The following is a 192,144-nucleotide window of genomic DNA, read 5'->3' on the forward strand; positions in this document are numbered from 1 at the left end:
CGTGTCTGACAAACATTGGGGTCCGGCTCTGCGAGTCTGATTTCATGTCGCGGTTTCAGGTGCTCTCGGATGCTCAGTGGTCGTTGATCGAGGACATGTTGCCGCGGCCGACGGGGCGGCAGGGGCGTCCGTTCTCCGATGCCCGGACGATGGTCGAGGCGATCATCTACCGGTATCGGTGTGGGATCGCATGGCGGGACCTGCCAGAGTCGTTCGGGCCGTGGCAGACGGTGTGGACGTGGCATCACCGCATGGCAAAAGCTGGAACGTGGGATCTGGTGCACGCGAAGCTGACTGCAGCTGCCGACTCTGCGGGACTGGTGGATTGGTCACTGTCGGTGGATTCGACGATCGCCCGCGCGCACCAGCACGCCACGAACACCAAGCGCCTCACAGGGGGCTGGATCGAATTACAACAATCCTGCGATCGAGCCGCCTGACCACGCAGTGGGCCGCTCCCGCGGCGGCCTCTCTACGAAGGTCCACCAGCTCGTCGACGGTAACGGGCTACCGCTGGTCACACTGCTTACGCCCGGCCAAGCCGGTGACTCGCCAATGTTCCTGCCGCTGATGAACCTGCTGCGCGTTGGCCGGATGCGAGGCCGGCCGCGTACCCGCCCCGACCGGGTGCGCGGGGACAAGGCTTATTCCTCACGGGCGATCCGCACTCACCTGCGATCACGAGGGATCAAGGCGGTCATCCCCGAACCCGACGACCAGAAGGGACACCGCAAGCGGCGTGGTTCACGCGGCGGCAGGCCGGTCTCGCTCGATGCCTGCGACTACAAGAACCGGAGCATCATCGAACGCCGGTTCTGCCATACCAAGCAGTGGCGCGGACTCGCCACCCGTTACGACAAACACGCCCTGAACTACCGAGCAGCGGTTGTTCTCAACGGCGTGATCGCCTGGTCGAAGGAATTATCAGACACGCCCTAGCTGCAATTGAACGTCGGCGGCGATTCTTGGCCCTGTACCAAGAATCGCCGCCGACGTTCGCTCGCCGGATTTCGCGCGGGCCTGCACAAAACTCTGGCCGCCTCGCGTGCCGGTGTGGCAGAGTGGTCGACGTGATCAAGAGCTGTCAGGAGTGTTGTCAGGGCTGACGTCCCGCCTTTGAGCGAGGACGGCCCTGTTCTTCAGCCTCCCTGCACGTTCGATCACCATTCGAGGAATCCCTCATGACCACTGCGCTCACCGCACCCGTCTCTGCTCCGTTCGTCTCCGTTCCCCTCTCTGTGCAGGCGAACGATTTCCGTGCCGCGCTTGCCGCAGGCGCCGTCGCCGTCGACCTGCGTGACGCCGCCCAGCACCGTGCGCACGGCGCACTGCTCGGAGCGGTCGCCGTCGCCTCCGATCAGGCGCTTGATCTCCTGGGCCCAGATTCCCCCGTCGCGCTCCGCGCGGCCACTGTCGACGCCGAGTGGATCCTCGTCTCCGAGGACGGCTACGACGCCGAGTGGCTCGCCTGGCACCTGCAGGCGCGCGGTGTGCGTGGTGCGCGGTTCGTCGTGGGAGGTCATCGGGCGTTGCGCAGCCGCGGCGTGACCGGCTCGATCGGCTCCGACGCGCTCGGTCTGTACGACCCGCGCTGACCTGGCCGTCTCGATTGGTGTCTGCGCTGGCCGGACACTTAACCTAGAGGCGTGAGCGAGCACCAGAACGACGAGACGACCCGCGACGACGACCAGACCCCCGAGCAGCTGCGGATCCGCCGCGAGAAGCGCGAACGGATTCTGGCCGAAGGACGCGAGGCGTACCCCGTCGAAATCGCTCGCACCCACACGCTGCGCGCAGTCCGTGACGAGTACTCCCACCTCGAAGCGGGAGCCGAGACCGGGGTGATCGCCGGAGTCGCCGGGCGCGTGATCTTCATCCGCAACAAGGGCAAGCTCTGCTTCGCGACCCTCCAAGAGGGTGACGGCACGCAGCTGCAGGCCATGCTCAGCCAGGCCAAGGTCGGCGAGGATTCGCTCGCGAGCTGGAAGTCCGACGTCGACCTCGGCGACATCGTCTACGTGCACGGCGAGATCATCTCCTCCCGCACCGGTGAACTGTCGGTGATGGCCGACGCCTGGCAGATGGCGTCGAAGTCGCTGCGGCCCCTGCCCGTGGCCCACAAGGAGATGAACGAGGAGTCGCGCGTTCGTCAGCGGTACGTCGACCTCATCGTCAACCCCGACGCTCGCGAGATCGCCCGCACCCGCGTGAAGGCGATGGCCGAGCTGCGTCGCTTCCTCACCGAACGCGACTTCCTCGAGATCGAGACGCCGATGCTGCAGACGCTGCACGGCGGCGCCGCCGCGCGCCCCTTCGTGACGCATTCGAACGCCTTCGACATGGACCTGTTCCTGCGGATCGCTCCGGAGCTGTTCCTCAAGCGCGCCGTCGTCGGCGGCCTCGAACGAGTCTTCGAGGTGAACCGCAACTTCCGGAACGAGGGCGCCGACTCGACGCACTCGCCGGAGTTCGCGATGCTCGAGACCTACCAGGCGTACGGGACGTACGACGACGCGGCCGTGACCACGCGTGAACTCGTCCAAGCGGTGGCATTGGCGGCGGCGGGAACGCTCACCCCGACGATGCCGGACGGCAGCACCTACGACCTGTCCGGCGAATGGAAATCGGTCTCCATGTACCCGTCGCTGTCGGAGGCGCTCGGCCGCGAGATCGTGCCGCTCGAGACCACCGTCGACGAGTTGCTGGCGATCGCCGCTGAAGTCGGCCTCGACGTCCCCAAGGACAAGGGCTACGGCCACGGCAAGCTCGTCGAAGAACTGTGGGAGCACATGGTCGGCAGCAAGCTCGACGAGCCGGTGTTCGTCCGTGACTTCCCGGTCGAGACCTCGCCGTTGGTCCGCGCGCACCGCAGCATCCCGGGCGTCGTCGAGAAGTGGGACCTCTACGTCCGCGGCTTCGAGCTGGCGACCGGCTACTCCGAACTCGTCGACCCGGTGATCCAGCGTGAGCGCTTCGTCGACCAGGCGCGCCTCGCCGCCGCAGGCGACGACGAGGCGATGGTCCTCGACGAGGAGTTCCTTGCCGCGATGGAGTACGCGATGCCCCCGACCGCAGGAACGGGCATGGGCATCGACCGCCTCCTGATGGCGATCACCGGACTCGGCATCCGCGAGACGATCCTCTTCCCGCTGGTCAAGCCGGTTCAGTAGGTCGCAGGCGGCTCCTCACACGTCCATGCCCGCGTTGCGGGCGTGGGTCATCGTGGTGCTCTGGCCGTCGAGGGTCTCGCGGATGATGTCCGCATGCCCTGCGTGATGGGCCAGTTCGCGCAGCATGTGCAGGACGATCCACCGCACCGACCGGTACTCCCGCTCTGGCGCCCAGGGTGCGGTGGGGAGCGGGATCAACGCATCGAGGTCCGACGTCGCCTTCAGTGCGGCGACGGTGCTCGCGTACTGTGCGTCGTACTTCTCGGCCCATCCGGCGAAGGTCTCGTCGTCGGTGAGTTCATAGGCGTGGGCGGCCCCGGCCATGTCGAACTCGGCGTTCGGGTCGGCGTCGGTGATCGTCTTCCACCAACCCTCATGTGTCAGGGTGACGTGCTTGAGAAGCCCACCGATGCTCAAGGCGGACACGGTCGGCGTGGCGCGTGCCTGCTCTTCGGTCACGCCGTCGACGGCGATGCGGAAGTTGGTGGATTCGTCGTCGAAGAGGGCGATGAGGTCGGTGATCTCAGTCATCCGTCGACGATAGTTCGAATGTCGCCCTGAGATCGGTCGGATCATCGAAGTTCGATGGCACAGTGCCGTCGGACCCTGATGATCTCGACCGATCTCGGGAGCACCAAGGCTCAGCGCTGGACGTAGTACGTCCACGGCTCGTACGAGACGGTGGTGCCGTCCGGCGCTGTGATGTGCAGATACTCGCGGTGGACGTGATACGTGTAGCCGTTGTTGTAGGCGTGGAACCTGCCGAACTGGTCCTGCGTGGCGCCGTTCACGTCGATCCAGTTGCCAGTCGTCTTGGCCTTGCCGCTGTACCCCCAGCCGGTCGGTCCCTGCACGGGGCAGATCACGACCTGCGACAGTGCCGATTCGGCCATGACCTTCGCCGGCCCGCGGCAGTACGGGCCGCCGGGAAAGCCGTCGGCGGCCGCGTCGCCGACGGCTGTCAGGCTCGCGCCGGCCAGTCCTGCCGCCACGATCGTTCCGGCGACGACTCGAGTTCGATTGCGCATGATGTTCACGTCCTCTCGCAGGCGAGCGGTAGCGGTCAGGCCGCGGTGTGCGCTGCGTTGTCGGGTGTGCTCGACCGCTACTCGGTATGTCGAGCGCCCGGGCGGGGACCGTTAGTGACGTGTAGTCCAAACGAATGACAGGGCTGAGCGGTCGGCCCGGTCAGGGGATCAGGCGGACTCGGCGCGCGTTGACGACGGCTTCGAAGCGAGTCGACGCGTCGAGTTTCACCAGCAGCCGCTTGACGTGGTCTTTCACCGTGTACACGCCGATGCCCAGGCGGTCGGCGATCGTCGCGTTCGGCAGACCTGCGGCGAGCAGGCCGAGCACGTCTTGTTCGCGTGCGGTCAGGTGGACGGACGGTTCGTCGAACGGGGAGTCGTGGGCGAGGCCGTCCGCGATGTCGAGCATCTGATCGCGGAGCGCAGCGTCGGACGTGGTGTCGGCGAGGGCGCGCAGGCGAGCATGTGAGTCCTGGATCTGTGCGCGCCATGCGGCGAGGTCGCGCTCCTCGTCGTCTGTGCGGAGAGTGGCGAGCACGTCGGCCACTGCGAGCTGCTGCTCCACTCCGCGGGCCTCGTCGGCGACGGCGTCCAACGAGACGCCGAGTTGATCGTGCGGATTGCGCCGAGCGGCGTAGAGAACGCCGATGTGCTTGCGTCCGACGATGATCGGCGCTGCGACCATCGCCCGCAGATTCTCGGCGCGGATGATCTCGTCGTACGTGTGCGTGATGAGCGGCGACCGGACGTAATCGTGCACTGCGGCCGCCCGCCTGCGGCCGATCACTCGACCGCCGAGCCCGTGTCCGGGATAGAGATTGGCGCCGCGCAACGGTCCGACGACATCGCCGTCGAACGCGAACAGCTCGATGTGATCGGCGGTCCCCGGCAGCACTCGGCCCGCGAACGCCAGCCCGGCACCGGTGCGGAGCCGCAGTCGTTCCAGCGGCATGCGCAATCGACGAGCCAGCTCGTCCGATGGCGTACCCCTCTTCGGAGGGTTGTCGGTGGCGGGGGTCACACAGATCATTGTTCCATCCGTGACCACACGACGACGATGGAGTGCAAGACATGACCGATGGACGCCAGGCGGCGGAGCGGCAGGTGCATCAGTGGCTCGACGAGTACAGTGCGCCGAACGCGAGCGCCGCGTACCTGCTGTGCGATCGATACGACCGCGACGCCGTCGCGTTCACGCTGGTCGAACCCGACCTGACGTCGACGCCGTTCACCCACGGCGAGTTGGCCGACGAGTCGCGTGCGATGGCGACGGTTCTGGTCGCCAAAGGTGTCGAGCGGGGTGATCGGGTCCCGGTTCTCCTCGGCAAACGGCGCGAGCTGATCGTCGCGCTGATGGCGCTGTGGCGGATCGGTGCCGTCCATGTACCGCTCTTCACGGCCTTCGCGACCGGTGCGATCCTGCTCCGGGTGGAGGGGGCGTCTGCGAAGGTCGTCATCACCGATGCGTCGCAGCGAGACAAGGTCGATCCGATCGACGCCGTCACGGTGCTCGACGTCGACGATCTGGCTGCTGAGTCGGTCGGTGCGGAGCCGTTCTCCGACGACGCCGTGATCGGTGGCGACGGAACACTCGTCCAGCTCTACACGAGCGGCACCACCGGCAAGCCCAAGGGCGTCCCGGTTCCGCTGCGCGCGCTCGCCGCGTTCCAGACGTATCAGCACTACTCGTTGGACGTGGCACCCGACGACGTCTTCTGGAACGCCGCCGACCCCGGCTGGGCGTACGGCCTCTACTACGCGATTCTCGGTCCGCTCGTCGGTGCCCGGACGAGTCTTCTCTTCAATGCGGGCTTCACGCCGGATTCGACAGTCGCCGTCATGAAGACCTTCGGCGTCACCAACTTCGCGGGCGCGCCGACCATGTACCGGGCGCTGCGAGCGGGTGCGGACATGTCAGGGGTGACCCTGCGCCGTGCCTCGTCGGCCGGTGAGCCGCTGACCCCGGACATCGTCGAGTTCGGTCTCACTCAGCTCGGCACGGAGGTCCGTGACCACTACGGCCAGACCGAGACGGGGATGGTCATCGGCAATCACTGGCAGTCCGACGTCGCGCTTCCGCTCAAGCCGGGATCGATGGGGCAGGTGATGCCGGGGTATGCGGCGGGCATCGTCGACGGCCAGATCGCGCTCGACGTGAAGGGCAGCCCGCTGCTCTGGTACACCGGCTACGACGCCGCACCGGAGAAGACCGCCGAACGGTTCACCGAGGACCGCGCGTGGTACCTCTCAGCCGACACCGGAAAGGTCGACGACGAGGGGTACTTCTCCTTCACCGCCCGCGACGACGACGTGATCCTCGCCGCCGGGTATCGAATCGGACCGTTCGACGTGGAGAGCGTGATGGCAGTGCATCCGTCGATCGCCGAGGTCGCCGTCGTCGGCAGGCCCGACCCCGAAGGCATTCGCGGCGAGGTGGTCGAAGCGTTTGCCGTCCTGAACACCGGTTTCACGGCGAGCGACGACCTCGCGACGGAGTTGAAGCATCTGGTCCGCGACGAGTACTCGAAGCACGCGTACCCGCGGACCGTCCACTTCGTCGAGTCGCTGCCGAAGACGCCGAGCGGCAAGGTGCAGCGTTTCGTCCTGCGTCGCGAGGGTGCTGGACTCTGATCGATCGAGCCCGTCACGACCACAACGGGAGGTCGCGCCAGTTCGACGGGAAGCCCATCTCTGAGCTGGACCGAAGCGGTATCGGATCGAAGCGATCGGTGATCATCGTCGCGACTCGGTCGGTCCACGTGGTTCCCGGCGACACATGTTGGAGGATGTGTGCGGCGGCGCAGATCGAGACGTAGATGGAACCGCATTGCGGCCCGGCGACTCCGTGGAAGCTGTCCATTTCTCGGAGTCGGGCTACGCCCACCGGCATGATCGTTCGATTCCAGAGTCGGGAATGGTGTGCGGATATGTTTCGGACGACTGCAAGGTGCTCGAGGAGGTTGGCGAGTATGTCACCTGGTCTGGCGCCGGCTCTACCTCGGGTTCCGACGATTCCCAAGGTGCGTGCGATCTCGTCGCGATCGTCGACGCGAAGGCCCTTGTACACCTTCGATACATCGGCGAAATCGAGAACTTCAGTCAGAACCCAGATGGATATCCGGCCGCGGTAGTTGTCGAAGTGGTGGCCGTTGAACGGGGCGCTGTCGAGGTACGCGAGTGGACCGTGCCGCCCGATCGCATAAGCGACGTGGGCGCGCATGGAGACTTCGAGCCGTTCGACGGCGCTCAGCATGAGGTTCTTTAGGTGTCTGTCGAACTCGTAGAGGCTCGCAACGTCAGCAAAGTTGGTGCCGGGGATGAACGTGTCCAATAGTCGGCCGTCGTCGGCCCGCTGCCGGTTGGGGTGCCAGTAGGAACTGAGCCGGTAGTAGCTGACGTTTGCGAGCCACCGATGGGCGAACTCGCGATCTGCGATGACCATCCCGCGACGCTCAAGTTGGTCAACCTGGGCATTAAGCGACAACCAGGGCTTTGCGCGCATGCCGGAACAGTAGTGGAAAGAAGTCCGGCCCGCCCTCACATTGTGAGGCGGGTCGAAACGATTACGGAAATTCTACTGCCCGTTGAGTGGAGGTGCAACGGCCGCAGAAATCCGCCGCCTACGACAGTTCGCGCTTGAGGACCTTGCCTGAAGGGTTGCGGGGGAATGTGTCGACGAACTCGACGGACCGCGGCACCTTGAAGTTGGCGAGGTGCTCGCGGGCGTGAGCGGTCACCTGCTCGGCGGTGACGTTTGCGCCGTCGCGCACGGTCAGGAATGCCTTGCCGACTTCGCCGAGGCGTTCGTCCGGGACTCCGATGACGGCGGCCTCGGTGACACCGTCGATGCGGGACAGGACCTGCTCCACCTCGGCGGGGTACACGTTGAAGCCGCCGCAGATGTACATGTCCTTGAGGCGGTCGGTGATCTTGAGGTTGCCGCGGTCGTCGATGGTGCCGACGTCGCCGGTGTGGAGCCAGCCGTCGGCATCGATCGTCTCGGCGGTCGCCCTCGGGTCGTCGAGGTAGCCGCGCATCACCATCGCGCCGCGCGCCAGGATCTCGCATGCGTCGGACAGCATGATCTCCATGCCGTCGAAGGCCCGGCCGCAGGTGGTCGCGACGGTGACCGCGTCGTCGTCCGGCCTGCAGGTGGTGATGAAGCCGCTGGTCTCGGTCTGGCCGTAGGCGGTGACGACGGTTTCGACGCCGAGGTCGGACTGGAGGCGTTCGATCAGGACGACGGGGACGATCGTGGCGCCGGTGACGATCAGACGCAGGCTCGACAGGTCGTAGTCGGCCCGGGCGGGGTCGTCGAGGATCGTCTGGAAGATCGTCGGGGCTCCGGGGAACACGGTCGCCGACTCGGCCGCCGTCAGCTTGCAGGCCTCAGTGGGGGAGTAGACGGCGAGCGGGAGCATCGCGGCGCCGAACAACACGCACGGCAGGATGCCCGCCTTGTAGCCGAACGTGTGGAAGTACGGATTCACCATCAGGTACCGGTCGGTTGCGGTGAGACGACCGTTCGCGCCCCAGGCATGCGAGCCGGCAACGGTCTGCTGATGCTCGGCGAGCACACCCTTCGGTGCGCCGGTGGTGCCGGAGGTGAACAGGATGTCCGACAGGTCGTCTCCGGTGACGGCGTTCGCCCGTTCGCGGGTGGCCTCCGCGGCGGCCTCGGAGACGTTCATGAAGTCGTTCCACGGCACCGCGCCGGTCGCCGGATCGACGGCCTGCTCGAGAGGGATCCCGACTACGGTGCGGTCTTGCGCGATCGGTGAGTCGAGCACTTCGCTGAGACGGTCGATGCCCGCGAACACGCCGGACGTCACAACGACTCGTGCGCCCGAGCGCTCGACGATGTCCGACGCCTCGCTGATCGTGTAGCGCGTGTTCAGGGGGACGAGCACGGCTCCGGCGTAGTGAGTACCGAGTGCGGCGATGGGCCAGTGATGGCTGTTGGGGGCCCACACGGCGACGCGTTCGCCGTGCTGCACGCCGAGGTCGATCAGGCCCGCGGCGAAGCGTCGTACCTGGTCGGCGAACTCGCTCCAGGTGAGTCGGACCGGCTCGGCCCACTGTTCGTCGACGATCGCCGGAAGATCGGGCCACGACTGTTCCGCGCGGTGGAGTGCTGCGGGAGTGGTGAGCGGAGTCGGAAGCATGAACAAAACCTAGCAAATGCTTGGTAGGTTAAGCTAGCGGTCATGACGACGATCAATCTCGCCGATCGGGCCGTCGACCTCGGCGAATGGGCGGCCCGCACCCCTGATGCGGCAACCGTCTTCGCGCAGGCCGTGCGCGATTGGCTCTCCGACAACCTGGTGGGCGACTTCGCGTCCCTGCGCGGACGCGGCGGACCGGGCAGTGAACACGAGTTCTTCGCCGAACGCCTCGAGTGGGACCGCCATCTCGCGGCGTCCGGTTGGACGTGCCTCGGATGGCCCGTTGAACACGGCGGCCGCGGTGCGACCATCGAGCAGCGGATCATCTTCCACCAGGAGTATGCGCGGGCCAACGCCCCCGCGCGTGTGAATCACCTCGGTGAGGAACTTCTCGGCCCGACATTGATCGAATACGGCACGCCGGAGCAGCAGGCTCGCTTCCTGCCGCACATCGTCGACGTCACCGAGCTGTGGGCGCAGGGCTACTCCGAACCGGGAGCGGGCAGTGACCTCGCGGGCGTCGCGACCTCCGCTGTGCTCGACGACGACCAGTGGGTGATCAACGGTCAGAAGATCTGGACGTCGCTGGCGCACCTGTCCCAATGGTGCTTTGTGATCGCTCGCACCGAGAAGGGCTCGAGTCGACACAAGGGCCTGAGCTTCCTGCTCGTTCCGCTCGACGCCGACGGCGTCACCATCCGGCCGATCCAACAGATCACCGGAACGTCGGAGTTCAACGAAGTGTTCTTCGACGACGCGAAGACCTCCTCCGACCTCATCGTCGGCGAGCCGGGTGACGGGTGGAAGGTCGCGATGGGCCTCCTGCAGTTCGAGCGCGGTGTGTCCACACTCGGCCAGCAGGTGGGCTTCCACCGCGAACTCGACAACCTGATCGACCTCGCCGAACGCAACGGTGCGGCGTCCGATCCCGAGATCGCCTCCCGCCTCCGACGCGCCAAGGTCGGCCTTTCGGTGATGGAGGCCAACGCGCGGCGCACCCTCGCCGGCGACATCGTCTCCGAAGCCGGGGCCGCGTCGGTCACCAAGCTGCTCTGGGGCAACTGGCACCGCGACCTCGGCGAACTCGCGGTCGCAGTCGCCGGCGCGCCCTCCCTCATCGGGCCGCCCGCCACCACCGAGGGGCGAGCCAACAACATCTCAGATCCGGAGAACGTCGAACTCGACGAGTGGCAACGACTGCTCCTGTTCACCCGCGCCGACACGATCTACGGCGGCTCCAACGAAGTACAGCGGAACATCATCGCCGAGCGCGTCCTCGGCCTTCCCCGAGAGGCACGTCCATGACCCGTCCTGTTTCCCCACTCGCCACCCCTCCCGAGGAGATCGCGGGCCACGACCTGCTCAAGGGCAAGAAGGTCGTGGTCACCGCAGCCGCGGGAACCGGCATCGGCTTCGCGACCGCACGCCGTGTGCTCCTCGAAGGCGGCGACGTCCTGGTCTCCGACTTTCACGAGCGTCGCCTCGGCGAGACCGTCGAGAAGCTCGCCGCCGAGTTCGGCGCCGAGCGAGTCACGTCCCACGTCTGCGACGTGTCGTCCACCGAACAGGTCGACGATCTGATCGCCGCCTCGGCGCAGAAGCTCGGACGCATCGACGTCCTGGTCAACAACGCCGGACTCGGCGGGGAGACCCCGGTCGCCGACATGACCGACGAGCAGTGGGACCGGGTCGTCGACATCACGTTGACCAGCACGTTCCGCGCCACTCGCGCCGCCCTCCGCTACTTCCGGGACGCCGGCCACGGCGGCATCCTGGTCAACAACGCGTCCGTCCTCGGCTGGCGCGCGCAGCGGGGTCAGGCGCACTATGCGGCTGCCAAGGCCGGTGTCATGGCCCTCACCCGTTGTTCTGCAGTCGAGGCCGCCGACTACGGCGTCCGCATCAACGCCGTCGCACCGTCGATCGCCCGTCATCCGTTCCTCGCGAAGGTGACCAGCGACGACCTGCTCGACGAACTCGCCTCCCGCGAGGCGTACGGCCGCGCCGCAGAAGTGTGGGAGATCGCGGCCACCATCGCGATGCTCGCCAGCGACTACACCACCTACCTCACCGGCGAGATCGTGTCGATCTCCAGCCAGCGCGCATAGCAAGGAGCCAACCACCATGACCGCACCTCAGGCCTACATCGTCGACGCCGTCCGCACTCCGGTCGGCAAGCGCGGCGGTTCACTCGCCTCCGTCCACCCCGCCGACCTCGGCGCGCACGTGATCTCGGCGATCGTCGAGCGCACCGGCATCGACCCGGAGATCGTCGACGACGTGATCTTCGGCTGCGTCGACACCATCGGCCCGCAGGCCGGCAACATCGCACGCACCGCATGGCTCACCGCGGGCATGCCGCTCGGCGTCCCCGGCACCACCGTCGACCGCCAGTGCGGCTCGAGCCAGCAGGCCATCCACTTCGCGGCCCAGGCAGTGATGAGCGGGACGCAGGACGTCGTCCTCGCGGGCGGTGTTCAGAACATGAGTGCCATCCCGATCAGCCAGGCGATGATCGCAGGCCAGGAACTCGGATTCACCACCCCCACTGCGGAGTCGAAGGGCTGGGTCGAGCGCTTCGGCGATGCGGAGATCAGCCAGTTCGTCGGCGCCGACATGATGGCCAAGAAGTGGGACATCAGCCGTGACGACATGGAGTCCTGGTCTCTCCAGAGTCACCAGCGCGCGAAGGCCGCGATCGCGGCCGGCCGGTTCGACAACGAGTACGTCGCTCTCGGCGACTGCGTCGTCGACGAGTGCCCGCGTGAGACGTCGCTGGAGAAGATGGCGTCCCTGAACGTTCTCGCCGAAGGCTCCGATCTGACCGCCGCAGTCGCCTCACAGATCTGCGACGGATCGTCGGCGACCCTGGTCGTGTCGGAGAAGGCTCTCAAGGAGTACGGCCTCACGCCTCGTGCCCGCATCCACCACATGTCGGTCCGCGGTGACGACCCGGTGATGATGCTGTCGGCGCCGATCCCGGCGACCAAGTGGGCGCTGGAGAAGACCGGCATGAGCATCGATGACATCGACGTCGTGGAGATCAACGAGGCGTTCGCGCCGGTCGTTCTCGCGTGGCTGAAGGAGACGGGCGCCGACCCGGCCCGCGTCAACCCGAACGGCGGCGGCATCGCGCTGGGCCACCCTCTCGGCGCGACCGGTGCGAAGCTGTTCGCAACGCTCCTCAACGAGCTCGAGCGCACCGGTGGACGCTACGGACTGCAGACGATGTGTGAGGGCGGCGGAACCGCCAACGTCACGATCATCGAGCGACTGGGCTGACTTCAGCTGGCACAGATCTGACGTTTGACAACAGCCCGGGCACATACTGCCCGGGCTGTTGTCGTCTCCGACGTGTGATCGATCGCTTCTGAAGTCGTGTCGTGGTGCCCCACTAGTGGATTCGCCTCCGACAAGTAGTCCGATCATGGGATGAAATTGTCGTCTGATCGACTTAAGAATCGGCCGATTCGGCCGAGAGCGCTCACGGTTTGCCACATATGCCCAATGGCACTGAGTGGCCATTCAGTAACGATTGAATAACTCAATTAGTGGTTCATCTGATCAACTGATTGACTGCGATACGAGAGCTTGGTCACGTATCGCGTGTCATGTGTGCGCGACCACGAGTCTGAGTCTCAATTGTTCAATCCTCACCCCGCGAAAGGGCTCCATCATGGGCAACATTCCTGACATATCCGGCATCAACGATCTGATGAAGACGCTCAACGCGCTTCTCAACCAGGCCGGTTCCAACGAGAACGGCGGAAGCCAGACTCCGTCCGCCTGACGACTGGCACAGCGGGCCTCGTGCCCGCACGTCGGGCCGCGCACTGCGCGGCCCGGCACCCTTCGTCCGCTCACGATCCCGCACAGGAGCACAGATGTCTGCAGCCCGGCAGCTGGTCGCCGATGATCTCGTGGCGGCTGCCGCGGTGCTGGCCGAAGGGCTTCCCGAGATCCCGGACTACGCCGCACTTCTCGGAGCTCACACCGCGGACCCATCCGTGTGCGACTCCCTTGCCCGAGTCTTTCTGCGGCCCTTGATCAACGCCGGCTGTGTGGTCGGCGTCGACGACGGCGACGGCCTCGCGGGGCTGCTCGTGATGCATCGGCCGTCGGCCGGTTCGCTTGATCCCCACATGGAGTCCGCGGCCAGCGACCTTGAATTCCTCCGGGCTCATCCCGATATCGCGACCCGACTGCTCGCTCGGGTGAACGAACCCGCACTCCCGATTCCGGAGCCGGACGCGGTCACGATCTCGGTCGCCGCCGTCTCGAAAACGCGCCGGAGCAGCGGTGTCCTCAGGTCGCTCGTCGGAGTAGTCGAGGAGGCGTGCATCGCCGACGGCGTCCAGTTCTGCGCGTGGACTGCCCGCGAGGACCTCCGCGACCTGTACTGCGCGGCGTGGAACCTCACGCCGTTCGCCGAGCGGCACCTCGACGAGGAGACGCGTCTGTACGGACTCGCCTCGACTCGGCCGCCGGCGCTCTCCGCACGACTCACCCATTCCTGATCGTCCACCACCCACCAACTTCTGAAGGAGTCACCATGACGCGCTCGCGACTCATCCTCCGCGCGGCCGCGCTCGCCTCCGCGGCGGCGATGACGCTGACCGGGCTTCCCTCCATCGCGCATGCGGCGCCGAGCAGCGTCGTCACCTCGACCGATGTAACGACCCAGATGTCCGACATCATGGTGCACTCGGCCGCGATGGGGCGTGACATCCCGCTGACGGTCCTGAAGCCGAAGGACACGTCGAAGCCCGCGCCGGTGCTCTACCTGCTGAACGGTGCAGGCGGAGGCGAGGACTCGGCGACGTGGCAGCTCAACACCGACATCGTGAAGTTCTTCGCGAACAAGCACGTCTATGTGGTCATCCCGATGCAGGGCGCCTTCTCGTACTACACCGACTGGATCAAGGCCGACGAGAAGCTCGGCGTCAACAAATGGGGCACGTTCCTGGCCGACGAACTGCCGCCCGCCATCGACGGCTCGTACAAGACGACCGGCAAGAACGCCATCGCGGGCATCTCGTCGTCGGCGACATCGGTGCTCAATCTCGCGATCGCGAACAAGGGCCTCTACCGTGCGGTCGGTTCGTACAGCGGCTGTGCCAGCACGTCGAGTGAGCACGGGACGTTGTTCATGCGGATCGTCGTCGAGACCCGTGGCGGAGGTGACGTCCGGAACATGTGGGGCGAACTCCGCGGCCCGCTGTGGAAGAAGAACGACCCGATCCGTCACGCGGAAGAGCTTCGTGGGCTGTCGCTCTATCTGAGTGCGGCGACAGGGCTTCCCGGCGAACACGACAACCTCCGGGAGGTGCCGGAGGTGGGGACTCTCGCCGACCGGCTCGTCGTCGGCGGCGCGATCGAGACCGCGACGCGCGTGTGCACCGAACAGTTGGCGTCCCGTCTGCAGCAGTTGCGCATCCCGGCCACGGTCGACCGTCCGGTCGGCGGCACACACTCGTGGCCCTACTGGCAGGACCAGCTGCACAAGTCGTGGCCGCAGCTCGGCCGCGCGATCGGCGCCTGACTCGCTCTCGTGCTCACCGGCCGGGCGGCCCTGTGATTCGGGCCACCCGGCCGGTAGCATGGGATGACATTCAGAATTCGTCTCAACATCGAGCAGTTCGCCATGAAGTGGAGGGTCGTATGACCAAGCCTGCAGAAACCCCGGTGCGCGCCGGCGACAAGGTCTCGTCGGAATCGCACAGTCTCACCGAGCTCCTCGAGATCCAGAAGGCTGCCTTCCTGCGCGACGGCATCCCTGACGCTGCGACCCGCGTCGACCGGATCAATCGTCTCGGTCAGATGCTCCTCGACAACGCCGACGAGATCACCGCCGCGCTCAACGAGGACTTCGGCACCCGTCCCCGCGAACTGTCGATCGCCACTGACGTCGCAGGCTGCCTCATCGACCTCACCCACCAGCGTCGTTCGGCCGAGAAGTGGATGAAGGAGACCAACGTCTCCAAGATCCAGGGAGCGCTCGGCTACAAGCAGCGCCTGCGCCACGATCCCCTCGGCGTCGTCGGCATCATGGGTCCCTGGAACTTCCCGCTGCAGCTGACGATCGTCCCCGCCGGTTCGGCGTTCGCCGCCGGCAACCGCGTGCTGCTGCGCCCGTCGTCGATCACTGCGAAAACGACCGACGTCATCGCGCGTGTGGCCCCCGACTACTTCTCGATCGAAGAGCTCGCTGTCGTCACCTCCGCCCACGGCGGCGGCTCCGATTTCGCGAAGCTGAAGGTCGACCACATGTTCTTCACCGGTTCACCCGAGGTCGGTGCGTCGGTCGCGCAGGAGGCCGCGAAGAACCTGATCCCCGTCACCCTGGAACTCGGTGGCAAGAACCCGGTGATCGTCGACGCCACTCAGGACATCACCGAGGCCGCGAACTTCATCGCCGACGCCCGCATGATCAACGGCGGTCAGGTGTGTCTGTGCCCGGACTACGTGTTCGTGCCGGAGAGCAAGGTCGGCGAGTTCACCGAGAAGGTGATCGCCCGCTGGACCAAGAACTTCCCGACGATCGAGAAGAACGATCAGTACACCTCGACGATCAACGAGAAGAACTACACGCGCATCACCGGCCTGATCGACGACGCCGTCGAACTCGGCGCCACCAAGCACCAGGTGATCCCGGCCGGCGAGTCGCTGCCGAACGCCGAGGCACGCAAGATCCCGCCGACCCTCCTGACCGGTGTCAAAGCCGGCATGAAGATCGAGGAGGACGAGGTGTTCGGCCCCGTCCTCACCGTCTACCCGTACCGCAACCTGTCCGAGGCGATCGACAAGATCAACTCGGCGGGGCACCCGCTGACCCTGTACTGGGTCGGTGACGACAACGAGAACCTCAAGCGCGTGGCCGACAACACCCGCAGCGGGTCGATCAGCGGCAACGACTTCGCGCTGCATCTGCTTTCGCACGGTCTGCCGTTCGGCGGCGTCGGCCGGTCGGGCATGGGCAACTACCACGGCAAGTTCGGGTTCGACACGTTCAGTCATGCTCGTGCGGTCACCGTCTCGACGATGCCGATCAAGTTCGCCGAGCTCGTCTCCGCGCCGTTCACCAAGAGCGACACCCGCCTGACCAACGCCCAGATGAAGATGTGGAACTTCATCCAGGGTCGCGCCAGCCGCAAGTCGGCCAAGCGCTGATCTCACGCATCCCCATCGAGGGCCGTCCGCTTGTGCGGGCGGCCCTCGTTGTCCGCCGGGCGCGCGACTTGAACGGGTCCTCACCATGGAGCAAGCTTGAGGTCGCCGTCGTCGAGCGAGATCAAACAAGCGCTTGGTAGGGTGGAGGGTGACCACTCGAGGAGGCCACGTTGACGTCGAAGACGACGTCGGGTTCGTCCCGACGCGAAGAGCTGCTCGGGATCGCAGGTGAACTGTTCGCCGAGCGCGGCCTGCGATCGACGACAGTCCGCGACATCGCCGACACCGCGGGGATACTGTCGGGCAGTCTGTATCACCACTTCGACTCCAAGGAGTCGATGGTCGACGAGCTGCTGCGCGACTTCCTCGACGCGCTGTTCTCCCGGTATCGCGAGATCGACGCCGCAGGCCTGAGCGCTGCTGAGACCTTGCGGCAGCTGGTGATCGCCTCGTTCGAGGCGATCGACACTCGACACACGGCAGTGGCGATCTATCAGAACGAAGCGCGTCAACTCACTGGTCAGGAGCGCTTCTCCTACATCAACGATCGCAATCGCGAGAACCGTGAACTGTGGGCTTCGGTCCTGCGCCGCGGCGTCGCCGAGGGCGACTTCCGCCCTGACCTCGACGTGGATCTCGTCTACCGATTCATGCGCGACACCGTCTGGGTGGCCGTCCGCTGGTACCGCCCGGGCGGTGCCAAGACCGTTGAGCAGATCGCCGACCAGTACCTCTCCATCGTTCTGGACGGAATCCTCCCGCGCTGACCCACTCGTGTCCGCCATGCCGTTGATCGTGACCACTATGTGGTAAAAATCAACGGCGCAGGGGGTCTGCGTGCTTTGGGTTGTTCAGGGGGGGGCGACGATGGACCAGTCACGGGTCGCGGAGCTTCGCTACCGCGGGTATTTCGGTCCGGATGAGTGGAATGCGTACGACCGCGTCCGCGCGGGTATGCGGCGATAACGACTACGAAGGGCTATGTGCCCGAGTTCGACTACGAGTACACGTACGTTCAGGGCGACAGAGCGAAGCTGCGCCGCGTGGCCTGGATTCTGTGGTTGTCGCACAACCGTGGGCTCTGGATCATGATCGCCGTGCAGACCGTGGTGTTCGGGCTCTGCGCGATACAGTTCGACGATCCGCTGTACCTGCTGGGTATCCCCGCCATGGTGTTGTTCTTCTTCATGGTGACGGCCTACCGGATGAGGAAGGCGTTCTGGTGGGCGGAACCAGGTCGCGAGGCGGCGGTCGGGCTAGACGCGGGTGTGCTCCGGATAATGGACGCGAGTGGGCAGCTGATTCTGCAGGTCTCGACGTTGAGGACCATGTTCTGGATCGGCGAGGTCCTGGTCGTCGAGTTGAAGAGCAAGGGCCGACTGATGCTGTTGAAACCCTTGATTGGACCGGGGTTCGAAGCGAAGCTGGTAGCGGCGATCGCGACCGGGAGATGACGTTCCCCGTCCGCCAATTGTGACCACATACGTGACACAACTGGCGGACGGAGTGAGTCAGGGTTGCACGCGGGTCCAGACGATGTCGTCGACGAGTTTGGAGAGACGCCAGCCGTCGGACGTGCGGACTGCGTCGAAGTGGTAGTAGCCGCCGACCTCCCACAACTGTTCCGTGCCGTCGGCTCGGGTGGCGATCATCGGGTTGAAGAAGTAGGTGACGCCGGAAGCGGTGTCGGCCCCCGGCTCGAGGGTGATGTCGAACTGCCCGAGCATGTGCTGCCATCGAGTGAAGCCTTCGAGGCTGCGAATGAACGCTTTCGCCTCGGCGAGTGGTCCGACGGGGCCGCCCGGAGCGCTGTAGTCGAGGACCGCGTCCGCGGAGAACACGCAGTCGAGGTCGTCCCAGCTGCTGGTGTCGACGGCCCTGGTGTACGCGGTCATCAAGGCGGTGATCTGGTGGCGGTCGATGAGTTCGGTGACGTCCATCCCTCGACTGTCGCACGGCCGAGAGCGTCGGGGTCAGAGCTTGGTCGACGCCGTCACGGTGAACTTGGCGTTCCGCACGATCTGGCGGGTCGGCCCGACGATCCGGCCGAGCGAACCACGGTAGGCGAGATGCGAGTTCCAGACGCACCACAGTTCGCCGCCGGGCGCGAGCGCACGGGACGCGTCGGCGAAGAGATGATGCGCGATCCCCGTCGACAGCGCCGCGTCGCTGTGGAACGGCGGGTTCAGCACGACGAGCGACTGCGACGAGTCGGCGACGTTCTCCAGCCCGTCGGCCTGTTCCACGCGCACTCGGTCGCCCACGCCGTTCAACTCAGCAGTGGCGCGAGCCGACCGAACCGCGGTCGCCGACCTGTCTGTTGCGAGGACGGACGCCGACGGTCGGGCCGAAGCCAGTGATGCCGCGATGACGCCGGTGCCGCAGGCGAGGTCGACGATGCTGTCCGCGTCGGGGCGAGCGGCGTCGAGAACGCCGAGGAGGAGACGTGTGCCTATGTCGATGCGGGTGCCGGCGAACACCCCGCCGTGCGCCGCGACGGTGACGGCGGGATCGGTGTGCGTCTGGGTGTGGGGCCACGCGGCGAGACGATCCTCGGCGTGGCCGCGCCGGGGGCCGCGCGCGAACAGTACACGTGACTTCTGTCGGGCGTGACTCACGTCGACACGGTCGAAGTACTCGCGCAGCACATCGTTCATCGCGACCGACATGTGCTTGATCCGACCTCCTGCGACGACCACGACCTCGTCGTCGGCGGTGGCCGCGACCAACGCCGCGACCTCGGCGAGACGGTCGAGCGACCGCGGAAGCCGAACGAGGACGACCCGCGCCCCGTCGACGACCTCCGATCCGAACGGGAGGGACCGCACGTCGGTGACACCGAAGGTCGCCGCGTTGGCGGCGAGCGCTCGTTCGCCGGTGACGAGATCCTGATGGACTCGGACCCCGGCGGCCCGAGAGCCCAGTGCGAGCGCGCCGTAGGCGTCGTCGATGACGGCGATCGATCCGTCCGGGGCAGTTGCCAGATACTCTGCGGCCTCGTCGAGGATCAGCCGGTCTGCGGCATCCGATGCGGCGAGCCCAGGCCCGTCCACGTCGGGAAACCGTCTCAAATCCTGCAGATCCACCCTGAAAGACTACCGAGTCGGCAGCAGGTGGGCGGCCAGGGCTGCGGCCATCGCCCGAGCGGCGGCGGAGGGCGCCGGGCCGATCGTGAGAGACAGCATCGACCGGGTGGACCGCGCCACCGGAACCGCTGCCAGTGTGCGATGCCCGCTCGCCATCGATGGGGTCAGCAACCCGACACCGCTGCCGAGTTCAACGAGCGACAGGATCGACTCGGGGGAGTGAGCGGCCACGGCCGGGACGACGTCAACACGTTCAACTGCGCACGTCGACGACAACGCGGACCGGACACCGGTGCCGACCGGGAGGCTGAGCACAGTCGTTGCTGCCAGCTCTGCGCAGGTCACCGAGGTCTTCGACGCCCAAGGGTGATCGGCGGGGACCACAGCTGCCAGCGGCTCCCGAACCAGGGTCTGAGCGCTGACAGCCCTCGGAAGGCGCTCGGCGTGCGCAACGAGCGCGACATCGAGCCTGCCGCTCTCGAGGTCGGCGATCAGTCGGTCGGAGTTGTCCTCGATCACGGAGACGTGCACGCCGGGGTGGGCTCGGCGGAAGTCGGCGAAGCCCGCGAGGTAGCCGGGGATCGTGCATCCGATCACCGTGCCCAGGCGGAGGTTGCCTCGGACGACTCCGGACAGTTCGTCCGAGACGGAGCCGATCGTCGAGACCGCATCGAGTGCCGCGCGGGCGTGCGGGAGGATCTGCGTCCCGGCGTCGGTGAGCCGGACGGTTCGCCCTCCGCGCTCGAGGAGTCGGTGTCCGACCTCGTGCTCGAGTTTCGCGACCTGCGCCGACACTCCCGACTGGCTCACGTGCAGACTCGCTGCGGCGGCGGTGAACGAACCGGAGTCGGCAACGGCGACGAGGTATCGCAATTGATGCAGCTCCATAACCAACAATGCTAGCCACTAGTAGAACTATCTGTTGGAATGCTGAGTGGTTGCGGGGCGAGAGTGGATGCATGACAACAACTCCAGCTTCCATCGCCGCCCTCTACTTCGACTGCTGGGAGCGCAAAGACTTCACCGACCTCGCGCCGCACCTGTCACCCGACTGCACGTTCACCGGCGTGTTCGGCGTCGCACAGGGACCCGACGAGTTCCTCCGCGGGCTGACCGGAATGGCCGCCGGAACCGACTCGCTCGACGTCCGCAAGCGGATCTCCGACAAGACCGACGTGATCACCTGGTTCGACCTCGGCATGGGCGGAGCGCCGGCCACCGCCGTCGCGAACTGGACTCACGTCGAGAACGGACTGATCACGGCTGTCAACGTCACCTTCGATCCCCGAGAGATCCTGGCCGCATCGGCGTGACCGGAAGTACGCCCGCCGAGCAGGAGGCTCAGGAGCCGAGACGGGGCGGGGCGGTGCGGTAGGTCGGTGGAGTGCGGCTCAGTCGGATCGGGTTGGAGACGGTCCGGCTCGGGTCGGGTCGTTCCGGGTCGTCGATCGTCGTGACCGGCTGGAGTCCGAGGCGCTCGGCGAGAGCAAAAGCGTCCGCCAGGTCGTTCAACGGTCCGCACGGCACGCCGCGCTCGGTCAGCACGCTGTACCACTGATCGGCGGTGTCGCTCGCGAGTTCGGCGTCGACGATGCGCGAGAGCTCGCCGCGGTTCGCGACCCGTGAGGCGTTTGTCGAGAAGCGTGGATCATCAGCGAGTTCGGGGCGCCCGAATGCGTCGACGAGCGCCGCGAACTGGCGATCGTTCCCGACCGCGAGGACAAACGGCCGGTCCGCGGCATGGAAGACCGCATAGGGCGCGATGCTCGGATGGCTGTTGCCCATCGCGCTCGGCACAACCCCAGCGGTCGCGTACCCCGACGACTGATTGACCAGCGCCGACAGCAGCGACGACAGCAGGTTCACCTCGACGCGCTGGCCCTCACCCGTCCGGTCACGATGCCGCAGTGCCGCCAGAATTCCGACGGCCGCGTGCAATCCGGTGATCACGTCGACCATGGCGACGCCCACCTTTGTCGGGGTCTGCGGATCGGGTCCGGTGATGCTCATCAGACCGCCGACGGCCTGGATCAGCAGATCGTAGCCCGGCAGGCTGTTCTCGCCGCCGAAGCCGGTCACCGAGCAGTACACGACCCCCGGATTGACCTGCGCCACGTCGTCGTAGCCGAGGCCGAGGCGATCCATGGTCCCGGGAAGGAAGTTCTCGACGACGACGTCGGCGCGGGCCACGAGTTCGCGGGCGCGGTCGAGGTCGGCGGGATCCCTGAGGTCGAGGGAGACGGATGTCTTGTTCCGGTTGACCGACAAGAAGTACGACGATTCGTCGCCCACCCACGGTGGTCCCCACGATCGGGTGTCGTCGCCGACGCCGGGGCGCTCCACTTTGATCACCTCGGCTCCGAGGTCGGCGAGCAGCATCGTCGCGTACGGTCCGGCGAGGACTCGTCCGAAGTCGGCTATGACGAGCCCGCCGAGCGCGGACTCCGACGGAGCAAGAGTCACCGGAAGGCGCTCTCTCCGGTCAACGCCTGACCGATGGTGAGCTGATGCACTTCGGACGTGCCCTCGTACGTGAGGACCGACTCCAGGTTGTTCGCATGCCGGATGACCGGGTACTCCAGGGTGATGCCGTTGGCGCCGAGGATGGTCCGACACTGACGGGCGATCTTGATGGCTTCCCGAACGTTGTTGAGCTTGCCCGTGCTGACCTGTGCCGGGGTGATCTCTCCGCGATCCTTCAACCGGCCGAGGTGCAGTGCGAGGAGGTTCGCCTTGCCGACCTCAAGGGCCATGTCGGCGATCTTCGCCTGGGTGAGCTGGTAGCCGGCGAGCGGCTTGTCGAACACCTCACGGCTCTGGGCGTAGTCGACCGCCACTTCCAGGCAGTCGCGTGCCGCGCCGGTCGCGCCGAAGATGATCCCGAACCGGGCCTCGCCGAGTGCGGTCAGCGGACCGCGGAGTCCCTCGGCCTTCGGCAGCATCGCGGCCGCGGGCAGCCGAACGTCGTCGAGCACGAGTTCGGATGTGACCGACGCCCGCAGAGACATCTTCTTGGTGATCTCCGGTGCGGAGAATCCCGGCGTGTTCGTCGGAACCACAAACCCTCGGATGCCGCGGGCGCCGACCTCGAGATCGGTCTGCGCCCAGACGACTGCGACGTCGGCGATGGATCCGTTGGTGATCCACATCTTGGTGCCGTTCAGAATCCAGTCGTCGCCGTCGCGTCGTGCGTTGGTGCGCATTCCGGCGGGGTTGGAGCCAAAGTCGGGTTCGGTGAGGCCGAAGCAGCCGATCTTCTCGCCTGCCGCCATGCCTGGCAGCCATTCGAGCTTCTGCTCCTCGCTGCCCCAGTGGTGAATGGAGAACATCGCAAGCGAGCCCTGCACGGAGACCAGGCTGCGGATGCCGGAGTCGACGGCCTCCAACTCGAGGCACGCGAGGCCGTAGGCAGTCGCGCTGGCACCCGGGCAGCCGTAACCGTCGAGATGCATGCCGAGTGCGCCGAGTGCTCCAAGCTCCTGGGCGAGCTCACGGGCAGGAAGTCGTGCGTCTTCGAACCAGTCGGCGATGTGCGGCCGCAGTCGGTCGACGCCGAACTTGCGGACCGTGTCGCGGATCGCACGCTCTTCGTCGTCGATCAGGGTGTCGATGGCGAACAGTGATTCGATGGACTGGGACATGGCCGAAACTCCTAGTGAGAACGATTGCGCAAACGATTGCACAGCACACGCTAAGGTGTGGATGACGATTGGTCAACCACAAGACGAGGGAGTCGACGATGGCCGACGAACGGGTCGCGACGCTCAAGGAGATCGCGCGGATCGCGGGCGTTCACACCTCGACGGTGTCCCGCGTCCTTCGCCAGAGCGAGCCCGCCGACGGATGGTCCGACGCGGCCCGTCGAGTGCGCGAGGTCGCCGAAGAACTCGGCTACCAGCGGAACCAGTGGGCGGCGAGCCTGCGCACACGAAAGACGAACACCCTCGGTGTGGTGATGACGCGGCTCACCGACGGCGTCGTCGCGACCACCTACCAGGGGATCGAAGAGGCCGCGGCTCTCGCCGGCTACTCGGTGCTGCTGTCGAGCCCACCCGACGACCCGGAGGCACAGCGGCGCGCGATCGAGCTTCTGGTCGGACGCCAGGTTGACGGCCTTCTCCTCGGCGGCCTCCACGCGCCCGCGCAACCGTTCATCGACCAACTGTCAGTCGGCTCGATCCCGATGATCGCAGTGACGCGCCACGGCCAGTCCGGCCTGCCTTTTGTGGTGGCCGACGACGTCGAAGGAGGTGCGCTCGCCGCCCGGCATCTTCTCGACCGCGGCCATCGCGACGTCGCAGTGATCGCGGGGCCGGCACATGCGACCACCGCGCTCGACCGAGTGCACGGCTTCCAATCGGCGCTCACCGACCTCGGCGTCGCAGTGCGACCCGATCGTGTGGTGCCGTCGACACTCGACGTCGACGGCGGCGTGCGCGCTGCTCGGGCCCTGCTTGACACCCCTGACCGCCCACGAGCGATCTTCGCCGTCTCCGACGTCATGGCCGTCGGAGTCCTCGGCGTTGCGCGCGACCTCGGACTCTCCCTTCCCGATGACCTCGCACTCGTCGGATACAACGACATCCCGATCGTCGCCCAACTGCCGGTCCCGCTCACCACCGTGCGGTCGCCGGCGCGTGAGATAGGTGCAACAGCGTGCCGAGCGCTCGTCGAAGCCGTCGACGGGCAGCCGGTGAACAACATCCGGCTGCCCGTCGAACTGATCGTCCGCGGCACCACCTGAGAACACACCCTCGGTACGATGACGCCATGCCTCACGTGTCCGACATCTGCGTCGTCCATGCACTCCTGCCGGACTCCGGACAGGTCGGGGTCACCGCCATCGACAAGCGACCCGTCGACGGTCCTGTCCGCATCGGCGACTACGGCGCGTACGCCGACGTCCAGGCCGACCGCAAGCACCATGGTGGCCTCGACCAGGCCCTCTACGCATACGCGCAGGAGGACGCCGATTTCTGGGCTGATGAACTCGACCGCGACATCCCCGCAGGATTCTTCGGGGAGAACCTCCGCACCGTCGGCATCGACGTCAACGCCGCCCGCGTCGGCGAGCAGTGGCGCATCGGCGACACCGTCGTCGTCGAAGTGACGAGTCCGCGGATCCCGTGCCAGACCTTCGCGCGACGGATGGGCGACGACGGGCACGGCTGGGTGAAACGCTTCGCGACCGAGAATCGGCTCGGTCCGTACTTTCGGGTGATCCGCCGCGGAACGATCGCAGCGGGTGATCCGATCGTAGTGATCAGTGTCCCGGACGACGCGCCGACCATCCGTGACCTGGGAATTTCGTAGAGTTCGGTTTTTCTTTCGCTGCGACCGATCAGTTCCGGGGACTCCGCCGGTCTATATCTGTGACGGCATCGAGAAGAGATGCCGCAGACCTTGGAGGCTCCCATGCACAAGATGATCTTCGTGAACCTGCCCGTCGCCGACCTCGCACGTTCGCGCACCTTCTTCGAGTCGATGGGCTACACGTTCGACGATCGGTTCTCCGACGACAACGCGGCCGCCCTCGTCCTCGGCGACAACATCGTCGCCATGCTGTTGCGCCGCGACTTCTACCAGACGTTCGTGCCGGGCAAGTCTGTTGTCGACGCCACCTCCACCAGCGGTGTCCTCGTCGCACTGAGCGCCGAGAGTCGCGATGAGGTCGACGCCATCAAGGCCAAGGCGGAGGCTGCCGGCGCGACCATCGGTCGGTCCGAAGACCACGGATTCATGTACGGTTGCGCGTTCGACGACCTCGACGGTCACACCTGGGAGGTCATGTGGATGGACCAGGCCGCCGCCGAAGTCGGGCCCGAAGCGTTCGCCGACCAGCAGGGCTGATCGGCCTGGAAACCGGCCGCCGGCGGCCGACACGATGCGAGGATGAGGACATGACGACACGCGCAGAAGACACGACGTTCGATGCGGCGACGTCTGAGTTTCGCGCCGAGTTGCTGGCGCACTGCTATCACATGCTCGGCTCGGCGTCCGATGCCGAGGACGTGCTGCAGGAGGTGTACCTCCGAGCGTGGCAGGCGTTCCATCGCTTCGAAGGTCGGTCGTCGGTGCGGACGTGGCTCTACCGGATCGCCACCAACACCTGTCTCACCGCACTGGAAGGGCGCGCCAGGCGTCCGCTTCCGGCGGGCCTGGGAACCGATGCGTCCGACCCGAGGGAACCGGTCGTCGCCGACGAGGAGCGACTCTGGCTGCAGCCGCTTCCCGACGCGGCGCTCGGAGACCCGGCCGATGCGGCGACTCGGCGCGAGAGCATCGGGCTGGCGATGGTCGCGGCGATGCAGGACCTGCCGGCCAGTCAGCGTGCCGTGCTCATCCTCCGTGACGTCCTCGCCTTCAGCGCGGCGGAGACCGCGGAGATGCTCGACATCACTGTGGCGTCGGCGAACAGCGCCCTGGCTCGGGCCCGCAAGACGATGGGTGACGGCACGACCCGCGATGGACGCCGCGCTGTTGAACTCACCGACCGCGAACGGTCAGTGTTCGCCGAATTCTGCCGCGCCTTCGAGGACCACGACATCGACGGTGTGGTGAAAGTCCTCGCCGCAGACGCGGTCTGGGAGATGCCGCCGTTCCCCGGTTGGTACCAGGGCAACACCGAGATCGGGGTGCTCACCGCGACCCAGTGCCCCGCGGCCGCCGCGGGCGACATCAAGATGGTCCCGACCACCTGCAACGGCCAGCCCGCGGCAGGCATGTACATGCGCGACGGCGAGGTGTGGAGGCCGTTTCAGATGGATGTCGTCACGTTCGTCGACGGCGAGATCGTTCACGTGGGCGCGTTCTTCGAGCGGTCTCTGTTCGACTTGGCCGGGTTGCCTGCGGTTCTTCGCTGACCTTCGTTGTTGTCCGGGGTGCGGGGGCGGAGATTCTTCCGCCTCGGCAGTCCTCGCGGGCTCGGCTATCGCCTCGCGCGCTGCGGAGGGCTCGTTGGAAGAATCTCCGCCCCCGCACCCCTCGTTTGGGTGACTCCCCACGTGTTCTTTTGTATGTGGGGGTTGCGCTGTTCTCCCGACCCTGCCCGCCCTCGGCGACAACTCACAACCTACAAATTGAAACTCCGCCGACAGCTCCAAAACAGCGATGCGGGCGGTGAAACTCTTCCGACGAGCCCTCCGCAGCGTGCGAGCCGTAAGGCGAGCCCGCGAGGACTGCCGAGGAGGAAGAGTTTCACCGCCCGCATCGCGGGGCGAATCAGGAACTAACGCAACGACGCCAGAGCATCCAGACGGGCATGAGCCTGAGTCATGATCGACTGAATCAGATCGTCACACGACGGGAGATCGGAGATCATCCCCACCACTTGACCCGACGCGAGAACGCCGGCTTCGGTGTTGCCGTCGACGAGGCCCGCCTTGAGGAGCATCGGGGTGTTGCCCGCCATGATGATCTGCTGCCACGAGCGTTCGCCGGACTTCTTCATCGACGCGCCGTCACGGAGCATGGTGGTCCACCGCATGCCGGTCATCTGCTTGAACTCGTTGGCGTTGCGGGCGGCGGCGATGAGGGCCTTGGCGCGCGATCCGTTCTCGAGTGCGTTGACCAGTTCGGTCCTCAGGACGCGGTGCGGCATGCCGTCGACCTTCAGCGACACGACGGTGTCGTTGAGGCTGCGCTGCAGGTACTCCTGTTTGACGCTGTCGGGCACCGCCGAGTCGGACGTGAGGAGGAAACGGGTTCCCATCGCGACGCCCTCGGCGCCGTACGACAGGGCCGCGACGAGACCGCGCCCGTCGAAGAAGCCGCCTGCGGCGACCACCGGGATCGACGTCTCACCGGCACCGCCGAGAGCGTCGACCACAGACGGAAGCAGGAGCGTGGTCGCGACGGGACCGGTGTGTCCACCGCCTTCGCCGCCCTGCACGATGACCGCATCCGCACCCCAGGAGGCGACTTTGACCGCGTGCTTCGCGGCGCCGATCGACGGGATCACGGCGAGGCCGTGATCCTTCAGCTTCGCGATGAGCTCCTTCTTCGGAGCGAGCGCGAACGATGCGACCTTCACGCCTTCCCGGATCATCAGGTCGACACGCTCGTTCGCGTCGGACGCGTCCGCGCGGAGGTTGACGCCGAACGGCTTGTCGGTGAGCGTCTTCGTCTTCTTGATCGCGAACTCGAGCTCGTCGTACGTCATCGTCGCCGATGCGAGGATGCCGAGACCACCGGCGTTGGCGGTGGCCGCCGTCAGCGACGGCCCCGAGACCCATCCCATGCCGGTCTGCACGATCGGGTACTTGACGCCGACCAGTTCGGTGAAACGGGTGCTCAATCCCTCGGCCGTCACGACTTCACCTCGCGGTTGCGGACGCCCTTGGGATCGAGGACCTCACGGATGATCCGGAGCTGCTCGTCGGTAGGGGTGGCGGTGACCGGGGCGTTGTCGAGTCCGGCGATCGGGAAGCCGGTGTTCTCGGCGACTTCGTCGGCGGTCACGCCGGGATGTAGCGAGAGTGCACGCATCGTGTGGCCAGGGCCGTTGAAGTCGAACACGCCGAGGTTGGTGACGACACGATGGATGTTGAGCGAGTCGAACGCGGGGTTGCGCTCATCGACCTTGTCGAAGCCGACACCCGACACGATGTCGACGTCGCCCGAGAACACACGCGACGAGTGACGCGCCACCCAGTAACTGGTCGGGTGGTTGATCGTGTTGCCGGGGGCTCCGCGGACACCGAACATCTGACGGGTCGGCTGCTGCAGCGGGCCGAACGCAGACAGGTTCTGGTTGCCGAACCGGTCGATCTGGTTGGCGCCCATCACCACGTGGCGGCGGCCCGACGCGACGACGTCGAACACCTTCCGGAACGGCATCCAGCCCTCGATCGGGCCGACCTTCCCGATGGCGGGGGTGTCCGCGAGGATCAGCGATTCACCGTCGGTGATCAGCAGATCCTGCTCGGTGGTGAGACGCGCGAGGCGTGCGCCGAGCAGCGGAGTCGGCGCCATGGGCGACGCCATGATCTCGCCTGCGCCGGTGAAGATGTCTGCGCACGACACGACGCAGTACTCGGCGCGGGTGATCTCGGTATCGGTGCTGGCTGCGTTGGTGCTGTCAGGGGTGCTCACTTGGCTTCCTCCTGCTCGGACTGCCACTTGGTGACTTCGTTCTGGTAGGTCGCTTCGTCGACGTCGAGGAAGCGCGTCTTGAAGGCGGCCCAGGTGTCGTCGGAGCCAGCTGACTCGACGTAGAAACGCTGGAACGCCTCGTCGCGGCCGTAGCCGCCGGCGAATGTGAAGTGTGCGCCGTTCGGCGTCTCGACCACGCGGTCGACGTTCATGCGGCTGACGATGAGGCGCTGCACGGGGAGTTCGGCGACGAGCTCTTCGGTGCTCACGAGCCGGTCGGTCTCGACGTAGCGACGGTCGGCGGCGGCGAGGTACAGGTCGTCGAAGTAGGGATCGACTCCGGTGTAGCCGGCGTTGCCGTGGACGTCAGCGACGTCGAGGTGGACGAACGCCGCGTCGAGCTTGAGCGCGGGCATAGCGATCAGCGTCTGGGTCCGGCCGTCGGCGTCTGCGTACGGCGACTCGATCGTCTTGAGCTCACCTTCCCAGAACTTCAGCACGTCCGAGCCCAGGCCTGCGCGGATGGGCAGGAACGGGAGGCGAGCAGCGGCCGCTTCGAGGCCGCACTTGACCATGCCCTCATCCATCTCACGGGCTTCGAGGACACCGCTGGTGCGGGCCTTCGCGAACCACGGATCGTAGAACGGCGCCGAGTCCAGCGACACGAAACCGTAGTAGGCGCGGCGGACCTTGCCTGCCGCGCACAGCAGGCCGAGGTCGGCGCCGCCGTAGGTCACCACGGTGAGGTCCTTGACGTCGCTGCGGGCGATCGCACGAACGAGGGCCATCGGCTTGCGCCGCGAACCCCAGCCGCCGATGCCGATGGTCATGCCGTCGCGCAGTTCGGCGACGACGTCGTCGAGCGTGCTCGTCTTGTCGGTTGCCACGGTCACTTCTCCTTCAGGGTCTTGCCGGTTTCCACGTAGGCATCGCGATGCTCGTCTGCGACGCCTGCGAGGTTGAGTTCGTACGTGTAGCGCTGTTCGAGCAGGTAGCTCGTCTTCACGTCGACGGGGTCGATGTTGTTGATCGCCGCCTTCGCGGCGCGGATCACGCGGGTGTCCTTGGCGTCGATCATGCGGGCCACCTCGAGGGCGGTCTCCAACAGATCTTCGCGGGGGACGGCCTTGTAGACCGATCCGAAGTGGACGAGCTGCTCGGCGGTCACGTTCTGCGCGGTGTAGTACAGCGTGCGCATCATGTGCTGGGGGACCAGCCGGGCCAGGTGAGTGGCGGCGCCGAGGGCGCCGCGGTCGACCTCGGGGAGTCCGAAGATCGCGTCGTCGGAGGCGACGATCACGTCGGCGTTGCCGACCAGTCCGATGCCGCCGCCGACGCAGAAGCCGTTGACGGCGACGATCACCGGGACGGCGCAGTCGTACACGGCGGAGAACGCGGCTGCGCATCCCTTGTTGGCGTTGACGAGGGCGTCGAAGCCGGTGGTCGCCTGCATCTCCTTGATGTCGACGCCGGCGTTGAAGCCGCGGCCTTCGGCACGCAGGATCACGACGGTGGTCTCGGGATCGGCGCCTGCGGCGAGGATCTCGTCGGCCAGTTGGAACCATGCTGCGCTGGGCAGCGCGTTGACCGGCGGGAAGTCGACCGTGACGGTGACGATGCCCGATTCGGCGCGGGCCGTGGTGATCGGCACACCTGCTCCTTACATTCTGCTCACCCAAGCAAATGCTTGGTTGTTTGGTAGGGTAGCACCATGTCCACAGCAGCGCACACATCCGTCGACCTCGGGCTGACCGGACGAATCGTCCTGGTCACCGGCGGCGTCCGCGGCGTCGGAGCCGGAATCGCCGACGTCCTCGAAGGGCTCGGAGCCACCCCCGTCGTCTGCGCACGCAGGCCGGTCGAAGGCTCCGATCGTGAGTTCCACTCCTGCGACGTCCGCGACTCCGACGCCGTCGCCGCGATGATCGACGCAATCGTCGCCACGCACGGCCGAATCGACGGCGTCGTCAACAACGCCGGCGGATCGCCGTTTGCCATGGCCGCGGACGCGTCCGACCGCTTCACGCAGAAGATCCTCGAGCTCAACCTGCTCGCGCCGATCATCGTGTCGCGTGCCGCGCACGCGGTGATGGCTCGCCAAGAAGGCGGCGGTGCGGTCGTCAACGTGTCGAGCGTCAGCGGTCACCGTCCGTCGCCGGGCACCGCGGCCTACGGCGCGGCGAAGGCCGGCCTCGACAACATCACCGAGTCGCTCGCCGTCGAATGGGCGCCCGCGGTCCGCCTCAACTCGGTGATCTGCGGACCCGTCGAAACCGAGCTCTCGCACATGCACTACGGCGACGCCGACGGGGTCGCGGCCGTCGGCAAGACCATTCCGATGGGCCGTCTCGCGCAGCCGACCGACGTCGGCAACGCCGTCGCGTTCCTGCTCTCGCCTCTCGCGTCGTACATCTCCGGTTCTACACTCACCGTCCACGGAGGCGGCGAGAAGCCGGCCTTCCTCTCCGCGGGCAACACCGACAACCAAGTCTGAGAAAGAAAGCGAACACCCACATGAGCAAGACAAACATCGGTCGCGTCGTCATCGTCACGGGCGCAGGCCAGGGAATCGGCCGCGCGCACGCACTCGCGTTCGCAGCTGACGGTGCCAAGGTCGTCGTGAACGACTACGCCGCCGACTCTGCCGCATCGGTCGTCGACGAGATCGTCGCCGCAGGCGGCGAAGCAGTTGTCGCCGCCGGGGACGTCGCCGACTGGGAGACCGGCGCCGCCATCGTCAAGACCGCTGTCGACACCTTCGGCGGACTCGATGCGCTCGTCAACAACGCAGGGTTCCTGCGCGACCGCATGCTCGTCTCGCTGAGCGAGGACGAGTGGGACGCGGTGGTCCGCGTGCATCTGAAGGGACACTTTGTGATGCTGCGTCACGCCGCCGAGTACTGGCGCGCTCAGGCCAAGGCGGGCCAGAAGCCGCAGGCCCGCATCATCAACACCTCGTCGGGCGCAGGCATCTTCGGCTCGGTCGGCCAGGGCAACTACGCCGCGGCGAAGGCCGCCATCGCAGAGCTGACGATCCAGGCCGCGGCGGAGCTCGGCGGGTACGGGATCACGGTCAACGGCATCGCACCGGCGGCGCGCACGCAGATGACGCTGGGCGCAGGTGAAGCGATGGCCGAGCAGATGGCAGCGCCGGCCGACGGCTCGTTCGACGCGATGGACCCGGCGAACATCTCGCCGCTCGTCGTCTGGTTGGCGTCCGCGGAGTCGGGCGACGTCTCGGGCCGACTGTTCGAGGTCGAGGGTGGGACCGTCACCGTCCTCGACGGCTGGCAGCGCGCCGCGAGCAAGGACAAGGGCGCTCGCTGGGAGCCGTCGGAACTCGGTGACGTCGTCCGCGGACTCATCGCCGAGTCTCCTCAGCAGGTGAAGGCTTACGGCGCTCGCTGACCTCTTCGGTCTCTTGGGCGTTTGTCGTTTGTCGTTGGTCGGCGGTCGTGGAGATTCCCCCTCCTCGGCAGTCCTCGCGGGCTCGGCTATCGCCTCATCTCGACTCCGCTCGATACGACGCGCGCGCTGCGGAGGGCTCGTCGGGAGAATTTCCACAACCGCCTGGTCCGGCGTGAGTGGCGAGCTTGATCAAGTGCGGAAATGAATGAAGGCCGGACCCGGAGGGGTCCGGCCTTCATCGTCTCCGCGACATGCGGATGGATGTCAGGCGGTGGCGCCGGGGGCGCGGATGGTGAGCGGAACGCCGGGGAAGTAGGCGGCGAGCTCGGTGCGTGAACGGCGAAGGGCCGAGACCCCGTAGCCCTTCTTGCGGCTGTCCGGACGAATCCAGATACGGACGTCGACTGCGCCGTCGGTCAGTTCTCCGAACACGATGCCGACCTTCTCGTCGTCGTCGACGGCGACGAGCCAGACGGCGTCCTCGGCGTCGACTCGGTCGGATGCGGCCGAGATCTCCTCGCCGAGTTCACCGGCGGGAGCACCCGAACCGTCGCCGGCCACACCCTGCTCGGCAGTCCGCTCGGCGAAGATGTCGGCGTCGTCTTCGGCGGAGAACGGGCGAAGATCGAGAGTGTCGCCGCTGCTCGCCGGGCGTTCGGCGAGCGTGAACGTGATCTCCGAGTTCAGATCGTCGAGTGCCGCCTGGTTCTTGCGTCGCGAGTCCTTGGTGAGCTGGTCGAGCGACATGTGCAGGACGGCGTCGACGCCGTGACGTGACGTGTCGAGCAGGGTCGCGATCGCGTCGGCCGCGGACTCGCGATCGTCGGCGTCGAAGATCGCGTCCAAGACTTCGTGCCTGCGCTCGAATGCCTTGAGCAGGGCGTCGGTGATGTCGCGTCGGGTCGTGGCCTGGTCTACATCAGTCATGTCACCGATAGTTACACGCTTCTTCGGTTACCTGCACGTCTACCCACGAGTAGTTTTCCGGCCCCTGACCTGCTCGCAACATGCCGGTTCCGTGGCGGGTTCTCGGTCTCACCTTCCGCAAAGTTAGAACACGTTCTAGTGTGGATCTCATGAGTGGAGAACAGTCAGTCCTGGCAGCCGATCAGCTGCTGCATACACCCGTGCATCTGGGCGACCTGATGGTCGCCGCACTCAAACGGCACGCCAACAGTCCTGTCCTGCAACTCGGCGACGTTGAGCTCACCGGCCGTCAGATGGCCGATGCGATCAGTCAGTACGTCCAGGCGTGTGAGGCGCTCGGATCCGGTACCGGTACCGCCGTCGGCTTGCTCGCGCTCAATCGTCCAGAGGTCCTGTTCGTCATCGGCGCCGGTCAGACGCAGGGTTGGCGGCGCACCGCACTGCACCCGCTCGGTTCGCTCGACGATCACGCGTACGTCCTTTCGGACGCGGGTGTCTCGACGCTGATCATCGACCCGGTTCCGATGTTCGTCGACCGCGCCGTCGCACTTCTGGAGAAGGTCGACAGCCTCACCCAGATCCTCACGCTCGGACCCGTGCCGGACGCTCTTGTCGGATCGGCTGTCGACGTCATAGCCGCAGCGGCCGAATACCCGGTCCAGCCGCTGACTGCGAAGGTCCTCGACCCCGAGCACGTCGTCTCCATCACCTACACCGGCGGAACCACCGGCAAGCCGAAGGGCGTGGTCGGAACGGCCCGCGCGATGTCGACGATGACGCAGATCCAGTTGGCCGAGTGGGAGTGGCCCGAGCGTCCGCGGTTCCTGATGTGCACGCCGCTGTCGCACGCAGGCGCCGCCTTCTTCGTGCCGACCCTGATCAAGGGCGGCACGATGATCGTCCTCGCCAAGTTCGACCCCGCCGAGGTCCTCGCCACCATCGAACGGGAACGGATCACGGCGACGATGCTCGTTCCGTCGATGCTGTACGCGCTGATGGATCACCCCGACGCCCAGACCCGCGACCTCTCGTCGCTCGAGACCGTCTACTACGGTGCGTCTCCGATCAATCCGGTCCGTCTCGCGGAGGCGATCGAGCGTTTCGGTCCGATCTTCGCCCAGTACTACGGCCAGTCCGAGAGCCCGATGGTCATCAGCTACCTGCGCAAGGACGAGCACGACAAGGCTCGTCTCGGCAGCTGTGGTCGGCCTTCGGCGTTCCTTCGGACCAAGCTCGCCGGACCAGACGGCGAGCCGGTCGCGCAGGGCGAGCCGGGCGAGATCTGTGTGTCCGGGCCGCTGCTCGCGGGCGGGTACCTCGGCCTTCCGGAGCAGACCGCCGAGACGTTCCGCGACGGCTGGCTGCACACCGGTGACGTCGCGCGCGAGGACGAGGACGGTTTCTGGTTCATCGTCGACCGCACCAAGGACATGATCGTGACCGGCGGATTCAACGTCTTCCCCCGCGAAGTGGAGGACGTGATCGCCGAACATCCGTCGGTTGCTCAGGTCGGCGTGATCGGAGTTCCCGACGAGAAGTGGGGAGAGGCCGTCACCGCCGTCGTGGTGCTTCGGCCTGACGCAGACTCGTCCGACGACGCGAAGGCCGCGGTCACTGCCGCCGTTCAGTCGGCGGTCAAGGACCGCAAGGGGGCCGTGCAGTCGCCGAAGCAGGTCGTCTTCGCCGACGCCCTCCCGCTGACCGCGCTCGGCAAGCCCGACAAGAAGGCCCTCCGCGCTCAGTTCTGGGAAGGCCAGGGCCGCTCCGTCGGCTGACGATCTAAACACCGGTCTATCCATTGAGGTCCGCTGGCACTATGCCGGCGGACCTCAATGGATAGACCGACCTTCGGGACTACCGCGGAAACATCCTGTCGAAGTCGGCCATCGTCTTCGGACCCGGAGGAAATGCGGGGACATGCCACCAGACGATGTCGCCGGGTTCGGCGGGATGGGTCTTGCCCGGTTCCATGACGTCGATCAGGATGAGCCATTGTGCGAACTCTTGTGGGCTGCCGGGGTATCCGTAGTCGTAGTCGCCGAGGGTGATGTCGGTGTGCATACCTCGAATTCGGCCGCCGTCGTCGTGACTCAGGTATGTGAACAGGACATACAGGTCGGTATTGATGATCTCGGCTCGGTGAATCTGCAGGTCGCTGCGCTGGGTGTTGCGGAGTATCTCCACGACGGCTGCACCTACCTCGCACCACTGTTCGTAGCTGAGTTCGGTCGCTTTGCGGTACCGCCCGTCGGTGAGTGTCGGATCCACGTCTGCCTCCTGTAGTCGTCACTTGATCCTGGCATGTCGGACGACGCGCTCTGCGCCCGTGCAGGGGCGTGCCGACCGCAGTACAGTCCCTTTCGGGTCGACGGCGACGAAGGGGGCGGCATGCGGAAGACGATTGCGGCATCGGTACTGGTAGCGGGTCTGGCCGCGGCGACGGTTGTGGCGCCGACTGCATCAGCGTCGCCGGCATGCACCACGTCGTCCGTCCGCACTCTGATCCCGGCGCCTGTTCCAGTGCTCAGCTGGGTGGAGAACCTCGGCTACGACAAGGCCGGAGGCCTTTGGGTCTCGAGGGTGCAGCAGAACGTCGTCGAACGGTACGACGCCCGGGGCCGAAAGACGGGGACGGTTCGTGTCGACTCGCCCGGAGCGGTCCGGCTCGGCCCGAACGGCCGGATGTACGTGACGTCGGGAGACACCACGATCAACATGATTCCGGGTCTGCCGCTTCGTGGCCGCATCATCTCGTTCGATCCGACAGCGGCGAAGCCGACGGCACGCACTGTCGCGCGCGGCCTGGGAATGCCGAACGGCATGGCGATCACTCGCGACGGAACCATGTATGTCGCCGACTCGAACCTCGGCGTGGTCAAGGTCCGCAAGGACGGCTCGATCGACCGCAGCTGGACTGTCCGCGCGCCCAAGAACCTCGCGCCGAATGCAACGGTGAACGGCACAGGCATGAACGGCATCGTGATCAGCGGCAGAGTCGCGTACGTGACGATGACGCAGAGTCTCACCGGTCGTGTCCTGCGGATTCCGCTAGAAGACCCGAGTAAGACGCGCGTCGCGGCCGACCTGACCTCGCCGTGGCCGGGAGTGGTCGACGACATCGCTCTCGTGGGCGACAGCACGATCGCTGCGGCCACCACCACTGGCCAACTGATCGTCGTCGATCTGCCGACAGGCAAGCGTTGCGCTGTGAACGCGGGCCGTCCGATCACCTCGGTGGCACTGGCACCCGACAAGCGTTCGCTGGTCCTCGGTTCCGAAGACGGCACTGTAGCGGAGCTGACGGGTCGACGGTGAGCGACTGGTACTTCGGAGACGATGCGGAACTGACTCCGGACACCAGCAACATCGACTACGCGGGGCGGATTGCGCGAGTCGGTCGCGAGGTGTGGCGAGTCCGGACTGCGCGGATCACTCCGACGAAGCCGGGAGCATTCGTCGCGGTCTGGAGGCGTGCAGCAGACGGTGGCACGGAACCGTTTCCTTCAGACGAACCGATCACTGGGCTTCTCGTGTTCGTCGAGGACGGAGATCACGAGGGTGTATTCGCATTCACTTTGAACGATCTTGAACGTCTGAAGATCACGGCATCACCCACGTCTCCGGGAAAGCGCGGCTTTCGGGTGTACCCGGAGTGGGTCGACGGTCTCAATCCGCAGGCGACGCGGACTCAGCGTGCGCAGGCGGCGGCATTCATCGCTCGACACGACTGATGCCCACCCGCGCCGTCAAGCAGGCGAGCAGATGACCACCGGGATCACGCGGTCGGTCCACGCCGCGTAGGTGTCGAAGTCTGCGTACAACTCCACCAGGCGCGGCCAGAGTTCGGCGCGTTCGACGTCATCGGCGATGCGCGCGATGTACGCCTTCGAATCGGAGCCGATCTGGATCTGGACCGACGGGTCGGCGCGAACGTTGTAGTACCACGCCGGGTTCTTCGGCAGTCCACCCTGCGAGGCGACGACCACGATGTCGTCGCCGTCGGTGAGGTAGAGCAGCGGAACCGTGCGGGCCTCGCCCGACTTGCGGCCCGTGCTCGTGAGCAGGCAGACCGGCGTCGGCTTCTTGAGTGCCGCGCCGACCCGCCACGTCCCGCCGAGACGCCCGCCGGTCAGCTTGTACAGCCGCGTGTTGAGGCGCGACCCGATCTTGATGATTCGTCCGACGATCGGTGAATCAAGCTGCGCCGGACGGGCGTTGGCATCCATGACGTCAGATGCGCTCGATGATGGTGGCGGTCGAGAGCGCGCCGCCTGCGCACATGGTGATCAGCGCGTGCTGCTTGTCGGACCGCTCGAGCTCGTGCAGCGCGGTGGTGATCAGGCGCGAGCCGGTGCTGCCGACAGGGTGGCCGAGGGCGATGGCGCCGCCGTTGACGTTCACCTTCGACATGTCGGCGTTGTGGACCTGAGCCCAGCTGAGGACAACGGATGCGAAGGCCTCGTTGATCTCGACGACGTCGATGTCGTTCATGCTCATGCCGGTCTTGGCGAGCACTCGCTCGGTCGACTGCACGGGGCCGTCGAGGTGGTAGTACGGCTCGGCCCCGACGAGGGCCTGGCTCTTGATGCGGGCGCGGGGACGCAGGCCGAGGGCCTTCGCCTTCTCCTCGTCCATGATCAGGACAGCGGCGGCGCCGTCGGAGATCTGCGACGACGTGCCTGCGGTGTGGATGCCGCCTTCGAGGACGGGCTTGAGGTTGCTGAGCGATTCCAGCGTCGTTTCGCGCAGGCCCTGGTCGCGGTTCACGTCCAGGATCGCGCCGGTGAGCTGGCCGTCCTTGGTGCGTTCGGGGGCCTTGACGGACAGGACTTCGCGGTCGAAGCGACCTTCGTCCCACGCTCGCTTGGCGTTGGCCTGTGAGGCGACGCCGAGGGCGTCGACGTCGGCCCGGGTGATGCCGCGGCGCTTGGCGATGCGCTCGGCGGCGTCGAACTGGTTGGGCATGTCGATGTCCCACGACTCCGGGCGGCGAGGGCCGGCGTCGGTGCCGACGTTTGCGCCGAGCGGAACGTGCGACATCGCCTCGATGCCGCAGGCGATGCCCACATCGATGGCGCCCGACGCGATCAGACCCGCGACCATGTGGTTGGCCTGCTGGGCCGAACCGCACTGGCAGTCGATGGTGGTCGCGCCGGTCTGCCAGGGGAGTCCCGCGTGCAGCCACGCGGTGCGGGTGACGTTGTTGCCCTGCTCGCCGACCTGCATAACGCAGCCGCCGACGACCTGCTCGACGAGTGCCGGGTCGATGCCTGCGCGATCGATGACGCCGCGCTGTGCCGCGCCGAGGATCTCGGCGGCGTGCAGGCCGGACAGCCAGCCGTTGCGCTTGCCGATCGGCGTGCGTGCGGCTTCGACGATGACGGGTACACCCATGACAGGACCTCTTCTCTGAATGACTATCTGAGTCAAAACTAGAACAAGTTCTTGTTCGCGTCTATCCAGTGTGGCAGAGTGTGACCTACAGCAAATTGTAACGGGTTCTCGTTGACAGGGGCGAGACCCGCGACCTTTGGAATGAGGTGATGGCGTGACCCAGGCACAGGATATTGATGCAGCGGGCTCGTCCCAGGAATCAGCGGGTAAGTGCCCGTTCATGCATCAAGAGGGTTGGGATTTCACCAACCCCGACATGTTGCAGCAGGGTCTGCCGGTCAAGGAGTTCGCGGAGCTCCGCAAGACCGCTCCCGTGTGGTGGAACGCGCAGCTCCCCGGCAAGGGCGGCGGCTTCCACGACGGTGGCTACTGGGTGGTGTCCAAGCTCGACGACATCCGTCAGATCTCGAAGAACGCGGAAGACTGGTCGGCCAACGCCAACGGTGTCATCATGCGTTTCGACGACGAGATGCCGGCAGAGCAGATCGAGGTCACCAAGGCGCTTCTGATCAACCACGATCCGCCGGAGCACACTCGCCTGCGCAAGATCGTGTCGCGTGCGTTCACCCCGAAGGCGGTCCACGCGCTCGAAGAGAAGCTCGACGACGCGGCACGCGAGATCGTCCGCAAGGCGGCTGAAGCCGGCAGCGGAGACTTCGTCGAGCAGGTCGCCGTCGACCTGCCGCTCCTGGCGATCGCGGATCTCCTCGGCGTCCCGGAAGGGGACCGCGTCAAGCTGTTCGACTGGTCGAACGCGATGATGAACGGCGACGATCCCGACTTCGAGATCGACCCGCTCACGGCGAACATGGAGATCCTCGGCTACGGCTACAACATGGCCGAAGAGCGTCGCAAGTGCCCGGCCGACGACATCGTCACGCAGCTCGTCGAGGCCGACATCGACGGCGCGGGACTCACCGAGGCCGAGTTCGGCTTCTTCTTCATCCTGCTGACGGTTGCGGGCAACGAGACCACGCGTAACGCGATCACGCACGGCATCAACGCGTTCCTCGACAACCCGGACCAGTGGGAGCTGTTCAAGAAGGAGCGTCCCGCGACGGCGGTCGACGAGATCGTCCGCTGGGCGACACCCGTCAACTGCTTCCAGCGCACCGCTGTCCGCGACACCGTGGTCGGCGGCCAGGAGATCAAGGCAGGCGAGCGCGTCGGTCTGTTCTACGGTTCGGCGAATTACGACGAGGACATCTTCGAGGACCCGTACACGTTCAACATCCTGCGCGACCCGAACCCGCATGTCGGTTTCGGCGGCAACGGCACGCACTTCTGCATCGGCGCCAACCTGGCTCGCATGGAGATCAACCTGATGTTCAACGCACTGGCAGACATGGTTCCGGACATCACCAAGCTCGCGGAGCCGAACCGTCTCCGTCACGGCTGGATCAACGGCATCAAGGAACTCCAGGTCGACTACGGGACCAAGTCTTGAGTGACGCTCCCGCCTACCTGAACATCGACCGCGAGAATCATCCCGCGGTGCTCGCCGGACGCCGATCGCGTGAAGCGGTCGAGGCCCGCGACAAGGAGGCGTGGCTGGCGAACTTCGCGGCCGACGGATCCGTCGAGGATCCCGTCGGGCCGTCGATGTTCGACGAGGACGGCGTCGGTCACCGAGGAGCGGACGGACTGTCCGCGTTCTGGGACAAGACGATCGGCACCACTGAGAAGCTTGAGTTCCTCTTCGACAAGGAGGTGATCTGCGGCAACGAGGTGGCGTACATCGGCAAGATCGTCACTCATATCGCAGGCCACATCTCCGAGGCCGAAGGTGTTTTCACCTACAAGGCCGACGCCAACGGCGACCTGCTCGCTCTCCGCGCGTTCTGGGAGGTCGAGGCGACGATGAAGTCGCTGCGCAAGGCCTGATGCGTCACTGAAGTCTCTGCAACGGAGCCCCGTCCATTCACCTGAATGGGCGGGGCTCCGTCGTCGGTCGATGCCCGATTACATTACGAGGCATGGGAATTGTCGCTTCTTACGTCATGCTCGACGACGGCGCTCTCGACCGCCTGCTCGCCGGCCCGGAGTCCGACGGCTGGGACGACTTCGAGTACGGGGACGACGAGATGGAAGACCTCGACAAGTTCTGGGACGCACTCCACGTCGCGCTGACCGGAGTGACGACCCTCGATGCCAACGACGGCGATCCTCTCAGTCAGGCGATCCTCGGTGTGCGTGAGTTGGACGAGGACAACGAGTCCGAGTTCGTCGCGGTGATCGGAAAGGGCGACGTGCCTCGGATCCTGGCTGCACTGCGGTCGGTCGACATCGATGGCACGATCGCTCACCTGAATCCGTCGGAGAAGGTTCGGGAGGCGACGTACCCGGACGGGATCTGGGACCTGGGCCTCGAGGGTGTTCTCCCGAAAGTGTTCGGATTGCTCGTGGCCTTCTACGAACGTGCCGCTGCGGCGGGCGCGAACGTCGCCATCGGAATGGAGTGAGACACAGACATGGCGTGGAATCGACCTGTGAGAGTCGATTCCACGCTATGTCTGTTGTCGCGGGGTCGGGCTACTTCTGCGAGGGAGTGAACCGCTTGGCGACGTGGCCGTCGACCGAGAGGACGCCCTGCTGGGCGATCGCGACGGCGATCAGGCCTGCGATCAGGGCGAGCGGGAGCTCGTAGCCGCCGTCGCCGGCCCAGAAGCCGAAGTCGATGTGGGCGATGAAGATCGCACCGATCATGTTGAAGATCAGGAGCAGAGCGAAGAGCGGGACCGCGATGCCCGCGATCAGGGCGATGCCGCCGACGAACTCGAGGATCGCAGCGACCCATGCCGACAGTGTCGGGAACGGCGCGCCCATCATGTCGAAGTTGGTGGCGACGTTGTCCATGCCGTAGACGAAGAACTTCTGGCAGCCGTGAGCCAGGAAGATGATGCCGAGGATGATGCGGGCGATTGCCGTGGAGAGGCCCTGCGCGTGCTTGAGGGGATTCATGCCATGATCTCACCACTTACCTTTTGTAAGTTCAAGTCGGAGGCGTAGATTGATCGGCGTGTCCGAATCTGCAGCCCTCCCGTACGACGTGTTCGCCAAGGCGTGCCCGTCACGCAGCGTGTTCGAACACGTCACGGGTAAGTGGGGCGCACTCGTCCTCGGACGTCTCACGCGGACCCCTCAGCGCTTCGGTCAGATTCGTGCGCAGGTGGACGGGATCAGCGATCGCCTGCTGACCCAGACGCTCCGGACGTTGTGCGACGATCACCTCGTGGTCCGCAGTGTTCCGGCAGACAGCCCTGGACACCCCGTCTACCAGCTCACCGAGGCGGGCGACGACGTCGCGTTCGCCGTGCGCTCCCTCATCACCTCCGTCGAGAACGCAATGACGCGCGGCGCCGGAGCCTGAACTCCGACGCCGCGCGCCACATGTCGCCTCGCTCCCTGAGCGGATTCACCTCCCGCTCCCCGAGCGGAGTCGAGGGGGAATCAGTGCTCCGGCTTGTCGGCGCCGACCACCCACATCGAGAAGTACTGCGATCCGCCGCCGTAGGCATGGCCGAAGGCCTTGCGGGCATCCGCGACCTGGTGTGCCCCGGCCTTGCCCATCACCTGGATTGCGGCTTCGGCGCAGCGGATCATTCCTGACGCGCCGATCGGGTTGGACGACAGAACGCCGCCCGATGCGTTGACCGGCAGCTTTCCGCCGATTGCAGTGTCGCCGGCTTCCGTCAGCTTCCAGCCCTCGTACTCGGGCATGAACCCGAGGTTCTCGAGCCACATCGGCTCGAACCACGAGAACGGCACGTAGATCTCAGCGGTGTCGATCTCTTGGAGGGGATTGGTGATGCCCGCGGCCTTCCACAGGGCGGCCGAGGCGTCTCGGCCCGCCTGCGGGCTGACGACGTTGCGATGCGCGTACGACAGCGGCTCGGTGCGCATGGCGGTCGCATGAATCCATGCGGCCGGTCGGCCTTCGGCGATGGCGTCGTCGGCGGCGGCCTCATCGGCGATCACCACGGCACACGCACCGTCGGACGACGGGCATGTCTCATCGAAGCGGATCGGATCCCACAGCATCTGCGAGGCGAGGACCGACTCGACGGTGATGTCGGGCTGCTGCAGGTGCGCCAGCGGGTTCAGCGAACCGTTGAGTCGGTCCTTGGCGGCGACCATCGCACCGATGTGTCCGGGCGCCTTCGAGTTGTGGATGTACGAACGGACGTGCGGGGCGAAGAACCCGCCCGCGCCCGCGCCGACCGGCATCGTGAACGGCACCGGGATCGACAGCGCCCACATGGCGTTCGACTCGGACTGCTTCTCCCATGACACGGCCAACACGCGGCGGTGCACACCACTGGTGACCAGCGACGTTCCGACGACGGCGGTCGACGCTCCGACAGACCCCGCGGTGTGGACGCGGATCAGTCGCTTGCCGACGGCTCCGATGGCTTCGGCCATGGCGAGCTCCGGCATCATGGAGCCCTCGAACAGGTCGGGCGCCTTGCCGATGACGATGGCGTCGATGTCCTCCAGGCTCACCTGGGCGTCGGCCAACGCGCGGTCGATGGCCTCGCGGCACATGCCCGCCATCGTCACGTCGTTCCGCTTGGCGACGTACTTGGTCTGCCCCGTGCCCAGCACGGCGGCGCGATTGCGGCCCATCAGTTGTCTCCGCCTTCCAGAGTGACGACCATGTTCTGTTGCAGCAGCGGTCCGCTGGTGGCGTGCGCCAATGCGGTGCGCGCCTGCCCGGTGTGGATCGCGTGCGCGGCGTAGCCGATCCGCTGCAGGCCCGCGGAGAAGAGCGCGTTGCCGCCCATGACGCCGCCGGACGGGTTGATCTGCGTCCGCTCGCCGAGGCCGAGCTCGTTGCGGACGATCAGTTCCTGATGCGTGTACGGCGCGTGGATCTCGGCGACGTCCACGTCGCGGCTGCGGGCGCCGAAGACGGTGTCGCCTGCCAGCTTGGTCGACGGTGACCGGGTGAGGTCGCGCGCCCCGAAGTTCGGGGTGTCGATCCGGTGATCCCAGCCGGTGATCCACGCCGGGTTCTCGACGAGTTCGCGTGCCCGCTCCTCGCTGGCGAGGACGATTGCGGCTGCGGCGTCCGCGTATGGTGCGATGTCGCTGCCGCGCAGAGGTTCACGGACGTACTCGGCGGTGAGCAACTCGTCGACGTTCGCACCGGTGGCTCGAGCGGCGACGGCGGCCATGTCGGCCTCCGACCATGCGCCGGCATCGATGCCCGCGCGTGCCTGCAGTCCGGCGAGCGACGGTGCGTCGGGCCACAGGGGAGCGACGGTGTACGGGTCGGTCTGCAGGGCGAGAACCTGGTCCATGTCGCCTGCGGACGACTTGCCGAAGCCGTAGGCGAGGGCGAGGTCGACCTCGCCGGTGGCGATCTTGACCCATGCCTCGTAGAGCGCCCAAGCGGCGTCCATCTCGACGTGCGACTCGTTGATCGGCGGGACCGCGCCGATGGCGTCGATCGCCGAGATGAATGAGAACGCGCGGCCTGCCAGGTAGTCGGACGAGCCGCTGCACCAGAAGTCGATGTCGGTGCGGCTGATGCCGAGGTCGGCGTAGAGCTTGTTGAAGCAGGGAATCAGCATCTCGACACCGTTGGTGGTGCCGGTGCTCTCCGGGACGTTGGCGCTGTGGGCGAAGCCCACGATTGCGATCCGCGGGAAGTTCGTGCTCATGTGTGTTTCTCTCCTCTCGCGGGTCACAGGTGGTTTCGGTACGACTCGAAGTCGGCGTCGGGTTCGCCGCTCGGCGCGAAGTGGCTGACGTTGCGGAGGGTGTGATCCCACTCCTCCTCGGGCCGCCAGACGGCCTTCACGCGCATGCCCATTCGGACTTCAGACGCCTCGACGTCGAGGATCAGATGCAGAAACGGGATGTCGGCACCGTCGAGCAGCACGTAGGCCGCCACGTAGGGCGGCTTGATCTGCTGGCCGAGGAACGGCACGTTCACGATGCAGAACGTGGTGATCGTGCCGGTGTCCGCGAGCTCGACGCGCTCGGTGGTCAGCGACCCGTCGGCAGGCGACACGACACGCGGAGGGAAGTACACCTCGCCGGTCTCGACGCGTCCGCCGATGAGCTTGCCCGCCTTGAGACCCTCGAGGTACCAGGACTCCGACTCGGTCGCAGTGTGCTTGACGGTCATGCCGATGGGCGTGGTGATGACGACGTTGCCGTCGGCGTCGGCGATCGATTCCGAGCCCGCCGCGGATTCGTCTCCCGCTCCCCGAGCGGAGTCGAGGGGTTCGCCCAGCGCGAAGTGCGAGATGTCGTCGATGCGGCCGGTGCGGACCTCACGCCAGACGGCGTGGACCCGTGCGCCGGTGCTCAACTCGGACGCCGAGTCGGCGGCGACTGCGTGCAGCAGTGCGGTGTCGGCGCCGTCGAGCTTGATCAAAGCCCATGCGAACGGTTGGTCGAGGGGCTGTTCGGGTGATGGCGACGGCTGCCACGTCCAGGTTTGGACGGTTCCGACCGAGGCGACGTCGACGATGTCGGACGTCGCGGCGCCCGTCGTCGGATCGAACTCTGTCGGAGGGACGCTGACGCGGCCGTCGGATCCGCGGCTTCCGACGATTCGGCCGTCGCGCAGTGCGAGGGCGAACTGCGACAGGACGGGGCCGAGCGACCTCGTGTAGTCGAAGGAGTTCTTCAGCTCGGCGGACAGGATCACCGACTCCGGGTCGGGCACCGCCACTTCGGGGCTTATGTGTTCTGCACTAGTGGTCACCTTCGAAGTAGAACACGTTCTAGTATTGCTGGCAAGGAATGTTCTGCGAAAGGTGAGCGCGCGTGAAACTCGGTCTGCAACTCGGCTACTGGGGCCAAGGTCCCATCCCCAACGCGGCGGAACTCGTCGGTGCCGCCGAGGAGGCTGGATTCGACTCCGTCTTCACTGCCGAATCATGGGGATCGGACGCGTACACCCCGCTCGCCTGGTGGGGTTCGCAGACGTCCCGGGTCCGCCTCGGGACCGCTGTCGCACAGATGTCGGCCCGCACGCCGACCGCGCTCGCGATGGCCGCATTGACCATCGACCATCTCTCCGGCGGCAGGCACATCATCGGACTCGGCGTCTCGGGTCCGCAGGTGGTGGAGGGATGGTATGGCCAGCCGTTCGCCAAACCGCTCGCCCGCACCCGCGAGTACGTTCAGGTGATCCGTGACGTCCTCGCGCGTGAAGGCGCTGTGCGGAACGACGGCCCGCACTACCCGCTGCCACTCGCCGAGGGGCCCGGCGTGTCCGGTCTCGGCAAGCCGCTCAAGCCGATCACCCATCCGCTTCGTGCGGACATCCCGATCTGGCTCGGCGCCGAAGGGCCGAAGAACGTCGCGCAGACGGCGGAGATCGCCGACGGCTGGCTCGCCGTGTTCTACACCCCGCGCATCTCGCCGATGTTCAACGGCTGGCTCGACGAGGGCTTCGCGAGGCCGGATGCCCGGCGCACGCGTGAGACTTTCGAGATCGCCGCGAACGCCCAGTGCGTGATCACCGACGACGTCGCCGCCGCTCTCGATCGCTATCGGCCTTCCGCCGCCCTGTATGTGGGCGGGATGGGCGCCAAGGAGAAGAACTTCCACGCCGACCTGTACCGCCGGATGGGCTACGGCGACGTCGTCGACGAGGTGACGCGACTCTTCCTCTCCGGCAAGAAGGCCGAGGCGGTCGCCGCGGTGCCGGACGAGATGGTCCGCGAGACGATGCTCGTCGGAACCAAGGATCAGGTCCGTGAGCAGATCAAGGAATGGGAGGCCTCCGGCGTCACCACGCTCATGGTCACCGCCCGCGACACCGACACCATCCGGGAGCTCGCGACGCTCGTCTGATCGGCGGCGACTGCGACGACAGCGCCGAATGTTCCCCGATTCCGGCGTTCACGCACCGAATATCGCGGCAGATGGTCGGAACTGGGGAACATTGCGCAGCGGCGGACCGTCGGCACTAGTCTTCGACAGTCACAGACAGAACCTCGTCGGCGGTCGGCGGGTTGGCCTCGTAGTCGTCAGCCATTGTGTCGTAGTCGGGCATCGGTGGTTCCTCTCGTGTGGTGACGGGCCTCGTGGTGCTGATGACGAGAGCCGCACCCCGGTGTCCGACTTCGAGCCGGCCCTACGGCGCGACGACGGTCGACGTGCAGGTGCGGGCGGGCACGGCCCAGACGGCGTTGCGGTTTGTCGTCGTCAGAGTGAGGCGCACCTTGCCGGGGCCGAAGGTCGAGCGCTTGACGGTGAAGTTGTGGACGCCGGTGTTCGGCGGGCGGACGATGCTGTTGTCGACGAGGACACCGTTGCGACCGGTCTGCAGGTTCTTCCACGCGAGACGTGCGTGGGAGTCGTAGCCGAGCCCGAGCCACAGGCTGCCGTACGTGATCTGCATGTAGACAGTCCCCGCATATTCCGACACGAACACTCGGTTCGGTTGGTACGGCATGTCGACGACGTTCGGACTCAGATTGGTGCAGTCGCCGATCGGGTAGGTCTTGGTGACGGCCGACGCGTCGCCCGCGGGGGCGAGAATGAGGGCTGCGGCACCGGCCGCGGCGACGGCTCCCGCGGCGAGTCGGGTGCGGACGGACATGAGGGGACCTCCTGGTTTGAACGGCCTATGTCCTGATTGTCGTCGCCTGGCACGGATTTGTTAGTCCGTTCGTCGGATTCTCAGTCAGGACGCCTCCGGGACGAGCGCCTGCGGAGCGAACGCGGCGGCGATGTCGGCCGACCGGCGACGGGCGTCGGACGTGGTCACAACTCTTTCGGCGCGACGCCGCGCGATCTTCGACAAACTGTCCGCACCCTCGTTCAGCAGCATGCCGTCGTGTCCGGGCACCCAGCGGAATGCCAGACGGCCCCGATCGGAGGCGACGGCTCTGCGGAACGCAGAGATGTCCGGCGACGCGGCGCTCAACCATGCCGGGCCGGGGCCGCCTCGACGCCACGCTGCGATCACGTCGAGTGCGTCGCGGCAGTCCATCAGCACGTCCAGGCGTCGATTGGGAATCGCGTCGACCGCCGCTGCCGCAGCCTCGAGCTCGGCGATCAGAACCCGACGGATGTGAGGGTGGCGACTCCGGTCGACCCGGCGCAGTGATCCGTACTCACCGTTCGCGGCCAACCATGCAGATCCGATCGCGGCACCCTTCACCGAGCCGTCGGTCGCGACGACGATCGCCGGCAGGGTCGCGGCTGCCCGACGGAGCCACTTGCGAAGGGCCGACGACACCAGTTCAAGCGGCCGATGGTCGGCGGCGTGTGCCGATTCGAGACGTACACGCGGGAAGCAGGCCTCCAGTTGGCGGGCGTGACCGGGCGTAGGTCGAGGGCGTTCGATGTCGGCGACAACTCGGATCGAGACATCGGAGCTGATCGAACTCCGCAGAGCGTGGAGCGCATCGATCGCCGCGACCCGCGGCCACCGCGTGTGCACTTCGGCGGACCACGTGCCGAGTCCGGACATCGCCAGGTAGCGGCAACGGTCGGCGTCGAAGCGCATCACCGCGAGATGCACGTCGTGGACGGGCAGGACACGCGGCATGATCACGCCTGCGGCCAGCGGGATCGCCGTCGGAACGGGCGTCATCGAGGTCTCCTTCCACTTCTCTCATCGAGGTGTGGCCAGGAGCGTATCGACGCCCTACGACAGTCTTACTCGCCGGTGAAGACCGGCTTCTCGCGATTCGCGAACGCGCGGGGGCCGATCTTCGCGTCCGCGGACTTGAACACGGCGGCACCGAGTTCGGCGTCGATCTTGAACGCCTCTTCCTCGTGAAGGCCCTCGGAGTCGCGGATGGTCTTGAGGATGGCCTGCACGGCGAGAGGGCCGTTGGCGGCGATCTGATCGGCGATCTCAAGGGCCTTGTCGAGAGCGGAGCCGTCGGGGACGAGGTAGCCGATCAGGCCGTACTCCTTGGCTTCGGCCGCGGTGATGTGACGGCCGGTCAGGAGGATGTCGGCGGCGATCGTGTACGGGATCTGCCGGACGAGGCGGACGGCGCTGCCGCCGAGCGGGAACAGGCCCCACTTGGCTTCGGAGACGCCGAACTTGGCGCTCTCACCCGCGACGCGGATGTCGGTGCCCTGCAGGATCTCCGTGCCGCCCGCGATTGCCGGACCCTCGACGGCCGCGATCAGCGGCTTCGTCAGTCGGCGACCCTTGAGCAGTGCGGGAAGTCGCGTCAAGTCCCAGCCGCCCTCGGCGAACTTGTCGCCCGGCGCCTTCTTGTTCATGTCCTTGAGGTCGGCGCCTGCGCAGAAGTACCCACCTGCTCCGGTCAGAATCGCGACGCGGATGTCCGGATCGGCGTCCACCTGATCCCAGGCGTCTTCCATGATGCGCATCATCTCGCCCGACAGCGCGTTGCGCGCCTGCGGGCGGTTCATCGTGACGATCAGGACGTGCCCGCGCTTCTCGACGAGGCATTCCGGCGCGGTCTGGGTCTCGGTGGTCATGGTTGCTCCTGTGGTCGACTGGGCGGGATGCGCCGAGTGTCACGAAATCCTTGCCGCGAACGATAACACGTTCTAGTTTTGACGTATGGCCTTCACGATTGCCGACTTGATCGAGCACGCCGTCGACTTGATGCCCGACCGCATCGCGCTCGAATCCGGCGACCAGCAGCGCACGTACGCCGAGATGGAGGCGCGTTCGAACGCGCTCGCCCACAAGCTTCGAGAGCTGGGTGTGCAGCCCGGCGACGCAGTGGGTCTGTACAGCAGAAACACGATCGAGTCGGTCGAGGCGATGATCGCCATCTTCAAGGCGCGCGCGGTGATGGTGAACGTCAACTACCGCTACGTGGAAGCCGAACTGGAGCACATCTTCGCCGACTCCGGCATGAAGGTGCTCATCCACGAGGGGCTGTACTCCGACCGCGTCTGCAACGTGTTCTCGAATTCGAGCTACGACATCACTGCTCGCATCGTGATCCCTTTCGACTCCGCTCAAGGAGCAGAGGACGACTCCGCTCAAGGAACAGAAGCGGGGGTGACCGTCCTCGACTACGAGGATGCGATCGCGTCGTCGTCCAGCGAACGCGACTTCGAGGAGCGCAGCAACGACGACCTGTACATGCTGTACACCGGCGGCACCACGGGTAAGCCCAAGGGTGTCGTCTGGCGGCAGGAAGACGTGTGGCGCGTGCTGGGCGGCGGCATCGACTGGTACTCGGGCCGCCCGATCGAAGACGAGTGGGAACACGCGAAGACTGGAGCTGACGGCGGCCAGCTGGTGCGTTTCCCGATTCCGCCGTTCATCCACGGTGGTAGCCAGTGGGCCATCTTCCAGTCGCTGTTCGCCGGCGGCAAGGCCGTGGTCTACCCCGACTTCGACGCCGAAGCCGTCTGGCGGGCTGTCGAGAAGCACCAGGTGAACGTCGTCTTCATCACCGGAGACGCGATGGGTCGTCCGATGATCGACGCGCTCGAAGCCGGTGAGTACAACACGTCGTCGGTGTTCTCCGTGGCGTCGTCGGCGGCGTTGTTCTCGCCGTCGGTCAAGGATCGCTACCTCGAGGCGTTCCCGAACGCGGTGATCGTCGACGCCATCGGCTCATCGGAGACGGGCTTCGGCGGCATGGGAATGGCGGTCAAGGGCCAGAGCAGGGTCGGCGCGCCGACGGTCAAGGCCGACCCCAACACCCACGTGCTCCGCGAGGACGGCACCCAGATCGAGCCCGGCAGCGACGAGACCGGCATGTTGGCCCGGACCGGGCACATCCCGCTCCGCTACCACAACGATCCGGTGAAGAGCGCCGGCACGTTCGTCGAGTTCAACGGCGTCCGGTACTCCCTTCCCGGCGACCACGCCCGAGTGGAGGCCGACGGCACCATCACGATGCTGGGCCGCGGTTCGATGTCGATCAACACCGGCGGCGAGAAGGTGTTCCCCGAAGAGGTCGAGGCGGCTCTGAAAGCCCATCCGGAGGTGTTCGATGTCAGCGTCGTCGGCGTCCCGGACGACCGTTTCGGGCAGCGCGTCGCTGCGGTGATCGCCACGCGCGAAGGGGCTCGCCCCTCGTTGACCGCGCTGAACGAGGTGGTCCGCGCCGAACTCGCCGGGTACAAGACCCCGCGCAGCGTGTGGTTCGTCGACGACTTCAAGCGTTCGCCCGCGGGCAAGCCCGACTACCGCTGGGCGTCGAGCGTCACCACGTCGCGTCCCGCAGACGAAGCTCTCTAGACCCCGCAGTGCCCCGACAACGAAGGACTTTCATGAAGACTGATCTCGCCGAGAAGTTCGGCATCGAATACCCGATCTTCGGCTTCACGCCCAGTGAGCACGTCGCAGCGGCGATCAGCCGCGCGGGTGGGCTCGGCGTGCTGGGCTGCGTGCGGTTCAACGAGCCCGAAGAGCTCGACGCCGTCCTCGAATGGATGCACGAGAACACCGACGGCAAGCCGTTCGGCGTCGACGTGGTGATGCCCGCCAAGATTCCGACCGAGGGCTCCAAAGTCGACCTCGACACCATGATTCCGCCGGAGCACCGCGCATTCGTCGAGCGGACGCTCGACGATCTCGGCGTTCCGGCACTGCCAGACGGCGGCGATCGCATCAACACGGGTGTTCTCGGCTGGCTGCACTCGGTGGCTCGCTCGCACGTCGACGTCGCGATGGAGCACACCCGCAAGTACGGCCAGATCAAGCTGATCGCCAATGCTCTCGGCTCACCGCCGAAGGACGTCATCGACCTCGCGCACGAGAACGGCGTTCAGGTCGCGGCCCTCGCTGGGGCCAAAGAGCACGCACTGAGCCACGTCGACGCAGGTGTCGACATCGTGATCGCCCAGGGCTACGAAGGCGGCGGCCACACGGGTGAGGTCACGTCGATGATCCTGTGGCCGGAGCTCGTCGACGCCCTCGGCGACTCGGCGCCGGTGCTCGCGGCAGGCGGTGTGGGCAGCGGCAGGCAGATCGCCGCGGCGATCGCCATGGGTGCGCAGGGCGTCTGGATGGGCACCTACTGGCTGACCGCAGCCGAGTACAACCTCGGTGCGACGGGTGACGGCCCGTCCACGGTGCAGAAAGCGCTGCTCGCGGCGACCTCGCGCGACACCGTTCGACGCCGCATCTACTCGGGGAAGCCGGCACGACTGCTCAAGACCAAGTGGACCGACGCGTGGGACGCCCCGGGTGCGCCGGACGCTCTGCCCATGCCGCTGCAGAACCTGCTCGTCGGTGAGGCGCACGCCCGGATCTCGCTCGCCGACGATCCCGGTGTAGTCGCGATGCCCGCCGGTCAGATCGTCGGGCGGTGCAATGAGATCACTCCGGTGGCCGAACTCATCGACGGGCTCGTCTCCGAGTACAAGGACGCGGTGGCCCGCATGAACGCGACCGTCGAGTAATTCGACCGAGCGCACGCAGACGGCCGGACGATCGAACAGGGCGATCGTCCGGCCGTCTGCGCTTCGACTCGCTTCCCTGCTCAAGGAGCAGTGGGGAGCCCGTACCGGCGACGGAACCGCTCGACGCGGCCCTCGGTGTCCATGACCCGCTGCGCGCCGGTCCAGAACGGGTGCGAATCGCTCGTCACGTCGACGGTGATCACCGGGTAGGTGTTGCCGTCCGACCAGACGACGGTGTTCTCGGAGGTCGCGGTGGAACGGGTCAGGAACTCCTTGCCGGTGGCGGCGTCGCGGAACACGACGGGGCCGTATGCGGGGTGGATTCCGGTCTTCATGTCATTCTCCTTCTCGATCGGTTCTCGACTCGGTTCGAGTCGTGGTCATCGGGTCGGCCGCCGAGTCGCCGGGGCGGTCCAGGTCGTCGCACGGGTCGCGGTGCGCATGTCCGAAAGGGGACGGCAACGCAGCGAGGAAGCCCGGGCCGCGCGCCATCTCGTCGTCGGTGACGAGGGCTGCGGACAGCGTGCGGACGACGGTGTCGGGATCGGCGCGGTGGCAGAGCACCGTCAATGACGTGTGCCGGTCGCCGTACTCCGGGTCCCAACGGAGAGCGGCCAGCGCGCGGTGCTCGGGCGCAACGCGCGCCGAGTCGTCGGCGCATGCGATCCACGTTCCGACGTGCCGGATCCCGAGTGCCCCTCCTGCCGAGTCCACCCACATGACGTCGTCCGGGTCCGACGCGAGCCACAGTCGGCCTCGTGCTGTGACGACTCCGTCCAACAGGACGTCTAGCGCGTCGTGCAGTCGGGTCGGGTGGAACGGTCGGTCTGCCTCGAACGGCACCAGTGCGACCCCGCAGTCCGAGTCGAGTTCCGGGCTGCCTGCGAGCAGTGGGTCGAACGGGTGAGTCGGACGTCCTCGGGGCGACTCCGGCTGCGCCGTGCTGATCGACGATTCGACGATGTCCCGGGTCAACGACTGCTGACTGTTGAGAGTCCGCATACCGGCCGCCGGTGCCAGCCGGAGCAGTGTCGCGTGCAGGCGGGCGAGGTCGTATGCGCTGTCTGAGCTGTCCGCATTGTCGACGATGATCGCGTCGGCGAAGCGAGTCTGTCCCACGGTCACCTGGGCGATGGTGCGCTCGTCCTCAGACGCGACGAGGTCGGACTCGTGCAGCGTCAGGTCGCCGGTCGCATCGGCGAGCCAGGTCGGTGCGTCGATCCCGCACACGGTCGCCACGACCTCGACGTCGGTCCCAGCGGGGGCGGGAGCGATTCCGCGAGCCTCGACGATCGTGTGCCGGATCTCGACACTCAGCGTCTCGGGTTCGATGGCGGGATCGAGAAGGACCACGATCCGTTCCACATCAGGATCGCGGTGCAGCGTCCTGAGCATCGGCAACAGGTCGAGCCGCAGAGTGCACGACACGCAGCCGTGTTCGAGTTCTATGTCGTCGATCATCAGGCTGTCGACGCCGTCTGGCGCCATCCGATGTTCGATCCGCGTGACGCGTCCAGTGGCGACGTCGCGGAGATCGTGAGAGACGACGGTGGTGCCCGGTCTCAGCAGGGTGTACGCGATACGAGCATTCGTCGTTCGGTGCAGGCCGGTCACCAGCGTCACCGGGGTGCGCTGCAGTGCGTCTGCCATGTGGCTCCTCCTCACGTGTTAATGAACACGATTTCCATTTGTTTCATTCCGACTGTAGCCTCGCTCCTGGTGTTAATGCGAATCATTACCAATAAGAAGGAGTGAATGTGTCGGCCGTATGTCAGGTCACGGGTAAGGTCCCGGGCTTCGGGAAGCAGGTGTCGCACTCGCATCGTCGGACGTCGCGCCAGTGGCGACCGAACGTGCAGCGCAAGACCTACTGGGTTCCTTCGCTGGGGCGCCGGGTGACGCTCCGGGTCAGCACGACGGGGATCAAGATCATCGACCGAGACGGCATCGACGCCGTCGTCGGGCGCATCGCTGCTGCGGGGAGGCTTCGATGAGTCGCGCTACCGACCTTCGTCCGATCGTCAAACTCACGTCGTCCGCCGGTACCGGATACACCTACGTCACCCGCAAGAATCGCCGGAACAATCCCGACCGTCTCACGCTGCGGAAGTACGACCCGATCGTGAAACGGCACGTCGAGTTCAAGGAGAGCCGCTGATGGCGAAGAAGTCGAAGATCGTCAAAGAGCAACGGCGAAGGGTGATCGTCGAGCGGTATGCGGCCCGGCGCGCCGAGCTGAAAGCGCTGATGGCAGACGCCGCAGCGTCGACAGAGGAGAAGGAGTCCGCACGCGCCGAACTCGCGCGTCAGCCGCGCGATGCCAGTGCCACTCGGCTGCGGAACCGCGACGCCGTCGACGGGAGGCCGCGCGGCTACATCGGCAAGGCGGGCATCTCGCGGGTCCGGTTCCGCGAGATGGCGCACCGCGGTGAACTCCCCGGAATCAGGAAGGCGAGCTGGTGAAGACCAGGACCACTCCGAAGTCGATCAAGGCCCGGCGCAGAGCCGACCCCCGATTGACGTTCGACTACAAAGACACCGAAACGCTCAGGCGCTTCCTCAACGACCGCGGACGGATCCGGCGTCGCGATGTCACGGGATTGTCTCCACAGCAGCAGAGGCAACTCGCGACAGCGGTCCGGAATGCGCGCGAGATGGCGCTGCTTCCGTTCGGTCGCGCGCTCTAAACGACCCAGGAGGGAGCGCCGAGCGAGGCGGTGAGCGCGGCGCGTGCGGTCTTGAACGTCGCGGTCTCGGGAAGCGCCTCCACCAACCAGACACGGGTGGGACGCTGTTTCGGTCCGAGATCGGACTGGGCGTCGAGGAACTCGTCCAGTGCCGGACGGTCGAGTCCCGGCGCGACCAGCACCGCGCCGACTGCGTCGCCGATCTCGGTCGGGACGCCGACGACCACCACCTCTCGGATTGCGGGATGCCGGCGCAGCACAGTCTCGATGGGACGAGTTCCGAGGTTCTCGCCGTCCACCCGCAGCCAGTCGCCGATGCGGCCGGCGAAGTGCACAAACCCGCCGTCGTCGACCCATCCGAGGTCTCCGGTTCGGTACATCCCGCCGCGGAGACGTTCGTCGGTCGCGGCTTGGTCGCCGTAGTAGCCGTCGAACAGTCCGGGGCCGGAGGTGTTGACGATCTCCCCGACCACACCGGGCGGCACTGCTTCGCCGGTGTCGGGATCCACGATCGCGTTCGGCGCGACCAGCGGACCGAGCGCATCGTTCGGAGTCTCGGGGGTCCGGGAGATCGAGACGCCGCCCTCGGTGGAACCGAACCCGTCGATCACCCGTGCGCCGAAGCGGCGATCGAACTCGGCGCGGTCGGACGCCGACGCCTCGTTGCCGTACATGATGCGCAGCGGCACGTCGTGGTCGTCGGGACGTTCCTCGGTCGCGAGGATGTAGTGGAGCGGTTTGCCGACGTAGTTCGCGTAGGTGACGCCGTAGCGGCGCACGTCGTCGCCGAACCCTCGGGCCGAGAAACTCCGCCGGATCGCGATCGACGCGCCGCCCGCGGCGGCGACCGACCAGCCCGCGATCAGCGCGTTGGAATGGAACATGGGCATCGCGAGGTAGGCGACATCCGACGGCCCGATGCCGAACCGATCGGCGAGCATCGCCCCGGCCGCGGCGAACTTGCGCTGACTGCACCTGACAGCCTTCGGATCGCCGGTCGTTCCGGAGGTGAAGATGAGCATCACCAGGTCGTCGGGCGAGGTGCGTGCGGGAACGAAATCCGCCCCCGACGTCGCGACGAGGTCGGACCACTCGGGAGAGTCGACGTTGATCACCCTCATTCCGGGCGCGGGGTCGAACAGGTCCGATGATGCCGAGTCGACGAGGACCAACTGGCAGTCGGACCGGACCGCATCCGCCGTCAGCGCGGCGCCGCGGCGCGTCGAATTGAGTCCGACCAGCACGAACCCGCCGAGCGCAGCCGCCGCGAAGAGGCTGGAGAACTCGGCAGAGTTCGGCAGGAGGATGCCGACGTGAGTCGGCTTCGACGAATCGAGCATCGACCGCACGGCCGCCGCTCGACGCCGGGCGTCGAGCAGATGATCCCGCCACGAGGTGAACTGGCCCTCGAACCAGACGCCGCGGTCGTCGACCTCGGCCAGCGGTTCGAGGAGTTCGCCGATGGTGCGTGGATCAGTGACGGCCGGACCGGTCATCGTGACGCCAGAGCTCCGCCCAGTTCGGCGAGGACGACGGGCGCTGAGCCGTAGGTGAACTCGTTCTGCTTGGCGCGAAGGAAGAAGCGGTGCACCGGATGCGAGGTGTCGAGGCCGACGCCGCCGTGCACGTGCACCGTGGTGTGGGCGACGCGGTGGCCGGCCTCAGCAGTCCAGAACGCGGCCGTACCGACGGCATCCGATGCCGCGGCCGCGTCGGCGTCGTCCGAACCGGACAGCAGCCAAGCGGCCTGCGCTACGGTCAGTGCCAGTGCCTGCGCATCGATGTAGTCGTCGGCAAGACGCTGCGCGACCGCCTGGAACGAGCCGATCTTGCGGCCGAACTGCTCGCGGTCGCGGGCGTATTCGGCCGTTGCATCGAGCGCACCTGCGACAACACCTGCCTGATCCGCGGCCACGCCGAGACGCAGCAGATCGCGCGCCAGTTCGGCGGTGGCGGCGCCGCCGTCGAGGACAACGGCCTCGGCTGAGGCGAACGTGACGGTGAACGTCGGAGCAAGGCCAGTCGAGCGGACTTCGACGAGGTCCACACCGTCACCGGCGGTCACGACTGCGGCGACCGGACCGTCGACGCCCGCTGCGATGACGAGGAACGCGTCGGCGGCCGACGCGAACGGCACGTTCACCTTGACGCCGGACACCCGGCCGTCGGTGATCGTTGTCGCCGGTGCGAGCAGGTCGTAGTTGAGGTCCTCTTCGACAGCCGCGGTCAGCACCGCGTCGCCGGAGGCCGCACGCACCAACAACTCGGTCAGCTCGGCCGGGCCGTGTGCGTCGATCAGCGGAACCGCGGCGACGGCGTGCTGCGGATAGGGCACGCGCGCCAGCGCCCGACCGAGTGCGGTCGCGACCGCGGTGGTCTCCAGCGTGGTCAGGTCAGCTGCGGCATCGCCGGCGGTGGCGGACGATGCGGCGAGGCCGAGCAGGCCCGAGGCCGCGATCTCGCGCCACAGATCACGATCGATCGGGGCGTTGTCCGCCTCGAGCTGCGCGGTCCGTTCCGGCGTGGCGAGGCGGGTGACGATGTCTGTGGTGAGGCCGGTCAGATCGCCCGACGCCTCGGTGGGAGTGAAGTCCATGGAGTGCTCCTTGGTCGAGGGGAAGTTCGGGGGTCAGCGCCGGGCCGGGGGCAGCTTCAGTGCGAGCATGCCGATGATGTCGCGCTGGATCTCGTTGGTTCCGCCGCCGAAGGTGAGGATCAGCGAGGTACGGGCGAACCGCTCGAGGCGACCCTGGAGATGCGCGCCCGGTGTGCCTTGCCGCAGCGTTGCCGCGGGCCCGGCGACCTCCATGAGGAGGCGGTAGGCCTCGGTCGCGAACTCGGTGCCGAACACCTTGGTGGCAGAGGCGTCTGCGGGCGACGGTGACCCGCCGGACGCTGCGATCGATGCGATCTTCCAGTTCACGAGCTTGAGGAACTCCACCTTGGCGTGCACGCGGGCGAGATTCGCCTGGACCCACGGGACGTCGATGAGTCGTCCGCCGCCGTAGCTCTGTTCGCGGGCGAATGCGAGCGTCTCGTTGAACGCCGTCTGAATGGGCGCCGCGCTGCACAGCGCCACGCGCTCATTGTTGAGCTGGTTGGTGACGAGCGACCAGCCGCCGCCCTCCTCGCCGATCAGTGCGCTGGTGGGCACACGGACATCCTGGTAGTAGGTGGCGCTGGTGTCGACACCCGACATCGTGTGGACCGGTGTGTACGAGAAGCCGTCCGCCGTTGTCGGCATGATGAGCATCGAGATGCCCTTGTGCTTGGTGGCTTCCGGGTCGGTGCGGCACGCGAGCCAGACGTAGTCGGCGTAGGGGATGAGGCTCGTCCACATCTTCTGGCCGTTGATGACGTATTCGTCGCCTTCGCGGACCGCAGTTGTGCGCAACGACGCCAAATCTGTGCCCGCTCCGGGCTCGGAGTATCCGATCGAGAAGTGCAGATCGCCTGCCGCGATCTTCGGGAGGAAGAAGTCCTTCTGCTCCGGGGTGCCGTAGTGCATGATCGTCGGCGCGACCGAGTTGATCGTCAAGAACGGCACCGGTGCGCCTGCGATGGCCGCCTCGTCGGTGAAGATCAACTGATCCATCATCGACCGGTTGGCACCGCCGAACTCGGTCGGCCAACCCAGTGCGAGCCAGCCGTCGCGGCCCATCTGGCGGACCACGTCGCGGTACGCGTCGCCCTCGCCGAGTTCACCGTCTCCGCCGGTCAGGGCGGCGCGGCGCTCGGTGGTCATGAGCCCGGTGAAGTAGTTGCGCAGTTCGCGGCGCAACTCCTCCTGCTCGGTGGTGTATGCGATCCGCATGCGGTGTCTCCTGCGATCTTCCGGCGCTCGTGGCGTCGGTGTGCTTGGCTACTTCTGAAACACGTTCTAACGTGTAATCACCGAGTCCGTCAACCGCCGGGCACGCGACGCGAGGAGGATGCAATGCGAATCAAGGCCGATTTCGATCTGTGCGAGTCGAACGCCGTCTGCGTCGGGATGGCTCCCGATGTCTTCGAGCTCGACGACAACGACTACCTGGTGATTCTCAGTGAAGACGTCCCCGACGAGCGGGTAGAGGAGATGCGCCAGGTGGTCGCCTCCTGCCCTCGGTCGGCGCTGTCGATCGAATGATCCCCGGCTAGTCCGGGGCGTTGTACTTTCTTCACTTCTCGACCTGAAGTGTTAGAACGTGTTCTAATCTTGTTCGGGTCAGAGACCGAGCGTCGCGGGGCGACGCCGGAGAGTAGGAGTCCGCCGTGGGTAAGTCGCTTGAAGGCAAAGTCGCCGTAGTCACCGGTGCCGGTGCAGGTCTGGGACGTGCGGAGGCGATCGGTCTTGCGGCCGACGGCGCCACCGTGATCGTCAACGATCTGGATCGGTCGTTGCAGGCCAGCGACGTCTTCGACGTCATCTCCTCGGCGGGCGGCAAGGCCGTACCGGTGGCGGGCGACATCTCCGACGCCGCGACCGCGCGCGAGATCATGCGCACCGCCACCGAAGACCTCGGCGGCCTCGACATCGTCATGAGCAATGCGGGCATCACCCGCGACACCATGCTCTTCAACATGAGCGACGACGAGTGGGATCTCGTGGTCAACGTGCATCTGCGCGGCCACTTCCTGCTCAACCGCAACGCCGCGGCGCACTGGCGCGCAGCATCGAAGGCCGCAGGTCAACCTGTGTACGGCCGCCTCATCAACACGTCGTCGGAAGCCGGACTGCTCGGCCCCGCAGGCCAGGCGAACTACGCCGCCGCCAAGGCCGGCATCACCGCGCTGACACTGTCGGCGTCCCGTGCGTTGTCCCGGTACGGGGTCACAGCGAATGCGATCTGCCCTCGTGCACGCACCGCGATGACTGCCGACGTCTTCGGCGACGCTCCGGAGGGCACCGTCGATCCGCTGTCTCCCGACCACGTCGTGACCCTGGTTCGCTACCTCGCGAGCCCCGCGTCGGCGGCGGTCAACGGCCAGGTGTTCGTCGTCTACGGCCCGAAGGTCACGCTGATGGCGGCACCGCGCATTCGAGAGGTGTTCGAGGCCGACGGAGACGACTGGACTGTAGACGCACTGTCCGGTTCACTGTCCGAGTACTTCTCGCTACCGACGAGTAGTGGTTCGTTCTCGGCGTCGGACTTGACCGGCTGAAACGAAGTACGCGTCAACAGGAACTATGTCGATTAGTGGCACAGACGTGCCCGGTACGCGTGTTAGATTGCGTGCACAAGTGGGAGGAGGGGACTTGCTCACCAAGCTTGCTGCCCCGATGAACGGTGTGGGGGACTTCGTCGCACTGGGTGTCGAATCAGCCAGGGAGCTGTTCCGTCGTCCCTTTCAGTGGCGCGAGACGATAGAGCAGTCGTGGGCCATCGCCCGCGTCTCCCTCGTCCCGACGCTGCTCGTCGCGATTCCGTTCACCGTTCTCGTCAGTTTCACATTGAACATCTTGCTGCGCGAGATCGGTGCGCAGGACCTCTCCGGTGCAGGCGCTGCACTCGGCACGATCACCCAGATCGGTCCGATCGTCACGGTGCTCATCGTCGCAGGCGCGGGTGCCACGGCGATCTGCGCCGACTTGGGCGCCCGAACCATTCGTGAGGAGATCGACGCGCTGCGAGTGCTCGGCATCAACCCGATCCACCGACTCGTCGTGCCGCGCGTCATCGCGTCGACAGGCGTCGCACTTCTGCTGAACAGCCTCGTCTGCACCATCGGCATCGCGGGCGGCTTCGTCTTCTCCGTGTACTTGCAGGACGTGAACCCGGGAGCGTTCATCGCCAACCTCACCCTGCTGACCGGACTCGGCGAGCTTGTCATCTCGATGATCAAGGCAGCACTGTTCGGGCTGTTCGCAGGGCTCGTCGGCTGCTACCGCGGACTCAACGTGAAGGGCGGCGCGAAAGGCGTCGGCGACGCCGTGAACGAGACAGTCGTCTACTCCTTCATGGCGCTGTTCGTGGTGAACGTGGTCGTGACCGCGGTCGGACTGAAAGCGACGATGGGCTGACATGGTTCTTCCAGGCACAACACGACTTCTCACCGCCCGCGTCGCACTCAAGCGTGCGGGTGACGACTGGAACAAGATCGGCGACCAGGCTCTCTTCTACTGGGACTCGATCGCGTCCATCCCACGTGCACTCCGTCTGTACAAGAAGGAGACCCTGCGTCTGATCGCAGAGATCTCCATGGGCACGGGCGCCCTCGCGATGATCGGCGGCACGGTTGTCGTCGTGGGCTTCTTGACGCTGTTCACCGGCGGCACCATCGCCGTCCAGGGCTACAGCTCGCTCGCCAACATCGGCGTCGAGGCCCTCACCGGCTTCTTCTCCGCATTCATCAACGTCCGCATCGCGGTCCCGGTGATCGCGGGCATCGCCTTGGCTGCGACCATCGGCGCAGGTGCGACGGCTCAGCTCGGCGCCATGCGCGTGAGCGAGGAGATCGACGCCCTCGAGGTCATGGCCATCTCGTCGATCCCGTACCTCGTCAGCACGCGCATCATCGCAGGCCTGGTGGCGATCATCCCGCTGTACTCGTTGGCCGCGCTCGCGTCGTTCATCGCCAGCCGATTCGCCACCGTGGTGCTGTACGGGCAGTCGTCGGGCGTCTACGACCACTACTTCTCGACGTTCCTCATCCCGTCGGACATCCTGTGGTCGTTCGTCCAGGCGATCTGCATGGCCGTCGCCGTGATGCTCATTCACACCTACTACGGCTTCAACGCCTCCGGCGGCCCCGTCGGCGTGGGCGTCGCCGTCGGCAACGCCGTCCGCGCGTCGCTGGTCGTGGTCGTCGTCATCACCCTCCTCACGTCGCTCGCCATCTACGGCGCCGACGGCAACTTCAACCTGGCCGGGTGAGACATGGCTAAGCAGACTCGTGGCAACGGCGTGCGCAAGCTCGCAGCCACCATCATGGTCGGCGGGCTCGTCGGCATCGTCGCACTCGCATCCGGTCAGTTCCTCGGCTGGTTCGACAGCACCACCACCGTCACCCTGAACGCACCGCGGGCCGGCCTGGTGATGAACCCGGACGCGAAGGTCAAACTCCGCGGCGTCACCGTCGGACGTGTGGCAAGCGTCGAGAACAACGGCGACACCGCGCGACTGGTCCTCGACATGGACACAGACCAACTGTCGAAGATTCCCGGAAACGTCCGCGCGGACATCAAGTCGAACACGGTGTTCGGAGCTAAAGCCGTCAACTTCGTCGTCCCGAAGGAGGGGCCGAAGGGCTCCTTGAGCAAGGGCGCGGTGATCGACACCGATCACGTCGTGGTGGAACTCAACACCGTGTACCAGCAGCTGGTCAACGTGCTGGCCCAGGTGCAGCCCGATCGTCTCAACGTGGTCCTCGGCGCCGTCAACGACGCGCTGTCCGGACGCGGCGAGAAGATCGGCACCGCCCTCGTCCAGCTGAACGACGTCCTCGGTAAGACGAACAAGAGCCTGCCCGAACTGAATCGGCTGTTCACCGAAGCAGCGTCGGCCACTAACGTCTTCGCCGACGCGATGCCGAATCTCATGCGGACCGTCGACAACGCGACCGTGCTCGGCAACACGCTCGTCGACAACGCGTCGAATCTCGACAGCCTGCTGATCAACGTCACGGGCATGGCGCGCAGCGGTAACGGTGTGCTGTCCAAGAGTAAGAAGGACCTGATCTCGACGCTGAGCGACCTCAGCCCGGTCACGTCGCTTCTCGGGTACCAGGCGCCCGGCCTGCGGTGTTTCATCACCGCAGCCAGCGACGCAGTCGACATCGCCGGACCGCTTCTCGGAGATCGCAACGGCATGCTTCTGCTCGACGCAGGCCTCATCCCCGGCCAGGACCCCTACCGGTACCCCCAGGACCTCCCCGAGGTCCGCGGCGACGGTCCGCCGACCTGCCAGGCAGGTCTGTCGGACATCCAGTCCAAGGAGAAGATCCCGTTCTACGTGATCGACAACGCGGACCAGCCCTACCAGCCGCGCACCACCCCGAAGGTGGAGTCGCGCAAGCTCTTCAATCTGCTGTTCGGAGGTACGCCACGTGGATAGCCGCGCACGCGCCTTCCGCGCCACCGTCATCAAGCTCACGACGTTCGCCGTCGCCATGCTGCTGGTCCTCACCGGACTGGTGCTGGTATTCAGCCGCTACCAAGGCGGCAGCTCGGAGTCGTACTCGGCGATGTTCGCCAGTGCGTCGGCGATGAAGTCGGGAAGCGTCGTCCAGATCGCAGGCGTCGACGTCGGAACCGTCGACAAGATCGAACTGACACGCGACAACCAGGCGCGGATCGAGTTCAACGTCAACGACGACTACCGTCTGCCGAAGACCGCGGTGGCTCTCATCCGGTACCAGAACCTCACCGGCGACCGGTACCTGGAGTTGCAGCCGGGCAATGGATCCCTGAGTGACACCCTGTCGCCGGGAGACGAGATCCCGATCTCGCAGACCGAGCCCGCACTCGACCTGGACAAGCTCCTCGGCGGCTTCAAGCCGCTGTTCCGCACCATGAGCGGCGACGAGGTCAATCAGCTCTCGTCGGCTCTCATCGCGGTGTTTCAGGGGCAGGGCGGTTCACTGAACAAGCTGCTCGCGAACACTGCTGAGTTCACGAACACGATCGCCGACCGTGACGCGCTGATCGGCTCGGTCATCGACAACCTGAACACCACGCTCGGCACCCTGCAGGCCGACCACAAGGGACTCGACCAGAGCGTCGACCGACTCCAGCAGCTGATCAGCGGCCTGGCGGGCGACAAGGACGTCATCGGACGCGCCATCAGCGAGAGCGCGAAGGCCACCACCGGCCTCGCCGATCTGATGAGCACTGTCCGCCCCGATATGAAGAAGGCGCTCACCGGACTGGGCAAGACGTCGGAGGAAGCGCTCAAAGCCGAGCCGTTCATCCGCGATCTGCTGGGACGGCTCCCTGGGGACTTCAAGACGCTCTCCAATCTGGGCAGTTACGGCTCCTGGCTGCAGATCTACTTCTGCCGCATCCGCCTGCTCCTCCCCGGACCGGGCAACACGCAGTACTACTTCACGGCCATCGACGTGATGGGCGACAAGACGACCGCAGGCGGGAGGTGCGCGACGTGAGCGGCGAACAGACTCCGGACCGCAAGACCAAGCGGTCGAAGGCATCGGTCGGTGTCATCGGCTTCCTGCTGACCGCGATGCTCGTGATCAGCGCACTCAACATGGATCGCCTGCCGTTCTTCACGCAGGTCAGCACGTACGACGCATACTTCGACGATGCCGGCGGCCTCGTCGCGGGCGACGTCGTGATGGTCGCGGGTGTCAAGGTCGGCACGGTCGAGAACATCTCGATCGCGCAGAACGACGGTGGTCTGCAGGCCAAGGTCGGCTTCCGCATCGACGACACCGTCGCCCTCGGTGACCGGACTCGTGCGGCCATCAAGACCGAGACGGTTCTCGGACGCCGGAATCTGACGCTCACGCCGATCGGCGACGGCCGGATCAAGCCGGGGCAATCTATCCCGGTCGAGTCCACGGCGTCGCCGTATTCGTTGACCGACGCGCTCGATCAGGCGACCACCACTCTGGGCGAGACCGACACCGATCAGCTCAACAAGGCACTCGAGACGATGACCGACACGTTCTCGAAGACACCCGCGAACGTCCGCGGCGCCGTCGAGGGTGTCGGCCGGGTGTCGAAGGCGATCGCCGACCGCGACAACGCGCTCAACAATCTGCTGGAGCGCGCCAAAGGCGTCAGCGACGTCGTCGGCAAGCGCAGCGAGCAGATCCGGACGATGCTGATCGATGCGAACGCGCTGCTCGGCGAACTCGAGATGCGTCGTGCCGCCGTCCGTCAGGTGATCTCCGGGACCCGTGACCTCACGGCGGAGGTGAGCGGATTCATCGACGACAACGGCGAACAGCTGCGCCCGGTACTGGACAAGTTCAACAGGGTCATGGACATCCTCAACGACAACGAGGACAACTTCAGCAAGGCCATCGACAACCTCGGTCCTTACGCGAACATCCTCGGCGAGGCCGTCAGCTCGGGACCGTACTTCAGCTCGCTCGTCGGCGTCGCCACGTTCGGCGACTACTTCGGAGCGTTCCAGAAGGTGCTGCAGCGCAAGTACCCCGAAGCGTGGAAGTACTTCTACGAGTTCTCCGGAAACCCGCTGTTCCCGAACAACTGGAACCAGGGACCGAACGCAGGCGCTCCGGACGTGAGCCGCCCCAAGCCCAAGCGCACCTACCCGACACCGCAGAACGGAGGCAACTGACATGCGGATCTCTCGCCGTGTATGGGCGACCGTCGCAGCAGTCGTCGTTCTAGCTCTCGTCGCCGGTGGTGTGTGGTTCGGCGTCCAGCGCGCCACCACCCGCACGATCACCGCGTACTTCGCGACCGCGGCCAGCCTCTTCGAGGGCGACTCGGTCCGTGTCATCGGTGTGCCGATCGGCAAGGTCACGTCGATCGAACCCCGCTCGGGTGATGTCAAGGTGACGATGCGGGTCGATCGGAGCACTCCGATTCCCGCAGACGTCCGCGCCGTGGTCGTCGCGCAGTCGCTGGTGTCCGGACGATTCGTCCAGCTGACCCCCGGCTACACGAAAGGGCCGGAACTCGAAGGCGACGCCGACATTCCGATGGAGCGGACTGCCGTCCCCATGGAGTGGGACGACGTCAAGAAGCAGTTGTCGGAGTTGAGCACCGCGCTCGGTCCGAAGGGCGCCGATCGCGGCGCCGCTTCGCGTGCCGTCGACGTGTTCGACAAGAATCTCTCGGGCAACGGCGAGGCGATCGCAGAGTCGATCCGGCAGATGTCGACGGTCGTCGGCACGCTCTCGGACAACCGCGACGACGTGTTCGGTGCGGTCAAGAGCCTGCAGAAGCTCACCGAGCAACTGTCGACGAGTCACGAGCAGCTCGTTCAGTTCAACGGTCGGATGGCGTCGGTCAGCTCCGTCCTCGCGGGCAGCAGCACGGAGCTCGGTGACGCGATGACAAATCTGAACGGCGCGATCAGCGACCTCGAGGGCTTCCTCGGGGAGAACAGCTCAACGGTGGTCTCCACTGTCGACAAACTCGCGCAGCTCACCGGAACCCTGAAGAAGAAGGACGAACAGCTGCGAGGCCTGCTGCATTCGGCGCCCACTCAGCTGGCGAACTTCTTCAACATCTACAACCCGCTGACGGGCTCTCTCGACGGCGTGTTCGGGCTCGGCATGGGCAACAACCTGATATCGCTGCTCTGCGGCACGTTCCAGTCGACTGCGCGCCCCGGCGACACCAAAGTCGATGTGGAGCAGTGCGTCGACCTGCTTGGGCCGATCATGAAGGACATCGTCGTCAACTACCCGCCGTTCATGGCGAATCCGGTGATCGGCCGGACCGCGAGGCCCGACCAGATCACCTATCAGAACGCCGATGTGCGGGCGCGCGCTCGCCAGGGTGTGGTGGAGCGAGACAAGGCGAGTCGTGCCGCGATGCCCGACCCGTTGACCAAGCTGCTCGTCCCGTTCGGAGGTGAAGGATGATGCGCAGACGTACTCGCGTCGTCGCTCTGGCTGCCGGACTCCTGCTCCTCGCACCGGTTGCCACAGCGTGCAGCGGCAATCCCGTCACGTCCTTGTCGTCGATCGGCGCCGAGGGCACCGGTGCGGGCGCGTACACGATCAGCGCGCGGATCCCGTCCGCCGCGGGTCTCGTCCGCAACGCCCCGGTGATGATGAGCGACGCGACCATCGGCAGTGTCGGTGACATCGCCATCAAGGACTGGAGTGCTGAGATCACGCTCCGCCTCAACGAGGGTGTGAAGATCCCGACGGGTTCGCACGCCATGATCGGCATGACGAGTGTGCTCGGCTCGTCGCATATCGCGATCGTGCCGCCGGAGAAGAAGACCGGACAGTACTTGTCGGCCGGTGGCAGCCTCTCGCTGCCGAACTGCCCGAAGCAGGGAAACATCACCAAGCCCGCCACGAAGCCGGTCGCCGACATCAACTCGGCCCAGCAGGTGGACCCGTGCATGTACCCCACGACCGAGCAGGTTCTCAGCTCGCTGTCGGTGGTGCTGAACGGTGGCGGTCTCTCGCAGGTCGGCGACATCGTCCATGAGTTGAGCAATGCGCTCGGCGGCAACGACGAGCAGATCCGTTCCCTCATCCCGAGGATCAACACGCTCGTCAACGATCTGAACGGTCAGACCGACAACATCATCTCCGCGATGGAGGGGATGGATCGGCTCACGCAGGCGATCAACGATCAGACGCCGACCGTCCAGCGTGCGCTCGATGCGGGTCCGGAGATCCTGCAGTTGCTCGTCGACCAGCGGACGAACCTCACGACTGCGCTCGACAACGTCGGCGACCTGTCGGCGACGGTGAACGACGTGCTTCGTGAGAACGGCGACGACTTCAAGACGATCGTCCCGAACATGCGCAAGCTCATGCAGCAGCTGTCGATGACCGGGCCCGCGCTCGCGAATTCACTGCGGATCCTGCTCACGTTCCCGTTCCTCGAAGACAAGATCCCGACCATCGTCAAGGGCGACTATGTGAACTCCGACCTCGTTCTCGACCTGACGTGGAGCCGTCTGAACAAGACGATGGTCGCCTCGGTCACGAACCCGGAGGGTGTCACCGGCAAGCCTGCGAACGGCGCAAAGCGTGGCAGTGATCCGTTCAAGGCGCCGCTGATCCCGGGCATCACACAGCCGAAGATCAAGGACCCGGCGAATCCCACACCGGGTGAACTGACGCCGAAGTCGTCGAAGACGCCGTCCACCACGAAGAAGAGCGGTGGCAACTGATGAAGATCACTCGTTTCGTCCGCATGCAGTTGGCGATCTTCAGCGTCGTCACCGTCATCTCGCTGATCGTGATGGCCGTGTTCTACATCCGCATCCCGCAGATGTTCGGTGTCGGAAGCTACTCCGTTCAGGTGGCCATGCCGAGCACCGGTGGGCTGTACCAGAACGCCAACGTGAGCTTCCGCGGTGTCAACGTCGGCAAGGTCTCCGGGGTGCGTCTCACCTCCGACGGCGTGGTCGCAGACCTGACCATCGACTCGGGCACCGACATCCCAGCCGACTCGGCCGTCGCGATCCGCAGCGTCTCCGCTGTCGGCGAGCAGTTCGTCGATTTCACGCCGCCGGCCGACCCGTCCGGATCGATGCTGTCCGACGGCGCGAAGGTGTCGACCGAAGACGTCCCGGTTGAGATCTCCGCGATGCTCGACCAGGCCGACAACCTGTTGGCCGACGTGGACAATTCGAAGGTTCGGGCGGTGATGGACGAGGCTTTCGCAGCGTTCAACGGCACCGCGGACGAGCTGCAGCGGCTGATGGACTCGATGGTCCTGTTCGTCGGCGCGATGAACGACAACGTCGACGTCACCCTCGACTTGGTGCGCCAGGCGGGTCCGATCCTCGCGACGCAGAACCAGACTGCCGACGCGATCCGCAGTTGGACGGCCGATCTGACCAAGGTCACCGATCAGCTCCGCGCGAACAACCCCGATATCACCGACATCCTGCAGAAGGGCCCGGGTGTCGCGAATCAGGCCAAGAGTCTGTTCGACGACATGGGGCCGGGATTTGAACTCGGCATGTCGAATCTGCGCGTCGCAGCGAAGACGATGGCGGTGTATCTGCCGAACCTTCGTCAGACGATCGTCCTGTACCCGCGGGTGCTGTCGGCGCTGATCACGGCCATCAACACCGGTTCGAACCGGCACGGCGCCAACGTGAACTTCACGCTCGGCTTCCAGGACCCGCCGACCTGCACAGTCGGCTTCCTTCCTGCCGACCAGTGGCGCTTCCCGTCGGCGACGACACCGCAGGACCTTCCGCCGGGACTCCTGTGCCGTCTCCCGCAGGACGCGCAGAGCTCGGTTCGCGGCGCCCGCAACTTCCCGTGTGTCGAGTTCCCCGGACGTCGTGCTCCGACGCCCGCGGAGTGCCGGACCGGATTCGTTCCGTCCAAGCGCGACAACGTCGCGCTTCCGAACGGGTTCCCGGGAACCGACCTGCCGCGTCAGCCCGCCGGTCACGTGGTGCCCGCGACGCCGTCCGACTACGACGCTTCGCCTGCCACGTACGCGACCACGTACGATCCGGAGACGGGGGAGTTCATCGGCCCGGACGGCAAGAAGTACAAGACGCAGTCCGCAGCTGACAACAGCAACCAGAAGACGAAATGGTACGAACTGATCACGAAGACGGTGAAGTCCTGAAGCCGGAATCCGACGGCGTCGCCAAGAAGACTGCGGGAACGGTCCGCAAGTCAAGCCCTGTCTCGCGGCGACGCAAGTCGTCCGGCAAGGCGGCTCCGGCAGTCCCCGAGGAGACAACTGACCTCGTTGAACCGTCTGGCGACGACGACGTGTCTGATCAGGTCTCCGACGACGACGTGGTGGCAGATGACGCCGCAGCGGAGGTCGTCGAGAAGCCGAGCCTGGAGAAGGCGGGCCCGGACACGTCCGAGGACCCGGCGTCCGACGAGGACGGCGACGATGCTGCGTTCACTCCCGCGCAGGGCGTGTCGTACCGGGCTCGTCGTGCATCGACGAAGTCCTCGGTCGCGGCGCCGTCCATCAAAGGCGGGTGGCTTCCGGCCATCGGAATGGCCGTGGCCGCGGTTCTCGTCGTGGTGTCGATCGTGCTGACGGCGGTGTTCCTGAACGAGTCGTCGAAGATCAACGATCAGCGTGAACTCCGCGCGAGCTACGACCAGTTCGCGCAGGAGGTGATCGTCAAGATGACGACGCTCACCAAAGACAACGCCGACGAGATGCTCCAGTTCATGAAGGACAACACGAGCGGCCGCGCGCAGCAGCAGTTCCGTGAGTCGATGAAGCAGGCAACCGACCTGATTCGCGAAGACAACATGAAGACGACGACCACCATCGTTGCATCCGCGGTTGAGAAGGCAGACCAAGATTCCGGCTCGGTGCTTGTGGTGTTCGTCTGGGAGGGCACCGCCCCCGAAGCGCCGGAGAAGCCCGAAATGCAGTCGTTCCGCTCGCGTGTCTCCATCACCCGAATCAACGACGCGCTGAAAATGACGAACATCGAGTGGGTCAACTGATGTCGAAGTCCAAGATGTTCATCATCGGCGGAGTGGTCCTCACGCTGATCTTCGTCGCCTCGGCGGTCTTCACCGGTGTCCGCTACTGGAGCTTGAACGCCGAGGAGAAGGCGCGCGAGACCGCACTGTCCGCGGCCACCGAGTATTCGGTGACGATGTTCTCGTGGGATTCGAAGACAGTGTCCGGAAACATCAACGAGGCCATGGGCTTCATGACCGGTACCGCGAAAGATGAGTACCAGAAGCAGGTCGTCGAGAACGACATCGCGACGACCGTCAAGGCGCAGAAGATCGTCACCACGGTGACCGTGCAGGGCGCCGCCGTGATGACCAACACTCGTGACACTGCGAAGGTCTTGGTCTTCATCAACCAGTCGAGTACCCGGAACACTGTCGAAGACGTCCAGATCGACCCGAGTCGTATCGTGTACGATATGGTCCGCCGTGACGGGAAGTGGCTGATCACGAGCATGGACATCTTGAGCGACGATTCGCTCAGTTCGCGGGTCCAGAAGACGGACGAGCCGCCGTCGGGCGCTGTCCCCATCCCGTCCGCGGCGCCGAGCGCACCGGCGTCGCCCGCTCCGACGTCCTGACTCTTGGCAGGCGTTCCCGCAGCATTCAATGACAAACGAGGCATGCATGCATGCCTCGTTTGTCGTCGGGTACCGCGTTCCGACTAGTCGTCCATGTCACTGCTGACGACCCTGAGGTCGTCCGCGAGTTCCACGTCGGCCTCGCGTCCGTCAGCGAGTCGCACACCGACCTCGTATCGGACTCCGCGGTCGTCGCTCGACGAGATCGACTCCACGCTGCCCCCTCCGACGGCGGCCGTCGCGGCCGCGGCGACTGCATCGAAGCGGTCGAGGTCGAGCACGTCGCCGGGGTCGTCGGTCGAGTCGGGCGACTCCTTCACGACACCGCCGTCCGCGCGGACGTGCACGTCCTGCTCACGGCCGTCCGGCAGGCGCACTTCGACGTCGAATCCGTTCCTATCCACGTCAACGGATGTGGCGCCGTCGGCGCCGGTCGCGGCGACCGCAGCCCGCGCGGCGTCCCGCAACGCGGCGACACTTGTCGTGGCCTTCTCCTGATGCTCCGATCCGTCGTCGACGTCATCTGGATCAACGTCGTCGGCGATGCTCGACGTCTCGGAGACGGTGACCGCGGTGTCGTCCGAGTCGGAGGACAGCGCATACGCCACACCGCCACCGGCCAGGAGCGCGACGACCACTGCCGAGCCGATGAGCGCAGTGCGTCGTCGAGTCGATCCCGATGCGGGCGACGTCGGTCCCGGGCCGCTTGGGTTCGGAGTCGTCGTGGGGTCTGCTTCGGGCAGAGGGCGGGTGTCTTCGTTCTCGTTCATGCGTCCATCCTCGCGTCGACGCGCTTAACGAGTTCTGAAGCGACCTGAAGGTCCTTTCAGGGTCGACCGTCGCCAGGAAGCGTCACCGTGAGGAGCGCGCCTCCGCCGGAACCGTCGGAGACCACGACGTCGCCGCCGTGACTGCGGACGATCTCCCTGGTCATCGCGAGGCCGAGACCGCTGCCGCCGGAATCGCGAGCTCGTGCCTCGTCCAGACGAGTGAACCGGTCGAAGACCCGCTCTCGGTGTTCGAGCGGGATGCCGGCACCGTCGTCCTCGACTTCGAGGCGTACGTCCCCGGGGCCTGCGCTCAGCCGGAGCGTGACCGTCTGTGACGCGTGGCGGGCGGCGTTGTCGGCGAGGTTGCGCACGACACGACTGAGCAGAGCTTCGTTTCCCTCGACCCGCGCGGCCCCGACACCTCGCGTGTCCACATCGACGCCGATGCCCCGGAGCCGACGCGCTTCGCTGAGTACGATGTCGTCGAGGTCGACCGCGTTGACCGTGTGACCTCGATGTTCGTCGAGCCTCGCGAGAATCAGGAGTCCCTCGACGAGATCCTGCATCCGGGCGCCCTCCGCCAGCACCACTCCGCTGAGTTCGGAGAGGGACGTCGACGACGGGTGAACATCCGCGACCTCTGCGTGCTGTCGAATCGTGGCCAGCGGAGACCGCAGTTCGTGCGACGCGTCGCTGACGAACCTCCGTTGCGTCAGCCGAGCCTGCTCGATCCGGTCGAGGAGTCGGTTCATGGTCGACGCGAGTTCGCCCAGTTCGTCGTCTCGCCCCGCCTCGACACGATCCGCCAGATCGTCGGCGCCGATGGCGTCGACTTCCCGGCGGAGGCGCTCGACGGGGGCGAGTGCACGCCCGCTGACCACCCAGACCACGATGCAGATCAATACGACGACCGACGGGACGCCTGCCGCCAACAGGACGGTGGTCGTGCTGACGGAATCGTCCACGTGATCGAGTGGCCGTGCGACGGTCAGGCGCCCGCGTTCGGTGTCGTCGGATGCGGCGAGGAACGAATCTCCGTCGACAGTCACTCGGGACGGCGTCTCGCCGACGGAGGGAATCGACGAGGCGTCGTCGTCGTTAGCCACGGGAGTCGGGCCGTCCAGCCTGACCAGGAGATCGTCGTCGATCGACCGGACGGTGTCGGGATCTGCCTCTGCGCGGTCGCCGATGGAGTCGAGATCCTGCTCCAGCGCGACTGCCACGCCGTCCGTCAACGCGTCCCGGACGATGATGACAGTCGAGACGGCTGCGACGCCGAGTACAACGGCGGTCACCGCGAACGCGCCGGCGGTCACCCTCGCGCGGATCGATCGGGTGATCCGCGGACGGGCTTTCACTTCTGGCCCCCGTTCGCTGACAATCGGTAGCCGGTTCCGCGGACCGTCTCGATCGACTCGCGGCCGAACGGCCTGTCGATCTTCGCCCGCAGATGGGCGACGTAGACCTCGACGATGTTCTCGTCACCGTCGAAGTCGCCGCCCCACACGTTCGCGATCACTTCGCGCCTGGACACGGCTTCGCCGCGGCGTCGGAGGAGGTAGTCGAGCACAGACAGCTCACGGGCGGTGAGCGACAGCTCGACCTCGCCCCGAAAGACGCGTCTCGCAGCCGGATCGAGCCGCAGATCACCAGCCGTGAGGATCGGTGGCCTCTCTCGGCCGCCGCGGCGCACGAGCGCGCGGAGACGGGCGACCAGTACGGGATGGGAGAAGGGTTTGGTCAGCCAGTCGTCTCCGCCGGTGTCGAGTCCCTCGACTTCGTCCCACTCGCCGTCCTTCGCGGTGAGGAACAGGACGGGAGTCCACACGTCGTCTGCCCTGAGCGTCTGGCACACCCGATAGCCGCTCATGCCGGGCATCATCACGTCGAGAACGATCGCGTCGTAGTCGCCGTCGGTCGCGCGGCGGACACCGTCGAGTCCGTTGTGTGCGACGTCGACGACCATCCCCTCTGCCTCGAGGCCGCGACGGATCCCGTCGGCGAGCCGGACTTCGTCGTCGACGAGAAGGATCCGCATGATCACCAGTCTGACCGAGAACGCCTGAAGCGAGCCTGAACGAACGCTGCGCGGCACACCGGGTGGTGTGCCGCGCAGCGATTCCTGTGCGTGAGGCTTACGCCGAGGTGTAGCCCATCGGCATGAGGATGGCCTTGTGCTCGAGGTAGCTCTCAAGCCCTTCCTTGCCGTTCTCGCGGCCGATGCCGGACTTCTTGTAACCGCCGAACGGCGACGACGGGTCGATCGCGTACCAGTTGATGCCCATGGTGCCGGTGCGAACCTGCTTGGCGACCTCGACGCCCTTCGCGACGTCGGAAGTCCAGACCGAACCCGCGAGTCCGTAGTCGGAGTCGTTGGCGATCTTGATGGCCTCGTCGACGTCGTCGTACGCGATGACGCTGATGACCGGGCCGAAGATCTCCTCACGAGCGATCGTCATGTCGTTGGTGACGCCGGTGAAGATGGTCGGGCCGACGAAGTTTCCGGTCCCGACGGTGGGAGCGTCGACTTCGAGGACTGCGGTCGCGCCCTCTTCCTTGCCCTTCGCGATGTAGCCGGTCACCTTCGCGTGCTGCTTCTCGTTGATGATCGGGCCGAGCTTGGTCTCCGGATCGGTGGGCAGGCCGGGAGTGAAGGTCGATGCCACGGCGACCATCGCGTCGACGATCTCGTCGTGACGTGACCGGGGGACCAGGACGCGGGTCTGGGCGACGCAGGCCTGTCCCGAGTTGAGGATGCCGGAGAAGACGAGCATCGGTGCGCTGGCGGCCGCGTCGGCGTCCTCCAGGACGATGGCGGCCGACTTGCCGCCGAGCTCCAGCGAGACACGCTTGAGCTGCTCGCCACAGCGCGCGGCGATCGACTGGCCGGCGAGCGTTGAGCCGGTGAAGGTGATCTTGTCGACGTCCGGGTGGTCGACGAGGGCCTTTCCGGTCTCGACGCCGCCGGGGACGATCGAGATGACTCCCTCGGGAACGCCGGCTTCGCTGAAGATCTCGGCGAGCATGTTCGCATTCAGCGGGGTCTCCGGGGCGGGCTTGAGGACCACCGAGCAACCCGCGGCGAGGGCCGGGCCGAACTTGTTGCAGAAAAGGAACAGCGGAACGTTCCACGCGATGATCGCGCCGACCACGCCGACGGCCTCGCGAACCACCAGGGTCTCGCCGAACATGCCGGTGCGGGTCTCTTCCCACTGGTACGACTCCGCGGCGTCTGCATACGCCGCGAGGCAGCCGGTTCCGGCGAGCTGCTGGAGGGTGGCGACGTCGCCGGGGGTGGCGCCCATCTCCGCCGAGACGAGTGCGCCGATCTCTGCGCCGCGCTCATTGATCAGCTCGACTGCACGACGGATAACCGCAGCTCGCTCGGCCGGAGGTGTGTTTCGCCAAACGCCCGCGTCGAACGATTCGCGCGCTGCGCGGACGGCGTTGTCGACGTCCGTCGCATCCGCGGACGGGACCGACCCGACCTTCTCGCCGGTTGCGGGCGAGAACACCTCCAGCACTTCGGTGGAGTGCGGGTCCACCCACTTTCCACCGATGTACAGCTGTGTGGTCTCGATCGGGTCGGTCATGCGTGCTCCTGGGATCGCGAGGGGTTTCCTCCGATACTAGAGCACAGTTAGAACACGTTCTAGAAAAAATCTTGTTGAGATCGATTCAGGCAGTCGGTTCGACGTCGATGACAACCTCGAACTCGAGCAGGCTCGCGCCGGTCGCGACGGGCTTGCGATCACCGGAATGGGCGGCGCGTGCGTCGCCGCCGGCCCACGCTTGGAAGCTCGCCTCGTCCTCCCACTGGGTGACGACGAAGTAGCGGTCCTCACCGTTCACCGGCCGGAGGAGCTGGAACCCCAGGAAGCCTGCCGCGCCGTCGACGGTGCCGGCACGCGCGGCGAAGCGCTTCTCCAACTCGGGGCCTGCACCTTCGGGGACGCTGATCGCGTTGATCTTCACAATTGCCATGCAGCCGACGCTACGCGCAGCCGCGGCGGGCCGATAGGGTCGAACGCTGTGAACCCCGACTCGCTCGATGCGCCCGCGATCGCCGACACCGGCCTGCTCGATCACGGCGGTCTCGACGTCGCCGACGGAGGCTTCGGAGCAATAGTCCTGGTCCACGGTCTGATGGGGCGCGGCCGCACGTGGCGACGTCAGATCCCGTGGCTGCGCGACTACGGGCGAGTGTTCACGTTCGACTCGGCGAACCACCAAGGCGCCGGTTCGATCGACGCGTCAGACATCTCGACCGAGCGGTTCGTCACCGATCTCGCAGAAGTGATCACGTGGATCGATCGTGGCCCCGCAGTGCTGATCGGGCACTCGATGGGCGGCTTGCACGCCTGGTGCACGGCAGCGGGCTACCCGGAGCTCGTGTCGGCGCTCGTCGTCGAGGACATGGCGCCCGATTTCCGCGGACGTACCACCGGTGCCTGGCAGCCGTGGTTCAACAGCTGGCCCGACAGGTTTCCCGATCTGCAGTCGGCCGTGGACATGTTCGGGGACGTCGCGGGTCGCTACTTCTACGAGGCCTTCGACGACGGACGACTGCACGGCTCGATTCCGGTCTGGGCCGACATCGCCGAGGAGTGGGGGACGAGGCACTTCTGGGATCAATGGGCTGATGTCGCAGTCCCGACGCTCCTCCTCGAAGCTGGTTTCTCGGTGACGCCGCCGGGGCAGATGGCGGAGATGGCCGCGCGTAAGCCGTCGGCGTCGTACGTTCGGGTTGATGGAGCGGGTCACCTGGTCCACGATGACGCGCCCGGCGTGTACCGAGGCGCGGTGGAGGCGTTCCTGAGCGACCTCGGCTGAGTCTCAGCCCTCGCCTGCGAGGGCGAACAGGCCGTCGTCGGTCAACTCGATGAGACCGTCGACGAGCAGGGAGTCGAGGGCGCGAGCGCGTTGGCCGGGGTCACGCTCCCACGCGAGGTCGAGCGCTGCTCGTTCCACCGGTCCGGACGTTCCGCGGAGCACGTCGAGGAGTCGTCCACGCGCCTGGCGGTCGGTGCCCTCGAACTTCTGGACCTTCCGTGCGGGGCCTTCGTGCTCGGGGCGACCGAGCCGAACCCACTCGCATGTCGGTTCGAGCGGGCACTCGTCGCAGCGAGCTTCACGGGCGGTGCACACCAGTGCGCCCAATTCCATCAGCGCGGCCGAGAACCGCGGAGTCTCGGGTGCGGGGTCGCCGTCCGCGGTCCGCGGGAACAGTGCCTCTGCGTCAGTGAGATCGCGGCGTCCCGGATTGCCTGGATGCTGTCTGCCGTGGACGGCGCGGGCGATCACGCGGCGCACATTCACGTCGACCACCGGCACCGACTGCCCGTAGGCGAAACAGGCGACGGCACGTGCCGTGTAGTCACCGATGCCGGGGAGCGCCAGAAGGGTGTCGACGTCGGACGGGACCACGTCGTCGTACTGGTCGGCGAGGACCTTCGAGCATTCGTGGAGTCGCATCGCGCGGCGCGGGTAGCCGAGCTTCCCCCACGCGCGGACCACTTCGCCCGTCGACTCGGCAGCCATGGCCGACGGCGTCGGCCAGCGCTCCACCCATCGCGTCCACGGTTCGATCACCCGTGCGGCGGGGGTCTGCTGAAGCATGATCTCACTGATCAGGACGTGCCAACCGGTCAGATCCGTCGAACGCCACGGAAGGTCGCGTTCGGCGGACCCGAACCAATCCAGGACTGTGGCCGGTGGCACACTCGATGTCATGAAGGATCTCACCCCCGCGCAGGCTTGGACAGTTCTCAAGGAAGGGAACCAGCGATTCGTCGAGAGTCGCCCCATCCACCCGAGCCAGGGTATCGCCGACCGTGAGGCGCTCGTCGATGGCCAGTCGCCGCACGTGGTGCTCTTCGGCTGCGGCGACTCGCGCCTGGCCGCCGAGATCATTTTCGATCAGGGACTCGGCGACATGTTCGTCGTCCGAACTGCGGGTCACGTCCTCGACTCGGCGGTGCTCGGCACCATCGAGTACGGGGCCGACATCTTGAACGTGCCGCTGATCATCGTGCTCGGTCACGACAGCTGCGGCGCGGTCGGTGCGACCCTCGACGCCCTCGACAATCTCAATCTGCCCGGCGGCTACGTCCGCGACGTCGTCGAGAAGGTCGCGCCGAGCATCCTCGCCGGCCGCAGCGAAGGGCTCACCGAGTACTTCGAGTTCGTCACCCGCCACGTGCAGGAGACCAGCCGTGTCCTCATGCAGCGCAGCCGCATCATCGCCAAGCGGGTCAAGGACGGCGACCTCGCCATCGTCGGTCTCAGCTACCGTCTCGAAGACGGCCAGGTGCACCTCGTCGAGGTCATCGGCAACATCGGCGAACAGCCCGAGACCGACCCGCGGAAGGCCGGCGCGGGAGAATAACCCGCCGCGGCGTCGACGAATCCGCGACACGCCGAAGTTCGACGCCGCCGTGCGAGGCTCGGCGGCGATACCGTTGCAATCGTGATCGAACCACAGGGACCCCTGCCTTCCGAGGTGTATTGGCGTCGCCGCCTCGTGGCGGTCGCCGCTGGAGTGGTGGCGATCGTCGTAGTCATCGCCTTGATCATCTGGGCGGGCAGCTCCTCCGACGATTCGGCGCCGAAGAACGCGGCCGCCGCATCGTCGACGTCGTCGAGCGCGGTGGCACCACCGCCGCCGCCTGCGTCGAGCACTCCGGGACCGACCACGAGTGAGCCGGTCTCCGGCGGTGGAGACCACGGTTCTGACGGGGGCCCGAGCAGCACTGCACCCGCGCCGCCTCCGCCCGCGGACCCGGCGCTGCAGAACGCGTGCGCCGATCAGAGTCTCTCGGTGGTCCTGTACACCGACAAGCCGACGTACACCGTCGGGGATCAGCCGGTGTTCACCGTCGTCGTGACCAACGGCGGACTCAGCGAATGCTCGCGCGATCTGGGAAAGAACGCGCAGAACGTGGTCGTCCGCTCACTGGACGGTGCGCGGACGTTGTGGGCGGCACAAGACTGCGCCCCGGACAAGACGGTGAACAACCAGCTTCTGCAGCCGGGCCAGCAGTTCAGCGACACCATCACCTGGTCGGGCACGACGAGCAGCGCGGGCTGCAAGAAGCCCCGCGTTCAGATCCCCGCAGGCGGCTACCAGGCCGTCGCCAAGATCGGCGAGAAGGAGTCCGCGCCGATCACGTTCAACGTCGTCAAGCCCGCCCAGCAGTAGGGAAGTTCTAGTCGAACCGCTCGAGCGAGCTCTCAGCGAGGCGTGAGAGGCCTTCTCGGATGTGCCTGGCCCAGATGCTGCCGATGCCTTCGACTGCTTCCAGGTCGGCGGCACTGCTCGCGAGGAGCGCCTGCAGGGTGCCGAAGTGACGGACCAGGCGATCGATGTGCGCGAACTGGAGTCGCGAGATGCGTGCGAGCAGGCGGTAGCCGCGCGGACTCATCGCAGTGTCCTGCGCTTCGAGAGTCGTGGGGTAGCCGAAAGCGCCCGCCACCATGGTCAGGTCGAGGAGATCGACATCCGACAACGACTCCACCGATTCGAGGATCTGGCGCACCTGTTCGGTGCCCGCAGCTTCGGGTGATGCGTGGTAGTCGCGGACCAGCAGCTCACGCATCGTGTCGTTGTCGCTGATCAACTCTTCGAGCTGCAGCGCCACCTGGCGACCGTTGACGCCGAGCTCGAGCACATACTCCTCGATCTCGACCGACACGCGCCGGACCATCTCCATGCGCTGCGCGGCGCTCATCGCGTCGCGAAGCAGGACGTAGTCCTCGATCTCCGCGCGAGACAACTGAGAAGACACCTCGTCGAGGCGGGATTTGTACCGTTCCAACGTCGACAGTGCGACGTTTGCACGCGACAAGATGGCGTCGGGGTTCTCCACGACTCGACGCTGCCCGTCGGCGTACACGCTGACGATCGACATCGACGAACTCACCGAGATGACCGGTACCCGCATCTGGATCGCGGTCCGCTCGGCGGCACGATGGCGGGTGCCGGACTCTTCGGTCGGGATCGACGGATCGGGGACCAGCTGGACGTTCGCGCGGACGATGCGGCGGCCGTCGGCGGACAGGACTACCGCGCCGTCCATCTTCGCCAACTCACGAAGTCGGGTGGGAGCGAACTCGACGTCGAGGTGAAATCCTCCGTCGCAGATGCGTTCCATGTCGTCGTCGTATCCGACGACGATCAGGGCGCCGGTCCCGCCGCGCAGGATGCGTTCGAGGCCGTCGCGCAGTGCGGTTCCCGGCGCCACCCGACGCAGCGTCTCGCGCGTCAGATCGGCGCGGTCGGCGTCGGCATTTGACGTGTCGTTCATCGCACCTCGGCAATCGTGGGACTTGAGGTTCCGGCGAACGCCGGGACCGTACTAGCGTAACTGGACGTGAAGCATGCTTTTGTTCCGCCCGCAGACCTCGAGCCACTTGTCCGCCACCCGAAGGCCACCGGGCCCGGGCAGCACATCGGGCTGCACCACAGCACGTGCTTCGGCTGCGGCGACGACACCCCGCTCGGCCTGCACCTCAAGGTGATCGCGGGCGACGATCTGTCGGTGACCGCGCAGATGCCCGTTGTCGACTGGATGCAAGGTGGACCAGGGGTGATCCACGGGGGCGTGCTGTCCGCCGCGTTCGATGAGGTCACGGGGACCGCGCCGCTGCTGATCGGCGCGCCCGTCGTCACAGTCCATCTCGAAGTGGACTTCGCCAAGCCGATCCCGCTCGGAAGCACTCTCCACTTCGAGGCTCGGATCCTCGGCAAGCAGGGCCGCAAGATCTACCTCGCCGCATCGGCGCACCTGGGTGATCCCGAACAGATCGTGGCCAGCGCACACGCGCTCTTCGTGACGATCGACGTCCAGAAGCATTTCGCCGAGCACTACGACAAGCGCGTCATTCTCTGACTCCCCACTGCTCATCGAGCGACATCAACTGCTCATTGAGTAGCCCGGAGCGATCCCCACTGCTCATTGAGCGGCCCGGAGCGCCAGCGGAGGGCTTGTCGAAATGCCATGACCTTCGCTGGGTCGGGGCCAAGCAGGAGAACCGCCTCAGAACGGCGCGTCGACCGCTTCCAGGCGCCGTGGACCGATGGCGGCGAGCGCCTCGTCGAGCTGCGACACCTTGGTGATCCGGATTCCTTTCGGAAGCTCCTCCTCCGTGCCCGCCGGAATGATCGCGTGGCGGAAGCCGAGGCGTTTGGCCTCGGCCACCCGCCGCGCCGTGGACGACACTCGCCGGATCTCGCCTGCGAGCCCGACCTCACCGATGGCGACTGTCGTCGACGGAACCGGCTTGTTCTTCGCCGACGACATGATCGCGAGGAAGATCGCCAGGTCGGCGGCCGGCTCGGTGACCTTCATACCGCCGACTGTCGAGGCGTACACCTCTTGCTTGCCTGTCTTGACCTCGAGATGCTTCTCGGTGACGGCGAGCATCATCGCGACGCGCGCCGGGTCGAGGCCGGACACCGCGCGCCGTGGCGAGGTCATCTCGGAGTTGTTCAGCAGCGCCTGGATCTGGCCGACCATAGCGCGTCGACCGTCCATCGCGACGAGTGCGACGCTGCCTGGAACGTCTGACGGGTGCTCGTGCACGAAGATCCCCGACGGATCGCTGACCTGGTGGATCCCGTCCGATCGCTGCTCGAAGCAGCCGACTTCGTCGGACGGCCCGAACCTGTTCTTGATGCCGCGGACCATGCGCAGCGACGAGTGTCGGTCGCCCTCGAACGACAGCACAACGTCCACCAGATGCTCCAGCGAACGGGGACCGGCGACGTTGCCGTCCTTCGTCACATGGCCGACGAGGATCACCGAGACGCCGCTCGTCTTCGCGAGCGACACCAGCGCGGTGGTGACGGCACGGATCTGGGTCACGCCGCCGGTCACGCCGTCGACGCCGGACGCGACGAGTGTCTGCACCGAGTCGACGATGAGCAGCGTCGGCCGCACCTCGTCGACGTGACCGAGAACGGTTCCGAGGTCGGTCTCGGACGCCAGGAAGACGTTCTCGTGGACGGCGTCGGTCCGCTCCGCGCGTAGCCGCACCTGGCCTGCCGACTCCTCACCCGTGACGTAGAGCGCGACGCGGCCCCCCGCCGCCCAGTGTTTGACAGTCTCGAGCAGCAGCGTGGACTTCCCGACGCCGGGCTCACCTGCGAGGAGGACGACGGATCCGGGCACGATGCCGCGGCCGAGCACCCTGTCGAACTCGGCGATCCCGATGGGCGTCGCGGAAGCGGTCCCCGCGTCGACCTCGGTGATGCGTCGAGCCGGGCTGCGAGGAGCGACGGACGCGGCTCCCGCGGCGACGACGGGTGCACCTTCCTCGACCGAACCCCATTCACCGCAGTCGGGGCAACGACCGACCCACTTCGCGACCTGATGTCCGCAGGCCGTGCATCTGTAGATCGCCTTTGTCTTCGCCACGCCCCGACCTTAAACGTCTCGTCCGACAAATCGACCCCCGACCTGTCGGTCGGGGGTCGATTCGAAGTCGATCAGAGGTCAGTGCCCCTCTTCGGAGCCCTCACTGTGGGCCTGCGGGTCGCGGACCACGTCGAGGCGATGCGCGAGGGTGCCGTTGTCGACGGGCGTGTCGATGACGACCTGCTTGTCCTCGACCTTCTTGCCGCTGAGGTCGTACACCTCGAACTTGAAGGTCAGGGGCACGGTCACGCCCGACGCGACCGAGGTGCCCGCGTTGGTCATCGTCGCGGTGAACCGGTAGATGTCGGCTTCCTCGGCGACCGACGTGTTCACGTTCGCGGGGGTCCCTGCCAGCAGAACGCCGTTCGGGCCGATCATGCTCGGATCAGCGGTCTTCTCGCCGGCCTTCTTCGAGGTCGACGGCGGCGTCAGCACGATGTTCGAACCCTCGGGTCCGACGACGTCGACGAGCTTCACCGAACGAGTGTTGCTGTCGTTCGAGATCGCGAACGAGACGTCGAACGGTCCGCCGTCCTTGAACGTCTTGTCGGCCTTGTCCGTCGGGTACACGATCTGGACGTTGCGCAGGGCGACCGCGCCGTTGGCCAGGTCGGTTCCCGCATCCGGGCTCAGCGTGACCGAACCGCCCGCACCGTTGACGGCGGCGAGCTGGTTGTTGGTCTGCGAGATCTTGCCTGCACCGCAGGCCGAAGCGCCGAGGACGACTGCTGCGCCCAGGGCGCCGACGGCTGCAGCCTTGGCCAGTCGGCCGGTGGTCCGATTGAGCACTGACACCTTTTCCTCCGGGTGGTCGTCGCACTGTCCGCCAGCCGGCGAACCTTCACTACGCAGCGTAGTGGGCGCGGCGGGAAAAAGTTCCCTCGGGTAGGCATATCGGCCGATAAATGTGTCGCTGATCGGGTCGGACCAGTGTTGACCTGCACCGTTGGAAAAGGTGTCAGAGGGCGGGTGTTACACTGGTAACACTCGGAAGGGTAGGGAAACATTGAATTTCAAAGTTGGCGACACCGTTGTGTACCCCCATCACGGTGCTGCTCGGATCGAGAACATCGTTGTTCGGACCATCAAGGGTGAAGAAGTCGAATACCTGGTCCTGAAAGTCGCAGACGGCGACATGACGGTGCAGATTCCCTCGAGCAAGCTCGAGTACGTCGGCGTCCGTGACGTGGTCGGCGAAGAGGGGCTCGACGAAGTCTTCCAGGTACTGCGTGCGCCGAACGTGGAGGAGCCCACCAACTGGGCTCGCCGCTTCAAGGCGAACCAGGAGAAGCTGAACTCCGGCGACATCATCAAGGTCGCCGAGATCGTGCGTGATCTGTGGCGTCGTGAGCAGGACCGCGGTCTCTCCGCGGGCGAGAAGCGCATGCTCACTCGTGCGCGTCGGGTGTTGGTCGACGAGCTCTCGCTCGCTCGCAACACCGACGACGAGAAGGCCGACAGCATCCTCGACGAGATCCTGGCTGCAGCGTCCTGATCGCACACAGTGGCCACCGCCGCGTGGCCGCACTGATCCCCGCCGCAGGAATGGGCACCCGTCTGGGTGAGTCCAAGCCCAAGGCGTTCGTAGAGGTAGGCGGGTCGACGCTGCTTGAGCGCAGTGTCGCCGCCGCCCGCGAATCCGGGGTGATCGACGACATCGTCGTCGCCGTCCCGGAAGAACTTCTCGACCGAGCGCAGCAGCTCGTTCCTGCTGCGCGCGTAGTCGTAGGCGGCGCCGAACGAAGTGATTCGGTCCGGGCGGCGCTCGCCGTGACCGATGCCGAACTGGTCCTCGTGCACGATGCGGCCCGCCCACTCACGCCGCCGGCGCTGTTCGTCGCCGTCGTCGACGCATTGCGTTGCGGTGACGCGGCAGTCGTGCCGGGACTTCCCGTCGCGGACACCCTCAAACGAGTCGACGACGCCCAGTTCGTGACGGACACCGTCGACCGGTCGATACTTCGGGCAGTGCAGACGCCCCAGGGCTTCGCCGCCGAGTTGCTGCGACGAGCCCATGCGGGCGCGCAGGACGCCACCGACGACGCCGGCCTCGTAGAAGCTCTCGGTGTGGGCGTCCACGTGATCGACGGCGACGCGATGGCGTTCAAAGTGACAACCCCGTTCGATCTGCGCCTGGCACGACTGCTGGCGTGACCCACACCGCGAGTACGGCTCAGGAGGCCATCACCATGCGAGTCGGCATCGGAACCGACGTCCACCCGATCGAACCCGGCCGTGACTGCTGGATGGTCGGACTCCTCTTCGCCGACGCCGACGGCTGCTCCGGTCACTCGGACGGCGACGTCGGCGTCCACGCGCTCTGCGACGCGCTGCTTTCGGCCGCCGGACTCGGCGATCTGGGCCTGGTGTTCGGCGTCGACCGCCCGGAATGGCGCAACGTGACCGGTGATGCGATGCTGCGGCATGTGGTCGGACTGCTCGACGACGAAGGATTCACACCGGTGAACGCCGCAGTGCAGATCATCGGCAACCGGCCGAAGATCGGCCCGCGTCGGGCCGAGGCCCAAGGGGTCCTGTCGAAGCTCCTCGGCGCACCGGTGTCGGTGTCTGCGACCACCACCGACGGCCTCGGTCTGACGGGACGCGGCGAGGGTGTCGCCGCAGTGGCCACCGCGCTGCTCGCGCTCAAGTAGAATCGCAGGCCGTGACGCTTAGCCTGTACGACACCGCTTCCCGCGAGGTCCGCGACTTCGTTCCCCTTCGACCGGGGACGGTCGGCGTGTACCTGTGTGGCGCGACGGTCCAGGGTGTGCCCCACATCGGGCACGTGCGCAGTGGAATCGCGTTCGACGTCCTCCGCCGGTGGCTCACCCACCGTGGGTACGACGTCCTGTTCATCCGCAACATCACCGACATCGACGACAAGATCCTCCGCAAAGCCGATGAGGCCGGACGACCGTGGTGGGAGTGGGCGACCACCCACGAGCGCGCGTTCACGTCGGCGTACGACGCGCTGAACGTGCTGCCGCCGTCGGCGGAGCCACGTGCCACCGGGTACGTGACGCAGATGGTCGAGTACATGGAACGTCTCATCGACCGAGGCCACGCGTATGTGGCCGACGGCAACGTCTACTTCGACGTGATGAGCCAACCCGACTACGGCAGCCTGTCCGGGCACAAGCTCGACGACGTCCACCAGGGTGAGAGCGCGGGAACGGGCAAGCGCGATCCGCGTGACTTCACGTTGTGGAAGGCGGCCAAGCCCGACGAGCCGTCGTGGCCCACCCCGTGGGGACACGGCCGCCCGGGATGGCATCTCGAGTGCTCCGCGATGGCGACGTCGCTGCTCGGGCCGGAGTTCGACATCCACTGCGGCGGCATGGATCTGGTGTTTCCTCACCACGAGAACGAGATCGCGCAGAGTCACGCCGCAGGCGACGGCTTCGCGCAGTACTGGCTGCACAACGGCTGGGTGACGATGAGCGGCGAGAAGATGAGCAAGTCGCTCGGCAACGTCGTCTCCATCCCAGCGATGCTGACCAAGGTGCGGCCCGTGGAACTTCGCTATTACCTCGGCAGCGCGCACTACCGATCGATGCTCGAGTACTCCGAGGGCGCCCTGCATGAGGCCGCGGCGGGTTTCCGTCGCATCGAGTCGTTCGTGAAGCGGGTCGCAGAACGTGTCGCGGATGTGCCGGTCGGCGACGTCAACGACGATTTCGCCGCGGCTCTCGACGACGATCTCGGTGTCCCCGCGGCGATGGCCGCCGTCCACAACGCTGTGCGTGAGGGAAACACCGCGCTAGAAGCCGGAGACGCTCAGAAGGCGCTTGCGGTCGCAGCGTCGGTGCGGGCGATGACTTCGATCCTCGGCACCGATCCGCTCGACGAACACTGGGCGTCGTCGGCCGACTCCGACGACGCGGCGACGGGAGCACTAGACGTGCTGATCCGCGCCGAACTAGATCGGCGCGCAGCCGCGCGCGCCGCCAAGGACTGGGCCGCCGCCGACGAGGTTCGTGACCGCCTCGCCGCAGCAGGCGTCGACGTCACCGACACACCCGACGGCGCCCAGTGGGCGCTGAAGACGAAGGACTGAAAGCATGGCCGGCAATTCGCAGCGTAAGGGCGCCGTCCGCAAGGAAGGCAGCAAGAAGGGCCAGAGCGTCGGCTCCGGAGGTCAGCGACGTCGTGGTCTCGAAGGGCGCGGCGCGACCCCGAAAGCCGAGGACCGCGTCTATCACGTGGCGCACAAGAAGGCGAAAGCCACCGCGAAAGCGGCGGCCGGTCGGCCGCGCAACCAGCGGAAGTCCGAGGACGGCGGCCCCGAGTACGTCCTCGGTCGCAACCCTGTCGTCGAATGCCTGCGGGCGAAGGTGCCCGCCACGGCGCTGTACGTGATGACGTCGATCGAGGCCGACGAGAGAGTCCGCGAAGCCGTGCAGACCGCGGGAGATCGCGGCATCTCGATCCTCGAAGTCGGCAAGCCCGAACTCGACCGCATGTCGCCGAACGGTCTGCACCAGGGTCTGGCTCTTCAGGTCCCGGAGTACCGCTACGCGCACCCCGACGACCTGATGGCCGCGGCGCAGGCGTCGTCGCAACGGCCGCTGATCGTGGCGCTCGACAACATCACCGATCCCCGCAACCTCGGGGCCGTCATCCGTTCGGTCGCCGCGTTCGGCGGCCACGGTGTGCTGATTCCGCAGCGTCGCAGCGCCGGGGTCACCGCAGTCACCTGGCGCACCAGCGCGGGCGCCGCGGCACGACTGCCCGTCGCGCAGGCCCCGAACCTGACTCGCACCCTTGTCGAGTGGGCCAAGTCGGGTGCACAGATCGTCGGGTTGGACGCAGGCGGCGATGTGACGCTCGACGAGTACGACGGCACCGGCCCGGTCGTCGTCGTGGTCGGATCGGAAGGCAAGGGACTGTCCCGCCTCGTCCGCGAGACGTGCGACTCGATCCTCTCGGTGCCGATGGCCGGTGATGTGGAGAGCCTGAACGCATCGGTCGCGGCGGGTGTTGTTCTGGCCGAGTTCGCGCGTCAACGTCGCCTGGCATAGAGGACTTTCCGCGCAGAGGGCGCGCACAAGGTGTCATCTGAATGACATTCGGGCAACAGGATTCTCGGATTTTCCTGATTGTTCGTTAGCCTGTAACCCGTGTTGTACCAGTCGCGGCTCGGGATTCTTGATCGCGTCCGCGTTCTGACGAAGCGGCGCGTGGAACTCGGCGTGCGCGGATGGTCCCTCGTGGTCGGCGTTCTCGCGGCGTTTGTCGTCGTGATCCAGATCGTGTCGTCGAACTTCGACATCCGCGGGCCGGTGGACCTGCTGGCTCACGACTTCGTCGGACGCCCCGGCATCGGCGAGATCAAGATGGCAGGCCTGATCCTCGCTCTCGTCTGCATGCCGGCACGTCTCCGCTGGTGGGTCCTCGGCGGAGTTCTTGCGCTCGAGGGCGTCTGGAATCTGCAGCGGGTGATCGTCGGCAACCCTGGAACCATCGGAAACGGCATCCTCTGGGGTCTGGTCGGAACGGCCGTGTTCGCGTTCTGGAAGCTGCGTGGCGCCGAAAAGGCCGCCACGCTCAAAGCTGTCGGCCTCGGAATGATGCTCATCGTCATGGGCCGTGTCGGCGACGCCTGGCTCGTCCTGTCGACGAAGGCCAACGCGACCGTGCTCGACGAGTACGTCGAACTCGCAGACCGAGCACTCGGATCGCCGTCCTGGGCGGTCGGACGAGTGGTCACCGACAGCGCGTTCCTCACCGAGGTGTGCAGCCGGGTGTACGTCTACCTACCGGTCGGCGCCGCGGTGATCGCGTTCTTCCAACTGCGGAACGTCGCTCGCGACGGTTTCCCGCGACACCACATCGTGCGGACCTTTCTGATCATCGGCATGATCGGTCCGATCGTCTACTTCATCTTCCCCGTCGTGGGTCCGACGTACGCGTTCGGACATGAGCTCGCCGGGGCGGGCTGGCAGGACGTGTGGCCGTGGGTCAGCCCCGACATCACCGAGCCGGTCGCCGCTCCCTACAGCCAGTTCATCGCTCGGAACTGCATGCCGAGTCTCCACACGGCGTGGGCGATGGCGATCTTCCTGCACGGCTGGCGGGGCTCCACCGCATCACGGATCTTCGGAACGTTCTGGCTGATCGCCACCACGGGCGCGACCCTCGGCTTCGGCTTCCACTACGCGGTCGACGTCCTCGCGGGTGCAGTGTTCACGCTGACCCTCGAAGCCGCACTCACGCGCCCGGAGACCGGATGGACCAAGATCCGGATGGGCGTTGTCGCGATGGGCGCCGCGATGTTCGCAGGCCTCCTCGCTTTGACGCGATACGCCGCGATGGAACTCGCAACCGGAGGCGCCGCCGCGACGGCGCTCCTGCTGGCCCCTCTCGTGTTCACCGCGGCGGGCTTCCTTCTCGTGGAACGGCCGGAACTGCTGTCCGTCGAGGATCGCCCCGGTGGGCCGACGTTTCCGGGTCGCCGCCGGAGAATCTTCGCGCAGCGTTCTCAAGTCTGAGGCGTGCGCGCGGTCCGCAGGGCCACCACACTGTCTATCGACAGCAGGATCAGTGCGGCCCAGACGATGCCGAAACCGATCCACCGGTGAGCGGGCAGGTGTTCGCCGAGCACCAGGACAGCGCACAACAACTGGATGACCGGCGTGATGAACTGGATCAGGCCGATCGTCACCAGGGGGATCCGCCGGGCCGCAGCCGCGAACAGCAACAGAGGAACGGCGGTGGCGACGCCTGCCAGACATAGCAGTGCCGTGTGCACCGGACCGTGCCGACCGAAGTCGAGACCCGCCCCGGACATTCCGACCACTCCGAGTATCACCACCGCGGCGGGCGTCAGAATCGCCGTCTCCAGCGTGAGTCCGCGCAACGCCGACAGGTGCGCCCCCACCTTCTTCTTGGCCAAGCCGTACAACGCGAACGATCCGGCCAGAGCCAGGGACGTCGCCGGGAAGTGTCCACCCGCGATCGACAGGTACAGGCCGGCCACCACCCCGACCCCGACCGCGGCCCACTGCAGCGGCCGGAGTCGTTCGCGCAGCACGATCACCCCGAGAGCCACCGTGACGAGGGGATTGAGGAAGTAGCCCAGCGCGGCGTCGCTGGTGTGGCCCGAGGTGACCGCCGCGACGTACACCACCCAGTTGATCGCGATCAGGACGGCCGCGATGCTCACGCCCGCCAGCAGACGCCACTGTCCGCGCAGATCGGCGACCCACCGCCAATCTCTCATCACGAGCAGGACCACAAGGCACAACAGGAGCGTCCACACGATGCGATGGGCGAGGATCTCCCACGCCCCGGTCGGACGCAGTGCATCGAAGAACAGCGGGAACAGGCCCCACGTCCCGTACGCCAGTAGACCCGCCGCGAGCCCCTTCGACGACTCGGACCTCATCGAGCAGCCACGTCCACACCGGCCTCGGCCAGCGCCGCACGCACGGCGCGGGCGTGTGCAACCGCGCCGGGAGTGTCGCCGTGGAGGCAGACGGATTCGGCGTCGGCTTCCACCACCGTGCCGTCGACCGCGCTGATCCGCCCGGTTCTGGCGAGTTCGACGACGCGGGCGGCGATCTCGTCGGAGTCGGTCAGCAGGGCCCCCGGTTCCGAACGGGGAACCAGCGTGCCGGTCCGTGTGTAGCCGCGGTCCGCGAAGGCCTCGGTGATCACCGGCACGCCCGACTCCCGTGCGAAACGCTGCGCGGCAGATCCCGGCAGGCACATCAACGCGAGGCCGGTACGCGCGACGGCGTCGACGAGTGCACGAGCCTGCATCTCGTGGTCGACGACAGTGTTGTACATCGCACCGTGGGGCTTCACATACGAGACGTCACCGCCTGCCGCAGCCGCGAGCGCGGTCAGCGCCCCGACTTGGTACAGCACGTCGGCGATGAGGTCCTCTGGCACGACGTCGATGAAACGTCGTCCGAACCCCGCGAGGTCGGGATAGGACACCTGCGCGCCGATCCGCACGCCGTATCGGACCGCTTCGCGGCAGGAGTGCAGAAGCACGGTCGGGGTGCCCGCGTGGAATCCGCATGCGATGTTCGCGCTGCTGATCAGCGGCATCATCGCTGTGTCGTCGCCGACGCCTTCTCCGAGGTCGGCGTTGAGATCGATCCGGGGCAGTGGCATCCTCCGAGCCTAGTGTCGCCGACGCCGATCGCCCACCGGATACCCTTGGCGTCATGGCAGTGATGGACACGGTGGTGGCGCTCGTCGAGGGTGCGGTGCAGGGCAAGCGTGGACGCGGCTCGCGTCGCGGCACGATCTCTTGGAAAGGCATCCCGTTCGCGGCCCCGCCGGTCGGCGAGAAGCGTTGGCATGCACCGGAACCGGTCACACCGTGGCCCGGAACGCTCGAGTGCTTCGACTACGGCCCGGCCCCGGTGCAGGAGAAGCTGTTCACCGCGCGCGCCTCGGGCCGGTTCCAGCCGCGCAGCGAGGACTGCCTGACACTCAACGTGTTCGCGCCGACCACGGAATCGGTGACTCCGCGTCCGGTGATGGTCTTCAACTACGGTGGTGCTTACATCCTCGGCGGCACGTCGACGCCGATCTACGACGGTTCTTACCTGGCGCGGAGCCGCGACGTGATCGTCGTGACCGTGAACTACCGGTTCGGTCCGTTCGGATTCCTCGATCTCAGCGACTACTCGACCCCAGAGCGTCGTTTCGACTCGAACGTCGGGCTCCGCGACATGATCGCCGGACTGGAGTGGGTGCAGCGGAACATCGGCGCCTTCGGAGGCGATCCGGACCGAGTCACCGTGTTCGGCGAGAGCGCGGGCGGCTCGGCCGTCCTGACTCTGCTTTCCACGCCCGCGGCGCAGGGGCTGTTCTCGCGGGCCATCTCGCAGAGCCCGGCGCCGGAGCTGATCGTGTCGAAGGAGAACGCGCAGATCTTCGCTGACGAGTTCGTCCGCCTCGTAGCCGACCCGACCCGCAGACGGGGACCCGAGCGCACCGAGGAGCCGCTCGACCCGGCAGACGTCGCGCGCATCGTCGACGGCGCCTCAGCGCACGAACTGCTGAGAATCGGAAACAAACTGCTCGGATTCGCGCGAGCCGCGAACCTGTCGAACCCCATGCCGTTCGCGCCGACCGTTGACGGCGAGTACTTGCCGCAGACGCCGCTCGACGCGGCCCGTGACGGCAACACGCTCCCGGTTCCGACGATCATCGGCAACAACAAGGACGAAGGCGAACTGTTCGCGAGATTCTGGGACATCATGCCCGACGCGGCGCAGGCTCTTGTCGGCGTCGACGATCCGGAGATCAAGATGGAGCTCGAACTCTTGTATCCGGGGGAGCGCGACCAGGTGCGGATGTCCGCCGACGCGACGTTCTGGGAGCCGACGATCCGTTTCGCCGGCTACCACAGCGAGACGGCGCCGACCTACGTGTACCGCTACGACTACGCGCCGGCCGTCCTCAACGCGACAGGCATCGGCGCGACACATGCGACGGAGCTCCTCGCAGTGTTCGGCATCTACCGCGACCCGATCGGGGTCGGTCTCGCGGCTGCGGGCAGTTGGGGTTCGACCAAGCGGATCACCGCGACCATGCAGTCGAACTGGACGTGGTTCGCGCGAAAGGGCGTGCCGTCACCCGCATGGCCCGCGTACCGGAAGGACGACCGTCGCGTGATGATCCTCGACGACCCGCCACGCGTGGTCCGGGATCCGGATGGTGCACGTCGCGCGGCGTGGGAGCGAGTCCATGTGCCGGCCGCGGTGCTCGTGGAGGCCACGCGATGAGGCGTCTGCGCCCGACCTCCCTGGTGGTGGCGGCAGCGGCGGCGGGCGCCGTCGTCCTCGCCGCGTGCGGGACGGACCCGGCCACTCCTGTGTCACCCACGCTGACGGCGTCTTCGACGCCGGTCTCGTCGAGTTCGGACATGTCGAGCACTGGCAGTTCATCGATCCCGAACACCCTGCCGGCGCCGTACATCGCGGGCGCCGACTGGGTGCAGACCGATGTCGGTGCGAGCCTTCAGATCCGTCCGACGGCCAACGGCCGTCGGGTCGTCGGTGTGACCGCGGGCGAGGAAGCGTGGCGTGAAGTCCTCGCGATCGCGCCCGATGGCGACACACCCGGCATGAAGGCGCAGTTCGACTGCCACTGGACGTTCGCCAGAATCGTTCAACCGGAGAAGCCGAGCTGGAATCTGGAACCCTCACGGCCGGTCGTCTCCGAGGCCGAGATGATCTCGTCGCGCTGCAATCCGGGTGCGAAGGAAGAGGCGAACTGACCCTGCGGCCGTCATCGGAGTTCTTCGACTGCGATCAGGTCCGAGAACCGCGCGAAGTGCCGGGTGTTCGAGGTGACGACAGTGTCGGCTCCATTCGCCAAGGCGACGGCGACGACGTTGGCGTCGTGAGTCTGCTTGCCGACGGTGGCATGCGTGACGACGAGTTCTGCAAGCATCGAAGTCGATCCGACTCCCTCCGCGAGAAGTTCCATATCGAGAAGGAATTGATTCAAGTTCGCGACAGCGGCCTCCGCGGACAACCCGAATCCATTGGCGGAGGCAGGCCGAGTCGACACCGCCAAGTACTCGCGCGCGATCTGCGGCGTGACAGCGAGACGTCGCTGGTCCTCGTTGAGGAACTTCAGGCTCGAATCGTGCGCGGTGCGGCTGCGGTCGGTCGCCGCGATGAGGACGTTCGTGTCGACGACGACGAGGCTCGACGTATCAGCGTTCATCGTCGCCGTAGAAGTCGGCCCGGTCGAACGGAGACGTCGAACCCGTGTCTACCGTGTGCAACTCCAGCGGACGACGTCGAGCGTCGACGATGGGTTCCGCGGCGACTCGGTCGAGGACGTCGCGAAGTTCTTGTTGCATCGATCGGCCATGCCGGTGTGCACGGCGCTTCAACGACGCGATCGTCTCGTCCGAGACATCTCGTATGTGCAGAGCAGGCATGGCTCAATGCTAGCGCGAAGTGCTAGCACTGCGCGTCAATCTCGTCGGCGCATTCCGAAGGCTCGGCAGGCCACATAGATCGCGAAAGAGATCGACGTGACCATCACCGAGACGGGAAGCTCCGGGGCGAGTGAGAGCACCAGGCCGCCGATTGCGGCGGTCTCGGCGAACACCACGGACAACATCAGCACAACTGTCGGATTCGCAGACAGTCGCGACGCCGCCGCAGCAGGTGTGATGAGCAGGCTCATCACCAGCAGCGCTCCGATGATCTGCACGCCTTGAGCGGCGGCCAGGCCGACGAGAACTGCGAAGACCACCGACAGCAGGCGAGTGGGGACGCCTGCGGTCTCTGCGACGCGCGGGTCGAGACTGGCGAACAGCAGTGGTCGATAGATGATCGCGAACACGGTGAGGACGACCACGGCGGTGATGCCGACAGCGATCAGCCCGTCCCGCCCGACGCTCACCACCTGTCCTGTGAGCAACGCGAATCCCGTTCCGACTCGGCCGTAGAGGCTCAGGAAGAGAACACCGAGGCCTAGTCCGAACGCCATCACGACGCCGATCACCGAGTCCCGTTCGCGTGCGCGTCGTCCGAGCAGGCCGAAGACGGCGGCCGCGACGACGGCGCCGATCACACCACCGATGTTCACCCCGATCCCGGCGAGCAACGCGGTCGCGGCGCCGGTGAACGACAACTCCGCTGCTCCGTGGACTGCGAAGCTCATCTGACGGGCCACGATCATCGGACCGAGCACACCGCCGATCAAGCCGAGCAGCGCGACGGCGACGAGCGACTGCTGCACGAACGCACGCGAGAGCAGATCGCCGGTCTGTGTGAAGTTCCAGAAGTTGCCCATGTCCGCGGCGAGGACGGTTGTCGTCACGAGGCGGCCTCGTCGGCGTACCCGTGCTCGATGCAGTGGTGGGAGTCCTCGCCGCCGATGACGACAAGGCGACCGCCGACGCGAAGCACGTCGATCGGGCTGCCGTACAGCTCGGAGAGGGTCTCGGAGTTCATCACCTCGTCGACGGTTCCGACGCGGAACTGTCCGCCTGCGAGATAGACGACGCGGTCGACGAACGGAAGCACCGGGTTCAGTTCGTGCGTCACGAAGAGGATCGCGGTGTTCGCGCGGCGTCGCCGTGCGTCGAGCAGGTCGACGACGAGCTGTTGGCTCTTCAGGTCGAGGCTGGCGAGCGGTTCGTCGCAGAGCAGGATCGCTGGATCGCGAGTGAGGGCCTGCGCGATGCGCAGCCGCTGCTGCTCGCCGCCGGACAGCAGACCGACCGGGCTCGAGGCGTAGCGCGTGGCGTCGACCTCGGCGAGTGCCGCGTCGACCCGGGCCCGCCGTGAGCGCAACCCGCGGAGACCCAGGCCCCACGAACTGCCGTCCGCGCCGAACCCGACGAGGTCGCGGCCGCGGAGCATCATCGTGTCCGAGTCGTCCGCATGCTGCTGGGGGATGTATCCGAGCCTGCCGTTGACGGTCATCGTTCCCGCCGTCGTCGACGTCTGACCGAGGACTGTGCGCAGGAGGGTCGTCTTGCCGGACCCGTTCGGGCCGAGCACCGCGATGAACTCACCGGGCTCGACGTCGAGGTCGAGATCGCGCCAGAGGGTCCGAGACCCGAATGAGAGCTCCGATCCGGTGAACCGCAGTACGGGTTCGGTCACTTGATCAGCGCCTTCTCGAGCGCGGCGATCTGAGCCGACTGCCACGCGATGTAGTCCGTGACGCCGTCGGGAAGAGTCTCGGTGAACTGGACGACGGGCACTCCGGCCTTGTTCGCGGTGGCGAGCACGGCTTCGGTTGCGGGATCGACGGCCTGCACGTTGTAGATCAGCGCCGACACCTTGCGGCCGGTGAGCAGGTCGTCGAAGGCGGCGCGGTCGGCGGCCGACGGTGACTGGCCTTCTTCGACGGCTGCGGTGAACCCGGCGGGCGCCACATCGGAGATGCCTGCGGACTCGAGAAGAGCCGTCGCGAGTGGTTCGGTCGCCGCGACGCGTGTGTTCGGGTGGGTGCGGCCGATCACTGCCATCCGCGCCCGAAGCGCGTCGATGTCGGCGCGGAACGACTTGGCGTTCGCGCGGTAGGCGTCGGCGTGAGCGGGGGCCACCGTGGCCAACGCGTCGGCGATGCGGTCGGCGGTGTCAGCGACGACGGCGAGGTCGTAGAACGCATGCTCCTGCGAGTGGGAGTGCCCTTCGTGGTCGCCCGAGTCGGATTCGCCGTCCAGTGCGCTCACCTTGACACCTTTGGCGTCGGCGGCGGCGCGTTCCATGTACTCGTCGTAGTGGCCGCCGTTCATGACGATCACATTCGCATCGAGCACACGGGCGGTGTCGGCGTTTGTCGGCTCGAACTCATGCGGATCGCCGCCGGGAACTGAGAACAGGGCGCTGACGTCGGCGTTCTCTCCGCCGACCGCGGCGGCGACGGAGGCCCACACGTCGGTCGACGCGACGACGACGGGATGGTCGGTGTCCTTCGGGCCCGACTCCTCGGAGCAGGCGACCAATGAGACGACCAGAGCGGTGGCCGCGATGAGCGCCGCGACGGCGCGGAACGAACGGACTGAAGACATGTCGAGAGAAGGCTTTCGGTTCTACGAGCTGCGGATTAAAAGTCCGTAGGTCTGTCGGTGGTGCGGGCTGAACGATCAGAAGGTAATGAAAATCGTTACCGACAAATCGTAGAGCGATCCCCGAGCGTTTGTCGAAGCGATGCGCGAACCTGCATCTGTTGCCATGCGATCGCGGGCGCGGGGGAGCTCGCGCCGCGGATTCACTACCCTGGTGGCATGACCGGTCGACATCTTCCGCGACGCTTGGCACTCATCTCCGTGCACACGTCGCCGCTCGCCCAACCGGGCACCGGTGATGCGGGCGGCCTCAATGTCTATGCATGGCAGACGGCCACTCGACTCGCGAAGCGGGGGGTGGAGGTCGAGATCTTCACCCGAGCGACGTCGTCGTCCGACGAGCCGAGCGTGGAAGCCGCGCCCGGCGTCACCGTCCGGCATGTGCCCGCCGGTCCGTTCGACGGCCTCGACAAGCGTGACCTGCCTGGTCAGCTGTGTGCCTTTTCGGCGAACGTGCTGCGTGCCGAGGCCGCGCAGGAGCCCGGCTACTACGACTTGATTCATTCGCACTACTGGTTGTCGGGTCAGGTCGGCTGGTTGGCCCGCGACCGCTGGGGTGTTCCGCTCGTCCACACCGCACACACGCTCGCCGCCGTGAAGAACGCCTCGCTCGCCGACGGAGACACCGCCGAACCCAAACTGCGGGTGATCGGCGAGCAGCAAGTCGTCGACGAGGCCGATCTGCTGGTGGTCAACACTCCGACCGAGGCCTCCGAGCTCGTCGAGTTGTACGGGGCCGATCCGAAGCGGGTGGATGTCGTCGTCCCGGGAGCCGACCTGGATCGCTATGCGCCGGGAGACAAGATCGCCGCTCGGGCGCGCTTCGGTCTGGCCTCCGACGATGTGATCGTCACATTCGTCGGCCGGATTCAGCCGCTCAAGGCGCCTGACGTGCTGATGCGCGCGATGGCGCCCCTGATCCGGGCCGACTCGACGGGGCGGCTCCGGTTGCTCGTGGTCGGTGGGCCGTCCGGCAACGGCCTCGGACTGCCCGAAGCGCTCATCGAGCTCGCGGCGAGCCTCGGGATCACCGCGGGCGTCACCTTTCTTCCGCCTCAGTCTCCGACCGACCTTGCCGACGTGTACCGCGCGTCCGACCTGGTGGCGGTGCCGAGTTACTCGGAGAGCTTCGGTCTGGTGGCGCTGGAAGCGCAGGCGTGCGGCGTCCCGGTCATCGCGGCGAATGTCGGTGGACTCGGAGTCGCGGTCGACGACGGGGTCACCGGCGAACTCGTCGACGGCCACGACATCGACAAGTGGACTTCACGGCTGGCCGCACTCCTCGCTGACCCGGTCCGACTGCGCAGCCTCGGCTCGCGCGCCGCGGTGCACGCTCAGGGATTCTCCTGGGACCACACCACGGACGCGCTTCTCGCCAGCTACGAACGTGCGACCACCGCCTACCGGCGTGCTGCGGGCCGCCCGCCCGGGATGTTCGGTCTGCGGAGGCGTCGCTCTCGCCCGCGCGCAACCGTCTGACGCACCGAAACGAAACTGGAGAGATCCCACATGCCCGTATCCGACGCGAACGACCTTTCCGAGCCGCTGCGCGCAGCACTCGACGCATCCGGGATCGACTATGCGCGCAAGTCGTCCGGCGGCGCCAAATCGGAGCATCTTGTCGTCGAACTGCCCGGTGAGCGCAAGCTCAAGACGACTGTCCTGCTCACCGCGGCCGTCAACGGAGTGCGGGTCGAGGCGTTCGTGTGCCGCCGACCAGACGAGCAATTCGAGGCGGTCTACCGCTACCTGCTCAAGCGGAACCGTCGCCTGTACGGGGTGGCGTACACCTTGGACAACGCGGGTGACATCTACTTGATCGGCCGGATCTCGGCCGACGCTGTGACACAGGACGAAGTGGACCGTGTCCTCGGTCAGGTCCTCGAGGCGGCGGACGGCGACTTCAATCAGATCCTCGAGATCGGCTTTCTGACGTCGATCAAACGCGAGTGGGCGTGGCGTACCGCGCGAGGCGAGCCGATGAAGAACCTCGAAGCGTTCGCTCACCTCATCGATCCCGACGACCTCCCGGACATCGCTCCTCTCGACGACTGACCCGGCGCAGGGAGGCTACCCTAATTCTGACAACGGATGTTGGTAAGGTCATCGGTGACTCCTCCCACATCGAAGGGCGCCACATGACCATCGTTTCCCCGTTCCCGAACGTCGAGATCCCGGAAGTCGGTGTATACGACTTCCTGTTCTCGGACCTGACCGACGCCGATCGTGAGCGTGCCGCGCTCATCGATCCGAAGTCGGGTGCCACGACGACGTACGGGCAACTCGTCGCACAGATCGACGCCGCCGCAGGTGCGTTGGCCGCGCGGGGGATCGGGGTGGGCGACGTCGTCGCGATCCTGTCTCCGAACATTCCGGCTTTCGCGACGGTGTTCCACGGGGTGCTCCGCGCCGGCGCGACCGCGACCACGCTCAATGCGCTGTTCACCGCGAACGAGATCCGCAAGCAGCTCGTCGATTCGAAAGCACGGATGATCGTCACGATCTCGCTGATGGCGCCGCAGGCGCTCGAAGCCGCGCGTGAACTCGGCTTCGACGACGCCGACGTCGTGGTGCTCGACGGTGAGGGGCAGGCCGCGAGCGGTCATCCGAACGCCGTCGACCTGCTCGGCGCCGGACTGTCCGCGCCCGATGTCACCTTCGATCCGTCGACTCACATCGCTGCGCTCCCGTACAGCTCGGGGACCACCGGCAACCCGAAGGGCGTCAAGCTCAGCCACGCCAACCTGGTGTCGAACGTCGCACAGATCCGGCCGCTGCAGGGCATGAAGGAAGACGACGTGATCATCGCCGTCCTCCCGTTCTTCCACATCTACGGCATGACGGTGCTGCTCAACGCCGCGCTCCGAGCGCGGGCGTCGCTGGTCATCATGCCGCGCTTCGACCTCGTCGAGTTCCTGGAGAACATTCAAGAACGCAAAGTCACCTACGCGTTCATCGCGCCGCCCATCGCCGTTGCGCTCGCCAAGCATCCGATCATCGACGACTACGACCTGTCGTCGCTGCACACGATGGTGTCCGGTGCCGCACCTCTCGACTCCGAACTCGGCAACGCCGTCGCGCAGCGCCTGAACCTGCGGATGCTGCAGGGCTTCGGCATGAGCGAGTTGTCACCGGTGAGTCACCTGATCCCGTTCGACGGCGGAACCGGAACCGTAGGAGTCGAGGCGCCCCTCGCGTCGGTCGGCTGGGCCGTCCCGAATTCGGAGAACCGGATCGTCGACCCGGCCACCGGCGCCGACGTCGATCAGCCGGCCGACGGAGTCTCGGCTCCCGGCGAACTGTGGGTCCGCGGCCCGAACGTCATGGTCGGTTACCTCAACAACGACGCCGCGACCGCCGAGACGATCACCGACGACGGATGGCTGCGCACCGGCGACATGGCGACAGTCGACGCGTCCGGCTGCATCACGATCGTCGATCGTCTCAAGGAGCTCATCAAGTACAAGGGCTACCAGGTTCCGCCCGCCGAACTCGAGGCCCTGCTGCTGACCCATCCGCAGATCGCCGACGTCGCCGTCATCGGAGTCAACGACGCTGACGGCGAGGAGATCCCGAAGGCGTTCGTCGTCACCCAGCCGGGGGCCGAGCTGACCGAGGACGAGGTCATCGCGTTCACCGCCGAGCGGGTCGCACCGTACAAGAAGGTCCGTGCGGTCGAGTTCATCGAGACGGTCCCGAAGTCGGCGTCCGGCAAGATCCTGCGCAAGGACCTCCGCAAGTAGGTCCTTGCTGTCGTTGAGCGGCGGGCGGTCCCCCTGCTCGTTGAGCGAGCGAAGCGAGTCGAAGCGTGTCGGCGGCCTGCGCCATGGTCTGTCGGGTGCTCTGGTCGCGGCGCTTCGACTCGCTTCGCTCGCTCAACGACCAGGGGGAGGCGTATGAGAAACTAGCTGCCATGAGCAACGGCACTTTGATTCTGATGCGACACGGCGAAAGCGAATGGAACGCGTCCAACCAGTTCACCGGTTGGGTCGACGTCGCCCTGACCGACAAGGGCCGCGCCGAAGCGGTCCGTGCGGGTGAGCTCCTCGTTGAGCATGATCTGCTCCCCGACGTGCTCTACACGTCGCTGCTGCGTCGTGCGATCACCACCGCGCAGCTCGCGCTCGACGCCGCCGACCGGCATTGGATCCCGGTGGTCCGCGACTGGCGCCTGAACGAGCGTCACTACGGTGCGCTTCAGGGCCTCAACAAGGCCGAGACCAAGGCGAAGTACGGGGACGAGCAGTTCATGCTGTGGCGCCGCAGCTACGACACCCCGCCGCCCGCCATCGAGGCCGACGCGGAGTTCAGCCAGACCGGCGACCCGCGCTACGACGGCATCGACGTGCCGCTCACCGAGTGCCTGCTCGACGTCGTCAAGCGGTTCATTCCGTACTACACCGAGACCATCGAGGCGGATCTCCGTGCGGGCAAGACCGTCCTCGTCGCAGCGCACGGCAACTCGCTGCGTGCACTCGTCAAGCACCTCGACGGGATCTCCGACGACGACATCGCCGGGCTGAACATCCCGACTGGCAACCCGCTCCGCTACGACCTCGACGAGAACCTCCGCCCGATCACGCCGGGCGGCGTCTACCTCGATCCCGAGGCCGCCGCGGCAGGCGCCGCCGCAGTGGCTGCTCAGGGCGAGTCGAAGTAGATCGAACGGTCGATTCGTCGGATTCGCCGACCACGGGACATCGCGCCGCCTGCAGGGTAAACCTGCAGGTGGCGCGATTTCTGTATGTCGGGCCGTAGCCTGATTGTGCGACATCGGACATTGTGTGCAGACGGGTGTGGCCTGGGCTACATTGGAAGCATGGCTGACGGGACGATTTCGGTGACGCATCTGGCAGAGCGGGAGCGCTACCGCGCTGACCTCGAGAACGACGACGGCGACGCGCAGGAGGTCGGCTACGTCGACTACACGCAGGACGGCGATCGCCTCGCCTTGACGCACACCGTGGTCTACGACCGCTTCGGTGGGCGCGGATTCGCTGCAGACCTCGTCAAGCACGTCCTCGACGACGTGCGCTCCAACAACCAGACCGTGGTGCCCGTCTGCTCGTACGTGGTGCGCTACCTCGAGAAGCATCCGGAGTACTCGGATCTCGTCGCATCCTGACACGCTCCGCATACTGTCGGTTCACCTCGTCGCAACCCACGTGGACCGGCAGTGAATGCTGCACGAAGAGTGGCTTCCCGGGCTGCGAACTCCAGGCGATGACACGTAGGATTCGGGTGTGTCCGAGACCAGCGGTGACCGCTTGATCGATGGTGCCGCAGCCGGCCGCTTCGGCCCGGCGAATGTCGACGCCTCCTACCTGCACGCCCTCCAACCCGAGCACGTCTCGCGGGGCGACCTGCTGACGTTGATGGTCGCGCACTCCGAGACCGGCATCATCGTCGTCGACGAGTACCACAACGTGGTCGTGTACAACGACCGAGCAGCGGACCTCGGCATGGTCCGCGACGTGCTGGCCGACGGAGTCGCCGAAGCCGTCTCCGAGGTCTTCACAACCGGGGTGGACCGACATTTCGACTTCTCGCCCCCACAGTCGTCGCTGGGATTCGTGTCGACCGGTCGAACGGTCCACCGCCCGGTGGAGACTGTGCGATGTGTCGCGAGCCTCGCGGCCCTCACCGGCCAGCGCTATGTCCTCGTGTACGGGGACGACGACTCCACCAACCAGCGGGTCGAGGCCACTCGCCGCGACTTCGCGGCGAACGTCTCGCATGAGCTGAAAACGCCGCTCGGCGCGATCAGTCTGATGGCGGAGGCGATGCTCGAGTCCCGCGACGACCCGGCGGCCGTTGAGCATTTCGGTCGACGCGTCCTCAAAGAGGCCACTCGGATGGGGTCGCTCGTCAATGAGCTGATCGGCCTGTCCCGCCTGCAGGACGGTGCGATCGCCGACTTCGTGCGCGTCGACATCGACGCCCTCGTCGACGACGCCGTCGCCGCTGCCGGCGTCACCGCGGAGATCGCCGAGATCGATCTCGTCACCGACGGCCCGTCGCACGTGTCGGTGCAGGCGGACCGCACCTTGCTGCTCACCGCCCTCAGCAATCTCCTCGTCAATGCGATCAACCATTCCCCCACCGGCGAAGTGGTGTCGGTGAGCCGCAAGCGGGTCGTCATCGACGATCTCGACATGATCGCGATCGCGATCACCGATCGCGGCATCGGTATCGCTCCGGTCGATCAGCAGCGAGTGTTCGAGCGTTTCTACCGTGTCGACAAGGCCCGGTCGCGCGCAACCGGCGGGACCGGACTCGGTCTCGCCATCGTCAAGCACGTGGCCGCCAGCCATGGCGGTCACATCGGGCTGTGGAGCAAGCCGGGCACCGGCTCCACGTTCAGCCTGTACATCCCCATCGACCCGGACAAAGAAGAGGAACTTTCGCTTTGACGCACGTACTGATCGTCGAGGATGAAGAATCGCTGGCCGACCCACTGGCCTTCCTGCTCCGCAAAGAAGGTTTCGAAGCGAGCATCGTCAACGACGGGACGCAGGCGCTGCCCGCGTTCGAGCGCATCAACCCGGACATCGTCCTGCTCGACCTCATGCTGCCCGGCGTGTCCGGCACCGAGATCTGCAAGCTGATCCGCGCGAAGTCGGCGACGCCCGTCATCATGGTGACGGCCCGAGACAGCGAGATCGACAAGGTCGTCGGCCTGGAGCTCGGCGCCGACGATTACGTCACCAAGCCGTACTCGGCGCGAGAACTGATCGCCCGCATCCGCGCCGTGCTGCGTCGCGGGGGAGTGGTGGCCGACGACGAGGACGCCGCGATCGGCGTCATCGAGGTCGGCCCCGTGCGCATGGACGTGCAGCGCCACACCGTGAGCGTCAGTGGCGCCGACGTGACCCTGCCGCTGAAGGAGTTCGACCTCCTGGAGTACCTGCTGCGCAACTCCGGTCGTGTCCTGACCCGCAGCCAGCTCATCGACCGGGTGTGGGGCGCCGACTACGTCGGCGACACCAAGACTCTCGACGTGCACGTCAAGCGGCTGCGTTCGAAGGTGGAGCCCGACTCCTCGCAGCCCCGTCACCTCATCACCGTCCGCGGTCTCGGCTACAAGTTCGAGCCGTGATCTGATCGGTGTCGAAAGGCCGGGCTACAACTGCTCGTACTTGAGGTCGGTGGCGCGGCGGGAGGTGGCGGCCGCGGTCGCCGGATGGACGGCGATGAGCCCCAACTGGTTGCGGCGGCCGCACGCGGCGGCGATGACGTCGTAGGCGGGTTCGCCGACGAGCTCGATGAGTTCCGGCTTGTACGACTCGAACACCTGCGTCGCACCGATATGGGCGTCCGGTGAACCCGAGCAGTACCAGTCCAGGTCGTGGCCGCCCTCGCCCCAGCCGCGTCGGTCGAACTCGGTCAGCGTGGTCTTGAGGATCTCGGTGCCGTCGGGGCGCGTCACCCAGTCCTGCTCCCGCCGCATCGGCAGCTGCCAGCACACGTCTGGTTTCACAGTCAGCGGCTCGATGCCTTTGCGCAGAGCCATCCCATGCAGCGAACAGCCTTGTCCGGCAGGGAATCCGGGCCGATTCAGGAAGATGCACGCACCGTCGTGGAGTCTGGTCTTCAACGCCGGTTCGCCCTCGAGGTCTTCGTTCTCCTCGAGATAGCCGCCGGGTCCGAGCGGGTCGTCCGCCGAACCCTCGGCGAAGAACTCCCAATCGTCCGGCGTCAGCATCGCCACGCCGGCGGCGAGCCGTTCGCGGTCATCGTCGTCGGTCAGGTACGCACCGTGCGTGCAGCATCCGTCGGGCTGTCGGTCGCTGATGATCCCCTGGCAGGCGGGAGTGCCGAACACGCAGGTCCAGCGCGACAGCATCCAGGTTAGGTCCACACTGATCAGGTGCTCGGGATCGGCCGGGTCGAAGAACTCGTACCACTCGCGCGGGAAGTCGAGGCTCACTTCGGGGGCGGGGGAGGACTTCCGCTCATCGTCGGACACAAGGGCCCTTCCTGTTGGACGTGCGGCTCAACGGTAGCTGCCCGCTCGCCGACCGAGTCGCGCGGATCGGACTCGCCGAGTACTTTTGACCGGTGAGACTTGGAGTGCTCGACGTTGGCAGCAATACCGTGCACCTGCTGGTGGTCGACGCTCATCGGGGTGGACATCCGAACCCGATGAGTTCGACCAAAGCGGTGCTGCGGCTCGCGGAGGAGATCGACGAGAACGGCCGCATGCGCGATTCCGGTTCCCGCGCACTGGTCTCCACGATCGAGGACTTCACCCGCATCGCAACTTCGTCCGGCTGTGAGCAGGTGATGGCGTTCGCCACCTCGGCGGTCCGGGACGCCACCAACTGCGATGAAGTGCTCCGCAAAGTCAAGGACGCGTCCGGCCTCGATCTGCAGGTCCTCGAAGGCATCGACGAGTCGCGTCTGACGTCGCTTGCGGTCCGCCGCTGGTACGGGTGGAGCGCGGGACGCATCCTCGCCTTCGACATCGGCGGGGGAAGTCTCGAGATGTCGAACGGCGTCGACGAAGAACCGGATGTGGCGCTGTCACTGCCGCTCGGCGCAGGTCGACTCACCCGCGAATGGCTGCAGGGCGACCCGCCGAGCAAGCGGCGCGTCTCAGTTCTGCGTGACTGGCTCGACGCCGAGCTGAAGGAACCTGCGAAGGAACTGCGTGCGGCAGGCAAGGCCGACCTGGCGGTCGGATCGTCCAAGACGTTCCGGTCCCTCGCTCGCCTGACCGGCGCCGCGCCTTCCGGTGCAGGTCCACGCGTCAAGCGGACCCTGACGGTCAGCGGACTGCGGCAGCTCACCGCCTTCATCTCCCGGATGACCACGGCCGACCGCGCCGAACTCGAAGGTGTCAGTGCCGACCGTGCACCGCAGATCGTCGCAGGCGCGCTGGTGGCGGAGGCCGCAATGCGGGCGCTCGGAGTCGATACACTGGACATCTGCCCGTGGGCTCTGCGGGAAGGTGTCATCTTGCGCCGTCTCGATTCCGAGCCCGCAGGCGCGATGACCACCAACTGACTGCACGAAGGGACGGTGCGACCCTATGGCGGACGAGGCCGAGCCGGAGTCGAAGCCGATCACCGTATCGGAACTGATCGCACGATCCGGGGGCGACGACGCCTTCCCCAGATCGGAGTCGGTGTCGGTCCGACGCCCCGGGAGTGACACCTCCGGGACCACGTCGTCGGGTATGCCGTCGTACACGGCGCCGACCAAGCGGTCGGCGGCCGACGCCCCGCGAAGCGTCGGCGCGAGTGGGATGCCGGGCTACACGCCTCCGTCGACTGCCTCCGAACCCGAATCGAACGACGTCACCGGCATCATCCCGGTGGTGTTCGACGATGCCGACACCGGATCGCTCCGCAAGGTCGAGGCCGACGACGTCTTCGACTACGACCTGCCGCCCGCGGTGATCCACACGTCGGCCGTCGACTCCTACGGAACCGCAGACGCCGTCGAGGACACCACGTCGATCCCGCTCGTCGACGATTTCGTCGACGCGGACGCCGACGAACCGGCCGACGCCTCGGACGAGTCGAACCTCGACGACGACGCGCATGACGTCGCCGATCAGATCCTCGACGACTCGGATGAGGCGGCCGAAGCCAAGGCGGCCGCCAAGGCGGCGAAGGCGGACGAGAAGGCCGCCAAGAAGGCGGCGAAGGCAGAAGCGAAGGCGGCGCGGGCCGCTGAACGTGAAGACTCCGAACCGTCCGCTGCAGCAGGGTGGGCGGCGTTCGCGGGTGAGATCGTCCTCGGCCTCGGCGTGGGCGCCGGGCTGTTCTGGGGCTTCACCGAGCTCTGGAAAAAGTACGTCTATCTGGCGTTGGTGCTGGCCATCGTGGTGATCTTCGCGATCGTCACCTTCGCACACGTGCTGCGCAAGCGGGACCTGCCGACAACGCTGCTCGCCTTGGCCGTCGGCATGCTCGTGACCATCGGGCCCCTCGTCTTCCTCGCGGCGCAACCCTAGAGGATCCGGTGAGCCAACTGCGTTTCCCGATTCCGATCGGCCTGTCGACGGCGTCCGTGTACCCGCAGAACACCGAGGCGGCCTTCGCCTACGCCAATGAACTCGGCTACGACGGTGTGGAGCTGATGGTGTGGGGCGAGGCCGTCAGTCAGGACATTCCGCAGGTCGCGCGGTTGTCGCAGAAGTACCAGGTGCCCGTTCTGTCGGTGCATGCACCATGCCTGCTGATCTCGCAGCGAGTGTGGGGCCGGGACCCGAAGGCGAAGCTCGCCCGATCGGTGCGCGCGGCGGAGGAACTCGGCGCCTCGACGGTCGTCGTGCATCCGCCGTTCCGGTGGCAGCGGGACTACGTCGCCGCGTTCGACGATCTCGTCGCCGAACTGGAGTCGACGTCCGACGTGTCCGTGGCAGTGGAGAACATGTTCCCGATGCGCGCGGATCGCTTGTTCGGCGGCGGGACGCGGCCTGCGCAGCGGATGGCGCAACGCGGTGGCGGCCCCGGCGTCAGCGCCTCGGCGTTCGGCAAGCCGATCGACCCGACTGCGGTCGGGTACGACAACTACACACTCGACCTGTCGCACGTCGCGACGGCGGGTGATGACGCTCTCGCGATGGCCGACCGTATGGGCCGGGGCCTCAAACATCTGCATCTGACGGACGGCACAGGCGCCGCCCACGACGAACATCTGATCCCCGGCGACGGCACCCAGCCGTGCATCGAAGTGTGCCGAAGGCTCGCCGAGAGCGACTTCGACGGCGCCGTGGTCCTCGAAGTGCACACGTCGGGCGCCAAGACGAAGAACGACAGGGCCGCGATGCTCGCCAGGTCTCTGGAATTCGCGCGCACCCACCTCAACCGCGACAGGTAGGAATCCATGACCAAGCTCGCCGACCTCCTGCGTCTGGAGACGCTCGCCCGTGGTGCGGACGGCTCGTCCGTCACCTACGGGGCCGTCATCGACGAGGCGTTCACGATCGGCCCGAAGGTGCACGGCGGCAGCCTGCAGATGGTCATCACGCGAGCGGCCCGCGCCGCGCTCGTCGACCTCGCCGCGCCCGACGCCGACCCCGCGCTCGTCGAGGGCGTCACCGCCATCGCGGTCGCGAGCGATTTCCTCGCAGCGCCCGATCCGGCAGCGGTCTCGGTCGACGTCTCGATCATCAAGCGCGGACGGACGGTGTCCCTCGCGCGCGTCGAGGTGACGCAGAACCAGCGGACCATGGTCACCTCGACTGTCACTCTCGGGCGGCTCGACGAGGGTGAGTCGACGTATCGCGCCGACGGCCTGCTTGCAGGAATGCCGGTGGAGCCGACATCCGACGGTCTGGGAGTCGCGAACAGCCCGGTCGGCGAGGTGATGCACCTCGGCGTCGCCGCAGACTTCGTGCTCGACGCGGCATCGTTCCCCGTCGCGCGCGGAGAGAAGGGCGATCCGGTGATCCGCGGGTGGGTCCGGGCCAAGGACGTCGATCAGCAGCCCGACGACCTCGGCCTGGACCTTCCGGTGCTGGTCTGCGACATCTCACCGCCGGTGGTGATGAATCTCGGCCTGTTCGGTTGGGCGCCGACCGTCCAGCTGACCACCTACGTCCGACGGCTCCCGGCGCCGGGATGGCTGCGGTACGAGGCGTCGACCGTCGAAGTGGGACGCGGCATGTTCTCCGAAGACCACCTCGTGGTGGACTCGACCGGTGCGGTGGTCGCTCAGTCGCGACAGCTCGCGCTGATTCCGGCTCGTCGATGACGGCCGCCCTGACAAGACGAAACGACAATGAAGGACAGTGAACTGACATGAGCGAGCGGGTAGCGATCATCGGCGGCGGCAAGATCGGTGAGGCGCTGCTCGCCGGTCTGATCAACGCGGGGAAGCCGGTGAAGGATCTCGTCGTCGTCGAGCGGTCCAAGGCCCGGTCCGCGGAACTGATCGAGGACTACGGAGTCCGTGTCACCACCGACATCGTCGATGCTGCGAGCGGAGCGCAGGTCGTGTTCATCGCGGTGAAGCCGGATGCCGTCGACTCGGTGCTCCCGCCGCTGGCGAAGGCGGACGACTCCGGCGACGACGAACGGATCACGATCACTCTGGTCGCAGGCATTCCCGCTGAGCGTTACGAGGCGTCGCTGCCCGCAGGCTCGCCGGTGATCCGCGTCATGCCGAACACGCCGATGCTGGTGAACGAGGCCATGTGCGCGGTCAGTCCCGGCCGTTATGCGAACGACGATCAGGTGGCCGTCGCGGTACGTCTGTTGGAGTCGGTCGGCAAGGTGATGGTGGTCCCGGAGAAGTCGCTGGATGCGGTCACTGCGATCTCCGGGTCGGGACCCGCGTACTTCTTCTTGATGGTCGAGGCGATGATCGACTCGGGTGTCGCTCTCGGCCTGACGCGTCAGCAGTCGGCGGAACTGGCGGTGCAGACGGTCAAGGGATCCGGTGTGCTGCTGGCCGAGTCGGGCCTGACCGCCGTCGATCTGCGCGCGGCGGTCACCTCACCTGGTGGAACGACGGCCGCTGCGCTTCGTGAGTTCGAACGGTACGGCCTCCGGCACGCGGTGAACGAGGCCACTGCGGCCTGTGCGAAGACCAGCGCGCGCATGGCACGTCGACCCGAAGTTGAGGGTTGATCCGCCACTGCGTGTCGTTGCCGTGGATTCGCCCAGTACTCGTGGTAGCGCCGCTGCCAGCGGCAATGGTGGTGAACACGCGGTGAATGGCAAAGAGACGGAACTCATTCTTTCTCTCACGTCGCACTATTCACATCCGCCACGCTAAGGTACAACCAGCACGTACGTGTCTGATGTCCGCCGGAGGGGAAGCCGGTGGCCGCGATGCGTGCACCGGAGGTTATGAATACATGGCTGCAGAAAAGCCGGGTGAACGGAACGATTTCGCCGATCGTGGAGTTGCGAATGCATCGTCCGCCTCGCAGTTCCTCACCGTCGCAGAAGTCGCGTCGCTCATGCGCGTGTCCAAGATGACCGTGTACCGCCTGGTGCACAACGGCGAACTCCCTGCCGTCCGCGTGGGACGTTCGTTCCGCGTGCACGCCAAGGCAGTTCACGAATACCTCGAGACGTCGTACTTCGACGCCGGATAGTTTTTCCTGCTCTTCACTGATCACACCGCCCGTCGTGCATCAACGCCGGGCGGTGTGATCGTGTCTGAGCAAGGACGCTTCACCGCCCGATTTCGCCTCGTGTTCATTCGGGCGGTAGGATTGGCGATCAGGTCGCTGTCGCCCCTGGGCTCGTATGAGCTTGAAGAGTCGGCGACGGCCCCGGACAACAATGCCGGCCCCCTGTGGGGCGGGAGACACACCATCGATCGTGAGGGAGAGCCCCATGGGTTCCGTTATCAAGAAGCGCCGCAAGCGCATGTCGAAGAAGAAGCACCGCAAGCTGCTCCGCCGCACACGTGTGCAGCGTCGTAAACTCGGCAAGTGATCGATGGACCCGCCCGCGAGGGCGGGTTCTTTCGTTTCGGCACTATCCTTAGCCCATGAGCGAAGACACCGAGAAGCACGTGCCGCGATCTGTGCTCGTCACAGGCGCGTCGACGTTCCTCGGCGGCTATCTCGTCGCGAGACTGGCGGCGAACCCGGAGATCGACCGGGTGGTGGCCGTCGACTCGCGGGTGCCGCGCAAGGACCTTCTGCGGCGCATGGGTCGCGCAGAGTTCCTGCGCCTGGACATCCGACGACCCGCCATCGCGAAGGCGATCGCCACGTACGACGTCGACACGGTCGTGCACGCGGCGCCGTCGATCATGGACAACGTCGAGCACTCGGCGGCGATCAAGGAACTCAACGTCGTCGGCTCGATGCAGGTGTGCGCCGCGTGTCAGCGCAGCCCATCGGTCAAGCGGCTCATCCTGCGGTCGAGTTCGATGGTGTACGGCGCGACGTCCAAAGACCCGGCGTCGTTCACCGAGGGCACCCGCGCCCGCAAGGAGCCGCGCAACGGGTACGGCCGCGATCTGATCGACGTCGAAGGGTACGTGCGCGGCCTGTCGCGTCGTCGCCAGGACATCGACGTCACGATCCTCCGCTACCAGTCGATGCTGGGGCCGCGGATCAAGACGCGCATGGGCGGATACCTGTCGATGCCGCTGGTCCCGACCGCGTTCGGGTTCTCACCGCGCCTGCAGTTCCTGCACGAAGAGGATGCGCTGGCCGCGATGGAGCACGCGACGCTCAACCGGACACCGGGAACGTTCAACGTCGCGGGTGACGGCGTGGTGAGCCTCGGCCAGGCGGTTCATCGTGCCGGCCACATCCAGTTGCCGGTGGCGCCGAGTCTGATTCCCCCGTTGATCGGCGTTCTGCAGGACGGCGGAGTCCCGATGATCCGGTCGGAGCACACCGCCTACCTCACCTACGGGCGCGTCCTGGACAACACCCGCATGCGCACCGAGTTCGGCTTTGAACCGAAGTTCACCACGCTGGAGACCCTCGACGACTTCATCACCCGCGGAAAGACCGAACCGGTGCTGTCCGCCGACGCGTGGCGCGGCTTCGAGGCCAGGGCTGTGGCGACCGCCACGGCACTGCAATGACGGGCCCGTCCGCCCGTAGTATGTGAGCGAGACATTTGTCGAGTTCGACGGCCGCCGCCGTCGACGAGTGAGAGGAGAAACCCATGGCCGCGGCAGAGAAGCCGACCGATTCGCGTACCGCCAAGGTGATCGCCCTCTACACCGATCCCCGACTGGGCCGACGCACCGACGTCGGGCACCCGAACACCGACGGCTTCGGCCGTCCCGCAGCGCCCGTCACGCCGATCCACGACGGCATCGACTTGCACGACGAGCCGCTGCCCATCGCACCGAACCGCAATTCGCCGCTGTTCAGCCTCGGCGGTCTGCGCGGCGCCGTCGCCGACACCCTGATCGCGACGTCCGGGTTCATTCGCGAGCGCATGACCGGCGACTTCGCCGTCGACGACTTCGGTTTCGACCCGCATTTCGCGGAATCCGTGTGGTTCCCGGCGGTGCGCCAGGTGTACCAGAAATGGTTCCGCGTCGAAGTGACCGGAATCGAGAACCTCCCGGCGAGCGGCGGCGCTCTGCTGGTCGCCAACCACGCAGGCACGATCCCGGTGGACGCGCTGATCACGTCGCTCGCCGTCCGTGACAATCATCCGAACGAGCGCTACCTGCGTGTTCTCGCGGCCGACATGGCGTTCGAGACGCCCGTCATCAGCGATCTCGCCCGGCGCATCGGCGCGACACTTGCATGCAACGCGGACGCCGAAGCGCTTCTGCGTCGCGGTGAGCTGACCGCGGTGTGGCCGGAGGGTTTCAAGGGCATCGGCAAGCTGTACAAGGACCGCTATAAACTGCAGCGTTTCGGCCGCGGCGGTTTCGTGACGACCGCGATCCGCACCAAGGCGCCGATCATTCCGGTTTCGATCGTCGGGTCTGAGGAGATCTACCCGATGGTCGCCGACCTGAAGCCGCTCGCGCGGACCCTCGGCTTGCCGTACTTCCCGGTGACACCGCTCTTCCCGTGGCTCGGTCCGCTCGGCATGATTCCGCTCCCGTCCAAGTGGCACATCCACTTCGGCAAGCCGATCGCGACCGACGTCTACGACGAGCAGGCCGCGGACGATCCGCTTGTCGTCTTCGACCTCACCGATCACGTCCGCGAGGAGATCCAGCAGACTCTGTTCCGGATGCTCTCCCGCCGCGGCAGCGTCTACCTCGGCTGATCTGCCTTCGGAACGGCTGGGATTCCGCCACTTGTGACGAGTACTTGGTCACAACCGGCGGAAAGTCCACGCGAAGTGGGCAGTCCGGCTGTCGGCACGGGCGAGGACGGCCCGTCCAGCCGAGTCGACGAAGGAGCCGCGCGATCTTCGCGGCCGTCTCACATGGTCGGTCGAACGCCTGCCCGAACCCGACACGCACGGTGCGCTTGTCCTCCCCAACAGCCGCGTCGAGATCACGTTCCAAATCAGCGTCACGCGAGTGCGCGTCGTCGTGGCCGAGTCGGCTGTCGAGTTCGACGATGAGCCCGTAGTCGCGATACTCGAGATCGCGAAAGCCCGGTCGACCGACTGCGGTCGGAGACTGTCGGATCGGCTGAGGTAGGCCGTGAGCACGCTCGACATGGGTGAGATACCGATGCTCAAGGGTCGAGCAGACTCCGGAGCGGACATCGAGAAGCACTTTCGCGAGGAACGTGGCCCGTTTGATGCACGGACGGTTCGCCAGCGCCCCGAGCAGACGGTCCGCTGTGGTGATCCGCGACTGCACCGGATCAGTGAGGGCGGCGATCACATCGACGACGTTCCGAGCGTGCGCGGCGCAGTCGAGCACTGCGTGCTCGACCCGCATCCGGGGTGGGTTCGCGTTCCACATCGCGACGTCGTCCAACCCGGAGCGGTAGTGGATGATCAGCCCCGGCCGTGATTCCACGCTGCGTCGGCTGTCGACGACGATGTGCACGGGACCGTTCGGATCGCCGGACCGGAGTGTCGCGTGTATCGCCGACTGATAGCCGAGCACCGCAGGTGCGGCGTACAGGATTGCGCACCACGCTCGCTGTTCCCAGGTCAGTGGCCCAGTGTGCGTCACGTACACGCCGCGGTGCACCGCGACCCACTCGCGCCGGTACACGCGGCGCCGAACGAACGCAGAATCGGCTCCACAGTCGAGCGCCTGCCGCCTGCTGATGACCCCGGATTGTTCGCGTGCCAGCCGCTCGACGCGACGAGCGACTTCGTTGCTGTCCCCCATGCCCACAGGATGGGCCGGAAATCATGGATATCCCGGCCATCTCGCGATCTGTGGACAAAGCCGCCGGTAGTTTCCGCCAGTTGTGACGAACATGTCGTCACAACCGGCGGAAAGCAATCACGTGGTGGATGCTTGCGCGTTGGCTACTTGCGGCGGAGGAGGCGGGAAGCTGCGGCGGCAGTGCCGCCCGCGACGCCCAGAACGACGGCGGAACGGACGCCGTACTTGGCGGCCTTGCGGGCCGTGCGGAAGTCGTAGGCCTCCCACCCGCGCACCCGTGCGATCTCCTTGAGATCGGTGTCCGGGTTGATCGCGACCGCCGTGCCGACCAGCGACAGCATCGGGACGTCGTTGTGCGAATCGGAGTAGGCGGTGCAGCGCTTCAGATCGAGCCCTTCGCGAACGGCGATCGATCGGACCGCGTGGGCCTTGCCCGGCCCGTGCAGGATGTCGCCGACGAGTCGTCCGGTGAACTTCCCGTCGACGCTCTCGGCGACCGTGCCGAGCGCGCCCGTCAGGCCGAGCCGTTTGGCGATCGTCTGTGCGAGTTCGACGGGCGTCGCGGTGACCAGCCACACCTGCTGGCCTGCGTCGAGATGTCGCTGGGCGAGAGCGGCGGTGCCTGGCCAGATCTTGTCGGCGATGAACTCGTCGTAGATCTCCTCGCCGAGCTCGACCAGCTCCGACGTCTCGCGTCCCGCGATGAACGACAGCGCCTTGTCCTTGCCCTGTGCGACGTCCTCGGCGTTCTCCTTGCCGGTCACGCGGAACTTGGCCTGCTGCCACGCGAAGTTCGCGATGTCGCCGTACGAGAAGTATTTGCGCGACGCGAGGCCGCGCGCGAACAGAACGATCGACGCACCGTGGACCAACGTGTTGTCGACGTCGAAGAAGGCGGCGGCGGTGAGGTCGCGGCTCTGCGTCTCGTCGACGGGGATCCGGTTTCCGAGCGATTCGATCGCGGCGCGGGCGGACGCCTCACCCGCGAGAGTCTGCCGAAGCTCTTCAGCCGTCTGCAGGAATCGCCCTGCGCGACGGTTCAACCACGCGCTCATCCGGTGGAACTCGTCGTCCTCCGTGGGGCCGTCCCACTCGGCGAGGTCAGTGTCGTCCGACAGGCGGGCGCCGTCGCGGTCGTGCAAGACGTCGTCCCCGTCCACGTCTGCGGTGTGATCGACGTCGAACTGCTCAGACTCGAGCTCGCGGGCTTCGTGCAGGTCGGCCTCGTGATCGGAGGCCTCCTCCGGCGTGTGCTCATGATCAGGTTCCATCGAATCGCGGCTCATCGGCCACCTCCTGTTCGTCACGAGTGCTCACTCCACAGTGGAATGCTGCCAGCCTATCGCGGGGCGCCGACGGGGATGCCGTGACAAGCGGTCGCCGTGAGAGAACTCGCAGGACTGGCAGACTGGACGTCATGGACGTCACTGTGGAACTGATGTCGCGGGCCGGCTGCCATGCGTGCGCCGCCGCCGAGAAGGACCTGCACCGCATCCTTTCCGACTACGGGCTCACCGCCCGGATCGTCGACGTGGACGCCGCCGCAGATGCGGGGGACCCGGCGTTGCGCGCTGAATACGGAGACCGCGTGCCGGTCGTCGTCGTCGACGGCGAAGAGCACGGATACTGGGAGGTCGATGAGCCGCGACTGCGCGCTGACCTGGACAGGCTCCGTTAACGGACTGTCCATCGAATGTCTGACTCCCCACATCGAGACGACAGAGGTGCATTTGTACCAACGTGTGAACTAGCCTGAGAAGACATGTGCCCATCGGATCGGCATCACAGGGGTGCCGGGAAACCGGTTGGCTGGAAACGGGCGATGCAGTGAGTGTCTTGTTGTTCGGGGTGTCCCATCGGAGCGCTCCGGTGTCGGTTCTCGAACGACTCACCGTCTCCGACACCGACCGACCGAAGATCGTCGAAGCGCTCGTCAGATCGCCTGCGGTCTCCGAGGCGATGCTCGTGTCGACGTGCAACCGCGTCGAGGTCTACGCGGTCGTCGAGGCGTTCCACCCGGCGTTGGAAGCGGTCGGCGACGTATTCGGTCAGCACACCGGGATGAGCGTCTCCGAGCTCACCGGCCACGCGTACGTGCGGTACTCCGAGGCGGCAGTGGAGCACCTGTTCACAGTCGCTGCCGGGCTCGACTCCATGGTCGTCGGCGAACAGCAGATCCTGGGGCAGATCCGTACCGCGTACACCGAGGCGGACCAGCACAAATCCGCAGGCCGCACGCTTCACGAACTCGCCCAACAGGCTCTGCGGGTCGGGAAGCGGGTTCACCACGAGACCGGCATCGATCGAGCAGGCGCCTCAGTCGTCTCGGTCGCGCTGCATCGAGCGCAGGCCACGCGGAACGCGGGCGCGGACCAGCCGCCGATGCGGTCGGCCGTGGTGTTCGGCGCCGGTGCGATGGGATCGCTCGCCACCAGCCAACTCGCTCGCGACGGCGTCCACGAGATCACCATCGTCAATCGGACTGCGGCTCGCGCGACTGAACTCGCCGAGGGTGTCGCCGAGCGGTACGGGGTGACCGCGTACGGCACGTCGTTCGACTCGATGGCCGAGGTCATGGCCGACGCCGACGTCGTCGTCACATGTACCGGATCGGTCAGCTCCGTGATCGGTGTGGCCGACGTGCACTCGGCGCTCAAACAACGCACCAACCCCGCCCCACTCATGTTCTGCGATCTCGGGATCCCCCGGGACGTCGATCCCGTGGTGGCTGCGCTGCCCGGCGTGCACGTCATCAACATCGAGGGACTCCGCGACGACGAGGAGACCAAGGCCGCGCAGGACGACGCCGTCGCTGCTCGCGGCATCGTCGCGGCCGAACTGTCGGACTACCTCGCCGCCCAGCGTCAAGCCGAAGTGACGCCGACGGTGGCCGCGCTGCGGCAGCGGGCAGCGGACCTCGTCGAAGCGGAGATCCTGCGCCTGCAGTCACGACTGCCCGACCTCGACACCGCGCAGCGCGACGAGGTCGCCAAGACGGTGCGACGCGTTGCGGACAAGCTCCTTCACGCGCCGACGGTGCGGGTGAAACAACTCGCGTCCACTGGTCGAGGCGACCACTACGCCGAAGCGCTCCGCGAACTCTTCGAACTCAAACCCGGTGCAGCCGAGTCGGTCTCGGCCTCCGAAGCGGGGATCGCAGCACACGGCGACTCCGACTCCCACTGAGCTGGGCCCGCTCGACTCGACGATCACGAACGACAGGACGGCTTCAACGTGTCTAATTCTGCGAACATCCCCTCGACTGAGAACTCGCTCGGGGAGCGGGGCGTGATCCGCATCGGGACGCGAGGGTCACTCCTGGCGACCACGCAGGCGCAGGGGATCGCGGATCGGCTGACCGCCAACGGGCACCCCGCAGAACTGGTCATCATCAGCACCGCGGGCGACACGTCGACAGCTCCGGTCGCACAGATCGGCATCGGCGTGTTCACCACCGCCATCCGCCTCGCGTTGCGAAACGGTGAATGCGACGTCGCGATCCACTCATACAAGGACCTCCCGACGGCACCCGAGCCGGACCTTGTGATGGCCGCTGTCCCCGAGCGCGTCGATCCGCGAGATGCGCTGGTCAGCCGGGGTGGAATGGTCCTCGGTGAGTTGCCTGCAGGGTCGACGATCGGCACTTCGTCCCCGCGACGCGCCGCGCAGCTTAAAGCACTGGGTCTCGGTTTGGAAATTCGCCCCCTACGAGGCAACCTTGATTCTCGGTTGGGCAGAGTCGCGAACGGGGAACTGGACGCGGTAGTGGTCGCCCGAGCCGGACTGGTGCGCATCGGCCGAGCCGATGCAGTCACCGAGGCGCTTGATCCCGTGGTCATGCTGCCTGCTCCGGCACAGGGGGCCCTGGCCGTCGAGTGTCTCGCCGACGATGCCGAACTGGTGAGAATACTCGCCGAGTTGGACGACCCGTCCACACGTGCAGCGGTCGACGCCGAACGCGCAGTGCTCGCGGCCCTCGAGGCCGGATGCACCGCCCCGGTCGGAGCGATCGCCGAGGTGGTCGAGTCGATCGATTCCGGTGGGCGCATCTTCGACGAACTCTCGCTTCGCGCGGGAGTCGCGGCCGAGGACGGATCCGATGTGATCCGCGCTTCGGTGGTGGGCCCGGTGGATCGTGCCGTTGAACTCGGAGAGAGTCTCGCCGCCGAACTGCTGGAGCTCGGCGCGGCCGACTACGTGCCCAGGAAGTGACGCCTGGGCCCGGACACGGGCCGTCCACGCGCCAGCAGGAGGAAGTCGACGGGCCGGGCGGACCGGGCCGTCGAACGAACTGCAGCCCCCTGGGCGGGGGCAGGAGAGTGCGAACGCATGAGCCGTACGAAGAATGCTAAACCCGGCCGAATCCTGTTCGTGGGGTCGGGTCCCGGTAACCCGGACCTCCTGACCGTCAAGGCACAGAACGTGCTGGTGAACGCGACGTCGGCATTCGTCGACCCGGACGTTCCCGCCGCTGTCGTCGAACTGATCGGTTCAGCCCATGCACAAGTCGAGCCCGTGCCGACACGCGCGGGTCGCAAAGCCGCCGAAGCCGCAGCCGCTGAAGCCGCGGAGCAGGACGCCGTCGACGTCGTCCGCCCCGCACTCGGCGATCCCACCCAGGTCGCGAAGACCCTCGTCGCTGAAGCGAAGACCGGCGTCAACGTCGTCCGCGTGGTCGCAGGCGACCCGATGAGCGCCGACTCCGTCCTCGCCGAGATCAGCGCCGTCGCGCGCACATCCGTCTCGTTCGAGGTGCTCCCGGGCATCCCGTCCGACGCAGTCGTCCCCAGCTTCGCGGGTATGCCGATCGGTTCCGGACACACCGTGGCCGACGTCCGAGGCGACGTCGACTGGGCGGCTCTGGCCGCAGCACCCGGACCGCTCGTCCTCCATGCGACCTCCGGTCACCTCGCCGAGTTGGCCAGCGCGCTGACCGAGCACGGTGTGGCGCCGCAGACGCCGGTCGCGATCACCGTCAACGGCACCACGTGCGCGCAGCGCACCATCGAAGCCACTCTCGCCACCGTCAACGACCTCGGGAACGCCCTGACCGGACCCCTCGTCCTGACTGTCGGCAAGGTCGTCACCCAGCGCGCCAAGTTCTCGTGGTGGGAGTCGCGCGCCTTGTACGGCTGGACCGTGCTGGTGCCCCGCACCAAGGACCAGGCCGCCGACATGAGCGAGCGCCTCGAATCGCATGGCGCCATCCCGCGTGAGGTTCCGACCATCGCCGTCGAACCGCCGCGCAGCCCGGCGCAGATGGAACGCGCCGTCAAGGGCCTCGTCGACGGTCGTTACCAGTGGGTCGTCTTCACCTCCACGAACGCCGTTCGCGCAGTCTGGGAGAAGTTCGAGGAGTTCGGGCTCGACGCCCGAGCGTTCTCGGGTGTGAAGATCGCCTGCGTCGGCGAAGCGACCGCGGCCAAGGTCCGCTCGTTCGGCGTCAACCCCGAGCTGCTCCCGAGCGGCGAGCAGTCGTCGCTCGGCCTGCTCGACGAGTTCCCGCCGTACGACGAGGTGTTCGACCCGGTGGACCGCATTCTGCTCCCGCGCGCCGACATCGCGACCGAGACGCTCTCCGAGGGCCTGCGTGAGCGCGGCTGGGAGATCGACGACGTGACCGCGTACCGCACGGTCCGGGCAGCTCCGCCGCCAGTCGAGACGCGCGAGATGATCAAGACCGGCGGATTCGACGCCGTCTGCTTCACCTCGAGCAGCACCGTCCGCAATCTCGTCGGCATCGCGGGCAAGCCTCACGCGCGCACGATCGTCGCCTGCATCGGCCCGAAGACGGCCGAGACCGCAGTCGAGTTCGGTCTGCGCGTGGACGTGCAGCCCGAGTCGGCGTCGATTCCGGACCTGGTCGACGCACTCGCCGCCCACGCGGCGCAACTGCGTGCAGAGGGTGCGCTGCCGCCCCCGCGTAAGAAGTCCCGCCGCTCGCGTTCGTGACACAGGAGGTCGGCATGAGCACCGGTTTCACTCGTCTGCGTCGTTTGCGGACCACCCCGGCGATGCGCAGGCTCGTCGCGGAGACCCGCCTGGATCCTGCGCAGCTGGTGCTGCCGATGTTCGTCGCCGACGGCATCGACGCGCCTCGCGAGATCACGTCGATGCCCGGCGTCTACCAGCACACGATGGAGTCCCTCCGCGTGGCTGCCGCCGAGGCTGTCACGGCAGGCGTCGGTGGGCTGATGCTGTTCGGAGTCCCGAAGGAGGACGACAAGGACGCCGTCGGTTCCGGCGCGGACGATCCGGACGGTGTGCTCAACCGTGCGCTGCGAGTACTTCGTGACGACCTGGGCGACACCACGGTTCTGATGGCCGACACGTGTCTCGACGAGTTCACCGACCACGGGCACTGCGGCGTCCTCGACGCCGACGGTCGTGTCGACAACGACGCGACCCTGCCCCGCTACGAGTCGATGGCCGTCGCGCAGGCTCGAGCCGGCGCACACGTCGTCGCACCGAGCGGCATGATGGACGGCCAGGTCGCTGCGATCCGGTCCGCCCTCGACGATGCGGGCTTCGCCGACGTCTCGATCCTCGCCTACACGGCCAAGTACGCGTCCGCGTTCTACGGCCCGTTCCGCGAGGCCGTCGGATCGTCGCTGGAGGGCGACCGTCGGACCTACCAGCAGGATCCTGCGAACAGACTGGAGTCGCAGCGCGAGCTCCTCGCCGACCTCGACGAGGGTGCGGACATGGTGATGGTCAAACCGGCCATGAGCTACCTCGACATCCTGCGCGACGTCGCCGACCGGTCCGACGCTCCCGTCGCCGCGTACCAGGTGAGCGGTGAGTACGCGATGATCGCCGCAGCAGGCGCACAGGGTTGGATCGACGCGGACGCCGCGTTCTACGAGTCCGTCCTGTCGATCGCCCGCGCGGGCGCCTCGATCATCCTGACCTACGCCGCCGTGGACCTCGCACGTCGGCTCTGAGGCTTCGCTGTGAACCGGTCTCAGCTAGACCAATTACTCTGGAGTGCATGACCGTCCCCCCACCCGTACCTGACACAACGGGCGCTCCCAACCGCCCGGAGAGTGTGAGGCTGGCCGTTGAACTCTGGGCCGTGGTGATCGTTGCCATGGCGATCGTGATGATCGCCCGCTATCCGATCGCGTTCGAGGTGTCCGAGGACTACCTCGACGACATGAAGAAGGCAGGCGAGGACGTTCCGTTCAGCGCGACCGCGCTCGCGGTGGTTGTGACAGTTCTGTCGATCGCCGTGATCACGGCCATCACCGCAGTGGTCCTCAAGTTCACCTGGGACGGGCGCAACTGGGCCCGTCAGACACTTGGTGTGTTCAGCGCATTCCTCGCGGTTCAGCTCGTCTTCGGGGTGATCTCCCTGTTCATCACCACCGACAGCAACGACGGGGCTACCGTTCCAGCATGGGCGACGATCTTCGTGATCATCGGCGGTGTCGCGGCGATCGGCGCGCTCGTCGCGTTGATGCATCGAGACACCACCGTCTTCTGCCGTGACGTCGCGGCGTGGCGGTCCGGAAATCGACAGAACGGCGGTGTGCGGTGATCGAGATCAAAGCCCGAACCAGAGGCCCGAAGCCTGATCCGAAGGACCGTCCGACGCTCGTCGTGTGGGCGATGCGGCTGTGGATGATCTCCGGTGCGCTGCTGATCGCACTGGGCGTACTCACCGTCGTCGACCAGTCGGTGAACGTTGGACTCGAGTTCGGTCCGCTCGCGATCGGCGTGCTCATCATTCTGCTCGGCGTCGCATATCTGCTGCTCGGCGCGAAGACGTATCGCGGAGAGCTGCAGTGGCGGTCGTCGCTGTCGGCGCTGACATGCGTTGTCGTCGCCATGCTGCTGCCGCTGACGATCGGCTTCCAGAGCGGCGGCCTCGCTGTTGCCCTGGCGTGCGCGGTGATCGGCCTCGCCGGTTCGTTGCTCGCGTATCGGCCGCGCGCCGACAAGTGGTTCAACTGCAAGCTCAGCGGCGACTGCGAACCCGATTCGACGTCAGGCTCCGTCTCGTGACCGACAGTTCGGACGAGCGCCAGACGGACGAACCCGAGGTCGACACAGTCGAGGCTGAGGACACCCGGCCCGCCGACGCGGAGACCGAACCCGCTGTTGCGCTCGATCCGCTTCCGGAGGACGTGGGGGAGACGCTCTTCTACGAACCCGGTGGCAGTTGGTGGGTGGTCGTCATCGGGCCGGCGTTGTTGGCGCTGACGTTGTGGCTCGAGATCGCTGGCAAGGGCCGCATCCACTGGGAGGTCCTCACGATCTTCGGCGTGGTGCTCATCGGCTTCTCGATACTGCAGGTCAAGGCCGCTCGACGCCATGTCTCGGTGCGCCTCACCGAGCAGACGCTGCAGCAGGGCACTCGAACCATCGCTCTATCCGACATCGTGACGGTGTACCCGGAGAACCGCGGCGGCGACTTCCAGGACTGGGAGAGCGCTCCCGCACTCGGCGAGCTGCACGCGGTGCCGCGTCGTCGGAAGGGCGTCGGCGTCAAACTGAAGAACGGCAAATTGGCGCAGGCGTGGGCACGCGACGTCGACCGCTTCCGCTCGGAACTGACCGATGCACATCTGGCCGTGAAACTCGGTCTTCCGCCGAAGGGGACGAAGTCGCCAGGTGAGTGACCGGAGATTCGGCCCCGGCGTCGCGGCGGCCGCGGTTCTGACAACACTCGCGGTGATCGTCGGAGGCGTGGTGTGGATGAACTCGCGCGGCGGGCCCGACGACACCTCCCGGGCCGCTGAACCTCCTGCACGGGTGATCCAGCACGTCAATCTCGGCGACAGCTTCGCTGCGGGAACCGGCATCCTGCCGCTTCAGCCAGACTCCCAGTTCACCTGCCAACGGTCGTCGTCCGACTTCGCGACCGTGCTCGCCGCCCGCCGTGGTCACCACCTCGTGGACGTCGCCTGCGCGGGCGCGCGGACCGAACACCTGTACCGGGCCCAGTACGAGGGCGCAGGACCTCAGCTCGACGCAGTCACTCCGAACACGGATCTCGTCACACTGATGATCGGTGGCAACGACGCGTCGCTCTACTCATCGTTGATCAGGGACTGCGCAGACGTGGCCGACACCGACCCGTCCGGCGCGCCGTGCAGAACCGAACTGGGTTCCGGTCCCGCGGACTCGATCCGGGAGGAAATCGCTCCGGCCGTCGAGAAGGGACTCCGCGACATCGCGGCCCGCGCTCCACACGCGAGGGTCGTGATCGTCGGATACCCGTGGCTGGTACCGCCGTCGACGTCGTGCAGGCCCGCCGTCCGGATCGCCGACGGAGACATCGCGTACGTCCGACGAGTGCAGTCGCGGCTCAACGCGGCGATCGCACGAGCCGCGTCTGCGGCTGGGGCGACGTTCGTCGACATGTCGGTCCGCTCCCGCGGCCACGACGCCTGCGCGGCGAAGGGCATCCGCTGGATCGAACCGATGGTCGGCGGGTCGTCGCCGATCGTGATGCACCCCAATGCGGCGGGGCAGCGAGCGATCGCCGACGCTGTCGAGTCCGCGCTCGGATGATATAGCGGCCACTTTCAGCGACAGCGTGTCACAGAAAGTGCCATCCATCGAATACGTTTGAACCATGTCAGATCGGAATCGGTGGGCGGTGCAACGGCTCCAGCTGGAGAACTTCAGGTGCTTTGATCGGCTCGACATAGACTTCGATCCCGACCTCACAGTGTTCATCGGTGTCAACGGTGCAGGCAAGACGGCGGTTCTCGATGCCCTTTCGGTCATGCTCTCGACGGCTCTGTACGAGCTCGGGGATGATCGTCGTGGGTTCGCAACATCTGATGTCCGCTTGGTTGCGGACGTCGACAGCGCTTCGTCCGTGGCCTCGATGGAGGCAGAGTATCCAGTGTCGGGGCTCCTACAGGCTGAGCTTGCGGGGCGTCAGTGCTGGTGGCGACGAGTGAAGACGAGCCGTTCAGGCCGTACGAGTTGGGCGGAGAAGAAGGCGATCGATGCAATCGTCACGGATGCGTGGAACGCCGCCACCGCCGACGATCCGATTTCGATGCTGCCGGTCGTAGCGATGTACGGCGTGGAGAGGCTCGTCGGCGTGCGGAACGCGCGCGGTGCCATTCCTCGTTCTCGCAAGTCCGCTTATGCTGCGGCACTCGACGGGAAGTCAGATCTCACACGACTGTCGACCTATATTCAAGGATTGACAGTCGACGACTACACCGCCACAGTCGAGCGCGGCATCCCGGATTCTCCCGAGTCGCGTCAGCTCGCAGCGATCCGCCTCGCGTGTGACCGGGTGCTCGAAACGACGGGCTGGCGAGGGCCGTACTGGCGGCAGAACGTCGGAGAACTCACGATGGCGCATGACGAGCACGGAGAGCTCCCGCTGTCATTTCTGTCGAGCGGCTTGAAGATCGCCGCCGGACTGACGATCGACCTAGCGAGCCGCGCCGCTCGTGCGAACCCCGCGATCGGTGGAGCAGAACTGTTGGACTCGGTTCCGGGGATCGTTTTGATCGACGAGGTCGACCTCCACCTCCATCCAGACTGGCAGCAGCAGATCATCCCGTCGATGCGGACCGCGTTCCCCAATGTTCAGTTCATCGTCACGACTCATAGCCCGCAGGTCCTATCGACAGTTCCGGCCGACCAGATCCGAGTCTTGGACGGCGACGCCGTGTCGCACGTCGATTTCTCGGAGGGACTGCGCAGTGATGTCGTGCTTCGTGAAGTAATGGGCACTGACCCGCTCCCTGATGTGGCAGTGACGAGAAGACTCCGAAAGTATGTGGAACTCGTCGGAGACGGCCACGGATTGGGTGACGAGGCACAGGGCTTGCGGAGGGCACTGGACGATGAGCTCGGTGGGGCAGCGTTTGTGCCCGCGCTGGCGGACGCCGACGCCAGCATGACGTTCTACGACCTGGACGAGTGAATGAGGCGGATTCCGAAGGGGGCGGAGCCGAACATACTTCGCGAGGCGAATGCACGCGGTGTCCACTACGACGACTGGGACGGCAAACTGCGCACCGCGATACGAGCGGCGCTTCATGCAGAGCAGAACGGGGTGTGCGCATACTGCGAGCGTCCCGTTCGAGTCGAGCGGTCCGACGATGTGTCACGGATGGTCGTCATCGAGCACTTTCATCCTCGTTCCGGATCGCCGCGCACCGGCAAATGGAAGAGCTCGCAGTGTCGAGCAGCGTCAGGAGCAACGAGCCATGAGTCGTCGAGAACCGCGTGGTCGAACTTGTTGCTGTCGTGTGACGGGTCAGGGCCGCACGGTGCGCGCACATGTGATTCGAAGAAGGGCGGCTCGGACATCTGTTCCCGATTCGCGAATCCGAAGACGACGCATCTCGACCGCTTGGTGGACATCGGCCGAGATGGCCGTGCACGGCCCGTCGACAGTCTGCCTCCCGGTGCCGACGCCGTGGTCGACAGCGAACTGAACCTCAATGCAGAATTCCTGTGCGAGGCGCGCAGGTCGTATTTCGCAGTTCAACTCCGTGAGTACAACAAAGCCAAGACACGGCACAGAGGACTGTCTTCGGTGCAGAAGCAGATCCTCGTCAACCGATTTCGAGAGCGAGCAAGCCGGCCGGGCACCCCGCACCCGTCGGTTCTGCTCGCGGTCGCGAACAGCATCGAGGCGAAAATCTAAGGAATGAACGTCGCCGTCGTTCAAACCTGAGAACAACCTGGGCCGATTGGGTGCATCGCTGAGGTTTTGGGACACTGGAAGTCATGGCCGCACCAGCCGAGAACACCGCACCGTCCACCGCTCGCAGCGAGGAGTACTTCGCCCGTGCCGCACATGCGACGCCGGGCGGTGTGAACTCCCCGGTCCGTGCGTTCTCGGCCGTCGGAGGCACCCCTAGGTTCATCACCTCGGCCTCCGGGTCCACGCTGACCGACGTCGACGGCAATACCTACGTCGACCTGGTGTGTTCTTGGGGTCCGATGATCCTTGGGCACGCCCATCCGGCAGTCGTGGACGCAGTCCGCACAGGCGCCGCCGGCGGCCTCTCATTCGGTGCTCCGACCGTCGGAGAGATCGAACTCGCCGAAGAGATCATCGACCGCGTCGACCCGGTCTCCCGCGTCCGACTCGTCAACTCGGGCACCGAGGCGACGATGTCGGCGGTCCGACTCGCTCGCGGATTCACCGGTCGAAGCAAGATCGTGAAGTTCTCCGGCTGTTATCACGGTCACGTCGACGCACTGCTCGCGGACGCGGGCTCAGGCCTGGCGACGCTCGGGCTGCCGACCTCGCCCGGTGTGACCGGAGCGTCCGCGCACGACACGATCGTGCTTCCGTACAACGATCTGGCCGCGGTCGAGGCCGCGTTCGCCGAGCACGGTGCAGACATCGCCGCGGTCATCACCGAAGCCGCCGCGGGAAACATGGGCGCGATCGCGCCCGTCGCCGGATTCAATGCGGGTCTGCGAGCGATCACCGCACAGCACGGCGCGCTGCTGATCATGGACGAAGTGATGACGGGCTTCCGGGTGAGCCCGGCCGGCTACTACGGCCTCGACGGTGTGGCTGGTGACCTCTACACCTTCGGCAAGGTGATGAGCGGTGGACTGCCTGCCGCCGCGTTCGGCGGGCGGACCGACATCATGGAGCACCTCGCCCCCCTCGGGCCCGTCTACCAGGCCGGAACCCTGTCCGGCAATCCCGTTGCCGTCGCGTCCGGCCTCGCCACGCTCCGAAACGCCACCGCCGACGTGTACGCGACCCTCGACGCCAACGCGAATCGCATCGCGGGAATGGTCGGCGACGCGTTGACCGCCGCGGGCGTGGCCCACCGGGTGCAGTTCTCCGGAAACCTGTTCAGCTTCTTCTTCACCGACAGCGACGAGCCGATCGTCGACTATGCGGGAGTCAAGAAGACGCAGACCTGGCGCTTCGCGCCGTTCTTCCACGCACTGCTGGCGGGCGGCGTGTACGCGCCGCCGAGCGCCTTCGAAGCGTGGTTCGTGTCCGCAGCGCTGGACGACGACGCGTTCTCGCGCATCGCCGACGCACTGCCCGCAGCTGCCGCCGCCGCGGCCGCAGCGCTCGCCCCCGGAGAGGGAAACTGATGAAGACGATCGTCCACATGATGCGCCACGGCGAAGTCCACAATCCCGAGGGCATCCTGTACGGCCGCCTGCCCGGCTTCCGCCTGGCGGAGAACGGGCGCGACCAGGCGCAACGTGTTGCGGACGCACTCGCCGATCACGACATCTCCCACGTGTTCGCATCGCCGCTGCAACGCGCGCAGGAGACCGCCACTCCGATCGCCGCCGCGCACGGCAAGGAGATCATCACGATTCCGGACCTCATCGAGGCCGGAAACCAGTTCGAGGGTCTGCGGGTGGCAGTGGGCGACGGCGCCTTGCGCCAGCCGCGTCACTGGGCGAAGCTGCGCGACCCGTTCACCCCGTCGTGGGGCGAGCCCTACATCCAGATCGCTCACCGCATGCTCGCCGCGGCGAGCGAGGCACGTGACGCCGCTCGCGGCCACGAAGCCGTGTGCGTCAGCCATCAGCTCCCGGTCTACACTCTCCGTCGATTCCTCGAAGGTCAGCGGCTCTGGCACGACCCGCGGGTGCGCCAGTGCTCGCTGGCCTCGCTGACCAGCCTGGTCTACGACGGTGACGCGCTCATCGACATCGTGTACTCGGAGCCGGCCGGAGCGTCGGACCCCCGCATCACGGGCGCGTGACGACGATGGCTCGACTTCGCCGCGTCGCGGCTGCCGCCGTCGCGCTGTTCACCGCTGTCGCCGTCATCGCGGGCTGCAGCACCGGCGACGACGCCGTCGTCCCGGCACAGGGAAACCAGTTCGTGTCGCCGGACGGCAAGATCGTGATCGAGTACCCGATCGACCAGCGGCGTACCGTCGGCGACGTCAAGGGCCCGGATCTGTTGACCGGTGAGACGATCTCGATCTCGAAGTTCCAGGGCGACGTCGTCGTGCTGAACGTGTGGGCGTCGTGGTGCGCGCCGTGCCGCAAGGAGTTCACCGAACTCGACGCCGCGTACCTCGCGACCCGGGACAAGGGTGTGGCGTTCCTCGGAATCGACTTCCGGGACAGCAAATCGAGCGCGCAGGACTTCGTGAGCGACAACAAGGTCGCGTACCGATCCATCTTCGACTACGGCGGAGCGTCACTCGCCTCGCTCGGAGTTCCGGTCGGCGCAGTCCCGACGACAGTGATCCTGGATCGTCAGCACCGACCCGCCGTGGTGTACCTGCGGTCGATCACCGCAGACGAGCTCAAGGCAGCCGTCCTTCGCGTCGCGAGCGAGTCGAAATGACCGTGACGCCCCTGGCGTCGGTCGGCGAGACGTTCGCCACGACCGTCACCTCCGGCCCGCTCCTGCTCGGCATGGGCGCGGCCATGATCGCAGGTCTCGTCTCGTTCGCGTCACCCTGCGTGGTTCCGCTGGTCCCCGGATACCTGTCGTACCTCGCAGGCCTCGTCGGCGCGGACGCGCCCGCGGTGACGGCGACCGAGGGACGGAAGAAGGGGCGGTACCGAGTAGTCGGCGCGGCGGGCCTGTTCGTCCTCGGCTTCACCGTCGTCTACGTTCTTGCGACGGCGGCGGTGTTCGGCCTCACGGCGACGTTCCTCGATGCAGAGCGACTCGAGCTGTGGCAGCGCATCGGCGGTGTCATCACGATCATCATGGGCCTGGTGTTCCTGGGCATGATCCCGTTTCTGCAGCGTGACCGCCGAATGGCCCCGCGCCGCTACTCCGGCGTGATCGGCGCGCCGATCCTCGGCGGCGTCTTCGCCATCGGTTGGGTCCCCTGCACCGGCGCCACGCTCGGCGCGGTCGTCGTCGCCGGAATGTCGACCGAAGGGTCGTCGGCCTGGCGCGGAGCGCTGCTGGTGACCGCCTACTGCCTCGGCCTCGGTCTGCCGTTCCTGATCATGGCGGCGTCGTCGGCTTGGGCGGTGCGGAGCCTTGGCTTCCTGCGCAGGCACACTCGCGTCATCCAGATCATCGGCGGTGTCTCACTGATCATCCTCGGAGCACTGATGGTGACCGGAGCATGGATGGACTTCGTCAACTGGATCCGCCTCCATCTGATCAGCGACTGGGAAGTGGGCATATGAGTACGCCGAATCCGGTGCAGCGCTTTGTGATCGCGCCGCTCCGCAAGACCTGGCGCGGTCTGACGTCGATGCGGACAGCACTCGCCCTGCTGTTCCTGCTGGCGTTGGCCGCCATCCCCGGCGCACTCCTGCCACAGCGTGACCTCAATGAGCAGAAGACGCTCGACTACATCGCCAAGCGCGGTGAACTCGGTGTGTGGATGGACCGGGTGCAACTGTTCGACGTGTACTCGTCGAGTTGGTTCACCGCGATCTACGTGCTGCTGTTCGTCTCACTCGTCGGGTGTCTGACGCCGCGCATCTGGGAGCACTACAAGGCGATGCGGACTCCGCCCGTCGCCGCGCCGCGCAACCTCAAGCGCCTGCCGCGTCACGTCACCGAGACCGTCGACGGCGAGCCTGCCGAGATCGCCGAGCGGATCACCGGGAACCTTCGCGGGTGGCGCACGCGGACCGTCGTCGTCGAACCGTCGAAGCGGTATCCCGACGGCGCCGTCGAGGTGTCGGCGGAGAAGGGCTACCTCCGCGAGTTCGGCAACCTCGTCTTCCACTTCGCGCTCTTGTCGCTGCTCGTCACGATCGCGGTGGGCAAGATGTTCGGCTACGAGGGCACTCGCACACTGGTCGCCGACGGCGAGCAGGTCCTGTGCAACACGTCGACGGCCGTCTACGACTCGTTCCGTTCGGGGGCGATGGTCGACGGCACTGAGCTGGCGCCGTTCTGTTTCCGCGTCGACGACTTCTCCGCGACGTTCCTCGAGTCGGGTCAGCCGGACATGTACGACGCGAAGGTGGCGTACACCGACGATCCGGCGTCCGACCCCGCGACGTGGGACAAGACCTCCGTGCAGGTGAACAAGCCGCTGCGCGTCTCGGGCGACCGCGTCTACGTGCTCGGCAACGGTTTCGCGCCGACCTTCACGGTCACGTTCCCCAATGGTCAGAAGCGAACGCAGACCGCGCCGTTCATCCCCCAATCCACTCAGACGATGCTGTCCGAGGGCGCAGTCCGTTTCGACACACCCGCGGGCATGTTCCCGGACGCCGACGTCCGCCGGAAGAACCAGATCGCGATCGAGGGTCTGTTCGCGCCCGACCCGGTGTTCATGCACAACCTGCTCGACTCGCAGTCGCCCGTCGTGAACTCGCCCGCAGTGGCGATCCGCGTGTACCGCGGCGACACCGGCATCGACACCGGTCAACCGCAGAACGTGTACACGCTCGACCAGAAGCTCATCGATCAGGGACGACTGACACGGAAGGCGTCAGTCAACCTCGAAGTGGGCCAGGACACCGTGCTCGACGACGGGACACGCGTCTCGTTCGACGGCTACAAGCGGTGGGTGTCCGTGCAGGTGTCGCACGACCCGGCGCAGGGCGGAGTACTCGTCTCGGCCGTCGTCATGGTCCTCGGACTGCTCGTGTCGCTGCTGATCCGCCGTCGCCGTATCTGGGCTCGGCTGGTGCCAGACACGGAAGTCCGACGTACTGTAGTAGAAGTGGCCGGACTGGCCCGGACCGATCAGGCGGGCTGGGGCGAAGGCTTCGAAGACCAGGCGCACGGTCTGTTGACCGACGCCGACAAGCGCGGACGCGGTCGACTGTGACCCGACGCGAGCACAACACGAAGGAACATTGATGGGCGACAACGGATACGTCGACATGGATCTGGCCCGGCTCTCGGACTGGCTGTACGGCACCTCGATGGTGGTGTATGTGCTCGCGATGGTGATGTTCCTGCTGTCCCTCGCGCCGATGTTCTACACGAAGGTGGCCGCCGCTCAGCGTGCGGAGCAGAAGGAACTCGTCCCCGCCGCCGGAGTTCCCGGCGATCGAGTTCCCGGTCGTGTCGTCGATTCGACGCCGCGCCGCCAGCTCGGCGACGTGCTGTCCGGCATGGGTTGGGCAGTCGCGTTCGTCGGCATCATCGCGCACCTCGTGTCGATCATCCTTCGCGGCGTCGCCACCGACCGTGCGCCGTGGGGCAACATGTACGAGTTCATCTCATTGACGATGCTCGCCTGCGTCGTCGCCGGAGTCGTCTCACTGCGTAAGCCGACCTACCGGCCGCTCCTCAGCTTCGTGCTGCTGCCCGTGGTGCTTCTCATGTTCATCGGTGGTCGCTACCTGTACACGCAGCCTGCGCCGGTGGTGCCCGCGCTGAAGTCGTACTGGCTGATCATCCACGTCTCGATCATCTCCATCGCGTCGGGCATCCTCCTGGTCTCGGGAGTCGCGAGTGTCCTCTACCTCGTCCGACAGCGGTGGGCGACTGATCTCGAGTCTGATTCAGACGGTGTAACCGGATTCCTCAATCGTGTTCTCCCGTCGAGTGATGCACTCGACCGGGTCGCGTACAAGTGTGTGGTCGTCGGATTCCCGCTGTTCGGACTCGGCATCATCCTGGGCGCCATCTGGGCCGAAGCCGCCTGGGGCCGCTTCTGGGGCTGGGACCCCAAGGAGAGCGTCTCGTTCATCGCGTGGGTCATCTACGCGGCCTATCTCCACGCCCGCGCCACCGCGGGCTGGCGCAAGGGGGCGGCCTGGGTGAATGTGGCCGGTTTCATCGCGCTGCTGTTCAACCTCTTCGCCATCAATCTCATCGTCTCCGGCCTCCACTCGTACGCGGGCCTGTGAGCCGCGCGATCTGAGCCTCTCAACGACAAACCGCTCCCCTCGCCGGCGTCCGCTCACTTGTAGAAGTGAGCAGATGTCGCTGGGGGGAGCGGTTTGCTGCTGAGGTGTGCGGGAAGCGTCAGCCGCGGTTGAGGAGGTCGACGACGTCGGCCTCGCGGAAGCGACGGTGGCCGCCCGGGGTGCGGATCGACTTGAGGACGCCGGACGACGCCCAGCGGGCGACGGTCTTCGGGTTCACGTTGAACATGGCGGCGACCTGGCCGGGTGTCAGGTTGTGCTGTGCGGCGAGTGCCGGAGTGATCAACTCTGAGGCCTGCTCGTCGTGCTCTGCGGTTGTGGTCATCGGACCCTCCTGGAGTCGTGGGACGACGCGGTCTGCGTCGTGTCGGTTCATTCCCCGTCCTGGCTCCACTAGTACACGCACTTGGGGTGGTTGCTCGAACAGTCAGGTGTAGGTAAAGAGGCCGTAATGTCCGTTGAGGGACCTTTGGCGCGGCATCCGTCCCACGTCACGGGCCGTATCCTAGGAGGTATGAGTGAAGACCTCCCCGTGGAAGCGGACATGAAGAACGCCGGCGCCGAGAACGCCGGGACGGGCGAGAAGCCCGCGACGACCGGAACGTTGATCACCGCGATCGTTCTGTACACCGCGGCTCGTCTCGCGTTGGTCGTGGCGATCGCGGCCGTCATCTTCTTCGTCGGCAAGGCTGCAGGCGTCGACGTTCCGCTCGTCGTCGCTGCCGTGTTCGGTGTCCTGATCGCACTGCCGGTCGGCATGGTCGCGTTCAAGACCCTTCGTCTCCGGGTCAACGACCAGATCACCCGCATCGACGCCGCGCGCAGTGCTCGTCATGACGAACTCCAGTCGCGTCTGCGGGGCGACAGCGAATGACTGACACGCGGATCGTCGAGCACACCTCCGATCGTGCGTGGACGGCGGAAGCGGTCCGCCGGATCGGGGCGGACGGTCTGCGCAGTGCCGACACTCACCTGCTGAAGGTCGACCTGCCGTCGTGGTCGCGGACCGAGGCAGGTGGGATCGACCTGTACTTGAAAGACGAGTCGACGCACCCGACGGGGTCCCTCAAGCACCGTCTCGCACGATCGCTGTTCCTGTACGCGTTGTGCAACGGATGGATTCGTCCGGGCACTACCGTGATCGAGGCGTCCTCGGGATCGACTGCAGTGTCGGAGGCGTACTTCGCCAAGCTCATCGGCGTGCCGTTCGTCGCGGTGATGATGAAGGGCACCTCGCCTCGCAAGACGGAACTCATCGAAGCGCAGGGCGGCCGTTGTCATTTCGTCGACTCGCCGTCGGAGATCTACGCCGTCGCACAGCGCCTCGAAGCCGAGTTGGACGGTCACTTCATCGATCAGTTCACGATGGCCGAGCGGGCGACGGATTGGCGGGGCAACAACAACATCGCCGAATCGGTGTTCGCGCAGATGGCCGGTGAGCCGCATCCGGTGCCGGAGTGGATCGTTGTCGGCGCAGGCACCGGCGGCACCTCGGCGACCTTCGGGAGGTACGTCCGCTACCAGCAGCACGACACACGCCTGGCCGTCGTCGACGTCGAGAACTCGGTGTTCCTCCCCGCCTACGAGGCAGGCGACGGAACGATCACGTCGACGGGTGGATCCCGGATCGAGGGGATCGGCCGCCCCCGGGTGGAACCGTCGTTCGTCTCGCAGGTGATCGATCGGATGATAGGTGTGCCCGACGCGTCGTCGGTGGCCGCGGCGCGGTTCCTCAGCTCACGCCTCGGACGCCGGGTCGGCGGGTCCACCGGAACCAATTTCTGGGGGGCGTGCACGATCATGGCGGAGATGGCGGACGCAGGCCGCGCGGGCAGTGTGGTCTCGCTCCTGTGCGACAGTGGCGACCGTTACGATCACACCTACTACAACGACGAGTGGGTCGCCGAACAGGAACTCGACCTCGCGCCGCCCACCGCCGTGCTCACCGAATACTTCGCCACGGGAGTCTGGAACTCCTGAAGGAGACGCCATGCCCGTCGTCGACGCCGTCGACCTGGTCCGTGAATACCGAATGGGAACGGAGACGGTCCGCGCGCTCGACGGTGCGTCGCTGAGCCTGGACGGCGGTCAGTTCGTGTCGGTCGTCGGACCGTCCGGGGCGGGCAAGTCGACGTTGCTGCACATCATCGGTGCACTCGACAGTCCGACGTCCGGGTCGATCGAGGTCGACGGAGTCGACCTGACCTCGCTGTCCGACGATGCGGCGTCGGAGTTCCGCAGGCATCGAGTCGGATTCATCTTCCAGTTCTTCAATCTCGTACCGACGCTGTCGGCGTGGGAGAACGTCGCGCTGCCGATGCTGCTCGACTCGCGCTCGCTGGCGAAGGCCAGGCCGCGTGCGGTCGAACTCATGGAACGGGTCGGTCTCGGGCATCGGATCGATCACCGGCCGTCTGAACTGTCCGGCGGCCAGATGCAACGCGTCGCCATCGCCCGGTCGTTGATCATGGAGCCGACGATCGTCCTCGCCGACGAACCGACGGGCAACCTCGACTCCCACACCGGTGCCGACGTTCTGCAGCTGTTGTCCGACGTCGCACACGAAGACGTGAACAGGCTGGTGCTGATGGTGACGCACGACGCCGCCGCCGCTCGAGCGTGTGACCAGGTGGTGACAGTCCGGGACGGACGAGTGATCAACGGGTCGCTCTGATGCCGGGCCTCGGAGTCGGTTTGACGCGGATCAGGGTGCTGGGCCTGCGTGAGCTGACGTCGCACAGACTCCGGGTGGTCACGTCGCTGCTCGTCGTCACGGTGTCGTCGGCACTGCTCGTCGCTGTGCTGTCGGTGTACGGCTCGTTGACCGCGTCGGTACGTGACTTCAACGCAGCGATCGCCGGCGTCGCGACCGTCGAGGTCGCGGGCATCACCGATTCGGGTGTGCCCGCGTCGATCGCGGGCGAACTCCGCGCACGCGTTCCGCTGGCGGAAGATGTGGTGCCGATCGTCCGCGGGTCGGTCGTCATCGACGACCGACCGACTGTGCTCCTCGGGTCGGACTATCGAGCCTCGATGCTGTCGCCGGAGCTCGGGGCCGCTGCCGAGTCGGACGATTCCGGGTTGAGCATCGACGACCTCTCCGACGGCATCGTGGTCGGGCCGGCGGTCGGACTGTCCGTGGGGCAGACCCTGGAGGTGGGCGGCGAGAGTCTCACAGTCCGCAGAGTGCTCGGCGATGAGGCGTCGTCGCTCAACGGAGGCCGATTCGTCTTCGCGTATCTGCCGTTGGCACAACGCCTCTCCGGACTGGTCGACGCCGTCGACTCTCTGTTGATCGTCCCCGCACAAGGTGCCGACACCGGTGCATTGCGCGAGTCGGTCGAAGAGGTGGTCGGGGATCGGGCGAGCGTCGTCGATCCCGACTTCCGTGTTCGTCAGGCGGAGGTCGCGAGCTCCGTCGTCCGTGACTCGACGCTCCTCGTGTCGATGGTGTCGTTGGTCATCGCAGCATTCCTGGTGTTCAACACGATGAACATGGCGGTCGCGTCCCGTCGACGCAGTCTCGCGATGATCCGCGCTCTCGGCGGACGACGCCGGCATCTGGCAGGCGATCTACTCGGCGAATCCGCGCTCTTCGGTGTCGTCGGAGGCGTTGCGGGCATCCCGATCGGAATCGTCGCCGGCCGTTGGGCACTGGGCCGGGTGCCGGGTGGATCGTCCTCGGTCGGGATGGACGTCAGTTACACGCTGCCTGCGTTGGTTCCCGTGGCGGGGATCGGCGCTGCAGTTCTCGCCTGTGTCGGGGCGACGGCGCTCGCAGCGAAGGCAGTCTTCTCGGTGACACCGGTGGAAGCGATGGCTCCGGGGCAGGTGACCGAGGCTGCGGGCATGTCGCGACGGCTTCTGTGGGCGTCGGGCGTGGTCGGTGTGATCGGCATCGCGGGGGCGTGGCTCATCGTCGAGATCGTCGACGGGCGTGCCGCGATTCTCGCGGGAGCGGTCTACGCCGTCGGCGGGCTGGTCCTGTGCTTCGCCCTCAGCCCACTGCTGGTGGCCGGAGTGCGAGCGGTGGCCGCCCGATTCGCCGGGCCGGGAAGGCTCGCCGCGGTGAACTCCGAACGTGCACCGCGGCGAGTGTGGGCGACGGTGATGACCGTCGCCGTCGCAGTGTCGGTCGGCATCGGGATATCGGGTGCCCTGAACAACCTCGTCGGGTCGTTGTCGTCGTCGTTGGACGGGTTGAGTGAACCAGACCTCTACGTGTCGTCGCAGGATGCAGAGTCGATTCCGACCGGGCCGATACTCGACCCGGCGGTCCGGCGTGCAGTCGCGGCGACACCGGGCTTGAAGCAGGTGGTCGGCGGACAATGGGCGAATGTGAACCTCGGAGACGCTCGGATCGTCCTGCAGGGACTCGAGCGGGGAGCGGCGGCTCCGTTCCTGCGGAAGGCGTCGCCGGAGGCGGCGGACGAGGTCCTGAACGGTCGGGGAATCCTGTTGTCGCGCACGTTGGCCCGCACACTCGACGCCGAAGTCGGCGACGAGCTCACGGTGGCCACGCCCACCGGACCCCGGCGGCTGCGAGTCCTCGAGACGGTGAACTACGTGTCGATGGACTCCGGGGTGGCTGCCGTGTCCATCAACCTGTTGCACACGTGGTTCAACCGCCCGGGCGACACCTATCTCCAGGTGATGCTCGACGACGGCGCCGATCACGACGCGGTGCGTCGTGCGGTCACCGCGGTCGCCGATGCGCATCCCGGAGTCGGAGGCTCGCCGGTGAACGTCTACACCGGGGCGGAGGGGTTGGCCGCCGCGCAGCGCACCGCGGAGCAGTCGGGTGGGTTCACCGTCGCGATCCAGTGGATCGTGTCAGGGGCCGCGGCGATCGCCCTTCTCAACACGCTCCTGTTGTCGGTGCTGGAACGACGCCGAGAGATCGGCGTGTTGCGGTCGATGGGCGCCTCTCGCCGATTCGTCTTCCGCATGGTGCTCGCCGAAGCGGGCGCCATCGCAGTGATCGGAGCGGTGACCGGTGTGGTCATGGGTACCGGACTGCACGTCCTCGCGGATGCGATCCTCACCGAGACGACGTCCATCGACATCGTCTACAGCCCACTCTGGTCGTCGAGCTGGTACGTCGCAGTGTCGGCTGCCCTCTGCCTTCTCGGCGCCGTCGTCCCCGCGGTCCGGGCGTCGCGTCAGAACATCAGCGAATCGATCACTTCCGAGTAGTTCCATCAACTTGGTCGTCAATAAATATTGACAACGGCTTCGTTGTCAACATAACCTGACACCATGCACGACGAAGAGATGCCGACCGACACCGACTCGATGACGGGAACCGCAGCGAGCTCCGACCCTGCAGTCGGACTGGGGACAGTCCGGGCGCTGAGGACTCTCGCGGACCGCCTCGAAGACGTTCACGTCGCCTCCGCCCGAGCCGCGGGCTGGAGCTGGCAGGCGATCGCGGACGTCCTACAGGTCAGCCGGCAGGCCGTGCACCAGAAGCACTCGTATCGAGAGGCTGCACCAGCAGCTGGAAAGGACGGCAACGATGTTTGACCGTTTCTCGCGGGAAGACCGCACACTGTTCATGTTCGCCACGCAGGAGGCCCGCGACCTGGGCCACCCGTCGTTCGGCAACGACCATCTGATCCTCGGGATGCTCTGCAACGCGCGGAGCCCCATTTTCACCCTGCTCGGGGAGCGGGGTCTCACCCTCGACGCTGCGCGCGGCGTCGTACGTGAGTTCCACCAGTCCGACAAGCCGACCGCAGAGTCGGACGAGAAGAACCGATACGACGAGGACCGAGACGCCCTCGCCAGCATCGGCATCGATCTGGACCGCGTGCGCGCCGCGGTCCGGGACAAGTTCGGCGACGATCTCGCGGACGGTTGGGGCGAACGCCGCGGCCGTGGTCGCGGTGCCCGTCGTGGCGACGGATGCGACGACCGTCGCGGTCACCACCGTCCGCACGGCCGTGGGCCGGGATTCGGTGGACCGTTCGGCGGACCGGGTGGACCCGGTGGGCCGGGCTGGGACGGCGAAGGTCCGTGGGAGGGCGGTCGCGGTCGTCGTGGTCCCCGTGGGAGAGGCCGTGCACGCATGAACGGCCCGGTCCGGGACGCCATGCACTCCGCTGTCACTCTGGCGAGGGCTCGTGGCGACCGCAGCATCGGCGCCGAGCATCTGCTCCTCGGGATTCTCGACGCAGGTGATCCCGCATCGCGTGCGGTGATCGAATCGGTGACCGACGTCGACAGCCTGCGCGGTGCGGTGACGGAACTCCTCGACAGCCGCGCGGCTGTCTGACGCGTTCCCAGGATTCGTCTGACCATCGAGGTCCGCGGACACTGTGTCTGCGGACCTCGATGGTCGTACCGATCTCAGGAGAAGGCAAGCGCCAATCCGGTCGCGACCGACCACGCGAGCATCGCCAGGCCCGTCGTCGCGAGTGACGGGATCAGGTCGCGGCCTTTGGCTCCCGATGCGACCGGACGCAACGCGACCGCGGCCAGCGGTGCTGCGATCAGGCCGGCGAGTGCGGCCGTCGTCACCGGAAGCAGAACGATCGTCGCGATGAACGGCACGGCGATCAGAAAGACGAAGAGGCCGCGGGTGCCGCGGTCGCCGAGCCGGACAGCGAGGGTGACCTTCCCCGACTCGGTGTCGGTCGGGATGTCGCGGAGGTTGTTCGCGACGAGGACTGCGCTGGAGAACGATCCGACGGCAACAGCGGCGACTCCGCCGACCCAGTCGATCCGACCGATTGTTACGAACTGAGTTCCCAAGACGGCGACGAGCCCGAAGAACACGAACACCGCGATCTCGCCGAAGCCGAGGTAGCCGTACGGCTTCTTTCCTCCGGTGTAGAACCACGCGCCAGCGATGCAAACGACGCCGATGGCGATCAACCACCACGCGGTGGTCGCCGCGAGGACCAGACCGCACACCGCGCCGATCCCGAAACACGTGAAGGCGGCGGCTTTCACCGCTGACGGCGACGCCGCCTTCGACCCGACCAGGCGCATCGGGCCGACCCGATCGTCATCGGTGCCGCGGATGCCGTCCGAGTAGTCGTTGGCGAAATTGACGCCGATGATCAGCGCCAACGACACGACGAGGGCGAGGCCGGCCTTCCACCACACGACGTCGCCGATCCGCGCCGCCGCGCCGACGCCTGCCACCACCGGAGCGATCGCATTCGGAAGCGTCCGCGGTCGTGCGCCCTGGATCCATTCGTTGACCGTTGCCACGGGATCAAGCATGTCACGGGCGGCTCGCCCGGCCGGAGCCCGGCCGTTCCCTCGTTCCATCCGCATCCGCCCCGCAAGTGCGCTGGAAGGTAGCCCGATCGGCTGAATCCGGCACACTTCCACCGTTTGGTGGACGCATTCGTGCCGACGAAGTGGTCTGATCGCTTGGTGAGACTCAGGGGGAAGGTCGCCATCACGACCATGGCCGGAATCGTCGCCGCCGGTGTGCCCGCGCAGGCACTGGCTGCGACCATGCCGTCGATCGACTCAGGCGTCGCCGTCGACGGACCGACGATCGGGGACCACCACGACGTGCTCGGCACGTGGGTGCCGTCGGACCTGCTCGGCGACGCCTTCGTCGTCGTCACGCCGGGAACGGACGATGACGGGGTGTTCCCCCGGAACAACGGGCTGGTCGGCGACAGGCAGAGCAAGATCGTTCAGTACCCGCAGTCGTTTGGGCCGTTCATCGGCGGTAGGTCCGGCCACCTGGTGCCGTTCTTCGCGCCGAGCTACGACGAGTCGCGCGACATAGCTGTCGACCGGAACCTGCAGATCATGGAGGCCTTCCAGAACGCCGACCGGGTGGTCGTGTTCACCGGCTTCTCGCAGGGCGCCGAAGCGCTGGGCAATGCGGCGGAGATCGCGGCCGATCGGGGACTGCCAGGTGAGAACACCCTGGTTCTGTTGATGTCCGACCCGCGATCACCCTGGGGCATCAAGTCAGGACTGCAGGACCTCCCGTTCAGCGCGCCGGTGATGGCGTTCCTCGGGGCTGAGAGCAACGGCGCACGCGATCCGGGGAGGACCGGAGACACGAAGGTCGTGCAGGTCGTCGTCAAGGGCGATCCGGTCGCGGGCTGGCAGTGGGACCCCGTTCGCCCGGTGTCGTCGTTGCTGGTGAACGGCGCAGGCTTTCTTGTGATCCATGCGGGAACGGGCAAGTACTCGTACGCGCACCTGGAGAACCTCGACCACGAGGCGACCTACTACAGCAAGAACGGCAACACCACGTACGAGGTGTACGACACCTACCACCCGTTCGCACTGCTCCAGTACACGATCGCCGACGCCATGGGTATCGAGGTCAGTGACGCCACCATGCGCGAATGGGACCGGCAGGCGGAGAGCTTCTACCCGACGCAGGACCTCACTCCCGAGACCGCGGACCCGAATGCCCCGATGGTTCGAGACATTCCACAGGGGCGGCATCGGCTCCTCGACGACAGCGGGCAATGGGCTGCTCCGGACGCCGGAAACGCCCGACATCGTGCGCCCGCACATGCGGCGCCGGACGACTCTGTCGAGGTGAGCACAGTCGTCAGTGGCGACGATTCCGGCGAAGGTGAGAACGACGCCGGCTCCAGTGACGTCGCCCCGGTGGACACTGCCACGGTGGACGAAGCAGTTCCCGAGGATTCGGCTGACGTCGCTGATCAGGCACCGGTCGATGCTCCGGCAGACGTTCCCCAGGACGACGAGGGCTCGGCTTCGGCCGATCAGTGACGGTGCCGCGAGATCAGCGGGTTCTCCGTCCGAACCGATCGCGCAGTGCCGCACGGTCGACTTTCCCCGGACCGCGAAGAGGCAGCGCATCGACCACGACCACCTCGCGCGGCGCGGCGTAGCGGTCGAGGCGTTCGACGACGATCCCCTTGATCTCGTCGGCACTCGGAGCGTCGTGTCCGGCCGCGGGTACGACGACAGCGACGATGCGTTCGCCGAGCCGCTCATCGGGCACCCCAACGACGGCGCAGTCGGCGACAGCGTCGAGTTCGACGATCACCGCCTCGACGACCTGCGGGACCACGGTGAGTCCGCCCGTCGAGATGGCCTCGTCAGCGCGGCCGACGATATGCAGCACACCGTCGGTCACGACACCGAGGTCGTCGGTCCGGAACCATCCGGGCTCGACGAATGCGGGGTGCTCGGGGAGGTTTCGGTAGCCGAGTGCGACGGTCGCTCCGCCGAGGACGACCCGTCCGACACCGTCCGGGTCGGGGTCGTCGATGCGGATCGTGGTGCCGGTGAGGGGGACGCCGTTGTAGACGCACCCACCTGCGGTCTCGCTCATTCCGTAGGTGGTGACGATCTGCAGTCCGGCGTCGCGCGCCGACTCCTGCAGCGAGGGGGGAGTGGCGGCTCCGCCGACGAGAATCGCGTCGAAGGCCCGCATCGCGGCGGTTGCGGCGGAGTCGGCGAGGACTTTGCGCAACTGAACCGGCACCAGCGAGGTGTAGCGGCGCGGTCCGGTGAGCGCGTCGACGGCGGCGGGGAGGACCGAGACGTCGAATCCGTCGGTCAGATCGAGGATCATTGGGTCGAAGCCCGCGGCGAGTGATCGGAGCATCACCTGCAGGCCGGCGATGTGGTGCGGCGGCAGCGTCTGCAGCCACACTCCCGGCCCGCCGAGAGCCTCGGCGGTGGCTTGTGCGGATGCGCGCAGCGTGTCGCGGGTGTGCACGGCGCCTTTGGGAACACCGGTGGTGCCCGATGTCGACACGACGAGGCAGCACCTGTCGTCGACCGGCTCGCCGACGCCGAGGTGAGCGCGGAGCCGTGACGACTCGTTCGAGTCGAGGTCGGGCAACGGCAGATACGCGGCGTCGCCGGCGAGCAGAGCTGACAAATCCCGCCGGGCGTGAAGCACGGCGGGATTCGAGGGAAGAACCAGCGGTTCGAGGAGTCTCAGGGCTGGTCCTCCGGAGTGTCATTCGATGAGAACGGGTCGTCGTCGAACGGCCAGCCCGCCGCTTCGAGTGTGGTGCGGACCCGAGCGACGTCTTCGTCTCGCGGGAGTTCGTCGGTGACCTTGGAGATCTCGACTCCGACGTCGACACGGTTGATCGTCTCGACCTCGCTGTCGGCGATCATGTCGATCGCCACCTGCCGGATCTCCTCCTCGCTCAACTGACGACGCAGCAGCGCGAAGAGTGGAACGTAATCGCTCTGCGGCACGCCTTCCGGGTACCCGGCGCGCAGCCAGGTCCGGATCGTGGAGAGAAACGAATGGCGTTCCATGGCGACGATTATTCGCTTGCCGGAACGGAGACGGCGAGCGGCCACCCGGCCGCGGCCAGACGGGCCGAGACCTGACGCAGCTCTTCCGCGGACGGCGCCTGCTCGGTGACGGCGTGGATCGCATCCTTGATGCGTTCCGGGGTGGCCGGGCTCTCGGCGCCGTGTTCGAGGGCGAGCTTGAGCACGATGTCGGTGATCTCCGACTCGGTCAAGACCGGCGTGAGCAGGGCGAGGAGGGGTGGGTAGTCGGCAGCGGGAACTCCGTCGGGGTAGCCCGCGCGGATCCAGTTGACGACGTTCTCGAACAGTGTGGGTGCCATGGTGGTGTCAGCTCACTTCTTGTACGCGAAGTCGGGGAAGATCTTGAGGTCGAAGTAGTAGTTCAGCGTCTGGCGGGTGATCCACAGGATGCCGACGACGATGACGATGGCCGTCAGGCCGATCAGGATGTAGCCGAGGTACTTCAGGGCCGGGTTCGCCGGTCGCTCGAGAGTCCCGTCTCCGGCGGCTTCGGCGCGCATGCCGAGTGCGAACAGGGCCGGGAGGCCTGCGCCGAGGATGAGTCCGACGGCGAGGACCTTGGTGATGGAGGAGATGATGTCCATGAGGTGCAGCCTTTTCTAGACTTCTGGGCCGCTCAGGCCTGGTTGGTGGTCGTCGGAGCGTCGTCCGCAGAAGGAACCGGAGAGTTGGTCTCCGTATCCCACTCGGCGTTGACGTTGCTGTGGTCCACCTTCTGCTGCTGTGCGCGCCAGTACATGTAGCCCGAGAGCGCTGCGAGGATCAGGAAGATGACGATCGCGCCCGGTGCGCCGCCGATGAGGTGGGCGATCCAGAAGCAGATCGCGCCGACGAGTGCTGCGGCGGGAAGGGTGGTGACCCAGGCGACGGCCATGCGGCCTGCGACGCCCCATCGGACTTCGGCGCCCTTCTTGCCCAGGCCCGAACCGAGGATCGAGCCGGTGGCGACGTGGGTGGTCGACAGGGCCATGCCGGCAGCCGAGCTGGTCAGGATGATCGCGGCTGACGAGGCCTCGGCGGCCATGCCCTGAGGCGCCTTGATCTCGACGAGGCCCTTGCCGAGGGTGCGGATGATTCGCCAGCCGCCGAGCCAGGTGCCGAGTGCGATGGCCGAGGCGCAGGTGACGACGACCCAGATCGGGAGTCCGTGCGAGACCGACGCGGCGTCGAGGTGGCCGGTGGCGATGAGCGCGAGGGCGATGACACCCATCGTCTTCTGTGCGTCACCGGTGCCGTGTGCGAGGGACACCAGCGATGCGGATGCGACCTGGCCGCGACGGAAGCCCGTCTCCTTCTTGGCTTCAGACATTCCGTTGGTGATCGCGTAGATGAGGAGCGTGCCGACCGCGGCGACGACGCAGGCGATCAGAGGCGCGAACAGTGCCGGGACGATGATCTTGCCCAGGATGCCGTGCCAGTTGATTCCGGTGGTGCCCAGTGCTGCGAGACCCGAACCGATCAGACCGCCGAACAGTGCGTGGGACGAACTGGACGGAAGGCCGAACAGCCATGTGAAGAGGTTCCAGAGGATGGCGCCGATGAGGCCTGCGAAGATGATGATCAACGCTTTGTTGGCGTCGAGCCCTTCGATGAGGGCGCCCTTCGCGTCACCGGACGTCGTCTGGATCTTGAGGACGTCCTTCGTGATGGTCGCCGCCACCTCGACGGAGAGGAACGCTCCGACGAGGTTCAGGATCGCCGAGAGGCCGACGGCCACCTTCGGCTTGAGTGCGCCGGTTGCGATGGACGTTGCCATGGCATTGCCGGTGTCGTGGAAGCCGTTGGTGAAGTCGAAGCCCAGGGCTGTGACGATCAACAGCACAAGAATGATCATCTCTGCGGTCATGGGCATAACTATGGGCGACGAACGGTACACCCCGTCAACTCGCAGCAACCCGATTTGTGGCGTCTGACCTGGGGGTTTCCGAAAATCATCAGCCTATTCACGTAAAGTTCACCGTCGTGATCCGAGTGCTTCACCAACGGTGAACTTCTTGACTGACGCTCAGCTTTCTCCAAGGTGTCGCGCGGGTTAACGAGTTGCCGAGTCGGGTGGCCGCTCCCGTCTCCGATCGGGTCTGGACGCGGTGTGCAAGAATCGCGGCATGACGCTGAAGCTGGGCATGCCCATCAATTACGCGGGCGACTTCCGGGAGACGATCGAGAATCTCCGCGACTTCGAATCGGTCGGTGTGCGACGGGTGACGGTGCCGGAGGCGTACAGCTTCGACGCGGTCAGCCAACTCGGGTACATCGCGGCTCGCACCGAGACGATGGAACTGCAGACCGGCATCCTGCCGATGTACTCGCGCACTCCGACCAACCTCGCGATGACTGCCGCCGGATTGGACTACATCAGCGGTGGCCGCGCCATCCTCGGTATCGGCGCGTCGGGGCCGCAGGTGATCGAGGGCTTCCACGGCGTCAAGTACGACTACCCGCTCGGACGCGCTCGGGAGAACGCGGAGATCTGCCGCAAGGTGTGGCGTCGCGAACGCCTCGAATACCGCGGCAAGCACTACCAGCTGCCGTTGACGCAGGAAGACGGCGGCTCGGGCCTCGGCAAGCCGTTGAAGATCATCAACCACCCGGTTCGGGAGAAGATCCCGATGCTGCTCGCAGCGATCGGCCCGAAGAACGTCGAGCTGGCCGCGGAACTGTTCGAGGAGTTCCAGCCCTTCCTCTTCCACCCCGAGTACGTCCAAGAAGCCTTCGGCCCGGCACTCGCGGCGGGCAAGGCCAAGCGCGACCCGTCGCTGGGCGACCTGTCGATCGTCGTCCAGACGTCGACGCTCATCACCGAGGACAAGGACGCTGCGGAGAACGCGCTCAACGGCGTCCGCCATCACGCCGCGCTCTACATCGGCGGCATGGGCGCGCGCGGCAAGAACTTCTACAACTCGCTGGTGCAGCGCTACGGCTACGTCGACGAGGCCAAGCTCATCCAGGACCTCTACCTGGACGGCCGCAAGGATGAAGCGGCCGCAGCGGTGCCCGACGACCTGATCCGCAAGATGAGCTTGATCGGTCCGCGTTCGTATGTGCAGGAGCGTGTCGAAGCGTTCCGTGGCGCCGACGTCGGAGTCCTGCTCGCGTCGCCCGCGGCCCACACTCACGCCGAGCGCGTCGAGAGTATGCGGGAACTCGCCGAGATCATCGGCTGATGTCGAGCACCGTCCTCGCATTGGTCATTGCGGGCGGTCATCGCAGGGGTCGTCCTTCTTGTCGGCGGGCTGTGTCTGGTCTATCTGAACGAAGATCGTGTGCGGTCCACCCGTCCGGGCCGCGTCCTCTTCGGCGTTCTGGATTGGATCGGCCGACTCTTGTCCAAGATCCCCTGGTTCTGACACCCGCTCACTTCGCCGACAAACTGCTCACCTCGTCGACATCTGCTCACCTCCAGAGGTGAGCAGATGTCGACGAAGTGAGCGGATGTAGGTTCGACTCGGGGTTCTAGTAGTAGTACGGGTAGTCGTCCCAGTTCGGGGGCCGCTTTTCGAGGAAGGCGTCGCGGCCTTCGACAGCTTCGTCGGTCATGTACGCGAGACGGGTCGCTTCGCCGGCGAACACCTGCTGACCCATCAGGCCGTCATCGGTGAGGTTGAACGCGAACTTCAGCATGCGCTGGGCGGTCGGCGACTTCGAGTTGATGGCGCGCGCCCACTCGATCGCGGTGGTCTCCAAGTCTGCGTGGTCGACGACGCGGTTCACGGCGCCCATCTTGTGCATCGTCTCCGCGTCGTACGCCTCACCGAGGAAGAAGATCTCGCGGGCGAATTTCTGTCCGACCTGCTTGGCGAGGTAGGCGCTGCCGTAGCCGGCGTCGAAGCTGCCCACATCGGCGTCGGTCTGCTTGAAACGAGCGTGCTCGCGCGACGCCAGCGTCAGGTCGGCGACCACGTGCAGTGAATGACCGCCGCCCGCTGCCCAGCCGTTGACCACGGCGATGACGACCTTGGGCATGGTCCGGATCAAGCGTTGGACCTCGAGGATGTGCAGACGACCGCCCTCGGCCTTCACCCGAGCCTCGTCGACACCGTCGACAGTCGCGGCGGCGACGTCGGAGTCGTGGCTGGCTGCGTACTGGTAGCCGCTGCGACCTCGGATGCGCTGGTCGCCGCCGCTGCAGAACGCCCATCCGCCGTCCTTGCTCGACGGGCCGTTGCCCGTCAGCAGGACGGTGCCGACATCGGGGGAGCGGCGAGCGTGGTCGAACGTGCGGAACAGTTCGTCGACGGTATGGGGGCGGAACGCATTGCGGACCTCGGGGCGGTCGAAGGCGATGCGGACGATCCCGTTCGCCCGTCCCTCACCGATGTGGCGGTGATACGTGATGTCGGTGAGGTCGGAGAAGCCGGGGACCGGCTTCCACTGCGTCGGGTCGAACGGGTTCGAAGTCATGGGGTCCAGGTTAGTGCGGGGTCAACGCTTGTCGCGCTTGGCCTGGCGGCGCTTGCCCTGTGCGATCGACGACGCCTCGTACTTCTTTCGACCCGACTTGTCACGGGTGTCGTCGACCTTGGCCTTGCCCTTCGAAGAGACCTTTCCCGATCCCTTCCTTCCGTCTTTGCCAGGACCGGCGGATCCGCCCGCAGCTGCGGCGAGACGTTCGGCCTTGAGTGCTTCGGCCGCCTCGTGCGCGACGACGCCGAGTTGACGACTGACCCGGCTCAAGGCCTCTTCGAACACCTCGGCGCGTTCGGCTCGCTTGACGTTCGCCTTCTTGGCCTGGCCCCGGGCGCCCTTCTTCGACACCTTTGCCGCGCCTTCGCGGCGATACTGACCGACGTGCTTGTTACGTGCCCGACGAGTGCGGCGATGGAGTTTGAGGAGTTTCTCCTCCGACAGATCTGAGATCTGATCGTCTTCGGTCGACAGGACGAGTCGGTAGTCGGATTCACTGAGAATGTTCTTGATCGACATGTCATAGCCTTCGTCCAGAGTTGTTGTGGTGCACAGACTATGCCTCCCCGGGCGTCTCATGTGCCCGATTCGTGGGGATGCGGCGACCGGCCGACGGCGAGGGCGTTCAGTCGTGCGGATACGGTGAGACGATGACGGACATCTCGAAGCAGGACTGGAACGTGCCGGCGAAGGAGGATTCGCCTCACGAGGGCGGATTCCGCGCCGACCTGCAGGTCACCACCGAGCGCGGTGGACCGACGTACGGCGACATGATCGAACAGGTTCGCAGCTTCATGGACAAGGTCCGATACGCGAGCCCGACCCACGCGTTGGCCGACGAGGTGATCGAAGACCTCGTCAAGCTCAACGCGAAGCTCGACACGATGCTCGTCGACGAGTGGACGAGCCCGTCGGGCACCCGCATCGACCTTCCCTCGCGCGGCAACATCACGCTGCCGCCGTACGAGATCAGTGCGGGCGGCCCCGACGGCGTCGACGCGACCGTCACCTTCCGTCGATTCCACCTCGGTGGCAACGGAGTCGCGCACGGCGGTCACGTCGCAGTCGCGTTCGACGACCTCGGCGGCATGGCGGCGGCCCTGAAGATCGGCGGCGTCTCCCGGACTGCGTACCTGACGGTCAACTACCGTTCGCTCACTCCGCTCGAGACCACACTCTCGCTGCGCACCTGGGTGGAGCGTCGCGACGGCCGAAAACTGTTCGTCAAGGGCACCCTGCACGACGGCGATCGCCTCTGCGCCGACATGGACGCACTCTTCATCGAACTGAAGCCGGGTCAGGCCTGATCACTCTGTGGGCAGGTCCCGGATAGGGACGGCAGGCGATCCGACGGCCACGACGTGGTCCGGCAGGTCGCGCACCACAACGCTGCCCGCACCGACGACAGTGTTCCGGCCGATCGTGACGCCCGCGCCGACGGTCACGTTGGAGCCGAGCCAGCAGTTGTCGCCGATGATGATCGGAGCTGTCCGCTCCCAGCCCTCTCGACGGAGCCGGTGGTCGTCGATCGGGTGAAGTGCAGTGGCGAGCACAGCGGAGGGGCCGATGCGGACGTGATCTCCGAGCGTGATCGGGCCGTCGTCCATCAAGAAGGCGTCCGCGTTGACGAACGCTCCCCGTCCGACGCGGATGTTGAACCCGTAGCTGCAGCGGAGACGCGGAACGATCTCGGCGTCGTCGCCGAACTCGGCGAACACTGAGCGCAGCACCGCGGCTCGGCCGGCGTGGTCGGCTGCGCCCAGCGCGTTGAACGCGTCCATCGCAGTTCCGCACTCGTCACGCAGCGCGCGCAGCGCTGGACTGTCCAAGTACCACTCGCCGGAGACGAGCGAGGCGACGTCCATCAGTCGTCGAGTGCGTGAGCCTCGACGACGAAGCCTGCGGCGCGCAGTCGCTCGATGAGGACGTCGCCCATGGCGACGCTCGGTGTGAGGACGCCGGCACGGTCCGGCAGCTTGTCACGGTCGAGGGCGAGCGCCAATGCGCTTTCGCCGAGCATGACGGCGGTGGCCTTGTAGCCGGGGTCGCCGTGCGCTCGCATCTGCGAGCGGTAGCGCCGGCCGGTGGTGGTCTGCGTGAACGTCTGCGTGACGAAATGGCCGGCCTCGCGCGACTTCTCGTTCGGGCCTTCGCCTGGCTTCGGCAGCACCCAGTCGAGAACCTTGCGAGTGGGGCGCAGGCTCATCGCGCCGAGGAACAGCCCGGTGCCGACCGACACCGCTCCCGCGAGGACTGCGGACAGGCCGGGGACGCTGCCGACCGCCATCGTCTCTTGGTAGCGGAAGCCGTCGCCGTAGGCGCCGTCGCGGAGGGCGTTGGACCTTCGCACGATGCGAGTGTTGAACGAGGCCATGAAGAACGGCGCCAAAGTGCCGCGGAGCGACTTGTCGACCTTGCGCGCGTCCACCGGTGAGATGTCGCTCGGCTCGGAGTTGATGCCGGCCCGCGGCGTCTCTCCGGGCCCGCCGGAGAGCGCCTGCGGATTGAGGAGCAGGCGTCGGGTCTGGGCGTCCTTCGCCTGGTCTGTGATCACTCGGACCGAGTCGATCGTCCCGCCAGAGGCGGCTCCGCGCATAGACGTCAGGACCATCGTCGTGTCGGTCATCTCGCCTTCGCCGTCTTCGGTGATCTGGCGGTACAGCAGGTAGGTGCCGATGTCGGACGGGATGGAGTCGAACCCGCACGCGTTGACGATGCGCGCGCCCGTGGAACGGGCAGTGTCGTCGGCCTTGTCGATGGCGAAACGCACAAACGGCACTTCGCCGGTGAGATCGACGTAATCGGTGCCGGCGGTGGCGGCGGCGATCACCAAGTTCTCGCCGTACTTCAAGTACGGGCCGACCGTGGTGCACACCACCTGGGTGCGTGCACACATCGAGTCGAGTGACGACGGCGACTGCGAGTCGGCGACGATCAGCGGCCAACCCGACGCGTTCTCGCCGAGCCTGCGCCGAACCGCTGCGAGCTTGGTCTCCGAACGCCCGGCAAGTGCGATGCGGGTGCCGGACGGCGCGTGCTGGGCGAGGTAACGGGCGGTCAGCTCGCCGACGAAGCCCGTGGCTCCGAAGACGACGACGTCGAATTCGCGACTCATGGACACGAGGTTAGTCGACATGTGTGACGAAGGGTGCGAGACATTTCTGCGCGCCACTCCGCGGTCAGGTCGTGGGCGCGTGCCTTCGCGACTCGCTCAGGGATTTCGGGCGGAGCCGATCACAAACGCGCCGAAGGGCTTCGGCGATGCCTTCGCGTAGAACGCGTCGACGGCGGTGACGTCCCAGCCGGCGTCGGTGATCATCGACGGGATGTCGCGGGTCAGGTGACATCCGCCGCCGAGCCTCTTCTGAACGGGTTCGAGTCGGCGCTGCCAGCGGCGGACTCCGTCGTCGGGCGCGGTCCCGTGCTCGAGGAACGCGAACACCCCTCCCGGCCGGACCACGCGGCGCAACTCGGCGAGCGCCGAGGCCAGGTCGGGGATCGTGCAGAGGGTGAACGTGGAGAGAGCGGAGTCGAACGTGTCGTCGTCGAAGGGGAGGCGCTGACCGTCGAGTCCTGCGCGGTCGATCGGAATCGACGACGACGCGACGCGGTCGTGTGCCAACGCCCACCCGCCATCGCTGGGCTCGATCGCCGAGACCCGCCGCACCGAATCCGGATACTGGCCGACGTTGAACCCCGAGCCGAACCCGATCTCCACGACGTGGCCGGACAGCGGTTCGCATGTGGCGCGACGCAGTTTGTCCATCGCGGGCATCCCGCACGTCTTGGTGATGATCCGCGGCAGCACCCGCTCCGAATAAAAGCCCATGGGCTCACGGTAATAGGGTTCACGCTATGAATCCGTCCACTCTGCAGGCTCGCGTGATCGTCGACGAGATGATCCGCAGCGGCATCGACGAAGCGGTCCTGTGTCCCGGTTCGCGCAACGCGCCGCTCGCCTTCGCTCTGCACGCTGCCCACCAGCAGGGACGACTCCGACTGCATGTGCGGATCGACGAACGGTCTGCCGGATACCTCGCGGTCGGGCTTGCGGTCGCGTCCCGCAGGCCGGTGCCCGTCGTCATGACGAGCGGGACCGCCGTCGCCAACATGAGCCCCGCAGTGTTCGAGGCGAACTACGCCCGTGTGCCGTTGATCGTCGTGAGCGCCAACCGGCCGTACGAGCTGCTCGGGTCGGGCGCCAACCAGACGATCGAACAGTTCGGAATCTTCGGCACCCAGGTCCGAGCTGCGATCAGCCTCGGCCTCGCAGAGGAAGACCTCGACACCAACTCACAGTGGCGTTCCGCGGTCGGACGTGTGGTCGCGGCTGCGAGGGGAGCACGCACGGGCAACCCCGGGCCCGTCCAGTTCGACATCCCCCTCCGCGAGCCGCTCGTCCCCGATGCGTCGGACGATCCGACGGCGGATCTGGCCGATGTGGCAGGCGGGAAGTTCGCGGGCCGTCCCGACGGTGAGCCGTGGACGTACTCGCCAGGCGGACGACTAGAGATCCCGCTCGACATCGACCTGACGCGCGACACCGTCGTCGTGTCGGGGCACGGATCCGGAGTCCATCCCGAGCTCGCTGCCCTCCCGACCGTCGCGGAGCCGACCGCTCCGCGTCCCGCCAATCCGCTTCACCCGCTGGCCCTGCGCGAACTGAAACCGCAGCAGGCCATCATCTGCGGTCGGCCCACGCTGCACCGTTCGGTGTCGAAACTGCTCGCCGACCCCGGCGTGGACGTCTACGCACTCACGACAGGTCCGCGGTGGCCCGACGTGTCCGGGAACGTCCGGGCGACGGGTACCCGCGCCGAACCTGCCGGCGCGCCACACACCGACTGGTTGGCGCAGGCTGCCGAGGTCCACGACCGTGTCGTTGCGGCGGTGGACGCCGAACTCGACGTCACCGACGTCACCACCGGCCTGCACGTCGCCCGCACCGTGGCATCGGCCCTGCGTTCAGGGGACCGGCTGGTGGTCGGAGCGTCGAATCCGGTACGCGACGTCGCGCTCACCGGCCGGGTGGTCGACGGTGTGGCAGTCATGTCGAACCGGGGTGTCGCCGGCATCGACGGCACCAACGCGACCGCCGTCGGCGTAGCGCTCACCGCAGACGACGACGCCCGGACCATCGCCCTGATGGGCGACCTCACATTCATCCACGATGCGACCGGCCTTGTCATCGGACCTGCTGAACCACGCCCGCACAACCTCCGCATCGTGGTCGCCAACGACGACGGTGGAGGGATCTTCAGCCTCCTCGAACAGGGTGATCCGCGGTTCGACACCGGTGACTACACGGGTGTGTACGACCGGATCTTCGGCACGCCGCACCGCACGGACCTCGCTGCGTTGTGCGCAGGCTTCCACATCGGTCATCGACGCGCGAACCTCTCCGACCTCGGGGCGATGCTCGACGAACCCGCGCCCGACGGCGGCATCGAAGTGATCGAAGTTGCGACCAGCCGCGAAGGTCTGCGACCGGTCCACGACCGCATCCTCGCTCGACTGGCGGGGTAATCTCTCACCCCATGACCCCGATCCTTGTCAGGCGCGTGCAGATCACGCTCGCCGCGCTCGGCGTCGTCGTGACGCTCATCGGGGCGGTCATCGTCGCCGGCGCCTATCGGAACGACGCGAAGATCGATGCGAACAAGGCGACCGCGGTCGCCGAGGTGATCGCCGCCGATCGGCTCCATGCGGCGGTCAACTTCGTGACCCCCGACGGCGTGCTGCGGAACCCGAAACTCGGGCTCCTGTACCCGACCCAACTGTCGACAGGGCAGCGTATCCTCGTCGACTACGACTCCACCGATCCCGACACCCTCGCCAGGCCTGCGGGTCGCGGTGCCGACCTGTCGATCAAACCGGCCGTGTCGATCGTCGCCGCGGGATGGATCGTCGTGATCATGCTCATGCTCGCCGTGGCCGAAGTGGGACGCCGCACTCGCCGCGGATAGTCTCGGTGGCATGACTACTGGTCCCCACCGCGCCGGTCTCGACAAGCAGCCCGCCGACGTCGCCGAGATGTTCGACGGAGTCGCTCGCCGCTACGACATCACCAACACGGTGCTCTCGTTCGGCCAGGACCGTCTCTGGCGTCGCAACACACGCCGTGCTCTCGCGTTGCGCCCTCGCGACGTGGTCCTCGACCTCGCCGCCGGAACCGCCGTGTCGACGACGGAACTCGCCGCGTCAGGGGCCACCGTCGTCGCGGCGGACTTCTCCCTCGGAATGCTCCGGGCAGGTGTCCGACGCGCTGTGCCGAAGGTCGCGGCCGACGCGCTGCATCTCCCGTTCGCCGATGCGTCGTTCGACGCCGCGACGATCTCGTTCGGCCTCCGCAACGTCAACGACGTCCCGCTCGCGCTGTCGGAGCTCAAGCGCGTACTCAAGCCTGGCGGACGACTGGTGATCTGCGAGTTCTCGACGCCGACCTGGCGGCCGTTCCGGACCGTCTACATGGAGTACCTGATGAAGGCGCTCCCAGCCGTCGCCACCAAGGTGTCGAGCAACCCGGACGCCTATGTGTATCTCGCGGAGTCGATCCGCGAATGGCCGAACCAGGACGGCCTGGCGTCGCTGATCTCCTCCGCGGGCTTCACCGACGTCGGCTGGATCGACCAGACCGGCGGCATCGCAGCCATCCATCACGCGATTCGTCCGGCGTAGGCGGGCAACGGAATCGGCCGGTTTGTCGCTGGTCAACGCGTCTTCTGCGGTTGCTCGCGACTTTCGTTGACGGCCGCGGCTTTCGTCGACGTAGATCGACGCTTCGTTGACAGAGGCGGCCTTCCTGAAGACCGCGTCTGTCAGTGAGGGTCGCGAGGATGTTGTGCGGTGTCGTTGTGGGTGGGTCTGGCGAAAAGGTGCTTGGGACGACGGGAGGTGGCCGGTTGAGCGTGAATCGGCCAGTTCGATCTGGTCATGGCGCCTTTGGGCGGCTCCCGCAGGGAGGGCGCCGCCGCGACCTCCATTTACAGACGCGGCCTTCACGAAGGCCTCGGCTGCGAACGAGGCGTCGGTCTGCGTCGTCGGATGCAGCGTTCGTCATCGAAGTCCGCGAGTGCGTGGAGGTACGGCTCAGGCTCAGGAGAATGGCGGGCGCGACTCGAATCGTGACGCGGCGGTCCCCGCGCCGCGCCAGGCGCGTGCGATGAGGTCGGAGTCGTCGGCGGTCAGGAGGTTCCCCATCACCCTGACCACGGTCGACATCAAGGCCGCCGACCGGATCCCGGGACGCCCGAGGACGGGAACCGTCTTCGGCATGGTCAGCAGGCCCGCCGCACGCCGGGCGGCCGCGAAAACTGGGCCGTACTCACGACGGAGCAACTCCGGCCAGGCAGCGGTGAAGTCGGCTTCGTCGTCGAGCATCGCGACTGCGAGTTCCGCCGTCTCCAACGCGTAGTCGATGCCCTCTCCGTTGAGAGGATTCACACATGCCGCGGCGTCGCCGATCAGCATCCAGTTCGCGCCTGCCACGCCGCTGACCGCGCCGCCCATCGGAAGCAACGCGGATGCGATGCGTTCCGGCGTGCCCGTCAGCACCCATTCGTCGGACACCATCCGCGCATAGTGTTCGAGGACTGGCCTCAGCGCCATCGACGCCGGACGCCTTCCGGTCGCGAGTGCCCCGACGCCGACGTTGACGGTTCCGTCGCCGAGCGGGAACACCCAGCCGTACCCGGGCAGCAGTTCGCGGTCGGGTCCGCGCAGTTCCAGGTGAGAACCCATCCATTCCGCGTCGGACCGGTCCGATGCGGCATACGAGCGCGCAGCGACCCCGTATGCGGTGTCCCGATGCCACTCGCGGCCGAGGGACTTGCCGAGCCCTGATCGGACGCCGTCGGCGACGATCACGTTTCGCACCGCGATCGCCGAGCGCTCACCACCGCGTTCGACGGTGACCGACTCGATCCGGCCGCCGGTGATCTGGACGCCGACCGCCTTCGTGCCCTCCACCATTCGGGCGCCCCGTGCGACGGCGAACCGTCGGATCGCGTCGTCGAGCTCCCACCGCGACACGGCGCTTCCGACCGGGCCGAACGTCGACGACGGCCAGGCGACCTGCTGGCGTCGGCCCCAGCCGTTCAGTTCGAGGCCGCGGATCACCGGGCGATCGGCGAGGAAATCGCCCATGCCGAGATGCTGCATCGCCGAATAGGCGCGCGGCGTGAGGCCGTCGCCGCAGGTCTTGTCGCGGGGGAACGTGGCGGCGTCCAACAGGACGACGTCGAGTCCACGTCGAGCCGCGTGCGCCGCCGCCGCCGCGCCTGCGGGACCTGCGCCGACGACAAGGAGGTCGGCGTCGGAGGGGAGACCGCTGGGGCCGTGGTGGTCACCGGGGGTTGCGCTCGTCACCCGACCAGTATGTCGGGCGGAGTCGGACGATAGGGTGGGCGGTGTCATCGACCTCTCGCCGAACACGCGGCGACCCGAGAAGACGAGATGGGGCACGACACCCGTGAAGTCCACATTCGCCGGACTGGACCTCGGCGCAGACGAGTTCGCAACGCAGGTGCAGACATCACTGGCCCGCGTCGAGGATCTGTTGCTGAGTGAACTCTCGTCGGGCGACGAGATCCTCACCGAGGCCGCGACTCACCTCGCCAAAGCGGGCGGCAAACGTTTCCGTCCCATGTTCGCGATCCTCTCATCGCACTTCGGACCCGACCCGGAGAACAACGACGTCATCACGTCGGCCACCGTCATCGAGATGACGCACTTGGCGACGCTCTACCACGACGACGTGATGGACGAGGCTCCGCTGCGCCGCGGTGCGCAGTCCGCGAATGCCCGGTGGTCGAACTCGGTCGCGATCCTCGCGGGCGACTTCCTGTTCGCTCGCGCGTCGCACCTCGTGTCGACGCTCGGCCCGGACGCGGTGCGGATCATCGCCGACACGTTCGCCGAACTGGTGACCGGCCAGATGCGCGAGACCGTCGGCGCTCAGGGCCGAGATCCGGTGGAGCACTACCTGCGGGTGGTGTGGGAGAAGACGGGGTCGTTGATCGCCTCGGCGGGACGCTTCGGCGCAATGTCCGCGGGCGCCGACTCGGAGCGCGCAGCCACCCTGCAGCGTCTCGGCGACATCATCGGCACGGCGTTTCAGGTGTCCGACGACGTCATCGACATCGCGTCTGTCACCGGCGACTCTGGCAAGACGCCCGGCACCGACCTCCGGGAGGGTGTCCACACGCTGCCGGTCATCTACGCGCTGCAGGGCGACGGGCCGGACTCGGTCCGTCTGCGCGAACTGCTGGTCGACGCCGACACAGGCGCCGCCCGTCCGCTGACCGACGACGCCGAGGTGACCGAGGCGCTTCACCTGCTGGTGGCGTCCGACGGCATGGTCGCGGCGCGCGCCAAGCTGCAGGAGATGGCCGACGAGGCGAACGGCCTCCTCGCCACCCTGCCCGCCGGTGATGCCAACAACGCCTTCGCGTCGCTGGTGCGGTACACCGTGGAACGGATCGGCTGACGTCGGACGCCGTCGATGGTTGCGTCTGGAACTTTTCTCCGTCGCTTGAGCGTTTGAGTGTATGAACGTCTCAAAGGAACCATAGGAGGCTGGCGTGCATTTCAACGGGCTCAAGACTGCTGCGTTGATGGGTCTGATGTCGGCGATCATCGTCGGTATCGGTGCTGCTTTCCAGAACACGACGATCCTGTTCGTGTCGGTGCTGTTGGCGGTCGGAACGAACGCGTACGCGTACTTCAACAGCGCGAAGCTGTCGTTGAAGGCCATGCACGCGCAGCCCGTCACCGAGGTGCAGGCCCCCGCGCTGTATCGGATCGTCCGTGAGCTCGCCACGCAGGCACATCAACCGATGCCCGCGCTCTACATCAGCCCGACGGAATCACCGAACGCGTTTGCGACCGGACGCAACCCGAAGAACGCCGCCGTCTGCTGCACGAGCGGCATCATGGAACTCCTCACCGAACGGGAGCTCCGCGCGGTGCTCGGTCATGAACTGTCGCACGTCTACAACCGCGACATCCTGATCAGCTCTGTGGCGGGCGCGATGGCAGCCGTCATCACCGGACTGGCGAACATGGCGATGTGGATGGGCATGTTCGGCGGTAACCGGGACAACGGTCCGAACCCGCTCGCCATGATTCTGGTCTCGTTGCTGGGACCGATCGCCGCGAGCGTCATCCAGATGTCCGTGTCACGGTCTCGGGAGTTCCAGGCCGACGCCTCGGGCGCGGAACTGACGAACGACCCGCTGGCGCTGGCCTCGGCGCTCGGCAAGATCTCGGGCGGGATCGCGTCGGCTCCGCTGCCGCCGACGCCCGATCTGACGTCGCAGTCGCATCTGATGATCGAGAGCCCGTTCCGGGCCGGTGAGAAGCTCTCACGTCTCTTCTCCACGCACCCACCCACCGCCGAGCGCATCGCCCGCCTGGAGCAGATGGCCCGCGATCAGGGACAGTCGTTCTGATCGTCAATCCTGGGTAGCCGAGGGCACTCGCGGTGAAGCGAGCACTGAAGCGTGGGCGGGGATTGTCACGACGAGCCCTCCACAGCGCGCGAGCCGCTAGGCGAGCCCGCGAGGACTGCCGAGGAGTGAGAATCCCCGCCCACGCTTCAGCGCGGCGTCACGGGCGGACTAGCGGTAGTTGACGAACTGGAGAGCGATGCCGAAGTCCTCGCCCTTGAGGAGGGCGATGATCGCCTGAAGGTCGTCGCGCTTCTTGGACGAGACGCGGAGTTCGTCGCCCTGGATCTGCGCTTTGACACCCTTCGGGCCTTCGTCGCGGATCTTCTTGGAGATCTTCTTGGCGTGCTCGGAGTCGATGCCCTGGACGATGTCGCCGGAGATCTTGAACGTCTTGCCGGAGCCGACGGGCTCGCCGGCGTCGAACGCCTTGAGGGAGATGTCCCGGCGGATCAGCTTCTCCTTGAACACCTCGAGACCCGCGAGGGCCCGCTCCTCGGTGTCGGAGGTGATCACGATCTTCTCCTCGCCGGACCAGGCGATGGTGGTGTTGGTGCCGCGGAAGTCGTATCGCTGCGAGAGCTCCTTGCCTGCGGTGTTCAGTGCGTTGTCGACCTCCTGGCGGTCGACCTTGCTCACGACGTCAAACGAAGAATCAGCCATGCTGGGCACACTACACCGTCTCTGAACTGCGCGTTTGTGCGGTGGTGGGAGGTTCGTTGTATTCTTTCTCCCGTTGCCTTCGGGCAGCGCAATGGCAGATTGCCCGAGCGGCCAAAGGGAGCGGATTGTAAATCCGTCGCGCAAGCTACACAGGTTCGAATCCTGTATCTGCCACTGACGCGGTACCCGCATGTAGGACAGTTGACCAGCGGTTTTGGTTATCGGACCTGCTTGTGTGTAACCTCGTTGAGGCTCTTACGTCACGGCGACGACATGTCGTCGGGTAGTGAGGCACGCCCCCTTAGCTCAGTCGGTAGAGCGTTTCCATGGTAAGGAAAAGGTCGACGGTTCGATTCCGTCAGGGGGCTCGCTGGTTTCGCTTCGCGAGTTGTGGGACCGACAGGGCGGTGTAGCTCAGCTGGTTAGAGCGCACGACTCATAATCGTGAGGTCGGGGGATCGAGTCCCCCCACCGCTACACATCGAACACCCGGTGCACGCCCCGGCCCAGAGCCTGGGTCGCGATACGGGCCCGATTACAAGCTAGACGCGAAAGTAGGCAAACAAAGTGGCTTCCTCAACCGATGTGCGGCCGAAGATCACCTTGGCATGCGAGGTGTGCAAGCACCGCAACTACATCACCAAGAAGAATCGTCGCAACGACCCCGATCGTCTCGAGCTGAAGAAGTTCTGCCCGAACTGCGGTAAGCACGAGGCTCACAAGGAGTCGCGCTGACTCTTCGTCGCGCCTGCGCGTGACGTGATACAGACCCCTTCAAGCGGGCCACCTCCATGTGAGGTGGCCCGCTTGATTTTGTTTGCACTCCATGGGGGAGTGACAATCGTATATAACGATCGAGTATCGATCCGTTTGTGAGATGAGACCTTGTGTCCGCCGCAGGCCCAGCCCGAAGGCCGCGGTGTTGTGAGACGGCCCGCGGGGGGGGCGTGTGAGGAGTGTTCACCAGATGACGCAGCAGATCGCGACCAAGATGACGCCGGAGGAGATCGCGGCGCACTCCAAGTCGGTCGTCGGCTACAGCTATACGGTCGACGACTACTACGAGGTCGGCCGTGAGGAGATCCGCAAGCACGCGCGTGCAGTGCAGGACGACCACCCTGTGCACTGGGACGAGCTGAAGGCTGCCGAGCTCGGCCACGATTCGCTCATCGCGGCTCCGACCTTCATCTCCGTGCTCGGCATCATCGCTCAGCGACGTCTCTTCGAAGAGGTGGTCACCGGGTACGACGTGTGGCAAGTGATGCAGACCGACCAACGACTGGTGTTCCATCAGCCGATCAAGGTCGGCGACAGGTTGATCTGCGACGTGTCGTTGGAGTCGTTCCGGCAGTCGATGGGCACCGACATGATGGTCACGAAGAACATCGTCTGGAACCAGCACGATGAGCCGGTGATGACCACGTTCACCTCCGTGGTGGCGCGACCGTCGGTCGAAGCGGACCCGGCGATGCTCGACAAGCTCGAGCACGTGATGATGAAGGTCGACAACGAACCGCGCACGGCACAGACGGTGTTCGGGCCGTTCGCGAGGTACTCCGACCCGGACCCGCAGGTCGAACCGAAGCCGTACGGGGCCGTCGACTTCGACTCGTTGACCGTCGGGCAGGAGCTTCCCGCGGTGACGAAGGTGCTGACCCTCGGCAACCTGGTCAATTACGCCGGCGTCGCCAGTGATCCGAACCCGATTCACTTCTCGCCCGAGGTGGCAGGTGCGATCGATCTCGAACAGCCGGTGGCGCACGGCATGCAGACGATGGGGCTGGCTGCCGGCGTCGTCAGCTCCTTCGTCGGAGACCCGGCCGCCATCTACGAATTCAACGTCCGCTTCACCAGCCCCGTGTACGTTCCGCCGGTCGGATACGCCGAGGTCGAGTTCACCGGAAAGGTCCGGTCCCTCGATCCTGAGACACGTCGCGGAGTGATCGCACTCGTCGCGAAACAGGGCGACCGAAAGATCTTCGGACGCGCGCAGGCGCTCGTTCAGTTCGCTTGATCGACAGCCGAGTTGGGGCCGACCGCAGGTTTGCTCTACACTAGGTGAGTCTGAGCTTTCACAGACTTCCGCGCTGCCCTGAGGGTGGCGCGTTGGTTTTGTAAGCGACGACCGTATCGGGCCTGAGTCCGGTACAAAGGGGCGTAGCTCAACTGGCAGAGCAGCGGTCTCCAAAACCGCAGGTTGCAGGTTCAAGTCCTGTCGCCCCTGCCCTCGGGCAGTTTGCATACGAAGGGATCGGTGAGAAGGTGGCCAAGCGGGATCGCAAGGCTGGCGACGTCGACGACGCGATCGAGGTCGACGACATCCGGGCCGACGACGAGCTTCGTCCGAGCGGTAAGCGTTCGGCACGTGGACGTCGCGCGGAAGCCGCATCGACGACGGTCGCGACTTCGTCTCGCAGCACCGACACCGGTGCGTCGACGAGCCGCAACCCGTTTGTGCGCATCTGGGCGTTCCTCAAGCAGGTCATCAGCGAAATGCGCAAGGTCGTGTGGCCGACGCGCAGCGAGATGGTCAACTACTCGATCGCCGTCCTCGCGTTCCTGGTGGTCGTGACAGCGATCATCGCCGGGTTGGACATCGGATTCGCGAAGCTCGCGCTTCTCGTATTCGGCTGACACGTGCGAGAGCGGGCGTTTGCGCCCGCGACACTGCGGGGGCACACCCCGTAGTACTGACGGGCCGACGGCCCGGGTGAGCAATGAAGGAGTTGGGCGCAGTGAGCACCCCGGAGAACGACATCGAATCGCCGGAGGTCGGTGACGTGACGCCTGACGAGACCACGCAGGACGCCACGCCCGAGACCGCCGCAACGCCGGAGCCGGAAGCCGACATCGACCCTGTCGCCCAGCTCAAGGCTGAACTGCGCCGCGCGCCCGGCGAGTGGTACGTCATCCACTCGTACGCGGGCTACGAGAACAAGGTCAAGACCAACCTCGAGACCCGTGTTCAGAACCTCGACGTCGGCGACTACATCTTCCAGGTCGAAGTTCCGACCGAAGAGGTCACCGAGATCAAGAACGGCCAGCAGAAGAAGGTCAACCGCAAGGTCCTTCCCGGCTACATCCTGGTCCGCATGGAACTCAACGACGAGTCGTGGAGCGCAGTGCGCAACACCCCGGGTGTCACCGGTTTCGTCGGCATGACCTCGCGTCCGTCGCCGCTGTCGCTGAAGGAAGTCCTTCAGTTCCTGCTTCCGCGAGCCGAGGTCCGCAAGGCGCAGGCCGCGAAGGCCGCCGCAGAGGCGGGCGAAAGCGTCGAGGCTGCCGCAGCCGCCGCGTCGAACCTCGTCGAGGTCGACTTCGAGGTCGGCGAGTCGGTGACCGTCATGGACGGCCCGTTCGCGACCCTGCCGGCCTCCATCAGCGAGGTCAACACCGAACAGCGCAAGGTGAAGGTCCTGGTGTCGATCTTCGGCCGCGAGACTCCGGTCGAGCTCGGCTTCAACCAGGTCGAGAAGATCTGACAGGCCTCACCGCCAAGCGTGCAATGACTTCCGCGTATCCAGCGTGCGCGGATCTGTAGGAAAAAGGACAAGAGGATATGCCTCCCAAGAAGAAGAAGATCTCCGGGATCATCAAGCTCCAGATCCAGGCGGGCCAGGCCAACCCGGCACCGCCCGTGGGTCCGGCTCTCGGTCAGCACGGCGTCAACATCATGGAGTTCTGCAAGGCGTACAACGCCGCGACGGAATCCCAGCGTGGAAACGTCATCCCGGTCGAGATCTTCGTGTACGAAGACCGTTCGTTCGACTTCAAGCTCAAGACCCCGCCGGCAGCCAAGCTGCTGCTGAAGGCCGCAGGCCTCCAGAAGGGCTCGGGCGTGCCGCACACCGACAAGGTCGGCAAGGTGTCGATGGACCAGGTCCGCGAGATCGCGAAGACCAAGGCCGAGGATCTGAACGCCAACGACATCGACGCAGCAGCGAAGATCATCGCAGGCACCGCCCGCTCGATGGGCATCGTCGTCGAAGGCTGATCCCGACTCGGATCGCACCACCAGAACATCCGTGGGAGGGCCGTGCTCGGCCCATTAACCACTAACTCCCGCCCCGTGCGGGGAGAAGGAACAGAGCATGAGCAAGAAGAGCAAGGCCTATGTGGCCGCAGCTGAGAAGATCGATCGCGACAACCTTTACAGTCCGCTGGAGGCTGTGAAGCTCGCACAGGAGACGTCGTCGAAGAACACCGACGCCACCGTCGAGGTCGCCGTCCGTCTCGGCGTCGATCCCCGCAAGGCCGACCAGATGGTCCGCGGCACCGTCAACCTGCCGCACGGCACCGGTAAGACCGCGCGCGTCATCGTGTTCGCCGCAGGCGACAAGGCCACCGAGGCCGCCGCTGCAGGCGCAGACGAGGTCGGCGCAGAGGACCTGATCGAGAAGATCCAGGGCGGCTGGCTCGACTTCGACGCCGCGATCGCGACGCCGGACCAGATGGCCAAGGTCGGCCGTATCGCGCGTGTCCTCGGACCGCGTGGCCTGATGCCGAACCCGAAGACGGGCACCGTCACCAACGACGTGACCAAGGCCGTCAACGACATCAAGGGCGGCAAGATCAACTTCCGCGTCGACAAGGCAGCGAACCTGCACTTCGTCATCGGCAAGGCGTCGTTCGACGCTGCCAAGCTCGCCGAGAACTACGGCGCCGCGTACGACGAGATCATGCGTGCGAAGCCGTCGGCAGCCAAGGGCCGCTACATCAAGAAGGTCACCGTCTCGACCAACACCGGCCCCGGTGTGCCCGTCGACCCGGCCGTGTCGCGCAACTTCCTCGACGAGGCCTGATCCAGGTCTGGTTCGAGCAGTAGCTGCACAAGGCGCCTCCCGCGTGAAGCGGGAGGCGCCTTTTTGTGTGCCGAGTACCGATAATTCTTTGTTAACGGGACATGGCCACCGAGCACCTCGGTTGCCGACCTGGCCCGTTCTGCGCGCGGCGAGCAGAACAGTCACCGCGCCGAATGTCGTCCGATCAGACGATGCTCCGGGCCGTTCACCTGCTCCGATGGCCGTCTCCGGTGATGTGTGCACACGTTGCGGAAGGCTGTCGCGAGGGCGCACCGACTGTGATCTCCAGGACTTCATCGGCGGCCCGATGACGCCTGTCACGAGTCTTGAAACGACGCTTCGTCGAGGAGTAGATCCTTTCTCAGGGGGCCGCGAGAACTCGCGAATCTCTCTAGATCCGGGCCAGACTCACGAGGGGGACACAATGGAGTACAGCGAACTCGCCGACTACCCGCTGCACGGCGGTCAGACGATCGGCTGGGTGCCGACAGCGCACGCCGACGCATGGCGAAACGATCACCGGCCGCTCTCGACAGACCATGAGGCACATGTGGCGTGCGCGACCAATGCTCCCGAGGCGGCTGCGGGCTCGTGGATCGGCACCGCCTTCCGCGTTGAGGAACCCCTCGACACGGATGCCTTCGGTGCGGTGATTGGTGAGTGGATCGCTCGTCACGAGGCCTACCGCACCACCGCGGTCCCCGCCGTCGGTGGTCGCGGTTTCACGCGCGCCACAGTGCCCGCAGACGCGATCACCGTTGAGGCGCGGCGCGCACCGGAGCCGCGCGGAAGCGCCGAGATCTGCAGCCGGATCGAGACCTTCTTCGCCGATGTCGTGTCCGCGGTCCGGTGGCCCCATCTGGCGGTCGTCACCGTCGAACCAGCCCCCGCATCACCCTGGTTCACCGTGGTGTTCGCCGCAGATCACGCCGTGATGGACGCGTACACGCAGGTCATCGCGATCGCCGAGCTCACCGAGCTCTACCGGGCCCGGGTGCAGGGCCGTGCGCCGCTCCTGCCGCCGGTGGGGTCGTACGTCGACTTCAGCGCCTTCGAACGCGCGGTCGACGACGCACTCGACCATGATCACCCTGTGGTCCAGCGGTGGGCGGGGTTCCTCGGCGCAGACCGCAGACTTCCTGCGTTCCCGCTCCCGGTCAGCCGCCCGACTGGGGACACGGCCCCCGACTTCCAGGCGAGCCTGTCGAGATGGCTGCTAGACGACGACGCAACTGAGGCGTTCGTCGCTGCGGCGAAGGGATTCGGCGGTTCGCAGACCAGTGGATTCCTCAGCGCGGTCAAGACCGCGCTCGGTCGGCTCGGCGCAGACGGGCTGCGGTTCATCATGCCGATGCACACGCGCAATGCTCCCGAGTTCGCCGTCGCGGCAGGCTGGTTCGTCGGTGTGATGCCCGTCGACGACCCGATCGGACATGCAGCGTCGTTCGGCGAGACGATCGGGGGCACGTCGGCCGCGATCCGCGCCAACCGGGATGTCGTCCCCTTCTCGCTTCCACGGGTGACAAGCATTCTCGACGTCCCGGGAGCGCCGGAGTTCGTGGTCTCCTTCGTCGACGGACGCGCGGTCCCGGGCGCCGACGCCTGGACCGAACACGAGCGAGCCCTCCGAAGCCGTGTCCGCAGCGGCTCCGAGGTGTACCTGTGGATCAACCGCGCTGCGGGCGGACTCAACCTGTCGATGCGGTACCCGAACAACGAGATCGCCGCGTCGTCGGTCCACGCCTTCGTCGCCGAGTTCGCCGCCGTCCTCAGCGAAGTCGTCGAGACCGGCGATGCAGCGCTCGGTCGTCCCGTCCGGATCGTCCAGTGAGGATCGCAGCCGGACGGGAATGGCGACCGGCCACGGGAACTGTCGTCGACTGGACGCCGACCGACGCCACCGTGGACGCGGGCCGGGCAGCTCATCCGCACCCGGTGGGCCCGTCGTTCCTGCAACGGGACCACATCGTCGCCGTTCGAGCCGACCGCCTGGCAGGCCGAGAGCATCACGCCTTCACCTGCGCGACGGTCCCGGTCCCCGAAGTCCTCGATCTCGACCGGATGACGGCGGCCCTGAACGGGTTTCTCCGAGATCACGACGGGTGGCGATCGACGTTTCGTTTCGACGGCGATGACGTGAAGCGCGGACTGGTCGACGCATCCGACATCGAAGTGGCGCCGCATCTGTTGCCGCAGGGCACCGATCCGATCGATCACCTGCACCGGCGCCTGCCCGCAACAGCCGTGTTCGACGTGTTCCCCGCAGTCGCATTCGGAGCGGTGGCACACGACGATTCGTTCGACTTCTACTTCGCGATAGATCACGCGTTCGGCGACGCCAGCTCGCAGGCGATCGGCCTCGCCGAGATCCTGTCGCGGTATCACGGAGACGACGGACCACGGCCCGTCGTCGGCGCGAGCCACATTGAGCACACTGCGTCCGAATACGCCCGTGCCGCAGGGATGACGACCGAGACGGAGTCGGTTCAACGCTGGGAGTCGATCCTCGGCGGGGCCACCCCGGCGATACCGTCGTTCCCCCTCGATCTCGGCATCGTCGACGGGCGGGCGGAGCCGGTGCGGATCGATCAGGTCCGGATCGCCGACGCAGATCTCGCCGAGCGACTCTCCGGCTGGGCGAAGGCGTCAGGCAGCGGGCTGTCGGCGCTCGTGTTCGCGGCACTCGGCGTCACCGAACGGAGGCTGGTGGGGCGAGAGCGCTACCTGACGGCGACCGTGCTGAGCACACGACATGGTGATCACGTCGCCGCGCAGGGGTGGTACATCAATTTCGTCCCGGTCGCATTCGACGTCCGTACCGACGATCTCGCCGACGTCCTTCCAGACGCGGCGCGTGGACTGGCGGTGGCGAAGGAGATGTCCGCTGACCCGGTCCACGGCGCTCTCGGAGTGCTGATCGGCAAGGGGGTCCTGGACCCGTCGGTGATCACCAACCCCCAGATGGTCTCGTACCTCGACTTCCGGTGGTTCCCGGCGGCCGACCGCCTGCGGGAAGCATTGATCTTCACCGGGGAGGGCGTCACCGACCACGCGTCCATCTGGATCAGTCGGACCGACGACGGGCTGTTCGCGGCCACCCAGCGGCCGGACAATCCGATCGCCGAGGCGTCTGTCGCGAAGTACTTCGACACACTCGGCGACGTGCTGGCGTCGGTGGACCAGCGGTGACCGGAGACGCTGCGGGGCGACTGACCGCCGACGACAACCTGTTCTTGGTGATGGAACGCGTCGTCGACCTCCCGGTTGTCAACCAGGTGGTGTGGCGCCTCGAGTCCGACGTCGACGCCGACCTGGTGAATCGGCTCGGCGACGGCCTGCGCGCAGGAAGACTGTCGAGGCTGGCGGTGCGGACCGCAGGCCCGACGCGCGATCTCTGGAGATTCACGCCCGACGCGGGAGTCGTCGCGACGTCGGAACTTCAGGTCCGCCCGGGTGGAGAGGGCGACTGGGCACGGACACAGCTCGAGGCGCCCGTCGACAGCGTCGCGGGGCCGTCGTGGAGGCTGACTGCGGCGCCGACCAGTGACGGTCGGGTGCTGGTCTCGCTGGTGTTCTCCCATGTCGTCGCGGACGGGGGTGCGATCCTCGCCGCGGTCGACGAAGCTGTTCGTGGATGTCCGCGGCCCCTGGACGTCGACGGCGGACGTCCTGTCGCCGACGCGCTGAGCCTGAGCCGAGCAACGGTCTCGGCCGCACGCGAACTGTTCCGGAACAGGGGGCCGAGCGCGGCGCGGGAACCCAGGCCGACGGCCGACGACGTACCGTTCACGTGTCCAACGATCGCCGTCACCGTGGATTCGGATCTCTTCGACGCGACCGCACGGGGAGCGGACGGTACACCGAACACGCTGTTCGTGGCGCTTGTGCTCGGTGTGCTCGAACGGTCGGGGCGCGTGGCGACCGGTGACGCCGTGCAGATCAATCTGCCGGTGTCGACTCGAGGCGAGGACGACCTGCGGTCGAACGCGTCGTCGGCCGCGACCGCGGATGTGACGGTGTCAGACGACCGATATGACGATCTCTCTGAGTTGCGGGCATCGTGCAAAGCGGCGTACGTCCGCAGAGAACGAGACGTCGACCCGTTCGTTTCGACGGTCGTCGTCGCCCAAGCGCTGCCGGACGCAGTCGTCCGGCGGCTCGCCGCGGGTGCGGGGACTCCGCTGTGTCTCGCGTCGGCATTGGGCGACCTGCCGTCGTCGTTCGCGACACTAGGCGGCGCGACGACGGGGCCGGTGGCGATGCGGTCGACGACTGTCGGCGCGTCGGCCGCGCAGTTGGCGGCGGCGGGCGGCGGCGTCAGCGCGTGGTCGTCCCGGACGCCCGGCGTCGTCACCCTGTGCTTCGCCGGCCTTGATCCGCTGGCGATTCCGGATCGGCAGCGGATCACGGATCTGGTTCTCGGCGAACTCGAGCGCTGGGACCTGCCCGCGCAGGTGTGGTTGGACTGAGATGTGCGGACCTGTGGACAGAGCGATCGACGGTGTCGGGGGACGCCGATAACCTGTGGGACATGCGCGACGACAAGCTGCTCACCCGCATCGCCGGACTGCTACGGCAGGCGGAGGGAACCGACAACGAGCATGAGTCAGAGGCCTTCATGGCCGCCGCTCAGCGGTTGGCGACGGCGTCGTCGATCGACCTCGCGTTGGCGCGGGCACACGACCCGGCAGCACGAGCGGCCACTGTCCCACTGACCCGACAGATCACGATCGGCGAAGCCGGGAAACGCGGACTGAAGACCTACGTCCAACTGTTCGTGCAGATAGCCCGTGCCAACGACCTGACGTGCGACGTGGCGTCGAACTCGACATATGTCATCGCGTACGGGTTCGAGGCCGACATCGACGCGACCGAGGCGCTGTACTCGTCGCTGGTGATTCAGATGGTCGCGGCCAGCGACGCGTACCTGAAGTCCGGTGGATACAAAGGACAGACGGCTCGGCAGGTGGTCACCGTCGGTTCCGGGTACTTCCGTCGGAAAGCTGTCGAGGAGAAGCCGCTCTCGCCGATCACCGCCCGGCTCAACTTCCAGTCGGCGTTCGCGGAACGGATCGGACGTCGGCTTCAGGAAGCACGGGACGAACAGCGCGCCGAGGCGATGTCCGTGGAGTCGGCAGTCGCAGACGAGAGATCGGGATCCACGGCGCTCGCTTTGCGGAACAAAGAGCTGGAGGTCAAGGACTTCTATTCACAGGCGACGACGGCGCGCGGCACCTGGCGCCCGACGTCGGCGCGCTCGGGTTACTCGTCGGCGGCTCGGCAGGCGGGCGATCGGGCCGGTCGCAGGGCGCGGTTGGGCCCCGGCGAACCGACGTTGCCGAGCGGTCGCCGCAGGATCGATCGCTGAGGGGGCCGGCGGTAACTCGTGCCAAGCGGTCTCAATGCGGCTACCGTCTGAGCATGGAGGTCAGCAGGCGGAAACTCACTGTTGTCGGAGCAGGTGCAGTCGGAACCGCGATCGCGTACGCGGCGCTGATCAGGGGAGTCGCCCGGACCGTCGCGTTGCTCGACGTGAACGAGGCGAAGGTCGAAGCGGAAGTGCTCGACTTGCGGCACGGCCTCGAATTCGTGCCCGGCGCCACGGTGATCTGTGGCAGCGACCCCTCGGTGGCGTCCGACTCGAACGTCGTGATCTTCACGGCCGGTGCAAAACAGAAGCCGGGGCAGTCCCGTCTCGAACTCGCTGAGGCGACCATCGAATTGACTCGTCGCGCACTTCCGCCGATCGTGGCGGCGGCGCCCGACGCCGTGTTCATCATGGTCACCAATCCCGTCGACGTCGTCACGTACGCGGCGTTGAAGTTCACCGGTCTCCCGCCGAACCGCTTGTTCGGGTCGGGAACGGTACTCGACACGTCGCGGCTCCGGCACTTGCTGGCGATCCACTGCGGTGTCGCGGTCCAGAACGTCCACGCGTACATCGCCGGCGAGCACGGAGACGGTGAGATACCGCTGTGGTCGACCGCCACCATCGGCGCGGTCCCGCTGGACCAGTGGCGACCGTTGGCGGGGCGAGACCCGCTCGACGCTGCAGTCCGCGAGCAGATCCGACGTGATGTCGTCGAGTCGGCGTACCGGATCATCGCAGGCAAGGGTGCCACAAACTATGCGATCGGGCTCGCCGCCGTCCGAATCACGGAGGCGATCTTCGGGGACGAACACCGCGTGCTGCCGGTTTCGACGCTGATCGCCGACGGCCCCGAAGGTATCGATGACGTCTGTCTCTCACTGCCCACGATCGTGGACGCGCGAGGTGCAGGCGAGCGACTAGCGGTGTCGCTCTCAGACGATGAGGCCGCCGGGCTCCGTGCGTCCGCCGACACCCTGCACCAGACGCAAAAGCACTTCGACTTGTGACGATCGCCCCGGGGTGGACTCGAGCTCAGGATCCGTGGGGCCGTCGGTAGGGTGAGCGGGTGCGAGATGCGAACCGGGGGAAGGTGTACGAGACGGAGCGGATCGCGCATCGCCTGATGGACCGTCCCGGTGGGGGAGCGCACACGGTCCAGATCGCGGGCACGACGCTCACGGTCCCCGCGGAAGCCAAGTTCGGCGACGTCGACGCGGTAGCCCGGTACGTCGACGACCTCCTTGCTCTCCGTCCGGTCCGCGAGCGCTTCGTGAACGCGGCCACGCCGGTACGGGTCCGTCGCAGAAGGGGCAGCCGCGCAGCGCACTACGAAGCGTCAGGAAACGTGATCGCAGTCCCCGACTCCGCGGAGGGGACCTGGGCCCTGCGTGAACTCGTGGTGCTGCACGAAGTGGCGCATCACCTGGATCCGAGGGACGACGGTCAGATGCACGGAGCGTCGTTCGTCGACACGCTCATCGACCTCGTCGGACTGGTCCTCGGACCGGAGGTGGGTCTGGTCTACCGGATCCTGTTCACAGAGGCCGGAGTGCACTGACGACCGGAACCGGATCGGCTCCGAGAGCACCGTCGGTCTGGAAGGTCAGGTAGCTCGGCTTGTTCGGGTCGAGCACCAATTGCTGACGACGGCCGCGCGCCTTGATCAGGTCCGGCACGATCGTCAGGTAACGGGGCAGGCTGGCGGCGTAGACGTCCACCCGCAGACGATGCCCGGGCGCCAGCACTGCGTCGGTCGGGACAAGATCGATGTCGATGCGGACCGGCTCGTTCGCCGGGACCGGAAGACGCCGCTCTCTGGAGAGGTAGTGCACGGCGTCGAGAAGCACACCGTCGGGCGTGTACGTGGACCGCGAAGGATCGAGAGCACGATTCGACGAGGTCAACGCTCCATTGGTCAACACGCGGGACGTGCCGTCCGGCGCCACGTCGTTCACGGTGACCGCCCAGATGCCTTCGTGCGCGGTGGTGGCGACGTTGAGACGAAGGTTCATCTCGCCGGACAGTTGGGTCGGCTCGTCGACGGCCTCGCTGGTGAACGACAGTGCGCCGTGTTCCTGATAGCGGGCGTCGACGGAGAAGTCGTCGCCGAGGACGATCGCGGCTCCGGCAGTGACCTGTGCCAGGTCTCGGGACCGGAATCCGCGAAGATCCGGGCGTACGTGCAGGGCGCGACGGCGATGAGCGGGTTCGGCGGACAGCCCTCCGTCGTGGCGGGTGTGCGCTGCGGTTCCGGACGAGTCCTCGGTGAGGAACAGTCTGCGCGGGGTCACTTCTGAACGAGGGAACGCGGTGCCGCACGACCACATGCCGCCCTGCTGCTCCATAGTGACCGGGCCGTAGTCCTCGACGCTGTTGTCGATGCCCTTGAGCCACTTGTCGAACCACGCGCGCTCGAGCACGTCGAGGCGAGGCGGACGGTGCGGTGCACCGTGATCGCACCCCGGATCGAGGTGATAGCCGTCGGCGACGAGCATCTGCTTGCGACCGGGCGCCATCTGCAGCTTCTGGTAGACGCGGGTCGCGCTGCGGCCGAAGAGGTCGTGCCATCCGCCGATCGTGAATGTCGGACATTCGATGTTCTCGATGATCGGATTGCGTTCGGTGAAATACGGGTCGTCGAAGATGCGGTCGTCGCGTGCCGTCAGGAAGCCCCACATCAGGGACGGCATCTCAGACGCCGGTGACTTCACGCGATCTCGGAGCCACCGGTAGGCGTCGCCGCGCAGCAGGTCGGCCACGCCGGTCGCCGGATTCGGCAGCCACTTGAGGCCGTTGACGAGCGCCAACCACAGTGGGATGAATGCCGATGGCATTCCACCCGTGATGTAGACGTCCCGGACCACGTCTTCGCTGCCTTCGACCGCGAACACCGCCTTGAGGGCGGGCGGGCGATGGCTGGCGGCCTGCAGTGAGTTGATCGCCGAGTACGACCATCCGGTCATGCCGACGTTTCCGTCGCACCATGACCGCTTGCTGATCCAGTCGATGACCTCGATGGAGTCCTGCTGCTCTCGAGGCGAGAGGATCTCCCACTTGCCGTGCGACGAGCCGGTGCCGCGGACGTCGACGATCACCTGCACATAGCCCGAGCGGACCAGATTCCGATTGATGCCGAACACGTCCCACAGCCCGGTGCCGAATGTCCTGCCGATCCGGGACACGCCGCCGAGGGCGCCGGAGTCGGCGGTCATCGCGTTGCTCGCGGTCCGAACGGCGTTGCCGATGACCGGTGCGTGAAGACCGTGGTCGATCGCGTCGAGCACCGCGCGGTTGTACGGGTTCACGTTGAGTACGGCGGGGAACGGCGTCTTGACCGGTGTGCCGAGGACGTTCGCCGGCCGGACGACGGTGGCGCGCAGGCGAGTGCCGTCGCTCATGTCGAGCGTGATGCTGCGGTCGATGTGGACCCGCGGGTACGGCTGACGACCGTCGACTGCCGCTCGCCATTCGCGCGCAGCGGTTCCGCCGTCGGCGTCGCGGTAGGCGGGAACACCGTTGCGGTGGAGCCCGGCGAACTCGCCGTGGCCGGCGCTCAACTCCAGAGTCACGCTCGATCACCCTCTCGTCTGTGTCCCACATCACTCGCGAACGTCATTCCATTAAAAACGAAGGCATTCCAGATGCCTAATCGGGAGTGGCGTAACCGTTGTGCTCCGGTGACCGGTTCGTTACGCGTGCTGCGGCTTCGAGGAGCATCGTGGCTCCGACCTGCACAGACATGTCTCTCTCGGGGGTCCTCGACGATGCGACCGCGCCGCCGAATTTCTGTGCCGTCGGTCCTTCGGTGGACGGCACAACGGCCTGTGTGGACCAGTCGGGGCCGAAAATCGGGAGCCCGTCGACCTCGGCGCGGTGAGTCCACGCGGCGTCGGCGCTCGCAGTGACGATCGCTGCGGCGCGGGCGCGGACGTCCGATGCGGTGTCTGGAAGATCAGTCGCCACCAAAGCGAGGTAGCGGGCGAGGATTCCGCCGAACAGTCCGCCGTCGCCTCCGCCGGCACCGCGGATGACGCCGTCGACGGTCATGCGGTCGGACACCGCGTGGAGCAGTGCGTCGATGCGTGACAGATGGAGGGGATCGCCGCTCAGTCGATAGGCCTCGACGTCGGCGCCGAGGACGACGCCCTGGCAGTAGGTGAAGACTGCGTCGTCGAACTCGCGGGTGCCGTCGGCCCGTCGCCACAGGCCGTCGCCGATCAGACCGGACGGGAGAGTGAGGTTCTCGTGCAGCCAATTCGCCATCTCGATCGCGCGCTCGGGACGTCCGGCGCGCGCGAGAAGGATCGCGGCCGGTCCGTTCGCAGGCGCATTGAAGAAGTGATCGGTGGTCCGCCAGGGGATCCCGCCGCCGAGCTCGGGAGACCAGCCGTCGTACATGACGTCCCGAAGGGTGCGGAGCCCACGAAGATGACCCGTGCCGGTGCGGCCCGGCAGATGCCGGTCGAGGCGTTCCATCGCGAGGCCGAGCCACGCCATGTCGTCGTAGTAGTTGTTGGTCCAGCGTCCGACGTTGCGGATCCGGATGCCGCGCAGGAGCCGGACCGCGTCGGCGCCGCACCGTTCGTCATCGCGCAGGACCGCGCCGTCGACGAGGGTGTCCACCAGGTGTGCCTGCCACCAGTAGTTCCAGGACGACGTGATGCGCTGTTTGGACAGGGGCCGACCAGCGGGCGGCCATGCGACGACGCCGATCCTGGTGAACGGAACCCAGCCGCCGAGTCTGCGGAGGTGGCGGGCCCGAAGGGCCTCCTGTGCGGCGGCGGCCCGCGTCGATTCGACATCGTCGGTCATAGCCGTTAGCCTATTGGGCGACGCACCGAGTCCGCTCGGTGCATCAAAGTTCAACCAGAGACCGTTGGTCATCGTGGACGAGAGTCCCGATCGAAGGTCCGGCTCCGGCCGGCGACCCACGCAGGATGAACGAGGAATACCGCCGCCACACTCTCGAGTTGGCTTCTGTACGCCCCGTGCCTCCTGTGCCCGGGGCGTTTTCGCTTTCTTGCGAACCAACGGAATCTGGGTCCGATTCGACTCGGTGGAACCGGGTCGACGTGAAGTGACACGAGAGGAGGCGAAGTATGGCTAAGGCCGAAAAGGTTTCTGCAGTCGCAGAGATCACCGAGCAGTTCAAGGGCTCCAACGCGGCGGTCATCACGGAATTCCGTGGTCTGTCCGTCACCCAGCTGGGAACCCTGCGTCGCACGCTCGGTGAAGGTGCAACCTACTCCGTCGCCAAGAACACCCTCGTCAAGCGTGCCGCCGCAGAGGCGGGCGTGGAGGGCCTCGACGAGCTGTTCACCGGTCCGACAGCGATCGCATTCATCGAAGGCGAGCTTCCCGAAGCTGCCAAGGCGATGAAGACGTTCGCCAAGGAGAACAAGAACCTCATCATCAAGGGTGGCTACATGGACGGCCGTGTGCTGTCCGTGGACGAGGTCGAGCGTATCGCCGATCTCGAGTCCCGCGAGGTTCTGCTGGCAAAGCTCGCCGGTGCCATGAAGGGCAACTTGGCAAAGGCTGCAGGGCTGTTCAACCAGCCTGCGTCGCAGGTCGCGCGTCTCGCCGCGGCTCTGCAGGAGAAGCAGGAGGCCTCGGGCGACGCCGCCTGAGACCTCACGCTCTCCACCCAGACCGGCGCGAGCTGGTCGAACACCCATGATCGAGCCTGCATCGCAGGCGCCCCCGCACCGGCGGGGAATTACGGAAGGACGCCACCATGGCGAAGCTCACCGCTGACGAGCTCATCGAGCAGTTCAAGGAACTGACCCTGCTGGAGCTCAGCGATTTCGTGAAGAAGTTCGAAGAGGTCTTCGAGGTCACCGCTGCTGCTCCGGTCGCCGTCGCTGCTGCCGGTGCTCCGGCTGCCGGCGCCGACGCCGCTGCTGAGCAGGACGAGTTCGACGTCGTGCTCGAGTCGGCCGGCGACAAGAAGATCCAGGTCATCAAGGTCGTCCGTGAGGTCGTCTCGGGTCTGGGCCTGAAGGAAGCCAAGGACCTCGTCGAGGGTGCTCCGAAGGCTCTCCTGGAGAAGGTCAGCAAGGACGACGCAGAGGCTGCCAAGGCCAAGCTCGAAGAGGCCGGCGCCAAGATCTCGCTCAAGTGATCTGATGCCGTCTTACGACGGCGCTGAGGCCGCCTAGGCGGCTTCGAATCGGGCCCGCAGGGACTTCCCTGCGGGCCCTTTTCGTCGTATTCGGTGTCCGTAAATCCACCTATGTGAAGTAGCGCACATCGGCGTGTCGGATCGGACCGCGTTCACTTTGGCCTAACCCGCTTCTTCGAGTATTCTCAACTCACAAAACAAAAGTCACCGCTGAGTAATGGCATCACAGGGCTGGTCACCACAGTGATCCGAAGGTGTGTCATACCACGCGGTGGGTTACAGTGACCGCAGCCACAAACGGCACACCGGAGTGAGCGGGGGCTAAAGCTCGCAGGTTTCGTGTCCACGGATGGGCACAACGGAAGCCATTCGGTATCTGAAACGTCTGGAGGGACGCAGTGGGAGTTGAGGTCACAGTCGAGGGACTCACCAAGTCGTTCGGCTCACAGAACATTTGGCGAGATGTCAGCCTGACGCTGCCCGCGGGCGAGGTCAACGCTCTCCTGGGTCCGTCCGGTACCGGTAAGTCGGTCTTCCTGAAGACGCTCATCGGCCTCCTGCATCCCGAGCAGGGCTCCGTCATCATCGACGGCACCGACATCACCCAGTGCTCTGCCAAGGAGCTGTACGAGATCCGCAAGCTGTTCGGCGTCCTGTTCCAGGACGGCGCGCTCTTCGGCTCGATGAGTCTGTACGACAACATCGCCTTCCCGCTTCGTGAGCACACGAAGAAGAAGGAAGACGAAGTCCGCAGGATCGTCATGGAGAAGGTTGAGCTCGTCGGTCTGGCGGGCGCGGAGGACAAGCTCCCCGGCGAGATCTCCGGCGGTATGCGCAAGCGCGCCGGCCTGGCTCGCGCCCTCGTGCTCGACCCGCAGATCATCCTCTGCGACGAGCCCGACTCGGGTCTCGACCCGGTCCGCACCGCGTACATCTCGCAGCTGCTGATCGACATCAATGCGGAGATCGACGCGACGATCCTCATCGTCACGCACAACATCAACATCGCCCGCACCATCCCGGACAACATCGGCATGCTGTTCCGCAAGGAACTCGTCATGTTCGGTCCGCGTGAGCAGCTCCTCACCTCGGAGCAGCCGGTTGTGAAGCAGTTCCTCTCCGGCGACCGTTTCGGTCCCATCGGCATGTCCGAGGAGAAGGACGAGTCGGTCGCAGCCGCGGAGGCCGCGATGCAGGCCGCAGGCATCTCCGGTGGCGGTACCTCGGACGACTTCTCCGAGATCATCCCGCAGGTGCAGCCGAACCCGGGCATGCCCGTCCGCAAGGCCGCCATCCGCCACCGCGCCAACGTCCTCAACATGCTGCACACCCTCCCGGAGAATGCGCAGCACGCGATCCGCAACTCGATCGCCGAAGAGGACCGTCGTGCAGCGGAGTCGCCTGAGACGTCGACCACGCTGGTCGCGCTGTCGCAGACCGACTTCAGTGATCCGAACGCCGTCTACACCGGACTCCCGGGCGGCCCGGACGGCGTCTACGTCGCTCCGACTGACGTGCACGGCAACGCTCAGGCGAACCAGGCGACCGACGTCGTCACTCGCCCGGATCTGGCGAAGACCGCCGTCGCTCAGCCCGCGGGCGACGACGCGTTCACGCAGCCGATCGACACCTCGGCCATCGAGACGGCGATCATCGACCAGTCCAAGGGACAGGGGAGTAACCAGGCATGACGAGTGCCACCACGCGTGGCGTCGACAAGCTCGCGAAGGCCGGGGAGGGTGCTCTCACCCAGACCGGCAACATCGTTCAGCTGTTCGTCGACGTCGCCCGCCAGCTCTTCGTGCGGCCGTTCCAGCTGCGCGAGTTCATTCAGCAGGCCTGGTTCATCGCCAGCGTCACGATTCTGCCGACGGCGCTCATCGCGATCCCGTTCGGTGCGATCGTGTCGCTGCAGACCGGCTCGCTGATCAAGCAGCTCGGCGCTGAGGCGTACACGGGCGCGGCGAGCGTGCTCGTCGTCGTCCAACAGGGTTCGCCCCTGGTGACGTCGCTGCTTGTCGCTGGCGCCGCAGGATCGGCCGTTGCGGCCGACCTCGGTTCGCGAACCATTCGCGAAGAGATCGACGCGATGGAGGTGCTCGGAATCAATCCCGTCCAGCGCCTCGTCGTGCCACGCGTGTTGGCGATGGTCCTGGTGGCCGTCCTCCTCAACGGACTCGTCGCAGTCGTCGGCATCGGCGGCGGCTACTTCTTCAACGTGATCGTGCAGGGCGGAACGCCCGGTGCGTATCTGGCCTCGTTCGGCGCGCTCGCGCAGCTGCCGGACCTCTACATCTCGACGCTGAAGGCCGCGATCTTCGGTGTCATCGCCGGTGTCATCGCCGCCTATAAGGGCCTCAACCCCAAGGGTGGCCCGAAGGGCGTCGGCGACGCGGTGAACCAGAGCGTCGTCGTGACGTTCCTGCTCCTGTTCTTCGCGAACCTGATCATCACGGCCGTGTTCCTCCAGATCGTCCCGGCGAAGGTGAGTTAGCCATGACACGTGGTGTGACAGTCTCCAAGAGCCGCCCGGAGTACTACCTGTACGAGGCGCGCAAGCAGCTCGGCAAGCCGTTGAAGATCCTCGACGGCGCCGGCGAACAGATGTCGTTCTACGGACGCACGCTCGCGTGGATTCCGAAGACACTCATTCACTACACCCGCGAGGTGATGCGCCTCCTGGCTGAGGTCGCATTCGGTTCGGGTGGCCTCGCGGTCATCGGCGGCACCGTCGGCGTGATGGTCCTGATGTCGGGCTTCACCGGTGTCGTGGTCGGCATGCAGGGCTACGCGGCCCTCGATCAGATCGGTTCGCAGGCCTTGACCGGCTTCTTGTCGGCGTACGTCAACACCCGTGAGGTCGCGCCGCTGGTCGCGGGCCTGGCACTGTCGGCGACGGTCGGCTGCGGTTTCACCGCCCAGCTCGGCGCCATGCGCATCTCCGAGGAGATCGACGCACTCGAGGTCATGGCGGTCCCGTCCATCCCGTTCCTCGTCAGCACTCGCGTGATCGCGGGCTTCGTCGCCGTCATCCCGCTGTACGTGCTCGGCCTGATGGCCGCGTACCTCGCGTCGCGCACCATCAACACGGTCTTCAACGGTCAGTCGACCGGTTCGTACGACCATTACTTCAACCTGTTCCTGCCACCGGCCGACGTGCTGTGGTCATTCGGCAAGGTGCTGGTATTCGCGTTCGTCATCATCCTGGTGCACTGCTACTACGGCTACTACGCGAGCGGTGGTCCCGCAGGCGTCGGCGTGGCCGTGGGACACGCGGTGCGCGCAGCTCTGGTGCTGATCGCGGTCATGGACTTCTTCCTGGGCCTGGCGATCTGGGGAACCACCACGTCGGTCCGAGTCGGAGGTTAGGAAAACGTGGCGACTGCAAAACGCAGGCTGCTGGGTCTGGTGTTCTTCGTCGTGGTCTTCGGACTGCTGGCGGCGTCGATTCTGAAGTTCCAGGGAACGTTCGACAAGTACACGACGGTCACCCTGCAGACCGACAACGCGGGCAACGCTCTCGCGGAGAACTCCGACGTCAAGGCGCGCGGCGTCATCGTCGGCACCGTCCGAAGCATCAAGGTGCAGCCGGGCGGCAAGGCACTCGTCGAACTCGGGCTCGATCCCGACAAGGCCAAGGAACTGCCGCAGGGCACCACGGGCCGAGTGCTGCCGAAGACGCTGTTCGGTGAGCGCTTCGTCTCGCTGACAGTGCCGACCAACGGCCACGGATCGCTCACCGACGGTGAGACGATCAAGACTGACCCCCGTGGCAGCGCCGCAGAGGTCGAGGATCTGTTCGACGCGCTCATGCCGGTCCTGAAGGCGATTCCGCCGCAGGACCTGAACGTGACGCTGACATCGATCTCGCAGGCCATCGGCGGCAAGGGCAAGCAGCTCGGCGGCACCATCGACCGGCTGAACACGATCTTCAAGCGCGTCAACGCGAACATGGACGACCTGCAGGGCACGCTGCGCGGCCTCGCCTCGTTCTCGCAGACCTACTCCGAGGCGCTTCCCGACGTGATCGACGCGCTCGATTCGCTTCGCGTCACCGGCAACACGCTGGTGGAGCGCCAGGGCGACTTCAGCACGCTGATCTCGACTCTCGGCGTCGCGGCGACGGACACCACGAAGTTCCTGCGGAAGAACCGTCGCGACCTGTTGAACCTGGCGATCGACTCGGAGAAGTTCTTGGTCCCGCTCGCACGGCAGTCCCCGACGTTCACCTGCATGTTCCACAACTTCGCGACGATCGTCCCGAAGGTCGGCGACATCGTCGGCAAGGGCACCGACAATCCCGGTGTCCGCGTGAACCTGCAGTTTGTGAACCCGCGTGGACGCTACCTGCCTAATCAGGACGAGCCGCGTCTGCTGTGGCGCGACCCGCCGGCCCGCTGCTACGAGCCCGCGACCAACGGTCGCCCGTTCCCGCAGTACCCGGGCGGTGGCGTGCCGGACGGCTCGTACCAGCCGCCGTCGCGCAACGCAGGTCCGACGACGTGGCCTGAACTGCCCCAGCCGCAGTTCAGCAGCAGCCCGTCCGGAACCGTCTACGACGACCCCGACTACGTCAAGCAGATGCAGATCGTGTACGGCGCCTCGAGCGGCGTGCAGCCTGCAGACGTCCCGACGTGGGTCACTTACATCGGTGGAGGAGCAGTGCAGGGAACCGAGGTGGCGATCAAGTGAGATCGTTGACAGCACCCCTCATCAAGCTGGTTGTGTTCGCGGTGATTACTGCGATCGCGACCGCCATGCTCGGACTGACCATCGCCAACGCCGGCGGCGGCGGCCGAACGGGCTTCAAGGCAGTCTTCAACGACGCTGCGATGCTCAATGCAGGTGACGACGTCCGCATCGCCGGTGTGCGTGTCGGTCAGGTCGAGAGCGTGGAGATCACGAACCGCAATCAGGCGCTCGTGACCTTCAACGTCGACCGCGACTCGCTGCCTGCCAGTACCAACGTGTACATCCGTTACCGCAACCTCACTGGACTCCGGTATGTCGCTCTGGAGAAGGGCGTCGGCGACGCCACCCAGACGGTCGGCAAGGACTTCACGTTCGGTACGGATCCGAAGGTGCAGAACACGCATCCAGCCGTGAACCTCACGGAACTGTTCAACGGCTTCCGCCCTCTGTTCAAGCAGATCACCCCGGATGACATGAACAAGCTCGCTGAGACCGTCATCAAGGTCTTCCAAGGCGACATGGACACGACGATCAGTCAGTTGATCACCCAGACGTCGGAGCTGACGAACGCGCTGGCCGACAAGGACCAGGTGATCGGCGACATGATCACGAACCTGACGAAGGTCCTCGACACCGTGAACCGCAATGACGACCAGTTCACGAGCTTGCTCGACAACACGGAGAAGCTCGTCACGGGTCTCGCCGCACAGCGTGGCTCCGTCGGTTCGGCGGTCGCGTCCGTCTCGAACTTGACGACGGTCATGGGCTCGATCCTGTCGAAGACTCGTCCTGCGATTCAGGGCGACATCGCAGGCATCAAGTCGCTGTCCGACCAGCTCAACGATCGCAGCGACGAGGTCGAGAAGGCTCTCACGAACCTTCCGGTCAAGCTGCAGAAGATCGGTCGTGCGGCCACGTTCGGCTCCTGGTTCCAGTTCTACCTGTGCGGCATCGACGTCGTCGCGGGCAATGGCAAGTCGACGCTGCTGACGCAGCCGCTGGTCGGCCTTCCTGACATCAACCACGTCCTGTACACCAGTGCCGCAACGCGGTGCTGGAAGGACAACAAGCGACCGGGGGAGTGACATGACGACACAGCAGAACACACCCGACGCCTCCGACCAGGAGGCCCCGGCGCCGCAGAAGAGCAGGCGGTTCGCCGGCCGTCGCAGTGCAACGGGCATCGGCGGCCTCGGTCTGCTGATTCTGATCATGATCTCGGTGTCGTCCTTCTACCTGAAGGACCTCCCGCTCCTCGGTGCGGGCGCACAGTACACGGCAGCGTTCTCCGAAGCCGCCGGCCTCAAGCCCGGCAATGAGGTCCGCGTCGCCGGCGTCAAGGTCGGCGAGGTCACCGGAGTGGAGCTCAACGGGAACAAGGTCGACGTCCACTTCCGCGCGAACAACACGTGGATCGGCGATCAGACCCAGGCGTCCATCCAGATCAAGACCGTCCTCGGTCAGAAGTACCTGGCTCTGAACCCCCGTGGCAGCAAGCTCGCAGACCCGGATGTCACGTTCACCGACACGGTCGCTCCGTACGACGTCATCGAGGCGTTCGGCGATGCGGCGGATCAGATCGAGAACGTCAACACCGACAATGTGGCGAAGAGCCTCCGGACGCTCGCGAACGCCTTCTCCGGGACGTCGGGCGACATCGGCCCGTCGCTCGAGGGGATCTCCCGGCTCTCGAACACCATCGCCAGTCGCGACCAGGAGGTGCAGCGACTGCTGCGCGCGACGAAGGATTCGTCGAAGATCCTTGCCGATCGCAACGAAGAGTTCACCCGCCTCATCGCGGGCGCCGGCACGCTGCTGGAAGAACTCAACAACCGTCAGCGGAACATCTCCGCTCTGCTGGCGAGCACCACGACCCTCAGTCGTGCGCTGACGGGAATCGTTCGTGACAACGAAGCTCAGATCGGACCGGCCTTGGCCTCCCTCGAGGGAGTCACGGACATGCTGACCCGCCAGAATCAGAACGTGCGCGACACGATCACGTACATGGCGCCGTTCTACCGCCTGTACGCGAACGTGCTCGGCAACGGTCGCTGGTTCGAGTCCGCGGTCACCAACCTGTTGCCGCCCGCACTGCCGCAGCAGAACACCACTCGTCCGCCCAATATGCAGAAGAACCTCAACAACGGCGGAACGGGGGGCCGATGACCACGGCAGACAACGAGTCCGGGGTGTTCAACAAGCGGAACATCGTCTTCGGCGCACTCGGCACCATCCTCGTGCTGATCCTGGGCACAGCAGGCTGGTGGGCCTCGACGCTGGTCGGCACCACCACCGTGCACGCCACGTTCAGCAGCGCAGTCGGCATCTACGAGGGAAGCAACGTGCGTGTCCTCGGAGTCGACGTCGGTAAGGTCACCAAGGTGACACCGAACGGCGACGTCGTCGACGTCGACATGCGGGTTAACCGCGGCGTTCAACTGCCGAAGGACGTCGGCGCGGTTCAGATCATCCCGTCCATCGTCGCCGACCGCTACATTCAGTTGACGCCGGCGTTCGACGGTGGTGCAGAGGCGGACAGCGAGATTCGTCTGGGCACTGACAAGACGCGAGTGCCTGTCGAGATCGATGCGATCTACAAGAACCTTCAGAAGTTGTCTGTCTCGCTCGGGCCGGACGGTGCCAACAAGAACGGCGCAGTCACGGACTTCGTGTCGACTGCGGCCAAGAACCTCGACGGCAACGGCGCCAAACTCGGCGAGGCGATCACGAATCTGTCGAAGGCCGCGACCACGCTGTCCGACGGTCGGGGCGACTTGTCGTCGACGATCTCGAACCTGAACGTCTTCGTCGGCGCCCTGCGCGAGAACGACTCTCAGGTGCGGCAGTTCAACACACAGATGGCGTCGTTCAACCAGTTCATGGCCGGCGAGCGCAATCAGCTCGGAAAGGCGTTGGACACGCTGTCGTACGCACTCGGCGACGTCGCCACGTTCATCTCGGACAACAACGACCGACTCGGAAAGGCGATCCGCGGCCTTCAGCCGACAGGCCAGGCACTGCTGGACAACAAGGATCACCTGCTGGAGATCTTCACTGTTCTGCCGGTCACCATCTCCAACCTGATCAACGCGTACGACGCGGAGTCGGGAACCCTGGCGATGCGACTGAACCTCACGGACCTGCAGGATCCGCTCGCAGCGCAGTGTCGCTTCCTCGACCTGAAGAATCTGATGCCGGGCAATCCGCTGGCGATCGACTTCAGCAAGAAGATGGCTCCGCTGATCAACGGCTGTAAGGACCTGTCGAAGCAGATCACCAGCGGTGTGCTCGAACCGATGCTGCCGATCCTTCCGTTCGGCATCCTCAGCGCGAAGAAGCAGCAGCAGAATCCGGCCCCCGGCACGAACTCGGGCAACCCGGATCCGCGACTCCCCGGAGGCAAGTGATGAAGGTGACGCTGAGTAAGCGTTCGCGCGCCGCAGCCGTCGGAGCCGTCATGGCGGTTGTCGTCTCGGTGACGTCCGCGTGTGCAGGCATCCAGTCGGTGCCGCTTCCCGGCGGCGTCGACGTGGGCGACAACCCGCGTGAGTACCGAATCCAGTTCGCGAACATTCTCGACCTGGTTCCTCAGTCGATGGTCAAGATGGACGGCATCCCGGTCGGTCAGGTGACCAAGATCGAGGTGCCCGAGGACTCGTGGGAGGCCGTGGTCACCGTCAAGGTGAAGAACTCGGTTGACCTCTCGGACAAGTCGCATGCGGCCATCCAGCAGACGAACCTCCTCGGTGAGAAGTTCGTCTCGCTGTCTGAGCCGGACGGCGTGACGTCGTCGACTCCGCGTCAGCCGGAGTCGCAGATGATCAAGTCGGACAACGGACGTACACGCACGACAACGGACATCGAGCAACTGCTCGGCGCTCTGTCGATGCTCCTCAACGGTGGCGGCATCAATCAGCTTGAGCCGATCGTGACCTCGATCAACGAGTCGATCGGATCGGATCCGAGCCGATTCGCTTCGTTGCTTCGCCAGACGGAGACCTTGATCACCGGTCTGAACGCGCAGCGCGACGACATCGTCCGAGCGATCGACGGCGTCAGCAGGCTCTCGGAGCGTGCCAACAACCAGACGACGCAGATCGAACGAATCCTCGATGAGTTGCCCGCCGGTGTGCAGGTGCTCGAGGAGCAGCGCCCGCAGTTCGTCGACCTGCTGACGAAGCTCGATGACCTCGGCAAGGTCGGCACGGACATCCTCGGCAAGGCGCACGACGAGATCATCAACGACCTCAAGGCGCTTCGCCCGATCCTGACCGAGCTGTCGAAGTCGGCCCAGGACGCGATCACGGCCGTTCCGCTGATGCTGACGCACCCGTACCCGGACGACCTCCTGCCTGCGGTCCAGGGCAATGCGACGAACCTGTTCATGACACTCGACCTGCGACTGCTGAATCAGTTGGAAGCGCTCGGCGTCGGTCAGGGCACCCCGAAGTACAGCCCGCCGAAGGTCAATCCGCCGAAGGTGGACCCGAACAACCCGTACATCAACGGCAACGGCCCGCGTTGGGGTTGGCCCACCATCTCGCTGCTGCCGCCGGATCTCAACTCCAAGCGCGGACCGAACACTCCGCCGTCCGGAGGCACGTACCCGGCCAGCGCGAACGGCGTGAAGAAGCCGACGTCGAAGAAGAAGAAGAAGCGGACGTCGAACCAGTACGCGACGCTGCCGTCGCAGACGGACTTCATGGCCGGAACCATCGCACTCGTGGAGGGTGACGACGCATGATCAGCCGTCTCGTCAAGATCCAGTTGATCGTGTTCGCCGTCGTCGGCGTCCTCGCGATCGTCTATGTCGGCGGCAAGTACGCGCGACTGGACAAACTCGCCGGATTGTCGACCTACCACGTGACTCTGCCGATGGAGGACGCCGGAGGCATCTTCCCGAACGCAGAGGTCACGTACCGCGGTGTGCCCGTCGGACTCGTCGGCGACATGCAGATGACCAACGACGGTGTCGAGGTCACGCTCAACATGAACTCGAGCGCAGCCGATGTGCCCGCGTCCGCGAAGGCTGTCGTCACGAACCGTTCCGCGATCGGCGAGCAGTTCATCGACCTGCAGCCGACGTCTGCGGACGGTCCCGTCCTCAAGGACGGTGACACGATCAAGGAGTACGCGCTGCCGCCGAAGCTGCAGAACGTCATCTCCGACGCGATCAGCCTCACGAAGACCGTGCCCGTGGACGACCTCAAAACGGTTGTGACTGAACTCGGCAAGGCGTTCAACGGTCAGGGCGAGAACCTGACGCGACTCGTCGACTCGCTCGACAAGCTGTCTGAGAGTGGGGTCGAGAACCTCGACGACACGATCTCGCTGATCAAGAACTCGAACGTGGTCCTCGGCACGCAGGCCGAGCAGTCGGACGAGATATTGACCTGGTCGCGAAATCTTGAACTGGTCACGGCGACGCTTGCCGGTTCCGATCCGGCCATCCGCCGCATCCTGTCGAACGGTCCACGTGCGGCGTCGTCGCTCTCGCACTTCATCCAGAGCAACGGGGACGATGCGAGCAAGCTGATTCATCAGCTGGGGGCGACAGTCCACTACACGGAGCCCGCGGCATTCACCACAGGCATCACGTTCGCGTTGCTGTCCGCGCTCGCCGCAGGCAGCCACACGCCGGCGCCGGGTGATGGCCAGATCCACTTCGGCATCGTCCTGGAGACCGAGAACCCGCCGAGTTGCCTCGTCGGCTACGAAGGCACCGATGCGATCATCGCGGAGATGAAGAAGCGGAATCCCGACTTCGACATCAACTACGACGATTTTCCGATGAACACCAAGGCGTCGTGTGACGTCCCGGTGGGCAACCCGACCGGCGTCCGCAGTGCGAACCGTGCGGCGCTCGCCAACCCGGACTTCCCGCAGCCGTGGGACAACAAGCCGAAGAAGGATCCCGACAAGTTGAACCTGAACCCGCTGGCCACCCAGCTGGCCGGGCTTATGGGAGTGCATGCCAAGTAGTTCGCGAAGCGGCTCGCCGACAGTCATCACAGGCGTCGGCGGGCCGTTCTCGTTGCTGCGGAAAGGTACAGTGGCGCACGATGAAATCTGACGAGAACAACGGGACCGACCCCGACGACGTCGGCGCTGACGACTCTGTCGACGAACCGACGATGAGTCTGACGAAGTCTGACGCCGACACGGAAGTCGTTGACACGAGTGCCGCCGACGAGGTGACTCTCGCCAAGACCGAACCGGTCGGCGGCGGCGAAGACTCCGACGACGACGTGTCCGACAGCGAGTCCGACACGCCCACGGAGTCGAAGGCGAAGTCGGCCGGCGCTGAGTCGACGTCCGACGCGTCGAGCAGGCACTGGTTGGCCTCGCTCGCGCTCGCGGGCGCATCGGCTGCGCTCGTGGTGGCAGTCGTCTGCCTCGCCTACTTCGGCTACACGGGCATCCGCGCTTATGCTGTCGACTCTGCGCGGGATCAGGCCAGGATCGGTGCGGTCGACGGTGCCGAACAGGCGGTTCTCAACACGTTCACCGTCGACCCCGCGCATATGGACGCATGGCAGAAGCGCCTGTCGTCGTCCTTGACAGGGAACGCCCTGAAGCAGGCTGTCGACCAGTCGGCCCAGGAGCTCATCCAGCAGGTCGAGGACGCGAAGAACAAGGCCAACTCGATCAAGGTGCGGATCATCACGAGCGCCGCGACCGAGGTGAACGCGGACGAGGGTACAGCGAAGGTGTTCGTTCTGTCGGAGGCGACGGCGTCGAGTGCCCCGCAGCAGCCGACAGGACTGTCCTATCTGATGACGATGGTGAAGGAAGACGGGGTGTGGAAGGCCTCCGACATCGTCCCGTTGTCGGAGATCGCCTACTCCGATTCGGACTCGACACCTGTGCCCGGCCCCAGCCAGGAAGGTGGAAACTGATGGCTGCCGAACGTTCCAACAAGTCGCGTCGAACGCCGCGTGTCGCGGGTCGAAGCACTGCGCGTGTCGAGATCTCGTCGGATGCCACTGCCCGCCGGGACGCGAGCGTCGAACCAGCGGCCGCTGTAGAGGCGACGGCCGCCATCTCGGGTGTCGAGCGAAAGCGGCGACGAGCGGACGAAGTACGCACCGCGTCCGAGCGGGCGAAAGCCGCCTCTGACGTGGAGCCGGGAGCGAACGATACGGCGGGTACGTACCGTCTAGCGGCGATCATCGCGGCGGTAGCCGTCGTGATCGGCGTGATCGCGACCATTCTCGCGTTCCATCCGGGCGCAGAGCTCAGCGACAACCGGGCCTTCGTCGCGCAAGGTGAGAGCGACCGCGTTCTGGCCGCCGCCCGAGACGGAGCATGTGCGCCCTTTCAGTTCGACTACCGGAAGATGGACAAGTGGGTGTCCGAAGCGGAGACTCAGCTGACGGGCGCCGCGCTCGACGCCTTCCGCCAGTATCTGCCCACGTCGAAGAAGCTCGCCGCTCAGACTCAGGCGAGTTCCGATTGTCGTGTGGACGTGATGGGCCTTGCCGAGCTCGACAATCACAATGCCGTTGTAGTGGCGAAGTTGATCGTGAGCACCACAAAGGGCGGCGCCATCGACCAGTCGGTGATGCCGCACGTGCGATTTGCGCTGGTTCGGGACCCCGATCACGGACACGATGATTGGCAGATCAGCGAGATTCAGAACTACTGATCGGCACGCGGACGCGCGGATCACACCGGGTTTTTCCCAGATGAATCCGCGCGTTCGCTTGACGAGACACCCCTGCACGGTCCACTCTGTGACCATCCGAATGCACGCAGGTGGCAGCCCGCTGAAATTCGGTCCCTTTCCGGGTTGACAAGCCCTGGACATCTTCTGATACAGTTGGACGTTGCGCTGGCTGCCTCCTGTCTGCTGTTCGTTGATCCGCCGATCACCAAGGTGATCGTCCTGGTCACACGTTCTCTCTTCAGGTTGTTTCGCCACGCACGTGGCCCCACGGCCAATGGCTACTACGCCACGCACCGAGAAACTTCGTGTTGGAAGGACGCATCTTGGCTCTCGACCGCCAGTCCACCTCAACCACAGCGGGTATCATCCCGGGCGCACCGCACCGCGCCTCATTCGCCAAGATCGACGAGCCTCTGGAGGTTCCGGGTCTGCTGGACGTCCAGCTCGACTCGTTCGATTGGCTCGTCGGTACGCCTGAATGGCGCGCCAAGGCGATCGCCCGCGGGGAAGAGAACCCGGTCGGCGGACTCGAGGAAGTCCTCCGCGAACTCTCGCCCATCGAGGACTTCTCGTCCTCGATGTCGCTGTCCTTCTCTGATCCGCACTTCGACGAGGTCAAGGCCTCGGTCGACGAGTGCAAAGACAAGGACATGACCTACGCGGCGCCGCTCTTCGTCACCGCTGAGTTCATCAACAACAACACGGGCGAGATCAAGTCGCAGACCGTCTTCATGGGCGACTTCCCGATCATGACCGACAAGGGCAGCTTCGTCATCAACGGCACCGAGCGTGTCGTGGTCAGCCAGCTCGTCCGCAGCCCCGGCGTGTACTTCGACGCCAGCATCGACAAGGCCACCGAGAAGACCCTCCACTCCGTGAAGGTCATCCCGGGCCGTGGCGCCTGGCTCGAGTTCGACGTCGACAAGCGCGACACCGTGGGTGTCCGCATCGACCGCAAGCGCCGCCAGCCCGTCACCGTGCTGCTGCAGGCCCTGGGCATGACGCGTGAGGAGATCACCGAGCGCTTCGGCTTCTCCGAGATCCTCATGTCGACGCTCGAGAAGGACTCCACGTCCAACCAGGACGAAGCGCTCCTCGAGGTGTACCGCAAGCTGCGCCCGGGCGAGCCGCCGACCAAGGAGTCCGCGGAGAGCCTGCTGGAGAACCTGTTCTTCCGCGAGAAGCGCTACGACCTCGCACGCGTCGGTCGCTACAAGATCAACAAGAAGCTCGGCCTCACCGCGAACCCGATGTTCGGCGAGTCGGTCCTGACCCGCGAAGACATCATCGCGACTGTCGAGTACCTGGTGCGCCTGCATGAGGCCGATCCGAACCACATCTCGAACATGACCGTCCCCGGCGGCGTCGAGGTTCCCGTCGAGGTCGACGACATCGACCACTTCGGCAACCGTCGTCTCCGCACGGTCGGCGAGCTGATCCAGAACCAGATCCGCGTGGGCCTGTCGCGTATGGAGCGTGTTGTGCGCGAGCGCATGACCACCCAGGACGCCGAGGCGATCACCCCGCAGACCCTGATCAACATCCGTCCCGTCGTGGCGGCGATCAAGGAGTTCTTCGGAACCAGCCAGCTGTCGCAGTTCATGGACCAGAACAACCCGCTGTCGGGTCTGACGCACAAGCGTCGCCTGTCTGCACTGGGCCCCGGCGGTCTGTCGCGTGAGCGCGCAGGCCTCGAAGTCCGAGACGTCCACCCGTCGCACTACGGCCGCATGTGCCCGATCGAGACCCCGGAAGGCCCGAACATCGGCCTGATCGGTTCGCTGTCGGTGTACGCCCGCGTGAACCCGTTCGGTTTCATCGAGACGCCGTACCGCAAGGTCGTCGACGGTGTCGTCACAGACGAGATCGCCTACATGACCGCTGACGAAGAGGATCGTTACCTCATCGGTCAGGCGAACACGAACTACGACGCCGACGGTCGCATCACCGACGAGCGTGTTCTCGTTCGCCTCAAGGGCGCCGAGGTCGAGTTCGTCCCGGCCGGCTCGGTCGAACTGCTCGACGTCTCGCCTCGCCAGATGGTCTCCGTCGCAACCGCGATGATTCCGTTCCTCGAGCACGACGACGCGAACCGTGCCCTGATGGGCGCCAACATGCAGCGTCAGGCGGTGCCGCTGGTTCGCAGCGAGTCGCCGCTGGTCGGCACCGGCATGGAACTCCGTGCCGCCGTCGACGCCGGCGATGTCATCGTCACCGGCAAGACCGGTGTGGTGGAGGAGGTCTCGGCCGACTTCATCACCGTGATGGCCGACGACGGCACGCGTGACAGCTTCCGTCTGCGCAAGTTCGAGCGTTCGAACCACGGCACCTGCGCCAACCAGGTCCCGATCGTGGACGAAGGCCAGCGTGTCGAGGCCGGCCAGGTCCTCGCCGACGGCCCCTGCACCGATCAGGGCGAGATGGCGCTCGGCAAGAACCTGCTCGTGGCGATCATGCCGTGGGAGGGCCACAACTACGAGGACGCGATCATCCTGTCGCAGCGCCTCGTGGAAGAGGACACTCTCACCTCGATCCACATCGAGGAGCACGAGATCGACGCCCGCGACACCAAGCTCGGTGCCGAGGAGATCACTCGTGACATCCCGAACGTCTCCGATGAGGTCCTCGCCGACCTCGACGAGCGTGGCATCGTGCGCATCGGCGCCGAGGTCCGCGACGGCGACGTGCTGGTCGGCAAGGTCACGCCGAAGGGCGAGACCGAGCTGACCCCGGAGGAGCGTCTGCTCCGCGCGATCTTCGGTGAGAAGGCTCGCGAGGTCCGCGACACGTCCCTCAAGGTGCCCCACGGTGAGACCGGCAAGGTCATCGGCGTCCGCGTCTTCAGCCGAGACGACGACGACGATCTGGCGCCCGGCGTCAACGAGCTCGTCCGCGTCTACGTCGCGCAGAAGCGCAAGATCCAGGACGGCGACAAGCTCGCAGGCCGCCACGGCAACAAGGGCGTCATCGGCAAGATCCTCCCGCAGGAGGACATGCCGTTCCTGCCCGACGGCACGCCTGTCGACATCATCCTGAACACCCACGGTGTTCCGCGTCGTATGAACATCGGCCAGATCCTGGAGACGCACCTCGGGTGGGTCGCCAAGGCAGGCTGGAATATCGACACGGCACAGCTGGAGGAGGAGTGGGCCAAGCGCCTGCCCGCCGACATGCTGTCGGCCGAGCCGAACACGAACACCGCCACCCCGGTGTTCGACGGCGCCAAGGACGACGAGCTGGCAGGTCTGCTCGGCTCGACGCTCCCGAACCGCGACGGCGACGTCATGGTCGGCCCCGACGGCAAGGCGACGCTGTTCGACGGTCGTTCCGGCGAGCCGTTCCCGTACCCGGTGTCGGTCGGCTACATGTACATCATCAAGCTGCACCACCTGGTCGACGACAAGATCCACGCTCGTTCGACCGGTCCGTACTCGATGATCACGCAGCAGCCGCTCGGTGGTAAGGCGCAGTTCGGTGGACAGCGCTTCGGTGAGATGGAGTGCTGGGCGATGCAGGCGTACGGCGCCGCATACACCCTGCAGGAACTGCTGACCATCAAGTCGGACGACGTCGTCGGCCGCGTGAAGGTCTACGAGGCGATCGTCAAGGGCGAGAACATCCCGGAGCCGGGCATCCCCGAGTCGTTCAAGGTGCTCCTCAAGGAGCTCCAGTCGCTGTGCCTGAATGTGGAGGTGCTGTCGTCGGACGGCGCCGCCATCGAGATGGCCGACTCGGACGACGAGGATCTCGAGCGCGCTGCTGCCAACCTCGGCATCAACCTGTCGCGCAACGAGAACGCCACTGTCGACGATCTCGCCAACTGACCCTCACCACTTACGACGGGGTTCACCCCGGTGAACCCAGAGAGCTCTGAAAGGTAACACGTGCTCGACGTCAACTTTTTCGACGAACTGAAGATCGGTCTTGCCACGGCCGACGACATCCACAACTGGTCGTACGGTGAGGTCAAGAAGCCGGAGACCATCAACTACCGCACCCTGAAGCCCGAGAAGGACGGACTCTTCTGCGAGAAGATCTTCGGCCCCACCCGGGACTGGGAGTGCTACTGCGGCAAGTACAAGCGCGTCCGCTTCAAGGGCATCATCTGTGAACGCTGCGGTGTCGAGGTGACCAAGGCCAAGGTGCGCCGTGAGCGCATGGGCCACATCGAGCTGGCCGCTCCGGTCACGCACATCTGGTACTTCAAGGGCGTGCCGAGCCGTCTCGGCTACCTGCTCGACCTCGCGCCGAAGGATCTCGAGAAGATCATCTACTTCGCCGCGTACGTCATCACCTCGGTGGACGACGAACTGCGCCACGCAGAACTGTCGACTCGCGAGGCCGAGATCGGCGTCGAGCGCAAGGCCATCATGGACGACCTCGAGGTGGCACTGGCCGAGCGCCAGAGCAAGCTCGAAGCCGACCTGGCCGAGCTGGAGGCCGAAGGCGCCAAGGCCGACGCCAAGCGCAAGGTCCGCGACGCGGGCGAGCGTGAGCTCAAGCGCATGCGCGACCACGCGAACCGCGAGGTCGAGGCACTCGACGAGATCTGGGACAAGTTCGTCAAGCTGTCGCCCGGCGAGCTGATCGTCGACGAGCGTCTGTACCGCGAGCTCGAAGACCGCTTCGGCGAGTACTTCGCAGGCTCGATGGGCGCCGAGGCCATCAAGAAGCTGCTCGAGACGTTCGACATCGACGCTGAGGCCGAGTCGCTGCGCGAGACGATCCGTTCGGGCAAGGGCCAGAAGAAGCTGCGCGCGCTCAAGCGACTGAAGGTCGTCGCAGCGTTCCAGCGTTCGGGCAACTCGCCGCAGGCGATGGTCCTCGAGGCCGTTCCGGTGATTCCGCCGGAGCTGCGTCCGATGGTCCAGCTCGACGGTGGCCGCTTCGCCACGTCCGACCTGAACGACCTGTACCGCCGCGTCATCAACCGCAACAACCGCCTCAAGCGCCTCATCGATCTCGGTGCACCCGAGATCATCGTGAACAACGAGAAGCGCATGCTGCAGGAGTCGGTCGACGCACTGTTCGACAACGGTCGTCGCGGACGCCCGGTCACCGGACCGGGCAACCGCCCGCTGAAGTCCCTGAGCGACCTGCTCAAGGGCAAGCAGGGTCGTTTCCGTCAGAACCTCCTCGGCAAGCGTGTCGACTACTCGGGCCGTTCGGTCATCGTCGTCGGCCCGCAGCTCAAGCTGCACCAGTGCGGTCTGCCGAAGCTGATGGCCCTCGAACTGTTCAAGCCGTTCGTGATGAAGCGACTCGTCGACCTGAACCAGGCGCAGAACATCAAGTCGGCCAAGCGGATGGTGGAGCGTCAGCGCCCCGCCGTGTGGGACGTCCTCGAAGAGGTCATCGCCGAGCATCCCGTGCTGCTGAACCGTGCTCCCACGCTGCACCGTCTGGGCATCCAGGCGTTCGAGCCGCAGCTCGTGGAGGGCAAGGCCATCCAGCTGCACCCGCTCGTCTGTGAAGCGTTCAACGCCGACTTCGACGGTGACCAGATGGCCGTGCACCTCCCGCTGTCCGCGGAGGCGCAGGCCGAGGCACGCATCCTGATGCTGTCGTCGAACAACATCCTGTCGCCTGCGTCGGGCCGTCCGCTCGCCATGCCGCGTCTGGACATGGTGACCGGCCTGTACTACCTGACCACCCAGAAGCCGGGCCAGGTCGGCGAGTACACCGAGGGTTCGGCAGACGACGTCGAGCGCGGTGTGTACTCCAGCCCGGCCGAGGCGATCATGGCAGTCGACCGCGGTGCGCTGAGCATCCAGGCGACGATCAAGATCCGCCTGACCGATCAGCGTCCGTCCGCGGACGTCGAGGCGGAGCTGTTCCCCGAGGGCTGGCGTCGCGGAAGTGCGTGGGAGACCACCACCACCCTGGGTCGCGTGCTGTTCAACGAACTGCTCCCGCACGACTACCCGTTCATCGACGAGCAGATGCCGAAGAAGCGTCAGGCCGTGATCATCAACGATCTCGCCGAGCGCTACCCGATGATCGTCGTCGCACAGACCGTCGACAAGATGAAGGACGTCGGCTTCTACTGGGCGACCCGTTCGGGCGTGACCGTCTCGATGTCGGACGTCCTCGTGCCGCCGGCCAAGGCCGAGATCCTCGAGCGTTACGAGGAGCGTGCCGACGGCCTGGAGCGCAAGTTCCAGCGCGGTGGTCTGACCTCCGACGAGCGTCGTGACGCTCTGGTCGAGATCTGGAAGCAGGCGACTGAAGAGGTCGGTAAGGCACTCGAGGACTACTACCCCGAGGACAACCCGATCACGATGATCCCGAAGTCGGGCGCAACGGGCAACATGACCCAGGTGCGTAACCTCTCGGGCATGAAGGGCCTGGTGACGAACCCGAAGGGTGAGTTCATCCCGCGTCCGATCAAGTCGTCGTTCCGTGAGGGTCTGACCGTCGCCGAGTACTTCATCAACACGCACGGCGCTCGTAAGGGCCTGGCCGACACGGCTCTGCGTACCGCAGACTCGGGCTACCTGACCCGTCGTCTCGTCGACGTGTCGCAGGACGTCATCGTCCGCGAGACCGACTGTGGCACCGAGCGCGGCATCCTGGTCCCGCTGGCTGAGAAGTCGGCCGACGGCACGATCATCCGTGACGCCCACGTCGAGACCTCGGCGTACGCTCGTACGCTCGCGGTCGACGCGCTGGACGCTGCAGGCAACGTCGTCATCGAGAAGGGCCACGACCTGGGCGACCCGGCGATCGAGGCACTCCTCGCCGCAGGCGTCACCGAGGTGAAGGTCCGTTCGGTCCTCACCTGTGCCACCGGCACCGGCGTGTGTGCTCACTGCTACGGCCGTTCGATGGCCACCGGCAAGCTCGTCGACATCGGCGAGGCCGTCGGCATCATCGCGGCTCAGTCGATCGGTGAGCCCGGCACGCAGCTGACGATGCGTACCTTCCACCAGGGTGGCGTCGGTGACGACATCACCGGTGGTCTTCCGCGCGTCACCGAGCTGTTCGAGGCCCGCGTCCCCAAGGGCAAGGCTCCGATCGCCGAGGTGTCCGGCCGCGTCAACATCGAGGACGACGATCGTTTCTACAAGATCACCATCGTTCCCGACGACGGCAGCGACGAGGTCGTCTACGACAAGATCTCGAAGCGTCAGCGCATGCGCGTCTTCAAGCACGAGGACGGCACCGAGCGTCTGCTCGCCCACGGCGATCACGTCGAGGTCGGCCAGCAGCTCATGGAGGGCGCCGCCGATCCGCACGAGGTTCTGCGTGTGATGGGTCCCCGTCAGGTGCAGATCCACCTCGTCAACGAGGTCCAGGAGGTGTACCGGAGCCAGGGCGTGTCGATCCACGACAAGCACGTCGAGACGATCGTCCGCCAGATGCTGCGTCGCGTGACGATCATCGACTCCGGCGCCACCGAGTTCCTGCCCGGTTCGCTCACCGAGCGCGCCGAGTTCGAGGCCGCCAACCGCGGTGTCGTCGCCGAGGGCGGCGAGCCCGCATCGGGTCGCCCCGTCCTCATGGGCATCACGAAGGCGTCGCTCGCGACGGACTCGTGGCTGTCGGCGGCGTCGTTCCAGGAGACCACTCGCGTGCTCACCGATGCGGCCATCAACAGCCGCAGCGACAAGCTCGTGGGCCTCAAGGAGAATGTGATCATCGGTAAGCTGATCCCGGCCGGCACCGGCATCGACCGGTACCGGAACATCCAGGTTCAGCCGACCGAGGAAGCTCGTGCCGCCGCGTACGCGCTGCCTACGTACGACGACACCTACTACAGCCCGGACAGCCCCTTCGGCGCTCCGAGCGGTGCCGCCGTTCCGCTGGACGACTACGGCTTCGGCAGCGACTTCCGCTGACCTGAGTTCACGAAGAACCCCCGCCCGATTCGTCGGACGGGGGTTCTTTCGTCTCGGCAGTCGGCGCTGGCACAGATTTGTGCATGCAACCTTGGAGTCGGCAAATCTGTGCCAGCCGGAATCCGACGTTGGGTAACAGAATCGACAGACCGGACGACGTTGGTGCGTTCGACCCGATCGGGATGCTCAGTGACTACTTCAAGTCGGTGACTATCGTCGACGACCTCAAGGGCGTCGGTGACATCGTCGGTGCGGTGACCGCGAAACCGAAGGTCGACGAGCCCGCCACCGGCGGTGAGACGGATACGGAGACGCCTGTGGTCGACGGTTCCACCGACGCGACCGACGACTCTGAGGCGCCGGAAGCAGAGGTTACGACGATGGTGGCCGGCGCAGACGAGTCCGGCGCCGACGACACGACGGTCACTGAGCCGTCGAGACCGTCTGAGGAACCCGTCGAGCAACCCGCTGCGGAGCCTTCTGCCGACGTGGGGGCTCCTGAGCCGGGCTCCGAGGTCGACGCTGCTTCAGCGAGCTGATCGCACGTCACCTG

General features: G+C 66.2%; 198 protein-coding genes and 4 tRNA genes. 137 read left to right on the plus strand and 65 right to left on the minus strand.

Features of this window, described 5'->3' with window-relative positions:
• The first annotated feature begins 44 nt into the window (after positions 1–44).
• From GM1_RS23110 to lysS, 4 genes are all read left to right on the plus strand, one after another.
• Positions 45–440: an IS5 family transposase gene (locus GM1_RS23110; RefSeq protein WP_008377315.1), complete on the plus strand. Its 396-nt coding sequence runs from the start codon at positions 45–47 to the stop codon at positions 438–440.
• 7 nt (positions 441–447) lie between these two features.
• Positions 448–939 carry an IS5 family transposase gene (locus GM1_RS23115; protein WP_008377317.1) on the plus strand — a complete coding sequence of 164 codons (492 nt, stop codon included), beginning with the start codon at positions 448–450 and terminating at the stop codon, positions 937–939.
• A 242-nt stretch (positions 940–1,181) separates the two neighbouring features.
• On the plus strand, positions 1,182–1,595 hold the full coding sequence (locus GM1_RS05825) for a hypothetical protein (protein ID WP_008377319.1): 414 nt from the start codon (positions 1,182–1,184) through the stop codon (positions 1,593–1,595).
• 51 nt (positions 1,596–1,646) lie between these two features.
• The gene (lysS, locus tag GM1_RS05830; RefSeq protein ID WP_008377321.1) at positions 1,647–3,170 is read left to right on the plus strand and encodes a lysine--tRNA ligase; all 1,524 of its coding nucleotides are present in this window, start codon (positions 1,647–1,649) and stop codon (positions 3,168–3,170) included.
• A 15-nt stretch (positions 3,171–3,185) separates the two neighbouring features.
• Here the strand turns inward: lysS and GM1_RS05835 are convergent, their stop codons facing one another.
• From GM1_RS05835 to GM1_RS05845, 3 genes are all read right to left on the minus strand, one after another.
• Entirely contained in the window at positions 3,186–3,701 is a 516-nt protein-coding gene (locus GM1_RS05835; protein WP_008377323.1) for a DinB family protein, read from the minus strand.
• 110 nt (positions 3,702–3,811) lie between these two features.
• The gene (locus GM1_RS05840; protein ID WP_008377325.1) at positions 3,812–4,198 is read right to left on the minus strand and encodes a hypothetical protein; all 387 of its coding nucleotides are present in this window, start codon (positions 4,196–4,198) and stop codon (positions 3,812–3,814) included.
• Between the two features lie 160 nt (positions 4,199–4,358).
• On the minus strand, positions 4,359–5,228 hold the full coding sequence (locus GM1_RS05845) for a LuxR C-terminal-related transcriptional regulator (protein WP_008377327.1): 870 nt from the start codon (positions 5,226–5,228) through the stop codon (positions 4,359–4,361).
• A 41-nt stretch (positions 5,229–5,269) separates the two neighbouring features.
• On the opposite strand from GM1_RS05845, the gene GM1_RS05850 reads away from it, so the two are divergent.
• Entirely contained in the window at positions 5,270–6,829 is a 1,560-nt protein-coding gene (locus GM1_RS05850) for an AMP-binding protein (RefSeq protein WP_008377329.1), read from the plus strand.
• A 13-nt stretch (positions 6,830–6,842) separates the two neighbouring features.
• On the opposite strand, the gene GM1_RS05855 is transcribed toward GM1_RS05850, so the two are convergent.
• Positions 6,843–7,640, minus strand: a complete 798-nt coding sequence (locus GM1_RS05855) for an Abi family protein (protein ID WP_008377330.1) — start codon at positions 7,638–7,640, stop codon at positions 6,843–6,845.
• A 178-nt stretch (positions 7,641–7,818) separates the two neighbouring features.
• Positions 7,819–9,363 (minus strand): FadD3 family acyl-CoA ligase, encoded by a 1,545-nt coding sequence (locus GM1_RS05860; protein ID WP_008377331.1) that lies wholly within the window; start codon positions 9,361–9,363, stop codon positions 7,819–7,821.
• Positions 9,364–9,405: 42 nt separating this feature from the next.
• Between GM1_RS05860 and GM1_RS05865 the strand changes: the two genes are divergently transcribed.
• The 8 genes from GM1_RS05865 (at position 9,406) to GM1_RS05900 (ending at position 17,987) form a co-directional block, all read left to right on the plus strand.
• Positions 9,406–10,668, plus strand: coding sequence for an acyl-CoA dehydrogenase family protein (locus GM1_RS05865; RefSeq protein WP_008377333.1), 1,263 nt, complete (start codon positions 9,406–9,408; stop codon positions 10,666–10,668).
• Positions 10,665–11,471, plus strand: coding sequence for an SDR family oxidoreductase (locus tag GM1_RS05870; protein WP_008377335.1), 807 nt, complete (start codon positions 10,665–10,667; stop codon positions 11,469–11,471). The genes GM1_RS05865 and GM1_RS05870 overlap by 4 nt, the downstream gene beginning before the upstream one ends.
• 16 nt (positions 11,472–11,487) lie before the next feature.
• On the plus strand, positions 11,488–12,645 hold the full coding sequence (locus tag GM1_RS05875; protein ID WP_008377337.1) for an acetyl-CoA C-acetyltransferase: 1,158 nt from the start codon (positions 11,488–11,490) through the stop codon (positions 12,643–12,645).
• A 602-nt stretch (positions 12,646–13,247) separates the two neighbouring features.
• Positions 13,248–13,880: a hypothetical protein gene (locus tag GM1_RS21525; protein WP_008377342.1), complete on the plus strand. Its 633-nt coding sequence runs from the start codon at positions 13,248–13,250 to the stop codon at positions 13,878–13,880.
• A gap of 35 nt (positions 13,881–13,915) precedes the next feature.
• Positions 13,916–14,905: an alpha/beta hydrolase gene (locus tag GM1_RS05885; protein WP_008377343.1), complete on the plus strand. Its 990-nt coding sequence runs from the start codon at positions 13,916–13,918 to the stop codon at positions 14,903–14,905.
• A gap of 119 nt (positions 14,906–15,024) precedes the next feature.
• On the plus strand, positions 15,025–16,533 hold the full coding sequence (locus tag GM1_RS05890) for an aldehyde dehydrogenase family protein (protein ID WP_008377344.1): 1,509 nt from the start codon (positions 15,025–15,027) through the stop codon (positions 16,531–16,533).
• Between the two features lie 170 nt (positions 16,534–16,703).
• Positions 16,704–17,300, plus strand: coding sequence for a TetR/AcrR family transcriptional regulator (locus GM1_RS05895; RefSeq protein WP_008377346.1), 597 nt, complete (start codon positions 16,704–16,706; stop codon positions 17,298–17,300).
• Between the two features lie 321 nt (positions 17,301–17,621).
• Positions 17,622–17,987: a hypothetical protein gene (locus tag GM1_RS05900; protein WP_157435847.1), complete on the plus strand. Its 366-nt coding sequence runs from the start codon at positions 17,622–17,624 to the stop codon at positions 17,985–17,987.
• A 57-nt stretch (positions 17,988–18,044) separates the two neighbouring features.
• Here the strand turns inward: GM1_RS05900 and GM1_RS05905 are convergent, their stop codons facing one another.
• The 3 genes from GM1_RS05905 to GM1_RS05915 are packed head-to-tail and all read right to left on the minus strand — an operon-like array spanning position 18,045 to position 20,507.
• A complete protein-coding gene (locus GM1_RS05905) occupies positions 18,045–18,473 on the minus strand; it encodes a nuclear transport factor 2 family protein (protein ID WP_008377349.1) in 429 nt (142 codons plus the stop codon).
• A 33-nt stretch (positions 18,474–18,506) separates the two neighbouring features.
• Entirely contained in the window at positions 18,507–19,619 is a 1,113-nt protein-coding gene (locus tag GM1_RS05910) for a class I SAM-dependent methyltransferase (RefSeq protein ID WP_008377351.1), read from the minus strand.
• Between the two features lie 9 nt (positions 19,620–19,628).
• A complete protein-coding gene (locus GM1_RS05915) occupies positions 19,629–20,507 on the minus strand; it encodes a LysR family transcriptional regulator (RefSeq protein ID WP_008377353.1) in 879 nt (292 codons plus the stop codon).
• A 71-nt stretch (positions 20,508–20,578) separates the two neighbouring features.
• Between GM1_RS05915 and GM1_RS05920 the strand changes: the two genes are divergently transcribed.
• Positions 20,579–20,932: a nuclear transport factor 2 family protein gene (locus GM1_RS05920; protein ID WP_008377355.1), complete on the plus strand. Its 354-nt coding sequence runs from the start codon at positions 20,579–20,581 to the stop codon at positions 20,930–20,932.
• A gap of 28 nt (positions 20,933–20,960) precedes the next feature.
• Here the strand turns inward: GM1_RS05920 and GM1_RS05925 are convergent, their stop codons facing one another.
• Both GM1_RS05925 and GM1_RS05930 read right to left on the minus strand, forming a co-directional pair.
• A complete protein-coding gene (locus GM1_RS05925) occupies positions 20,961–22,082 on the minus strand; it encodes a CaiB/BaiF CoA transferase family protein (protein ID WP_008377357.1) in 1,122 nt (373 codons plus the stop codon).
• Complete coding sequence (locus tag GM1_RS05930) at positions 22,079–23,260, minus strand: acyl-CoA dehydrogenase family protein (RefSeq protein WP_008377358.1); 1,182 nt, start codon at positions 23,258–23,260, stop codon at positions 22,079–22,081. Before GM1_RS05930 ends, GM1_RS05925 begins: the two co-directional genes overlap by 4 nt.
• Positions 23,261–23,358: 98 nt before the next feature.
• Between GM1_RS05930 and GM1_RS05935 the strand changes: the two genes are divergently transcribed.
• From GM1_RS05935 to GM1_RS05950, 4 genes are all read left to right on the plus strand, one after another.
• Entirely contained in the window at positions 23,359–24,363 is a 1,005-nt protein-coding gene (locus tag GM1_RS05935) for a LacI family DNA-binding transcriptional regulator (protein WP_008377359.1), read from the plus strand.
• A 26-nt stretch (positions 24,364–24,389) separates the two neighbouring features.
• On the plus strand, positions 24,390–24,932 hold the full coding sequence (locus GM1_RS05940) for an MOSC domain-containing protein (RefSeq protein WP_008377361.1): 543 nt from the start codon (positions 24,390–24,392) through the stop codon (positions 24,930–24,932).
• A gap of 102 nt (positions 24,933–25,034) precedes the next feature.
• A complete protein-coding gene (locus GM1_RS05945; protein WP_008377363.1) occupies positions 25,035–25,469 on the plus strand; it encodes a VOC family protein in 435 nt (144 codons plus the stop codon).
• Between the two features lie 5 nt (positions 25,470–25,474).
• Positions 25,475–26,482, plus strand: coding sequence for a sigma-70 family RNA polymerase sigma factor (locus tag GM1_RS05950; protein ID WP_223291453.1), 1,008 nt, complete (start codon positions 25,475–25,477; stop codon positions 26,480–26,482).
• Positions 26,483–26,847: 365 nt separating this feature from the next.
• Here the strand turns inward: GM1_RS05950 and GM1_RS05955 are convergent, their stop codons facing one another.
• Genes GM1_RS05955 through GM1_RS05970 form a run of 4 tightly spaced genes read right to left on the minus strand, consistent with a single transcriptional unit; the run spans position 26,848 to position 30,363 of the window.
• On the minus strand, positions 26,848–27,930 hold the full coding sequence (locus GM1_RS05955; RefSeq protein WP_008377366.1) for an NAD(P)H-dependent flavin oxidoreductase: 1,083 nt from the start codon (positions 27,928–27,930) through the stop codon (positions 26,848–26,850).
• On the minus strand, positions 27,927–28,712 hold the full coding sequence (locus tag GM1_RS05960) for a CoA-transferase subunit beta (RefSeq protein ID WP_008377368.1): 786 nt from the start codon (positions 28,710–28,712) through the stop codon (positions 27,927–27,929). The genes GM1_RS05955 and GM1_RS05960 overlap by 4 nt, the downstream gene beginning before the upstream one ends.
• Positions 28,709–29,599: a CoA transferase subunit A gene (locus GM1_RS05965; protein WP_008377370.1), complete on the minus strand. Its 891-nt coding sequence runs from the start codon at positions 29,597–29,599 to the stop codon at positions 28,709–28,711. The genes GM1_RS05960 and GM1_RS05965 overlap by 4 nt, the downstream gene beginning before the upstream one ends.
• A gap of 2 nt (positions 29,600–29,601) precedes the next feature.
• Positions 29,602–30,363, minus strand: a complete 762-nt coding sequence (locus GM1_RS05970; protein WP_008377372.1) for an enoyl-CoA hydratase family protein — start codon at positions 30,361–30,363, stop codon at positions 29,602–29,604.
• Positions 30,364–30,423: 60 nt separating this feature from the next.
• On the opposite strand from GM1_RS05970, the gene GM1_RS05975 reads away from it, so the two are divergent.
• Together GM1_RS05975 and GM1_RS05980 are read left to right on the plus strand one after the other, a co-directional pair.
• The gene (locus GM1_RS05975; RefSeq protein ID WP_008377374.1) at positions 30,424–31,206 is read left to right on the plus strand and encodes an SDR family oxidoreductase; all 783 of its coding nucleotides are present in this window, start codon (positions 30,424–30,426) and stop codon (positions 31,204–31,206) included.
• A gap of 20 nt (positions 31,207–31,226) precedes the next feature.
• Positions 31,227–32,120, plus strand: coding sequence for an SDR family oxidoreductase (locus tag GM1_RS05980; protein WP_008377376.1), 894 nt, complete (start codon positions 31,227–31,229; stop codon positions 32,118–32,120).
• A 264-nt stretch (positions 32,121–32,384) separates the two neighbouring features.
• On the opposite strand, the gene GM1_RS05985 is transcribed toward GM1_RS05980, so the two are convergent.
• The gene (locus tag GM1_RS05985) at positions 32,385–33,047 is read right to left on the minus strand and encodes a GNAT family N-acetyltransferase (RefSeq protein WP_008377377.1); all 663 of its coding nucleotides are present in this window, start codon (positions 33,045–33,047) and stop codon (positions 32,385–32,387) included.
• A 149-nt stretch (positions 33,048–33,196) separates the two neighbouring features.
• Between GM1_RS05985 and fadD8 the strand changes: the two genes are divergently transcribed.
• Complete coding sequence (gene fadD8 / locus GM1_RS05990) at positions 33,197–34,822, plus strand: fatty-acid--CoA ligase FadD8 (RefSeq protein WP_040519609.1); 1,626 nt, start codon at positions 33,197–33,199, stop codon at positions 34,820–34,822.
• Between the two features lie 79 nt (positions 34,823–34,901).
• On the opposite strand, the gene GM1_RS05995 is transcribed toward fadD8, so the two are convergent.
• The gene (locus GM1_RS05995) at positions 34,902–35,315 is read right to left on the minus strand and encodes a hypothetical protein (RefSeq protein ID WP_008377380.1); all 414 of its coding nucleotides are present in this window, start codon (positions 35,313–35,315) and stop codon (positions 34,902–34,904) included.
• 120 nt (positions 35,316–35,435) lie between these two features.
• Here GM1_RS05995 and GM1_RS06000 point away from each other — a divergent pair, with 120 nt between their 5' ends.
• The gene (locus GM1_RS06000; protein WP_040519643.1) at positions 35,436–36,362 is read left to right on the plus strand and encodes an SMP-30/gluconolactonase/LRE family protein; all 927 of its coding nucleotides are present in this window, start codon (positions 35,436–35,438) and stop codon (positions 36,360–36,362) included.
• The gene (locus tag GM1_RS06005; RefSeq protein WP_008377384.1) at positions 36,359–36,778 is read left to right on the plus strand and encodes a MepB family protein; all 420 of its coding nucleotides are present in this window, start codon (positions 36,359–36,361) and stop codon (positions 36,776–36,778) included. The genes GM1_RS06000 and GM1_RS06005 overlap by 4 nt, the downstream gene beginning before the upstream one ends.
• Before the next feature lie 15 nt (positions 36,779–36,793).
• Here the strand turns inward: GM1_RS06005 and GM1_RS06010 are convergent, their stop codons facing one another.
• Both GM1_RS06010 and GM1_RS06015 read right to left on the minus strand, forming a co-directional pair.
• A complete protein-coding gene (locus tag GM1_RS06010; protein ID WP_008377386.1) occupies positions 36,794–37,273 on the minus strand; it encodes a nitroreductase family deazaflavin-dependent oxidoreductase in 480 nt (159 codons plus the stop codon).
• Positions 37,274–37,277: 4 nt separating this feature from the next.
• Positions 37,278–38,441, minus strand: a complete 1,164-nt coding sequence (locus GM1_RS06015) for a steroid 3-ketoacyl-CoA thiolase (RefSeq protein WP_008377388.1) — start codon at positions 38,439–38,441, stop codon at positions 37,278–37,280.
• Between the two features lie 154 nt (positions 38,442–38,595).
• Between GM1_RS06015 and GM1_RS06020 the strand changes: the two genes are divergently transcribed.
• From GM1_RS06020 to GM1_RS06030, 3 genes are all read left to right on the plus strand, one after another.
• On the plus strand, positions 38,596–39,888 hold the full coding sequence (locus GM1_RS06020) for a cytochrome P450 (protein ID WP_008377390.1): 1,293 nt from the start codon (positions 38,596–38,598) through the stop codon (positions 39,886–39,888).
• Positions 39,885–40,325, plus strand: a complete 441-nt coding sequence (locus GM1_RS06025; RefSeq protein ID WP_008377392.1) for a nuclear transport factor 2 family protein — start codon at positions 39,885–39,887, stop codon at positions 40,323–40,325. The genes GM1_RS06020 and GM1_RS06025 overlap by 4 nt, the downstream gene beginning before the upstream one ends.
• A 92-nt stretch (positions 40,326–40,417) precedes the next feature.
• Complete coding sequence (locus GM1_RS06030) at positions 40,418–40,903, plus strand: DUF1877 family protein (protein ID WP_008377394.1); 486 nt, start codon at positions 40,418–40,420, stop codon at positions 40,901–40,903.
• Positions 40,904–40,973: 70 nt separating this feature from the next.
• Here the strand turns inward: GM1_RS06030 and GM1_RS06035 are convergent, their stop codons facing one another.
• Complete coding sequence (locus GM1_RS06035) at positions 40,974–41,402, minus strand: DoxX family protein (protein ID WP_008377395.1); 429 nt, start codon at positions 41,400–41,402, stop codon at positions 40,974–40,976.
• Between the two features lie 58 nt (positions 41,403–41,460).
• Between GM1_RS06035 and GM1_RS06040 the strand changes: the two genes are divergently transcribed.
• Positions 41,461–41,811 (plus strand): winged helix-turn-helix transcriptional regulator, encoded by a 351-nt coding sequence (locus GM1_RS06040; protein WP_040519614.1) that lies wholly within the window; start codon positions 41,461–41,463, stop codon positions 41,809–41,811.
• Positions 41,812–41,891: 80 nt separating this feature from the next.
• On the opposite strand, the gene GM1_RS06045 is transcribed toward GM1_RS06040, so the two are convergent.
• Genes GM1_RS06045 through GM1_RS06055 form a run of 3 tightly spaced genes read right to left on the minus strand, consistent with a single transcriptional unit; the run spans position 41,892 to position 45,162 of the window.
• Positions 41,892–43,067 carry a thiolase family protein gene (locus tag GM1_RS06045; RefSeq protein WP_008377397.1) on the minus strand — a complete coding sequence of 392 codons (1,176 nt, stop codon included), beginning with the start codon at positions 43,065–43,067 and terminating at the stop codon, positions 41,892–41,894.
• Positions 43,067–44,107 (minus strand): thiolase family protein, encoded by a 1,041-nt coding sequence (locus GM1_RS06050; protein WP_008377399.1) that lies wholly within the window; start codon positions 44,105–44,107, stop codon positions 43,067–43,069. Before GM1_RS06050 ends, GM1_RS06045 begins: the two co-directional genes overlap by 1 nt.
• A gap of 23 nt (positions 44,108–44,130) precedes the next feature.
• A complete protein-coding gene (locus tag GM1_RS06055; RefSeq protein WP_040519615.1) occupies positions 44,131–45,162 on the minus strand; it encodes a Zn-ribbon domain-containing OB-fold protein in 1,032 nt (343 codons plus the stop codon).
• Positions 45,163–45,224: 62 nt separating this feature from the next.
• Between GM1_RS06055 and GM1_RS06060 the strand changes: the two genes are divergently transcribed.
• A complete protein-coding gene (locus GM1_RS06060) occupies positions 45,225–46,259 on the plus strand; it encodes an LLM class F420-dependent oxidoreductase (RefSeq protein ID WP_008377402.1) in 1,035 nt (344 codons plus the stop codon).
• Positions 46,260–46,542: 283 nt separating this feature from the next.
• Here GM1_RS06060 and GM1_RS06065 read toward each other — a convergent pair whose 3' ends face one another.
• From GM1_RS06065 to GM1_RS06075, 3 genes are all read right to left on the minus strand, one after another.
• Positions 46,543–47,010 (minus strand): hypothetical protein, encoded by a 468-nt coding sequence (locus tag GM1_RS06065; RefSeq protein ID WP_008377403.1) that lies wholly within the window; start codon positions 47,008–47,010, stop codon positions 46,543–46,545.
• Between the two features lie 84 nt (positions 47,011–47,094).
• The gene (locus tag GM1_RS06070) at positions 47,095–48,009 is read right to left on the minus strand and encodes an RNase H family protein (RefSeq protein ID WP_008377405.1); all 915 of its coding nucleotides are present in this window, start codon (positions 48,007–48,009) and stop codon (positions 47,095–47,097) included.
• 65 nt (positions 48,010–48,074) lie between these two features.
• Positions 48,075–48,878: a crotonase/enoyl-CoA hydratase family protein gene (locus GM1_RS06075; protein WP_008377407.1), complete on the minus strand. Its 804-nt coding sequence runs from the start codon at positions 48,876–48,878 to the stop codon at positions 48,075–48,077.
• 85 nt (positions 48,879–48,963) lie between these two features.
• Here GM1_RS06075 and GM1_RS06080 point away from each other — a divergent pair, with 85 nt between their 5' ends.
• Together GM1_RS06080 and GM1_RS06085 are read left to right on the plus strand one after the other, a co-directional pair.
• Positions 48,964–50,607: an acyl-CoA synthetase gene (locus GM1_RS06080; RefSeq protein WP_008377408.1), complete on the plus strand. Its 1,644-nt coding sequence runs from the start codon at positions 48,964–48,966 to the stop codon at positions 50,605–50,607.
• Positions 50,608–50,639: 32 nt separating this feature from the next.
• Positions 50,640–51,773 (plus strand): NAD(P)H-dependent flavin oxidoreductase, encoded by a 1,134-nt coding sequence (locus GM1_RS06085; RefSeq protein WP_008377410.1) that lies wholly within the window; start codon positions 50,640–50,642, stop codon positions 51,771–51,773.
• 80 nt (positions 51,774–51,853) lie between these two features.
• On the opposite strand, the gene GM1_RS06090 is transcribed toward GM1_RS06085, so the two are convergent.
• On the minus strand, positions 51,854–52,108 hold the full coding sequence (locus GM1_RS06090) for a type B 50S ribosomal protein L31 (RefSeq protein WP_008377411.1): 255 nt from the start codon (positions 52,106–52,108) through the stop codon (positions 51,854–51,856).
• Between the two features lies 1 nt (position 52,109).
• Complete coding sequence (gene mrf, locus GM1_RS06095) at positions 52,110–53,423, minus strand: ribosome hibernation factor-recruiting GTPase MRF (protein WP_008377412.1); 1,314 nt, start codon at positions 53,421–53,423, stop codon at positions 52,110–52,112.
• A 107-nt stretch (positions 53,424–53,530) separates the two neighbouring features.
• On the opposite strand from mrf, the gene rpmB reads away from it, so the two are divergent.
• The 4 genes from rpmB to rpsR are packed head-to-tail and all read left to right on the plus strand — an operon-like array spanning position 53,531 to position 54,460.
• On the plus strand, positions 53,531–53,767 hold the full coding sequence (gene rpmB / locus GM1_RS06100) for a 50S ribosomal protein L28 (protein ID WP_008377414.1): 237 nt from the start codon (positions 53,531–53,533) through the stop codon (positions 53,765–53,767).
• Positions 53,764–53,931, plus strand: a complete 168-nt coding sequence (rpmG, locus tag GM1_RS06105) for a 50S ribosomal protein L33 (protein ID WP_008377416.1) — start codon at positions 53,764–53,766, stop codon at positions 53,929–53,931. The genes rpmB and rpmG (GM1_RS06105) overlap by 4 nt, the downstream gene beginning before the upstream one ends.
• Positions 53,931–54,236: a 30S ribosomal protein S14 gene (gene rpsN, locus GM1_RS06110; RefSeq protein WP_008377417.1), complete on the plus strand. Its 306-nt coding sequence runs from the start codon at positions 53,931–53,933 to the stop codon at positions 54,234–54,236. Before rpmG (GM1_RS06105) ends, rpsN begins: the two co-directional genes overlap by 1 nt.
• Before the next feature lie 23 nt (positions 54,237–54,259).
• Positions 54,260–54,460, plus strand: a complete 201-nt coding sequence (gene rpsR / locus GM1_RS06115; protein WP_052005335.1) for a 30S ribosomal protein S18 — start codon at positions 54,260–54,262, stop codon at positions 54,458–54,460.
• On the opposite strand, the gene GM1_RS06120 is transcribed toward rpsR, so the two are convergent.
• The 3 genes from GM1_RS06120 to GM1_RS06130 are packed head-to-tail and all read right to left on the minus strand — an operon-like array spanning position 54,457 to position 58,274.
• The gene (locus GM1_RS06120; protein ID WP_008377419.1) at positions 54,457–55,956 is read right to left on the minus strand and encodes an AMP-binding protein; all 1,500 of its coding nucleotides are present in this window, start codon (positions 55,954–55,956) and stop codon (positions 54,457–54,459) included. The genes rpsR and GM1_RS06120 overlap by 4 nt on opposite strands.
• Positions 55,953–57,056, minus strand: coding sequence for an acyl-CoA dehydrogenase family protein (locus tag GM1_RS06125; protein WP_008377420.1), 1,104 nt, complete (start codon positions 57,054–57,056; stop codon positions 55,953–55,955). Before GM1_RS06125 ends, GM1_RS06120 begins: the two co-directional genes overlap by 4 nt.
• A 33-nt stretch (positions 57,057–57,089) precedes the next feature.
• Positions 57,090–58,274, minus strand: coding sequence for an acyl-CoA dehydrogenase family protein (locus GM1_RS06130; protein ID WP_008377421.1), 1,185 nt, complete (start codon positions 58,272–58,274; stop codon positions 57,090–57,092).
• 123 nt (positions 58,275–58,397) lie between these two features.
• On the opposite strand from GM1_RS06130, the gene GM1_RS06135 reads away from it, so the two are divergent.
• The 12 genes from GM1_RS06135 (at position 58,398) to GM1_RS06190 (ending at position 70,110) form a co-directional block, all read left to right on the plus strand.
• The gene (locus tag GM1_RS06135; RefSeq protein WP_008377422.1) at positions 58,398–58,586 is read left to right on the plus strand and encodes a ferredoxin; all 189 of its coding nucleotides are present in this window, start codon (positions 58,398–58,400) and stop codon (positions 58,584–58,586) included.
• Between the two features lie 125 nt (positions 58,587–58,711).
• A complete protein-coding gene (locus tag GM1_RS06140) occupies positions 58,712–59,602 on the plus strand; it encodes a 3-oxoacyl-ACP reductase (RefSeq protein ID WP_008377423.1) in 891 nt (296 codons plus the stop codon).
• A 94-nt stretch (positions 59,603–59,696) separates the two neighbouring features.
• Positions 59,697–60,461, plus strand: a complete 765-nt coding sequence (locus tag GM1_RS06145; RefSeq protein WP_008377424.1) for an MlaE family ABC transporter permease — start codon at positions 59,697–59,699, stop codon at positions 60,459–60,461.
• Between the two features lies 1 nt (position 60,462).
• Complete coding sequence (locus tag GM1_RS06150; RefSeq protein WP_008377425.1) at positions 60,463–61,314, plus strand: MlaE family ABC transporter permease; 852 nt, start codon at positions 60,463–60,465, stop codon at positions 61,312–61,314.
• Between the two features lie 3 nt (positions 61,315–61,317).
• Positions 61,318–62,493 carry an MCE family protein gene (locus GM1_RS06155; RefSeq protein ID WP_008377426.1) on the plus strand — a complete coding sequence of 392 codons (1,176 nt, stop codon included), beginning with the start codon at positions 61,318–61,320 and terminating at the stop codon, positions 62,491–62,493.
• A complete protein-coding gene (locus tag GM1_RS06160) occupies positions 62,486–63,541 on the plus strand; it encodes an MCE family protein (RefSeq protein WP_008377427.1) in 1,056 nt (351 codons plus the stop codon). The genes GM1_RS06155 and GM1_RS06160 overlap by 8 nt, the downstream gene beginning before the upstream one ends.
• Complete coding sequence (locus GM1_RS06165) at positions 63,529–64,704, plus strand: MCE family protein (RefSeq protein WP_008377428.1); 1,176 nt, start codon at positions 63,529–63,531, stop codon at positions 64,702–64,704. The genes GM1_RS06160 and GM1_RS06165 overlap by 13 nt, the downstream gene beginning before the upstream one ends.
• Before the next feature lies 1 nt (position 64,705).
• Positions 64,706–65,962, plus strand: coding sequence for an MCE family protein (locus tag GM1_RS06170; protein ID WP_008377429.1), 1,257 nt, complete (start codon positions 64,706–64,708; stop codon positions 65,960–65,962).
• Entirely contained in the window at positions 65,959–67,236 is a 1,278-nt protein-coding gene (locus GM1_RS06175) for an MlaD family protein (protein WP_008377430.1), read from the plus strand. The genes GM1_RS06170 and GM1_RS06175 overlap by 4 nt, the downstream gene beginning before the upstream one ends.
• Positions 67,236–68,660, plus strand: a complete 1,425-nt coding sequence (locus GM1_RS06180) for an MCE family protein (RefSeq protein ID WP_008377431.1) — start codon at positions 67,236–67,238, stop codon at positions 68,658–68,660. The genes GM1_RS06175 and GM1_RS06180 overlap by 1 nt, the downstream gene beginning before the upstream one ends.
• Positions 68,624–69,514 carry an Rv1363c family protein gene (locus tag GM1_RS06185; RefSeq protein ID WP_008377432.1) on the plus strand — a complete coding sequence of 297 codons (891 nt, stop codon included), beginning with the start codon at positions 68,624–68,626 and terminating at the stop codon, positions 69,512–69,514. The genes GM1_RS06180 and GM1_RS06185 overlap by 37 nt, the downstream gene beginning before the upstream one ends.
• Positions 69,514–70,110, plus strand: coding sequence for an Rv1363c family protein (locus GM1_RS06190; RefSeq protein WP_008377433.1), 597 nt, complete (start codon positions 69,514–69,516; stop codon positions 70,108–70,110). Before GM1_RS06185 ends, GM1_RS06190 begins: the two co-directional genes overlap by 1 nt.
• Positions 70,111–70,193: 83 nt before the next feature.
• Here the strand turns inward: GM1_RS06190 and GM1_RS06195 are convergent, their stop codons facing one another.
• From GM1_RS06195 to GM1_RS06215, 5 genes are all read right to left on the minus strand, one after another.
• A complete protein-coding gene (locus GM1_RS06195) occupies positions 70,194–70,880 on the minus strand; it encodes a hypothetical protein (protein WP_008377434.1) in 687 nt (228 codons plus the stop codon).
• Between the two features lie 56 nt (positions 70,881–70,936).
• Positions 70,937–72,238, minus strand: coding sequence for a sensor histidine kinase (locus GM1_RS06200; protein WP_008377435.1), 1,302 nt, complete (start codon positions 72,236–72,238; stop codon positions 70,937–70,939).
• Positions 72,235–72,918 carry a response regulator transcription factor gene (locus GM1_RS06205; protein WP_008377436.1) on the minus strand — a complete coding sequence of 228 codons (684 nt, stop codon included), beginning with the start codon at positions 72,916–72,918 and terminating at the stop codon, positions 72,235–72,237. The genes GM1_RS06200 and GM1_RS06205 overlap by 4 nt, the downstream gene beginning before the upstream one ends.
• Before the next feature lie 97 nt (positions 72,919–73,015).
• Complete coding sequence (locus GM1_RS06210) at positions 73,016–74,473, minus strand: aldehyde dehydrogenase (RefSeq protein WP_008377437.1); 1,458 nt, start codon at positions 74,471–74,473, stop codon at positions 73,016–73,018.
• A gap of 85 nt (positions 74,474–74,558) precedes the next feature.
• The gene (locus GM1_RS06215; protein ID WP_008377438.1) at positions 74,559–74,864 is read right to left on the minus strand and encodes an antibiotic biosynthesis monooxygenase family protein; all 306 of its coding nucleotides are present in this window, start codon (positions 74,862–74,864) and stop codon (positions 74,559–74,561) included.
• 48 nt (positions 74,865–74,912) lie between these two features.
• Between GM1_RS06215 and GM1_RS06220 the strand changes: the two genes are divergently transcribed.
• A complete protein-coding gene (locus GM1_RS06220; protein WP_008377439.1) occupies positions 74,913–75,713 on the plus strand; it encodes an alpha/beta fold hydrolase in 801 nt (266 codons plus the stop codon).
• 3 nt (positions 75,714–75,716) lie between these two features.
• On the opposite strand, the gene GM1_RS06225 is transcribed toward GM1_RS06220, so the two are convergent.
• A complete protein-coding gene (locus GM1_RS06225; protein WP_008377440.1) occupies positions 75,717–76,613 on the minus strand; it encodes an HhH-GPD family protein in 897 nt (298 codons plus the stop codon).
• Between GM1_RS06225 and GM1_RS06230 the strand changes: the two genes are divergently transcribed.
• Both GM1_RS06230 and GM1_RS06235 read left to right on the plus strand, forming a co-directional pair.
• A complete protein-coding gene (locus GM1_RS06230; RefSeq protein ID WP_008377441.1) occupies positions 76,612–77,268 on the plus strand; it encodes a carbonic anhydrase in 657 nt (218 codons plus the stop codon). The genes GM1_RS06225 and GM1_RS06230 overlap by 2 nt on opposite strands.
• 81 nt (positions 77,269–77,349) lie before the next feature.
• A complete protein-coding gene (locus GM1_RS06235; protein WP_008377442.1) occupies positions 77,350–78,081 on the plus strand; it encodes a hypothetical protein in 732 nt (243 codons plus the stop codon).
• Between the two features lie 7 nt (positions 78,082–78,088).
• Here GM1_RS06235 and disA read toward each other — a convergent pair whose 3' ends face one another.
• Positions 78,089–79,186, minus strand: coding sequence for a DNA integrity scanning diadenylate cyclase DisA (gene disA, locus GM1_RS06240; protein ID WP_008377443.1), 1,098 nt, complete (start codon positions 79,184–79,186; stop codon positions 78,089–78,091).
• A gap of 66 nt (positions 79,187–79,252) precedes the next feature.
• Between disA and GM1_RS06245 the strand changes: the two genes are divergently transcribed.
• Positions 79,253–79,771, plus strand: coding sequence for a PaaI family thioesterase (locus tag GM1_RS06245; RefSeq protein WP_008377444.1), 519 nt, complete (start codon positions 79,253–79,255; stop codon positions 79,769–79,771).
• Positions 79,772–79,918: 147 nt separating this feature from the next.
• Here the strand turns inward: GM1_RS06245 and radA are convergent, their stop codons facing one another.
• Both radA and GM1_RS06255 read right to left on the minus strand, forming a co-directional pair.
• Complete coding sequence (gene radA, locus GM1_RS06250; protein ID WP_008377445.1) at positions 79,919–81,298, minus strand: DNA repair protein RadA; 1,380 nt, start codon at positions 81,296–81,298, stop codon at positions 79,919–79,921.
• Between the two features lie 78 nt (positions 81,299–81,376).
• Complete coding sequence (locus GM1_RS06255; protein ID WP_008377446.1) at positions 81,377–82,093, minus strand: hypothetical protein; 717 nt, start codon at positions 82,091–82,093, stop codon at positions 81,377–81,379.
• A 211-nt stretch (positions 82,094–82,304) separates the two neighbouring features.
• On the opposite strand from GM1_RS06255, the gene GM1_RS06260 reads away from it, so the two are divergent.
• The 6 genes from GM1_RS06260 (at position 82,305) to GM1_RS06285 (ending at position 87,792) form a co-directional block, all read left to right on the plus strand.
• On the plus strand, positions 82,305–82,793 hold the full coding sequence (locus GM1_RS06260) for a CarD family transcriptional regulator (RefSeq protein ID WP_008377447.1): 489 nt from the start codon (positions 82,305–82,307) through the stop codon (positions 82,791–82,793).
• Positions 82,794–82,816: 23 nt separating this feature from the next.
• Positions 82,817–83,452 (plus strand): 2-C-methyl-D-erythritol 4-phosphate cytidylyltransferase, encoded by a 636-nt coding sequence (ispD, locus tag GM1_RS06265; protein ID WP_008377448.1) that lies wholly within the window; start codon positions 82,817–82,819, stop codon positions 83,450–83,452.
• A 35-nt stretch (positions 83,453–83,487) separates the two neighbouring features.
• On the plus strand, positions 83,488–83,952 hold the full coding sequence (ispF, locus tag GM1_RS06270; RefSeq protein ID WP_008377449.1) for a 2-C-methyl-D-erythritol 2,4-cyclodiphosphate synthase: 465 nt from the start codon (positions 83,488–83,490) through the stop codon (positions 83,950–83,952).
• 11 nt (positions 83,953–83,963) lie between these two features.
• Positions 83,964–85,358, plus strand: coding sequence for a cysteine--tRNA ligase (gene cysS / locus GM1_RS06275; RefSeq protein ID WP_008377450.1), 1,395 nt, complete (start codon positions 83,964–83,966; stop codon positions 85,356–85,358).
• A gap of 4 nt (positions 85,359–85,362) precedes the next feature.
• A complete protein-coding gene (gene rlmB, locus GM1_RS06280; protein ID WP_008377451.1) occupies positions 85,363–86,322 on the plus strand; it encodes a 23S rRNA (guanosine(2251)-2'-O)-methyltransferase RlmB in 960 nt (319 codons plus the stop codon).
• Positions 86,323–86,421: 99 nt separating this feature from the next.
• The gene (locus tag GM1_RS06285; RefSeq protein ID WP_223291408.1) at positions 86,422–87,792 is read left to right on the plus strand and encodes a phosphatase PAP2 family protein; all 1,371 of its coding nucleotides are present in this window, start codon (positions 86,422–86,424) and stop codon (positions 87,790–87,792) included.
• Here the strand turns inward: GM1_RS06285 and rarD are convergent.
• A complete protein-coding gene (gene rarD / locus GM1_RS06290; protein ID WP_008377453.1) occupies positions 87,783–88,688 on the minus strand; it encodes an EamA family transporter RarD in 906 nt (301 codons plus the stop codon). The genes GM1_RS06285 and rarD overlap by 10 nt on opposite strands.
• Complete coding sequence (locus GM1_RS06295; protein ID WP_008377454.1) at positions 88,685–89,425, minus strand: 5-oxoprolinase subunit PxpA; 741 nt, start codon at positions 89,423–89,425, stop codon at positions 88,685–88,687. The genes rarD and GM1_RS06295 overlap by 4 nt, the downstream gene beginning before the upstream one ends.
• A gap of 53 nt (positions 89,426–89,478) precedes the next feature.
• Here GM1_RS06295 and GM1_RS06300 point away from each other — a divergent pair, with 53 nt between their 5' ends.
• Both GM1_RS06300 and GM1_RS06305 read left to right on the plus strand, forming a co-directional pair.
• Positions 89,479–91,050: a carboxylesterase/lipase family protein gene (locus tag GM1_RS06300; protein WP_008377455.1), complete on the plus strand. Its 1,572-nt coding sequence runs from the start codon at positions 89,479–89,481 to the stop codon at positions 91,048–91,050.
• A complete protein-coding gene (locus GM1_RS06305) occupies positions 91,047–91,544 on the plus strand; it encodes a DUF2599 domain-containing protein (RefSeq protein ID WP_008377456.1) in 498 nt (165 codons plus the stop codon). Before GM1_RS06300 ends, GM1_RS06305 begins: the two co-directional genes overlap by 4 nt.
• Positions 91,545–91,555: 11 nt before the next feature.
• Here GM1_RS06305 and GM1_RS06310 read toward each other — a convergent pair whose 3' ends face one another.
• The 5 genes from GM1_RS06310 to GM1_RS06330 are packed head-to-tail and all read right to left on the minus strand — an operon-like array spanning position 91,556 to position 94,814.
• Positions 91,556–91,999 (minus strand): type II toxin-antitoxin system VapC family toxin, encoded by a 444-nt coding sequence (locus tag GM1_RS06310; protein ID WP_008377457.1) that lies wholly within the window; start codon positions 91,997–91,999, stop codon positions 91,556–91,558.
• A complete protein-coding gene (locus tag GM1_RS21530; RefSeq protein ID WP_052005332.1) occupies positions 91,989–92,219 on the minus strand; it encodes a FitA-like ribbon-helix-helix domain-containing protein in 231 nt (76 codons plus the stop codon). The genes GM1_RS06310 and GM1_RS21530 overlap by 11 nt, the downstream gene beginning before the upstream one ends.
• A 35-nt stretch (positions 92,220–92,254) precedes the next feature.
• Entirely contained in the window at positions 92,255–93,109 is an 855-nt protein-coding gene (locus GM1_RS06320) for a metal ABC transporter permease (protein ID WP_008377458.1), read from the minus strand.
• Positions 93,106–93,900, minus strand: coding sequence for a metal ABC transporter ATP-binding protein (locus tag GM1_RS06325; protein WP_008377459.1), 795 nt, complete (start codon positions 93,898–93,900; stop codon positions 93,106–93,108). The genes GM1_RS06320 and GM1_RS06325 overlap by 4 nt, the downstream gene beginning before the upstream one ends.
• Entirely contained in the window at positions 93,897–94,814 is a 918-nt protein-coding gene (locus GM1_RS06330) for a metal ABC transporter solute-binding protein, Zn/Mn family (RefSeq protein WP_008377460.1), read from the minus strand. Before GM1_RS06330 ends, GM1_RS06325 begins: the two co-directional genes overlap by 4 nt.
• A gap of 216 nt (positions 94,815–95,030) precedes the next feature.
• Between GM1_RS06330 and mshA the strand changes: the two genes are divergently transcribed.
• The 7 genes from mshA to GM1_RS06365 all read left to right on the plus strand — a co-directional run bounded on the left by mshA (position 95,031) and on the right by GM1_RS06365 (position 101,970).
• A complete protein-coding gene (gene mshA, locus GM1_RS06335) occupies positions 95,031–96,350 on the plus strand; it encodes a D-inositol-3-phosphate glycosyltransferase (RefSeq protein ID WP_040519618.1) in 1,320 nt (439 codons plus the stop codon).
• A 30-nt stretch (positions 96,351–96,380) separates the two neighbouring features.
• Positions 96,381–96,926, plus strand: coding sequence for a type III secretion system chaperone family protein (locus GM1_RS06340; protein ID WP_008377462.1), 546 nt, complete (start codon positions 96,381–96,383; stop codon positions 96,924–96,926).
• Positions 96,927–97,009: 83 nt separating this feature from the next.
• Positions 97,010–98,614 carry an AMP-binding protein gene (locus GM1_RS06345; protein WP_008377463.1) on the plus strand — a complete coding sequence of 535 codons (1,605 nt, stop codon included), beginning with the start codon at positions 97,010–97,012 and terminating at the stop codon, positions 98,612–98,614.
• A gap of 170 nt (positions 98,615–98,784) precedes the next feature.
• The gene (locus GM1_RS06350) at positions 98,785–99,531 is read left to right on the plus strand and encodes a phosphoglyceromutase (RefSeq protein WP_008377464.1); all 747 of its coding nucleotides are present in this window, start codon (positions 98,785–98,787) and stop codon (positions 99,529–99,531) included.
• 159 nt (positions 99,532–99,690) lie between these two features.
• Positions 99,691–99,996, plus strand: coding sequence for a GNAT family N-acetyltransferase (locus GM1_RS06355; RefSeq protein ID WP_040519620.1), 306 nt, complete (start codon positions 99,691–99,693; stop codon positions 99,994–99,996).
• Between the two features lie 118 nt (positions 99,997–100,114).
• The gene (locus GM1_RS06360) at positions 100,115–101,284 is read left to right on the plus strand and encodes a sensor histidine kinase (RefSeq protein WP_008377466.1); all 1,170 of its coding nucleotides are present in this window, start codon (positions 100,115–100,117) and stop codon (positions 101,282–101,284) included.
• Positions 101,281–101,970, plus strand: coding sequence for a winged helix-turn-helix domain-containing protein (locus GM1_RS06365; RefSeq protein ID WP_008377467.1), 690 nt, complete (start codon positions 101,281–101,283; stop codon positions 101,968–101,970). The genes GM1_RS06360 and GM1_RS06365 overlap by 4 nt, the downstream gene beginning before the upstream one ends.
• Before the next feature lie 24 nt (positions 101,971–101,994).
• On the opposite strand, the gene GM1_RS06370 is transcribed toward GM1_RS06365, so the two are convergent.
• Positions 101,995–102,840, minus strand: a complete 846-nt coding sequence (locus GM1_RS06370) for a DUF3109 family protein (protein WP_008377468.1) — start codon at positions 102,838–102,840, stop codon at positions 101,995–101,997.
• Between the two features lie 92 nt (positions 102,841–102,932).
• Here GM1_RS06370 and GM1_RS06375 point away from each other — a divergent pair, with 92 nt between their 5' ends.
• The 9 genes from GM1_RS06375 (at position 102,933) to GM1_RS06410 (ending at position 110,542) form a co-directional block, all read left to right on the plus strand.
• The gene (locus GM1_RS06375) at positions 102,933–103,880 is read left to right on the plus strand and encodes a Ppx/GppA family phosphatase (protein ID WP_008377469.1); all 948 of its coding nucleotides are present in this window, start codon (positions 102,933–102,935) and stop codon (positions 103,878–103,880) included.
• Positions 103,881–103,905: 25 nt separating this feature from the next.
• Positions 103,906–104,835: an Rv0497 family membrane protein gene (locus GM1_RS06380; RefSeq protein ID WP_008377470.1), complete on the plus strand. Its 930-nt coding sequence runs from the start codon at positions 103,906–103,908 to the stop codon at positions 104,833–104,835.
• Between the two features lie 8 nt (positions 104,836–104,843).
• Entirely contained in the window at positions 104,844–105,704 is an 861-nt protein-coding gene (locus GM1_RS06385) for a sugar phosphate isomerase/epimerase family protein (protein WP_008377471.1), read from the plus strand.
• Positions 105,705–105,710: 6 nt separating this feature from the next.
• A complete protein-coding gene (locus GM1_RS06390; RefSeq protein ID WP_008377472.1) occupies positions 105,711–106,580 on the plus strand; it encodes a thioesterase family protein in 870 nt (289 codons plus the stop codon).
• Between the two features lie 47 nt (positions 106,581–106,627).
• Positions 106,628–107,458: a pyrroline-5-carboxylate reductase gene (gene proC, locus GM1_RS06395; protein WP_008377473.1), complete on the plus strand. Its 831-nt coding sequence runs from the start codon at positions 106,628–106,630 to the stop codon at positions 107,456–107,458.
• A 230-nt stretch (positions 107,459–107,688) separates the two neighbouring features.
• Complete coding sequence (locus GM1_RS06400; protein WP_008377474.1) at positions 107,689–107,931, plus strand: helix-turn-helix domain-containing protein; 243 nt, start codon at positions 107,689–107,691, stop codon at positions 107,929–107,931.
• A gap of 244 nt (positions 107,932–108,175) precedes the next feature.
• Positions 108,176–108,277 (plus strand): 30S ribosomal protein bS22, encoded by a 102-nt coding sequence (locus GM1_RS21880; protein WP_003402602.1) that lies wholly within the window; start codon positions 108,176–108,178, stop codon positions 108,275–108,277.
• A gap of 55 nt (positions 108,278–108,332) precedes the next feature.
• On the plus strand, positions 108,333–109,388 hold the full coding sequence (locus GM1_RS06405) for an NAD-dependent epimerase/dehydratase family protein (protein ID WP_008377475.1): 1,056 nt from the start codon (positions 108,333–108,335) through the stop codon (positions 109,386–109,388).
• Between the two features lie 83 nt (positions 109,389–109,471).
• Positions 109,472–110,542: a lysophospholipid acyltransferase family protein gene (locus tag GM1_RS06410; protein WP_008377476.1), complete on the plus strand. Its 1,071-nt coding sequence runs from the start codon at positions 109,472–109,474 to the stop codon at positions 110,540–110,542.
• Here GM1_RS06410 and GM1_RS06415 read toward each other — a convergent pair.
• Both GM1_RS06415 and GM1_RS06420 read right to left on the minus strand, forming a co-directional pair.
• Positions 110,463–111,572 (minus strand): type IV toxin-antitoxin system AbiEi family antitoxin domain-containing protein, encoded by a 1,110-nt coding sequence (locus GM1_RS06415; RefSeq protein ID WP_040519622.1) that lies wholly within the window; start codon positions 111,570–111,572, stop codon positions 110,463–110,465. The two genes, GM1_RS06410 and GM1_RS06415, sit on opposite strands and share 80 nt — an antisense overlap.
• Positions 111,573–111,715: 143 nt before the next feature.
• The gene (locus tag GM1_RS06420; protein ID WP_008377478.1) at positions 111,716–112,858 is read right to left on the minus strand and encodes an HAD family hydrolase; all 1,143 of its coding nucleotides are present in this window, start codon (positions 112,856–112,858) and stop codon (positions 111,716–111,718) included.
• Positions 112,859–112,989: 131 nt separating this feature from the next.
• Between GM1_RS06420 and GM1_RS06425 the strand changes: the two genes are divergently transcribed.
• From GM1_RS06425 to ccsB, 17 genes are all read left to right on the plus strand, one after another.
• Positions 112,990–113,250 carry a glutaredoxin family protein gene (locus tag GM1_RS06425; RefSeq protein ID WP_008377479.1) on the plus strand — a complete coding sequence of 87 codons (261 nt, stop codon included), beginning with the start codon at positions 112,990–112,992 and terminating at the stop codon, positions 113,248–113,250.
• A gap of 149 nt (positions 113,251–113,399) precedes the next feature.
• Entirely contained in the window at positions 113,400–114,758 is a 1,359-nt protein-coding gene (locus tag GM1_RS06430) for a glutamyl-tRNA reductase (RefSeq protein ID WP_040519624.1), read from the plus strand.
• A gap of 48 nt (positions 114,759–114,806) precedes the next feature.
• Positions 114,807–115,784 (plus strand): hydroxymethylbilane synthase, encoded by a 978-nt coding sequence (hemC, locus tag GM1_RS06435; RefSeq protein ID WP_008377481.1) that lies wholly within the window; start codon positions 114,807–114,809, stop codon positions 115,782–115,784.
• Between the two features lie 117 nt (positions 115,785–115,901).
• Positions 115,902–117,524 carry a bifunctional uroporphyrinogen-III C-methyltransferase/uroporphyrinogen-III synthase gene (locus GM1_RS06440; protein WP_008377482.1) on the plus strand — a complete coding sequence of 541 codons (1,623 nt, stop codon included), beginning with the start codon at positions 115,902–115,904 and terminating at the stop codon, positions 117,522–117,524.
• A gap of 14 nt (positions 117,525–117,538) precedes the next feature.
• Positions 117,539–118,516 (plus strand): porphobilinogen synthase, encoded by a 978-nt coding sequence (gene hemB / locus GM1_RS06445; RefSeq protein WP_008377483.1) that lies wholly within the window; start codon positions 117,539–117,541, stop codon positions 118,514–118,516.
• A gap of 47 nt (positions 118,517–118,563) precedes the next feature.
• Positions 118,564–119,112, plus strand: coding sequence for a hypothetical protein (locus tag GM1_RS06450; RefSeq protein WP_008377484.1), 549 nt, complete (start codon positions 118,564–118,566; stop codon positions 119,110–119,112).
• Positions 119,109–119,579, plus strand: coding sequence for a hypothetical protein (locus GM1_RS06455; protein WP_008377485.1), 471 nt, complete (start codon positions 119,109–119,111; stop codon positions 119,577–119,579). Before GM1_RS06450 ends, GM1_RS06455 begins: the two co-directional genes overlap by 4 nt.
• Positions 119,576–120,196 (plus strand): transport-regulating membrane protein Mce1N, encoded by a 621-nt coding sequence (mce1N, locus tag GM1_RS06460; protein WP_008377486.1) that lies wholly within the window; start codon positions 119,576–119,578, stop codon positions 120,194–120,196. The genes GM1_RS06455 and mce1N overlap by 4 nt, the downstream gene beginning before the upstream one ends.
• Positions 120,189–121,091: an SGNH/GDSL hydrolase family protein gene (locus GM1_RS06465; RefSeq protein ID WP_008377487.1), complete on the plus strand. Its 903-nt coding sequence runs from the start codon at positions 120,189–120,191 to the stop codon at positions 121,089–121,091. Before mce1N ends, GM1_RS06465 begins: the two co-directional genes overlap by 8 nt.
• 64 nt (positions 121,092–121,155) lie before the next feature.
• Positions 121,156–122,475, plus strand: a complete 1,320-nt coding sequence (locus GM1_RS06470; protein ID WP_008377488.1) for an AAA family ATPase — start codon at positions 121,156–121,158, stop codon at positions 122,473–122,475.
• Between the two features lie 189 nt (positions 122,476–122,664).
• Positions 122,665–123,204, plus strand: a complete 540-nt coding sequence (locus GM1_RS06475; protein ID WP_157435849.1) for an HNH endonuclease family protein — start codon at positions 122,665–122,667, stop codon at positions 123,202–123,204.
• An 83-nt stretch (positions 123,205–123,287) separates the two neighbouring features.
• Entirely contained in the window at positions 123,288–124,631 is a 1,344-nt protein-coding gene (gene hemL, locus GM1_RS06480; RefSeq protein WP_008377490.1) for a glutamate-1-semialdehyde 2,1-aminomutase, read from the plus strand.
• Positions 124,631–125,257, plus strand: a complete 627-nt coding sequence (locus GM1_RS06485) for a histidine phosphatase family protein (RefSeq protein WP_008377491.1) — start codon at positions 124,631–124,633, stop codon at positions 125,255–125,257. Before hemL ends, GM1_RS06485 begins: the two co-directional genes overlap by 1 nt.
• Positions 125,258–125,262: 5 nt before the next feature.
• A complete protein-coding gene (locus GM1_RS06490; RefSeq protein WP_008377492.1) occupies positions 125,263–125,853 on the plus strand; it encodes a TlpA family protein disulfide reductase in 591 nt (196 codons plus the stop codon).
• Positions 125,850–126,659, plus strand: coding sequence for a cytochrome c biogenesis CcdA family protein (locus tag GM1_RS06495; protein WP_008377493.1), 810 nt, complete (start codon positions 125,850–125,852; stop codon positions 126,657–126,659). Before GM1_RS06490 ends, GM1_RS06495 begins: the two co-directional genes overlap by 4 nt.
• Positions 126,656–128,266, plus strand: coding sequence for a cytochrome c biogenesis protein ResB (gene resB / locus GM1_RS06500; RefSeq protein ID WP_008377494.1), 1,611 nt, complete (start codon positions 126,656–126,658; stop codon positions 128,264–128,266). Before GM1_RS06495 ends, resB begins: the two co-directional genes overlap by 4 nt.
• A 31-nt stretch (positions 128,267–128,297) precedes the next feature.
• Complete coding sequence (gene ccsB, locus GM1_RS06505; protein WP_008377495.1) at positions 128,298–129,296, plus strand: c-type cytochrome biogenesis protein CcsB; 999 nt, start codon at positions 128,298–128,300, stop codon at positions 129,294–129,296.
• A gap of 118 nt (positions 129,297–129,414) precedes the next feature.
• On the opposite strand, the gene GM1_RS06510 is transcribed toward ccsB, so the two are convergent.
• Positions 129,415–129,639 carry a BldC family transcriptional regulator gene (locus GM1_RS06510; protein WP_008377496.1) on the minus strand — a complete coding sequence of 75 codons (225 nt, stop codon included), beginning with the start codon at positions 129,637–129,639 and terminating at the stop codon, positions 129,415–129,417.
• A gap of 189 nt (positions 129,640–129,828) precedes the next feature.
• On the opposite strand from GM1_RS06510, the gene GM1_RS06515 reads away from it, so the two are divergent.
• The 6 genes from GM1_RS06515 to GM1_RS06540 all read left to right on the plus strand — a co-directional run bounded on the left by GM1_RS06515 (position 129,829) and on the right by GM1_RS06540 (position 135,591).
• Entirely contained in the window at positions 129,829–130,188 is a 360-nt protein-coding gene (locus tag GM1_RS06515) for a DUF4229 domain-containing protein (protein WP_008377497.1), read from the plus strand.
• On the plus strand, positions 130,185–131,294 hold the full coding sequence (gene cds1 / locus GM1_RS06520) for an L-cysteine desulfhydrase Cds1 (RefSeq protein WP_008377498.1): 1,110 nt from the start codon (positions 130,185–130,187) through the stop codon (positions 131,292–131,294). Before GM1_RS06515 ends, cds1 begins: the two co-directional genes overlap by 4 nt.
• A gap of 10 nt (positions 131,295–131,304) precedes the next feature.
• Complete coding sequence (locus GM1_RS06525) at positions 131,305–131,988, plus strand: ABC transporter ATP-binding protein (RefSeq protein WP_008377499.1); 684 nt, start codon at positions 131,305–131,307, stop codon at positions 131,986–131,988.
• Positions 131,988–134,510, plus strand: a complete 2,523-nt coding sequence (locus GM1_RS06530; RefSeq protein WP_008377500.1) for an FtsX-like permease family protein — start codon at positions 131,988–131,990, stop codon at positions 134,508–134,510. The genes GM1_RS06525 and GM1_RS06530 overlap by 1 nt, the downstream gene beginning before the upstream one ends.
• A gap of 63 nt (positions 134,511–134,573) precedes the next feature.
• Complete coding sequence (locus GM1_RS06535) at positions 134,574–134,840, plus strand: helix-turn-helix domain-containing protein (RefSeq protein WP_008377501.1); 267 nt, start codon at positions 134,574–134,576, stop codon at positions 134,838–134,840.
• Entirely contained in the window at positions 134,833–135,591 is a 759-nt protein-coding gene (locus GM1_RS06540; RefSeq protein WP_008377502.1) for a Clp protease N-terminal domain-containing protein, read from the plus strand. Before GM1_RS06535 ends, GM1_RS06540 begins: the two co-directional genes overlap by 8 nt.
• A gap of 74 nt (positions 135,592–135,665) precedes the next feature.
• Here GM1_RS06540 and GM1_RS06545 read toward each other — a convergent pair whose 3' ends face one another.
• Positions 135,666–136,535, minus strand: a complete 870-nt coding sequence (locus tag GM1_RS06545; RefSeq protein WP_008377503.1) for a 1,4-dihydroxy-2-naphthoate polyprenyltransferase — start codon at positions 136,533–136,535, stop codon at positions 135,666–135,668.
• Between the two features lie 168 nt (positions 136,536–136,703).
• On the opposite strand from GM1_RS06545, the gene GM1_RS06550 reads away from it, so the two are divergent.
• The gene (locus GM1_RS06550; RefSeq protein WP_169332773.1) at positions 136,704–138,041 is read left to right on the plus strand and encodes a PE-PPE domain-containing protein; all 1,338 of its coding nucleotides are present in this window, start codon (positions 136,704–136,706) and stop codon (positions 138,039–138,041) included.
• A 13-nt stretch (positions 138,042–138,054) separates the two neighbouring features.
• Here GM1_RS06550 and menE read toward each other — a convergent pair whose 3' ends face one another.
• From menE to GM1_RS06575, 5 genes are read right to left on the minus strand one after another with little or no spacing between them, the layout of a single operon-like run.
• A complete protein-coding gene (menE, locus tag GM1_RS06555; protein WP_008377505.1) occupies positions 138,055–139,185 on the minus strand; it encodes an o-succinylbenzoate--CoA ligase in 1,131 nt (376 codons plus the stop codon).
• 38 nt (positions 139,186–139,223) lie between these two features.
• Entirely contained in the window at positions 139,224–139,556 is a 333-nt protein-coding gene (locus tag GM1_RS06560) for a DUF3349 domain-containing protein (RefSeq protein WP_008377506.1), read from the minus strand.
• An 8-nt stretch (positions 139,557–139,564) separates the two neighbouring features.
• Positions 139,565–139,876 carry a DUF3349 domain-containing protein gene (locus GM1_RS06565; RefSeq protein ID WP_008377507.1) on the minus strand — a complete coding sequence of 104 codons (312 nt, stop codon included), beginning with the start codon at positions 139,874–139,876 and terminating at the stop codon, positions 139,565–139,567.
• A gap of 12 nt (positions 139,877–139,888) precedes the next feature.
• On the minus strand, positions 139,889–140,161 hold the full coding sequence (locus GM1_RS06570; protein ID WP_008377508.1) for a hypothetical protein: 273 nt from the start codon (positions 140,159–140,161) through the stop codon (positions 139,889–139,891).
• A gap of 32 nt (positions 140,162–140,193) precedes the next feature.
• Entirely contained in the window at positions 140,194–141,423 is a 1,230-nt protein-coding gene (locus tag GM1_RS06575) for an inorganic phosphate transporter (RefSeq protein ID WP_008377509.1), read from the minus strand.
• A 259-nt stretch (positions 141,424–141,682) separates the two neighbouring features.
• Between GM1_RS06575 and GM1_RS06580 the strand changes: the two genes are divergently transcribed.
• Positions 141,683–142,741, plus strand: a complete 1,059-nt coding sequence (locus GM1_RS06580) for an LLM class F420-dependent oxidoreductase (RefSeq protein ID WP_008377510.1) — start codon at positions 141,683–141,685, stop codon at positions 142,739–142,741.
• Positions 142,742–143,030: 289 nt separating this feature from the next.
• Here the strand turns inward: GM1_RS06580 and GM1_RS06585 are convergent, their stop codons facing one another.
• Positions 143,031–143,978 (minus strand): 1,4-dihydroxy-2-naphthoyl-CoA synthase, encoded by a 948-nt coding sequence (locus GM1_RS06585; RefSeq protein ID WP_008377511.1) that lies wholly within the window; start codon positions 143,976–143,978, stop codon positions 143,031–143,033.
• A 21-nt stretch (positions 143,979–143,999) separates the two neighbouring features.
• The gene (locus tag GM1_RS06590; protein ID WP_008377512.1) at positions 144,000–144,500 is read right to left on the minus strand and encodes a hypothetical protein; all 501 of its coding nucleotides are present in this window, start codon (positions 144,498–144,500) and stop codon (positions 144,000–144,002) included.
• 131 nt (positions 144,501–144,631) lie between these two features.
• On the opposite strand from GM1_RS06590, the gene GM1_RS06595 reads away from it, so the two are divergent.
• Positions 144,632–145,288 (plus strand): PaaI family thioesterase, encoded by a 657-nt coding sequence (locus GM1_RS06595; protein WP_040519651.1) that lies wholly within the window; start codon positions 144,632–144,634, stop codon positions 145,286–145,288.
• Here GM1_RS06595 and GM1_RS06600 read toward each other — a convergent pair whose 3' ends face one another.
• The 3 genes from GM1_RS06600 to GM1_RS06610 form a co-directional block, all read right to left on the minus strand.
• A complete protein-coding gene (locus GM1_RS06600; RefSeq protein WP_008377514.1) occupies positions 145,289–145,846 on the minus strand; it encodes a sugar O-acetyltransferase in 558 nt (185 codons plus the stop codon).
• The gene (locus GM1_RS06605) at positions 145,846–147,096 is read right to left on the minus strand and encodes a saccharopine dehydrogenase family protein (RefSeq protein WP_040519629.1); all 1,251 of its coding nucleotides are present in this window, start codon (positions 147,094–147,096) and stop codon (positions 145,846–145,848) included. Before GM1_RS06605 ends, GM1_RS06600 begins: the two co-directional genes overlap by 1 nt.
• A 96-nt stretch (positions 147,097–147,192) precedes the next feature.
• Complete coding sequence (locus GM1_RS06610; RefSeq protein WP_008377516.1) at positions 147,193–147,810, minus strand: class I SAM-dependent methyltransferase; 618 nt, start codon at positions 147,808–147,810, stop codon at positions 147,193–147,195.
• A gap of 26 nt (positions 147,811–147,836) precedes the next feature.
• Here GM1_RS06610 and menD point away from each other — a divergent pair, with 26 nt between their 5' ends.
• From menD to GM1_RS06625, 3 genes are read left to right on the plus strand one after another with little or no spacing between them, the layout of a single operon-like run.
• On the plus strand, positions 147,837–149,507 hold the full coding sequence (gene menD / locus GM1_RS06615; protein ID WP_008377517.1) for a 2-succinyl-5-enolpyruvyl-6-hydroxy-3-cyclohexene-1-carboxylic-acid synthase: 1,671 nt from the start codon (positions 147,837–147,839) through the stop codon (positions 149,505–149,507).
• Between the two features lie 11 nt (positions 149,508–149,518).
• Positions 149,519–149,947: a hypothetical protein gene (locus GM1_RS06620; RefSeq protein WP_008377518.1), complete on the plus strand. Its 429-nt coding sequence runs from the start codon at positions 149,519–149,521 to the stop codon at positions 149,945–149,947.
• 10 nt (positions 149,948–149,957) lie between these two features.
• Positions 149,958–150,659 (plus strand): demethylmenaquinone methyltransferase, encoded by a 702-nt coding sequence (locus tag GM1_RS06625; protein ID WP_008377519.1) that lies wholly within the window; start codon positions 149,958–149,960, stop codon positions 150,657–150,659.
• Between the two features lie 417 nt (positions 150,660–151,076).
• On the opposite strand, the gene GM1_RS06630 is transcribed toward GM1_RS06625, so the two are convergent.
• Positions 151,077–152,348, minus strand: coding sequence for a geranylgeranyl reductase family protein (locus GM1_RS06630; RefSeq protein ID WP_008377520.1), 1,272 nt, complete (start codon positions 152,346–152,348; stop codon positions 151,077–151,079).
• A 34-nt stretch (positions 152,349–152,382) separates the two neighbouring features.
• Between GM1_RS06630 and GM1_RS06635 the strand changes: the two genes are divergently transcribed.
• Both GM1_RS06635 and htpX read left to right on the plus strand, forming a co-directional pair.
• The gene (locus GM1_RS06635; protein WP_502907697.1) at positions 152,383–153,468 is read left to right on the plus strand and encodes a polyprenyl synthetase family protein; all 1,086 of its coding nucleotides are present in this window, start codon (positions 152,383–152,385) and stop codon (positions 153,466–153,468) included.
• A gap of 94 nt (positions 153,469–153,562) precedes the next feature.
• The gene (htpX, locus tag GM1_RS06640; protein ID WP_008377522.1) at positions 153,563–154,432 is read left to right on the plus strand and encodes a zinc metalloprotease HtpX; all 870 of its coding nucleotides are present in this window, start codon (positions 153,563–153,565) and stop codon (positions 154,430–154,432) included.
• A 168-nt stretch (positions 154,433–154,600) separates the two neighbouring features.
• On the opposite strand, the gene GM1_RS06645 is transcribed toward htpX, so the two are convergent.
• Complete coding sequence (locus GM1_RS06645) at positions 154,601–155,092, minus strand: YajQ family cyclic di-GMP-binding protein (RefSeq protein WP_040519631.1); 492 nt, start codon at positions 155,090–155,092, stop codon at positions 154,601–154,603.
• A gap of 93 nt (positions 155,093–155,185) precedes the next feature.
• On the opposite strand from GM1_RS06645, the gene GM1_RS06650 reads away from it, so the two are divergent.
• The 16 genes from GM1_RS06650 to GM1_RS06725 all read left to right on the plus strand — a co-directional run bounded on the left by GM1_RS06650 (position 155,186) and on the right by GM1_RS06725 (position 166,823).
• Positions 155,186–155,266 (plus strand) — tRNA-Tyr (locus GM1_RS06650).
• A gap of 121 nt (positions 155,267–155,387) precedes the next feature.
• Positions 155,388–155,460 (plus strand) — tRNA-Thr (locus GM1_RS06655).
• Positions 155,461–155,495: 35 nt separating this feature from the next.
• A tRNA-Met gene (locus tag GM1_RS06660) sits at positions 155,496–155,569 on the plus strand.
• 90 nt (positions 155,570–155,659) lie between these two features.
• Positions 155,660–155,827 carry a 50S ribosomal protein L33 gene (gene rpmG / locus GM1_RS06665; protein ID WP_008377524.1) on the plus strand — a complete coding sequence of 56 codons (168 nt, stop codon included), beginning with the start codon at positions 155,660–155,662 and terminating at the stop codon, positions 155,825–155,827.
• Positions 155,828–156,059: 232 nt separating this feature from the next.
• The gene (locus tag GM1_RS06670) at positions 156,060–157,106 is read left to right on the plus strand and encodes a fused (3R)-hydroxyacyl-ACP dehydratase subunits HadA/HadB (protein ID WP_008377525.1); all 1,047 of its coding nucleotides are present in this window, start codon (positions 156,060–156,062) and stop codon (positions 157,104–157,106) included.
• Positions 157,107–157,243: 137 nt separating this feature from the next.
• A tRNA-Trp gene (locus tag GM1_RS06675) sits at positions 157,244–157,316 on the plus strand.
• A gap of 38 nt (positions 157,317–157,354) precedes the next feature.
• Positions 157,355–157,726, plus strand: a complete 372-nt coding sequence (secE, locus tag GM1_RS06680) for a preprotein translocase subunit SecE (protein ID WP_008377526.1) — start codon at positions 157,355–157,357, stop codon at positions 157,724–157,726.
• A 101-nt stretch (positions 157,727–157,827) separates the two neighbouring features.
• A complete protein-coding gene (nusG, locus tag GM1_RS06685; protein ID WP_040519652.1) occupies positions 157,828–158,574 on the plus strand; it encodes a transcription termination/antitermination protein NusG in 747 nt (248 codons plus the stop codon).
• 77 nt (positions 158,575–158,651) lie between these two features.
• Positions 158,652–159,086 carry a 50S ribosomal protein L11 gene (gene rplK, locus GM1_RS06690; RefSeq protein WP_008377528.1) on the plus strand — a complete coding sequence of 145 codons (435 nt, stop codon included), beginning with the start codon at positions 158,652–158,654 and terminating at the stop codon, positions 159,084–159,086.
• A gap of 97 nt (positions 159,087–159,183) precedes the next feature.
• Entirely contained in the window at positions 159,184–159,894 is a 711-nt protein-coding gene (gene rplA / locus GM1_RS06695; RefSeq protein ID WP_008377529.1) for a 50S ribosomal protein L1, read from the plus strand.
• A 424-nt stretch (positions 159,895–160,318) separates the two neighbouring features.
• A complete protein-coding gene (locus tag GM1_RS06700) occupies positions 160,319–161,725 on the plus strand; it encodes a condensation domain-containing protein (RefSeq protein WP_008377530.1) in 1,407 nt (468 codons plus the stop codon).
• Positions 161,722–163,083, plus strand: a complete 1,362-nt coding sequence (locus GM1_RS06705; protein WP_008377531.1) for a condensation domain-containing protein — start codon at positions 161,722–161,724, stop codon at positions 163,081–163,083. The genes GM1_RS06700 and GM1_RS06705 overlap by 4 nt, the downstream gene beginning before the upstream one ends.
• A complete protein-coding gene (locus tag GM1_RS06710; RefSeq protein ID WP_008377532.1) occupies positions 163,080–164,363 on the plus strand; it encodes a hypothetical protein in 1,284 nt (427 codons plus the stop codon). Before GM1_RS06705 ends, GM1_RS06710 begins: the two co-directional genes overlap by 4 nt.
• A gap of 62 nt (positions 164,364–164,425) precedes the next feature.
• Positions 164,426–165,262, plus strand: a complete 837-nt coding sequence (locus GM1_RS06715) for a DUF2786 domain-containing protein (RefSeq protein ID WP_040519633.1) — start codon at positions 164,426–164,428, stop codon at positions 165,260–165,262.
• A 53-nt stretch (positions 165,263–165,315) separates the two neighbouring features.
• A complete protein-coding gene (locus tag GM1_RS06720; protein WP_008377534.1) occupies positions 165,316–166,272 on the plus strand; it encodes an L-lactate dehydrogenase in 957 nt (318 codons plus the stop codon).
• Positions 166,273–166,331: 59 nt separating this feature from the next.
• Positions 166,332–166,823 (plus strand): TIGR04338 family metallohydrolase, encoded by a 492-nt coding sequence (locus tag GM1_RS06725; protein WP_008377535.1) that lies wholly within the window; start codon positions 166,332–166,334, stop codon positions 166,821–166,823.
• On the opposite strand, the gene GM1_RS06730 is transcribed toward GM1_RS06725, so the two are convergent.
• Together GM1_RS06730 and GM1_RS06735 are read right to left on the minus strand one after the other, a co-directional pair.
• Positions 166,801–168,822 (minus strand): CocE/NonD family hydrolase, encoded by a 2,022-nt coding sequence (locus GM1_RS06730; protein ID WP_373278335.1) that lies wholly within the window; start codon positions 168,820–168,822, stop codon positions 166,801–166,803. The two genes, GM1_RS06725 and GM1_RS06730, sit on opposite strands and share 23 nt — an antisense overlap.
• A gap of 88 nt (positions 168,823–168,910) precedes the next feature.
• Entirely contained in the window at positions 168,911–170,077 is a 1,167-nt protein-coding gene (locus GM1_RS06735) for a glycoside hydrolase family 76 protein (RefSeq protein ID WP_008377537.1), read from the minus strand.
• 287 nt (positions 170,078–170,364) lie between these two features.
• Between GM1_RS06735 and rplJ the strand changes: the two genes are divergently transcribed.
• The 16 genes from rplJ (at position 170,365) to GM1_RS06815 (ending at position 192,130) form a co-directional block, all read left to right on the plus strand.
• Entirely contained in the window at positions 170,365–170,895 is a 531-nt protein-coding gene (rplJ, locus tag GM1_RS06740; protein ID WP_008377538.1) for a 50S ribosomal protein L10, read from the plus strand.
• Between the two features lie 107 nt (positions 170,896–171,002).
• A complete protein-coding gene (gene rplL, locus GM1_RS06745) occupies positions 171,003–171,389 on the plus strand; it encodes a 50S ribosomal protein L7/L12 (RefSeq protein WP_008377539.1) in 387 nt (128 codons plus the stop codon).
• A 398-nt stretch (positions 171,390–171,787) separates the two neighbouring features.
• Entirely contained in the window at positions 171,788–173,080 is a 1,293-nt protein-coding gene (locus GM1_RS06750; protein WP_008377540.1) for an ABC transporter ATP-binding protein, read from the plus strand.
• Positions 173,077–173,883, plus strand: coding sequence for an MlaE family ABC transporter permease (locus tag GM1_RS06755; protein ID WP_008377541.1), 807 nt, complete (start codon positions 173,077–173,079; stop codon positions 173,881–173,883). The genes GM1_RS06750 and GM1_RS06755 overlap by 4 nt, the downstream gene beginning before the upstream one ends.
• 2 nt (positions 173,884–173,885) lie before the next feature.
• Positions 173,886–174,758: an MlaE family ABC transporter permease gene (locus GM1_RS06760; RefSeq protein WP_008377542.1), complete on the plus strand. Its 873-nt coding sequence runs from the start codon at positions 173,886–173,888 to the stop codon at positions 174,756–174,758.
• Between the two features lie 6 nt (positions 174,759–174,764).
• Positions 174,765–176,081: an MCE family protein gene (locus tag GM1_RS06765; protein ID WP_008377543.1), complete on the plus strand. Its 1,317-nt coding sequence runs from the start codon at positions 174,765–174,767 to the stop codon at positions 176,079–176,081.
• Positions 176,078–177,166 carry an MCE family protein gene (locus tag GM1_RS06770; RefSeq protein WP_008377544.1) on the plus strand — a complete coding sequence of 363 codons (1,089 nt, stop codon included), beginning with the start codon at positions 176,078–176,080 and terminating at the stop codon, positions 177,164–177,166. The genes GM1_RS06765 and GM1_RS06770 overlap by 4 nt, the downstream gene beginning before the upstream one ends.
• Before the next feature lies 1 nt (position 177,167).
• Positions 177,168–178,247 carry an MCE family protein gene (locus GM1_RS06775; protein WP_008377545.1) on the plus strand — a complete coding sequence of 360 codons (1,080 nt, stop codon included), beginning with the start codon at positions 177,168–177,170 and terminating at the stop codon, positions 178,245–178,247.
• Positions 178,244–179,488, plus strand: a complete 1,245-nt coding sequence (locus GM1_RS06780; RefSeq protein WP_008377546.1) for an MCE family protein — start codon at positions 178,244–178,246, stop codon at positions 179,486–179,488. Before GM1_RS06775 ends, GM1_RS06780 begins: the two co-directional genes overlap by 4 nt.
• Complete coding sequence (locus tag GM1_RS06785; RefSeq protein ID WP_008377547.1) at positions 179,488–180,825, plus strand: MCE family protein; 1,338 nt, start codon at positions 179,488–179,490, stop codon at positions 180,823–180,825. Before GM1_RS06780 ends, GM1_RS06785 begins: the two co-directional genes overlap by 1 nt.
• Complete coding sequence (locus tag GM1_RS06790) at positions 180,822–182,063, plus strand: MCE family protein (protein WP_008377548.1); 1,242 nt, start codon at positions 180,822–180,824, stop codon at positions 182,061–182,063. The genes GM1_RS06785 and GM1_RS06790 overlap by 4 nt, the downstream gene beginning before the upstream one ends.
• 80 nt (positions 182,064–182,143) lie before the next feature.
• Positions 182,144–182,980, plus strand: a complete 837-nt coding sequence (locus GM1_RS06795) for a hypothetical protein (protein WP_052005334.1) — start codon at positions 182,144–182,146, stop codon at positions 182,978–182,980.
• A complete protein-coding gene (locus GM1_RS06800; RefSeq protein ID WP_008377550.1) occupies positions 182,980–183,729 on the plus strand; it encodes a hypothetical protein in 750 nt (249 codons plus the stop codon). The genes GM1_RS06795 and GM1_RS06800 overlap by 1 nt, the downstream gene beginning before the upstream one ends.
• A 344-nt stretch (positions 183,730–184,073) precedes the next feature.
• Positions 184,074–187,574: a DNA-directed RNA polymerase subunit beta gene (gene rpoB, locus GM1_RS06805; protein WP_008377551.1), complete on the plus strand. Its 3,501-nt coding sequence runs from the start codon at positions 184,074–184,076 to the stop codon at positions 187,572–187,574.
• 60 nt (positions 187,575–187,634) lie between these two features.
• Entirely contained in the window at positions 187,635–191,591 is a 3,957-nt protein-coding gene (locus tag GM1_RS06810) for a DNA-directed RNA polymerase subunit beta' (RefSeq protein ID WP_008377552.1), read from the plus strand.
• A 206-nt stretch (positions 191,592–191,797) separates the two neighbouring features.
• Positions 191,798–192,130, plus strand: a complete 333-nt coding sequence (locus GM1_RS06815) for a hypothetical protein (RefSeq protein WP_169332774.1) — start codon at positions 191,798–191,800, stop codon at positions 192,128–192,130.
• The last annotated feature ends 14 nt before the right edge of the window (positions 192,131–192,144 follow it).

It is taken from the genome of Gordonia malaquae NBRC 108250, assembly GCF_000344135.1.
In the GTDB taxonomy this organism is placed as follows: domain Bacteria; phylum Actinomycetota; class Actinomycetes; order Mycobacteriales; family Mycobacteriaceae; genus Gordonia; species Gordonia malaquae.

Coding starts and splice junctions, on each gene's coding strand:
- GM1_RS23110 (WP_008377315.1), top strand. CDS start 45: ATGTCGCGGTTTCAGGTGCTCTCGGATGCTCAGTGGTCGTTGATCGAG.
- GM1_RS05825 (WP_008377319.1), top strand. CDS start 1,182: ATGACCACTGCGCTCACCGCACCCGTCTCTGCTCCGTTCGTCTCCGTT.
- GM1_RS05835 (WP_008377323.1), bottom strand. CDS start 3,701: ATGACTGAGATCACCGACCTCATCGCCCTCTTCGACGACGAATCCACC.
- GM1_RS05840 (WP_008377325.1), bottom strand. CDS start 4,198: ATGCGCAATCGAACTCGAGTCGTCGCCGGAACGATCGTGGCGGCAGGA.
- GM1_RS05845 (WP_008377327.1), bottom strand. CDS start 5,228: ATGATCTGTGTGACCCCCGCCACCGACAACCCTCCGAAGAGGGGTACG.
- GM1_RS05850 (WP_008377329.1), top strand. CDS start 5,270: ATGACCGATGGACGCCAGGCGGCGGAGCGGCAGGTGCATCAGTGGCTC.
- GM1_RS05855 (WP_008377330.1), bottom strand. CDS start 7,640: ATGGTCATCGCAGATCGCGAGTTCGCCCATCGGTGGCTCGCAAACGTC.
- GM1_RS05860 (WP_008377331.1), bottom strand. CDS start 9,363: ATGCTTCCGACTCCGCTCACCACTCCCGCAGCACTCCACCGCGCGGAA.
- GM1_RS05865 (WP_008377333.1), top strand. CDS start 9,406: ATGACGACGATCAATCTCGCCGATCGGGCCGTCGACCTCGGCGAATGG.
- GM1_RS05870 (WP_008377335.1), top strand. CDS start 10,665: ATGACCCGTCCTGTTTCCCCACTCGCCACCCCTCCCGAGGAGATCGCG.
- GM1_RS05875 (WP_008377337.1), top strand. CDS start 11,488: ATGACCGCACCTCAGGCCTACATCGTCGACGCCGTCCGCACTCCGGTC.
- GM1_RS21525 (WP_008377342.1), top strand. CDS start 13,248: ATGTCTGCAGCCCGGCAGCTGGTCGCCGATGATCTCGTGGCGGCTGCC.
- GM1_RS05885 (WP_008377343.1), top strand. CDS start 13,916: ATGACGCGCTCGCGACTCATCCTCCGCGCGGCCGCGCTCGCCTCCGCG.
- GM1_RS05890 (WP_008377344.1), top strand. CDS start 15,025: ATGACCAAGCCTGCAGAAACCCCGGTGCGCGCCGGCGACAAGGTCTCG.
- GM1_RS05900 (WP_157435847.1), top strand. CDS start 17,622: ATGATCGCCGTGCAGACCGTGGTGTTCGGGCTCTGCGCGATACAGTTC.
- GM1_RS05905 (WP_008377349.1), bottom strand. CDS start 18,473: ATGGACGTCACCGAACTCATCGACCGCCACCAGATCACCGCCTTGATG.
- GM1_RS05915 (WP_008377353.1), bottom strand. CDS start 20,507: ATGGAGCTGCATCAATTGCGATACCTCGTCGCCGTTGCCGACTCCGGT.
- GM1_RS05920 (WP_008377355.1), top strand. CDS start 20,579: ATGACAACAACTCCAGCTTCCATCGCCGCCCTCTACTTCGACTGCTGG.
- GM1_RS05930 (WP_008377358.1), bottom strand. CDS start 23,260: ATGTCCCAGTCCATCGAATCACTGTTCGCCATCGACACCCTGATCGAC.
- GM1_RS05935 (WP_008377359.1), top strand. CDS start 23,359: ATGGCCGACGAACGGGTCGCGACGCTCAAGGAGATCGCGCGGATCGCG.
- GM1_RS05940 (WP_008377361.1), top strand. CDS start 24,390: ATGCCTCACGTGTCCGACATCTGCGTCGTCCATGCACTCCTGCCGGAC.
- GM1_RS05945 (WP_008377363.1), top strand. CDS start 25,035: ATGCACAAGATGATCTTCGTGAACCTGCCCGTCGCCGACCTCGCACGT.
- GM1_RS05975 (WP_008377374.1), top strand. CDS start 30,424: ATGTCCACAGCAGCGCACACATCCGTCGACCTCGGGCTGACCGGACGA.
- GM1_RS05980 (WP_008377376.1), top strand. CDS start 31,227: ATGAGCAAGACAAACATCGGTCGCGTCGTCATCGTCACGGGCGCAGGC.
- GM1_RS05985 (WP_008377377.1), bottom strand. CDS start 33,047: ATGACTGATGTAGACCAGGCCACGACCCGACGCGACATCACCGACGCC.
- fadD8 (WP_040519609.1), top strand. CDS start 33,197: ATGAGTGGAGAACAGTCAGTCCTGGCAGCCGATCAGCTGCTGCATACA.
- GM1_RS06000 (WP_040519643.1), top strand. CDS start 35,436: ATGCGGAAGACGATTGCGGCATCGGTACTGGTAGCGGGTCTGGCCGCG.
- GM1_RS06010 (WP_008377386.1), bottom strand. CDS start 37,273: ATGGATGCCAACGCCCGTCCGGCGCAGCTTGATTCACCGATCGTCGGA.
- GM1_RS06015 (WP_008377388.1), bottom strand. CDS start 38,441: ATGGGTGTACCCGTCATCGTCGAAGCCGCACGCACGCCGATCGGCAAG.
- GM1_RS06030 (WP_008377394.1), top strand. CDS start 40,418: ATGGGAATTGTCGCTTCTTACGTCATGCTCGACGACGGCGCTCTCGAC.
- GM1_RS06035 (WP_008377395.1), bottom strand. CDS start 41,402: ATGAATCCCCTCAAGCACGCGCAGGGCCTCTCCACGGCAATCGCCCGC.
- GM1_RS06045 (WP_008377397.1), bottom strand. CDS start 43,067: ATGGGCCGCAATCGCGCCGCCGTGCTGGGCACGGGGCAGACCAAGTAC.
- GM1_RS06050 (WP_008377399.1), bottom strand. CDS start 44,107: ATGAGCACGAACTTCCCGCGGATCGCAATCGTGGGCTTCGCCCACAGC.
- GM1_RS06065 (WP_008377403.1), bottom strand. CDS start 47,010: ATGTCCGTCCGCACCCGACTCGCCGCGGGAGCCGTCGCCGCGGCCGGT.
- GM1_RS06070 (WP_008377405.1), bottom strand. CDS start 48,009: ATGACGCCCGTTCCGACGGCGATCCCGCTGGCCGCAGGCGTGATCATG.
- GM1_RS06075 (WP_008377407.1), bottom strand. CDS start 48,878: ATGACCACCGAGACCCAGACCGCGCCGGAATGCCTCGTCGAGAAGCGC.
- GM1_RS06080 (WP_008377408.1), top strand. CDS start 48,964: ATGGCCTTCACGATTGCCGACTTGATCGAGCACGCCGTCGACTTGATG.
- GM1_RS06085 (WP_008377410.1), top strand. CDS start 50,640: ATGAAGACTGATCTCGCCGAGAAGTTCGGCATCGAATACCCGATCTTC.
- GM1_RS06090 (WP_008377411.1), bottom strand. CDS start 52,108: ATGAAGACCGGAATCCACCCCGCATACGGCCCCGTCGTGTTCCGCGAC.
- mrf (WP_008377412.1), bottom strand. CDS start 53,423: ATGGCAGACGCACTGCAGCGCACCCCGGTGACGCTGGTGACCGGCCTG.
- rpmG (WP_008377416.1), top strand. CDS start 53,764: ATGAGTCGCGCTACCGACCTTCGTCCGATCGTCAAACTCACGTCGTCC.
- rpsN (WP_008377417.1), top strand. CDS start 53,931: ATGGCGAAGAAGTCGAAGATCGTCAAAGAGCAACGGCGAAGGGTGATC.
- GM1_RS06120 (WP_008377419.1), bottom strand. CDS start 55,956: ATGACCGGTCCGGCCGTCACTGATCCACGCACCATCGGCGAACTCCTC.
- GM1_RS06125 (WP_008377420.1), bottom strand. CDS start 57,056: ATGGACTTCACTCCCACCGAGGCGTCGGGCGATCTGACCGGCCTCACC.
- GM1_RS06130 (WP_008377421.1), bottom strand. CDS start 58,274: ATGCGGATCGCATACACCACCGAGCAGGAGGAGTTGCGCCGCGAACTG.
- GM1_RS06135 (WP_008377422.1), top strand. CDS start 58,398: ATGCGAATCAAGGCCGATTTCGATCTGTGCGAGTCGAACGCCGTCTGC.
- GM1_RS06150 (WP_008377425.1), top strand. CDS start 60,463: ATGGTTCTTCCAGGCACAACACGACTTCTCACCGCCCGCGTCGCACTC.
- GM1_RS06155 (WP_008377426.1), top strand. CDS start 61,318: ATGGCTAAGCAGACTCGTGGCAACGGCGTGCGCAAGCTCGCAGCCACC.
- GM1_RS06170 (WP_008377429.1), top strand. CDS start 64,706: ATGCGGATCTCTCGCCGTGTATGGGCGACCGTCGCAGCAGTCGTCGTT.
- GM1_RS06175 (WP_008377430.1), top strand. CDS start 65,959: ATGATGCGCAGACGTACTCGCGTCGTCGCTCTGGCTGCCGGACTCCTG.
- GM1_RS06180 (WP_008377431.1), top strand. CDS start 67,236: ATGAAGATCACTCGTTTCGTCCGCATGCAGTTGGCGATCTTCAGCGTC.
- GM1_RS06185 (WP_008377432.1), top strand. CDS start 68,624: ATGGTACGAACTGATCACGAAGACGGTGAAGTCCTGAAGCCGGAATCC.
- GM1_RS06190 (WP_008377433.1), top strand. CDS start 69,514: ATGTCGAAGTCCAAGATGTTCATCATCGGCGGAGTGGTCCTCACGCTG.
- GM1_RS06195 (WP_008377434.1), bottom strand. CDS start 70,880: ATGAACGAGAACGAAGACACCCGCCCTCTGCCCGAAGCAGACCCCACG.
- GM1_RS06205 (WP_008377436.1), bottom strand. CDS start 72,918: ATGCGGATCCTTCTCGTCGACGACGAAGTCCGGCTCGCCGACGGGATC.
- GM1_RS06210 (WP_008377437.1), bottom strand. CDS start 74,473: ATGACCGACCCGATCGAGACCACACAGCTGTACATCGGTGGAAAGTGG.
- GM1_RS06215 (WP_008377438.1), bottom strand. CDS start 74,864: ATGGCAATTGTGAAGATCAACGCGATCAGCGTCCCCGAAGGTGCAGGC.
- GM1_RS06230 (WP_008377441.1), top strand. CDS start 76,612: ATGAAGGATCTCACCCCCGCGCAGGCTTGGACAGTTCTCAAGGAAGGG.
- GM1_RS06225 (WP_008377440.1), bottom strand. CDS start 76,613: ATGACATCGAGTGTGCCACCGGCCACAGTCCTGGATTGGTTCGGGTCC.
- disA (WP_008377443.1), bottom strand. CDS start 79,186: ATGAACGACACGTCAAATGCCGACGCCGACCGCGCCGATCTGACGCGC.
- ispF (WP_008377449.1), top strand. CDS start 83,488: ATGCGAGTCGGCATCGGAACCGACGTCCACCCGATCGAACCCGGCCGT.
- rlmB (WP_008377451.1), top strand. CDS start 85,363: ATGGCCGGCAATTCGCAGCGTAAGGGCGCCGTCCGCAAGGAAGGCAGC.
- rarD (WP_008377453.1), bottom strand. CDS start 88,688: ATGAGGTCCGAGTCGTCGAAGGGGCTCGCGGCGGGTCTACTGGCGTAC.
- GM1_RS06295 (WP_008377454.1), bottom strand. CDS start 89,425: ATGCCACTGCCCCGGATCGATCTCAACGCCGACCTCGGAGAAGGCGTC.
- GM1_RS06300 (WP_008377455.1), top strand. CDS start 89,479: ATGGCAGTGATGGACACGGTGGTGGCGCTCGTCGAGGGTGCGGTGCAG.
- GM1_RS06305 (WP_008377456.1), top strand. CDS start 91,047: ATGAGGCGTCTGCGCCCGACCTCCCTGGTGGTGGCGGCAGCGGCGGCG.
- GM1_RS06310 (WP_008377457.1), bottom strand. CDS start 91,999: ATGAACGCTGATACGTCGAGCCTCGTCGTCGTCGACACGAACGTCCTC.
- GM1_RS21530 (WP_052005332.1), bottom strand. CDS start 92,219: ATGCCTGCTCTGCACATACGAGATGTCTCGGACGAGACGATCGCGTCG.
- GM1_RS06330 (WP_008377460.1), bottom strand. CDS start 94,814: ATGTCTTCAGTCCGTTCGTTCCGCGCCGTCGCGGCGCTCATCGCGGCC.
- mshA (WP_040519618.1), top strand. CDS start 95,031: ATGACCGGTCGACATCTTCCGCGACGCTTGGCACTCATCTCCGTGCAC.
- GM1_RS06340 (WP_008377462.1), top strand. CDS start 96,381: ATGCCCGTATCCGACGCGAACGACCTTTCCGAGCCGCTGCGCGCAGCA.
- GM1_RS06345 (WP_008377463.1), top strand. CDS start 97,010: ATGACCATCGTTTCCCCGTTCCCGAACGTCGAGATCCCGGAAGTCGGT.
- GM1_RS06350 (WP_008377464.1), top strand. CDS start 98,785: ATGAGCAACGGCACTTTGATTCTGATGCGACACGGCGAAAGCGAATGG.
- GM1_RS06355 (WP_040519620.1), top strand. CDS start 99,691: ATGGCTGACGGGACGATTTCGGTGACGCATCTGGCAGAGCGGGAGCGC.
- GM1_RS06380 (WP_008377470.1), top strand. CDS start 103,906: ATGGCGGACGAGGCCGAGCCGGAGTCGAAGCCGATCACCGTATCGGAA.
- GM1_RS06390 (WP_008377472.1), top strand. CDS start 105,711: ATGACCAAGCTCGCCGACCTCCTGCGTCTGGAGACGCTCGCCCGTGGT.
- proC (WP_008377473.1), top strand. CDS start 106,628: ATGAGCGAGCGGGTAGCGATCATCGGCGGCGGCAAGATCGGTGAGGCG.
- GM1_RS06400 (WP_008377474.1), top strand. CDS start 107,689: ATGGCTGCAGAAAAGCCGGGTGAACGGAACGATTTCGCCGATCGTGGA.
- GM1_RS21880 (WP_003402602.1), top strand. CDS start 108,176: ATGGGTTCCGTTATCAAGAAGCGCCGCAAGCGCATGTCGAAGAAGAAG.
- GM1_RS06405 (WP_008377475.1), top strand. CDS start 108,333: ATGAGCGAAGACACCGAGAAGCACGTGCCGCGATCTGTGCTCGTCACA.
- GM1_RS06410 (WP_008377476.1), top strand. CDS start 109,472: ATGGCCGCGGCAGAGAAGCCGACCGATTCGCGTACCGCCAAGGTGATC.
- GM1_RS06415 (WP_040519622.1), bottom strand. CDS start 111,572: ATGGGGGACAGCAACGAAGTCGCTCGTCGCGTCGAGCGGCTGGCACGC.
- GM1_RS06420 (WP_008377478.1), bottom strand. CDS start 112,858: ATGAGCCGCGATTCGATGGAACCTGATCATGAGCACACGCCGGAGGAG.
- GM1_RS06425 (WP_008377479.1), top strand. CDS start 112,990: ATGGACGTCACTGTGGAACTGATGTCGCGGGCCGGCTGCCATGCGTGC.
- GM1_RS06440 (WP_008377482.1), top strand. CDS start 115,902: ATGAGCCGTACGAAGAATGCTAAACCCGGCCGAATCCTGTTCGTGGGG.
- hemB (WP_008377483.1), top strand. CDS start 117,539: ATGAGCACCGGTTTCACTCGTCTGCGTCGTTTGCGGACCACCCCGGCG.
- GM1_RS06450 (WP_008377484.1), top strand. CDS start 118,564: ATGACCGTCCCCCCACCCGTACCTGACACAACGGGCGCTCCCAACCGC.
- GM1_RS06470 (WP_008377488.1), top strand. CDS start 121,156: ATGTCAGATCGGAATCGGTGGGCGGTGCAACGGCTCCAGCTGGAGAAC.
- GM1_RS06475 (WP_157435849.1), top strand. CDS start 122,665: ATGGTCGTCATCGAGCACTTTCATCCTCGTTCCGGATCGCCGCGCACC.
- hemL (WP_008377490.1), top strand. CDS start 123,288: ATGGCCGCACCAGCCGAGAACACCGCACCGTCCACCGCTCGCAGCGAG.
- GM1_RS06485 (WP_008377491.1), top strand. CDS start 124,631: ATGAAGACGATCGTCCACATGATGCGCCACGGCGAAGTCCACAATCCC.
- GM1_RS06490 (WP_008377492.1), top strand. CDS start 125,263: ATGGCTCGACTTCGCCGCGTCGCGGCTGCCGCCGTCGCGCTGTTCACC.
- GM1_RS06495 (WP_008377493.1), top strand. CDS start 125,850: ATGACCGTGACGCCCCTGGCGTCGGTCGGCGAGACGTTCGCCACGACC.
- resB (WP_008377494.1), top strand. CDS start 126,656: ATGAGTACGCCGAATCCGGTGCAGCGCTTTGTGATCGCGCCGCTCCGC.
- ccsB (WP_008377495.1), top strand. CDS start 128,298: ATGGGCGACAACGGATACGTCGACATGGATCTGGCCCGGCTCTCGGAC.
- GM1_RS06510 (WP_008377496.1), bottom strand. CDS start 129,639: ATGACCACAACCGCAGAGCACGACGAGCAGGCCTCAGAGTTGATCACT.
- GM1_RS06515 (WP_008377497.1), top strand. CDS start 129,829: ATGAGTGAAGACCTCCCCGTGGAAGCGGACATGAAGAACGCCGGCGCC.
- cds1 (WP_008377498.1), top strand. CDS start 130,185: ATGACTGACACGCGGATCGTCGAGCACACCTCCGATCGTGCGTGGACG.
- GM1_RS06525 (WP_008377499.1), top strand. CDS start 131,305: ATGCCCGTCGTCGACGCCGTCGACCTGGTCCGTGAATACCGAATGGGA.
- GM1_RS06530 (WP_008377500.1), top strand. CDS start 131,988: ATGCCGGGCCTCGGAGTCGGTTTGACGCGGATCAGGGTGCTGGGCCTG.
- GM1_RS06535 (WP_008377501.1), top strand. CDS start 134,574: ATGCACGACGAAGAGATGCCGACCGACACCGACTCGATGACGGGAACC.
- GM1_RS06540 (WP_008377502.1), top strand. CDS start 134,833: ATGTTTGACCGTTTCTCGCGGGAAGACCGCACACTGTTCATGTTCGCC.
- GM1_RS06560 (WP_008377506.1), bottom strand. CDS start 139,556: ATGGAACGCCATTCGTTTCTCTCCACGATCCGGACCTGGCTGCGCGCC.
- GM1_RS06565 (WP_008377507.1), bottom strand. CDS start 139,876: ATGGCACCCACACTGTTCGAGAACGTCGTCAACTGGATCCGCGCGGGC.
- GM1_RS06570 (WP_008377508.1), bottom strand. CDS start 140,161: ATGGACATCATCTCCTCCATCACCAAGGTCCTCGCCGTCGGACTCATC.
- GM1_RS06575 (WP_008377509.1), bottom strand. CDS start 141,423: ATGACCGCAGAGATGATCATTCTTGTGCTGTTGATCGTCACAGCCCTG.
- GM1_RS06580 (WP_008377510.1), top strand. CDS start 141,683: ATGACGCTGAAGCTGGGCATGCCCATCAATTACGCGGGCGACTTCCGG.
- GM1_RS06585 (WP_008377511.1), bottom strand. CDS start 143,978: ATGACTTCGAACCCGTTCGACCCGACGCAGTGGAAGCCGGTCCCCGGC.
- GM1_RS06590 (WP_008377512.1), bottom strand. CDS start 144,500: ATGTCGATCAAGAACATTCTCAGTGAATCCGACTACCGACTCGTCCTG.
- GM1_RS06595 (WP_040519651.1), top strand. CDS start 144,632: ATGACGGACATCTCGAAGCAGGACTGGAACGTGCCGGCGAAGGAGGAT.
- GM1_RS06600 (WP_008377514.1), bottom strand. CDS start 145,846: ATGGACGTCGCCTCGCTCGTCTCCGGCGAGTGGTACTTGGACAGTCCA.
- GM1_RS06605 (WP_040519629.1), bottom strand. CDS start 147,096: ATGAGTCGCGAATTCGACGTCGTCGTCTTCGGAGCCACGGGCTTCGTC.
- GM1_RS06610 (WP_008377516.1), bottom strand. CDS start 147,810: ATGGGCTTTTATTCGGAGCGGGTGCTGCCGCGGATCATCACCAAGACG.
- menD (WP_008377517.1), top strand. CDS start 147,837: ATGAATCCGTCCACTCTGCAGGCTCGCGTGATCGTCGACGAGATGATC.
- GM1_RS06620 (WP_008377518.1), top strand. CDS start 149,519: ATGACCCCGATCCTTGTCAGGCGCGTGCAGATCACGCTCGCCGCGCTC.
- GM1_RS06625 (WP_008377519.1), top strand. CDS start 149,958: ATGACTACTGGTCCCCACCGCGCCGGTCTCGACAAGCAGCCCGCCGAC.
- GM1_RS06645 (WP_040519631.1), bottom strand. CDS start 155,092: ATGGCTGATTCTTCGTTTGACGTCGTGAGCAAGGTCGACCGCCAGGAG.
- GM1_RS06670 (WP_008377525.1), top strand. CDS start 156,060: ATGACGCAGCAGATCGCGACCAAGATGACGCCGGAGGAGATCGCGGCG.
- rplK (WP_008377528.1), top strand. CDS start 158,652: ATGCCTCCCAAGAAGAAGAAGATCTCCGGGATCATCAAGCTCCAGATC.
- rplA (WP_008377529.1), top strand. CDS start 159,184: ATGAGCAAGAAGAGCAAGGCCTATGTGGCCGCAGCTGAGAAGATCGAT.
- GM1_RS06700 (WP_008377530.1), top strand. CDS start 160,319: ATGGAGTACAGCGAACTCGCCGACTACCCGCTGCACGGCGGTCAGACG.
- GM1_RS06715 (WP_040519633.1), top strand. CDS start 164,426: ATGCGCGACGACAAGCTGCTCACCCGCATCGCCGGACTGCTACGGCAG.
- GM1_RS06720 (WP_008377534.1), top strand. CDS start 165,316: ATGGAGGTCAGCAGGCGGAAACTCACTGTTGTCGGAGCAGGTGCAGTC.
- GM1_RS06735 (WP_008377537.1), bottom strand. CDS start 170,077: ATGACCGACGATGTCGAATCGACGCGGGCCGCCGCCGCACAGGAGGCC.
- rplJ (WP_008377538.1), top strand. CDS start 170,365: ATGGCTAAGGCCGAAAAGGTTTCTGCAGTCGCAGAGATCACCGAGCAG.
- rplL (WP_008377539.1), top strand. CDS start 171,003: ATGGCGAAGCTCACCGCTGACGAGCTCATCGAGCAGTTCAAGGAACTG.
- GM1_RS06755 (WP_008377541.1), top strand. CDS start 173,077: ATGACGAGTGCCACCACGCGTGGCGTCGACAAGCTCGCGAAGGCCGGG.
- GM1_RS06760 (WP_008377542.1), top strand. CDS start 173,886: ATGACACGTGGTGTGACAGTCTCCAAGAGCCGCCCGGAGTACTACCTG.
- GM1_RS06775 (WP_008377545.1), top strand. CDS start 177,168: ATGACGACACAGCAGAACACACCCGACGCCTCCGACCAGGAGGCCCCG.
- GM1_RS06780 (WP_008377546.1), top strand. CDS start 178,244: ATGACCACGGCAGACAACGAGTCCGGGGTGTTCAACAAGCGGAACATC.
- GM1_RS06785 (WP_008377547.1), top strand. CDS start 179,488: ATGAAGGTGACGCTGAGTAAGCGTTCGCGCGCCGCAGCCGTCGGAGCC.
- GM1_RS06790 (WP_008377548.1), top strand. CDS start 180,822: ATGATCAGCCGTCTCGTCAAGATCCAGTTGATCGTGTTCGCCGTCGTC.
- GM1_RS06795 (WP_052005334.1), top strand. CDS start 182,144: ATGAAATCTGACGAGAACAACGGGACCGACCCCGACGACGTCGGCGCT.
- GM1_RS06800 (WP_008377550.1), top strand. CDS start 182,980: ATGGCTGCCGAACGTTCCAACAAGTCGCGTCGAACGCCGCGTGTCGCG.